Source organism: Helicobacter canis (assembly GCF_008693005.1).
GTDB classification, from domain to species: Bacteria; Campylobacterota; Campylobacteria; order Campylobacterales; family Helicobacteraceae; genus Helicobacter_B; species Helicobacter_B canis.
In genome coordinates, this window is record NZ_VXKE01000021.1 from 1 (window position 1) to 230,686 (window position 230,686).

The following is a 230,686-nucleotide window of genomic DNA, read 5'->3' on the forward strand; positions in this document are numbered from 1 at the left end:
GGAGTATTTAGGAAGTATGTTAGAATTTCAGTAGAGGTTGCCCAAGAGAGTTGCAGCCTCTCTTGGCGTAGCCTACTTCTCACAAAGGAGGTTACGATGAGTAAGATTTACCAGAAAATCTTAGTCGCTATGATACTACTATGTCTCATAGTAGTCAAGTGCTACTAGGATAATCCATAGCCTACCTTAGAAAAAGCCTTTGGTCGTTAAGGGGGTGGGCTAGTCTTACTCAACTCTCCTACTTAACGCGTGTTAATCTGCTTTAAACTTGCTTATTTACTTTACTTTTGCTGTGTTTTGTGGTGCTTTGTGGATTGCCGCGCGGCTAAAGCCGCTCGCAATGACGGAGAAATGGCGGTTTTAAAAAAGTGGATTCTAGGGTGAGATTAAAGCTTGCTAGAATCTGCTATGATTGCAGGCTTAGTTAGTGTAAGGATATTGTAGTGGATTCTAGTAAGCTTGGTATGTTTGCTCTAAGTCTGCGCACCGCCCTGCCATATACGCTCTCAATTTTTGTAGGCTATGGGCTTATGGGCGGGGTGTTTGGTATGCTGCTCTCTCAAGCTGGCTTTGGTGCGCTGTGGGCGTTAGGTATGAGTGTGTTTATCTATGCTGGGGCTACGCAGTTTGCCTGCGTAGGGCTGCTTGCAAATGGAGTGGGGCTACTTGAGGCATTTGTGCTAGCGATGATGATTAACGCAAGGCAGATTTTCTACGCGCTTTCTTGCTTAAGTCTCTTTGCCCCATATCCTAAGAAAAAGTGGTATCTAGCTTTTACCCTAACTGATGAGACCTTCGCCCTAATCCACCTAAAAGCCAAGCACACAAAGATCGATAAAGGATACTTTATGTGTGCGGTGGCGTTTTTGCACCATAGCTATTGGATTCTTGGCTGTGTGGGTGGGGCGATTTTGGGCGGCTATGTGAGTATCAATATGCAGGGTATGGAATTTGTGATGAATGCGATTTTTATCGTGCTCTTTATTGATGTGTGTAAAAACACTAAGCGGTATAAAGCACCTTTTATGGGGGTGCTTGTGAGCTTTTTGTGTCTCTTGCTCTTTGGGAAAGAGCTGTTTTTGCTCCCGGCACTTGTGCTAATATGCGCGCTGCTGTTTTATGATACTATGAGTAAAAAACCGATACAATGAATATTTTATAGCTTCAAGGATATGAATGAGAATCTGGCTGTTGCTTTTGTGTAGTGCGCTTATTATGCAGCCTATATGCGCACACCCTATAAGCGACAAGGGGATAAAAAATAGCGATGATGTGCTCTATGCGCCTCCTAGATTCTATGTCGCTCAAAAGGATCAGGCTTTGTGCGCAAAGGGCTCAGCCTGCGGGCTAGAATCGGGGCTAGAGCAAGAAAGGCGAGTGCAAGCGACGCTAAAGCTAGATTCTAAGCCTACTTACTACAAGCCAGACTCCCCTAGCACTTATCTTAATACGACCATAGGCTTGCTTGGTGGGGGGATTGTCGTTAGTATCATTGGGCTCTACATTATGCCAGAGAGCGTTACAAATTGGGATCGCTCGCGCTTTGGCTTTAAGGCGTGGCTACAAGATGTGCAAATAGGACCTGTCATTGATGCGGATAACTTTTGGCTAAATGGTGTGGCGCACCCATACTTTGGCGCGGTGTATTATATGCAGCCGCGTGTGGCTGGATACTCTTGGGCAGAATCTGCACTTTTTTCTTTCATCACTTCATCGATTTTTTGGGAGTATGGGATTGAGGCATTTGTGGAGATCCCAAGCTGGCAGGATCTCATTTATACACCTGCTATGGGCTCGATATTTGGCGAGATTTTTTACCAAAGCACCAAATATATCCAATCTAATGGCAATCGTCTCTTTGGCTCTAAGATTCTAGGGCTGATTGTTGTAGGGCTTATGGATCCTATCGGGGTGATTATGCGCGACTTTGGGCTAGCGAAGTTTATGGGCGTGCGTGATGTGCGCCAAATCACTTCCTATGCCACGCCGATGAGAGTGGGCTTTGCTATGCGCTTTTAAGCAAAAGCCTGCTATAAAGCAAGTATTTTTACTAAGGATTATTTATGCATATTATTTCTAATCTTGCCAAGCTTCCTACACGCTATGGCGACTTTCTTATCCAATCTTTTAGAGAGACCCTAGAATCTAGCGGCGCAGTGCTGGAGCATTTAGTCGTGATGACGCCATATCTCCCGGCAAATCCGCTTGTGCGCGTGCATAGCGAGTGCTTGACGGGCGATGTCTTTGGCTCGTGTAAATGTGATTGCGGACCAGAGCTAGATATGGCGATGAGAAAAATCGCCCAAGATGCTAGAAATGGAGACGCTAAAGATGGCGGCGCTAATGGCGGTGGTATGCTTATCTACTTGCGTCAAGAAGGCAGGGGCATAGGGCTGTTTAATAAAGTCAATGCCTATGCCTTGCAAGATCAGGGGCTTGATACCGTGGAGGCAAATATCAAGCTAGGCTTTAAAAGCGATGATAGAAGCTATGGCATTGTAGAAAAGATTTTTGCGCATTATGGGATTAAAAAGGTGCGCTTGCTTACGAATAATCCGCGCAAGATAGAGACAATTAGCGCGTATGTGGAAGTGGAGCGGGAGAGTATTATTGTGGAGAGTAATGAGCATAATGCCAAGTATCTTGCTATCAAAAAGCAAAAGCTAGGGCATTTACTCTAAAAAGTAAGGCAGACTATGGAGAGAATCACTCTTGCACAAGGTAGCGGCGGTGCAGCGACAAGCGCGCTCATTGATAAGGTGTTTTTAGCACATTTGCGCGAGCATTTTGTCTCATTAGGTGAAGATGCTGGCGTGGTGCGTGCAAATGGACTTCTTGCGTGCAGCACAGATAGCTTTGTGATCACGCCTATTTGTTTCCCCGGGGGTGATATTGGCAAGCTTAGTGTGTGTGGGAGTAGCAATGATGTGGCGATGATGGGCGCGAAACCCCTGTATATGAGCTTTGGCTTTATGCTAGAAGAGGGTTTTAGTATAAAGCTACTAGAATCCATTATCCAAAGTATCAAGCAAGAGCTTATGCAGACAAATATCGCAATCATTAGTGCGGATACAAAAGTCCTGCCAAAAGGCAGTATCGATCAAATTTTCATCAACACCACTTGCATAGGTGAGATTCTACTGCCTAATGTCTCTACGCAAGCTCTAAGTGTGGGCGATAGCATTATCATCTCTGCGCCCATAGGCGCGCACGGGGCGAGTATCTTTGCTTCACGCGAAAATATTGGGCTAGAATCTAGCGTGCAAAGCGACTGCGCCCAGCTCTACCCTATGCTAGCACCGCTATTTGCAAGTGATCTTGCGATCCACACAATGCGCGATGCCACGCGTGGCGGGCTTGCTGCTGTGCTGCAAGAGTGGGTGCAGGGTAGGGAGCTGTGCATTGAGATTGATGAAAAGGCTCTGCCTATTGATGAGGGAGTGCAGGGGATTTGTGAGATCCTAGGGCTTGAGCCTACACATTTGGCAAATGAGGGGGTATGTGTGCTAGCGGTCAAAGAGCAAGATGCGCAAAAGGCGTGCGAAATGCTGCGCGCGCATACTTTAGGACATAGGGCTTGTGTGATAGGCAAAGTCTGTGCGCCTAGCAAGCAGACACAATCACGCGTAGTGCTGGTGAATGAGTGGGGCGGGAGGCGGTTTATGGAGTATCCTGATGGCGAGCTGCTTCCTAGAATCTGCTAGCGTGCTAAACCTAACATAAGGAGAGAGTATGAAAAGCCACTGCTACCCTAAGCTACTTTTTATCGCTGATTGTTATAAATACACACACGCTGCGATGTATCCAAATGGCGTAGAAGAAGTGTATAGTGTGCTTTACTGCCGTAATCCGGGGCTTGATTTATCTGCGCTAAATGGGCATATCGTAGCCTTTGGTATGCGCCAAGCGATAAAAAAGCTCTATGACTTATATGATGAGTTTGTAAGTGCGCCTAAAGAGAGCGTGCAAGCAGGGCTGGCGTTTTTGTATAGTGATTTTATGAAGCTAGATTCTAGCACAGAGTCTTATAGCTTGCTAGTGGGCAAGTGGCTTTCCTTGCCTAAGGCTATGCCACTTGCCTTTAAGATCCTGCCTGAAGGGAGCTTCATTACTTCAAATACGCCTATTATCACCATTTCTTGCGATCAGGCGCAGCACTGCTGGTTTGTCAATTTTGTAGAGACTTATTTGAACTCAGAGCTATGGAAGAGCTGCTTTGTCGCTACGCAAGCAGCACTTTTTAAGCGCATAGAGTATGACTGCGCAGGCGTATATATCGATGAGAGCTATAACTTCCACGATTTTTCCCAGCGCGGTATGAATGGCATAGCTGATTGCTATGCTTCATCGATGGGGCATTTGCTCTTTTTTAGCGGAAGTGATTCTATGATGGCGTTGCAAAATGTGTGCGAAAACTATGGCGGTGATGTGAGTATGCTAGGCTCAATCCCTGCGAGCGAGCATAGTGTGATGTGCTTAGGTGGGGAGAGTGGAGAGCTTGATAGCTTTAAGCGCATTATGCGCTCTTTCCCTGCTTCTATGGTCTCAATCGTGGCAGACACTTGGAATCTATGGGCGATTATCCAAGCATTAAGAGATGATGAAGAGGCTTATGCGATGATACAAGAACGCCCCCAGCCCATCGTGCTAAGACCAGATTCTGGCGATCCTTTTGCGATCCTTACAGGCGATGAAAACGCTAGTGATTGGCGTGCGCAAAGGGGTGTGATACGGCTTGTCGATGAGAGCTTCGGGCTTGATAGGGTGAAAATCATCTATGGAGATGCGATCACGCCTGCGCGCGCTAGGAAAATCTATGAGTGGTGCAAGAGCAATGGCTATGACCCTACAAAATTCCTATGCTTTGGTGTGGGAAGCTATGCGTATAACTCAGGCATACGCGATGATGTGGGGCTTGTTAGCAAGATGACTTGGGCTAAGATTGATGGCAAGGCGTGTAATCTCATCAAGCAGCCAATCACTGGGAATGAAAAGACCTCGCTCTCCGGCAAGGTCGCGCTAAATGCCCGCTATGAGGTCGTGCAGTTTTTAGACAAAGAGCTTGCAGATGATAGACTCACAACAGAGCTTAGCTTGCCTAGCTTGCGCGATTTGCGCGCCTTTTGCAAGCAGGAGTTCCTGCGCGTGGTGCAAGCCTAAGCGCACTTAGATTTGGCTAGAATCTAGGCTAGATTCTAGCGCAGCTCTTAGGTATAGAATCTACACATTGCTTGCAAAAAAGTCTCTCAAGCGAGTGTAAATCTCTTCCTTGCGTTTTTCTATATCTTCCTTAAGCCAATCGTTTTGGGGTAATTTAGCTAGCTTTTGCGCTTCTAAAAATTTTGATTTAGCATATTTATCTTTTTTATCATCAAAGTAGTTGTTGCTCGCTTTGATATTAAGCCTTTTTTCTAGCCATATTTTATTACCAATAGATTCTACAAATGGCTTTGCTTCATCTTTATCCCAGCCTGTGTAGCTACTTCTCCATTGCGTAGTTTTGGGGAATATATGCTCTATCTCTGCTTTAATACCAAGCTCTTGATCTGGGTATTGCAAATAGAGATTTAAACGCAAAAGAGAGGGGATAAGCTTGTCTGCTTTAAAAAATTGCACTTTAAAAGATTCTTCATCTTGCAAAATCTCTTTGGTGTTGGTTTGGAAATCAAGCTTGCCTGTATTATACAAAGCAGTATAAGCGTTAAAGACAATAGGCTTAATCTCAGCCACGCTAGGTTTATTGATAAATTTCACTAAAAAGTGCGCTATAACCTTAGCCAAAAACTCATCGTGCTTATCAAAGTAATCCAGCTTTTTATCGTTGCAATACATAAAATACGCGCTATCAAGGTATCTCCAATAGTCATTAGGAAAATAATCAAGCACTTCATACAACTGCAGCGATCTTTGGGAAATTTTGTCATCATAGCTGCCGCCCCAAAAATCGCTTAATTGATTGATTTCAGTCATTACCTTATCACTATCATTTGTCAAAATATCTTTATGTTTATTGGCAAAAAACTCTCTAAGCCCTATTTCATTTGTTTTGTCGTTTTCTCTTGCGCGCACAATGTGCATATAATTTCTAAAGATGAAATTCATATCGCCATTATTGTCGCTCTCTAGCTGTTTCCAATTTTTCGCAAAGTCGTTTTTGCTTTGCTTGTCCTTTTTACTTCCATAAATAATACCCTTAAAAATATCCGCATCACTAAGTGGCTTGCCACGATTATTGAGTGTATTAAATATCCTTAGGGCATTGTCTTGGCTGTCACATTCAATAGGCAGCACAATGCAGGATTTAAGCAAGGTTATACATAAATCTGCCCACTGCGTTGGATACTCTTTTGCAAACTTGCTAGATTCTAGGAGAAAATATAGGTAGTTTTTCTCATACGCTGTTTTTGTTTGTTTGATTTTTACTTCTAATTCTTTGAGATCACTGGGGGCTACATATTCATTTTGCAAGATAGTATTTAGCACCTCGACATCATCATCTGTGGCCACTTCACTTTGCAATCTAATGGCTTTATAATCAGCTTCGCCACTTTTATCATCAGTCTCCCACAGACAGGATTCTATCATCGCTACAAGATTTTTTGTCTTATCACTTTTATCCTTAAAGGCTTTGATATGCAACGCTTTGATAAGCAGCATTAGCGTGGTTGTTCTCTGCTGTCCATCGATGATATTTTGCTCTTTTTTGTCATTTTCTGTATAGGTAACAATCGAGCCTAAAAAATACTTATCATCTTTTTGTTTATCACTATCGTTGAAAAACTCCACAATATCCTGCCAAAGCTGCGAACATTCATCTTCCCCCCAAGTATAAGGGCGTTGATACATAGGGATTATAAAATTACCCTTAGATAAATACTCCATAACGCTTTTTTCTTCGGTTTTCATTTGTGCCATTTTTGCTCCTTTATGTGTGTTGATGAAGTGGATTCTAGCGCATTTTTTTTTGTAAAACTTGGGCGAAAGTGGCGAGATTGATAGGAGTTTAGAAAAATTGTAACACTACTATAGCAGTTTGAAAGCTGGCAGGATTAGGCTAATGCCCATAAGCTTTACGCTCGTGCATAAGCCTTAGAGCCCTAGCAGAGCGCGCTCATTAGGGCTTAGGTCCCCTTGATCGCTTAGGTAGAAGTATTTGCGTAGCACAAGCAGATTGCACGCTTCTTCTATGTGCGGGTTTTGGAAGGCTTGGCAGTAGGCGTTGGCATTGTGGATAATCTCCTTTGCGTCTTTTGGGTGGGCTGTGAAAAACTCTAGCAAGGAGTCAAGATTGCCATAGTCATCATTAAGCAGGGCGTAATGCACATTTGCCTCTAGCCTTTCTTCCATAAACCAGCTTTCATAGCGCGGCTTTGGCATAATGCAAAGGCTATTGCTCCCTAGAATCCACTTGAGATTGCTTGCGACATCATTGCCCTCTAGGCTTAGGAGGAATTTATAGTGTAAATGCTCTTTTTTGGGGATTTTGGGCTTGGTATAGGCGGGGTGTTCGCTCGGTGCACCTGTATGCCCTAGATCGCAGAGTGGGTGGGAGAAATACTGGCGTAAAAATCTGCTTCTATGCTCCTGCGGACACGCCCCGCGGAAAAAGAGTAAATCGCGCTTTTTCTCATAGGGGATAGGATCGTGGATAAAGCTAAAGTGGCGGTGTTTTTCGAGCTGGAGGAGAATGCTCGTGTGATTTGTCTGGGGGGGGGCACAAGTATCAGTGTCCAAACTCGCCTTAGATTCTAGTGCAACTTCCACACGAGAATCTATTGGGCGCGTCTTGGTAATCGCTGGGCTTGCGAGATAGTAATTCACATCGCTAAACTCATAGTTCCACACAAAGTGGTCTGGGAAGCAGCGCGTCCATTGATAAGAGTCGTAGAAATACACGCTTGAGTGGTCTTTGCTAAGCTTATTGTCGCGCAAATAGCCAAAGTGCGGCGGCACGATAGTGTCTCGCACAGGCTTTGTGCTAGGCAGGGCAAAGGGCTTTGGGCTAAAGTGGGCATTTAGCTTATGGTAGTGGGCTACGCGCGCAGCGATAGAATCTAGTGTGCGAGCATCTAGGGTAAAGATTGATTTAAGCTTAGATTCTAGGAGTGCTTGCGGGATAGCTCTTGGCAGTAGCATTCTGCCTATGCCTTTAAGGTTGTAGATGATTTTTGCGCCCATTTTTTTGCTCCTTATTTTTTGTTTAGGATCACATAGTAGCCACACGCCACACATACCAGCAGGGCAAATGGCACTAGCACGCCGATTTCTGGCAAAATCACGCCTGTGATAGAAAACTGACTAAGTGAGAAAAAGCTCCCCCACACAAGCAGCGCAAACACGATAAACAAAAACCCAAGCAAGTATAGATTTCCATAACGAGCAAGGCTTGGGGTATAGTAGGTGATGATAATGGCGACAAATGGCACAAAAAGCGGGACAATGATAAGTGCGTAAAGCACAGCGCGGATTTTCTCACTGCCGATTTTCTGCTCCTTTAAAAGCTGCAAAGACTGCAGGGCATCAACGATAGAAATCGATGGCTTTGCTTGGGAGAATGAGTCTAGCACTTTTGGGTTGAAGTCTTTAAGTATAGGGAGTTTGGCAAAGGTTTTTACATCTAAGCCCTTGCTGCCTAGCTCCCAAAGATTGGGCATATCTTGGGTGAAAGCATTATAAAGGATCCAGTGTTCATCTTCAAATGCGGCATTTCTGGCTTGCGTGAAGCGCGTGAGATTCTGCCCGCTAGAATCTAGCCCAAAGACACGGATCGTGCTGGCTTGGCGGACAAGATTGATCGAGCCGAAATAGACATAGTCATCATTGTATTTGACAAAGAGATCTGTCGTGGGCGCACTAGAATCTTTGGCGAAAAACTTCTCCACCTTTTCTTGCGCATAAGCAAATGGCGTGGCATTTAGCCCAATATGTATGCAGGAGATCAAAAGACTTAGCCAAAGCACAGGGCGCAAAAGCGCGCGCTTAGAGTAGCCAAGCGCGAGTAGGGCGGTGTATTGGTTGGTTTTAATGAGAAAGAGATAGCAAATCGCCATAGCAAGTAGCAGGGAAATAGGCAGGGTGAAATTCATCGCGTATAAAAAGTCATAGACAAAAAACAAGATTAAAAGATTCGCAGAGTCTGCAAAGTTATCGATATACTGCAGACTATCAATACTGACAAAAAACAACCCCAACGCCAAAAAAATCACAACAAAATAGCGCAGATAATAATGCGCGATAAAGAGAAAAAGTCTAATACGCATACTTAATCTCCCTTGCAAGCAAGTGCAGGCGAGCTAGAATCTAGGCTAGATTCTAGGGGTGAGGCTAGAGTGTGGTCGCTAGAATCTGCTTTAGATTCTAGGGTAGATTGCTTGCTGGAGGCTTGGCTTAGGTCTTTTGGCTTGCTTATGGTGAAGTGGCTTTGCAAGGCGGCAAAGTCTCTTTCTATGATGAAAAATAGCAAGCCTCTCACGCTCTCATCAACTAGCTCTAGTAGCTGCTCATTGGGTAGGGAGAAATCTCCTAGCACAAAGTCGATAACTTGCTTATGCTTGGGGGTTTGGGCTGCTTGGGGCAGATTTTCTCTAATCCCAAAGCGCAAGCGTATATAATCTTGCCTATTTAGCTCGCTATCGATGGACTTTAGTCCATTGTGCCCACCACTGCTGCCACCAAGCTTATAGCGGATCGCACCAAGGGGGAGGTCTAGCTCATCGTGCGCGATACAAAGCTGATTGATTTTATAAAAGCTTGTGATTGTGGCAATTGAGCTGCCTGAGAGATTCATAAAGGTTTGTGGCTTTGCAATATGGATATGTGGGGTAAGGGTGGCAATGTGCGCACAAAATTTACTTGAAGCATCAAGCGTAATCCCTAGGCACTCACACAAGCGATCGATGATGATAAAGCCTATGTTGTGGCGGTTTTGGGCGTATTTATCTCCTGGATTCCCAAGCCCAGCGATGAGCAAAGGCTCTTGCTCGCGTATTTGTGGGAGATATTCTACTAGTAAAGATCGCGCACTAAGAGCAGCGATAGGCAGGCTCTTTATCGTAGAGATTAGGTGCTTGATGTTGGTTTTTCGTGCAGACATAGCCCCGCCTTTGGGGGTCCGGGCTACTTGGCTTTGATACAGCTAATGACTGCGACAGATTGGTTTTCTGTGATTTTTACGCCATCAATTTGCGGTAGATCGCGCACAAGGATTGAGTGCCCCACATCAAGCGCGCTTACATCAAGCGTGTAAGAAGCGGGGAGATTTTCTGGAGCGGCTTTAACGCTTACGCGCTTTTTGGCGATAAGCAGGACGCCTTTGTTTTTTAGCCCAACGGCTGTGCCTTGTGCTTGCACGGGGATTTTGTAGTTTGCCACTACGCCCTTTTGCGCGACCATAAGATCGATATGCAAAATCGTGCCATACACAGGGTCTTTTTGATACTCTTGGATCACTACATCAAGTGTCTTGCCGCCGACTTTGACAGGGAAGACTAGCGAAGTCTTTGTCTTTATCGTGCGGATAAAGTCGTTGATCTTAAAAGCGCAGTGGATATTCTCCACACCTTTTGCATAGATGTTGGCAATTAGATAGCCATCTTTCCTTAAGGCTTTTGCATTCGCCTTTGAAATACTCTCTCTAATTTGTCCTTCAAGCATTCTGTGTCCTTTGTATAGTGAAATAAGTGCGCATTCTAGCGATAATTTGCTTAAACTTCCTAGAATCTATTTGCAAGCTTTTTAGATTCTAGGTTTGGGATTTGCTATGGCTTTGGTGTTTGAGCGGTGTGGCTTAGGGCTTTGCTTTTTGCTCTTTTTGGATTCTCTTTAGCTCTTTTTCAAACTTTTTTCTCCGCAAGATTGGTAGCCTATCGACAAATAGCACGCCATTTAGATGATCCATCTCGTGCTGCACTGCTATGGCGAGCAAGCCATCTGCTTGAAGCACCTTCTCTACTCCAAAGCGATCTTGATACCCAACGCTAATGCTCTCAAACCGCTCAATCTCTTCATAAAACCCGGGCACTGAAAGACAGCCTTCTTGGTAAGTTGTTGTCCCTTGGGTTTTTAGCAAGGTCGGGTTGATTAGCTCAAGCTTGTCTTCTTCATACTGCTGCCCGTCTTCTTCGCGTGGCAGTGTGATTATGAGCGCGCAAATGGGCATATCTACTTGGATCGCCGCAAGTCCTATGCCATTTGTGGCAATCATTGTTTCATACATATCATCAAGCAGTTTGTGGAGATTCGCATCAAACTCTCTAACTACTTGGGATTTGACTTTAAGTCGCTTGTTTGGATACTTAACTATCGGCAGAATCGCCATTGATGTTGTCCTGTTGATAGATTTTGCAATGCTGCTTTTCATCAAGAGCGATTTTGAGCGTTGAGAGACAGGCACTTTGTGTTTCTTCTATGGATCGCTCTGGCATAATCTTGGCGATACTTGAAGCTACATCAAGCTGGAGATTCATATCACCTACAAATACATCTGTGGTTTGGGCTGATTGGTAGAGAAATACGCAAAGTTCTTGGGCTTCGACAATATCAGAATACTTCAGCAAGATCCCAAACACACCATCACCCATATAAGCGATGAAGCTGCTTGTTTGTATATGCTTTTGCAGAAATTTTGCCATTGTTTTTAGAAGGATTGTGAAAACAGGAGAGTCCTGCCCAACTTGGCGCGATAAATCTTGGGAGAGCGTGATATAGATTAGCACTGATGAGTGGTTAAACTCTAGGCATAGCTTTTGCTCCTTTTGTAGCACATCAGTAAAGTAGCTTTTGTTATATACATCAAGATTAAGGTCATAGACAGAATTTTGGCTGATTTGCTTGAGATTTTTATCTGTTTTTGCATAGAGATCGCGGATTTGATCAAGCTGTTTGGAGGTAACTTTGGTAACCTTAGTCATATCGCGGATAAAAAAGTCCATCACATTGCGCATAGTGAGCTTGTTGTCTGCTTGCTCCACATCTTTAGAATACTGCTTGACTACATTTTCAGCGATTAAGAAATTTTGATACACAACAGACATACAGCTAAGCACTTGCTTGATGATACGCAAGCTTTCGCCCACAGACTTTTCAAATACAAGTGCGCGATTTTCTAGATCTGATTGCATACGCATAATTGCGCGCACTTTTTCGCGGACAGCTGGAGACTCTTTTTGCAAAAACTTCTCAAAATATAGGCGGTAGTTTGATGGCAAGCACGGCAAGGATTCTGCTTGGAGCGTTTGGATTGTGGTTTCTGACAAGCGACTTACCACTTCAAGAAAATCCCCACTATCACCAGATCCGGGTGCAATATCTGCACGCACATCTGGGTTGATCCCAGATAAGAAAGGGTTAGTGCCTATGTCGGATGCTTTTTCTTGATTTTTATCCATCGTTCCTTGTTTCCCTTAAGCTTATTTGATGCTTTTTGTCAAAACTTTATCGATGAGTCCATACTCTTTGGCTTCTTTAGCACTCATAAAAAAGTCTCTCTCTGTGTCTTGGGCGATTTTCTTTAGCGGCTGCCCGGTGTTGCTAGCCATAATTTCATTAAGCACGGAGCGAAGACGCAGGATTTCTTTAGCTTGGATTTCTATGTCTGTGGCTTGTCCTTGTGCGCCACCAAGGGGCTGATGGATCATAATCCTAGAATTTGGCAAGGAGTATCGCTTGTCTTTAGCCCCACAGCTTAGTAGAAACGCCCCCGCACTTGCGGCTTGTCCTATGCAGATTGTGCAAATATCTGGGCGGATATATTGCATTGTGTCATAGATACTAAACGCGCTTGTGATCACGCCTCCGGGGGAGTTTATGTAGAGATTGATGTCTTTTTCTGGATCTTCTGCTTCAAGGAATAGAAGTTGCGCGACAATGGAGCTTGCTACCATATCATTGATCTCTCCACTTAGTAGAATCACGCGATCTTTGAGTAGTCTTGAGTAGATGTCATAGCTGCGCTCGCTACGCCCTGTTTTTTCAATCACATAGGGGATATAGTTCATAGTTATGCCTTTGGACTTTCTTTGGGCGTTGTTGCCTTTGCTTTAGTGGGCTTTTTGGCTGGCTTTGGGCTTTGGCTGGCTTTAGGGTCTTTAGATTCTAGTAAGCCGGCTTTTTCATCAAGAAGATGGTGTAGCACGCGATCTTCTATCATCGCCATTTTGACCGCTGGGATTAAGTTATTGCTGCGATAGTATTCAAGCACTTCTTTGGGGTTCTGCCCTTGTATCATCGACTCATAGTAGATTGCTTGCATTACTTCATTGTCATTGATTGTGATATTTTTTGCCTTGGCGATAGCATCAACAAGGAAAGTGATTTTCACGCTTTTTCGCGCTTCATCGCGGAAGCTCTCGCGCTTGTCTTTTGCTTTTTGTGCATCTTGCTGGTAGGATTTAAGCTCTTCTTCTGGGATACTTGCAAGCGCATTGCGGAATAGCACATCCATTTCCTGCTCGACAATGGCATTGGGCAGATCAAAGCTAAATCCCTGATCCAAAGCTTCAAGGCATTTTTGCTTCATTTCTTCGTTGTAATGGCGGTTTTTAAGCTCTGTGGCAAGCTCATCTGCTACGCGAGATTCTAGCTCTGCAAGTGTTGCATCATCTCTGCCTAGAATCTTTGTGGCAAAGCTATCATCAAGCACGCATTTAGTCCGCTCTTGGATTTTGTTGATTTTGACCTTGAAAGTCGCTGGCTTACCCGCTAGAGCACTTGAGTGGTAATTATCTGGGAAACTCACTTCAATGCTCTTCTCTTCCCCGCATTTCGCGCCCACAAGCGCATCTTCAAAGCCGGGGATAAATTGCCCGCTTCCAATGGCTAGGTCAAAGCCCTCTGCCTTGCCACCTTCAAATGCTATGCCATCAACAAAGCCTTCAAAGTCGATATTTACGATATGGTCTTTCTTGATGGCTTTATCTTTGGACTCTACTAGCTCGCCTTGTGATTGCGCCATCATATCAAGTCGCTCTTGGATAGCCTTTTTCTCTGGGGTTGGGATTTTTGGTGTGGGGATTTTAGATTCTAGGGCATCTAGGCTAAAATCTGGGATAATGGAGATAGCAATCTCCACATCAATTGCCTCGCTTCCTTTGTCAAACTTTGTGATAATGGGGTCGCCAATTAACTGCTGCGGAGTGAGCTGCAGCTCTTTAAGCGCGCTTGATAGCATATCTTGTATAAGCTCTCTTTGTGCGTCTTTTTCCAAGGAGTCTTTGTAGCGAGATTTGACAATATGCGCAGGGACTTTGCCCGCTCTAAAGCCGGCGATTTTAAGTGTCTTGCTTGCTTTTTGCGCTAGAGATTCTAGCTTTTTCTCAAGATCTTGGAGTGCGATTTTGCCTGTTGCAGTCGCATTGGCAGTGTTGGTTCTGGTTGTTTGGAGATTCATACTATTCCTTAGGAGTGATTATTGAGTAGATTCGGGCATTTTAGCCAAAAATATCAAAAAACATTATAAAATTACGCATTTTGGCTTCTTAAGGTATGCAATGTCGCTTCATATACTTAAACACAAACTTGCCGCGCGTCCTAATCTCTCGCCACAATATGGGCTTATCACCAAAATCACGCCCACAATCATCTATGCTAAGGGTATTAGCCCATCTGTGGGCGATATTGTCAAAATCACGCATAAGGATTCTAGCCAATCGCTAGGGATTGTTACGCTAAGTGAGGGGCAGAGCTTTGGCTTTAATCCTTTCTCTTTCGTGGAGCATTTTGGGATCAATGATGTTGTGGTGATTGAGAAAAATGGCTTGACTTTCCCTATGGCAGAATCTATGCTTGGGCGCGTGTTTGACCCACTTGGCACGCCCATTGATGATAAGCCCCCGCTGCTTAATGCCACGCATTTGCCCATCATCACGCCGCCCATTCGCGCGCTAAAGCGTGGCATTATCGATGAGGTCTTTGATGTAGGGGTGCGATCAATCAATGGGCTGCTGCCTTGTGGCAAGGGGCAGAAGCTTGGGATTTTTGCCGGATCTGGCGTGGGCAAATCTACGCTTATGGGAATGATTGTGCGAGGCTGCAAAGCCCCTATAAAAGTCATCGCGCTCATTGGTGAGCGGGGGCGAGAGGTGCCGGAGTTTATCCACAAATCTCTAGGCGGCGATCTTAGTAACACCGTGCTAATTGTCGCTACAAGCGATGACTCACCGCTTATGCGCAAATATGGGGCGTTTAGTGCTATGGCAGTGGCGGAGTATTTTAAGTCTTTAGGGAATGATGTGCTGTTTATTATGGATTCTGTTACGCGCTTTGCTATGGCGCAGCGAGAAATCGGGCTAGCCCTAGGAGAGCCGCCTACAAGCAAGGGCTATCCGCCTTCTGTGCTGACACTTATGCCCCAGCTTATGGAGCGAGCAGGCAAGGAAGAGGGTAAAGGCTCTATCACGGCATTTTTCACCGTGCTTGTAGAAGGCGATGATTTAAGCGACCCAATTGCTGATCAAGCGCGCTCAATCTTAGATGGGCATATTGTTTTGGAGCGGGCTTTGACAGATTTTGGGATTTATCCGCCTATCAATATCCTAGCTTCTGCTTCGCGCGTGAGTAATGACATCATCACCAAAGAGCATAGAGAGCTGATACAGAAATTCCGCCGCTACTACGCGCTTTTGAAAGATAATGAAATTTTAGTGCGTATTGGCTCCTACCAGCACGGCAGCGATGTGGAGCTTGACTACGCGCTAGCGATAAAGCCTGTTATGGAGGAGTTTTTGAAGCAAGCCGAAGAGCAGAGCGTGAGCTTTGAAGAAGCCTTGCAGTTGCTAAAGGCAGTGTTTGCGCTGCCACAAAGCGAGCTTTCGGGCTAGAATCCACTTTTGCAAAGGATAATGATGGCAAAGCAAGTCGTGCTTCTCACAGGTGCAAGCAGTGGCATTGGCAAAGACACAGCTAAAATGCTTCATAATGCAGGCTATAAAGTCTATGCCGCAGCTAGACGCGTAAATCTTATGCAGGATTTGCAGGATATGGGGATTTGCGTGGTGTTTGTTGATTTATTGCAAGCTGATTCTATCGCTTCGTGTGTAGAATCTATTGTGCAAAAAGAAGGTGGCATTGATATTTTTATCAACAATGCTGGGTATGGATTCTACGGCGCGATAGAAGATACCCCACTAGAATCCGCTAGAGCGCAGCTAGAGGTCAATCTCTTTGCCTTTGCGCACTTGGTGCAGCTTATCGCCCCAAAAATGCGAGAAAAGCGCGCGGGCAAAATCATCGCTGTAAGCTCCATAGCTGGCAAGGTATGGACACCTTTTGGCGGGTGGTATCACGCGAGCAAATTCGCTCTTGAAGGGCTATGCGATAGCCTGCGTCTAGAGCTAAAGCCCTTTGGTATTGAAGTCATCATCATTGAGCCCGGCGGGATTAAGACTGATTGGGGCATTATTGCTGCAAGGCATTTGCGCGAGATTAGCGAGAGTGGCGCGTATAGGGAGCGGTGCGGGCATTATGCTAGGGCATTGGAGCAAACTTATCAAGGCTCTTCACTATCTAGCCCTAATCTAATCGCACACACTATTTATAAAGCCATTACTGCTAAATCTCCTAAAACGCGCTATCTTGTAGGCTTTATGGCAAGACCTATGCTCTATGCTAAACGCTTATTGGGGGATAAGCTGTTTGATACAATTATCGCGTATGCGTGGGGTAGGGCGTGGTAGAGTAGATTCTAGGTAAATACGCTATAATCGCAGCTTATCATCAACATTAAAGGATTATTATGTGGCTAAATCACCAGCTTAGCGCGGATTTTCATAAAGAATATGCCATTGAAGAAAAGACTTTAGATGTGCGCAGTGAGCATATTTTAGAGATTTTTAAAAGCAAGCGATTTGGGCAAATCGCGCTTATTGATGAGCGCGAGCTACTGCTTGAGAGCCACTTGGGCTGTGTGAGTGAGTTTGTCGCACACATTGGGGCGTGCTGCTTAAAGCTCAAAGCACCAGAATCCCCACAAGATCAAGCCCTTATACTTGGGGGGTTTAATCTTGAGCTTGCCTTTGAGCTATTGAAGCATAATATGGGGGTTCGCTACATTCAAAGTGATCAAAAGGTGCTAGATTCTCTCATAAGCTTCTTGCCACATTTCCAAGAAGTGCGCGAGCATAGGGACTTTGAGCTTTATGCTAGAGCTATTGACCTACCACTAGGCAAATACCACTTAATCATACATCAAGCCACCCCTAATGCGCACGAGCTTGATGGGCTAAGTCGTATGCTGCATACAGATGGTGTGCTAATTGCTAAGCTTCCGCACCCTTACTTCCAAGCAGATGAGTGTAAGCAGGCTTTGCGCGATGTGAGTGGGCTATTTTCTATTGTGATGCCGTTTTTTATGCCATTGTTTGGTGATGAGGTGTTTGTCTTTGCTTCTAAGGCTACGCATCCACTTGCTGATTTGTGGCTACAGAGAGCTGATATGCTTGATGATCTTAGCTTCTACAATGCTGATATTCATAATGCCGCCTTTGCTATGCCTACACTTCTAGCAAGCACCTTGCAGCCGTGGGTCAAAAACTAGGCAAGCTAGATTCTAGCTCTATAGAATCTAGCTCCCTTAAGCCCATATCCTTGCACTATGGAGTCGTGCTAACGGGCGGGATAGCGTGCGGGAAGAGTAGCGTTGGCGAGATTTTGCGCGCGCGGGGGTTTGAGATCATCTGTGCTGATAGTATTGCGCATTGTGTGCTTGAAGAGTGTGCTAGAGAGCTTATTGACACTTTTGGAGAGGGCATTGCTAGCATTGATCCTAATGACTTAGGCATAATCAATCGCAAAGCTCTTGGGGAGATTGTCTTTAGCGACCCTGCAAAGCGCGCCTTGCTAGAGTCTATCACCCACCCACGCATACACGCTCAAATCATCGCTAAAGCCTGTGAGCTAGAAGTACGCAAAAGGTGGTATTTCCTTGATATTCCGCTGTTTTTTGAGAGTGGTGGGAGGGCGCGCTATGGTGTGGATATAGTGGTGTGTGTGAGTGCTAAAGAAGAGCTCCAGCTCGCGCGCTTAATGCAAAGAAACGCGCTTAGCCTAAGCCAAGCGCAAGCTAGAGTGCGCGCACAAATGCCCTTAGAGCAAAAGATCGCCCAAAGCGATATTGTTATAGACAACAATGGCACGCTTGCTGCACTAGAATCTAAAGTAGATTCTATGCTGCACACTCTTGCTACATAGGGCATATTGTTTGCTTAAGATTGCCTATATCTTTTCTAAGGAGTTTTGCAATGTCTAATCACACAAACTATGATGTAAAAGCCCTAGGCTCACATACGACTTATGAGCATAACTACGCGCCAAGCTTGCTAGAAGCAGTCCCAAACCCCCACCCAGATACAGCGTATTTTGTCAAGTTTAACTGCCCAGAATTCACCTCTTTATGTCCTATCACAGGGCAGCCAGACTTTGCCACAATCTATATCAGCTATATCCCAGATGCGCTCATTGTAGAATCTAAATCACTTAAGCTCTATCTCTTTAGCTTTCGTAATCACGGGGCATTCCACGAAGACTGCATTAACCTTATCCTTAAAGATCTTAACAAGCTTTTAGAGCCGCATTATATAGAAGTGTGGGGCAAGTTTCTCCCAAGGGGTGGGCTAAGTATCGATCCATATTGCAACTATGGCAAGGGGCAGTATCAGCAAATGGCACAAATGCGCCTAGCCAACCACGATCTCTACCCAGAGACAATTACCAATCGCTAGATCTAGCACTTTGCTTTGCGCGATCTTATGGTGTGAAGCTGGAGTCCAAATGCCTAGAATCCAAAAAGTGTTTTACCAAAGGAAGTGATTTACTAAAGAAGAAAAGAGAAAGTGATAGCGGGGAGTCCCGCTATCTTGCAAGGCTTAGAATACAAGCTTTGCAAATGCTAGAGCATTGTGGAATTGGATATTGTTGCCAAATCCATTGCCTACATAGCCGCCACCTACATCAATTCCCAAGCCTTCTCGCATAAAGCCTAGCTTCATATCAAGCACACGCACTGAAGCCACTGCTGAGAACTCACTATAATCGCCACCAGCATAGAGCACATCAAGCTTAACTCGCTCGTGTTCTACACCACCAAAGGCATACCAAGTGCTTGAGCCCGCACCAAAATACCCAGCGTGAGATGGCATCACATAGCGACCATAGAAGCGAGTGTTGTCGCTGATTGTTTTGATACCAGCATTATCGCCGACCATATACCAACCACCACCAAGCTTGAATATATCTTGGAATCGAAGCTCTTCTTCAAGCTGCACGAAGAATGTGTTGCCATTCCAGCCATTTTGCCACATAAACTTACCAGAAGTGATAGATTTTATCCCGCTACCACCTAGCACAAGTGCTGCTCTAGTCCCTGCTTGAAGCACATTGCTTTGCGCGTAAGAATCTAGGAAGTAATGCACAAATGGATCAACTTGGAAAATACCAAAGTCAAGGTTCGCACCACCAGCTATAATATCGCGCTTACCGATGTCAAAGTTATTGAAGCTCGATGGGAAGCGATGATATGCAGTAAGCTCGCTTGCAATACGCCCAGGCAATACACCATAAGTTGTATGATCATTGATCCAGCTAACCCAAATGTTTGACTTACCTAGATTGTAGCTAAAGCCTACACCTTGCGCATAGCTATTGAGCCAGTCTGACTTCATAAAGCTGTTGCTAAATCGCCCTACATAGAAGTCAAATGTGCCGTTGTAGCGGAAATACAAATCGGAGAGATCAATGTATTTATCTCCATAGACATTATGCTTGGCATAGTCATTTGTCGCCCAAATTTGTGAGCCACCCCAGCCGCCGACACCAAAGCCAACGCCGCTAGAGCCGATGTCAATCCCTAAATGTCCTGTAAAGCCACCATAATTAACGCCATCTTTATTAAGGTGTGTATAATCGCCAAATTCTTGATTATATACCATACCTAAATGCCCAAATAGCTCTACATTCACTGCGCTCGCGCTTGTAGCAACTGCTGAAGCAAGAATAGCACTTACTAAAAGTTTGCTTTTCATCTTGTATCCTTTGTTGTTGGGTTTGAGCTTTGCTCGTGGAAAGTATATCGACAAAATGTGAAATAATTTAATAGAAAAGTTAATGAAAGTGTAAATGGGACACAAGCAATGCAGAGCTTTGAGCCACAAACACTCTTAGCCCCATCTCGCAATTGTGTCGTATTTCCCAAGCAAAGTCCCTAGAGAAATAAAACCTTACATAGGGCTTAATTGTCAAAGAGCTTATTTCTTAGCAATCCTTTCAATCACCGCATTAAAGCTTTTACTTGGTCGCATAATGGTTTCTGCCTTATTGTCATCAAATTTATAATATCCGCCTAGATCTACTTTCACGCCTTGTGCGGAGTTAAACTCTGCTCTAATAGAATCTTGCTTAGATTCTAGCTCATTAGCAATAGGCGTAAAGAATGCTGCGATAGTAGAATCCACTTTTTGCTCACTCAACGCCCTAGCAAAATACATCGCCAAGTAAAAATGGCTTGTGCGGTTGTCATCTTCGCCCACTTTGCGTGAGGGAGCTTTGTTGTTATCAAGCCATTGTGAAGTCGCAGAATCTAGTGCGTCTGCTAGCACCTTTGCCTTAGGGCTATTTTGCTTTTGCGCGTAGAATTCTAGGCTTGCTTGCAGAGCTAAAAACTCGCCCAAGCTATCCCAACGCAAGTGATTTTCTTCCACAAGCTGTTCTACCTGCTTTGGCGCACTGCCTCCAGCCCCGGTTTCAAACATCGCCCCGCCATTTAGCATAGGCACGACGGAGAGCATTTTCGCACTTGTGCCAAGCTCTAAAATGGGGAAAAGATCCGTCAAATAATCACGCAAAACATTGCCTGTAATAGAGATAGCATTTTTCCCAGCGCGGATAAGGCGTAAGGATTCTAAACACGCTTCCTTTGGGGCTAAAATGGCTATGTCTTTGCCCTTTTCTTGTAGTCTTTTCTTAACTAAATCAATCATAATTTTATTACTAGCCCTTTTAGAATCTAGCCAGAAAATCGCCTTATCCCCTGTTAAATCCGCCCTTTCAATCCCTAAATCAATCCAATTTTGCACCGCATCAAATTTCGCTTGATTTGCTCTATAAATATCGCCCTTTTTCACGCGATGAGTAAGCAGCTCTCTATCGCTAGAATCCACAATGATAAACTCCCCATCACTTGGGGCGACAAAGGTTTTATCGTGTGAGCCATATTCTTGTGCTTTTTTCGCCATTAAGCCTACATTGCTGACACTGCCTAAAGTCGCAGGATTAAGCTCTCCATTAGCCTTTAAATCTTCAATCACGGCTTCATAAATAGTCGCATAAGTTTTATCAGGGATCACCGCGTTTGCATCGCATTCCTTGCCGTCTTTATCCCATAATCTCGCGCCATTTTTTAGCATAGCAGGCATTGAAGCATCTACAATCACATCGCTTGGGATATGCAGATTGGTAATGCCTTTGTCGGAATTTACCATAGAGATTTTGGCGGATTTTTCTAAAATCTCATTGTATTTCGCAAGAATCGCCGCTTTTTTGGGGCTGGATTCTATCTTTGTAAGTAGCTCACTTATGCCATTATTGGCATTCACACCTAAAGATTCTAGCTCGTCTTTAAATTCGCTAAAAAGCTCCTTAAAATACGCCTTCACCGCATAGCCAAAGAGAATTGGATCGCTTACTTTCATCATCGTAGCCTTTAAATGCAGTGAAAAGAGTATATCTTGCTTTTTGCAGGATTCAATCTCTTCTGTGTAAAACTCACTTAGCTTTTGTGCGTCCATAAAGGTGGCATCTAGTATCTCATTTGCCCCCAGCTTTAGCCCATCTTTTAGCACTTTTTGTCCGCTAGAATCTTTGAAAACAATCTTTGCCGTTGTGGGAGATTCTATCAAAACCGCCTTTTCATTATCAAAGAAATCGCCCTCTTTCATATAGCTCACACAGCTTTTTGAGCTTTTATCAAAGGGCGTTACTCGGTAGGGATTTTTCTGTGCGTAGGATTTGACCGCATTGGTGCTACGGCGGTCAGAATTGCCCTGTCGTAAAACAGGATTCACCGCTGAGCCTAGCACTTTTTGATATTTTTCTTTCACTGCCTTTTCTTGCTCGTTGCTTGGCTCATCAGGGAAATCTGGCACATTATAGCCCTTTGCTTGCAGCTCTTTAATGGCGTTTTTAAGCTGGGGGATTGAAGCGGAGATATTTGGGGTTTTGATAAGGTTGGCATTTGGCGTTTTGACAAGCTCACCAAGCTGACTTAGGGCGTCTTCTACGCGTTGGTCTGCTTTTAAACCCTCCGGGAACTGCGCTAAGATTCTAGCACTTAGCGAAATATCAGCAGTCTCTACTTTGATGTCGGCGTGGTTTAAAAAAGCTTTTGCGATAGGCAGAAATGAGTAGGTCGCTAGGGCTGGGGATTCATCTGTGAGTGTGTAGGTGATTTTCATCGTGTGTCCTTTGTGGTGAATTACAGAGAGTGGATTCTAGTATAGCAAAATCACTTTAAAATCAATACAAGTTTAGCTCGAAGTTTAGCCCAAAGTATCCAAACACCACAGCTTAAAAATATCGCGCCATTGACCGATATAGCTAGCACGACTTTAGCTCTAAGGAGATTGTATGAAACCACAGATAAAAAGCACCGCCCTATCCATAGCGGCGAGCCTATGTCTAGGAGTGTGTGCATTAGGTGCGCAGGTAGATGCGCAAGCAGCATATTTGGATACGCAAGCAAGTATCAATACCGCAGCTAGTGCGCCCTATGAGAGTCCCTTTATCACTTCTGTCGCGGAGCAAGATATACTTGAGATAGAGGCTGTGGGCATTGGTGTGGCACCTAGCGAGTCCTGCTCGCCAGCGCAGGCGGTGGCTCTTGCCAAAAGAGCGGCGATCATCGATGCGTATCGCCACTTAGGTGAGCAGATGTATGGTATCAAGCTTAATGCAAACGACACGGTGCAAAATATGGTGCTAAAAAACTCCAGCATTAAAACAAAGCTAAACGCCCTTATCCGTGGTGCTAAGGTGCGCGAGAGTGCGTGTGAGCAGGGGATCTGCCAAGTAACAATGGAGCTAAAGCTTGATGGCAAGGTGTGGTCGCAGGTGTTAGGGATTTAGCTAGCGGGCTAGATTTAGCTAACACTTGGGCTAGATTCTAGGGAGGCTAGCTGCTTTAGATTCTAGCTTTTGGGGAGGTGCTCTTGGGTCGCTCTATGGTAGTGGGCGATAATGCGCTGTATATCATAGCTCTTGCGCGCAAGCTCCCTTGCGTTTTGCCCCATAAGCTCTCTTGCGGTGGAATCTAGAGCGATAAACTTCTGCATAGCATTTGCTAGGGATTTTGCATCACGCACTTGGCATAGAAAGCCATTGGGATAGCCATTGTCAAATGTTTTTATTAAATGTTTGCAGCCACTTGCATTGCTTGTGATGATGGGTTTGCCCATACTGAGTGCTTCTAGCAAGCTTACACTTACCCCCTCCCTATAGCTTGGTAGCACCACACAAGAGCTAGATTCTAAAAATGGGCGGACATCTTTTGTGCTGCCTAAATATTCTATAATCCCCTGTTCTTGCCAAGCTAGAATCTGCTCTTTACTTATGGCACTAGGATTTTCACAATCACTTGCGCCCAAAAGCTGGAAGCTAATTTTAAGTGAAAGTTTTGTTATGCCCCCCCCCCCCATTAGATTCTACTCTATTAGCTTCTTTGATAGAATCTTGCACCATTTTTGCCGCTTCTACAAACTCACCAACCCCCTTATCCCATAGCATTCTAGCCACAAGTAAAAAGACTATTTCCTTTTGCTCCACTTGCTCTTGCTCCCCTTGTTTTTCTGCTTTGACATCGCTGCTTTTAGGGGAGAAATACTCCGTATCCACTCCCTCACTATCAAGCAAAAAGGCTTGATTTTGTTTAATTAACTTATATGATAAAAACTCTTGCTTATCATCATTGTTTAAAAACCACACTTCTTGTGTTTTGCTAAGCGCAAAGCGATACATCTTGCATACAATAGAGCGTAGCACACGCTTTTTAAGACTACTTGTTTTGCCTTTGTCATTGATAAATACATAGCCAAGCCCCGTGATGAGCGCGATATTTGGGATTTTTAGGAAATTACACACGCTTGAGGAGTAAATGGCTGGTTTTATCGTGTAGTTAAACACGAGGGCTGGGCGTATGAGCTTTAGGAGTTTGTGGAGCATAGTGATTGTGCGGAAGTCTTTAAGGGGATTAAGGGAGCGGGAATCTAAGTAGAGATTATGCGTGATAAAACCTTCTTGCTGCAAAGCCTGTGTGCTAGAGTCAAAGGGGGCTATGATATGGATAGTAAAGCCACTTTTTTGCAAGGACTTTAGGACTTGGAGGCGGAAGTTGTGCATAGCAAAGCAAGTGTTGCTTACAAAAACTAGGTTTGCGTGCGATTCAGCTTTGCTTGGTTTGGGCGTTGGCTTTTGGGCTAGAATCGCGGATTGCTGCGGCGAGTCGGCGGTTACATACACTCTAGTATGCGCCCTTGACTCGCCTTGCAAAGCCACGATTCTAACCTCAAAATCCTGCCGCCTAGTTTCGTTTTTAGAGTCTGTGTTATTGTGTGAAAGCCTAGAATCCTGCGCCGACTTTAGATTCTGGGGTTTTTTGTCATTGCGAGCAAGCGCGCTAGTGTCTGCGTGGCAATCCACTTGCACACTAGAATCTAGCTCGGTTTGTTTCTCCCCTACTGCTTTTTTATAGCACTCAACAATCCGCGCTACATCAAACCGCCCTTTCACAAGCTCCCTAGCCTTTGTGCCCATTTGCATAAGAGCATTGTGGGTATGTGGAAGTTCATTTGAGAGTAGCAGAGATATTGCAAGGCTTAAGGCTTGTGCGTCTTTTGGCGGGATAAGGATACCATTTTGCCCGATAAGGAGATTTTCATAAGGCATAAGGGGTGGGGCGACACATTCTCTGCAGCCTGCGATATTTGTGGTGATGATTGCCTTGCCCATACTCATTGCCTCTAGCAAAACTCTAGGCACACCCTCTTTATATGAGCTTGGTAGCACTACGCAAGTTGCAGATTCTAAAAAGGGGCGGACATCTTTTGTGCTGCCTAAATATTCTATAATCCCTTGTTCTTGCCACGCTAGAATCTGCTCTTTACTTATAGCACTAGGATTTTCACAATCACTTGCCCCTAAAAGCTGGAATCTAGGGAGCTGAAATTTAGGGGGTTTAAGGCATTTGCGTGGGATTTTAGGCGGCATTGTATCCGCCTAGCTTTGCTTGTGGGGCAAAAGAATTGTCTAAGGCAAAAGAAGTGAAGTGATAAGATGGGGCAAAAGCAATATGATATGTGAGATAAAGCCGCCTAGATTCTAGTGCTGCCCCCCCCCCAATCAACATTACAAGCCTATGAAACATCTTGCGCAATGGCTTTAGCACGACAAAGATAGGGAAAGTGCTTAAGCCATTGTCCCGCCACGCACGAGCGCACTCAAGATTGGCGCGCATAATATTGCTAAGGCTTGCATTGGAAGTCCCGCCCACACGCATTTTGACAAAGCATTCATCAATGTATAGGGACTTTGCTTGATACTTTTGCAAAAATCGCAGCATAATCTCATAATCCGCTGCGATTGTGTAGGAGAGATTAAACCCACCATAGCGCGTATAAAGAGCCTTTCTCGCATAGAAGCTTGGGTGTGGCGGGTGGAATCCTAGCGTGAAATCGTGGCTTTTTAACGCCTTGCCATTAAATGGTCGTAGTGGTTGTAATGTGTGGCTTATATACACAATATTTGCATAGACAATATCAATGGAATCAGGCTTATCAAACCCCCAAGCGATAAACTCTAGCACAAGATTTGAAGCGAAAAAGTCATCAGCATTTAAGAAGCCCACAATCTCTCCGCGTGCCTTTTCTAAGCCCTTATTCATACCATCATAAATCCCCAAATCCCTTTGGCTAAAGACTTGTAGGCTCACACCTTTTGCGCGATATTGTGGGCGGTAGGATTCTATGATTGATAGCGTGGAGTCGCTGCTTTGATTATCGATGATGATATGCTCAAAGTCGGTATAGCTCTGCGCTAGTGCAGAATCTAGCGTGCTAGCGATGGTTGCGGCGGAGTTGAAGGTGGTGGTGATGAGGGAGATTTTAGGCAGCATAACCTGCCTTTAAAAGCGATTCAGCTTTTTTGGTGGATTCAGCTTTTAGCGAAAAATGCGGGAGCGGCGAAAAATCCCTGCGGTCATTACCATCTAGGTAACTCCCTTGTGATTTTCCTTGCAACCCACATTTTTCATCTAAAATCCTAAAATCCTTTGCGGACTTGTTTAGAATTGTTGCGCTTGTGGTGGAATCTATGTTGTTGTCATTGAGAGCGGACTTGTCCGCGTGGCAATCCACTTGCACACTAGATTCTAGCTCGGTTTGTTTCTCTTCCAAGATTCTAAGATTTGCGGTATTGCTTTGCTTGTTTTGTTTGTATTTTAGGGTAGGAGTTACCTTGTCGGTAATGACTGCCCTAAAATACAAACAATCAGGCGAATGATTACCCGAAGCTGAATCCTTTTTAGCAAACGAGAATTCTAGGCTAAAATCTACAAAAGCATAGATCCTATAGCCTAGTGCTGCCCCCCCCCCTAAGAGATTTTCCCTACTTGCATAGAGATTGCAATAAAGCTCATAGATAGAATCGAGCATTTTTTCACTAGTAAAAAGCTGCAAAAATCTAGCCCTAGCATCGCGCGAAAATCGCTCATAGTCGCGCTCTATCTCGCTAATGGCTTGGGCTATGGCAGCTGGATTTTGAGGCGGGACTACTAAGCCGCTGACATTGTGGGCATTGACATAATCACTTCCTGATGGGCTAAGTTTGGTGCTAATAATTGGCTTGCCAAAGCTCATCGCCTCTAGCAAAACAACCCCATAAGACTCTTGGATAGAAGGCAGCACGAAAATGTGGCATTGCTGATAGTGCCTTGCTAGCTTATCGCGCGTTACGCGCCCTAGCAATTTGACTTTATGGGAGAGTTTATGCTCGTTGATAAGGGCTTCTAGCTTGGAGTGTAGTGCGCCATCGCCTCCTATGTGGATTTCATACTCATCTGGCAAGTATTGCGCACTTTGGACTAGATAGGTAAAGCCTTTGTTCTGCGCGAGTCTCCCAAGGGCAAAAATAATTCTTTTCTCACCCTTTTTGCTTTGTGCTGGGCGTTGTGGCAGAGTAGATTCTAGGGAGCTAGGGGCTATATCATCTATGCCTATGGGGATACTCACACATTTATCGCGGTATGGTTGTAAAAAGGCGGATTCTAGGGCGTATTTGGGGCTTGTAGCGATAATGCTATGCGCCCTTTGTAGCAGCCAGCTTTGCAAGGGGGAGTAGAGCTTTAGCAAATGCTTTTGCTTGATAATATCGCTGTGCCAATGCAAAATGATGATTTTCTCGCGTATATCGCTTAGGAAAAGTGCTAGATTTGCCATAGGGTCTGGCAGGTGCAAGTGGATAATGTCATAGGCTTGTATAAGCTTTTGCAGGGTGAAAATCATCTGCGGTGTGATAGAAGTGGAAGCAAGCTTGCCAAAGGATTTGGTGCGGTAGATTCTAGCCCTAGAGTCTAGGATCTCATAGCTAAAGTTGTAAGAAGAGCTAGAGCATAGCACATCGCAGACTAGCCCTCTAGCGTTTATCCCATCGCAAATATCTTGCATCACGCGTTCAATCCCGCCGATGTCTGGGGGGTAGAATTTGCCGAGTTGGAGGACTTTAGGCAGCATAGGCTACCTTTAAAAGCGATTCAGCTTTTGGGCTAGAATCGTGGATTTCATCGCCGCGCTTGTGCGATAGACCGCCAAGTCTTATCTCCGCGCGCGGCTCGAAAAACCCCGATTCTAGCTCCAAAATCTTAGAATCGCTGGGGCTTTTACTAGAATCTAGCTTTGCTTCCGCCTGCAGCGTTGTTAGATTTTTAGCGTTTTGGGTAAAACTCCTAGAATCCTTTGCGGACTTGTTTAGATTCTGGGCTTTATCGTCATTGCGAGACTTGCTTGGCAAGTCGTGGCAATCCACACTAGAATCTAGCTCGGTTTGGTTGAGGTCTGCGGTTGCCCTAAAACAAGGGATACCGCTCGCCGCTAGGCGATGTTTCTTTAGAAAATCCCCAAAATCTGCGGAATGATTACCTAAAGCTGAATTTACTTTTGTAAAAACTAAAGCCTGATTCTGCCTAGGCTTAAGGTATAAACAAAAATGCGAATATAAGTAAGGCAGCGTCCCCAATACTGCAGAGATAGCACACAAGAGAGCAGATAAGGCGATTTGATCAAGCGCATATATGCTGGAATCTTGGGTGCTGGGATAAGCCCAGCTTCTACAAGGGGCGTGAGCGGAGCTAGTATAGATTCTAGCACTGCCCCCCCCCCTACGCGCTATTTTCGCGCTTTGCGCACTGCTGGGGGTAGAAGCCCTAGAATCTAAAAGGCGCGATTCTAGGATAATGAGCGCGGCAAGATCTTGGCTCATAGTCCTAGTAATTTGGGGCAAAAGGCTGGAATCTAGCTCTAAAGTATGCAAGGCATTAGCGACATAGCTAAAGCTCTCTATCCTGCGCGCTCTTTTGCTTGGATTGTGCATACTTGATTGAGCGTTTAAGCAGTAGAAATATAGGCGTTTATCAATGCTTATATAGCTTGTAGCAAGGCTAGCGATCACTAGGAAAAAGAGCAGGTCATCTGCCACGATGGGCGTGAAGCTAGAGTCTGTGAAATGCCCGCAAGCTTGGCGCAAAAGCTCGCTGTCATAGCACTTATCCCATAGGGTAAATTTAGGAAACTGCCTAGAATCTAAGAAAAAATTCTGTGCGATTTGATGGTTTTGTAATGATTTTTTACTAAAGCGCGTAGGCAGGGCGTAGCGAGCGTAATGCGTAAGCTTGGCTAGTAGCGGGGTGTGCGGGTTCGCTGGATAGTGAGCTTTAAAGTGCAAAATATCGGCATTATGTAGTGTGGCGTGCTGGTGTAGTGTCTCACACGCTTGTAAATGCAAGTAGTCATCAGCATCGACAAATAGCACATACTCCCCCCTAGCCTGCCTAATGCCCACAATGCGTGTAGCAAAAGTGCCTAGATTGTTTGCATTATGGATTATGCGGATTCTGCAATCTCTCTGCGCGTAGTGTTGTGCTATTTGTATAGAGCTATCACTCCCGCAATCATCTATAACGAGAATCTCAATATCGCGTAAAGTTTGGTTAATGCAAGACTCAAGGCAGCGCACGATATAAGATTCTACATTGTAGGTGGGGATAATGATAGAAATCGCGCAGTTACTTGCCACTTGCTTCCTTGGTTGTAGTGTTTGGGGGTTGTGAAAGTGTGGATTCTACCTAGAAGTTGCTTAAAGTCTTTAGAATCTAGCGCGCCTTTGGGGTGGGGCGCAGTGCTAGCGCGTATAGATTGCATAAAGCTCTTTGTAATAAGGGCGAGAGAGGATATAGGAGCTAGCCCTTTCACGCTCTTGCAAAAAGTGCGTGAAATGCGCTTCATACTTATCTAAAATCCCTTTCAACTCCGCTTCCAAGTCATCAAATATAAAGCCCCCAAATCTCTGCGCTGTGGTGCTAAGCTCTTGGCGGTTTGCCACTAGGGCTGGTGTGCCAGAGAGCATAGACTCTACAATGGTTAGCCCAAAGGTCTCATTGAGTAGGCTAGGCGAGATAGAGAGCTTGGCAAGGGCTAGGATTTGCTTTAGCTCCTGTGGGGGCAGGGCAGGGGCAAACTGGATAGGAGAGTTGAGATAGTGGGCAAGTGCGTAAAGCTTCAGCAAAGATAGCTCAATAGTTATTATGCCCCCCCCCCATAGAGATAGAGATTTATAAGCTTTTTTAGATAGTGGTTGGAGTGCAGGTTTTGCATAATTTCTTCGCGCTTTTGTAGCAAGGTGGCAAACTCGCTCTCATAAGAGTCTAGGGTATTTATGATGCACACTTCTAGGCTTTGGACATTGCTATCCTGCAGGGCTTGGCGCGGGTCAAAGCTAAAGCTCTTGCCATAAAAGCTAGCAATGGTCTCTTGCATAGCTCCTAGATCGCTTGCTATGGGGATAGTTCCGGCTAAGATAGATTCTACAATGGTTAGCCCAAAGGTCTCATACCACAGGCTTGGCAGGATTGATAGCTTTGCTTTAGCTAGAATGGCGGCTAGCTCTTTGGGGGTGCGTGGGGGCAAAAAGGTGCAAGGAAGCGGACTTCTTGGGCTTAAAAGCGATTCAGCTTTTGGGCTAGAATCGTGGATTTCATCGGCTCGCTGCGTCGATAGACCTCTAGTCTTATCTTCCTTGCGAGCCTTGAAAAGCCCCGATTCTAGCTCCAAAATCTTAGAATCGCTGGGGCTTTGGCTGGAGGATTGGGCTTTGCGTGGTTTTGGCGTTGGCTTTTGGGCTAAAAATGGTGATTCTAAAGAAACATCGGCTAACGCCGAGCGGTATCCCTTGTTTTGCTGCGGTGAGTCTGCAGTTACGCACGCCCAAGTGCGCACCTTTGACTCACCTTGCAAAGCCCCATTTTTATCACAAAAATCCTGCCGCCTATCTACTTGGCTACAAAACACATTTTTAGCGTTTTTGTTAAAACTCCTAGAATCCTTTGCGGACTTGTTTAGAATTGTTGCGCTTGTGGTGGAATCTAACTTGCTGTCATTGCGAGCGGATTGAAAATCCGCGTGGCAATCCATAGAATCCACTTTTGCGTTTTGTAGATTATGGATCGCCACGACTTGCTGCTGCAAGTCTCGCGATGACGGAGCTGAAGTGTTTTTGCTCTGGGCTTGTTTTTCTTCTTCTAGGATTCTAGGAATTGTGGTATTGCTAGTGGGGCTTTTAGCAAAATTTAGGGTAGAGCTAGACTTGCGGTCTGCGGTTGCCCTAAATTTTGCTAAATCATCGCTATGGATACCCGAGACCGAATCCACTTTTGCAAAAGTGGATTCTAGCTCTAGGTGTTGCAATAGGCGGTTTGCTAGCTCTAAGCATTTTGGCTTATCATCGCCATCGCCTATGATAAGCAGCTTATAGTGGGAGAAGCGCGGGAGTTTAAGCAGATTGGCAAAGGCGTGGAGCAGCAAGGGGACATTTTTCTCCGGGGAGAGCCTGCCAAAAAACACGAGCAAGTCCTGCTTATCTTGCAGCGATATGTGGGGGTTGTAAAAGTGCGTTTCTATCGGGTTTGTAAGGGTGATTAGCTTAGAGCTATCCCAGCCATCTTGGATATGCTTTGATCGCTGAAACTCCCCCACGCAAATAATCGTGTCAAAAAGCTCTTTTTCTTGCAGCAATGCCCCTTGGTAAAATGGCGAGCGCAGGGCTTTTAAAATCGAGTGGATTCTCCCTCTTCTATCGCAGTTTTGATATGCTATGCGCAAGCCTTTGCTATGCCCGATACATTGCTCGCAAATTTGCCCCTTGGCATAGTTGTATAGCCCGCCATTTGCGCAAGGTCCAAAGCCGTGCTGTGTGTAGATGAGCTTGACTTTTGGGTGCTTTGCCTTATAGGCACGCAAGGCGAAAAGCACGCTAGGGCTTAGGCGGGAGAGGTAGTTTTGCGTGTGGATAATATCTGGCTTGATAGTAAAAAGAAAGGCTTTAAGCCGTTTGTAATTAGTGAGGTTGAAGATGTATTTATATGCCCCGCGCCACTTGGGGTAGAGCTGCCAATCATCAAGGCGCAAAAAATGTGCATTGTCTATGCCGCAAGGGGGCAGCTCATCGCAGCTTGCGACATAGATGTCAAACTGCTTGGATTCTAGGGTGGCTTCTATGGTGTTGCGAAATACGCTCTCTGCGCCGCCTTTGAAGGTGTCGGAGGCTAGGTGGAGGAGTTTAGACAGCATAACCTGCCTTTAAAAGCGATTCAGCTTTTTTGGTGGATTCGGCTTTGCGCGATAAATCGTGGATTGCTTCGCGCGTGCTGCAGTTACATACGCCAAGTATGCGCCCTTGCACGCGCTTGAAAAGCAAAGGTTTCTCATCGCAAATCCTAGAATCCTGCGCTGACTTACTTACATTTTTTGCTTCATTCCTAGAATCCTCGTTTTTACTAGCGGCGTTTTTTCCGTCATTGCGAGCGGATTGAAAATCCGCGTGGCAATCCATAGTCTCAAAAGTAGAATCCACTTTTTCTAAAGAAGCTATGCTTTGTGCTTTTTGTGCGTTGTTTGTGTGGATCGCCACGACTTGCTGCCGCAAGTCTCGCGATGACAGAAAAAAGGCGTTGTATGAAAAAGTGGATTCTAGGTTTTGGGTGGAGTTTTCACACCCAGCTTGACTTTCTTCTTCTAGGATTCTAGGAATTGTGGTATTGCTAGTGGGGCTTTTAGCAAAATTTAGGGTAGAGCTAGACTTGCGGTCTGCGGTTGCCCTAAATTTTGCTAAATCATCGCTATGGATACCCGAGACCGAATCCACTTTTGAAAAAGTGGATTCTAGGCTAGAATCTAGAGCTTGACATACCCTAGCGAAAAGATACAACCAAGCAAGCGCACAAAGGTCTGCCACTTGCGATGATAGCGTAGAGATTTGAGACAAGCCATAATATATGCTGCCCCCCCCCCAACCGCCATTTATCAGCCCATCATAGCGGTGCTCTAGCACTTGCACGCTTGTAAGGATAGCAATCGCACGCCTTTGTGCGATACTAAAGCTTGCATTAGCGCGCAGGCAATCAACTTGAGAGAGCTTGCCAAGCTCGGTGATCACCTGCCCTATATCAGCGATCTTTTTATCGCGCGTGTTGGCATCGATTTTGCGCGTGATTGAGGAGCTAGAGTCGCAATAGACATAGAGCTTATCAGGTATGCCGATACTTTTTGTAGCTAGTGCGGTTAGCCAGAAGCTTTTAAGCACATCTTCTGCCATTGTTAGGCGGACATTTTCGCCCATATGTGCCACGAGCTTCTCGATCGCGCCTCGTATGTGCGAAGCTTTATAAAGCTTCGCACATATGTGCCACGGAGGTGTGGCACAATGGGCGAAGACTTCAAAAAGCACTTCATCTCCAAAAAGTGGCTTGCAAAGCACAGGGGGGCTTACGCGCTTGAATGTTGGCGGCTCAAAGCGCATACCGAAAAACACAATATCTGGCTTGCTATCGGGGATCTGCTCTTGGGTGCTTGGCTTGGCTTGGCTTAGATTTGCTTGGATTGGCTTTGTGGGGCTTAGGCTTGATGGGGCTTGCGCGCTCTTTTGCGTGGCATTATAGGAGATCTCACAGGCATTATGCGTGAGATAGTCATCAGCGTCCAAAAAGGCTATATACTCCCCCAAAGCCTGCCTAATACCCACAATGCGCGTAGCAAATGTGCCTAGATTGTTTGCATTATGGATAATTTTGATCCTAGAATCTAGCTTGGCATAATCTTGCGCGATTTGTATAGAGCCATCACTCCCACAATCATCTATAACTAGAATCTCAATATCGTGTAAAGTTTGGTTAATGCAAGACTCAAGGCAGCGCGCGATATAAGATTCTACATTGTAGGTGGGGATAATGATAGAGACTTTAGGCGGCATAGTGCTGCCTGTTTGGTTGATTATGTGCTGCCCCCCCCCCAATGGCATTTTTAGAAGCCTTTTCATTGGCTAGGAGTGTGAGCTGCTCTAGCGGAGTAGAATCTGCTAGATTATGCACTAAGCGATAGAGTCTCTTGCAAGTGTGTGGCTCAATGTAGTCATCGCTATCTAGGGGTAAGATGTATTCCCCCCTTGCTACTCTCTCGCCTGCTATGCGCGTGCTAAAGAGTCCTAGATTTGTTGCATTATGCACGATATGGATTCTAGAATCTTGCTTGGCGTAGCGTTGTGCGATTTGTATGGAGCTATCACTGCCGCAATCATCTACAATGATCATTTCTATATTGTGTAAGCTTTGGTTAATGCAAGAATCCAAGCAGCGCGCGATGGTGGATTCTACATTATAGACGGGGATAATGATAGAGATAAAGGGGCGCAATGCGTGTCCTTGGGGTGTAAATGCGCGTATCATAGCTAGGGTTTGGTTAAAGCTCGCTTTACACGCGTGATTTTGTCTTTGACAAATGTCTCTACTCTTTTAAAGCGCATTAGAGATTTCAGCCTTTTGCCCATACCTAGCACTGCCATATACCGCTTGTAACGCTTCTGCTCAAAGAGTGCTAGGCACGCCATCCCCCTCCTAAAGCTTCTCTCATAAGGCTGGCTAAAAATAGCTAGCAAAAATTGCTCAAGCTGCTTTTCAAAAAGCTCAATATGATTAGAATCTAAAAACAAAGGCTCTCGCAGTATTGCAAGCTGCTTTGTCTTATCTGCTTCTATCTCCGCAATATGCTCGATCAAGGATTCTAGGCTAGAGAAGCTATGGGCATTGATAAACGCCTTTGCATTTATGCCCCCCCCCCCATCAAATAATGGCTTAGTAGCCAAAGTATCACCCCAATAAATGGGGATAGTTTGCGCTGCTGCTGCTTGGATAAGCTTTTCTGTCAAATAGCCCGGAGTAGAAGAATTCTCAAAGCAGAGAGAGAATCTACACTCGCTTTGGAAGGCAAATTTATCTGCAACACTTCCGCCAATGTTGTTGAGATACCTCCCACCAGAATCCACTCTTTTATACGCATTAAGCGCGTAGAAGACTTGCTCTCTATAAGGATCAGCATTGCCATTGCTTACTACAAAGTTGCAAAAGCGACTTTTACTTGCTAAAAGCTTTTCATCAATATCTTTATGTTTTTGGCTAGCTCTTTTTACATCTTGCTCATAGAAGAGATAAAGCGGATAGCGCAAATAGCGATCTAAGAAGTGCAAATGATCAAAGCCTATGGCATAGTCGCAGATGGTGAAATTAGGCGCGATGTTTTCACCGGTGTAAAAAATGCGCACACAATCATACTTGATATGCTCAGATCCAAAAACCGAGTAGAAGAGGAATTGCGGAGAGTGGCTATCAAGCGTTATTGTGTAGTGTCGTTGGAGTAGGGCGGTGATAGCCTTGGCTATGCCTTGCATATCGCCAAAGTCGCAAAAGTGGATTCTAATGGGTTTAGGATCTTGCATAATCGCTCCATTGCTCTTTGTCTAAAGGAGCAAGTGTAGCTAAGAGTTGTTTATAACTTCCTAAGCCATAAGCTCCCGCCGGTGTTTTTCTGGCTTAGGGGCAGTGCGGCGGCAAACTCGTCTTTGTAGAGATGATTTAAGCAGGTGTTGAAAAAGACAATTTCAAAGGCAGCATTAAAGCTTAAAAATGCTCGTAAAACATAGGCTTCATTCCACGAGTTTTTATCGCGTAGCCAGTCATTAGGGTAGCTAAATGGGTAGAAAATATCCTCTAGGCGATTCAGCTTGTGGGCTAGAATCGGCGATTCCTGCGCCGCGCTTGTGCGATAGCCGCTCTAGGCTTATCTCCGCACGCGGCTTGCAAAACAAGGGATACCGCTCGGCGTTAGCCGATGTTTCTTTAGAAAACCCCGATTCTAGCTCCACAATCTTAGAATCGCTATGACTTATCCTAGAATCCACTTTCATCGCAAGTCCGCACCGCGCGTTTTTCACAAGCCACCCTTTTCTCTGTCATCGCGAGACTTGCAGTAGCAAGTCGTGGCGATCCACACACAAAAAGGTGGATTCTAGTGCGGTTTGTTTGTATTTAAGGATTTTTTGTGGATTCTTGCTTTGGGATTCTAAGATTTGCGATGAGAAATCGCCGTTTTCAAGCGGTGGGCGAAGGGATTTATCTTGCTGATAATGAGCAAGCTCACCGCGCAGAATCGGCGATTTATCGCGCAAAGCTGAATCCCACTGCTAGAAATGCCCGCTTGGGACAAAGTCTATTTGCCCAAAGATAGCTTGTGCCTTGCGGTAGCACTTGCGTAAAATGCCCTTAAGCGTGGGCTTCTTTGTGGGGTATTAAGATACATAAAAACTCCTTGCAATGTGGGATTAGCTTGTTTTCTTGCCAAGTAAGATTCTAGCTTGGCTACGGAATCTTGCTGGAATGGCGTTGCGGATACAAACGCGCGGGATTATCCAAAAAAGATATTTGAGTGTGTGCATTATGGGGAAAAGGCGGTTGTATTTATAGCCGATTTGGCAGTCTTCTTTAAACATCTGCCACGAGAGATGTGAGCTTACACCCTCTAGGCTAAAGCTTGCGACCACAAGTGGGACATACTGGAATCTAGCTCCATTATTGTAAGCCTTAGCAAAAAAGTCCGTGTCTCCCGCGATTTTAAAGCCTGTGTCGTAGCGGTAGGCTTGCATAAGGGGGGTGGCGATAAAGGCGGATTGATGGATAAAGTGGTGGTGGTATTTATGCGGTTTGGTGGAGGCATAGAGGATCTTAGAGTGCGTGTCATCATAGATAAGCTGGGCGTCGCCATAAAGGATTTGTGGAAGGATTTGGGGAGCGGCTTGGGGGGCTGCTTGCGATGAGACTTGCGCGCTTTGTAAAAAATGTGTGAAAAACTCTTTTAGCGTATTTGGGCTGTGGAATCTATCTCCGCAATTCATAAAGCTGCACCACTGCCCTGTGGCAAGGTCTATGCCTTTATTCATCGCATCATAGATTCCACTATCTTTTTCACTTAGGAGTTTAAAGGTGAGATTTTTCTCTCTATGTGTGGCTGTAAGGAAGATCTTGCTATTTTGCTCTGTGTGCTTTAAAGATTCTGTTTTTTTGGAGTTTGCTTGAGAATCCACTTTGGCGCGTGAAGCGATGTATTCTAAAATCTTTTCCCTTGTGCCATCACTACTTGCCCCATCAATGATGATGTATTGTATATGCGGATAGTCCTGCCCCACCACAGAATCCATTGTGTCGATGATATGGGCAATGTCGTTATAAACAATCGTAACAACAGAGATAAGCGGTAGTTGTGCTGATAAGCGGGGCAAGATGACACCTTGAGAAAAAATATTGAAGTAAAATTCTAGCAAAAGCTTTAGGATTTTTGGAAACCCCCGCATATATGATCAAGCTTTAAGGCAATGATAGAGAGCTTGTTCCACACCCTAGATCGCGCAGATAAATGTGCTATTTTTGTGATAAATAGACTGCATAGGGAAGTGTGTGTGATTAGATTTTGTGCGATAGTTGGGGCTAGATCGCGTAGATCAAACATATAGCATTTCTTTAGCACGATAAAGATATGCATATTCCACCATAGCGGGTTTGCAGAGATAATGGCTTTTTTATGCTTTTGCAGGATATAGCAATAGCCATCAATGTCTTTTTGGTGATTTTTGGAAATTTGGTCGTTGCTATGGAGTCTATAAGTGAAAAGCACCTGTGGAGTGTAGAGAATCTCACAAACCTGCGCGAGCCTTATGGAAGTATCCCACTCTTGGTAAGATGGGACATCTTCATCAAGTAGCCCGATTTCTAATAGCGATGTTTTAGCTACGACCATACTTTGAAACATTGGGGCTGCTGCCTTTAAAAAATATGGATCTTGTGGAGATAGATTCCAATAGTCTCTAGATCCTGTAGCTTCATTTGATACCACACAAGCCCCATACAAAAATAGCTCTTGTATATCCGCGTGCTCTTTAATCATATCATATTGGGCAGAGAGCTTATTAGTCTCCCATAAATCATCAGAATCAAGAAAAGCTATCCACTTACCTTGAGCCATTTTAATGCCAATGTTTCTAGCTGCTTGTGCGCCCATATTTTTAGGTAGTTTGTAATATCGTATTTTTGGGTTATTGAGTGAGTGGATCAAAGATTTTGTATTGTCTGTTGAAGCATCATCAATGATGATAATCTCATAATCCAAAAAAGTCTGTTTGCATACAGAATCCACACACGCAAGGATACTATGAGCTCTATTATGCGCTGGGATCACCACGCTAAATAATGCTGCTGGCGTGATGAAAGATTCTATATCATAAGCTATGGCTGCTAGATCATCTAATGAGTAGGACTCTAATGATTTTGCTTGGAAAACTAATGCTTGAGAATTGCTTAAATTATAGGGGATAGTTTGTAATGTATATGCGCGATAGTCTTTGGAGCACTCAAGCGGTAAGGAGAGCCTAGAATCTTGCCCCCCCCCTAATCAACATTTTATAAGTTTTACTTAAAATTCTTTTAAGTAAAGGGCGTTGCTTACTTGCATAGTATGCATCGCATTTGGCTCGTATGGCTGGGATTTCTTGGACTGGTTGTTTTATATCAATACTAGTGGGAGTGCTTGATAGCACACCAAAATATGGGTCGTTCTCTTCTCCATTTTTGCAATGTGTGCCAATATCAAAGCCAATATTTTGCACGAGTGAATTGCGTGGATATAGGCAGTATTTATCCTGCAAAAAGCACGAGGCAAACCATCGAATAGCCCACGAAGAATTTTTGCCACGGATTTGATCCTCAAGCATTTGGGCAAAGCCTCTACTGCTTTTTGCGCCACTATAAGCTTTATCAAAATCATCTATCTTACCACTTTGCTTAAGCTTGCCTAAAAGCTCCTTGCCATCTGGGTTGAATAGATTCCACGCCCTATCCCAGCTCGCCCAGCCCCAACAATCAGTCCCCTTAAGAAAAAATGATGATGGAATTTCATCTCCTTCTAGGGGGAAGACAAACCCACTTACACAAGCCACCTGCTCGTTATCGTAATAAATTTGCAAAGCTTCATTCATAAAAGTTAAAAAATATGGACTAGTCACCAAATCATCTTCCAACACAATGATCGTGCCGTATTTATTGATGATATTTGTAACACCATCAATGATAGAATCTGCCAGTCCAAAATTCCGCTCTCTTTGGATCAGGGTAATCTCTTTAAAGTATTTGCCATTCTCGTTGCTGGTAATAAAATCCTGCAAATAAGAGCTAACTTCTAGGACAGATTCTCGTTGCTCCTTTGTGGCATTTTCCTTTAGTCCATCTTGGTAGATATACAATACACTCTCTTTGGCTAAGAGATTTGCCTTTAGTGCGTCCAAAGTTGCTTTGGTATGCCTTGGGCGATTGTAGGTAAAAAGCACGATAGGTGCAAGTGTAGAATCCATAAGCTTCAAACTTTCAGTGAAATGTAAAAAGTCGCATTGTAGCTAGCTAGTCCTTAAATTAGGCTATTTTGCGCGCTATTTCATAGAAGCTTTAAGGCTTTTGCTTTACAATACTCCGCTTAATCGCGCTTGTAAAATGGTGGTAGATCGCAATTACAAAGGAAAATGATGAAAACTTCTTATGCTTCATTTATTTTGGGAGTGGGGCTCACTCTGGTGCTAGCGGTGTGTAGTATCGCACTAGCAAAGACAAGTATTATTAGCTCGTGGCATATTTCTCCGCTTATTTTGGGGATTGTGCTAAGTGTCATTGTGGCAAGTGTGCTGCGTGGCTTGGGGGCTACAATCATTGATAAGTGCAAGAGTGGGGTGGATTTTAGCGGGAAAAAGCTCTTGCGTTTGGGGATTATCCTCTATGGGTTTTTTGTCTCGCTAGCAGATATACAAAGTGTAGGGCTTGCAGGCTTTGGGCTGGCATTTGGCATTGTGGCTGGGGTTCTTATCGTAGGGTTTATCATAGGGGTGAAGATGTTTAGGCTTGATAGGGAGCTGGCGATTTTAATGAGTGCGGGCTGTGCAATTTGTGGAGCAGCAGCAGTGCTAGCACTAGAATCTGCCCTGCGTGCTAACGCACAAAAAAGCGCGATTGCTATAGGGAGTGTGGTGGTCTTTGGGCTTTTGGGAATGTTTGCTTACCCTATTGTTTATAGTGCTGGGCTTTTGCCCTTTAATCAAGCGCAAATGGGCTTATATATGGGGGCTAGCTTGTATGAGGTGGCTAATGTCGTAGGTGCTAGCGATGTGCTAGGGCAAGAGGGCGCAAATATCGCCCTTATTGAAAAGATGATCCGTGTGGCTCTGCTAGCACCCGTGCTATTTATCGTGCCATTTTTGTTTGCCAAATATAATCAGGGCAGGGGGAGCAAAAAGCTCTATATCCCCTACTTCGCGCTAGGCTTTGTGGCGGTGGTGATTTTGCACTCTTTGGTTGCAATCCCAGCGCACATTGTGCAGGCTATGCAGTTTATCTGTGTGCTATGTCTTGGTGCGGCGATGTGTGCGCTTGGCTTGCAGATTGATCTTAAGGCTATGCGAGATGCTAAGGTGGTGTTTTGGTTTGGGCTTTTGCTATTTGTGCTTGTGAGTGTGCTAGGCTTTGTGGGGGTGCTGGGCTTGCACGCTTTTGCCTAGAATCTACTTTAAGGTGATAAGCACCACTTCTGGTGGGTTAAATATACGAGGTAGGCGGTAGTTTAGACTAAGTCCCCTTGAGACGACAAGATACTGCCTTTTACTAGAATCTAGCTCATAGAGCCCGCCAGCATATTTGGGGAAAAGCCCTTGATTTGGCGCGTAAAGTCCATTGAGTAAGTAGGGTATGCGCACTTGCCCGCCGTGCGTATGCCCGCTTAAGATAAGATCAATAGGCAGGGATCTAAAAAGCTCGATAAACTCCGGGCGGTGCGAGAGTAAGATAGAGAAGTCTGCTTGCTTGCTAGATTCTAGGCTGCTAGGCTCTGCTTGGCAGGTGGGGCGGATCGTGCTTGCTACAAGCTCTTGCCACTCTTGCTCCCAGAAGCCGCCCTTCCACTTTGCTCTATCCCACACAACTTTATCTATGTGCTGATTAGGCTTACTATAAGTGCTGTAGTATGGATCATCAACCCCAAAGACTGCTATCTCTAGCCCATTTATGCTAAGTGTTGTGCAAGGGTGGCTAAAATCTAGCACAGAGACATTGTAGCTTGCAAGCTTTTGCTTAATGGCTGCTATTTCTCCACTCCAAAACTCGTGATTGCCACTGACATAAAACTTGGGGATTTTGGCAAGCTTTTTAGAATCTACTTTTTTAGACTCTGCCCTAGAATCTAGCCGTGCGAAAAACTCCCACGCTCCTTGCATATCTTCTTCATCATCGACCATATCTCCACTTAGGGCAATGAGATCCACCTCTCGCCCTTGCAGGGCGCGTATAATCTCATCTTGATAGAATCTCCCGGAGTGTAGATCGCTAAGTAAGGCTATGGTGATGGGCTTGGCGGGCTTTGTGGCAGTGGGGAGTGTGATGGTGTAGTCTTGGCTGCGCAAGGGGGCATAGATAGCTAGAAGCGCAAATACAAGGAGCAAAATCCCTAGTAGCACTAGTGATCGCTTAGTGCTTGACATTATTCATCGCGCCTATGGCTTCTAGTAGTTGGGTTTTAGATTCTAGGTCTTGGAGATTTTCTATGTGCTGCACAAGGCTTAAGCCTTCTTCATCATAGATTGCTGCATCTGCGCCATTTTGGATAAGCAGCCTTGCAGCTTGCGTTTGGTTGCTTGCTATGGCTGCTACTAGAGGTGAGCAGGCAAAAGCATTTTGCCCTTGTAAGCACGCAGGGTCGCCGTTTATGGGTGCATCTTTTGCCAAAAGTAGTGTGATCATCTCTATATCACCGCCAATGCTCGCACTCTGCAAAGCGCGCGTAAGATCTGCGCCGCGATCGATAAGCAGCACTGCTACTTCTTGTGCGTTGGCGCGATCTTCTTCTTGCAGTGTTTGCATTGCCATAAGCGCGACATCAAGTGCTTCAAGCTGTGTTGGCTTGCTAGATTCTAGTAGTTTAGCGTGGATATTTGCGCCAGAATCTAGCAGCAGTGCTACAAGCTCTTTGTTGTGCTTGCTTGCTGCGTGGATAAGTGGGCTTGTCATCTGGCTAGATTCTAGCTCTGCCCCAGCTTGGATAAGTAGCTTTGCTATATCAGTAAGCCCCCTTTGGCAAGCAAGCGTTAGCGGGGACTCTTTAGTGGTGTCGCCATAGCCGACATTGACCTTTGCGCCCTTATTAAGCAAGGCGGTGATGATGGCTGGGCTTGGGTGCTTTGCTTGGATAGCATAGATGAGTAGGGGCATAGAGGGGCTATCTTTATCTGCTTGTGTCATCTGGCTAGATTCTAGCTCTAGGGTTATGGACTTTTCTTTAAGTAAAAGCTCTGTTGTATGGGCAAATCCTAGTGCGATGGCGTATTCTAAGGCTTGCTGGTATTTAGCTTTTGCTAGGGCATTGAGCAGTCTTCTCTTGCTATCAAAACGCTCGCTAATGTCATCTGCATTTGGGGTAAAAATAGATTCTAGCGCGGCTTTGGGGATTGCTTTGATAGATGGGTCATCTGCTAGGAGTGCTTCTTGGTAGGGTGCGCTAAGCTTGGCTAGCGTTTGGAGAAAGAGCGTTTGTAGGTAGTTTTGATAGTCTTTCTCATCAAGTGCGACAATATCGCGCTTATGTAGCACACCTTGCATATCACCTATGGTGATTTGTATCCAGTGGGGGTTTGTGCTATCTGTCCCGCCAATAAGGCTTGTAAGCAGAAAGTCGCTCTTATAGAGCTTGGCGATGATAGTGCCATTGGGAGATTGGCGTAGGTTGATAAAAGTATCTTTGCTATTAAAGCTTGCGCCTTGGCTGGCAAAAGCAGCTATAGCAAAGGCGACATATACTAAGATGAGTGTGAAAATTTTATACATAGTGTGCTCCTAGATTGGGATAATGTCGATGATGTGAGAGGTTTGTGGCGGGGGAGAGTGCTTCTTTTGTGTAGGTGCGATCTTGGCGATAGGATAGGGTCTAGCATAGCGCAAAATCGCCGTGAGAAACTGCTCATCTTGCCTAATCCAGTAACTATAATCACACACAAGGATAAAGCACTTTTTCATACGGCTAACAGCGACATTGAGCGCGTAGGCGGCGTGGAGATTCCTAGAATCTGTCAAGTGGTGGTGTAGCATAACAGGTGAAAATATTACGCAGTCAAACTCCTGCCCTTGTGAGCCGTGGATCGTCCAAGTGTGTTTATAGGGGATTTGGTATTGTGATAGTAGCTTGCGCTGCTTGACAAATGGAGTAATGACAGCCACAGAGTTAGAATGCTCAAGAAGTGCTGGGAAAATCTGCGCGATGGCTTGGGCTTCGGCGTGGCTGCATTTATCTTGTGGGATCTGGGACTTACAATCGATGAAAAATAAGTCTGTCGGGCTATCTTTGCCACATAAGCCATTGTGGTAGATGTGGTGGTCAAGGATTTTGGCAAGATTATCGCCGTAGCGGTGGGTTTCACGCAAGATATTTAGGCTTGTGCGTGTGAATTGCAATGGGCTTGTTTGTAGTTTGGTAAAGATTTTGGCACTGCTTGTGAAGTGCTCTTGTGTGAAAAAGTCTTCCATAAACAATGCTGATAGGTTGAAAAGATTTGCCCATACTTTATCGCCGTGCATACGCGATGTGGGCATTTCACAAATGGGCATAAGCTGCTTGTGATCACCTAGGAGAGTTACGGGGGCATTTTGCGTGCTAAGTGTTAGGGCTTTGATAAGTGGGGTGAAAGCACACTCATCTAAGAAAAAGTGCGAGAATTCAACATCAAGGCTCGTATATCGCTTGATAAAGCCATCTATGGTTAGTCCTATAATGAGCGATTCTTTAAGCCTTGATTTTGGACTTGCAGCACTAAAGAGACTTTGTGGCTGCTTTTTTTGCAGGATTTGTGGGTCGCATACTTCGGCATATTGCTCCATAAAGGCATTGCTAGGTGTGCCTAGTCGCAAGATCATTGATCGCTCAATCTTTAGGGTATCAAATTTCTTTATGAGGGCTTGCAGGACTTGCTCAAGCGCGGAGTTGGTCGGGGCTAGCACGCATACGCGCGTGTTGCTATAAACATAGTGCAAAAGTGCTTCAAAGAGCACTACTTGCGTCTTCCCGCTACCGGGCGCGCCCCACACATAGCTAAATGGCTTGCTAAGAATATCTCGCAAGGCACTTGCTTGCTCTTTGTTGAGATAGGGCTGAATGGTGATAGAGTGATAAGCACTTGCAGAATCCTTGTGCGCGAACATAGGTGGAGCTGCTGGGATAGCAAAGGTGCTTTGCTGCTCGAAGAATGTCTCAAGGTTGCGTATGAGAAATTTAAGATCGCTAAAAATTTTTAGCTGGGCTTTGTGCTTTTGCACGGCGTTTAGCGTGCTAGAATCTAAGCACTCTATGGAGAGAATCTGGCTTTTCTCATCATAAAACCGCACATAGAATCCAAACTCTTCGCTAAGTGGCATAGGCGCAGCAGATCCAATTTGGATCATCAAAGAGTCGGTGTTGAGCACCTTTGCTTTGATACGAAGCTGAATGTATGGATCATCAAAGACAACTTGCGCAACTTGTAGTTCCTCGCAGCCTAGATTATGCTCTTGCAAATAGGCATAATAGACTTTACAAGCTTGTAATAAGGCGTGTTTAATGGCGTGCATACTTCAGGTTATATTATGCGAAAACTTCATCAATGCTATAGAGTTTTGGCGGCTTATTGACTAGCCAAGCAGCACACTCAAGCGCGCCTTTTGCAAATGTCAAGCGATTGGTAGCATTATGGGTGAATTCCAAATACTCTCCATCTAAGTAAAACCCTACACAATGCCGCCCTGCCACATCACCACCGCGCAGAGAAACGATGCTTAGCTCACCATCTTTGCGCACACCTTGGGAGACCCTGTCTGTTACTAGAATCTCTTTTAAGGGGCGATTGCGTCCTTTGGCGCAGGATTCTGCTAGGCTTAGGGCTGTGCCACTTGGGGCGTCTTTTTTGTATCGGTGGTGGATTTCGCTTATTTCAATATCTGCGTGTGTGAGCTTGGCGGCTACTTGCTCGACAATCTGGCGCAGTAGTGCTACTCCAAGAGACATATTTGAAGCATACAAGATGGGCGCCCACTTGGAGCAGGACTCCATTAGCGCGAAGTCTTGCCCATCTAGCCCTGTTGTGCCTATCACGCAAGGGATAGGCGTCCTTGTGGAATATAGTGTGCGTAGCAGGGCATTTGTCGCTTCTTTTGAGCTAAAGTCGATAATCACATCACAGCATTGTATAAATGCGTCAAGGTCGTTTGTTACAAAGCTGCCCTCTGGTAGGCTAAAATCTAGCTCCTTGCGCACAAATACTGCGCCTATTTCCATATTTCTATGCGCACCTATCTCGTGAATGATAAGCTGCCCCACGCGCCCACTCGCGCCAAAAATCCCAACTTTGATCATAAGCTTCCTAATGTGTAGAATCCAAATAAGCTATCGCCTGTAATGCTGCAGTCGCTCCATCTCCAGCGGCACATACTACTTGCTTAGGCGCATTGATACGAATATCCCCAGCAGCAAAGAGTCCGGGAATGTTAGTCTTCATCGATAAATCCACAATGACAGAATTATACTCATCGCACGCACATAGCATAGAGCCATCATCTTGGCGTAAAACTTGGGTATTAACATCATAGCCTACAAAGATAAAAACACCGGGCACAGCTAGCTGCTTGCGCTCTTTAGTTTGTGTATGCTCAATGATAATGCCTGTAACACCAAGCTTATCGCCTGTGATTTCTACGGGAGAAAATGGTGTGAGAAACTCAATTTTGTCGTTATGTCTCGCGTGCTCTAGTGTGATAGGTGCTGCGCGGAATGCATCTCTTCTGTGGATAAGATAGACTTTGCTGCACATTTTAGTGAGATAGATTGCTTCTTCTATGGCAGTATCCCCGCCGCCTATAACAGCTACTTCCTTGCCTTTATAGAAAAAGCCATCGCAAGTGGCGCAGGTGCTAACACCCTTGCCCCAAAGATCGCTCTCCCCTAGGACTCCTGTGCGCTTGGGGCTGCCGCCAGTAGCTAGGATCACAGCTCTTGCTTCTGTGGTTTTACCGCCATCGTGGTGGATAGTAAAATGCGCACCATTTTTGGTGATTTGATTGACTACTGCCATTTCGTGCTTGAGACCAAAGCGGAAGCACTGCTCCTGCCAAGGCTCCATAAAATCTAAACCACTCTTAATCTCTTTTATACCGGGGTAGTTTTCTATCTCACTACTTCCTGTGATTTGCCCTCCGGGCATACCCTTTTCAAACAAAACGACATTCTTCACACCCCCTCTTGTCGCATATAGCCCAGCAGATAGCCCAGCAGGACCGCCACCAATAATTGCTAAATCAATCATAGAAACTCCTAGATAAACCCCTTGTCTGCCAAGGGGGAAGAATTGTAAAAGTTGAGATTAAAGAAGGGCGTTGATTTTATCTGCCAAGACAGATTTAGGTGTAGCACCGATAACTTGATCGACAACCTCGCCGTTTTTCATAAACAAGATTGTAGGAATGCTTCGAATACCAAATCGTGCGGCGAGATTTTGCTCTTCATCAGTATTGACCTTGCAAATTGCGGCTTTGCCTTCAAACTCATTGGCAAGCTCTTCAATCACAGGGGCAAGCATACGACAAGGACCGCACCAAGTAGCCCAGAAATCAACAACTGCTATACCATCTTTGGTCTTTTCATCAAAGTCAAGCTCTGTCAATTCAATATATTGTCCCATTTTTTCTCCTTGTATGTGGGTTGGCAAGGATTATACAACAAGTAGCGTAACATTTTGGACAATGTCTTTTGGGATTTGGTAATTTTTTATCACTTTGCAAGAAGTGTTACGGATATAAGCATTGCAAGCTACTTGACTGGGACAAAGTTCGCACCCTTTGTCGTCCAAATGCGGTTTTGATATTGGATTTGCTTATCGCGCATAGATTCGCTAAAGAGCTGTTTTGAGTCTTTGGTGATAGTTCTTAGTCCAAATTCTACACCAAGCGAAGTTGCATAGCTCACCCAATCATAGCGCAAGTCGTTATTGAGCAAAAACGCATACTCCATAAGATTTGTATCGATCGCGCCAATAGAGCTTACAACAAAGAGATTTTCACGCGCTTTGGGTGAGGCAAGCTGTAAGACAATGGGGCTAAAGTTAATTTGCGTGGAGAGATAGACTCTAGGGGGCTCATCGCTTAGCTCGATTTGTGAGAGAATCAGCCCTGTTTTTGGCGCGGAAGTATTGAGTATAAGTGCTGCGTTTGGGAAATATGTGGATTCTTTTTGGAGTGTTTTGGTAAATTGAGAAGCTTCTTGATTGCTCAAAGATCGCTGGCGGATTACGCGCTCTTCAAGGCTTGAAAAAAGCGTAGATAAATAGCCGCCTATTTGACTATCATCAGTATATTCAATGAGTGGCATATCCTGCATTAGCGGAAGTAGGGCTTGGAACTGCTCCTTATAGCTTATCCCACCAAAGTATAGATTCTCTGGGAGTCTGTCTATGACTCCTTGTGGCAAACGCTCTTTGTTTATCGTGGGGATATAGGTTGGGTAGATGAGATTGTCATAGTCTATGAGATTTTGCACGCCAGTGGGTCCAAGCATAGCGATGACAAAATTTGCATTGCTTTGGATAATGCGCAAATAAGTGGATTCTAGGTTTTCCTTGCTCTCATCAATGCTATCAAACACCTGAAAATCAAAGTCGATATTACGCGCGATAAGATAGGATAAAATCGTGTTTGCCACACTTACAGAATATCGCCCCACAAGTTGCTTGGGGATAAGCAGGGCGACTCTAAAATGCTCTTTACTGCTAGAATCTTGCATTACTTCTATACCGCTTAGTTGCGCCATTGCTTCAGAAAAGTAGCGCAAGACCTTTTTGTCCGTTGTGCTGGTGCTAAACTTCGCCAAAAATGAAAAGATATAGCCATTAGTATAGAGCCGCTTCAAGCACCCATCATTACAGCTATGCTCATCAATATCAAGGATCTTTTGCTGGGGTAGTGGGATAGGAGAGATGATAGAACTCTTTGCATAGAGATTTTGGCTCATAAGCCCCAATGCAAGGAGAAGTGATAATTGTGCTGTGGTGATAAGGTGCTTCAATGATATGCCTTTACTCAAAAATAACAAATATCCTAGCATAATTTATCTAAGAGATATATCGATAGCTTAATGCCTCAAGTAAGTGCTGCTTGGCGATATGCTTTGCATCATCTAAATCAGCGATTGTGCGCGCGATCTTTTTGAGCTTTTGTATTGAGCGATGAGAGAGATTAAACCTTAGGCTTGCTTGCTGTAAGATAGTTTGTGTCGCATCATCTAGGATACAAATTTGCTCTACTTCGCGCTCATCTAGCTTGCCATTTAGCTTACTTTGCCCACGCTCAATTTGCGCTCTAAATGCTTTAAATACCATCTCTTGCATAGAAGCAGAATCTGTGGAAGCCTTTGGGTCTTGCTCATTTTCTTGCATTTGCACAAAGAGATCTATGCGGTCTAAAAATGGCTCGCTCAAGCGGGCTCTATAAGAGCTAATCTCCTTTTGCGTGCAGCGGCACTCTTTGGAGGGGCTTAGGAGATTTCCGCAAGGGCAGGGATTTTGCGCTCCTGCAAATAAAAACGCCGTAGGATAAGTTACTTTACTATGCACACGCGAGACTACAAGCTCGTTGTTTTCAAGGGGCTCGCGTAAGGATTCTAGCACCTCCTTGCCAAAGTGTGGCAGCTCGTCAAAAAACAAAACACCCTGATGGGCTAGGGCGATCTCTCCGGGCTTGACTTCACTTTGCGTAGCGGATCCTAGTATTGAGGATTTTGATGCACTTTGATGGGGTGAGCGGAAGGGGCGCAATGGCGTGTAGCTTGGAGTTTGTGAGCTGATGGACTGAAGCTTGACACTCTCTATCATCTCTTCCAAACTCATTGGGGGCAATATATAGCGCAGGCGTTTGGCGATCATACTTTTTCCGCAGCCCGGACTTCCTTCATAGATGATATTGTGGAATCCACTTGCAGCGATGAGTGCCGCTCTTTTGGCGATTTCCTGTCCTTTGACTTGGGCAAAATCTAGCGGGAATTCGCGCTTATAGTAGTAGCTTGTTTGTTTGATTTGTAGGGTCTCAAACTCTAGCTGGCTTTGGGTGGTGCTAGGCTTAGATTCTGGATCTTCTAAAATCTGCAAAGCTTCTTGCAAGCTGCTTGCATAATAAATTTGCAAATGGGGTAAATGGCAGAAAAGCTCTTTGCCAGATGTGGGCAAGATCACCTTGGCGTTTTGATGCTGCAAGGCGATCTCAAGCAAAAGGGGGTAGATGTTGTTGTTATAAGTAAGTGTGCCATCTAAAGCTAGCTCGCCAAAGGCAAACCACCCCTGCGTATCTATACCCTTTTTATGCAAGGCGATTAGTAGGGCTATGGGCAAATCAAAGTGGCTGCCAGATTTTGCCACATCAGCAGGAGCTAGGTTGATAGCAATTTTTAGCGGTGGGAAGTGGAATCCAATGTGATGAAGCGCACTTTGGATTCTCTGCTTGCTCTCTTGGATAGAGCTGTTTGCAAGCCCCGTGATGACAAAGGCAGGCAGAGCGCGCACGAAATTTGCCTGCACTTGGACGATCTCTCCGCCTATGCCATTTCTTGTCGCACATAGAATCTTATTTACCATTGTTGCCACCCTTTGTATTAGCTTTTGTCAAAATCTATAAGACACATTTGCTTTATAGACATTTTCATACATAGCACCCTGTGCGATGCCCTGTGGAGCTGGGATAGCTGCTGTGCCTATATCTATGTCAAGTGCGATATATTTTAGTCGCTTGGCACATAGATAGCTCACCCCATAGCCTAGCAACGCACCAGCTAGGACCTGTAAGGTCGTGTGTCTTTGGCTTGTTATGCGCGAGACGCCAACAGAAGCGGCGAGGATCGTAGTGGGCAGACCAAACTTCCAGCCATAACGCTTTTGCATAAAGCCTGCTGCACTAAAGGCTGATGAGGTATGCCCGCTTGGGAAGCCATCAAAAGAGCCATTATTAGGACGCTGGCTAATCCCAGCTAGCCGCTCATTTGCTTGAGAAATACCAACAAAAGTGTATTTACTCGCAAAAGTAATGGCAAGTGTCGCACCTGTGCCAAGTGCTAGCTGGGCTACTCCGTGGTAGTCTTGGCGTGCTAGGGCATAAGCTCCTGCCATCACAGGGAGAAACTGAAAGACATCACCCCAAGTCTCAAACCAATCCCCCGGCTTTGCGTGTAGGCTTGGCATACAGGGGCTAGAGAGAGCGCATATAAGCAGTGCGCGCAGACATAGGTGCATAAGGTAGATTCTAGTGCGCATTATAAAAATCCTTGATAGATTCTAGGCGTGTGTGCGTGTGTAGCAGTGCCATATCAGCTAGAATCAACGCTAGCATACTTTCGCACACCACGCTTCCACGCACAGCGATACACGGATCGTGCCTGCCTTTTAATGCTAGATTCTGTGGCTCATTGTGGGAGTTGATTGTCTGCTGGGGGAGAAAAATGCTAGGCGTTGGCTTGAAATAGACTTTTATGCGGAGCTCTTCACCTGTGCCAATCCCTCCTAGCACCCCACCACAATGATTGCTAGCAAAACCACTAGAATCCATATTGTCGTTGTTTTGGCTACCTAGTCTTGTGCTAGATTCTATCCCATCGCCAATTTCTAGAGCTTTGACACCATTTAGCCCCATCATCATAGCCCCAATTGCCCCGCTAAGCTTATAGTAAAGCGGCTGCCCTAGACCTTTGAGCGCACCATTTGGGCTAAAGGCTCGCACAAGCGCACACCCACCGATACTATCGCCATTTTTGCGTGCTTCTAAGATCGCTTGCTTTTGGGCTGCTTCCATACTCTTATCTAGGGCAAAAATCTCGCTTGTCTTAGCAAAGGCGAAGTCGATATTTTCACCCTTATGCACCCCTATATGCAAAATCCCACTCTCACAAGTAATGCCAATCTCTTGCAAAAGCATTTTGGCAAATGCCCCACTAGCCACGCGCGCAGCACTCTCTCTAGCAGAGCTTCTCCCGCCACCGCGATAATCTCGTATCCCATATTTTGCTTGGTAGGTAAAGTCCGCGTGCCCCGGGCGGAATATATCTCTAATGGCTTCATAGTCCTTGGACTTTGTGTTGGTGTTTGGGATAAAGAGCGCGATTGGCGCGCCTGTGCTTTTGCCCCCAAATACACCGCTTAAAATCTCTACCTTATCATCTTCTTTGCGTGGTGTGGCATAGGGAGTTTGCCCGCCTTTGCGCCTTTGCATTTGCGCTGCTAGCAGAGCTTCATCAATCACCACGCCAGCTGGGAAGCCATCAATCACACAGCCCACACCTAAGCCGTGAGACTCGCCAAAAGTGCTTACCCGCAGTGCTTGTCCAAATGTATTCATAGCTTTGCTCCTTGCTTGGCAGAGTTGGACTTAGGGGGAAGCTTTGCGAGCTTCTCATACGCGATTTTTGCGCAAGCTTGCTCGGCTAGCTTTTTTGAAGTGCCAGAGGCTATGCCATATTCAATATTGTCGATGAGAATCTGCATTGTAAAACGCTTTTTATGATCGGGTCCTTCTTGGCTTAAAAGATTATATATGGGTAGCACGCCAAAGCGTTCTTGTGTGATTTCTTGCAAGGTCGTCTTGTAGTCAAGGGCTAAATCTTGGATTTGCATATTTGGGTAGTGCTTGGTAAGGATATGATAGACAATCTTACGCGCGCAATCAATCCCTGCTTCTTTATAAATCGCGCCAATAATCGCTTCAAATGCGTTGGAGAGCAAGGAGTCTTTGTCTCTGCCTTGGTTTTGCTCTTCACTGCTTGAGAGCCGCAGTAAAGAGCCTATGTCATAATCGCGTGCGAAAATGGCGAAGCTTTTTTCATTGACAAGACTTGAGCGCATTTTAGAGAGCTTGCCTTCGTTGTAGTTAGGAAATCTATCAAAGAGATACTCCCCCACAAGCAAGTCTAAAACCGCATCGCCTAAAAACTCTAAACGCTCGTTGTTGCTGGATTTTGTGTAGCTTCTGTGCGTGAGTGCTTCAAGCAGCAAGGACTCATCTTTAAAGCTATATCCCAAAAGCTGCTGTAAGCGTTTAAGAGAACCCATCATCACCCTTTCTAGTAGAATCTACTTTCACATATCAAGCAAGGTTTTTGGTGCTTCGATATGCTGCGCTAGATTCTGTATTTGCTGTGCGACAGAGCGCGCAATTCTATCACATTCTTCATTGAGCATATCGCCATTGTGTCCTTTGATCCATTGCGCTTGGATAATGTGCTGCTCTTTTAAAGCGATGTATTGTCTCCATAAATCTGGGTTTTTGACTTCTCTAAAGTTCTTGCGTATCCAGCCAGATAGCCACTCATTGATCCCTTGTGCGACATATTGAGAATCTGTGTAGAGCTTGATACGGCAGGGCTCTTTTAGCACCTTTAAAGCTTGCAGCACTGCCATAAGCTCCATACGATTATTAGTTGTATCTGGCTCACCACCTTGGACGATTTTTTTCACACCTTTATAGAGCAAGATAGCGCAGTAGCCGCCCGGACCCGGATTCCCAAGTGATGATCCATCTGCATAGATTGTGAGCTCTTTCATAGATTCTACCTCTCTTTACTTGTGTTTGATGATTTTATAGACTAAGTCCATTTCCCCCATTTTCGCGCATATTGGGCAGCGGTAGGAGTCAAATGGGAAGAGATTTTTGCAGTGATGACATCGATACTCAAAGCTAAGCCCTCCCTTTTGCGCAGAGTGTTCTAAAAGCACGCGCAGCACTTCTAGCTCAAATATTTGGCTTTGTGCTAGGCTAGATTCTAGCCCTAGGTAGAATCCTTTAGCGATAAAGACTTGCAAAATATCTGGGCGCGATTGAAGCTTGTCAAATGGCACTTCATCTTTGGCGCACCGCCATAAAATATCCAAGCAAAATGTGATTGTGGGGAAGCGCACAAGCTCCTCCCAAAATCTCTCCCTAGAGTATGTGAAGAGATACTCTAGCACCAAGCGGTTGATCTGCCCGCTATATCGCATAAGAGCGATAATTTCTTTATGCTTTTTCTCTAATGGTAGCAAGGAGTTTTGAGAGAGAATCATAAAGTGTAGATACTGCTTGATTTGCTCTAGCTCTAGCTCTTCTTGCGCATTTAGCTCATCAAGGCACTCAAGCGTATCGAGTGCTGCTTGGTATTCTCCCATACTCTCGTGCGTGCGCATTAGATAGCTTAGAATCTGTGTGTTTCTGGGGTAAGTTTTTAGGATTTCTAGGAAGATATTTTTGGCTCTTTGCAAGAATCCTGCTTCAAAATATGTAGTGCCTAAGGATTCTAGGATAATGATTTTCTCCTGTGGGTTGCGCGTAGTGTCAAGCAGACTTAGATAGACTTTAATCGCCATTGCGCTATCGCCGGCACGCGCGTAGGTTTTAGCAAGCAGTAGCAAGGGCGGGATAGGGTTTTTGGCTAGGTGGAGAAACTCCACTAGCTCATCACTTAGCGCGCTACCATCATAGGACTTGGTGAAGTTTTCTAGGGCGATTTGACGCTTTTTGGCGCGGTAGCGATTGCGCCCATAATCTGCAAATACCAAAATCACAATAATGCCCACTAAAATCGCAATCCCAAAGAGTGGGTCTCTATACATAGTAGCTAGATAATCAAGCATACTTTTCCCCGCATCTTGAGCTAGAATCTAGCTTGGTGGATTCTGGGAGCAAGATCTTGGCAAGATAGATTCTACTAAGCTTGATTTTGGTGCAATGAGCTATACTGCGCCATTTTGTGGCTAGGTTATTGGCGCACATATTCGATATGGGCTTTTTGCTTGATTTTTTCAAAATACTCGCTAAGGATTTGCTCTTGGTGATCTTGTGCGAGTCTTTGAGCGATAATGCCCTTTGCTTCTTCAAAGCTCATAGTATTGTCTCCGCTTTTTTCCTGCACCAAAAACGCAACATAGCTGCCATTGCCCGCATCAAGAATGGGGCTAAACTCGCCATTTTGTAGCTGGGCAAACATCTGCGCGATTTGGGGGTTTAGCATATTTAATTTGAGCTTTTCTGGTGTTTTCTCCACGCCATTTAGCGTTAAAGTCGTGTTGGCAATGGCGCGCTCAAGAAGCTTTGGGTCTTTGGAGCTATAGCGGATTGTCTGCACTTGCTCTGCTGTAACAAACTCATTTTTGTGGGTGTCGTAGTATTTGCGCATTGTCTCTTCACTAGCAGTGTCGGCTGAGAGTAGGATATTGCGCATAAGCTCGCGCGTTTGGATCTGGTCTTTGAGCTTTGCTTTGTAGGATTCTGGGGTTAGCCCTTGCTGGTAGAGTGCTTGGATAAACTGCTGGTAGCTAAGGTTGTTTTGTGCGGCGATAGATTCCATCTCTTGCTCGAGTCGCATATCATCTGCGACAATGTTAAGCCTTTTAATCTCTTGGTCTTTTAGGCGGTTTGCGATTAGGATTTCTTGGGCTTTGGTTTTAGAGATATGCTGCTTGGCACTAAGGCTTTGTATCTCATAGAGCGTGATGGGGTCGTTATTGACTTTAATGGCAATCCCACCTACGATATTTTGCGCACTTGCCTTAGGGGTATCTTGCGCGCTTGGTGGCGAGTCTTTGGCATATATGAAGCTAGAGCTAGCACATAGCATAAGGCTTGCAGTAAGTAGAATCCTAGAGTAGAGAGCAGGCATTGTAATCCTTGCGGCGGTTTTGGTTTATGGATTCTAGCATTATTTTTGGTATTTGCGTAGCTTTGTGCTATCTCTGGCACTGCGCAAGATAACAATACCTTAAGTCAAAACTCTCTACAATGTCGCTCCGCTAAGTTTGCATAGTTTATTACACTTAGAATCACCCAAGCAGAAAGAGAATCTATCAATGACACACACGCAAAAGCCATCATCAAAAGGCATTTTCGCACTTGCATTAAGCGCATTTTGTATGGGGGTTACAGAGTTTATTGTCGCGGGGATTTTGCCCGATCTGGCGCAGCATTTTATGGTCTCACAGCCTGTGGCTGGCTGGCTTGTTACAATCTATGCCATTGGCGTGGTGATTGGCGCACCGGTTTTGACAATCCCCATAAGTAGGTTTGATCGCAAATACCAGCTTATGCTAAATCTTTTTATTTTCTTGCTAGCAAATCTCATTGTCGCTATAAGCGATAATTTTTACTTGACTTTGTGCGCACGCTTTGTGGCTGGCTGTATGCACGGGGTGTTTTTTGTCATCGCTACTATTGCTGCGATAAAGATCGCTAAGGCAGGGAAGCAAAACACCGCCCTAGCACTAATGGTATCTGGGCTTACGATCGCGCTTGTTACGGGCATACCTTTAGGGACATTTGTGGGGCAGCTCTTCGGCTTTAAAGCGATTTTTTGGCTTATTGTGGTGCTTACAGGGGTGGCGATTATTAGTGTGTGGCTCATTATGCCCCATATTGAGGGGCAAAGGACCTTTATCCGCAATCTTTTTCTAGCACTTTGTGTGCCTAAGCTTTTGCGCGCGTATGTGGTAACTGCTTGCACCTGTGGAGCGAGCTTTGTGCTTTATACTTATATCGCGGAGTTTTTGCTTGTGCTCTCCACCTTTGATAAGCAGTCTATTGCTTCGATTTTGCTGCTTTATGGTGGTAGTGCGGTTGTGGGGAATCTTGTAGGCGGGAAAATCACTGATGCCAAAGGCTCTATCATCTCACTGCGCCTAATGCTTAGCGCACAGGTGATCACTTACGCGCTAATGAGTGTAAGTGCGTATTCGCAAGTGCTTGTGCTTATCAATTTGTGCGTTATGGGTATGGTGAGCTTTGCTTCAATTGCCCCGCTAAAGTCGCTTGCTATTCTCTCATCGCATAAGTATGCCAAAGGCTTTGAAGAGAGTGCAATTAGCGTTAATGAAGGGTCGTTTAATGTAGGGATTGCTTGTGCTAGTGCGCTTGGAGGGGCGATTTTCGCGCATTTGGGGATAGAGTTTAACGCGATTTTTGCAGCACTATTTGCTGTGCCAGCTCTTGTGATCGTGCTGCTTATGCCAAGGAGTTTATAAGGGTTTGGTGGATTTAGTTACAATATGACATTTACATCAAGGAGATTGTATGAAGAATTGGCTAGGGGCTAGATTATTAGGCGTGCTTTTTTTGTGTTTGGCTGGTGTGAAGCTTGTGGGGGTAGAGATTAGAGAGGGGGTAGATTATTTCGTGCTTAAAACCCCTATCTCAAATGCGGAAAACTCCGTGATTGAAGTATATAGCTATGCGTGTCCATTTTGCTTTAAATACTCAAAAATCCTGCCACAAATCATTGAAAAGCTCCCAGATGGAGTAGAGTTTAGACCCTATCATTTAGAGCAAAAGGGCGACTATGGCAAGGTGGCTAATAAGCTCTTTGCCGTGCTGCTTGTTAAAGACAAGCGCGCTGGGATTGGAGCTAGTGATAAAAATTCATCATTCTATAAGGCGGAGAGTGCATATTTTGAGGAATACCACATCAATAAAAATCGCTGGAAAGATGGCAAGGATCCGCAAGGCTTCCTAGAAACAGGGCTTAAAGCAGCGGACATTAGCGAGAGTGATTATTTGCAAGCACTTGAAGATCCAGAGGTGAAAAAGCTTCTTAAAGCTTGGGAGGCTAGCTATGATATTGCCATTATCCAAGGTGTGCCGGCGTTTGTGGTCAATGGCAAATATCTCATCAAAATAAGCGAGCTAAAATCCCTTGATGATTTGGGCGAGAAGATTACAGAGCTTTTAGCGCGCTAGATTCTATCTCTTTGGATTTGGTATGAAGCTAGCTCATAAGCTCGCGCTGTGTTTGCAGGAATGGCAAGGCAAGCGCGCAGGGTGGATTCTACTAGCTGGGGTGAGCTTGGGGCTTGTGGTGCTCTCACACTATGTGCTGCAAGTGTATGGCTATATGCGCCCTTGTGAGCAGTGTGTGTATATCCGCTATGCCTTTATAGTGCAAGCCTTTGGCGCGCTCATCATCGCGCTTGCACCTAGAAGTGCGCTAGCCTTTGGCATAGGTGGTGTGTGTATGCTCTATGCGGGTGTTAGGGGGATAATGTCTGCTTGGCAGCTACATAGAATCCACACTGCTATCCATAGCGATGAGGTGGTGTTTGGCGTGCGCGGGTGCTCAATGGAGGCGCACTTTGACTTTGGGCTACCTTTGGATCGCTGGCTGCCAGAGTGGTTTGCTCCAAGTGGGGACTGCGGGCTTGATGCACCTATAATCCCAAGCGGCGTAGTGCTTAGTGGCGTGCAAAAAGCCTTTGTCGAGCTCTATGCAAATGGCTGGTATCTCCTGCCTAGATGGGAGATTGGCACGATGGCGCAGTGCTGCTTGCTTGTATTTGGCGTGTGTGTGGCGATTATAGCGGCGTGTGTGTGGCTTAGGCTATGGAGTCGCTAGATTCTAGTGCTCTTTGGAGAGAGAATCTAAGTGTATCGGTGTTGGTATGCGCCACAGAAGAGACGCCTAAGATGAAGTGCGGCAAATGCGGCAAGTCCGCCCCGATAGATTCTAGGAGTATGGGCTTAGATATATCTAAATCCTGCGGGATTGGCTGCGCAAACGATCCTAGCAAAGCAGCAAACTTGCTAGAGAGATCTTGCGCGACATCAATTTTGCTAATAATAATCCCAAATGGACGCGTGCTAAGATCTGCACTAAAGCTTGCAAGCTCTTTTGCCAAGTGGCTATACTGCGTGCTTGGGTCTTTTAGCCCATCTAGCACAAAGAGCAAAAACTTCGTGCGCTCAATATGCTTCAAAAACTCCAGCCCAAGCCCCTTCCCTTGGCTTGCTCCATCGATAATCCCCGGAATATCTGCCATCACAAAAGAGCGCAGCTCATCGACTTCCACCACGCCTAAATGCGGGGTAAGGGTTGTAAATTCATAGTTTGCTACTTCTGGTCTAGCATTAGAGAGCGTGGAGATAAGGCTAGACTTCCCAGCATTTGGATAGCCTACAAGCCCTACATCAGCGATGAGTTTTAGCTCTAGGCGCAAGTGTAGTGAAGCACCGGGTAAGCCTTTTTGCGCGTAGGTTGGAGCTTGATTGCTCGCATTTTTGAAGCGAGAGTTGCCTAGCCCACCCTTGCCACCTTTAAGCAGTAGCACTTCTTTGCTAGGAGAGTCTAAGTCTGCGAGCAGCTCTCCGCTCTCATAGTTGAAAACTTGTGTGCCTAGCGGGAGCTTTATGATGAGATTTGCTCCACTTTTCCCTGTGCAGCGGCGTGCGCCACCGGGTGCGCCGTGCTGGGCTTTGTGGTGCTTTTTGCCACGGAAGTTTGAGAGCGTATCGGCATTGTTATCAACACATAAGACAACATCGCCCCCCTTGCCGCCATCGCCGCCATCAGGTCCGCCCTGTATGACAAACTTCTCTCGCCTAAAGCTCACCGCTCCAGCACCGCCATTCCCAGAAGCGACAAAAATATCCGCACTATCGATAAACATCAGCTACCTTTAGCCACTTTATAAGTAGCTATTTTTTGGACTCTGCTAGGATTTGGTGGATTTGGGACTCCATTTTGGGGAAATATTGGATCACCATAGCTTGGGCTAGCTCTTGAGAGTCTCTAAGAGTCGCCACTGCATTATTAGCCAACTTTTTGCCAGCTGGGGTTTGATAGAGCGCGATTAGATCGTTTAAGTCTTGCTCTGTGTAATACTTATGATAAAGCAGCAGTATTTGGCTCTCTAGATCTTTTGCTATGCTAGAGAAAGTATCGCGCACAATGCGAGTAACTTTGTCCTTTTGGGCTTTGGTTATATCTTGCCCTTTTGTGATTTGTGCGATGATCTGCTCTGCGGCTTTACCATCGCTTATGTCTTTTAGCATAGCATTGCTTTGAGAGATTTCTAGGAACTTCTCAAAGGTTTTTTTATATGACGCGCTAGGGGCTGCTTGCTCGGCATATAGTGGCGCAGATATAAGAAAAAGGGCGCATACAAAGCGAGCGATAAGGGATAAAGTGGGTTTCATAGAAGCTCCTTGGATCGTATATGTAGGTAATAGACTCGCGTAGAGTGTGCGAGCAAAGTTGGGAGAGCACTCCTAGATTCTAGGAGTTAGCAGCTGGGATAACAGAGACTTTCTTGCGCTCTTTGGTCTTCTGTGAGAATTGCACGACCCCATCGATGAGCGCGTAAATGGTGTGGTCTTTGCCGATCCCTACATTATCTCCGGGATGGACTTTAGTCCCCCTTTGGCGGATAATGATATTGCCAGCGCGGACAAACTGCGAGCCAAACTTCTTAACGCCTAATCTTCTCCCTGCAGAATCTCTGTTATTCTGGGTGCTTCCTTGACCTTTCTTGTGTGCCATTGTTGCTCCTTATTTTGTAATGCTTGTGATTCTCACGCGTGTGAAATCTCGGCGGAATCCACGCTTGGTTTTACTATCTTTTCTTCTGCGTTTTTTGAAAGTGATGACTTTCTTCCCGCGACCTTCGTTGATCACTTCAGCTTCTACCTTCGCTCCTTTGACAAAGGGCGTGCCCACTACGATAGACTTGCCATCGTGCAGGGCTAGGACTTCTTCAAAGCTGATTTTTGACTTTGGCTCAAGGCTTAGTTTATCAAGCAGGATAATGCTTCCTTGCTCTACCTTGTATTGCTTGCCTCCATTCTTCAAAATCGCATACATTGTGTTTCCTTTGTGTAATGTGCTAGCTTCATATCAAGCGCGTAAGCTGCAAGGGCGCGATTATAGCTGTAAAATGTTTGCATTTTGCTTAATTAGTGCAAGGTTAGGCTTGTGCTTTTAGGGCGATGACTTCTACTTCTACTAGCGCGTCTTTGGGCAGAGATTTGACAGAGATCGTGCTGCGCGCGGGCTTATGTGCGCCAAATGCCTTGGCATAGACTTCATTAAACACCGCGAAATCCCCCATATCAGCCAAAAAGCAAGTAGTCTTTAGCACATACTCAAGCCCAGAGCCGCTCGCTTCAAGCACTGCTTGGAGATTGCGCATAACCTGCTCGCTTTGCTCTTTTATCCCACCTTGGACAAACTCGCCATTAGCTTGCAAGGCGATAGAGCCAGAGGTGAATATCAAGTCTCCAAGCCCCATAGCCTGCGAGTAGGGACCTATGGCTTGTGGGGCATTTGGTGTGTGGATAGGGTAGGGCTTCATCGTTGATCCTTGTGTTATAGTTTAGTGGAGTGCGCGCGAGTTTTAGTATATAATCGCTTAACAAATTATTAAAGGATACAAATGTGTAGAGTGATATTAGCGGCTTGCCTTTGGGTAGCTTGCGTGCTTGGTGCGCAGGGTCAAGCGGGGCGTATAGATTCTACTTCGGGCTTAAATGATGGGGCAGGGGTAGAATCTAGCGCTGCGTCTTTAGAAGATAGGGTGGAGATCATCGACTATAAGCGGAGCAAGATTCTAGGCTTTATGATCGTGCGCAATGGTAATATCATTAAGCGTGTGCTCTTTAAAGAGCCTATATCGCTTGGGCAGCCAGAGCAGGCTTCCACCCAGCCAAGCCCTGCAGAGCAGCCAAAGCCCGCGCAAGAGCCAAGCCAAGCAAACGCGCCCACTTTGCCAAAGCCCCTAGAATCTAAACAAGCCACCCCAAAGCCCAAAGCCACCCTGCCAAAAGCAAGCGATACAGATGTGCAAGCCACGCAGACTATATATGAGCATCAAGTCTCCAATGCACCAAAAGATACTAAAAGCCCTGCCAAGCGCGCGCCTAAGGCATCTTCTGGGATCGCGCAAGAAGTCGGCGTAGAATCTACACGCATAAATCCCACCTATAAAAATCGCCAATGGGATAAGAAGCACATTATCCACGACATTAGCACAGAAGAAGTCATAGAGATTGAGAGATAGTCTCTGGCTAGGGGTTAGCGCGCGACTTTGGATTCTAGCTTTTATGCACCAAGCTAGCTAAGGGCAAGGCAGTAGCCCTTAGCATTTATCTAAATCTTTATCAAAACTTAGCTTTTCGTAGTGCTGCACTTTGCATTTGGCACAAATGAGTGCATCAATGAAATCTATATGCTTATGCTCTATGATATTGAGCGTTTCAATAAGTATGGCTTTATCTCTATTTGCCACGCCTTCAAGGCAAAGGATAGCCTTTAAATCCTGTAAGACTTCAGCTTCATCAATCTTGTAAAACTTTGTTAGGACAAAATACGCCTCCATTAGCACTTCGCTTAGAATCTCAGCTTGAATCTCGCCATTTTCTATCTGCCTAAAATACTCACTGCTTAATGCCAAATGCTCATCATTATCGCCGATCAAAAAGCGAATGATGATATTTGTATCAATGAGATAGACCATATTTCTCCCCCAAAGCTTCAAGCATAGCTTTTTGTTTTATGTCCTTTAGGCTTTCTATGCTTGTGTTTTGCAGATCTTTTTCTCTCCCTTGCGTTACTTGACTTTTATATTTGCCTGCAAGCTTTTTAGCGACAGAATCTCTAGCGTGATTTGCTGGATATACAATCGCTAATACCTGATGCTTTCTTTTATCCACAATCTGCATAGATTCTTTTAGATTAGAAAAAATCGCCGTGTTTTTTTGAATCTCGCCAATCCCTACGCTAAGCATTATCGCCCCTTTTATATAAAATGTCAGGCATTATACATAAAATTGTAAAACAAAGGGTTTTGCGTCTTTTTAAAACTTTTTGTCAAATACACTTTATGCACTAGAGTAAGCTCTCTTTTTCAAGCTCTGCTTTTGCCTTTAGATTCTAGGGTTGGTTTGGGGTTGATATAGTAGCTCACATCTCCCATAGATTTTGCTTATGATTCCTAGCACATCGATGCTATCGCTAATGACAAACACCACCACAAAGCCCTTAAATATCAGCTCACGCACACACTCATCATTGGCGATAGGAGTATGGCATAGCAGGTATGCCCTTGATTTTGGTAAGCAAAGCAGCCTTAAACGCCCTAGACTCTGGGGCTTATCCTTAGTGATATGCTCGGTGATTTTCTTAAGCTCGGCGACAAAGCGTTGGCTAAAGCGAAGGCGTTTCATACTTGGCTATGCTTGCTTCTAGCTCGTTTTCTAGCTCCACGCTATCGACAAAGGCTAACTCCCCTGCCTTATATGCCTCATAGTCCTTTTGCGCCTGTGTGATATAGCTTTCATCTTTGATGATTTCTAGCTTATTATTGACAGAGCGTAGCTGCTCTATGCTCTGCAAGGTCTTTTCATCGACATTTTTTAGCATTAGTGTCATTGGCTTTCCTTTGGGCTTTTGTGGTGCTTAGATTCTAGCATTAGTTTTCTTAGAATCTATGGTGGCGATTTCATCGTTTGTGAGATTGTAGAGTGTATAGACTAGGCTGTCGATTGTGGATTCTAGCTCTTTTTGCTTATGGATTGCCGCGCCGATTTCATCGGCTCGCAATGACGGAAAAAGGGCATTATCACTAAAACCTATATTTCTGTCATTGCGAGCGAACTTGTCCGCGCGGCAATCCATAGTAGAATCTAGCTTGGATTATTTGCCAAAAACTCTTTACCTTTTTGTGTAATGCAAACTTCTGCTATGACATATACTAGATATCCACTCCCTGCTCGATTGCTACTAATTTTGCATTGAATATAATCTTTTTGCAAAAGCTGTTTCAGTGTTTCTACAAGTTCTTCTTTTTCTCTTGTGTCGGCTACAATTTGCCCATAGCTAAATGCTTTTAGTCCGCCTTCGGATTTGGTGTTGATGTCTGTGAGAATGTGTTTCATTGTATCTCCTTATGTAAATATTTTTAAGGCTATCGCCTAAGCTTTTACTGAAACCAAATAATTAAAATTATCTTTTACATATTAACCTCCTTTTCTATGGTTTGTATCTCATCATTGCTTAGGTTATAGAGTTTATAAACTAAAGAATCTATCTCGTTTTGTAGTGGCTCTTTGTCGTGGGTGGTTATTATGGATTTTACCTTTTGGCTGATTTGCTCGTATAAGTGTTGGTTGCTAGAATCTAGCTTTGGTATAGGTAGTTGCTTTTGCTGGTCTGGGTAGAAATGCAGCCCATCGTGTAAAAGCTCTTTGACATAGAATTTAATCAGTTTAGAATTTAGCACCCCTTGTAAAAATAATAAATCATAGCCCTTAGATAAAGCTATTTTTTCTTTAGTTATGAGCTTTTTGGGTGTGGGGTGTGTGGTGGATTCTAGGTCTTTCCACAGCAGGATACAGCACATAGAATCATTGCAAAATCTACCCTTATCATCATAGACAAAGTTTATATTTCTCACATCGCCTAAAGTTCTGCCACACATAAGCTTTGTAGGTGTGAAAAGCTGTTCAAACATTGCGTTGTAAAATTTGCTAGGCTGGTAGTCTAGGTAGTCGTGGTGGTGGATAGTGTAGGGGGATAGATAGGTGTCTTTAGATTCTATATAGGGCTTTGCGTTGCCTTGTGGGGTTTGGTGGATTACATCTTTTTTCTTTAGTTTTGGATTCTTTGCATTGCCGCAGGGTCTGCAACCATAGCTGACAAAACATATATCACTTAAGGCGTGGGATTTTGCTTTGATAGATTCTAGGAATGCTAGTTTTTCATCTGTGAGCGATAAGCGGAAATTATAAAAATCAGTGGTTTTGAAAATCTCTTGGCATATAGATTCACAAATATTTTGTGTAAAAGAATCATAATCAGCACGCGTATAAATGTCTTTGACTTCTATGTGATTGTTTGGCGTGGATTGTTTGCTGGCTATGAGTATGCAGGTATCTACATTAGCACTTGCAAAAACATTGATATTAAAATTTATGATTTTGTGAAGTGTGTTTGCTAGGAATAGTTCTCTTAGCTTTAGCCCATATTCTTGGGATAGGAATTTGTTTGAAGTGATGTAGCTTACAATGCCTTTGTGGTTTAGCATTTTCAAGGCTAATTCATAGAAAAATACATAAATATCTGTTTTCTTATGGGCGGTTTTGAAAATATGGCGATTATCTTTGATGACTTGGGGCATATTTTCGCTGGATATATACGGCGGATTGCCAATTACGATGTCAAAGCCGCTTAGTCCAAACATATACTCGCTGTCAAAAAACTCTGCCACAGAGTGTGGGTCGTAGGGATTCCATTGTGTTAGGGGGCTTTCGCCTTGGGCGTGTAGGATAAGGTTTCTTGCTATGTGGGCGGCGGTCTCTAGGTAGGATTGCTTAAGGCTCTCTCTTTTGCTTAGGTCTGCGCTGAAGTTATCTTGGCGGATAGATTCTAGCTTGTGCTTGTCGGCTTGGTAGCCATCATACTCTAGCATAGAGTCTTGGGGCAGGGGGAGCAGGGAGTTGGCACTTAGGAATTTAAACTCTAAGTTTGGCAGGGGCTTGATGTCTTTGGGGGCTTCTTCTAGGATAAGCGATAGGAAGCAGCGCAGGCGGGAAATCTCTGTCGCCATAGGCTGAATGTCTATGCCGTAGATGTTGCTCTGCAGTATTTCTAGCTTGCGCGTGTAGGGGGAGCGGGTGTCGCCTAGAATCTCGCCTAGCTCTAAAAGCTCCTGCATAAGCCCTATGGGGAAGGCTCCGCTGCCACAGGCTGGGTCTAGGACTTTGAGCGATTGTAGGGCGGATAGGATTTGGGGGTGTGCTTGTGGGGGTAGGTGGCTTGGGTCGTGGTGGAAGATTAGGGCGTGGATTGCTTTGGCTATCGCACTAGAATCTACTTTTTTCGCGTTATTGCTAGATTCTAGCTTTGCTTGGGATAAAGTCTTTTCAAGGGGGGACAGGGGGGCTACTTGCGAAGCGTCCCCCCTTATCCCCCCTTTGACCCCCCAATCCCCCTGCACGCTTTCAAGGTTGCACGCTTTGCGTGCGCCATTGATTTGATTGGATTCTGCTTGCGCAGAATTGGATTGCTTCGTGGATAAATCCACTCGCAATGACGATTGTTGCTCGGCTCGGCTTTCTTTTTCAAGGATTCTAAGATTTGCGGTGGGGCTTTCTAGGGCTGTCCGCTCGCGGCAGGATTTTTGAGATAAAAATGGGGCTTTGCAAGGCGAGTCAAGGGATTTACCTAAAGCGGTAATGACCGCAGGCTCGCCGCCGCAATCGCCATTTTTAGCCAAAAAGCCAACGCGATCCCCAAAAGCTGAATCCATTTTAGTGAGTAAAAATTGGTAGAGAGAGCTTCTACACATATACCGCACTATCTCTCTCGGCGTATAGTAACTCCCTGTCGATTTGCGCAGTGAAGCGGTAGAGTCCTTGCGATTGTCAGTAAATAGCTCGCTTAAAAGGCTCTCAAACACTAGCCCTAAAAGCTCTGGGTTTAGCCCTACTTCTTGGGAGTCTGGGGTGGATTCATCGATGCTGAAGTGGTAGCTTTCAAGCAGGGTAAAAAGCTCGGCTAAGGGGGCGTTGGGGACTTTTAGGGTGGCGTGGTAGGCGGTGGGCTTTTGCGGGGAGTAGAAGTCGCTTGCCTGTGGGGCGAAAAGCCCGCCATTTAGGTAGGGTATGTGATCTAGCAAGGTGGCGATGTGTGGGTCTAGTAGGGCGTAGTCGCGGGCGTCTCTTGGGGTGTTTAGCGTGGAGAAAAAGAGCGGCTCTAGGACTTCGTGGTAGTAATTGTCGCTTAGAGTGGTGCTAAATATGGCTTGGTCTATCACGCCCTTTTTTTCTAGGAATTTGCAGAAAAGGAGGCGAGAGAGGAGGCGGAGGGCAAACTCGCGCTTGGTGTTGTCGCTGGAGTCTGCGTTTTTTGGATTGCCACTAGAATCTACTTGGGATTCTGTGGGGAGCTGGATAGAGTCTATAAGCGTGATAAAAATCCCTACAATCTCTTTGTAAAACTCTTTGGTTACAGGCTCTAGGGAAAAGGCTTCTTCTAGGGCTTGCTTGCTCTTGGCTTGGGAGTCTATGAGCGTTTGAAGCTGCTTTTGTGCGGTGTGGGTGGGGATAGAATCTCCTAGCACGAAGCTTTGGCGGCTTGGGTTGGAGAAAGTCTCTGCATTTGCCGCTAGGTCATAGCCCTTGCTAACAAGGCTTAAGCGGAACTCTTGCGGGGCTTGCTTGTCGTAGAATACCGCTAAGATAGCGGAGAGATACTCGCCATCTACTTGGGATTTTAGTAGCTTGGCTAGCTCTTTGTGTAGGGTGATTTTGGCATTGGTCGAAGTGGTATCAAATGCGAAAACCCCTATGGTGTGGGAGTCTGCTAGGGTGATTGGCTCGCAGATTTTGGTGTAAGTGCGGATTATATGTCCGTTTTTGTAGGGGGTGGGTGCATCTTGGTAGAAGTTTATCTCATCATCGCTTGCGAAAGTCTCTTTGATAAAGTCTCTAAAATGTGCAAACTTGTAAGGGGCTTGGATAAAGGTCTCTAGGCTGCTCATTGGGGTCTCCTTTGTGTGGTTTTAGCGTTGGCGTTGGGCTGGTGGATTCGGCTTTGCGCGATAAATCTTTGACTGCTTCGTGCGTGCTGCGGTTACATACGCCAAGTATGCGCCCTTGCACGCGCTCGCAAAGCAAAGATTTCTCATCGCAAAACAAGGGATACCGCTCGCCGCTAGGCGATGTTTCTTTAGAAATCCTAGAATCCTGTTGTGTTTTTAAATTTGTTGCGCTTTTCATCAAAAATCCTGCCGCCTGCGGCTGATTAGACTTTGGGCGGTTTGAGTGAAAAACCTAGAATCCACTTTTTGCGATTTGTCTTTGTGGATTGCCGCGGTCGCTTCGCTCCCTCGCAATGACGATTTTTCTTCTTCTAGGATTCTAGGAGTTGCGGTGAGGCTGTGGTAGCTTTGCGAAAATTGGGGAAGGTTAGCGAACTTGGCGTTCGTGCCTTTCACAAAACAAGGGACACCGCTCGCCGTAGGCGATGTTTCTTTAGTAATTTTCGCAACACTGCCGCATTGCTCGCCCAAGACCGAATCCCCCTTAGAAAAAGTGGATTCTAGGGCGATCATTTCTCTGCCTTTGTAAAAGCAGTGATACTTAGCTCTATATCTGGCTTTTTTGTGGAGGTTGGGCTTGGTTTTTGGTCTTGCTTGGGGTGGGGTAGGGTCTTAGCGATTTGCAAGATTTCTTCTAAGCTGGCTTTGTCGATGTTTTGGGCTAGATTGGCGTGGCTGCCTTGCTTGATAGCGTGCTCTAGTGCTTCTCTATCGTGTTTTGGGATTTGGTCTTGGAGACTTTTAATCTTGCTTATGGCTTTGGAGGCGTGTTTGTCGCTTTTGCTAGATTCTAGTAGCGGGGCTTTTGGCGGCGCGCTAAAGGTGTCAATGGCTCTATGGATATGCCTATAATGCACATCTAGCTGGGTTTTGGAGGCTTGGTGCTTTGGGGAAGTTATATGACTTTGTAAAAAATCTAGCATATCAAATACAGAGCATTCTCTAGCTACTTCTTCTTCTATGAGATTGTGCTTAGACTCTTGTATGTGATATGGAGCGAAGATATTGCTATCTTTGTGAGTGGATTTTAGGTAGGCGTAGCTTATATCCTGCTCTTTGGTTTGTATGAAGCAGCGGGATTTGTTGGGCAGGGACTCTATCTTTTGGAACGCTTGCCTATCGCTATGGTAGAGATCTTTTAGAGCCTTTTTGTGTGCTGTCTCTTGGCTTACATCTTCTTTTTGAAGTTTTATGCTTTTGTCAAAGAGCTTTTTGCTGTCAAACTCTTCGCCTTCATCATAGATGGCAGAATCTTCGCCCAAAGTGTAGTGGAAGCTTTGGATCTTTTGGCTAGCGATGGCGCGGATATGGATAATGGAGTCTGTGAAGTAGTCTGGCTTGAAGTTGTAGATATGGATTTGCTTATGGGGTGTGCCTATGCGATTGATCCGCCCTATGCGCTGCATAAGGCGCGTGGAATTGTAGGGGGTATCATAATTTATAATAATATTAGCGCGGTGGAGGTTGATACCCTCTGCTAGGACATCTGTGGTGATGATTATTCGCTTGTCATTTTGCTGCTTATTTTCTGGGTAGTTGGCATCAAAGTTTGCTCGTATGCTAGATTCTAGCTCATCGCGGTTGCCCCCGTGGATATGCAAAATCGTGTCGCGTAATTTTGGGAGCGACTCTAGCTTGGTGGTTAGATACTCGCTACTTGTCCTTGCTTCTGTGAAGATGACGATTTTTGCACTTTGGAGCTCTTCAAGCTTTTTGACAAGTGCGTCAAGCTTTGGATCTTGCTTGATTGCTTCCCACTCTTTAAGGAGACTTTCTAGGGCTTGTTTATCTCGCTCTAAATCTTCCTTATATTCTGGCTTAAAATCACTTTGAGAAGGATCTTTGCTAAAGTGTAGTGAGAATACCCTGTCCTTTTCTTCAAGCTTGTTTAGGGCTTCTAGGGAGTCATCACTATCACTCTCAATTAGCTCGTAGAATTTATCTAAGTTGTTGGACTCCTTGGGGATTCTAGCTACTCCTTGCTCTAGCATTTTTAGCATTATGTCGTGGGCTTTTATGATTGTGTTCAAAGTGGATTTAAAGGCAGCGATACTAGAATCAAAGCGTTTAAATAAAAGCTTTTGTATAAATCCTTGTAGCTGCTCGGCACTTGTTTTATAGTATCTTTCATCGTGGCCTTTACCATAGGCTTGCATATACTTTTTTTGCCCCTGTGGAGTGAGATTGGGGAAGAGTAGATAGCGTTTGTATTGGTAACCACCTAGCGCGCCTTGCTCGTTTTGCTCTAGGAATCTGATCGTGTCGCTGGCTAGATTATGTGAGACTTCATCAAGATTGTAAGTCAGCTCTTGTGGTGGGGTAATCTCTGGGAATATGAGACCTTGCTTTTGCTTGTCTTCTTGATAGAATAGCTCTATATCTGCCCTAGTGCGGCGTATCATAATGCGTAGTAGCAAATTGTCGCGCAGTCTATCGCCTAGCTCTTTTAGCTTGCTTGTGTTCTCTTGTAGGAGCGGGCTAGAATCTAGCTTATCGCTAGGGGTGCTTTCATAAATTTCTTTGCGCTTTTGCTGCAGCTCTGTAAATTCACTATTGATTTTTGTCAAAAAGCTCTCCAGCACTCTGCCATTAAGCAGCTCTGTGTCTCTCCCATTGCGGAAAAGGTAGATTTGATTGGCTAGCTCTTGTGGGTGGTTGTTCTGCGGGGTGGCAGAGATTAGGATCAGCTTTTTATCGTGCTTGGAGCGAGATTTGACTATGTGCTGTAGATTCCGGTATTTTTGCGTGCTAGTTGTGCGAAATCTATGGCTCTCATCAGTTATTACTAGCTCGATCTCATCGATATAGTCTTGTGGGATATTGTGGAGATTGTCTGGGGTCTGTATGTTGTAGTTTGCTATGGCTATTTCATCAATGTGCTTTTGCCAGCTTGTTTTCACTTGTTTTGGGCAGATGAAGAGAATCTTGCCCTGTAAGATTCCATCGATTTGCAGCTTTCTGGCAATCACGCAGGCGATGAGCGTTTTACCAAGTCCTACGACATCGCTTAGAAAAAATCCATTGTATTTTTGCAGCTTTTCTATGCCTTCTTGCACGGCATCGATTTGGTATTGGTAGGTGGCATAGCCCTTAAATAAGGCGTTTATGCTTGTGTCTTGCTGTAAAAATCCCTTACCAAAGTAGCATAGTAGGAGCTTGTAGTAAAGCTCTCTTGGTGTGATGGTTTGCAAGTAAGTGCCCTTCTTGCTTTGGGCTATGTCTTCGGCACTTAAGGGTAGGGCATTTTCCCAAAGTTGCTCAAACTCCCATTTTGCAAAATCCAAATCCCTAGAATCTGTGGTTTTTAGATTAAACTCGTAGTTTTTCTCTAAGCCATTGTGACTTAGGTTGCTACTGCCTACGATGAGAGAGCCTATACATTCATCGCGATTTTTTACGCTGGAATACTGCTGCTTGTAGAAGAGATAGAATTTGGCGTGGGCGTTCTTCTCCCGCACGATGCGGATTTGGATTTGCCCAGATTTTATGGCACTACTTAGTGCAGATATGGAGTCTTCTACCTCGATTTGATAAGACTCTTTGTGGTTGATATGATTTCTTTGCTCTTGGTAGAAAAGCTCTTTAAATGGCTTTTCTTGCATATTTGGGTCGATATTTGTAGCTTGCAGCTCATAGATAAGCTTATCGACATTAAGCCCTACAAGCAGGCGGATAGAAGTAAGCTTGGCGTAGCCTTTGCTTTTAAGAAGCTTGTGGAGCTGGATAAAGCCACTTATGCGGAAGTATCCCATAAGAAACGCCAAGCTATCGATGTTGGCATCTTTTAGGGAGTGCTCGAACTGATTGAGTAGGGTTTTTGCACCTTGATTGGTGGCGCAGTTGGAGTCGTGGGGATTTTGCCCTGTGGGGTGGGCTGCTTGGCTCTGGCGGGCTGGCTTAGTGGGGGCTGAAGTGGATTCTAGGGCAGAATCTAGGCTAGATTCTAGCTTGGGGCTGCTACTTTGCTGCTGCCCCCCCCCAATCGATTTTTCGCAGTAGTGCTAGACTCTTGCAAATGCTTCATCGCTTGAAATGCTCCTTAAGGGTGTGGGTCTTGGATTGTGGGCTAGCTTTAAGCGCGGGTGCGCTTAAAGCTGGGAGAGTTATAGGGCGAAGTCTTTGATCTTGTCAAATTCTAGGTATTTATAGACTTTGGCAGTGTTTTGCCCTAGCTTTTGTGGGACGATTTGGAGATACTCTTCAAGGCTGGGGAGTCGCCCAAGCTTCGCGCACACCGCACCTAGCTCCGCACTTCCTAGATACACTTGCGCGCCCTTGCCCATACGATTGTCAAAGTTTCTTGTAGAAGTGGAGAATACCACGGCATTATCTTTCACGCGCGCTTGATTGCCCATACACAAGCTGCAGCCGGGCACTTCGATCCTAGCACCCGCTGCGCCAAAGAGCGAGAAGTAGCCCTCATCGCTTAGCTGCTTAGAATCCATCTTTGTAGGAGGCACAAGCCAAGTGCGTGTGGCAGACTGCCCTTCGTTTTTCATAATCTCGCCAAATGCCCTAAAATGCCCGATATTTGTCATACAGCTACCGATGAAGACTTCATCGATATTTTTGGGGCGTTTAGGATCAGCTAGAATCTCGCTCAAAGTGGCTACATCATCTGGGTCATTTGGGCAGGCCAGGATAGGATCTTTGATCTCACTTAGATCAATCTCAATCACCGCAGCATACTCGGCATCTTTATCCGCTCTTAGGAGCACAGGATTGTTGATCCACTCGCGCATTTTCTCTGCGCGGCGCGCTAGGGTCTTGGCGTCGCCATAGCCGTCTTTGATCATTGCGTTGATGAGAGAAATGTTAGATTCTAGGTATTCGATAATGGGCTCTTTGTTTAAGGCGATGGTGCAAGCTGCCGCACTGCGCTCGGCACTCGCATCACTTAGCTCAAACGCCTGCTCGACTTTAATGTCTTCAAGCCCTTCGATTTCTAGGATTTTGCCGCTGAAGATGTTCTTTTTGTTTTGTTTGGGGACGGTTAGGAGCCCTTGCTTGATCGCATAGTAGGGGATCGCATTTACAAGATCGCGCAGGGTGATGCCCGGATTCATCGTGCCTTTGAAGCGCACAAGCACAGATTCTGGCATATTGAGTGGCATAGAGCCTGTAACTGCCGCAAAGGCTACAAGCCCACTCCCTGCTGGGAAGCTAATGCCAATGGGGAAGCGAGTGTGTGAGTCTCCACCTGTGCCAACGGTGTCTGGCAGGCAGAAGCGATTGAGCCACGAGTGGATCACGCCATCTTTAGGGCGCAGGGCGACACCGCCACGATTGCGCATAAAATCTGGCAAAGTCGCTTGCAAGCTCACATCAGCAGGCTTGGGGTAGGCTGCTGTGTGGCAGAAGCTTTGCATTACAAAATCCGCGCTATAACTTAGGCTAGCAAGCTCTTTGACTTCATCGCGTGTCATCGCGCCAGTGGTGTCCTGGCTACCCACGGTTGTGGCGATTGGCTCGCAGTATTCACCTGCGCGCACGCCATCTTTCCCACACGCACGACCGACCATCTTTTGCGCTAGGGTGAAGCCTTTTTGGCTAGATTCTGGCTGGGCTGGTTTGGCAAATTGCTCAAACTCGCCTAGCCCTAGGAATTTGCGCGCTTTGTTGGTAAGCCCCCTACCGATGATAAGGGGGATCCGCCCGCCCGCGCGGATTTCATCAAAGATCGTGTTTGGACTTAGGCTAAAGGTGCTCACTACCTCGCCATTTTTGATGATCTCGCCGCTATAAGGCTTAAGGGTGATAATATCGCCTTCTTTAAGCTCATCGACATTTGCCACCACTGGCAGACAACCGCTATCTTCACAAGTGGCGAAAAAGATGGGCGCGATAATGCTGCCTATCACAAAGCCACCGCTTTTTTTGTTTGGCACATAGGGAATGTCATTGCCAAAGTGCCATACGATAGAGTTGCAAGCAGACTTGCGGCTGCTGCCTGTGCCCACTACATCGCCGACATACACGACGCTAGCACCATTATCTTTAGCGATTTTTTTGATATTTTCTATGCGTGCTTCGTAGTTTTCAACGCGGCTTTTTAGCATAGCTTTAGCGTGCAAGGGTATATCACTCCTTGTGAAAGCATCGCTCGCTGGGCTTAGGTCATCGGTGTTTGTCTCGCCATCGATTTTAAGCACGGCAAGCTTGATCTCTTGTGGCAGGGCGTCTTTGTGGAGAAACCACTCTGCATTTGCCCACGACTCGATGATTTCTTTAGCCAGCGGGGAGGTTTTAGACATTTGGGCGATGGTGTCAAAGGCGTCATAGATAAGTAGCGTGTGCTTGAGCCCATTGGCTGCGGTTTTTGCCACTTGCTCATCGCTAGATTCTAGGGCTTTGATAAGGTAGGGGACATTGTATCCACCTAGCATTGTGCCAAGTAGCTTTGCTGCAAGATCTGGGGAAATACTCTTGCAGGACTTGCCTGCGATAATCTCTCCTAGAAACTCCGCTTTAAGCTTAGCTCCTTCATCGACACCCGGGCTTACGCGATTGCTCAAAAGATCTAGCGCGAAATCTTGCTGCTCCTTGCTAGCACTAGAATCTAGCAGGATTTTGATCACTTCGCTAACTTGTGCTGGGGTAAGTGGAAGTGGCGGGACTCCTTCTTGCGCTCGCTCCTGTAAAGCCTTGTTGTAATCCATGATAAATGCTTGCATAGGTCTATCTCCTTTCTTTTCTTCAAGCTACCACGCCTACGCTAGGGCGATAGCTTGCTTTGGGATTGCTTAGTATAGCAAATCTTGCGCTATGCTAAGTTTAATTATTTCTTAACTTTTTGTGCGTTTGAAAGTTTTACACGCTCTGGCGATGGCGGCTATGATTAGAGTGCGCCAAATCGCCTTGTGCGCGCGCGGAAGTCATCGATGATAGCAGCTAGCTCATCGGTGCCAAAATCTGGCCAAAGTGTCTGGCTAAAGGCGAGCTCCGCATAGCTTGCTTGCCAAAGTAGAAAATTAGAGAGTCGCTGCTCGCCCCCTGTGCGGATCAGTAAATCCACATCAGGCATATCTGCGGTATCAAGCGCAGCACTAATGGCAGATTCTAGGGCTTTGGCTGCTTCTTGCGGGCTTTGGCTGCGATCAAGTGCGCCATCTAGTAGAATCTTGTGGCAAGCTCTTGCGATCTCATTGCGCGAGCCGTAGTTTAGGGCTAGGGTTTGGGTTAGGGTAGTGTAGTGGGAGGTGGCAGACTCTAGGTCAAGGATTAGGTGCTTTAGCGGCTCGGAGAAAAAGCCTATATCCCCAATCGCGCGGAATCTAATGCCATTATCGTGGTAGGTCTTTGCCTCATCGCGCAAATATCGCTCTAGGAGCTTCATAAGGAAATCGACTTCTGTTTTGGGGCGATTCCAATTCTCTGTGGAGAAGGCATAGAGTGTAAGATGGGCGATATTGTGCTTGGCACACCAATTTGTGATAGTGCGGACATTGCTCGCACCCTTTTTGTGTCCTGCTTGTCGCCCCTTGCCCTGCAGCTGCGCCCATCTGCCGTTGCCATCCATAATAATCGCTAGATGATTTAGGGAGTTTTGCATATATGTCCTTTGGTAGTAGAATCTACTTTCGCTTCTGGTGCTACTTGCCTAGGCAAAACTGCCCAAACATACTATCGAGCACTTCTTCACTATTGTAGGGGTGAGTGATAAAGCCTATGGATTCTAGGGCGTCTTTGATATGGTAGGCGAAAAGCTCTAGCTCTAGGGACTCTAGCTTGGCGCAGGCTTTGTGGATATGTGCTTGTGTTTGTGCGATTGCTTCTTGCTGGTAGGGTGCGCTTAGGATAATGTCTTGGTAGGATTCTTGCGCTAGGGCTTGAGTGATCGTGCTATAAAGTGTGCTAGCAGTCTCTGGCTTATTGAGCGCGTTAATGGCTATGGCAGCAGAGCTAGAATCTAGCTTGTGTAATGCGGCAGTATCAAGCATAGCTGGCAAGTCGCATTTGTTGATTATGGGGAGTATGGTGGGGGGGCTTTGGCGGCTTGTGCTCTCTTCTTGCACGAGTGCTATTATCGCTTCATCTTGTGGGTCTAGCGGACTTGAGCCATCAAAAACGACAAGGATTATACTTGCTTCTTTTAGGGCTTGCAGGCTCTTTTCTATCCCTTTAGATTCTAGGGAGTCATCGCTTGCGTGTATGCCAGCTGTGTCAATGAGCCGCACACGATGAGAGCCTATAAGTAAGTCTTCTTCGATCCTATCGCGTGTCGTGCCTGCTATGGGGGAAGTTATAGCGCGGTCATAGAGCAAAAGCGCATTAAGTAGGGAGGACTTGCCTACATTTGGCTTGCCAATAAGACAGAGGCTATGTCCTTGGCTTGGGCGTGCTTTAGAAAAGGTGTAGATATTGTTTAGGCGTGTGGCAAGGGACTCTAGCATAGAGTGGATTCTAGTGATAATATCGCTTGGAATGTCTTCTTCACTATAATCAATCATCACTTCTGTGTGAGCTAGCGCGCTTATAAGACTTGCGCGCACTTGCTCTACAAACGCCCCTAAGTCGCCTTTGAGCTGCTTTAAAAGCGCGCTTTGGAAAGAAGCGTCCCTTGTAGTAATCATCTGGGCTATGGCATTTGCTTGGGCGAGATCAAGCCGCCCATTTAGATACGCACGCTTGGTAAATTCTCCAGCTCTAGCGACTCTAGCTCCTAGCAGTAAGCACTCATTAAGCACCCTGCGCCCGATGATGTCTCCGCCGTGGCATTGAAACTCGATCACATCTTCACCCGTGTAGCTTCTAGGAGCTTGGAAATATAGCACGATCGCTTCATCAAGCAGCGCGCCTTGCGTGTCATAGAGCAGGCTTAGTGTCGCATATCGCGGAGTAAATGCGGGCTTTTTGGTAATTGCTTGGGCGATTTGCTCTGCTTGCTTGCCACTTAGACGCACAATGCAAATCCCGCCAACACCGCTAGGAGTAGCAATGGCGACAATTGTATCTTGCACTATAAACCTACTAGAATCTAGCGATAAAAATCGTTGATGATGATATATCGCTCATTTTGCGCATTTTGGCGGAAAGAGATGTATTTATCTGGGAATGTATCGCGCAGCTTTTTAAGCGCGATAAAGGCTAGAATCCCATCAAGCGGCTTTGTCTGGGCTTTTCCCTCGCGGCGCACTTCATTGACAATCCCCACTAGATATGCATCTATGGCTTCTTCTTGGTTTTGCAAAAATTGCGCGATTTCTAGGCGGATATTGTAGCCATAAGCTGGCTGAATCCAATTAAATAGCAAATACGATAGAGCTTTGTAGCGATAGCCCCTCTCGCCAATGAGCAGCGCAGAGTCTGCCCCATCTAGGAAAATATAGAGTGTTTGCGGATCGCTAAAGCTTACTTGAATGGTGCTGATTTTATAGGGCATAAAACTAAGCATTTCTTCAATGGCAGCAGTGATTTCGGCGATGATTTCATCTCTAGTTTGGAATGTCTGCTTTGGGGCTGGCTCTTTGATAAACTCTGATGCATCAAAAAACTCCGCACTATCGCCTTGCGCGGGCTTTGGCTTTTGCATAGCACTGCTAGGATTCTTGGGGCTTGGAGAAGTGGGCGTGCTTTTTGTCTGTGCGATGATGATTGCTGGCTTTTTAAACAGCCCTAAAAACCCGCTGGATTCATATTGGACCACTTCATATTCTAGCTCCGTTACAGAGCAGCCAAACTCCAAGGCTGCTTGGCTTAGGGCTTCTTGCAATGTAGGGGCGGTGATTTTTTTCATACTTTGTTGTTCCTTTTATTCCTTAGTGTCGGCTTTGGCGTGGTCTTTATGGGGCTTTTTGTGCTTGGCGATTTCTAGGGCTCTTTGCTTATCGATGATTTTGTTGATGACAAGTTGCATACCGATTGCAAAGATATTATTGATCGTCCAATACAGCACAAGTCCTGCTGGGAAAGTGATAAGGAAAAGCGTAAAGATAATGGGCAGGAGCTTGAAAATCTTTGCCTGCATAGGGTCTAGGGTATTTGGTGTGAGAGCTTGCTGGATATACATACTAACACCCATAAGAATAGGTAAGATGAAGTAAGGATCCATCACAGAGAGATCGTGTATCCATAGAATCCACTGCGAGCTTTTAAGCTCCACAGCATTATAAAGCACGCGATAAATAGCGAAAAACACAGGGATTTGCAGTAGAAGCGGCAAGCAGCCTCCTAGTGGATTTGCGCCGTGCTTTTTGTAGAGCTGCATCATATGCATTTGCATTTTTTGCGGATCGCCTTTATATTGCTCTTGGATTTCTTTCATTTTAGGCGTGAGATCCTTGAGCCGCTGCATACTCATAATACCCTTATAGCTAAGGGGGAAGAGAATCAAGCGCACGATGATAGTAAGCCCGATAATCGCCCAACCCCAATTCCCCATAAGCATATAGAGCCACTCCAAAAGCACGAACACAGGTTTGGCAAAAAAGGTGATAAGCCCATACTCCACGACATCAGTGAGCGGCTCGTAAATAGATTTTAGTAGCTGGTAGTTTTTGGGTCCTACATAGCCTTCTAGCTCGATATTAGAATCTAGCATAATGTAGGGGATTGGGTGCTTCTTGCTATCGCCTACGACTTGTGTGTGTAGCCCTCGCACATCGCGCGTGAAAAGCAGCGTAGTGAAGTAGCGATCAGATGCGGAGATAAAGGGCACTTGCGTGAAAGACTCACCCTCTGGCTTTGCATCTTTGTCTTCGATTTTTTCTATCGTGCCATCTAGTCCGCCGCTCTTTAGCACAACGCCGTGGAAGGCATAGCCATCATCATCAGCGATTGGGCGCATACCGCTTGAGAGTGCGTAAGGCGTGGGATTAGACATAGCGATATCTAGGGTGTATTTGAGCCCATCTTCATCGTAGAAAAACTGCAAAGTTTTGGTAACGACCATATTTGGCATTGCTTGTGTGAGTGTAAGTGTCTTTGGCGTGCCATCTTGGCTTAGATCAATTTGCGTGCTTGAAGCCTTATAAGCAGTGCTTGTAGCAAGGGAGTTTAGGGCTTGATCTTGGAAGCGGATTTCTAAGGGGAAAATGGCTTGAGGTGCGAGAAGCGGGAGCTTTTCTAGCGGTTTAGATTCTGTCCCGCTTATCCCAAAGAGCCAGCCCAAATGACTAAAGAACCCTTCTTGTCTTGGTGCGGTGAATTTCTTGTCTTTCAAATAGACTTGCGCTATGCGCCCTAGATCATCAATCTCCACTTCTACACTATTTGAAACAACACGCGAGATAATAGGGCGCACGGGTGCTTGCTGGAATGGGCTAGCTTGTGCGGCTTGATTATGCGTGAAGTTGGGGGAGTCTTGCTCTTGTGTGGTTTGGCTAGATTCTGCGCTCGCATTTTGTGCCGTGCTTTGTGTAGCTTTGTGCTGCTCTTTTTTGCTTGGATCTTGCACAAAGTAGCTATAGACTATGATGAAGATAAAGGAAATAACAACAGCAAGTAAAACTCTAGAGTTTGTATCGTCTTTTTTCATAAGTGTTCCTTAATATGTGCGTAGTATTGCGCATTTTAGTGCTGTGGTGGCAAGTGCGCTTGTGGGGGAAGTTTGTTGATGTATTGCGTGCATTTATACTCCTAGATGTGGGATAAGGATATAGCGACTTATTTGATCTTGGCTTTTTGCATCTCTGTGCGCTTCTGCTGGGATAAGCCAATAGCAAATACGCCCTATATGCGCTGGTGCGATATGCCTAGCAGGCAAGTGAAGTCGCGCAATGGAGCGGAGCTTGATGGTGGGATACTCTATGCCACCTTGGCTAAATGGCTGGCAGCGCGCAAGCCGATAGAGAATCTTTGGCAAAGCTCGTGCTAGATTCTCGTGTGCTAGGAGTAAATACGCATAATGCGAACAAGTAGGGTAGAATCTACAAGAGCTGCCAAGCAAAGGAGAGAGCAGAATCTTATAGGACTTCCACAGCGCAAATGCTATGCTCTTTTTTAGGCTATTTGGTTTTGCGTATCTCATCACAGGCTATACCATAGAATTTGGCTTGGAGTTTCTACCTAGCGCGCTAGGATCTATGCTTGGCTGCCAGCTTTTTAAATGCGTATTATAAGCTAGCCTTCCTATTTCTCCACTTCTTGCCTCTGTGTTTCTTGCTTTAGATTCTTTATCTCTAAAGTGTGTCTTTTTGCCGCTATGGTGGCTGCTGATTCTAGCGGGCTTGCTGCCTAAATGCTGCAAGATAAAGGCAAGTGTCTTGTGAAAAGACTCTTGCAGCTCTGCAAAGCTCATATCCGCTACCCCAACCTTAGCCACAAAGACTAAGCCAAAGCCATAAGCAATCTCCCTATGCTCCCTGCATAGCATTCTAATGCGGCGTTTTAGGAGATTGCGCGCTACGGCGTTGCCGACTTTGCGTGAGATACTAAGCCCAAGCCTAGAGAGATTAGCGGATGGCTTAGGGGTAGGATTCTGCTGGGTTTGGCTTAGGCGTGCTCGTGGATAGGCTGCTAGCTGCCCGAAATCGCTGGGTATTTTACACACATAGAGAGTGAAGCCCCTGCTATATCGCGAGAATCCGTGCTTATAGACAAAGTCAAATTCTTTTTTGGTTTTGAGTGAATCCATAATGCCTACTAGCGTTAGATTGCAAGTCGTTTGCGTCCTTTGGCACGCCTTGCATTGATGACTCGGCGACCATTTTTTGTTTTCATTCTCTCGCGGAATCCGTGTGTCCTCTTGCGTGGTGTGTTGTGTGGCTGATAAGTTCTCTTCATATAATCTACCTTTTCAAAATAGTGTAAAGGCTAGATTCTAGCATAGCTTGGCTTAGGTATAGCTTGAAATGGTATTTACCTTTGAGCCATAGTTTGAGTGTATTGTATTGGCAGCAAGCTTGTTGTATGATGAGAGCTGCAAAAGGCTATTTTATTTTGTAGGGGGTGTTTAAGTGGGTAGGATTGTTTGGGTGGTTTTACTGCTGTGTGTGGTCTGGCTAGGTGGGTGTGCGCGCTTTGGGATTACAGCGCAAAGCAAGCTAGAATCTAGCGCGGATATAAAGGGCTTGACACAAGGGGATATTTCCTACCAAAAAGGCGTGCAGATTCTGCGATCTAAGCTCGCTCACTCTAGTGTGCAAGTCGAGCTAGCGCAAAAGGACATCGCGCATAATGTGATTGTGCTCTACATCAGTGCGCAGCTTGCTAGAGAGCCTGCAAGCTCTAGTGCGCAAGTTTTTAGCCCAGCGCATATTCGTGCGTTTGTTGATGATGTGGCTTTAGAGATTTTAGACTATGAGCGATTGCGCAAAAGTGATTATGACTTCATTGATATTTTGCAAGACTTCAATATCCCCACACCCACACCTAGTGTAAATACCCAAATGGTGCATTACAATATCTCGCCATTTTACTATGTGGCAAGCCCGGGGTTTTTGTATTTCCCACTTATGGCAAGTCCATTTATGATAGAGTCTCCAAGCACAATCGCCTATGCCCAAGAGAAGCGCGGTGCGCTTAAGGTGCTGCTTATGAATGCTTTGCGAGAGTCTAGCTTATCAAGCACCAAGGCGCAAGGTGGCTTTGTCGTTATTGGGACTAAAGGGATCAAGGATAGTGGCACAATGATAGTGGAAGTGCGCATAGCAAATGAAGCGCATACATTTGCCTTTAGGCTAGAGAAATTGAGATAGCAGTATGAATCACACGCCATTTGATACGATTGTCAAAGCGCGAAATAATTACATAAAAAGTGTGCGCAAAGCTAAGCTACCTAGCGTGCCTAAGCCTAGTGATGTAGAATCTATAGATTCTACTAAGAGTGCCGCCCAGCGTGTAAGCAATGCTAAAGAGCAGCTTGTCTTAAAGGTTTCGATGTTTAGCGCGCTTGTTTTGGCGGTATTTGGCGTGGGCTTTGGTGTGTGGATACAGAGTAGGGCAGTGATTTTTGATGGCTTTGTCGCGCTTGTTAGCGTGGGGCTTGGTGCGCTTAGCGTGATCACTTCGCGCTATATTTATAGAGAAGATGATGATGTGTTTCAATACGGCTATGTGCGCTTTGAGCCTATGGTGAATTTTTTTAAATCATTGATTTTGGTGCTTGTGTGTGTATATGCCTTTATCAATGCGCTAGAGAGTATATTTTCTGGTGGGTATGAAGTGCTGCTTGATGGGGCGGTGCTTTATACGCTTTGTGCATTTGGCTTTTGCGCTCTGCTCTTTGCCTATACAAGTGTGTATGCTAAAAGGCTAGATTCTGATCTTATCGGCGTGGATAATACGGAGTGGAAGATTGACTGCATTTTATATCTTGGCACGCTTAGTGCGTTTGCCTTGCTCTATGTGCTGCTAGCCCCTATGCAATCTCAAAGCCTAGAATCTTTGCGTAGTCTTATCCCCCTAGATTCTAGCCAGATCCTCACATTCTCGCGCTATATCGATCCAAGCTTGCTTGCGATTTTGTCGCTGCTTTTGTGTGTGAGCCCTGTGAGAATTTGTATCGCAAATTTTAAAGATCTCATTATGGTCGCGCCAAAGGAGCTTGATGAGAAGATTACGCAGATTATGGAGGAGCTTAGTCAAAGGTTTGGCTTTGGCGATTATGACACGCACACGGCAAAATCAGGGCGGTTTTATATGATAGAGATCAATATCCTAGTGGATTCTACTAAGGAGTGCGAGATCACTTCCATTAAGGACTTTGATAAGATCCGCGACTATATAGAGAGAGCTTTGGAGATCCCAAGCTATAAGATTTGGCTTTCAGTGAGCTTTACAGCTAATCCCAAATGGCTTTAAAGTGGCTTTGAGCAAGGGTTTATCGCGTGCCTAGCTTGACAAATCGCGCGCGCTTTTTGCTACAATATAACACTACACAAGCCAAAATACAGCCAAAGAGTCAAATATGAAAGATCTTATTATCGTAGAGTCCCCAGCCAAAGCCAAAACAATTAAGACATTTTTAGGTGATGGGTATGAAGTCATCGCTTCTAAGGGACATATCCGTGATTTGCCGAAATTTTCCTTTGGGATTAAGGTAGAAGATGGGCACTTCACCCCGGAATATCAAATTGATAGCGATCACAAAGAGCTTGTCGCGCAAATCCAAAAGCTCTCCAAAAAGGCGAAAACTACCTACATCGCCACCGATGAAGATAGAGAGGGAGAAGCCATAGGCTACCACATCACCCAAGCAATTGATAGCACAAAGCCGCTAGAATCTTTCCCGCGCATAGTCTTCCACGAAATCACCAAAGGCGCGATTATGCAGGCATTAGCACAGCCTAGGGTCATTGATATGGATAGGGTCAATGCCCAGCAAGCAAGGCGGCTGCTTGATAGAATCGTGGGCTTTAAGTTGAGCCAGCTTATCGCTAGCAAAGTATCCAAGGGGCTTTCTGCTGGGAGGGTGCAGAGTGCTGCGCTAAAGATTGTTGTCGATAGAGAGCGCGAGATACGGGCGTTTAAGCCACAAGACTACTATACCATTAGCGCGGTGTTTAATGGCGCGCAAAGCGAGCTTACCCACTTTGATGGGCGCAAGCTTAAAAAGCTAGATATAAGCACGCAGGCAATGGCAGATTCTATGCTGCAAGCCTTGCTAGAATCCACTTTTACCATTAGCAGCATTAGTAAAAAGGACAAAAAGTCCCAAACACCCCCGCCCTTTATGACTTCTACCTTGCAGCAAAGTGCTTCTTCTACTCTTGGCTACTCGCCTACGCGCACGATGAGTATCGCCCAGCGTTTGTATGAGGGCGTGGCGACTAATAGTGGGGTTATGGGTGTTATCACTTATATGCGCACCGATAGCCTAAACATCGCCACAATCGCCCAAGAAGCCGCACGCAAATACATTGGCGCAAAGTATGGAGCAAGCTATGTCCCAGCTAAGCCCAAAGTCTATACTAGAAACTCCAAAAGCGCGCAAGAAGCCCACGAAGCGATCCGCCCAACAAATATCGACTTCACCCCAGAAATCGCTAAATCCTACCTAAAGCCAGATGAGCTAAAGCTCTATACGCTTATTTATCACAGATTTTTGGCTTCGCAAAGCACTGATGCGATCTATGAAGTGCAAGATGTGTTTTTCACAAGCGAGAAGGGAGAGTTTAAGGCGCACGGCAGGAAGCTTAAATTTGACGGGTTTTTAAAGATTCTAGGCAGTGATGATAAAGACTCTTTGCTCCCTGATTTCACGCTAAATGCCCCCATTACCCCAGAATCCATATCCGCACAAAAGCACACCACAGAGCCACCAGCGCGCTACTCCGAAGCAAGCTTAATTAAAACGCTAGAGTCTCTTGGCATAGGGCGTCCTAGCACTTATGCGCCCACGATTTCACTACTTGCTTCTAGGGAGTATATCGCTATCCAAAATCGCCAGCTTATCCCGCAGGAGTCAGCCTTTCAAGTGATAGGGCTTTTGGAAGAGCATTTTTGCGAAATAGTGGATTCTACCTTTAGCGCAGATATGGAGGAAAAGCTGGATTCTATCGCGCTTGCTAAGCACTCTTGGCAGGAAGTGCTATGGGAGTTTTATGAGCCATTTATGGAGAAAATCACGCAGGGTAAAACAAGCATTGCTAGCCAGAAGCTCGCTACGCCTACGGGGGAGTTTTGCCCAGAGTGTGGGAAAGAGCTCCTAAAGCGCAAAAGCCGCTATGGCGAGTTTGTAGGCTGCAGTGGCTACCCAAAATGCAAATACATCAAAAAAGAAGAGCAAGCACTAGAATCTAGCGGGCAAGTGTGCGAGAAATGCGGCAGAGAAATGGTGAAAAAGTTTGGCAAAAGGGGAGAGTTTTTAGCGTGTAGCGGCTACCCAGAGTGCAAAAATGCCAAGCCACTAAATGGCGAGAAAAGCCCTAGCAAAAGCCTTGAAGTGCCCTGCCCAGAGTGCAAGGGAGAGCTTGTGCAAAGACAAAGCCGCAGGGGGAGCTTCTTTGGCTGTAAGAATTACCCTAAATGCACCTTTTTGACAGCATTGCAGCCCACAAATCTCGCGTGTAAAGAATGCGGCTATATGCTTGGGCTAAAGTCGCTAAAAAGTGGCGAAGTGCTTGAGTGCTTGCGCTGTAAATCACGCTATGATGAGCAGACACAAGAGCCTTTGGGCAAAGCCCCTACTAAATCTGCTGCCAAAGCTTCTGCTTCTTCTCAAGCTCGCACAAGCACTAAGTCTAAAAAGGCATAGCTGTGGTGCGCTCCAAGCTAGAATCTAGCGCGCCTTTAGATTCTAGTAGGCTAGAATCTACAAGCCCCATACAATCCCCAGAATCTAAAGACTTGCTAGAATCCATCATCTTTGGTCCAGTGCTTTCGCGCCGCTTTGGGCTATCGCTTGGCGTAGATCTCTCACCACACCGCAAGCAGTGTAACTTTGACTGCGTGTATTGCGAGCTGCATAAGGCAGCTCCTATGGATTCTATGGAGCTTGTGCTACCTGCAGAAGCTGTGATACAAGCCATTACACAAGCATTGCAGCTGCATAGCAATATCGATGTGCTAAGCTTCACTGCCACAGGTGAGCCTACACTCTACCCGCATTTGTATGAAGTGATCACTGCCATTACCCCACTTTTGCCACAAGGCACAAAATCACTAATCCTAAGCAATGGCTCTAGGCTCTTGGAGCAAAGCCGAGCATTACACGCCTTTGATATGGTGAAGTTTTCTTTAGATGCGGCTTTGCCTAGTGCGTTTAAGAGAGTGGATCGCCCAAGCACAAGCCTTGATCTAGCGCAGATTTTGCAGGGGATTAGGGAGTTTGCTGCTAGCTATAAGGGTGAGCTCATCGCAGAAGTGCTGCTTGTGCAAGGACATAATGATATGCAAGACAATCTCTATGCTATAGCGGAGTTTTTACGCCAGATCCCTATATCGCGCGTGGATTTAGGGAGTATCGATCGCCCTAGTGCGTATCCTGTGCGCGCGCTAAGTCAAGAGAGATTGCAAGAGCTAAGTGGGATTTTTGCCGGGCTGCCACTATCGCTACCCCAAAGAAATGCGCCTAAACAATCAGCCTTTACAAGCCCACCCCAATACCCTAATGACAATAGCTTAAGCCCTAGAGGTCCTAGTGAGCTGCAAAAGCTCATCGCTACGCGCCCCATTGCTTGTGATGAAGTAGGCAGACTCTTTAGCCAGCAGGAGCTAGCGCATTTACAAGAGCTAGTTAGTCAGGGGCTTGTTACTATTAAGCAGCAAGGGGAGAGTAGATTCTATGTGGCGCAAGCGGCTAAGTAGATTTAGATCTAGGATATTTACAAATTAGATTCTAGGGATTAAGTGTGGGGGTAGATTAGCACCCCTTCCCAGATCCCTACGGCACAAGCCAAATCTAAGTGCTCTGCTGTGTTCCCACCCTGAAGCGTTGCCTAGAGATGTCTTTGCATAGGTCTAAAAAGGAGCGCACAAATTATAATGCCCTTGCACTTAAATGCTGCTAAATGTGCTTAATCAATCTTTTACCCAAAGTTTTCTATAATCGGCAAAAGCAAGTTTTAGGAGTGTGTGTGAAAATCGCTGTGGTGTGTGCATCAGAATTACTGCAAAAGAGCCTTGAAATTTATCTCAAAGATTATCTTGCTCCTATTGAGGAGTGTGATTTTGTCATCTCAGATTATCAAAGCTGTGATATGAAGCCTGTATGCTTGGTCGGCACGGCAAATGCGCATATCAAAACCCCTTTTACACAAGAGAGCTTGCTGGCAAACTGCAAGGTATTTTATGCGACTTATTGTGCAGAGTCTTTGCCTATTTTGCCCCCTAAAGACTCTCGTGTATTTATGCAAATTGATCAGCTCTTTACGCAAACTTTAGAAGACTTCCGCCAAAAGCTCTACGCAATCTTGCGAGATGGCGGCTACAATGCACGCTAGGAAGCAAGCAAAGCCACAACTAAGTGCGGTGCGATCTCGCCCACAGGCTAAATCACTAAAACTCCTGCGCGTGTGCGGAGGCAAATGGCGCGGGCTTAAGCTTTTTGTCCCAGAATCTAAGCTAGATTCTAGCTCTTCTACTCGCCCGACAAAATCTATCGTTAAAGAATCGTGCTTCAATAGTCTTGCAGGGGAGATGTATGGGGCTTGCTTTATTGAAGCCTTTGCAGGAAGTGGCAGTATGGGGATAGAAGCACTTAGTAGGGGGGCTAGTGTGGCGATCTTTTGTGAGCGTGAGACAAAGGCACTTGAAGCCTTGCAGAAAAATCTCAGCCTTCTATCAATCACAATCTTAGAATCTATGGCAGCCCATCATCGAGCAAGCACAGAGAGTCCTTGCGCTTATATCGTGCGTGGCGATAGCTTTGTAAGCTTGGGGGAGATTTTGCGCATTTGCAAGCTGCCTAGTATTTTATACCTTGATCCGCCCTTTTGTATCCGCCAAAATTATGCCGATATTTATGAAAAATGTGCTAGTCTTATCGACTCTATCGCTAGCCCAAATCTCAGGCACATCATCATCGAGCATAGTAGTGAGTATAAATTTGCCGATGTGATTGGCGATTTTAGCAAAAGCAAAAGCAAGCGATTTGGCAAAAGCACGCTAACTTATTTCACACAAGGAGTATAAATGGCAGAAGAGCAAGAAGCACAGGAGCAGGAAAAGGGCGGTAGCAAAACAATGCTATTTGTGATAATTGGGGCGGTGCTTGTCCTAATTATCGTAGGTGTTGTGGTGATTATGCTAATGAGTGGTGGCGGCGAAGAAGAGGAAGAAGCGCAAGCACCCGTGAAGCAAGAGCAAAAGCAAGGCGCGAAAAAGCCAGCTGGATCGGTGGGCACTGATGTGGCACTGATGAATGTAGGACCGATTTTGCCCATTACTGCTAAGGGTGATCCGCTCATTATCAATCTCTCCACACAAGGGCGCGATGCATACTTATCTATCCAGCTATCCGTTGGACTTAGTAGTGATAAGCTGCAAGTAGAAGCAGAGCGCAAGCTAGACATTATCAAAGATACATTTATTGATGTGTTTTCTACCAAAACACCAGAAGAGCTAAAAACTTCTAAAGGAATGAATCGTGCCCTTGAAGAGGCTAGAAATAGAATCAATGAATTTTTAGTCGATGGGCAAGTAACGCACGTATTCCGCACGAATGCCTTTATCCAGCAGGGCTAGCTAGTCTATGATAGGGGTTGATCTTGTTGTCATATCCCGAATTGAACAGGTTTTTGATCGCTATGGCGAGCGGTTTTTGGCGCGGTTTTTGTGTCAAAGTGAGCGAGAGCTTTTAGCGCGCAAGGCGTATGCGCCTAAGAGTATCGCAGGATTCTGGGCGGCTAAGGAAGCGTGCGCTAAGGCTCTTGGCGTGGGTATCGGCGATAGGCTGAAATTTTTAGATATGCGTATTTCTTACACACAAGCAAATGCCCCACTTATCGCGCTAGATTCTAGTAGATGTGCGGAGCTTGGGGTAGAATCTTTGGCACTAAGTATAAGCCACGATGGTGGGCTGGCTATCGCTGTGGTTGCGGTGCGATATAGTGCGATATAGAAGAAAGGGCGAACTATGACACAAGAGAGATTTACAGGTAAGGTTTGGAGATTTGGGGCAAATATCGATACAGATGTGATTATCGCTGCGCGTTATCTCAACACTAGCGATGAGCGCGTTCTCGCGCGTCATATTATGGAAGATGCGCGCGCTGGATTTGCTGATATTGTGGCAGATGGGGATATTATTGTAGCAGATGAGAATTTCGGCTGTGGGAGCAGCAGGGAGCACGCACCGCTTGCGCTAAAGGCGGCTGGGATCGCCTGTGTGATCGCTCCTAGCTTTGCTAGGATTTTTTATCGAAATGCTTTTAATATGGGGCTACTCATTTTGGAGTGCGATGAAGTGGGAGACATTAGCGAGGGCGATAAGCTAGCAGTAGATGTAACCAAAGGGGAAATCATCAATCAAACAACCAGTCACACTTATCACTTTAAGCCTATCCCAGAGTTTATGCTAGAGCTGCTGCAAAGTGGCGGGCTTATTGAATACGCTAAAAAGCAGCTATAAGCCTTGTGATAAGCGAGAGCAAGGAGTAAAAATGGCAGAATATATAGCGGTTATTAAAGGCGATGGGATAGGCGTAGAAGTCGTCAATGAAGCATTAAAAGTCTTGCGCGTGGTGTGTGAGAAGTTTGGGATTGCTTGTGAGTTTAGCGAATATATGATGGGCGGGTGCGCGTATGATAATTATGGCGATCCTTTGCCCAAAGAGAGCTTGCAGGGTGTATTGAGCGCGAAGGCGGTGCTCTTTGGTGCCATTGGCGGGCAGAAGTGGGAGAATCTCCCCAAAGATAAACGCCCAGAATCTGGGCTTTTGCGCTTGCGTAAGGAGCTTGGGGTCTTTGCAAACTTGCGCCCAGCGATTGTGTTTGATGAGCTGCTTGATGCTAGCGCGCTAAAGCCAGAGATCATTAAAGGTGTGGATATTTTGATTGTGCGCGAGCTTATATCTGGGATTTACTTTGGCACACCAAGGGCGAAGGAAAAGGAGCGTGCTTACAATACAATGGCATATAGCGTGCAAGAAATTGAGCAAATCGCACATAAGGCATTTGCCCTAGCATTATCGCGCTCTAAAAGGCTCTGCTCTGTGGATAAGGCTAATGTGCTTGAAGTAAGCGAGCTATGGCGTGAGGTGGTAGAGAGAGTGGCAAAGGAGTATCCACAAGTTGCCCTAAGTCATCAATATGTCGATAATGCAAGTATGCAGCTTATCCGCGATCCTAGGCAGTTTGATGTGATACTTACTAGCAATCTCTTTGGCGATATTTTAAGTGATGAAGCAAGCCAAATCACAGGCTCTATCGGCTTGCTTCCAAGTGCTAGTGTGGGCGAGCGATACGCACTCTATGAGCCCATACACGGCTCTGCCCCTGATATAGCAGGGCGGGGCATTGCTAATCCAATCGCTGCTATCCTTAGTGCAGCAATGCTGCTTGAGATGTCGTTAGGGCAGGTAGAAGCGGCTAGGGTGGTGCGCAGTGCTGTAGGGGCGGTGCTGCGGAGTGGCGCACGCACGAAAGATATTGCACAATTTGGGTGCAAGAAGCTTTGCAGCACACAGGAGATGGGCGATCTCATCGCCCAAGCAGTGGCAGGAGAATATAATGGCAATTAACACCAGCACACTTGCTAGTATTTATGAAATGCAAGGGCATACCGAAGAAGCAATAGTGATTTATGAAGAAATGATAAAAAGAGATCCAAACAATGCAGAAGCTAAGAGTGCGCTTATACGCTTAAAAACCAAAAAGCATAAGTTTAGTGGTGTTAATGAAGATAAGCTCGTGCTATTTGTTAATGCAACAACACAGAGCGATTATCAAAAGCTTGAGCAGTGGCTTTTAGGCTAAGGGGATAAGTATGGGAGAAAATATGGAGCTAAAGGACTTGATCTTACAAACCCTTGATGAGGTGGCAAAAGATCCAAATAAAGCAGACGAAAACATAGAATCTAGCAAGTTAGATTCTAGCTTGCAGCAGGTGGAATCTTGCGTAGATTCTAGCAGGCAAGCTAGTGAGCCAAGTAAGTCTAAGCCCACTTTGCCAAAGACAAGCATAGAATCTAGCCCCGTTAAAAATGGCAAGATTATCCCCCCTAATGCGCAGGAGTTTGGGCTAGGGCAAGATAGTATTGTCTATTTAGAAAATCTTAGGGAAAAGCTTCTTGTGCTGTTTGAAGGGCTAAAAATGCCCGAGCTACAAGATACGCAAAACAAGCTTGACTTGGTGGTGCGATTTCTGCAATACCAGCTTTGTGTAATTGATGAGATTTTGCAGAAAAAGTGAGTGCTTGGGTGGTTTTACAGGGATTAGCGAGACTTTGCTACAATAGATCATTTTACTCAAGGAGTGTTTATGGCGAAATTGTTATTTGGTGTGAGTGATACAGAAGAGTGCCGTGCGGCGATAAAGACGATTATTAGGCTCTTTGGGCAACGCCAAGAAGTAGAGCTAACACTCTTGCATGTAACTCCAGAAGTGCTTGTGTATGCGGAGAGTGGGATTGTGGATTATGGAATGATTGAGAGCATTGAGAACGAAAAGAGCAATGAGATTTTAGATGAGTTTGAGCAGACATTTAAGACAGAAGGGATAGCGTGTAAGAAGATTTTGCGCACAGGGAATCCAATTGATGTGGTGCTAGAGATCGCTGATGGCTATGACTTGCTTGTGATTGGGGCTAGTGAGTCTTCTATGCTGCATAGGATCTTTAGCTCACATCAAAATAGCTTTGTAAGCTCATCTCCTATCCCGGTGCTTGTAGCAAAGTAGGCTGCTATGCGCATTTATCCACATAGGCTAGCTCTTTGGGCATTTGCTGCTTCAGCGAGCTTTGGGCTAGAGTTTGGTGTCATGGGCAATGTTTCAGCCGGTATGGGCGGTGCAGGCGTCGCGCTGAAAAACTCTCCTTTTGCGCTGTATTATAACCCAGCACTTTTGAGTGCGGAAAATAGCGTGCGCTTTGGCTACTCTCTAGGGATTGGTGTGAGAGAGAAGAATCTTGATAAAATCGCTAATATCAACCTTGAAAATTTCGCTGTTAGCGCGGAGAAGTTTGCCTCTCTCATTGGCAGTGCTGTGGGTGGTGGCACTGGCGGGGTGAATACCGGGGCATTTGAGAGTGTGCTAGACTCTGCGCTTGATAAAACATTAGGCGGCGGTAGTGCAGGGCAGAGCCTAGAGCAAAAGCTTGAAGCCTTCCAGCAGCAAAACCCAGACCCAAGCCAATGGGGGCAGCTTGTCCAAAATATCAAGCAAGAAGCAAACTCTTCACAAGCACTCTCACAAGAGCAAAAAGAGCTTTTAGACTCTCTTGCTGGAAGTGTGGATTTTGGGAATCTGCAAGTGGATTCTAATGGCAATATCACAAATATTGACATTAACTTTGGCGGGAATCTAGGACTTGATCAAGCGATTAAAGATTTTGCCAATCTTAAGAGCGCGCTAGAAGAAAATGCCCTAAACTTCACTAGCCAAAATGGCGTGGCTTTGCAGTTTGCCCCAGCATTTTTGCGTGGGACTTTGGGGACATTTGGCGTGGGACTTTTCTCATCGTTTTATGGCGCGACTTCAGCGAAAATCGATCCTAACCGCACAGCACTGATCATTGCTTCAGGGAAAGATTATTACAAAATTGATGCAAAAGATGGTAACTTCTCCTACACGCAAACAACAGAAGATGACTATAAGCAGCATTCGCTTGAGTATGCCTTGCAGCAGGGCAATGCGCACTCTGTCTTAACAAGGGGGTTTTGGATCACAGAGATACCCATAGGCTATGCGCACACTTTTTACTTTAGTAATGTCAATTGGAATCTAGGGGTGTCTGCGCGCTTGATGAGTGCTAGCAATACCATTAGCAATATCGCGCTCTCAACCAAAACAGATTTTGCCACAGAGGGGAAGAATTTTCTAGCGGGGAAGAATTTTGAGACCAAGACCGCTGTGGCGGTAGATGTAGGGACTATGCTAGAGATAGATTTGCCTAATTTCCGCTACTTGACCTTTGGTATCGTGGCAAAAAATGTCAATACCCCCCGCTTCCAATACAGCACAGGAGAAGTGGAGATAAAGCCCCAATACCGCGCTGGATTTGCATATAATCAAAACAATTTCGTATTTGCCTTTGATGTGGATTTGTGGAAAAACGAAATGCTAAGCGATAGCTTCAATCGCCCATTTAGCCAGATGATTGGTGGCGGAGTGAAATTTGACATTAAAGCCATTGATTTGCGTGCTGGGCTTATGAAGGACCTGCGCCAAGATGATGGGCTCATTATCACAGGTGGGGTAAATATCTTAGGGTTTTTGGATATAGCAGTGCAGGCTGGCACAGAGCTAGGAGAGGCGCAGGGCTACCGCTTCCCGCGCTATCTTAATGTGCGCGTGGGTGGAAATATTTCATTTTAGATTCTAGATTTGTGGATTTTGGCGCGGTTAGATTCAGTGGCAGGGGAGCTAGAATCTACTAGATTCTAGGTATGTTTCGCAAGCTTTCTTTATATGCACATCTTGTGCTATCACTCTTGCGCGCTTAGGGCAAGCGATTGCGCGTGGGCGATCAAAGGGTCGATGATAGAATCTAAATTGCCTGAGAGCATTATTTCTTCTAGGCTGTATAGTGTGGTGTTGATACGATGATCTGTTAAGCGATTTTGCGGGTAGTTGTAAGTGCGTATGCGCTCGCTCCTATCTCCACTTCCTACTTGGTCCTTGCGGGCTTGGGAGTTTTGCGCCATTTGCTCGGCAATCTGGGCTTCATAGATTCTAGCTTTTAGAATCTTCATTGCTTTGTCTTTGTTCTTGTGCTGGGATTTCTCATCTTGCATAGAGACGCTAATGCCTGTGGGGATATGCGTGATACGCACCGCAGAATCCGTGGTATTGACACATTGTCCGCCGTGCCCTCCTGCGCGGAAGACTTCTATACGCAAGTCATTTGGGCTAATGGTGATCTCTACATCATCGACCTCTGGCATAATCGCCACGGTGATAGCAGAAGTGTGGATTCTACCTTGGGATTCAGTTTGAGGGACACGCTGGACACGATGTGTGCCGCCTTCAAACTTAAGCTTAGAGAAAACGCCAGAGCCTTTGATGAGTGCGATAATTTCCTTATATCCGCCTACATCATTCTCACTTGAGCTTATAATCTCAACTTTCCAGCCTTTTGTATCTGCATAGCGACAATATGCGCGAAACAAGTCTCCTACAAAAATCCCAGCCTCATCGCCGCCCGTGCCCGCGCGCAACTCTAGGTAGATATTTTTATCATCATTTGGGTCTTTTGGGATTAGTAGCACCCGCAAGGTTTCTTCTAGCTCGGTTTTTGTGGATTCTAGGGTCTTTAGCTCTTCTTTAGCAAGCTCGCTTAGCTCCTTGTCTTCTAAAAGTAGCTTGTTTTCTTGTATGGATTCTAGGGTGGCGAGATAGATTCTAGCTTGCTGCGTGATTTCTTGGATTTGGCTTTGCTCCTTGCTAAGGGCTGTTAGCTGCTTGACATCTGCTACTATTTCTGGGCGAGAGAGCAGATCGCTTATCTCATCATAACGCGCGATAATGGGGCGCAGTGTGTCACTAAGCATACGATTATATTCCCTGAAAGCCTAGCTAGAAGCTAGGAGGTTAGGCAGATTGGGCAAGCTTTTTTACAGCAGCATTAAGGCGGCTAACTTTGCGCGCGGCGGCGTTTTTCTTCACAATGCCTTTGCTGACAAATTTATGTAGCTCTTTATTGGCGATTTTGAAAGCTTCTTGCGCCTTTGGCAGGTCGTTATTTGCTACACTTTCGCGCACTGCTTTAATGATATTTTTGATTCTTGTGCGATAGTAGCGATTGCGCTCGGTGCGTTTTATGGTTTGGCGGATTCTCTTCTCTGCGGACTTATGGTTTGCCATTGGCTTAATCCTTTTGTAAAAAATTTTAGGGCATTATTGTGCCTAGTTTTTATTTAAAAGCAGTTTAATCCCCATAGGCAAGTGAAGTAGGAGCAGTGCTAAATGAGTAAAAAAACTTTATCAACAAAATCCCAAAATCTAGCCAAAATCTTTGGCACTGATGGTGTGCGAGGCAAGGCTGGGTCATTTATCACGCCGGCATTTTGTATTGAGCTAGGCATTGCTGCTGGGCTGTATTTCCGTGAGTTTGCTAGGCAGAAAAGCATTCGCTCAAGTAATAAAATCTTACTTGGCAAAGACACGCGCCGCAGTGGCTATATGATAGAAAATGCCCTAGTAAGCGCGCTTACTTCCGTGGGCTATGATGTCATACAAGTAGGTCCTATGCCCACCCCTGCCATAGCCTTTCTCACCGCAGATATGCGCTGTGATGCTGGGATTATGATTAGCGCGAGTCATAATCCATTTGATGATAATGGGATAAAGTTTTTCGATCGTTTTGGTAATAAGCTTGATGGAAAGGCTGAAGCACAGATAGAGAGGATCTACCACGATAAGCGGCTACTAGATCAGAGCCACAAAGTAGGGCAGGAGATCGGTAGCTCAAAGCGTATTGATGATGTGGTGGGACGCTATATTGTGCATATTAAAAACTCTTTCCCTAAGGAGCTAAGTTTGCAGGGCTTGCGTATTGTGCTTGACTGCGCAAATGGAGCGGCTTATAAGGTTGCGCCTACAATTTTCAGCGAGCTAGGGGCTGATGTGGTCGTCATCAATAATACGCCAAATGGCTTTAATATCAATGAGCAATGCGGAGCTATGCACCCCCAAGATCTAGCAAATGAAGTGCTCAAATACCGCGCAGATATTGGCTTCGCACTCGATGGCGATGCCGATAGACTAGTGGTGGTTGATAATATGGGCAAGATCATTCACGGCGATGTTTTGCTAGGTGCGCTTGGGGAGTATATGCGCTCCATTGGCGAGCTAGAATCTAGCACCATTATCGCTACGCAAATGAGCAATCTCGCACTAGAAGAGTTTCTGGCTGGGCATAAGATAGGCTTGCAGCGGTGCGATGTGGGGGATAAATATGTCTTTGATGCGATGAAAAAGTATGGCAGCAATTTTGGCGGCGAGCAAAGCGGGCATATTATCTTCAGCGATTACTCCACCACGGGCGATGGGCTGATGAGCGCGATTGCGGTGATGGCACTAGTGCTGCGCAAGAAAACTTCAAGCCATCAAGCTCTAAATCCTTTCACACTCTATCCGCAAAAGCTTATCAATCTCAAAGTGCTAGAAAAAACGCCCCTAGAATCTATCGCAGGCTTTAGCGAGCTATGCAAGCAGATAGAAAAATCAGGTATGCGCACGCTTATCCGCTACTCTGGCACGGAGCATATCCTGCGTATTTTGGTGGAGGGCAAGGAGAGTGAAGCGATAGAATCTGCGGCAAAAGAGTTAGAGGGTTTTTTGCGCTCAAAGCTTGTGTAGGCGTAGTGTATGAGACTTCGTGCGGGGCTGTTTTTTGGCATTGTCGTGGGAGTGATCGTGCTGGATCAGTGGCTAAAGCTGCAGGTGTTAGAAGGATTTCGCTGGGAGAGCAGGGCGATTTCTATCGTGCTTGTTTATAATGATGGCGTGGCGTTTTCGATGTTTGCATTTTTGCAAGGGTGGCTTAAGTGGATACAAATCGCGCTACTAGCGGGGCTGGGCTTGTATTTGGCATTGGCAGGAGGGGCGTTTAGGCAGTATTGGCTGGGCTTTGGCTTTATCCTAGGGGGCGGGATTGCAAATGTCATTGATCGCTTTGTATATGGCAAGGTGGTGGATTATGTGTATTGGCATTATTGGTTTGAGTTTGCGATCTTTAACTTTGCAGATGTGTGCATTGATATTGGTGTGGGGGCTTTGCTTGTGCAGTGGCTTTTGTATGAGCGCAAGAGCCGCCAAAAGCCGCAAGGAAGCTGCTCATAAGGCTTGAAATAAGGGGGTTTTATGCGGTTTGCTGTGATTGTGCTATGTGTGTTTTGGGCGATAGTGGCAGTGGAAGCTAGAGGTGCGGAATCGAAGCAAGAGTGCCTTACCCAAGAGCAGATAGAGCAAAAAGCCTTTGTGGTGCGTGTAAGCAAGGAGTGGTTTGACACGGATAAAGTGGAATCTATGTTGAGTAGGCTTAAAAGTTTATATCCACAAGTTATATTTGCCAAAGCGGTATCGTGGGGGAATGAGAGTGAGATTCTAGCTTTTGAAGTGCCTGTGAAAGATGTGCGTGTGATAGGGCATAAGGATGATAAGGTGAGCGTTGATGATTGGTTCCCTAATGGCAAAGGGTATTGGGACTTTAGAATAAATGGGCGTGAGATATTGTATAAAGAGCATTTGCCAAAGGGCAGTGTCTTAGCAGTCCAAAGTGCTACGCCCGGGAGTTCGAGTATCGGCGGGGTGGTGGAATTTATGCTTGAAAATGGGGTAAAGATAGAGCATAGAATCCAAGAAGATGCCATAGGCACGGATTATTTTTACAATATGCAAGGGGAGCTGCTAGTAGAGTGTAATGCGATAGATTAACGATGGAAGCTAGAATCTAACATCGCATTTTCTAAACTTCTTTGTGAGAAGAGAAATCGCCCATCACACACAAATCCAAGCTCCTGCCAATCTATGTCATTTAGTTTATCACATATTTTTTGCAGCATTGTAGAATCCACTTTAAACTTTGGAAAAATTGCTAGAATCGAGCCATCATAAGCATTGCAAGGGTGTAAGAAAAAGGGCTTAATATTTCGCGTTTTAGTATTGACATAAATGCGAGGCATTTCGCTTTTATGATAATCTCTCCCCCATTCCCACCAATTTGTCTCATTAAACTTTTTGATTTTTCGCTGTAATAATTGCGTTTTAAAGCCCTGTAAATACGCACAATCCCTGCCATACTCGCCATATATCATTTTTTTAGTTTTGCCACTTTTGCAAGTTTGTGAGCCGACAAATTCTACATTACCCCATTTTTCGTTTCCAAAGATAGAATCTGCCCCACTCACAGCCCCAACTTTTACAAAAAATAATGAATTAAAAGGAGTCGTGTAAGCCTTTTTTGTAAATAAAATCTGCCCATTTATGCAAGAAAATTCTTTTAAACATTGTGTTTTACGCGTGAAATCCCCTTTAACAAAACGCCATATTATGCAGTTTGGCTGGGCTTTTGTAAAAATCTTTCTATCCCCTAGCTCCACAAAATGCGTAATACTTCCTGTGTGGAACAAAAACTCATTAAGCTTTACACTCGCAGTGCTTTTTAAAAAATCTCTAGGCGTGATAAAAATTAGCTCCCCGCCATCATTTAAATGCAAAATACACTTATAAATAAAAAACAAATATAAATTACTTCTTTCATCAAACATAGACATAAAGGGCGTTAAAAGCTCTTTTGTAGAAGCCTTAATATCTTGGAATCTCACATAAGGGGGATTGCCAATAATGGTATCAAATTTTTCACTCACAGGATAGCTAAAAAAATCAAGTTGCAACGCTTCTTTACAAGCAATGCTGGAATCTAGCTCAATCCCCACTTTATTACTAGGCAGATTCTCATAAAACGCCCCATTGCCACAGCTTGGCTCTAAAAATCGTCCATTATTTTGCACTAAGGCTAACATATCGCTTACAATATGCGGCGGGGTAAAGACTTGCCCCAAGCTTTCAACATTAAGATTCATAAAAGTATTTCCTAAAATGCAAATACGCATCAGCCCTAAGTTTTAAAGACTGCTCAAATGTGCCTAATAAAAAATCTTTCACTTCTACAAAATCTCTTTGCATAATTTGGCGATTATTATCCCATTTTGCTTGAAAGGGCAGATTATTACCATTTGGCAAGATAGATTCTAGGCATTTAAGCGAAGTAGCAAATACATCACTAGGATTATCTTTATTGGTGATTAAAAAATAATAATCCTTGTCGTTTGTCTCTAAGTTTTCTTTTAGCGTCTTAAAATATGTTTCCCAGCTTACTCCATTGCCAAAAGGTGGAATTTTACCTGTTAAAGCATAGTAGATTCCAAGTTTGCAGTTGAGATTATCGGTCGTTTTTGTCGTGCTAACCTTGATATTCACAGGATAAAACACATTATTTTCATAAAAACTAAAATCCACCCAATCACGCATATTTGGACGATTTATCGCAAAGTGAGAATCTAAAAGATTAAAAATCTCATCTTCATTAAAAGCAGAGTTAATTCGCCCATCTCGACTTTGTTGGCTTAAATGCAGATTTTGCTGTTGTAAAAATTCCACAATTTCTTTCAGTTTCTTGGGTAAAGCCATTTTATTCCCTTTTACAGCTCCGTTTTTAGCACCGCGCCATTTGCGGCGTTGCTTACAAGCAGGGAGTAGCGTTTAAGCCATTTGCTTGTAATCTCTTTTTTGATTGGCTTCCATTTTGCCTTGCGTGCTTCCAAAGTCTTAGAATCTACTTTCAGCTCCAAGCTCCCACGCGAGACAGAAATCTCTATAATATCGCCATCTTCAATCAGTGCGATAGGTCCTCCCTCAGCAGCCTCCGGGCTTATATGTCCGATACAAGCCCCTCTTGTCGCCCCGCTAAATCGCCCATCAGTAATGAGTGCCACGCTTTCGCCTAAGCCCATTCCCATAATAAGACTTGTAGGGCTTAACATCTCTTGCATTCCCGGTCCCCCCTTTGGTCCTTCATAGCGGATAACTACGACACTTCCAGCTTTTACCTTGCCTCCTGCAATGCCCTTAATCGCTTCATCTTGGGAGTTAAAGCAAATTGCCTTGCCGCTAAATTCTTTCATAGATTCTGCCACGGCGGCGACTTTTAGCACCGCCCCTTGTTTGCACAAATTGCCAAAAAGGATTTTTAATCCGCCAACTTGTGAGTAGGCGTTGTCATTATGGCGGATAATGTTAGAATCTGTGATGTTTGCGTTTGCTATTCTTTCACCTAGAGTCTCGCCGGTGATTGTGAGAGCGTCTAGGTGTAAAATCGATTTTTCTCTTTTGGAAACTTCATTTATCACCGCTGAAACCCCACCGGCTTTGTTTATATCTTCCATATGGATTGTGCTAAGAGCCGGGGCGATTTTAGCGATATGTGCGACATTTGCGGCAATATTATTGATAGATTCTAGGTTGAAATCCACTTCCGCTTCTTTGGCGATGGCTAACATATGTAAAATCGTATTTGTGCTACCGCCCATTGCCATATCCACGACAAAGGCGTTATACACGGCTTTTGCGTTCAAAATATTGCGGAATCTAAACTTTTCACTTAGGCTAGAATCTAGGGCAATCTCTACAATGCGTCTAGCCCCCTGCCTTAGTAGCTCTTCTCGCTCTGGTGTAAGGGCTGGAATCGTGCCATTACCCGGTAATGCTACGCCCATAGCCTCACACAGAGTATTCATAGAGTTTGCTGTAAACATTCCGCTGCAGCTCCCCCCACTAGGACAGGCTTGACACTCTATCTCGTGTAATCTTTTCTCATCAATTTTGCCGCTTTCATACGCCCCCACCGCTTCAAATGCGGAGTTTAAATCAAGTATTGTGCCATCTTCTAGTCGCCCTGCTTTCATAGGACCACCGCTCACAAAGATAGTCGGCACATTCACACGCAATGCCCCCATAAGCATTCCGGGCACGATTTTATCGCAGTTTGGCAGGCAAATCATCGCATCTAATGCGTGAGCGTTCATCACAGATTCTATGCAATCAGCAATCAGCTCTCGACTTGGCAGAGAGTAGAGCATACCGCTATGCCCCATTGCTATGCCATCATCTACGCCGATAGTGTTAAACTCAAAAGGCACACCCCCTGCCTTGCGGATTTCATCTTTGACAATCTCGGCATATTTGTTTAGGAAAAAATGCCCCGGAATGATGTCAATATAGCTATTTGCCACGCCGATAAAGGGTTTGCTAAAATCCTCATCTTTTAGCCCTGTTGCTCTTAGCAAACTTCTGTGTGGTGCGCGATTATGCCCCTTTTTTACAATATCACTTCGCATAGAATCTCCTTAATAATTTGTATCAAATAATTATACTTGAAGATTCTTAGAATCTCGTTTTTAGAATCTAGGCTTGGGGGCAGTGCTTTAGAATCTATAAAGTGGATTCTATATAGTGTGTAAGCTCTAGCTCTAGGGCTTTTGCTTTCTCTTGTGTGGTGGCAATGCTAGATTCTATCTTGTGTATATGGGCTAGGATTTTTTCTTGCACGGATAAAGGTGGCAGGGGGATTTTGATATTAGAAAATACTTTTTTATTGATGATTGGAATAGTTGTAATGCTGCAATTTTCAAACAATAAGTCCCTAAAATATTGTGTGCTACACAAAAAATACATATATTTTGGCAAAAATTTTTCATTTGGAATAAGAGCGTTTATTTGTTGATTGCATACTCCACTTTTTTCAATGATTGCCGTTTTTCCTATGGTTGCCCCTATGCAAGTAACTAGTATTGAATGTTTAGGCAATGCTCGGTGAGAGTGATACCCTAGACTTGATAACATTGTTTCAGATTTTGAAACATATCCATCATTTAAATCCGCTGGTTTGTAGAATGGATATTCTGTGCCATAAAAATTCTGTTTATTAGTTTGCGGGGTGCAACCTGTGATAATCTCACAAATCTCACCGAGTGTTTTGACTTCCCAGCCTGTGCTTGGTGGGGTAGGGATAGAATCTAGTAGGGCTTTTAGATTTGCTGTATTGATAGGTTTGTCATATTGAGCCGAAATATCTTTTTTAGATTTATTGTCATTTTGAGCGACAGCGAAAAATCTTGTTTTAGATTCTATGTTTGTAGATACTTCGGCTATCGCCTCAGTATGACAAGGGGAAGTGGTATCAGTATGGCAAGAGGCAGAATCAGTGTGGCAAAGGTTTATAGCAACGCTTTGATTATGCCTTGTGTCCCAGCGGTCTAAATCTTTAAAGCGGACGATGAATACCTTTTGCCTTTGTAGTTCTTGCTTTTTTTCCAGTCCAAGTGCTATATATATATATGCCTCTATTTCATCTTTTAGGCGTTTTTCTTCGTCTTGTAGGGCTTTGATTTGTGCTTTTATGGATTGTATTTTGGCGATTATTTGCTTTTGAATCTTAAGTGGGGGCAGGGGGATTTGCAAATCGCATAAAGCTTCAAAAGATAGATTTTGTCTTACAGAACCCCTTGTTTTTGCTCGTAAATGCTCGTTGAACCAAGCCGATTTTAAAACAAACACTAAATATTGTGAAAGTAATCGTGTTTCATCTGTTTGAAAGATAACATAGGCAGGGCTTGTATATTTCAAATCAAATTCTGGCGGGACAATACCTATTGAGCCGACATTCACACGATAAGGATTGTAAAAAATTTCTCCACTTCTTACTTGATAGTAAGGCTGCTTTATGCGTGAGCCTAGTAAAGACTCATTAAAATATACCCCATCTTTATTATTAACACCCAAAATATCAAAGGTTTCGTTTGGAAAATTTGAAGGCTTAATTCTATGCTTCTTCTCTACAATATAATCCTTTAAAGACACTAAAGGAAATTTTGATTTAAATTCGGTTAGATAGTGTTTTATATCCCACCGCACCAAATCCCTAAACCATACAATTTGCACTTTGCTCATTTTGCTCCCTTTTATGAGATATGTAGAAAAAAATTGAAAAATTCGACATATTGCCGTGATATGTCGAAAAAATGCAAAATTTTTAACATATCAGCTCCTGACTTAGAATCTCAAAAAGCTTAATGTTGATAAAATATTTGTTTCTGCCTATTTTTATGCAATCTAGGATTCCTAATTCTTGCATTATTGATTCCATTGTATGTTGTATTCTTGTAAAAACTCTTGAAAATGGCTTAAAATCCCCTTTTGCTCTAATATCTTTTCAAGCACTTTGCCATTCTCATCTTTATGCACTTCATAGCTATCTAGTAGCTCATTTTTGACATTTTCGCCCATTTCGCCTGTGCTAGTGATACCCACAAACTCCGGCTCTGCCATAAATATGGGGTAGTCAAAGTCTATTTTGGTGTGTTTGAATGCTTGTTTTTTCATACTAGATTCTAGCTCTTTTAGCTCTTTTTTGGCTTTGGCTTTGTCGTTTGCGTTGTATTTGGCTATCTTTTCTCCCTTTGCTTTGCGATAGTTGATAATGGATTCTAGCTTTTCTAGTGTCTCTTTGTGCTTTTGCTTTAGCTCTTTTGTGTGTTTTTCTAAGAGAGAGTTAAACTCTTTTTGTTCATTTTGACTAAATTTTTGCAGAAATAAAATAGAGCTTTTCACACTTGCCTTGCTACTAGTGAAAGTCTCTTGTGGGAGTGAAATCACAGCGCGTAAAAATGCTCTGCCCTCTACAAACTCTCGCACATATTCGGCATTTGGTGTGTTAAACACACCCTCTGGCAAAACAATTCCCATTCTACCACCGGGCTTTAGCAAATCTAGGCAGCGGTTTATAAACAAATGCTCGGTTTTATCGGATTCTAAATTGGGCTTTAGGGCAAAGAGTGAGGCGATGGGCTTACCTATGTTGTCTAGGATTTTGCGTTGAGCGTTTTGATAGGTCTCTTTGCCATAGGTTTTATAGTAGTTTTCTATCTGCTCTTTTTTCTCTTCTGTGTAGGACACTTCGCCCTTATCGTTTAGGTAGGTTTGGGCGTCTTCAGCTCGTATGATGTTTTCTTTCCTTACATTTGAGCCAAAGGGAGGGTTGGTTAGGATTATATCAAAGCGAGATTCAAAGATCCCATTGATGTTTAGTAGCCCATCGTGGTGGTGGATTCCGCCGTGTCCATCGCCGTGCATAATCATATTCATCTTAGAAGTTCTTGCCATTCTGTCATTTGCATCTGTGCCATAAATGCAGTGGTTTGAAAGCTTGAAAAGTCTTGTGCCTTGCGTGTCGGTCTCTAGCTGTTTTTCTAGCTCATTCTTTTTGCTAGTTAGCTTTTTTGCTTCTGTGTCGGTGATGTTGTTTATATCTTTGAGTATGGATTTTTTATAGGCTTCATATTGCTTAATAATATCTTGCTGGATAAGCTCACGCACTTTGCTAAAGATTCTAATTAGAAAGCCACCGCTACCACTTGCAGGGTCGCAGGAGACTTCATTTTCTTGTGGGTTTATCATCTCTATCATAAATTCTACAATGGGTCGTGGGGTGAAAAACTGCCCTAATTGCCCTCTAAAAGTCTCCCCTAAAAACTTCTCAAATGCTATACCTTTAATATCGCTTGAAGTTAAGGAGAGATTGTAAATTTGAAGTTTTTCTATGATTTTTTCAATCGTGGCGTTTTTTAGCTCAATTTTTTCATCTTGTTTAAAGATTTCATCATTTTTAAATTCTTCTTTTGTATTTTCAAAAAGAACTTCTAGGAGACCTAATGTTGTTTTTATAAGCGGACTGCTTTTTAAGTCTTGCTCTAGCTCATCTAAATATTGCTTATTAAATACATTTTTTCCACTTTTGGAATCTTTAATCTTTTTTCTCTCTACATACACTTTCATAAACAAAATTTTTGCAATTTCATCAAAGGCTTCTGATGGTCCTAGCTTATCATTATCGCGTATGTAGTTGTGGCACTCTTTCAACACTTTAGCAAACTCATCTTCTTTAAAAACAACTAAATCTTTGAGTAGCTTATCTATCTCTTTATCACTTGCGTTATTTTCTGGGATATTGGCTATCTCTTGGGTGAAGCCGGGCATTTTATCCTTTATCACACGCCAGAATCTTGTCTCATAGCTATTGTGCGTTACAAAAAATGGCGCGTTAGTCAGCCTTGCATAGCTCTCCCCTTGTGCATAATCGCTTTCATTTATGCGAATGGTATCTGCCTTGCACTCTACGATGATTAGGGGAGGATTCTTATCCTGCTTATCTTTGGGGCTTTTCCATATTACAATATCAGCCCTTGCGGCGTTTTTGCCCTTTTGCGTTTTGACTTCTTCTTGCATTTGCTCTAGGTTATATTTATAGCTATTTACAAGCGTGCAGACAAACTTCTGCCTTATAATCTCTTCTGGTGTGGCGACTTTGTATTTCTTACTTAGGGGGCTATAAATCTTGCCCTCTTTGTTGTATTGTAGCTCTAGCTTTTGCATTGCTTTCCTTATTGGATTTAATTATGGAATTTTACCATTAAATATAAATTATTGCTTGGAAGTGGGTGTTGGCTTAATACAATTTAGCTATAATGCAAGGCTACAAATAGATTCTAAAGGGAGGTTGTAATGTATAAGATACTAGTAAAATGTTTGGTGATAGTTGTATTATGTAATGGAGTTAGCACAGCACAAGAAGACATTGAGCCTGATGTAACAATAGTGGAGCCACGCAATTTTATTAGCAGAGATGCTGATAGTTTTTCTAAACGCAGTGAGTGGGAGGGCGTATGGGGAGAGGTGAGCCTGTGCGATCCACTTAATAAAATCGGCTGGTGCTATAAGCAAAGTGCGTTACAAATCTATGACTGCTACCAAATAAATGAATATAATTATGAAGATAAAAGTGCGATATGCACGCTTGGTTTAGCAATGCGTCAAATTCTTGATCCCGCTAATCCTACCGAAGATCTCATTTGTGATAGTGGGGCGTTCCCGGGTGAAGTGGAGATTCTCATAAATGGCAATAAGGCAGAGCCTAAGAGAGAGTATTTTGATCTTGTGTGTGGCCATACAGAAGGAGCAGAGCGGATCAAGTGTGAGAAAAATATGAGATTTACTCTTAGCAAAGATTCTAAAGGGATTTATTTTCACTCTAGTAAGGGGTTAGATTCTAGCACTTGTGAGACGCCAAGTGATGAGAGTAGGGCAGGCACTCTAAGTGGAATTTATCCGCGATTTAGAGGGAGCTTTGATTGTGAGAAGCAGGGTTTGAGTAAGATTGAAAAAGGCATTTGCAATAGCTTTTATACTCTGCGTGATGATGTGAGCTTAAATGCGATGTTTGAATATGCAATGGATTTTGCGTGGAGCAATGAGCAGAGATCTAGGCTTAAAAAAGAGCAACTACAATGGCTAAAAGAGCGTAATATGAAATGTGTTAAGGCAAAAGATGGCGGAGAGCTTTTAACCTGTTTGTATCAAGCGATAAATCATCGCATAAAAGAATTGCACGAAACAATAGATAAATCACAACGAGTAGCGCTAGAGCTAGTAAGCCAGATAGGTGCGGTAAAAATCTATGAAAATCCAAGCCTAAAATCCCCTGTGCTTTATACAAAGATTCTAAATAGTGAGGGGGAAAATGCACACACAAGGGACTATGGGGCGATACTACTTGCACCAAAATCTGTCAATGGTTTTACAAAGATTATGTTAATGGAGTTTTCAAAGGATACAAATCCTAATGGTAATGCCATTGTAGGCTATGTGCAAAATGCTAATGTGAAAAGGGATAGGGAGCAAGAGAGTGCGTTGAGATAAGCGGGGTGGTGGCAAAAATAATAGTGATTCAAATGCTAATATTTGTTATGAATAAACTTGTAGAATCTAGCTAACACCAATAAAAGACATAAGGAGTGAAAGTGTCGTTACAAAATCTTTGTGCTAAAAGGGAATTATTTCTTGCACAATATGCAGATATGGAAAAACCTATCCAAACCTTGCGTGAGTTGTGTAAAGATAATAGTGAAAAGCTTGTGCTTATTGAGAGTTTTGATAAGTATATGAGGCAAAAATATGAAATCTTTGCGGATTTGCAAGATATAGAGAATAAAAGGCAGAAAATTGATGGCTTGATAGGCAGATATATTACGCTGTGCGTGCAATACTGCAATATATAAGAAAGGAATCTAAAGCAACACAAGAGAAGTTAGGGGCAGTAAAAAGACTTTTACAGGAATTGCAGATTCGTTATGATACGCAAGAGTTTATCAAGTCGCTTAAAGGTGTGGGAAAATATGTAGGTAAGCATTTATCTCTGCTTATTTGGATTCCAACTGTCGTTGGAGCATTGATTTTGATGTGTTATTTTGCTTTTAATGCTCAATATTTGCCAAATATCAGCAAAGATAGTGTGTTGTATTATATTTTTGCTACGACTATTTTGGGTGTTTTTGTTGCTTTTGTGGCGAGTGTATTTTTTCTTTATCCCTTTTATCTTATTAGTCAAATTTTTTACAACATACCAAGACCAAGTGGGCTATTAAGTGTATTTTTTGCTCTTATTTATGTATTGCCGATAATTGTAGTTTTTGTAATTATTGTGGCGATTGAATTGGGAATTGGTTTGACAAATATTGAATGCACCATTGTGCTTTTTATGTGGATTGGCTTGGCGATTGGATTCTTAAAAATTGCATTACATTTTCATTGTGAAAATATATTGTTATTTTGCTTATCATCATTGTTGCCACTAGCGTTTTACTTGATAGTAGTCCAAATGTTTAGATTTGATAGTTTTGGATATTTTATTTCATTTTCTGTTTGTGTGCTTATTTGCTTAATATGCTGTATAGCGGTTTTTGTATTTGAGTATTTTAATTTGGTAAAACTTTCATTTGTAGTTGGCATTTTATGTATAGTCTCTATACCTTTTTTGTTAAGCTCCTTTATTGTAAGCAAACTCCACATAGGCAATTACACAGCAAAAGAGCTTATTTTCACACAAGAAGCCACAGATTCTATCGCTCTATGTCAGCCAACACAGGGGGCAAATAACACGCTTACAATTTCTAATGCAAAGGTTATCTCTTCGCTTGGAGAGTATATACTCTTTGAATGCAACGGCGCAAAAGAATGCCGAAAAGTCCCAATGCGATTTTTGCTAGAGGAGATATTGCAATCAAATGCAGACAAAGATAAAGGGCAAATCCAGCAAAAATAGCAATAGCTAGACTATCAAAGCCTAACTATCTGAAATCTTTTAGGGCTTTGGCAATTCTCTTTGCTAAAGGAGATGACTATGCTACTCTAGTTTGGTAGTGCGCACCTTATGAAGCTAGTCCTTAGCGTGTAGAAAAGTTTGGACTTGGTTTTGTGTTTTGCCTTTCCGTCTTTTTAGAGTGTTTTTGGGCTTCTTGGAGCTTATGATGGGGGCTAGCTTGGATCTATAGCTAGGCTAGCTAGTAGCGTAGAGCCTGCTTAAGCAAGGATTCTATATCCACTTTATGTCCTAAAAGCTCTTGGTAGATGATGTAGTTTGCAAGCACTTTCATACCATAGAATCTAGGCTCTTCATTAGCAATTAGCTCTAGGGAGAGCCACGGCTCGTATTTGCGGTTTTTTAGAAATAGCCGCTTTTTCTCCAAAGTCCTACGCCAAAATCCCGGACCGCCATTATACGCATAAGCGACAAAAAGCGGGTGCTTAAACTCATCATTTAGCTCCTCTAAAAACATCGTCCCAAAGGTGTAGGCAAACTCTGGCTTAAATAAATCTTCTAAAGTGATGTCCTGCTTGATCCCAAGCTTTTTGGCAAAGGGCTCAAGATTAAAGGGCATAATTTGCATCATACCAAGTGCGTAAGAGCGCGAGACAAGAGCGGGGACAAAGTGGCTTTCTTGCTTGGCTATGGCTAGACTCATCGCCTTTTGCGTATCATCGCGCCAGCGCACCAAATCTACATAAGGCATAAGGTAGTAGTTTTTGCTGTATTTGGTGATACGATTGCTAAAATGCGCTAGGTGTGGAGTGGTATCAATCGTGTAGAATCTATTGACTTCTTCTTCATAGCGCACCATATCTTTAATACTACTCATTCTATCACGCTCAATCTGCCACGCAAATGGATCGCTAATGTTAATGGGGGGCTTTTTTGCCACAAGCCCATCAAATCCAGAGACGATTTCATAATTGGGCTTGGTCTTTAGCTTTTGATTAGCATAGATAGAAAAAATATCGACAAACTTACTTGTCTGCAAATCGTGTAAAAATGCTTCATTCCCACTCACAAGGTATTGCCAAAACATCGCCCTATCTTTGAAAAACGGATCAATAGCCGCGCCCCTTGATCGCTCAAAATATCGCAAGGCTTGCTGCTTGCTGCCATTAAGCAGCTCATTGATCCCTAGCAAAAAGAGCGTGTTGCTATCTGTGGTAGTGATATTTGCCTTTGTAATCGCGCGCTTAAACTCTGCAAAGCTAGAATCTAAAATGATGTGTTGTAGCACACGATTAAAGGCACTAGCATTTTGGTTGCCAAAGTTTTGGATTGCTTTAGGGTCTAGGCTATGGGCAAAGATTTTTAGCTTTTGCTGGTAGGAGAGCGCGTTAAAAATCTCGGCAAATGTTTGGGCATTTGTGGCAAACATTGCTTTAGCAATGTCGCTAGAGCGCAGGATTTGGATCTTTTGTAGTAGCGTTGGATTCTGGGCGAGCTTTTTGCGTAGGCTTGCTACTTGGCTTGCAGACATTGTGGGGACTTGAGAGAGCTTTAGCCCAAATGCTACACATTTCTCATCTTGCTTTAAAAGCTCTGCGATAGGGAGCTTCGCGCAAGTGATATTCCTAGGTAGCTCTGGGTGGTAGCCCTTGGCTTGCAAAGCAGTCTTTAGCTTGGGGATTTCTCTATGCACAAGCTTATAGGCTTGTAGCGATTGCTCTAGGGTCGTGTCTTTATCACTGATAAATTCCCAAATGTAAAAATCCCTTACCACGCCTTTAGGCTTTGCTTGCAGCTCCTTTAGGCTAAGTAGTGGCTTGGCATACGCCCCAACCACACAGCAAATAATCAGCATATAACGACATAGCATTGTCTCTCCTTATCGTGCTAAAGCAAATGCCACTTGCATAATCACTTGATCGATAATCTGCAGCCCAATAATCACCGCCAAAGGCGATAAATCTATGCCATTTATCACAAGAAAGGGCAGTTTCCTGCGCGCAAAGTCCAGCACCGGATAGCTTAGGCGATAAAGCACTTGCACGATAGGGTTGCTAGGATCTGGGCGCACCCAGCTAAGAAAGACTGCAATAATGAGCACCCACATATACGCCCAAATCACCATATGCAACATATTGGCAACAGCCATAATGATAATACCCATTTACTCTCCTTGAATTTTAGGGATTTAGCTTTCTAAAGAAACTGCACTGCGCTTGTTTTGGGGCTTAAATCGTGGATTACACGCGCTGCGAGATTCCACTACCGCGCTTATCGCTCTTGCAGGCTCATCAAGGCGCGCTAGAATCCAGCTTTGCCACCTTGATGATAGCTTGCAAATATGGGCGCAAGATCTCATAGAGCTTGGAGAGATCTGGTCCGTGGCTAGCACCTGTTAGCAAGATTCTAAGAGCTTTGAAAAAGCCCTTGCCCTTTAGGCTGCTTGCTTGCATTGCTTGATTTTTGAAGCTCTCATACTCTGCTGGGGCATTTGTAATAAGCTCTTGCAAGGATTCTAGGAGTAGGGCGCATTCTTTTGAGAAGTCCTGCCCTTCATAGAGCGCGTGAATGTCCTTTGGCGCAAAGATTCTAGCGATTTTCTCTCGCAGCTCATTGAGCGTGCTGGCTTCTTCTAAGTAGATTCTAGCAAGCTTGCCCATAGACTCATCACTACTCTCTAGTAGCAGTGCTAAGTCCCCATCGCTAAGGCGCGATAAATGCGCGTGATTGACAAAGCGCAAGCGCGCTAGATCAAAGCGCACGGGAGCTTTAGCGACTTTCTCAAGGCTAAACCACGCGATGGCTTCTTCTAGGCTAAATATCTCACAAGGCGTGTGATTCCCCATACTGATGAGATAGTTACAAATCGCACTTGGCAAAAATCCCTGCTCCAAGAGCCACGCCACGCTTGAAGCACTATCGCGCTTGCTCATTTTCTTACCGCTTTCACCTAGGATTATGGGTAAATGTGCGTATTCTATGTGCTTTTCATAGCCTAATGCCCTATGCACTAGAATCTGCTTTGGCGTGTTGCTTGTGTGGTCTTCTCCGCGCACAATCGCGCTAATATCATAGAGCATATCATCGCACGCGCAGGCGAAATTATAAGTAGGCACGCCATCTTCTCGCATAATCACAAAGCTATCTAGCTCATTTGGCGCGAAGTGTAGCTCGCCTTTAATGCTGTCGTGGTAGGTGATAGGCTCTGTGCTTTTGCGCAGTCGCACCACAGGGGGCTTGCCAGAGTCTTTTTCTATCTCTGCCCAGCTATCATCATAGCGGAAGGCTCGCTTCGCTTCTATGGCTTCTTGCTTTTTAGATTCTAGGAAGTCTTTGGAGCAGTAGCAGTAGAACGCCTTGCCGCTATCAAGCAGCTTTTGGGCTAGCTGATTGTGGTAGGAGAAATTAGCACTTTGATAGACCAAATCGTCCCACAATAGCCCAAAGAGTGTGAGAATCTGTAAGATCTCCTTATCGCTTCCAGCGATATTGCGCACTTGGTCGGTATCCTCTATGCGGATCAAAAACCGCTCTTTGCGCTGCTTGGCAAGGATATAGTTAAAAATCGCAGCGCGCAAGTTCCCTATGTGCATATCGCCTGTGGGCGATGGGGCAAAACGAAGCATACAAAGCCTTTAGGAAAATTTCGCGCATTGTAGCATATCTGCCTAGATACTGCCCTAAATCAAGCCTATATATCCCCATCATCTAACTTGCACCCAAATATACTATCAAATTCTACGCCACCATCTGTTATCATCATCAAATAGCGTGAAAATAGCTCATTCACACGCATTTTTAAGAATCCTAGCCTTGCATTACTTGCTTCAATGCTATATATCGTGCCACCGCCATTTATATCATAGATATGTGCGTGATGTTTTTGTATGTATGCCTCATAGCTATCGCGGAGCTTGAGCCACGCTCTTTGCTCTTCTAGCAGTGTGTCTTGCCCATTTTGCCCCTTTTTTATATTTTGAATATTGGGCTCGTGGGAGAAAGCCCCTGTTGGCGTGGTTTTGCCTTTCTTTTTGAGTTCAGTGCGGTAGAGTTTGTAGTATTTGTTTAAAAGCTTGTCATACTCATTATAGCCATAATTAAGTGAAGCTAGAATGCCTTGCGTTGAGCCTAGCACTTCGCCTAAGTGTTGCACCTCGCAGTCAATTTGCGTTGTTTCAAAGAGATAGGTTTGCTCTTGTTTATTTTTAGGATTGAAGTCAAAATGAGCCATATCGCATTGCTTTTTGATATACTCTTGCTTGTCTTTGCTTACATTATATTCCTTAAACAACTTTTGCAAACTCTCACTATCAGCAAAAGCCATATTTGCAAACGCCATAAACGCCAAAGGCATTAGAATCTTTATGTGAGTCTTAAATAATTGCGTAAAAATACTCATAAATCACTGCCTTTTTGATTGAAGTTTCACACAAGATTCTTGCTAAAATACCTGCTTAAATCATCAGCAAAGAGTGTAACGATGAGTTTGTTTTCTACCTTTTGGGCAAGTTTTAAACACGCTTGCAAGCACGCCCCAGATGAGATTCCAGCTAAGATTCCCTCCTCTCTAGCTAAGATTTTTAGCCCCTTATATGCCTCTTCATCGCTAATCTTTTGCACTATATCTATAAGGCTTGTATCCATAGTTTTTGGGATAAAGTTATTGCCAATACCCTCAATATTCGCACAGCCCTCTTGCCCCCCGCCAATCACAGAGCCGATAGGGTCGCATAGCACAGCTTGTATCCTAGAATCCTGCTCTTTTAGGTATTTTGCCACACCGCTAAAAGAGCCGCCGCTGCCAGCACCGCATACAAAATAATCTAAATTTGGCAGCGACTTTTGCGTGCTTTTAAGGAAATCTACGCTCAAAGCTCGGTCATTTATGTTTAATAAACTCCCTTCGCTTTTCGCTTGATAACCCTTAAAATCATCACAAAATTCATCTGCCAAATTAGCTTGGCTACTTTTCTTGCCATTGCTTGTTGCGTGTGTTGTGGATAAATCCCCAAAAAAATCTCGTATATTAGAATCCCGCACTCCCTGCATATCCGCATAAATCTCTTTTGCGGTAGTAAGGTAATGTGCTTCAGGATTAAGCGGATTTTCAAACTGGCACAAGCTAAAAGAATGTGGGGTAGAATCTAGCAGTTCTTTAGCTTTATCAATCGCGCCTTGTATGCCTAGCTCTTTTGGCGTGTTAATCACTTCCGCCCCTAAAGCTCGCATTAGAATCTGCTTTTCAATGGAAAATTTATCTGGCACGACTAAAATCGCCTTGACATTAAAATGCAAACACACAAAGGCTATGCCTAGCCCAGTATTCCCAGCAGTGGCTTCTATCACCACAGAATCTTTATGTAATCTGCCCTGCTTTTTTGCCTTTTGCAAAATATACAGGGCTACGCGATCTTTCACGCCACCAGCGGGGTTGTAGGATTCAAGTTTTGCAAAAATGCGATTGTTATTTGGAATCTGTATGTGTGAAAGCTCTACAAGTGGCGTATTACCGATAAGTTCAAGACTTGAGTGATAAAGCATTTATATCCTTTTATTAACTTTGTATGGTTTGGTATTATTTATTTTCATAGTAAGTTTAACTCTAGCTTATAGTATAAATTTACATCAAAAATAAGTGAATTTACGGAGTCCTCATCTAAATTCTCAAGCCATTGGATTAATTCATTAATTGTAATAATTTCTTCAATAGCTTTGCAATATCTCTTTTTGATAATCTTCATTCCACACGATTTTTTCTCAATATAGTTTTGCAAATCTTTTAAAACACTTTCTTTGTTTTGCTTTGTTTTAATGACAAAAGTGATGGGAAAATGCAAAACCTTATCAATATCCAAAAGATATTTATCATAATCATTCACTTCACTTACTTGAAAAAACCTTCCCAATGGACGCATAACAAAATCAATCCCGCCATCATTTGCGTTTGTTCGCCCTGTTTTATATAGCTCTAAATATTGTTCTTGTATGGAATCTAGTGTTTTTCCAATATAAATTTTTTCATTCTTGTAATAATTTTTAAGAATTGCATAGGCAATAATTTCAAAGATTCTTGCTTCACAATCTTCTTGTAAAAGTTGTAAAATGCACTCCTTTTTAGCCTTATTATCATTACTTTTTACAAGACTTTCAAGCAAAGAAATTAAAGATAAATCTTTGTTTTTAAGTAACTCTATATATTTTTCTATAATTTCTGCTGCAATTTTTGCAATATCTTTATTTCCCACATATAAATACTCAATATGTAAAAGGTATTTTCCATTGTTAATGATAATCAAGTCATTAGCATTTTCTCTTACAATTTTATTTTTAAATTCTCCATTTACCCTTGAATTTAATGCGTGGTTTTGTAATTTTTCACCTCCATATAGTGAGCGATAAAATTTAAAAAGTTTTGTATATTCATAACCTTCAAATTCCCTATAAGCTTTTTTATTTTCATAAAAATCTTGTATATAAAAATATAAAATCGCATATACTGCATAAATATTTGCAAGGCTTCTTCTTGCCTTATTGTTACTATAAACAGCACTTGTCTTAAGGTTTAAATATTGCAATAAGGGACTTTTTGCAAATAAAGGAGTGGCATTATTTTTAACTAAAATCTCTTGTATGAAATCTCTCAATTATGCCCCTTTAAATAAAGTCAATTCATGGTCTTTTTTACTTTTATTGTTTGTTTTTCTCATCTTTATCTTTTCTAAATTTTCATTATTATAATCTCGTGTAATACCACATCTTCTAAGCCCTATTTTAAAAAAATCTTCATTGTTGTCTATGCCTATGGTTTTTCTCCCTAAATCAAGGGCTACCTTACAAGTGGTAAAACTTCCTGCAAATGGGTCTAGCACAATATCATCTTTATTGCTTGAGGTTAAAATAATGCGTTTTAATAAAGATTCTGGTTTTTGTGTTGGGTGGTTTTCATATTCTATCATTTTGTATCGCACACGATTAAAATGCCATACATTACTTGGAATCTTAAGGCTATTATAAGGTTTTGGTGGTGTTTTACGATAATCTATCAATTTTCTTTTTGCCCCTGTTTTTGCTTCCACTAAAATATCGCTTTTATTAAAAATATAAGGTGAATTTTTATTATGCGTTATCATTAAGATTGGCTCATAATTTGAGCTAAATTTATTTTTTGGTTGCACCCCAGCAGAATCATAAGTCCAAACAATGCGGTTAATCACAAAATATTTTTCACTCACATAGCAATCCAAAATTGGCATAAATTGAGTGGAACTCATAAAATACATTGTGCCATTGGGCTTTAAGATTCGCATACAAGAATCAATCCATATTCTACACCACTCTAAATATTCGTTTGCATTTGCAAAAATGTCTTTTGAGATTCCAAAATCTTTTCCAATACCATAAGGCGGGTCAGCAAAGATTAAATCAATACTTTGAGATTTTATATCATTTAAAATTTTTAAGCTATCACCTAGCAAAACAATTGCGTTTTCGTTACTTTTATATGTTGTTTGTATGTTTTTAAACGCAGCTTGAACTTCGCTTGATTCCATTTCTTTCCCTTATTTACTAAAAAAGCCACTTACACACGACTTTTTTCAATCGCTTGATTTATATCATCAAGCAAGTCTTTAGCATATTCAATGCCAACGGATAGGCGGATAAGATTTTCAGTTATCCCCATAGATTCACGCAAGTCTTTGGGGATAGAGGCGTGGGTCATACTCGCAGGGTGGCAGAGCAAGCTCTCCACGCCCCCTAAACTCTCAGCCAACGCGATGATACGCGTGGATTTAAAAAAGATTCTATAATCATATTCTGGCTTTAGTGTGAAACTTAGCATTCCACCACCACCACGCGCTTGGGATTTTTGTGCCTCATATTCGCTATCGCTTTTTAGCCCCGGGTAATACACTTTTTCCACCGCTTTATGTTCGCTTAAAGATTCTGCTAGAAACAGGGCATTTTCACAATGTCGCTGCATTCGTAAGCCTAGTGTTTTCATACCGCGGATAAGCAGAAAGCTATCAAATGGAGCCAATACACCGCCTATGCTATTTTGCAAGAATCCTATGCGTTCAGCTAGATTCTCATCATCTACCACAACAAGCCCGGCTACAAGGTCGCTATGTCCGCCAAGATACTTTGTCGCAGAATGCACCACAATGTCAATGCCTAGCTTTAAAGGTTGCTGCAAATAGGGCGTCATAAAGGTATTATCCACGATACTTAGCACACCTTTTTTCTTGCAAATTTCAGCGACTTTTACCAAAGGCGTAACGCTTAGAAGAGGGTTTGCAGGGGTTTCAATCAGCACGGCTTTGACTTCAGGTGTGAGCGCAGAATCGAGTGCGTTTAAATCCCTTGTATCCACAATCTTATAGTTAATATTAAAGTTTTTAAAGACTTTATCTAGGATTCTAAAAGTCCCGCCATAGACATTTTGTGAGATGATGATAGAATCTCCGCTTTTAAATAGGCTCAAAATCGTGCCAAGGGCTGCCATACCACTAGCAAAGGCAAAGCCATATTTCCCGCCCTCACATTCGGCTATAAGGCTTTCAATCCCATCTCTTGTGGGGTTTTTGGTGCGGGAGTATTCATAGCCTTTGTGCTTGCCTAACTCATCTTGAGCGTAAGTGGAGGTTTGGTAAATAGGCGTATTTACCGCACCTGTGCGTGGGTCTGTGGTAAGCCCCCCGTGGATTAGTGTCGTATCAAAGCTGCTTTGCATTATAAATCCTTAGTAAGATTGATTTAGATATATTGTAGCAAATTACCTTAACACCATTTTGCACCCTTTGCACTCTCTAAAGTATATCCATCGCTTTTACTGCAAAGTCGCTAGCCCAAGCAGCAAGGGATAAATGCTTTAGATTCTACTCTTAGAAGAGCTTAAGTATTAACACGCTAGAATCCAAGCTTTGATCGCCACAAATAAAAGCAGTTGAGATCGCGTAGCTCAGTGGTAGAGCACTACCTTGACATGGTAGGGGTCGTTGGTTCAAGTCCAATCGTGATCACCATTTAGCCTTTCAAATAGCTTTAGATTCTAGCTTGGATACTTCAAGGGGTGTTAGCTCAGCTGGGAGAGCGCGACGCTGGCAGCGTCGAGGTCAGGGGTTCGACCCCCCTACACTCCACCATATCTCACATTTCATAAAGTAACACTGCTTACCTTGTATCCCCACACTCCTAATTTATGCAAATATCAGCATAACTTTCTATGCAAACTCGAGTCAAACGCAGCAAAAGCACACACCAAAATCCACATTAACTAACCATTAGAATACAGAGCAGTATAGTTGATATATCTCATAACAAAGGAGTAACTATGAAATTTTTACTTAGTGTTGTTTTCTTGCTACAAAGCATTGCATACCCCCTAGTAGCACAAGTGCTAGAGTCTAAGCCTGCTCCTGTGGTGCAGCATAAAGTCCAGCCGCCTAAGGATAGGACATTGCAAGTTGTTACATCTAAAGGCTACAAGCTTTGCTACGCGCCTACATTTTCAAGCTACGCGGCGCATTACTCCTACATTGGGCTTGTGGATTGCTCATCAAGGAGAGCTATCCCTGCTAGGTTTGATGCCTTTGGGCGCATTGGCTTTAATATCAACAAAACTTGGCTCTGCTTGACTGCGCCAGATTCTGTGTGGGCGAGAGAGAAGACATTTGATTATCTCTTTCTCTCCCCTTGCGTGATCAATCTCAAAGCCCAGCAGTGGAAAGTCCAAAATGGGCGGTTTGTCTCACGCGAGGCATTTTATAGCATTAAAGATGATGGCAGCTATCTCTATGCCGCAAAGCCAAGGGATAAAAAGCTCTTTTTTCATAAGCTCTCGCCAAGTATGACAGAGTGGTCAAAGACAATCGCTATGCCCGGAAATCTAAGTATTTTTATGTGGATTGGCTGGGATTTGATCGATCGCTATGGGCAGCAACGCTACTTTTTGCGCAGTAATTATTCTGATAAAAACACGATGATTTTATACTACAACTTAATGAGTGGGCATATCGCAGAATACTATGAGCCAACAGGGCGATTGTATTGTATGTATTCTGATACACGCAAGCAGAATTGGGACTGGGTGTGGTGGGCATTGTGCGATGATACAAAGCCGCCTAAAGTCAATCGCGCATATTTTAAGCCTGTCCCTGTGGGGCAGAATCTCTACTCCTTTGAGGATAAAGATGGCAATATCTTGCGGGTAACGCGCTATGGATATTATTGGGGTGTGCCTTATACGGTCAATAAGCGATATATCGCCAAAGACACGGGTAAAAGCCCTACTTCTGCCTTTGTTGTTGATCCTTATATGGAAGTGTGGCTGCGCTTTATCTATGCTAATGCTGGAAGAAATTTGCATAATTGCCCAGCTCCGGGGCATTGGCTAGGCACACATTCTAAAGCACAGAAAAATGTCCCGCCCTTGCCGCCAAGCTTTAGCCTAAGTGAGCAGTGGATACAGCGATTATTTGCCATTGATTACAGCACAGATATGACAACGCCTGCAAGCGGAATTTGTGGCGTGTGTTTGTTACAAGCCTATCAAATGATAGCCGAGCTACTGCATTTTCAAACCCCCCTTACAAGTGGCGGATATTTTTTTGACACAGCTGCTGGGAGGAATCCTTTCCCCTCTTTTCAAGCTAGAAATTCTATCTTGCACCAAACGCTAGAAGATATTATGAGCTACTATAACTATCCTGTAACAGGGCGTAGGGATTCGTTTTTGCGCAATGTGGAGAGAGCGTATGCCAGCAGTATTTCTATGCTGCCGCAGTATGATTGGACAATGCTTGGGCAAGGGGTAACACAAGCTGAAGTAGATAGCCTTATGCAGCGTGTGATCAACTCCCCTGCTGGGAGTGTGTTTCTTTTTACTATGGCGCGCTTTGATCCGGATTTACGCACATTAACTGCGCACGCGGTGCCTGTTTTACGCTTGCAAAGTGGTGTGGTAACAATCCCGGCAAATTCGCTTGTTAGTATGGAGGAGTATAGGGCTAGACTCACACCTGCAAATAGCGTGGCTGAGCTTAGGGAGCGGCTAGGGCGATTTGCAGGGAGGCATATCAATGTCGTGGGGCTTGGGGTGTTTTCTGTGGATAGATCGTATAGAAATGGCTTTGAAGGCATTGTGTCTTTGAGTGATTGCAGTGGTGATGGGAGCGATAGGAGGGGCAATGGGCTTTTGCCCCTGCCAGAGCTGCTAAATCAGTGCATAAGCGGGCGGTGTGAATACTAGGCTAGATTCTAGCCCTAGAGCCAAGCAGCCAAAACAAGCGCGCCAATATGTGCTAAAATTGCGCAAGCTTGAGCAGGGGAGAATCTATGCGAGAACCTACACCACCACAGCCTACCACACAGGGAAAAGATCTTACACAAGCTTCATCTAGCCTAGATTCTAGCGCGCAGGACTCTAGGCTAACGCCTAAGCTAGAATCCACTTTACTAGATTCTACCCCATTAGATTCTGCTAAAGACTCCACGCTAGAATCTAATCTCAACTCCACAGAATCCACTCCGCAAGAAAAACAAAAAGAAGAACGCACAATCAAAATCATTCTAGGCGTGGGCTTAGCCCTTGTATTTGGCATTATTGCAGCAATTTTGGCAAGGGTGTATCTTGGGGCTTCTTTTAAGGTGTCAGCCTTACTTGGCATTATTGCCCTGCTTGTTACGCTCTGGACGAATAAAGCCCTGCCACTAGGTGTTGTCTCACTTTTGCCTATTATTCTTTTTCCAAGTTTTGGCATACTTGATACCAAAAGTGCCACAGAAAACTACGCCAATCCCATTATCTATCTCTTTTTGGGCGGCTTTATGTTAGCTACCGCCACAGAAAAAATCGGGCTTCATAAAATCATTGCCAAAAAGTTTTTCTCCTTTTTTCCGCAGAATCCAAAGGGCGTTATCTCCGCACTTGGACTTGCTTCTTGTGTGCTTGGCACAGCTTTATCAAACTCCACAACCGCTATTTTACTTCTACCCATTGCCCTATCAATCACGCAGGATTATTTTCTTAAAATGCGTTTTTTACTCGCTGTGGCATTTGGGGCGAGTATCAGTGGGATTACAACGCCTATTGGTTCGCCGCCGAATCTTATTTTCCTAGGATTCTTAGAAAAGCTTGGCTTTGATGGCATAAGCTTTACCACTTGGATTTTTATGATGGCTCCGCTTACTTGCCTTATGCTTTATACGATGATTTATGTCCTATCTTTTGGCACGCAGGGTTATAGCGTGGAATTTAAGGCATTTGAAAATATACAAGTTCGCGCTGAACACAAGCGGTTATTATTTTTTATCGCTCTTTTGCTTGTTGTGTTGTTTTTAAACTCTCCCATTAAGCCCTTGTATAATGGGCTAGGATTAAATGAAAATATTATCCTACTTGCCTTTGGGCTACTGATGTTTGTGCCAAAGATTGGGTTTTTGGATTGGGACGATTCTAAATCCATTCCTTATGAGTTGATATTTTTGTTTGGTGCGGGGTTTTGTATCGCTACTGCCTTTTCTCAATCCGAGCTTGGCGGGGTGTTTGAAGGATATTTTATGCGTTTTTCACATTTGCCATTTTTTGTATTTTTGCTTCTTGCTTGTGTATGTGCGATTATCGCCACAGGCTTTTTAAGCACAACAGCACTTATTGCTATTTTACTGCCTATCATTTATACCGCCACGCAGTCGTTTTTAGTAGCAGATGAGCCGACAATCACAATGCTTGCCATTACTATTTGTGCGAGCTTTTCTTTTATGATTCCTATCTCCACACCGCCTAATGCCATAGTCTTTGAAAAAGGCGGTATCAAGGTGTGGGATATGGTGCGATTTGGATTCTTGCTGAGTGTTGTGGGGATTGTGGCTGTGAGTATCTTTGCCTTTGCGTATTGGCGGTGGTTTTTGTGATAGATTCTAGTTAGATTCTAGCTAGAATCTAACTTTTGTGCGCTCCAAGCTTGCCCCTCCACTTTACTCTATTTATTTCACTTCACGCTTACAGATTGCAAAACGCTCGCGCTTTGTTTAGAATTCGTTTTTTTTTTTTTTTGTAGGCTCGTGTTTTAGTTTTAGACAAGGAGCCACAATGCCCATACGATCCCTAAAAAAGCGCATTAAAAACCGCTATTTTTCTTTCCTAAGCTTAGAGCAAGCGCGCCGTATCACGCCTAAGCCCTACCTTGATAGCATAGGATTTGAACTAGCTAGCCACTGCAATTTGCATTGTTATAGCCGCGATCACTTCTCCCAGCTTAGTAAAAGCGGATATTATGATTTGGAGCAGTTTGAGAGAGATTGCAAGCGACTTTATGAGCTATCATCTGGCGTGATTACAAGTTTCACGCTCTTTGGTGGCGAGCCTTTGCTCAATAAGCAGTGCGCTAGCTACTTTGCCATACTGCATCAAATTTTCCCCAAGAGCACAATCTATGTCATCACCAATGGCACGCTGCTACTTAAGCAAAGCGATAGATTCTGGCAGAGTGCTAGGGAGAATCAAGTCGTGCTGCAAGCTACAAAATACCCCATAGAAATTGACTGGGAGCAGGTGAAAGAGAAGTGCGCCAAAGAGCAAGTGCAGTTTGTTTTCTACAATGATGAGAAAGAAGAGAAGCTAAGCTTCAAAACCCAGCTTGATAAAGATGGGCGCAGCGATCCCTTTGTAAGCTTTGTGCATTGCCACAGGGCAAATGCCTGCACCCAAATCCACAATGGTAAAATCTACCCTTGTGCTGTGGCAGCAAATGCAAAGGCTTTCAACCAAGCCTTTGGGCAAGATTTGCAAAGCTCGCCAAAAGACTATATCGATATTTATGACAGCAAGATGACTTATGAGAAGATTTTAGACTTCCTAGCGCGCCCGATACCATTTTGCCGCTATTGTAGACAAAGGATATGGTCTATAAGCCTTGGAGCGCGTCAAAGAGAAGTGTTGATGAGTATTTTTAGGCTTACCCTTTGCGCCACTCGCTAAGTGCCACACCAAGCAAGGTAAGCACGACTCCAACCACCCCGGAGAATCCTATGCGCTCACCTAGTAAAATCATCGCCACAAAGATGGTGATAATGGGGGTTAGATAGACATAGATATTTGTCTTTATCGCGCCAATGAGTGTGGTGGCGCGATTCCACAGGACAAAGCAAAGCCCTGAAGCAAAGAGTGCGACTAGGGTAAGATTTAGCGAGACTTTTGGATCGCCTAGGGCTGCTAGATTTGGAGAAAAGTCAAAGACCAAAAACCCCGGAAGCAAAAACACTACCCCATAAAAAATCATACGCCTTGTAACTAGCACCAAGTCATAACGCCTAGCCAAAATCCTAACAATCAGCACAGAGTATGCCCCCCAGCCCACCGCAGAGATAAGTGCTAGCACATCACCCACAGGGTTAATGCTAAAGCCCTCACTAAGCAGTGCTACCCCAGCGATACATAGCACAAAGCCTAAGAAAAAGTTAGCATAAGGCTTTTCAATCTGCAAAATGAAGCTAAAAATCCCCGTAAATAGCGGCGCAGTAGCGATGATAATGCTCACATTTGATGCGGTTGTTTGCTCCATCGCAAGGTTTAAAAACAAATTATATATGCTAATCCCACATAGCCCAGCACACGCGATTTGAAGCTCATCTTGAAGTGGCAAGCGCAAATATTTTGGGCGATAGAGCAAGAGCATAACATACCCTAGGGCAAACTGCAAAATCAGCAGCTCAAAGGGCGAGAAAGACTCAAGCAGCACTTTTACACACACATACAATGCCGACCAGAAAAACACACTACTTAGTGCAAAAATATGTCCTTTTATCATCGCCGCTCCTTTGTGGTGATTGGTTTAGGCTTGATCTTTAGAGCTAGATTCTAGCTCTTCAAGCTCGGCAAGATTGCGCGAGAATCTAGCCAGATACATTCGCCCTAAATCAATCCTGTGATACACCCAGCCCCATAACGCCCAAATATAGTTTGCAAGTAGCGCGCCACAAAGCACATCTTCATAAGTGATGAGTCTAGGAGAAGTGTTGTAGGCGTGCAGAAGCGTTAGAATCTGGCTTGGACTAAGCTCTAGCTCGGCAGCTAGATTCCCAAGCTCCCACTCTATGCAGGCAAAGCCCGCGTATTCAAAGTCTATAAGCATAATGTGCTTGCCGTTGTAGAGAATATTTGGCAGCTGCAAATCCCTATGGCATAGCACTAGCTCGCGTGTATCAAGCTTTTTGGCTATGGAAGTAAGTCTTTTATGCTCTTGTGGGGTGGCTAGCTTGATTTGGGCTAGGGCTTCGTATTTAGCGATCTCATCACAGAGCAAAATAGGCTCAAAGTGTGGGTAGCTAGTGTGCTTGATACTATGGAGTGCTAGGAGCTTGCTTGCGATTTGCCCTAAAATCTCATCGCTAATTTGCGCAAAATCTAGGGGTTTATAGTCGCTTAGATAATCGCTCATCTTTATCCCACTGCCGTAGAATCTAGATTCTGGTGCGATGCCTAAGGGCGCGATAATGTCTAAAATCTTTGCTTCTTTATCCCTATCGATGACTTGCTCGGTGTGTAGCCCCGGGATTCGTATCACTTGGGGGGTGTTGTTGAAGTGTATAAGATAGTTGGTATTAGTAATGCCAGCAAGGCGCGTGGCTTTGCCATCATCAGCGCATTGCTGGGCGATCTCCTCTGGGGTTAGCAAGGCGTGGTAGAGCGCATCGCTAAAGCTATCGATCTCTGTGTAGAGATTATCGTGGAAAAATGCGTAGTAGTTAATCTCTTGCAGTGTATCTAGCACTGCTTGCTCCCAATACTCATCTTTGTGGCATTGCTGCAAGGCGTTGATGAAGTGCCCTAGATCGCGCTCATTATCAAAATACGCGATCCCATCGCCATAGCCTTCTTGCGCATTTGTATCGATGTCTAGGATTTTGTAGTTTGCATCGACTATGTAGCCCCACGCGGTGGTGTTTGGCGGAATTTTTTGCGCTAAGAATTGTGAAGCGTTTTTCTTAAACAAGTGGCAAAATCCTTGCGTGATATAGAGATCGCCATTTAGGATAATGCTCCCCTTGCATAAATAGTCTTTGGCAAAGAGTAGTGATTGCGAGCTGTTGCATAGCCCATAGTCTGGGAAGACTAGCTGTGTCAAGCCCTGTGCTTTGACTATGGGGGCAAAAAGCTCGTGCTTGTAGCCGCTTACTAGAATGATCTCTTCTACTCCGCTATGTCTTAGGTGTGTAATCATATTTTCTAGCAGGCTCACTCCTCGTATCTCTAGCAGGGGCTTGGGCTTGGTGAGAGTAAGGGGCTTGAGTCTTGTGCCAAAGCCAGCAGCTAGGATAATGGCTCTCATCGCTCGCTCTTTTGCGGCTTGGTTTCAAAAGTGGATTCTAGGGCTTGGCTAGAATCCACTTTCTGCCAATTTTTTGGCTCATAGATATTGCCAGAGATTTTGTGGAAATTATTGAGAATAAAGGCATTGCTCTTGTGGTCCTCAAATCGCCAGCCTTGCGTGCTAAATGTGATAATCTCTCTATTATTTGGGTAATGCTTTAGGATATTTGGCGCGACATTGGGGCAGCCTTTTTCAAGATTGGCGCAAAAAATCGTAGGAATATCATAATTAGCTATAAGCCTAGAGTCCTGCACCATAGCTCCCTTGGCATTCAAGGGCTTATAAAAAAGCGGAATATGGTGCTTGCTTTTAGTGGGGAGAAATGTTTTTTGCGCACCGTGATCAGCTGTGATGAAAATCTGCGTGTTGTCATATACACCTAGCTCTTTTAAGCGATCTAGCATTTGTGTGATCCAAGCAAGCGCGCATTTCTCGCTATTATAGTGCCCTTCTGGTAGCCCATAAACTGCATCATTTGGCGAACCAAAATCTGTGGCATCAAAGCTGCATTGGTCATTGAGAGCGTAGGGATTATGCGTGATAGAGTTGTGGATAAAGGTAAAGGTAGGGGCTGTGGCATTGGCAGTGGTGCGCTCTGCTAGGGCTTTCATCTCGCTAATGGGGCGAAGCGCGTAGTAGGGCTGGGAGCGATTAGTGTGCAAATGCGCTGGGATAAAGAGCCACGCCCCACGCCGATATACATCGCGCCGTAGCTTGAAAGTCGATAAGCGGAAGATACCAAAGGAAATAAGCTGATTAAGCGGGAGAGCTTGAGTATCTTGGCTGATATATAGCCCACGATAAGGACTATCAAAGAGAATATTTCGCGTGCTATCAAGGATGGGATAGAGATGGGCTGGATCGGTGGGGAAATCAAGCAGGGCGCGTGTGTCAAAGCCTGCTTTATGGAAGCTATTAAGCGTGTTTGCATAGCCTTGGGCTATGGCTATGGCTATGGCTAAAGGCTCTTGACGGGCGTTGATATGATATGCTACATAATACTCCCCTGCGATCACGCTTGCAAGGGTGGGTAGGGTATCTTCTCCACTGCTAATGGCATTGCTAAAATCAACAAACCCACTAAAATGCGCCCTTTGCTCATCGCTTAATATTTGGTGCATTGTGTAGCCATCGGCGCGATCGAGTATTAGCACTAAGATATTGCTATGCTCTTTGGCAAAGTCCAAAATCTTATCACTAGTCTTTGTGGCGAGATTAGCAAAGGCGGCATTTTTCTGCACATAAAGCACTGCCTTGCTCGCATAAAAAAGCGCGCTAACTACTAGCACTATACTTAGGATTTTATTGGCAGAGATGATGGCGCGCTGATAGCGTATGGCAAAGAGTGCTAGGATAATGGCTGTGGGTATGGCGATATAGTCGATAAGCTTTTGCGTGTCTGTGGCGATCACTGGGCGATCGAAGATAAAAAAGCTCATCGCCCCATAATCCCCTACAAAGATAAAGGTATAGCTAAGGGCTAGCAAAAGCACCGCTAGTAAAAGTGTGGCTAGAATCTTTGTAGCAAGCTTTGGGAGAGGGAAGATGTGGTTGCACACATAAATTAGCACAAAGCTAGCTAGCAAGCAGAATCCACACAGGCTAAGGAGTGTGGGGGCGATGTCTGCTAGTTTGAAGCTGCCTAAATCGCTTGTATAAAGCCCAAATGGTGTGAAAACACACGCGAGCAAGCAGAGATTGCTAAGGATAAGCGCGATACTTGTGCGCTGCGCGTGGCTTGGCTTGGGTGTGCTAGAGTCTTTGGGGCTAGAGGGCGTTAGGCTAGAATCTACACTAGATTTTAGAGATTTTGCTTGCACCCACGATTTATAGACTTCTTTAAGTAGTGAGAACGCCATATTACAAGTCCAATACAACACAAGTGAGCTAGGCATATCATAAAGCAGGAGCAAAAAGAGCAGGGCTATACTTATGCCCTGAATCTTCGTGCTTAGGCTTTTCGCGCTATATAGGGCGTTGATAAGCGTTAGGAGGGTCATTAGCAGTGGCAAAATATGCACACTAAGTCCAAAGATCTCCACACTATCTGGTGCTTTCAAATCACCAATCCACAAGAAAGAGACCCCATCTAAATAGCTAGCAGACTTGATGACCTCATACATCGCCCAGAAAAATGGCAGCTGCAGCCCCAAGCCCAAAAGCCCCCTTAGCGCGTAGATGGGGTGGTAGCTATGCTGGCGATAAAGGGTGTGCGTAAAGGCGTAGAGCTTGGCTCTGCTATACACGCGCTTCCACGCTTTGATCCTGGTATCTAGCAGATCTTTTAGCTCGCTTTCTTCTTTTGCCTTTTGGTCGGTGTAGAGAAAGACTTTGAGCAAAAAGAGATTGACAAGCAGGCTTAGGGCAATAATGCTTAGCCCATAGTTATCCGTAAGAGCATAGAGCTGATCTAGCCCAAAGCTAAGCACCTGCTGCAAAGGATAAATGAAGAGATAATACAAATACTCGCCTATCATCTATGCTCCTTGCTTATTGAGCTTATGCGCTTTGGATTCTCTGGCTTGGCGTGCGGGGGGGGGTAGAATCTAGGCTTAATTGTGTGCTAGATTCTAGGGCTGGCGTAGCTAGGATCTTTTGTGTTGCTAGGATTCTTTTGTGCAGGGGGAGAGATTTATCAAGGCTAGATTCTAGGATTTGGCTCTCTATCTCAAGCAAAGCGCGCGCACTTTGCTCACCGCCGCTTCCTTGAAAGTGCCAAAGCTCCTGCTTTACTGCTTGCAGGCTTGCTTGCATTGTGCTTTGCTCACTAAGCATAGATTCTAGGAGTGCGGGGAGATTTGGGATCTGCTCTGGGTGAAACTGCTTGCCTATGCGCTTTAGTGCGCCTTGCACCCACGGCGTATCATAGATGTCTTCTAAATCATAGCCTATGGTGCAGAATCTAAACTCTGGTGTTAGCACAGGCTTTTCAAACAAGCATACAAAGTCAAAGAGCACCCCAGAAAAATCTCCAATCATCACATCAGCAGAATCTAGGGCATAAATATTATCGGTGTGCGTATCCCACACGATGTTGCTGCAATGCTTGGTGCGCTCTTGCAGCTCTTGCAAAAGCGCAGACTCACTTAGGTAGCTTTGAGGGTGGGGGCGGATAATGAGCTGGAATGTTGAGTTGATAAAAGGCTCTATGATAGCAAAGCCGTATTTGCTAAGTAGGGCTTCACGCCCCCAGGAAGGAGCGATTAAGATGGTTTTGATCTGCTTGGCTTGGGTAGAATCTAGGCTAGAGTTTTGGGCGGTGGATTCTAGGGGACTTTGGCTAGAATCCACTTTTTGACTAGGGCTTTGAGTGGCTTTGTGCTGTGGGAAAAAGGCGAATTTCTCCTGTGTTTGTCGATAGTCTTGAAGCTTTGTGGCTAGGACATCTAGGTAGGTGCAGCCTGTGATGATTACTTGCTTTGTCTTAAGGTGGCGTTTAGATTCTACTTGACGGATAAAGGGTGTGTGGATTGGGGAGTTTGTCAAAACACTATCAAAGTAATCTAGCGCGAAAATCTCATAAATATCGATATGTGGGAGTGAGTGGATAATGTGGCAGTAGTGCTTGACACTTTTGCTACGCTTAATTTGCAGCACATCTAGCTGGGGTGTGGTCATCACCACTAGATCGGCTCTTAGGCTATTTAGTCGCGCTATGGCAGAGCCGCTGTTGCTAGCACCTATGTAGGTAAATGTGGCATTTGGATTCTGGCTTTGCTGGTAGAGATCGCAGTCTTCTTGTGATGATGTGAGATAGGTATATGGGTAGTGGAATCTATCTAAATACGCAAGGATTGGGGCGAAGACATTGTGGTATTGCTTACCTTCGCTATAAAAGACAAGTGTATGGTAATCACGCTTGCGTAAGAGAGATTCTGCCCCCCCCCCCCATCAATATTTGAGCAGCCTTATAAAAAATACTTTTGGAGAGAAAGATAAATGAAGCGATAAGCGCGATAAAAGACGACAAAAGCAAGGAGCCCGTGCCCGGGTCCAAATAGCCAAACGCACAAGTATAGCTAGTGCATAAGAGTAGGCAAATTGTAGCAAACGACTTTGGCATATCTCTCCTAATTAGCTTTTGGTAATTTGTAGCGCGTAGCAGCAGGCTTCAAGCTACCACTATGACAATGCCCACACAAGGCAAAGCTATAAACAATAAGTATGTCAGTTTATATGTGCTGCCCCTTGCTAGAAAGCTTAAAAAAGCGGGTCAAATACTTGGGCTTGCGATATTGCTTTAGAAAACCAGCGACAGCGGTGCAAGGCGAAGCCGCAGTAGGTTTCTTTAGAAAACAAGGGATACCGCTCGGCGTTAGCCGATGTTTCTTTAGAAATCTCGCTTAAGCAGGACATCGATTTTCAAAATCGTGATCAAGTGGTCTTCTCTCTTGCCAACTCCATCAATCATACCTGCTTGGTTGCTAGCTAATGTCTCTGGCACAGGGTCTATGCTAGAGCTAGGTAGCGTGATAGCTGCTGTAAGCTTATCGATGACAAATCCAGCTATTTCATCATTTTGATGCACGATGAGATAGCGAGTGTCTTTATCCTGCTTAATCGCTGGGAGACCAAACTTCAAGCGCAAATTGATGAGCGGATATACATTACCGCGCATATTAAACACACCCAATACATAAGGAGGTGTGCCCGGGACTCTTGTAAATTCCGTGGGTTTTACGATCTCTTTGACATTAAGGATTGGGACAGCAAATTCTTCATTCCCTACGACAAAGCCAATCACTTGTAGAATATCTTCAGGCTCATCTTGTGTCTCGCCAATGCCCCTGTTCAAACCACTGGTATTCATTTTTTGCTGTTCGAAAATATCTCTAATTTTATCAGCCATATTATTCTCCAGTTATTAGATTGATGTTGCGTTTTACAACATTTACAAGATATTCTGGCGTGTAGGGCTTGGTGATATACTCTGTCATACCAGATTCTACCCCACGCATTCTATCTGTTTTGCTCGTGCGACTTGTAACGGCAATGAGTGGTAGATTTTTAAACTTATTATACTTTCTAACTTCTGCTGCAAAAGTATATCCGTCCATTTTTGGCATTTCTATATCTACCAGCACCGCATCAAGTGGCTTATCACTATTTTTGACAATTTCTAAGCCTTCAAGCCCATTGCTTGCTTCTAGGACCGTAACCCCCAATGTCTTTAAACATTTTTTCATAATGGCTCTATCTGTATTGCTATCATCAATTGCTAGGACAATATAGTCTGATGGTGCAGACTTAGCTTTGGAGCTTTGAGCTTCTTCCATAGCGGCATTGATACTTACTTTTACTTCTTTTGCCATATCCATCATAGCGGCAACATCGACAATCAGGGTGATTTTACCATCACCACGCACGGTTGCCCCTGCGATACCCCTCGTGCTCTTAAGGTAGTAGCCAAGCGATTTGATAACAACTTCTTCTTGTCCAATGAGATAATCCACAATCACGCCGATTTTTTGCTCGGCAAGTGCGATGATGACAACATATACTTCGCTTGCTGTCTCTAGCACAGAATCCACACCAAAAATATCAGCTAAACGCACAAGAGAGAGCACTTCATCTCGCAAGCGCAAAACAGACTTACCATCAACGCTATATATCTCATCTTGACCAATACGGACTGTCTCAATGACAGATGAAAGTGGGATAGCGTAGTATTCCTCCTGTGCCCCTACTAGCAATGCTTGGATAATGGCAAGTGTGAGTGGGATTTTTAGCTTGAAAGTCGTGCCTACACCCTTTTCAGAATCTATTTCGATGATACCATTAAGCTTTTCGACATTTGTCTTCACAACATCCATACCAACACCCCTTCCAGAGACATTGGATATTGTTTTTGCTGTGGAAAACCCGGGTTTAAAAATGATCCCAAAAGCTTCTTTATCTGTCATAGAATCTGCTTCTTTTTCAGATATTAAGCCTTTTTCAATGGCTTTTAGCTTAAGCATTTCTGCATCAAGCCCTTTACCATCATCGGTGATTTCAATTACAATGTGATTGCCTTCATTGTATGCTTTGAGATCTACTCTTCCTATTTCTGGCTTACCTAGAGCTTTTCTATCTTCGGGAGATTCCACGCCGTGGTCGCAAGAATTTCTAATAATGTGGATTAGTGGATCGCCTATTTCTTCTACGATAGACTTATCAAGCTCTGTTTCTTCACCTGTAATGACAAGATCAATGCTCTTTTTAAGCTCTCTAGACAAGTCTCGCACCATTCTTGGGAATTTGTTGAACACCTTCCCTACGGGCTGCATTCTCGTCTTCATCACCGCAAGCTGCAGGTCTGTCGTTACACTAGAGATGGATGATACAACTTGATTGAGCTCCTCTAGGAATTTCTCCCCATCGTATCGCTCTTCTACATCGCCGTAGATCTTAATCAATCTATTTTTGCCTAGCACAAGCTCACCGATGAGATTCATAAGATTGTCTAGTCGCCTAACATCAACGCGGACCGTTTGCTCCACACTTGTGGCTACCTTGCCTTCATCTTTTCCTGCTGCTGGCTTAGCTTCTGCTTTGGGGCTGGCTTTAGCTGGTGCTGGTGTTGGTGCTTCTGCTGGTGCTTTTGGGGCTTGTATATCGCTTGCTTGACCACTTGCTTTCTTTTGCGCGCGCATTTGCTTGTCTGCTTCCTGACGCTTTTGGAGTAGGCGTTCTATCTCTGCTTCTACTTCAGCAGAGCTCATATTGGCATAGTCTTTATCTGGCTCATCTGCAAGAGGGTTGCTAGAGTCGCTTTGAGCCGCTGGCTTAGCTTCTTCTTTTGGAGCTGCTGGGGCAGCAGCCTCCGAGCTTTCTCCCCCAGCACTACCCTGAGAGATAGCCTGAAGCTTGGTAACAGCATCGCTAATATCAATCCCACTATTAGCATCTGTGCCAGAATCCCTAATCGCTTGTAAAAGTGCTTTCATCAAATCAATAGAAAGTAGGACAACATCCATTACATCAGGGGTGATTTTTAGCTCATCGCGCCTTGCTTTGTTTAAGACATCTTCCATATTATGGGTCAAGCTAGTAAGAATATCAAAATTTAAGAAAGAGCTAGAGCCCTTGATTGTATGCGCAACCCTAAAAATACGATTGAGTAGCTCGAGATCCTCTGGGTTACTCTCTAGCTCGACTAGATCTTGATCGAGCTGATCGACCATCTCAAACGCTTCGATCAAAAAGTCTTCCATTATTTCTTGCATATCATCCATACCACATACCTCTTCTCATTAATTTAGCGGCTATTCTACCAAAAAATTGCCAAAATCACACAGAAGTTAGAAGTTTTTTGACTTCTTGGTAGAAAATATTAGGATCAAATTTGACTATATATCCATCGCCCCCAGCTTTTCTTCCTTTCTCCATACTATTTGGGTCGCAAATTGAGGAGTTGAATACAAGCGGTATCTTGGAGAATCTTGGGTCGTTTTTGACTTCATTGGCAAAATGGAAGCCATCGATCTTTGGCATTTCCACATCAGATACGATGATTTTGAGATGATCTGATAGCTTATCTCCGTATTGTTGGAAGAGAGATTCTATCTTTTCCTTGCCCTCTTCGCCATCGATTGCTTCTACGACTTCAAATCCCATAGCCACGAGATTTTTCACCACACGCTTGCGTGCTATGGAACTATCTTCTAGCACAAGTGCCAATCCTTTGAAACGCTCGTGCTCTTCAACAATGGTGATAATTTCATCAGCTTTCTTCTCGTAGAAGTTTAGCTCATCAATAATGCTCTCTAGGTCCAAAATCAGCAGAGTCCGCCCATCTTCAATGCGTGTCGTGCCGGTGATCTTCCCGCGCTCTATAGTGCTTGATGAGCTAAATTGCGCAGATTCTACTTGCTTCCAATTCACGCGCCGTATGCGCTTGACTTCATCGACTACAAAGCCTATTTGGACATTGTTGAACTCCGAGACGATGATTTTGTGCTTTCGGGGTGTGTCGTCTGCTTTGATATTGAGCCATTTGGAGAGATCGACAAGCGGGATAATTGTCCCGCGTAGGTCAAAGAGCCCTAGCACATAATCAGGGCTAGCTGGTATATCAAAGAGCTCATCTGGCTGCTCGATAATGCTCTGCACCTTGGCGACATTGACCCCATAAATCCCCTCATACACTTCATCATCTCGCAGCTCGAAAATGCGGAAGTCGATCAATGCTATCTCGTTATAGCCTTCAATTTGAGCGTCTAAAATGCTACCTGCCATAGTATTCTCCAAAATCTAAAATTCATATCAATAAACTGCCAAGGAAAAGTCATCTGCAAAACTAGTTTGCCACAAGAATATCGGCAGAGATTATAAAATAAGAATCCTTTTTTCACAATAAAAAGATGGCAGTGCGAAAAAGCTTTGCCATCTTTTACCAATGTGGAAGTGCCCTTCAATCACCCCAAGCTCGCACTTTTCTAGCGTTTGCCCATAGGGCTTATGTGCTTGGTTTTGGGGGGATAGCAAATCGTGTGTATTAGAGTGGGCATAGTGCTTGTATGCCGCGATTCTCTTGCTTGCAAAAACTCTAAAGTCATCGTCATTGAAAGCTAGGGATTTGATATGCTTGGCATTGACTAGAGATTGTGCATAGCTATGGATATAGCCTAGGCTTAGGGTGTCAATAAGCTTTAGCACACTTAGGGTAAAGGGCGCGCTTAGGGCAGTTATGTAGCATTCATATCCCTTGGTGATAAAGCAATCCCCGTGCGATAGTAGAAATGGCTGATTTTGGTAGGTGAAAATAGCTGGCTGGAGCTTACGCGGGTAGATTTTCACGCGTGGCAAAAGCCTAGAATCTAGCCCGAAGTCGTGGTTGCCCTCAAAGTAAAAGACCTCCATACAATGCGATAGGGCGTTAAGCAGTGCGATGAGCTCCCGATGGATCGTGGCATTATGCGTGATATGCGGGATAAACAAATGCGCAATATCTCCCATTAAAAATAGCTGCGCTGGTGGCTTAAGCAGAAGAGATTGCAGCAGCCCCGTGAGTCCATTTTCGCCGATATAGCGCGGATATGGTGAGCTAGAATCTAAAAATTCCCATTTAGATTCTAGTGGAGCTTTTGGGCTTGTGTTTTGGCTAGATTCTGGCTTGCTAGAATCTAGTGTGAATGTATAGCTTGGCTCTGGGATATAGTGTGCATCAGCGATAAAGACCGCAGGAGATAGGATCTCTGGGATATGGAGAGAGCTAGAATCTAGAGCGATAGCCATAAAAAGTCCTAAAAGTAAATGCAGTAATTGTGCCCTAATTCTCCCAGAATCTCAACTTTTATAACGCTATCTACTACGCGCTTTAAGCTCCTTGAGTGCCTAGCTAGAATCCATCGGGCTAGATTCTAGCTAGGCACTCTCATTATCTCTTAATATTCTTTAGATTATAATTGCACTTAATCCGCCAGAGATTTCTATGTATTAGGAAGCATTTGGGGATCATTAACTACAAAGGATACGATAATGGAAGTAAGATTTAAAGGCACTCCAGCAAAACTAAGTGCAAATACAATAAAGTCAGGCGACAATGCCCCAAAGGTAAAGCTCACAGCCAAAGACTTATCGCAAGTAGAAGTAGGTGGCGCAAGTGGGAGCTATCAAATCATCAATGTCGTGCCAAGCCTTGATACCGGCGTGTGTGCGACACAAACGCGTAAGTTTAATGAAGAAGCAGCAAAACTAGCCAACGCAAAAGTATATGTTGTATCCTTAGACTTGCCTTTTGCACAAGGCAGATTCTGCAGCACTGAAGGGATTGATAATCTCACAACGCTTAGTGATTTTAACGCAAAAGATTTTGGTAAGGCTTATGGGCTTATTTTAGAATCTTCTCCACTTGCAGGATTACTTACTCGTGCGGTGATTGTGGTAAATCCTGAAGGCAAAGTTTCTTATGTAGAAGTATGCGAAGAAATCACAAACGAGCCAGATTATCAAAAAGCACTAGCTAGTATCAAGTAGGGCGTGATGGAGCATCTCACATTAATAGAGATTGGCAAGATTTTGGATTTAGGAGTGTTTTACCTTGGCACAAAAGGCACTTGTGGGAATCCACGAGTGCGTCCTATGCGTTCTAACATCGTGCATAATGGCAAACTTTACTTTGGCACAACAATACATAAGAATCTCTACAAACATATCACACAATATAGCGGCGTTGAAATCTGCACGAGCAGCCCAGATATTTTAGCTCTGCGTGTGCGTGGAGAAGCAAGAGTGGCAAACCATATTGATGTCAAAGAAGCCCTTATAGCAAAGTATGAACGCATAGCAAAAGCGTTTGATAATAACCCAAACCACCCAGATTTTGCCATTTTCTACCTTGAAAACATCAGTGCAAGACTGCAGGATTTTGATGGAAATGTTTTCACTTATAAAGAGTAGGGAAGCGAAAGCTATCTATTAGTAAGGAGACAAGTGGTCGGAGTAGCGGGATTCAAACCCACGACCTCACCCACCCCAAGGGTGCGCGCTAATCAGGCTGCGCCATACTCCGCTACAAATCCCTAGAGATTTGTAAGCGCACATTATAATGCACTTTTCTTTTATCATCGCTTAAGCCACAATGCAATAACAAAACTCTATAATGCAGCGATCTCAATTATAAGGACTATTGTATGCATATTACACCGCTTAATCCCCTAACCAAAGACACACTAGAATCTATCGGGCTTAGCTGGCATACTGATGTGGATTCTACATCGTATATAGAAAATGAAATGGTAGAAATCTCCCAAGAAGAAGCAGATAGATTCTATGATGCAGGCAATGAGCTTTATGATATGTTTTGCGAAGCAGGGCAGTATGTCATTGATAATAACTTGTTTTTCGAGCTAGATATACCTGTGTCGCTTATCCCTATGATTAAGCAGAGCTGGGAGCAGGAGGTGCATTGGCATTTGTATGGGCGGTTTGACTTTGCTGGGGGGCTTGATGGGCTGCCATTAAAGCTGCTTGAGTTTAATGCCGACACCCCTACAATGCTCTATGAAAGCGCGGTTATCCAGTGGGCTATGCTTAAAGCCAATGGGCTTGATGAAAACGCGCAGTTTAACAATATCTATGAAGCACTGCAAGATAATTTTAAGCGCATTATCACACTTGGCGCAGATACGAGCCGCTTTAGCGAGATTTATGAGGGCTGGAAGATACTCTTTAGCTGTGTGAGTGGTAATGATGAAGAGGAGCGCACGACTAGATTCCTGCAAGAAATCGCTAGGAGTGCTGGCTTTGAGACGGAGTTTGCCTATATCGATGAGGTGCAGTTCTCCCAAGATGAGGGCGTGTTTTTTAATGAGTGCAATTATGAATTTTTATTTAAGCTTTTGCCGTGGGAGAGTATTGCCATTGATGAGCCAGAGCTAGCTATGCTTATGCGCTCTATTATGGAGAGCAAGGCTGGGATTTTCCTAAACCCAGCCTATACGCTGCTTTTCCAAAGTAAAAGAATGCTAAAAATTTTGTGGGATCTCTTCCCCAATCACCCCTTGCTACTAGAATCCAGTTTTGAGCCGCTGCAAGGCAAAGCACAAGTGGCAAAGGCTAGCTTTGGTAGAGAGGGGATAGGCGTGGAAGTGTTTGATAGCACGCGCACGCTCCTAGCTGGCAACACCCAAGACTATCAAAACTACAAAAAAGTCTATCAAGCCTACCACGAGCTAAACAAAAATGGCGAGTTTTACTACCAGCCAAATGTGTTTTTTGCCTATGAGTCTTGCGGGCTGGGCTTCCGCAAGGGCGGCTTGATTTTAGACAACTATGCAAAATTTGTCAGCCATACAATCCGCTAGAATCGAGCGCGCCTTGCGCTAGAAAAGGCGCGATACTTTGAAAAAGGCTTCACCCCCAATGCCACAATCACAAAAACCACCAATGCCAAGTAGCCCAAGCACCACACCAAGCAAGCCGCCAAGGTCCCTGCAAGCAAAGATTTTTTACTCGATATTTGGGCTTGTGGCGGGGGTGGAGATCGCTATATTTGGGCTGTTTTTTTTGGCAGCAGAAATGATAGGGCAGAAGTGGGCTTATGAGCATTTGGAGCTAGAATCTAAAAAGCTCATAACACAAATGCACAATACTGATTATCTCGCATTTTGGGCGCAATACCCCTACCGCATTTCTCTTATCACAGAAGATGGCGTTGTGATTTATGACAACACCATTAGCGCGGTGGATTTAGATAACCACAAAGATAGAGAAGAAGTGCAGATGGCACTTGCTATTGGTAAGGGCTATATCGAGCGCAAATCTACAAATACGCTGTATAAGGCGTTGTATTATGCGAGCTATTTGCCTGAGTATCGACTCATCTTGCGTGTCTCTATGAATCAAAGGGATATTTATGCGTTTTTGCTGCCTATTTTAGGCTATATGGCGATTTTGCTTATTATTACGCTGCTTTTAAGCACAATTATCACAAGCTATCTCACGCGATCCATCATCGCTCCCCTTAATAATCTCTCCGCCCTAGATGCTAAGAAGTTTCGCGCACCCTATCGCGAGCTTGTGCCGTTTTTCTACAAGATCATTACGCAAAGAAAGCAGCTAAAAAAGCAGCTAAAAATTATCCGCCGCCAGCAGCAGCAGTTTCAGGCAATTAGCCAAAATATCAATGAAGGCTTAGTGCTAATTGACACCAAAAAGCACATACTAAGCTACAACACCAAGGCAAAGGAGCTGCTCCCCACCCTAGAATCTAGCTCTTCAAGCGTGCAAGGAGCTCCAAGCACCGATTTAGTGCAAGATATTTTTGCTTTCATTGATTTGTTTTCCCCACAGATCCAAACTAGTGAGCTGCAAATACAAGACAACCACATCGAGTGTATCGCGCTTCCTATTTGGGGCAAGCTAAAGCCTAAGGCATTTGTCGTACTACTGCTTGATCGCAGTGAAAAAAACCAAATCCACGCGATGCGTAGGGAGTTTAGTGCCAATGTTACCCACGAGCTAAAAACCCCACTAAGTGTGATTATGGCAAGTAGCGAGATGATGAAGCAAGGGCTAATCCCACAAAAAGACTTTATGCTCTTTTTTGACAAAATCTATGATGAATGCAAGCGATTGCTAGAGATTATCAATGATATTTTAAAGCTCTCGTTTTTTGATGAGGGGGGTGAGAAGCTAGAATCTAGCGTGGTTAATGTCTATGAAGTAGCGCAGCGGGTAGTATGCTCGCTTGCGCCACTTGCTGCAGAAAAGGAGCTGCGCGTGCAAATTATCTGCGATGATCAAGCTTCTTGCACGATTAGTGCCGTGGCACGCTTGCTAGAAGATATGCTCTATAATCTTTGTGAAAATGCTATTAAATACAACAATCAGCAAGGATCTTTGGAGATTTGCATTAGCACAGGGGAGTTTGATCCAAGAGCCATTAAAGACTTCACCCATATCACGCCAAGTCTAGCACTCCCCATTGGGCAGGATGCTGCTACTATAACGATAAAAGATAGCGGCATAGGTATCCCAGAGAGTGAGCAAAAGCGCGTGTTTGAGCGATTTTATCGTGTCGATAAGAGTCGCAGCAAAAAGCTCGGTGGCACTGGGCTTGGACTCTCCATTGTCAAGCATATAGCCATATATCACAATGCGCATATATTTTTGCGCAGTAATGCTGATTTGCAGAGCAGTGATAGGGGCAGTGAGATTCTAGTGGTTTTTGCTAGGTGAGATTTAGCTAGAGAATTTTGTAGCGATTTTTATGAATTTACGCAAAGTCCTAACAAAGGCATAAGCGGCACAAACCACCAATACGACCAAAATCAAGGCAACAGGGGTAAGCAGCTTAACCCAAATCAGCAAAACAAAAAGTAGATTCTAGGAATCTGCCTACCTTGATCTACTACCCTTAAAGCTCAAAAGGCTTTAAGGGTAGAATCCACTTTTATAAAAGCTATTTTCTGCTAATCATTTTCACCCTGTTGTTTATCTCTTTATCTATTTTCTTTCCCTAGAATCCATAAAAAATGATCTAATTTTCTGCGATCTTGTGCATTTTCATTTTCAAGCCCATAGAACTCGGCAAATCTATCAATAGCTTTGAGAAAAGTATCGTAGTTTTCAAGTTTTCTAAGCTTTGTATCAATAAGCTTTTTTTCAAAAAAATTTGTGCCTACTAGCTCACTAGGCATATCCGCAAACTTATTGCTTGTATCACTTTTGTCATTGTTAAAAAACACCAACACTTCACGCACAAAGCTATCATAGATTCTAAAGGCGTTTTGATTGTGGTGGAAGCAGTATTTTGTCGCAAAGGAGTAAAAGACTTTTTTCTTATCATCTTTTCTTTTACATTCTGCAATTTGTTTAACAATATCCTTTAATTCAGTGTAATTTTGTGGGTTGGCGTTGCGTATTTTTTGGTGGATTTGATCTTTTTGCTCTAGCTTGGTAATGTGTTTTGCGACTTCATAGATTCCAAATTTCGCAAGATTTGTGCTATAAAAGCTATCTAACACAGAAACCTTTAGTAGCACAATTTGCTGTAAGTTTTCTCGCCCCAATTTAGCAAAAACTCCATTTTCACTAAAAATATTTTCAACCACCTTTTCTTGCTCTCGGTAGTTTTCATATTTATTACTATTGTATATTCCCAAAATCCTGTCATAAAGCTTTCTCATCGCTTCGTTATGCCTACTCATCTATCACTCCCCTTGAGACTCCAAATACTCCTCATAACTCCCGCGGAAGTCTATAATTTCCGCACCATTGCCACTAGAATCCACTTTTAGCTCAATAATTCTATTGGCATACGCATCAATTAGCTCCCTATCGTGGCTGACACAAATCACATTTCCGCTAAATTTATACAACGCCTCGCCAAGCGCGATAATAGATTCTAAATCAAGGTGGTTTGTAGGCTCATCAAGCACTAAAAAATTCCCCCCTTCTAGCATAAGCTTACTTAGCACCATTCTGTGCTTTTCCCCACCGCTTAGAGCGTTTATGGGCTTTTCTTGCTCTTCGCCGCTAAAGAGCATTCGCCCAAGCGCATTGCGTATCTCACCACTCTCTTTTTTCTTATCAAAGCCCCTTAGCCACTCATACAGGCTCTCTTCTCCGCTTATCTCTTCGCTTACATTTTGTGGGAAGTAGCCCCTTTGCGTGGTCGCTCCCCACTTGACTAGCCCAGAATCTGCAGCCAACTCTTCTACCAAAATCTTACACAAAGTGCTTTTACCCACGCCATTTGCACCGATGATAGCGATTTTATCCCCGGGTAGAATCTTTAGATTCACATTTTTTAGCACGCATAAATCCCCATAGCTTTTTGAGATATTCTCACATTCTAGGGCTTCGTTGCCAATGGTGCGGTTGGGCTTAAAGACTATGCTAGGGTCTCGCCTAGAGCTAACCACAAGAGATTCAATATTAAGCTTTTCTAGCTGCTTTTGGCGGCTTGTGGCTTGGCGGGCTTTGCTCGCATTAGCTGAAAATCGCGCGATAAAGGATTCTAGCTCCTCTTTTTCTTTAAGCTTTTTGTTTCGCTCCATTTCCTGCTGTTTAGCAATGAGTGTGGAGGCGATATACCAATCATCATAATTCCCGCTAAACTCCCGCACAGAGCCAAAATCCATATCTAAAATATGTGTGCAAACGCTGTTTAAAAAATGCCTATCGTGGCTGATGACGACAAGTGTGCCTTCGTGGCGTTTAAGATTGTCTTCAAGCCACGATATAGAGTGTAAATCAAGGTTGTTTGTAGGCTCATCTAGGAGCAAAATATCAGGCTTGGGGAATAGCACTTGGGCTAGCAAAATCTTAAACTTATCGCCACCGGTTAGGGTTTTCATTAGCTCATTATGCGTGCTAGAATCAAAGCCTAGATCTTCTAAAATCTTTTCAATCACTACTTCGCATTCATACATTGGGTCTTCTTCAGCACAAATCATCTCTAGCTCACCTAGCTCGGCATTGATTGTATCATCGCTTAAATCACCATTTTCATAGAGATATTCTTTGTGTTTTATGGCGTCATATAATCGCTTATTGCCTAGCAGCACCGCATCTTTTAGACTAAGCTCTTCGTAAGCATATTGATCCTGCCCTAAAACGCCCATTTTTAAGCCCTTCTCTATCACCACTTCGCCGCTGCTTGCTTCATACTGCCCACTTAGGATTTTTAGAAATGTGGATTTCCCCGCACCATTTGCCCCGATAAGCCCATAGCGTTTGCCAGAATCTAGCTTGATATTGACATTTTCAAAGAGCTTTTTTGTCGCATAACGCATTGAAAGATTGATTGTTTGTAGCATTGAGATGTCCTTTGAGTGATACATTTAAGAAGAATAGGGCGTTATTGTAGCATATCCATAGAGAATCCACCTAAAGTGTGGCTGCTAGTTTGGCTTAAATGGCTTGGTGCTTGGCATTGACTTTTTTTATTAAAATATTATAATTTTTGGGAATCTCAGGGTGGTTGAATGCTTATGTTATCTGCTTTGGGGCGCGATTTTAGGGATAGGAAGATATTAAGGAGAAACAATGCAAACTACTAATTCTACACAAAAGATCGGCTTGCCTTATCGCTTTAGGCGGTATGCGATTTATGTCTGTGTGGCGATTATCGCTCTATCACTGCCTTTTATCAAAATCAATGGCAATCAAATCTTTTTGCTCTCATTTGATCATAAAGAGCTGCATTTATTGGGGATAGTCTTTAGCGTCCAAGAGCTGTATTTAATGCCATTTTTGCTGATAATGCTCTTTGTGGGGATATTTTTTATGACGACATTGGGTGGGCGCGTATGGTGCGGCTGGGGCTGCCCGCAGACGATGTTTCGCGTGATTTATCGCGATGGGATTGAGACAAAGCTTTTGGGCTTGCGCAAGCGTATTGACAATAAGCAAAAAAAGCCAGATTTCACACTTTTTAGCACAAAGCTTAAGAAGCTTTTGGCAATGATGATTTTCTCTGTGATTGCCCTGCTTGCTGCGGCGAATTTCTTGTGGTTTTTCGTGCCGCCAAGTGATTTTTTCGCCTATATTAGTGATCCGCTAAATCATAAGATTCTACTAGGATTCTGGCTGGGGATAGCATTGTTCCTGCTCTTTGATGTAACGCTTTTGGCGGAGAATTTTTGTGTTTATGTGTGTCCTTATGCGCGCGTGCAGAGTGTGCTCTATGATAATGACACTATTATGGCGATCTATGATCCCAAGCGTGGTGGGGCTGTGTATGCGCCAGATGGTAGCAAGAATCCCTTAGCACCCAAGAAGCAAAATGAAGCCAATGAATGCACAAACTGCGTAGCTTGCGTGAAAGTCTGCCCGACACATATTGATATTAGAAAAGGTATGCAGCTAGAGTGTATCAACTGCCTTGAGTGTGTCGATGCCTGCACTTCTGTAATGGCGCATTACAATCGCCCTTCACTTGTGCAGTGGAGCTCGCCAAATGCAGTAAGCACGCAATCAAAGGTGCGCTATGTGCGAGTCAAAACGATCGGCTATGTGGCGGTGCTGGCGATTATTTTTGCAATTTTGCTAATTGTTGGGAGCGGTAAAGAGAGTATGCTGCTTAATATTGATAGAAACACTCAAGCCTACTCCATACGCAAAAGCGGCGCGGTCAATAATGACTACACATTTTTGGTGGAAAACACTGACTCCAAGGCGCATAGCTTTTATTTTGAGATTTTAGATAATGAGAGTTTAGAGATCATCTCTCCGCGCGAGCCTGTGGCGGTAAAAGAGGGCAATAAACGCAAGCTTGTGGTAACAATTAGTGATAGAACTCCGCTGGATTCTGCACTAGAAGATAAGGACTTGCTACAAGATATTAGGATACGAGCGTATGCTATTGATGATGAGGGTATCCAAGTGGAGCGTAAGACATTCTTTGTCTATCCATCGGCAAAAGAGCTGCGCAAGGGTCGCTAGCACCTTGAGCTAGCAGTTGTAAATGTTGAGTTGAAACTGCCTTAAAGTAAGTGGTGCTATGTGGATTCTAGCGTGGTGCGTGTTGGGTCATCTATGGGATTTTTAAGAAAAATTAGCTAGAATGCGCCACACTAAATGCGAATCGAGGTTGTATGTTTGGCATATCTTGCTATGAGCCTACTCGTATGTGCGTAGCTTGTCGCTCTCGCAAGATGCAAAGAACTTTACTGCGTTTGTATATTAAAGATGGCTTGGTTGTGGGCTCGCTTGGGTGTGCGAGCAGCGGGAGAAGCTTCTATCTATGCAGTGAGTGCGCAGCGTGTGAGAAGAAAATCACAAAAGCATTGAGTCGATTTAGCGCAATTAAGGACAAATCCAAGAGCTTACAAATAATCCGGGAGATGGCAAAATATGAGTGATAAGGTAAAAATTGTAGAAATAGCAGCAGATATAGCAAGAAATGCCAAGGAAGTGCTTGAGAAAGCTAAAGAGCTAGGGCTTGATGTAAAAAATACAACCAGCTCTGTTAGCGCGGAAATAGCGCAGATCCTTGCCGATTATGTTACAACAGGCGTAAATCGTATGCCAGCCCCTAAGGCAAAGACCACAAAATCTAGCACAAAAGCCCAAAATACAAAAGATACAAAATCTGCAAAATCTACAAAGTCTCCTGCTAAATCCACCAAGACAGCAGATAAGCCAAGCAGCGATAAGCCAGCTAAAAAGGACACCAAAGAGCCCAGCGCGAAAGAGTCCAAGCCAGCTAAAAAGCCAAAGTCAGCCCAAGTCCTCAAAGAGCAGGATATACCACTAGAATCTAAGCAGGAAGTGGAGTTTAAAAAGGATTCCACCCTTGCCCAGCGTAACATTGGTATCCGTATTGTAAAAAAGACCGCCAGCCCAGTCGCCAGCCAAGATACATCAAGCAAGAAGCCCCAAACCTATGCCCCATCTATCCAAGAGCTTATGGGGCAAGATCAGGACATAGATGAGCCAATTAGAGCTAGAAAGTCTAAGAAGTCTCCTAAAAAAGCCGCGGTAGCACATAGGGGCAATGAGCAGAAAATCGAGCTGCTTGATAGGGATTTTAGCACGCATAGAAGCGATTATGATGAAGAGCAAGATGAAATTATGCTCTTTGATTTTAGCGAGCGTGAGATTGTCGATGAAGATAAGGAAAACCAAGAGCGACAAGCTATCACAGATCGCGTAAAAATCCAGCGCAAAAACCCTTGGCTAAATGAGCATCGATCCATTAGCCGCAGCCGCCGCAAGAAGCCACAAAGACAGCAGGCAGACACAAGCAAAGTGGCTCAAAGCTCAATCATAATCCCAGAAGAAATCCGCGTGTATGAGTTTGCAGAGAGTGCGGGCAGACCGCTTACAGAAGTGATTAAGGTGCTTTTTGGGCTAGGGCTTATGGTAACTAAAAACGACTTCCTAGATAAAGATGCTATAGAGATTCTAGCAGAAGAGTTTCAAATTGCCATCTCTATCCAAGCCCAAGAGCAAGAAGAGCAAGAAATCACCTTTGATGAGAGAGATCTTATCGCCCGCCCACCGGTAGTAACCATTATGGGGCACGTTGATCACGGCAAGACCTCCTTGCTTGATAGGATTAGGGAATCTCGCGTAGCTAGTGGTGAGGCAGGGGGGATCACGCAGCATATCGGTGCGTATATGGTGGAGAAAAATGGCAAGTTTATTAGCTTTATCGATACGCCCGGGCACGAAGCCTTTAGTGAGATGCGTAGTCGTGGGGCGCAGGTTACAGACATTGCCATTATCGTTATTGCTGCAGATGATGGCGTGAAGCAGCAGACAATCGAAGCCCTAAATCACGCCAAAGCAGCAAATGTGCAAATCATCATCGCTATGAATAAAATGGACAAAGAGAGTGCCAATCCTGATAAGCTAAAATCCGAGTGCGCAGAGCTTGGATTTGTCCCAAATGATTGGGGTGGGGAGTATGAGTTTATCCCCATTTCTGCTAAGAGTGGGGAAGGCATTGGTGTGCTACTTGAGACGATTTTGCTCCACGCTGAAGTGCTGGAGCTAAAAGCTTCTCCTAAAGCAAGCGTGCAAGGCGTGGTGTTAGAGGGCAGTATGCAAAAGGGTAGGGGACCTGTGGCGACTATTATTGTGAAGCAAGGCACGCTTAAGATAGGTGATCCAATCTATGCTGGCACGGCGTATGGGCGCGTGCGCTCGATGGTTGATGATATGGGCAAAGAAATAAGAGAGCTGACACCTTCAAGCGTGGCTTCTATCGCTGGGCTATGTGAGGTGCCAAGTGCTGGGAGTATGCTCTATGTGGTAGAGAGCGATACGCAAGCAAGAGAGAAAGCCCAAAAGCTAGCAGCCTATCTAAGGCAAAAGGAGCTAAGCAAATCGACTAAAGTGTCCTTTGATGAGTTAAGTGAAATGGTCGCACAAGGGCAGCTCAAAAATATCCCTCTTATTGTCAAAGCCGATACACAGGGTAGCCTTGAAGCGATCACCCAAAGCCTGCAAAAACTTAGCAATAATGAAGTGAGAGTTAGTATTATAGATTCTGGGGTTGGCGGGATTAGCGAGAGTGATGTGGCTTTGGCTGCTGCTAGCACAAATAGTATGATCTTAGGCTTTGGGCTGCGCCCTACAGGGATTGTTAAAACTAAAGCAAAAGAATCTGGCGTAGAGATTAAGACTTATTCTGTGATTTATGATGTGATTGATGATGTGAAGGCGTTGGTTTCTGGTCTTATGTCCCCACTTATCCAAGAAGAAGACACAGGGCAAGCAGAAGTGCGCGATATATTTACCATCGCCAAAGTTGGCACAATCGCTGGATGTATGGTAACTGAAGGCAAGATTTTGCGCGGGGTGAAAATCCGCCTAATCCGCGATGGTGTGGTGATACACACAGGCAGTGTGGCGAGTCTCAAGCGGTTTAAAGATGACGCTAAAGAAGTTGCCAAAGGCTATGAGTGTGGGATTATGCTAGAAAATTACAATGATGTTAGAGTGGGTGATGTGTTTGAGTCGTTTATCGAAGTGCAAAAGGCACAAAAGATCTAGCCCCCAATCAAACCCAAATGATCAAGCGATGAAAATATAAAAAGTGGATTCTAGGAGAGTGTGATGTCAGTGCATTTAGAGCGCACGCAAAGCCTGCTAAAAGAGCTTTTAATCGAGGCACTAAGCAGCTTAGAAGATAGCAGGATCAATGGCGTGAGTATTACTGATGTGCTCTGCTCTAAGGGCAAGTATAATGCCCAAGTCTTTATCCATACAGATAGCGATGATGGGGCTATGGTGTTAAAGGCATTGCGCAAGGCGAGTGGGATTTTGCGCGAGTATGTGCTAAGTAATAGCGGGTGGTATAAATGCCCTAAGCTTGAGTTTGTGATTGATGAGAGTATGGCTAGGGCGCAGAGCCTTGAGCGGATATTCCAAAGCATAGCCCAAGAGAAGGGGGCGCGATAATGTGGGTGGATTCTATAATGCCAGAGCTAGAAGCGATTGTAGAATCTTGTGGCTGCAAGCTCTATGATGTAAGCCTACTTAGAGAAAATGAAGCGCAGATTTTGCGCATAAGTATCATTAAAGATGGGGGCGTGAGTCTTGATGATTGTGAGCTTGTGTCCCAAAGTATCTCACCATTTCTTGATGTCAAAGATATAGTAAAAGACGCTTACACGCTAGAAGTAAGCTCGCCGGGTGTTGAGCGCGTGCTGAAAAATCCGCGACATTTTATGCTCTCTTGTGGAGAGATGGTGCAAATTAGACTGCTTGATAAGCAAGAGATTGTAGGCACGCTGATGAAAGCCGATGAGCAGGGTGTTTGGCTAGCAAAAGAAGCAGCAAGTGAAGCTTTAGATTCTAGTGGCTTTATCCCCTATGCTGCAATCAAGCGCGCTAAAACAATATTTGAATGGTGAGTGCTATGCAATCTATCTACACACAAATTAAGCAAGCGATAAAATCTAGCATTAAGTTCTGCTGCCCCCCCCCCTATAAGAAAATCTCTATCCGCATATCTGTATAAAAAGCGCAGAGATAGGGAGTTTAGCAGACTCTATCTTGCGCGCAAATCTGCTCCGCCGCTTGCATTCCTAAGCCACAAAGATCCCCCAAATACTGCTGCAAAAGAGACAAAAGCGCGAAAAATCCGCGTGCTTTTCTACAATGATTGGGGCAATAGCTGGGAGGCTTTAGAGCCATTGGCATTAGCCTTGAGCGCGAATCCTTTATTTGAAGTGATTGTGCTTGCTATGCCTTCAAGGGTAGAATCTAGCGCGTTTTATGATCTCAATGCAAGCATATCCACACAGAGCTTTGCGCAAAAAGTGCGCACTCAAGCCATCTTGGTGCAAGATATACTAGATTCTAGTGGTTTAGATTCTAGCTTGGCGCGTGCTAAGTCTTTGCACGCTCTTACGCAATGCCTAGAATCCACCCTTGCCACAAGCCCTAAGCCCCTTTGTCTCATAGGCTTTGATTCTGCGCTAAATGTCCCTATCACGCCGCAAGATTTGGCTGCGCATTATTGCTTCACTACGCGCCCGTATGACTCCCTGCGCCCAGAGCCCTTTAGCAACTACTCAATAGCACAAGTCTCTAAGCTTTGCTATGTGGAGTATGGGGTGTATATGTTCTCTGCTTGTGAGCAAGATATTAGCGCGTATGACCCTGTGCTTTTGCGCTATTATGATTATTTGTTTTCCCCCACTGGTTTCCATACTTGGCTTAGCTCTTCTAGGCAGAGTGTGCCTAGCTTGCTGCATATTATCACCGCAGGGAGCGCATACTTTGAGGCGATTTTAGCAGCCAACTTAAGAAGCCCGCAAGCGTGCGCAAACAAGCCCCTGCGCGTGCTTTGGACTCCTAGGTGGGCTGCTTGCGATATGCATTCTACATTTTTGCGCTATGTTGATGTGCTGCTTGAGCAAGCAAGAGAGGGGCGATTTTTACTGCATTTCCGTCCGCATCCAAATATGTATGATCATTTAGTGATAGAGTCTAAGATCCTATCTAAGCAACGCTGGCAGGATATTAAAGAGAGTATCGATCGCTATGGGAAGTGGGATATGCGCCCAAGTATCATAGAGTCCTTTAGCGATTGTGATGTGATCATTAGCGATACAAGCTCTATGCTTATTTATGCGTTTTTGAGTGGTAAGCCTACGATCTACACGCAGGGGGATAGCACTGCTGAGATTAGCGCGTGGGCTTTGCGCGTGGTGCAGGGCGTGTTTATCACTACGACTGAGGGCGAGCTATTGCAGGTTTTAGATGATTTGTGCTCGCATTTGCTCCAAGCTTTCGCACCTAAAGCCGCCCTAAGATCTTATATTTTGCAGCAGAACTTCCACTTCCCCAAGCAGGGTGCATCTAGTGCCATCACACAAGCATTACTGCAGGATATGACAGAACCTAACCTTAAGGAGCGGCAATGACTATCGGCTATACCACAGGGGTATATGATTTGTTTCACATAGGGCATTTAAATCTCTTGCGCAATGCCAAATCAATGTGCGATAAGCTTATTGTAGGCGTTACCACAGATGAGCTTGTGAGCTATAAAAACAAGCGTTCTGTGATCCCCTTTAGCGAGAGAATGGAGATCGTGCGCTCTGTCCGCTTTGTCGATGCGGTGATTCCGCAAGATAGTATGGATAAGCTTGCTATGCACGATCGCTTGAAGTTTGATGTGATGTTTGTGGGTGATGATTGGTTCTCCACGCCAAAGTGGCAGAGCATAGAAGCAGAGTTTGCTAAAAGGGGCGTTAGGATTGTGTATTTCCCCTATACGCAGGGCACAAGCTCTACGCTGCTTAATAGCGTCTTAGTGCAGCTACGCGATGAACACCACCCAAAGGAGCAGTGATGAAAAAATCTTTAGCAAAGCGGCTAGGCAATAAGCTAAGAAGAGTGGCGATCACGCTACTGCCAGATTCTACCTATAAAGATAGCTTGATGAAGCGATATGTCAATGTGATTAGTAATATTGTCGTAATCGTTGGGCAAAACTGCACGCTAAAATGCAAAGACTGCGCAAACTTCTCGCCATATCTCTCAAAGATTCTGCCCTTTTACCCAGCGCAAGAGATTATCGCTGATATGCAAGAGCTTATTGAAGAAGCGCAGATTGCGTATTTGCAGTTTCAAGGTGGAGAGTTTTTCTACCACCCAGAGGCGCAAGAGATTTTATCTTTCGCGCTTGCAAGCCCTAGAATCCACTCTATTTGTATCGCTACAAATGCAACCATAATCCCCAAAGACTCTATGCTAGATCTTCTTGCAAACCCCAAAGTAATCGTGCGTATTTCTAACTATGGCGCAGTGAATGCAAAGCCAGCCACTAAGCTAGAATCTATCTTACAAGCAAGGGGTATAGCGGTGATTTTGCGCAATACTTATCGTGGGGCTGGGCTGTGGAGTAAGTGTGGCGACAAAGACACAAAGCAACTCCCCCAAAAAGCTATGCAAAAAGTCTTTGACTCTTGCACCTTTGCTAAGGAGTGCCTAACTATGGAAAATGGCTTTATCACACGCTGCTCTAGGGGGACGATTGCGCATCTTATGCAAGGCTTTAGGCTTGGTAGGGGTGATGGGGTAGTGGTGCGACCTAGTGCGGCTAGAGCGTTTGAAACGCTTGTGGGTGGATTAGAGCTAGAATCTAAAGAGCTAGATTCTAGCTCTAAATTTGCAAGCAAACGGGGGGGGGGGGGGGAATCTTTGCCGATTTTTACCTACAAAAGCTTGCAAAGATTTATCACAGATCACCAGCCTATTACAGCGTGCTATTACTGCTATGGGAGCGAGGGGGTGCAGGTTACTCCCGGAGTGCAAATGAGCAAAGAGCAGCTAGAAGCAATCAAGCAACACCCCAAATGGAGCAATGCAAATGCGCTTAGAGCATAGAAGACTTTTTGGCTTGGAGAATGAGTTTTACAAAGTGGGGCTAGATTCTAGCTTTAGCGATCTCTCAAGCGCGGTGCGTGGGCTTTTGTTTGATGATTTTAGCCCTTGGGGCATTACAAGCTTTCTAAGCTTTCGCTATCCCATTTTAGATCACACGATGTTTGCAGACTTTGGGGTAAAGAGAGATTCCAAGCTAGAATCTCCCCCAGAATCTAGCCTGCATTTTAGCTACAAGACTCCTAGCTTGCAAAAGGCTACGCATATTGCAGAGTATCTTCTGCTAGAATCTATTGAGAGAAGAGTGGCAAATGCTAGGAGGATAGGTATATGTTTAAGCGGTGGGCTGGATAGCTCGCTGATTGTGGCGATGTGTAGGGCGTTGTATCCACATAGGGAGATTTACACATATAGTATAGGGTTTTATGGTGATGATGAGTTTAAATACGCAAGAAGAGTGGCAAGGAAGTTTGCAAACAAGCATTATGAGAAGACGCTAGGGTATGGGGAGTTTTTTAGCGATAATGCGTGGCTAAAGGCACTCATCAAGCAAAAGGCTGCGCCCTTGCACCCCAATGAGCTGCCCCTAGCTTATGCACTTGCCCAAGCGCGTAAGGATTGCTGTGATGTGGTGCTATGCGGTGAGGGGGCTGATGATGTCTTTGGCGGGTATTCGCATAATCTTATGCTCTATGCAAGCTATATGGGCAAGGCGCAGGAGTTTTATGCCTATATTTTAGAGCATTATCGCTACTTTTCTCTAGCGAAATCTCGCGCTCTAATCCACGAGAAATATCTAGTCGATGACACGCAAATGATCGCCAAAGTTTTTGGCAGCAATGTGCCAAAAGATATGCGCGATATAATGCTCTACTTTATCCAAGTCCTGCACACAAGGGGACTGATAGAAAGAGGGGCTAATGCCCTGCGCTTTTGTGGCTTTAATGATGGGTTTGTGTTTTTAGATTCTAGCTTGATTGATTTTGTCAATTCCCTGCCCTTTTCTTATAAGGTGCATACAAAAGCCCCTGTGCAAATACCGCTTAAAGATTATAAAAACTTTAGCGATATGCATTGTGAAAGCAAGTTTTTGCTAAAGAAAATCGCCAAGTCTTATCTGCCTAGCTCTATCATCACTAGGGAGAAAAAGGGCTTCCCTGTGCCTTTTGCCCTGTGGGATAAACAAAAAGCCTTTGATATAGAGCTAGATTCTAGTGTATTTAAGAGTGATGATTTGAGCTGCTGCAGCGCGTGGGAAAAGTTTATGATCTATAATCTCAATGCGTTTGTGGAGGTGTTTGGGGGGTATCGCAGACAAACGGGGGGGGGGGTAAATATTTAAGGGATTCAGCTTGGCTGGTGGATTCGGCTTCGGGTAGTCATTGCACTGATTTCACAAATTTTGGGAGAACCGCAGACCTCAAGTCTAGCTCTCTCCCCAAATTTGTGAAAAACAGCACAAGCAATACCGCGATTCCTAGAATCCTAGAAGAAGAAAAACAAGTGTCATTGCGAGACACTGCGCCAGTAGTGTCGTGGCAATCCAATTCTGCGCAAGCAGAATCCAATCAAATCAATGGCGCACGCAAAGCGTGCAACCTTGAAAGGACTTTATCCCAAACATCGCTAGAATCTAGCCATACCGCTCAAAAAGTAGAATCTAGCTTTAAAAAAGCGGACTCTATGGATTGCCGCGACTTGCCAAGCAAGTCTCGCAATGACAGAAAACCAAGCCCCCGCACCCTAGAATCTAAACGCCACAAACTACACACTAGCACCTACTCTTTGCACACATTCCTAGAATCCCAAGCCCCCCTAAAATCCCCCACAAACCTAGAATCCACTTTTGACAAAACGCAAATGGATTGCCACGCAACCGCCTACGCGCTTGCTCGCAATGACAAAAACAACACCCAAAGCTTAAGTGCATCGCAGGCGGCAGCAAAAAGCAGCAAAACACAAACAAGGATTCTAGTGCAAAACGATTCTAAGATTTGCGGTGGGGCTGTGGTAGCTTTGCGCCTTTTTGGGAAGGTTAGCGATCTTGGTGATCGTGCCTTTCACAAAAGGCGCAACACTGCCGCATTGCTCGCCCAAAGCTGAATCGTCAAAACCACTACTAAGGAGTAAAAATGGATAAGATCTATTGCATGAGCCATTATCTAGCTTTTCGCTACATTGCCGATGAGAGTAAAAACTTCTTCCCCCAGCTCTCTCATCGTAATTTCACCCCAAACTTCACGCACGATCTCATCGCTAGTGTCGATGAGCTAGACTCCTATATCGCAAAGCAAATGCAAGGGCTAGATCCTAGCACCACTGGTGTTATGCTTAGTGGGGGGATAGATTCTGCTGTGGTGGCTTCCTATCTACCTAAAGGTGCTAAGGCTTTTACGATGCGCTGCATCGCTTCACCTACAAGTATTGATGAGACAAAGCAAGCCGCACTCTATGCCAAGAGCTATGGGCTTGAACATATCATCGTGCCAATCCGCTGGGAAGATGTGCTTGTGCGCTTGGATAGTATCTTTAGCTTTGATGGCGTGCCCTGCCATAGTATAGAGCCGCTCATTGATATTTGCTTAAGCGCAGCAAAGTCTATGGGGGTTAGGACAATGTGCCTAGGCGAGAGCTTCGATCTAGTCTTTGGCGGTATGGATAAGCTTTTAGCAAAGGATTGGGGCTTTGATGAGTTTGTGGAGCGATATACATTTTTAGACCCTAAAAGAGTTTTAAAAGAATATGTCGATACTAAAGAAGTCTTTGAGCCATATAGGCAAGGGGAGAAAATCGACTTTTTGCGCTTTATTGATGAGATTTTTGCCATAGAGTCTAGCACTTCGTATTGGCGTATGTTTGAGAAAAACTCTATGCGCTATCTTGACCCTTGCCAAAAGGTGAAAGTAGCGCAGCCCCTTGATCTACAAAAGATAAGAAATGGCAGCCCAAAGTATATGGTGCGCGAGCTTTTTGCGCGGCGGTATAAGGACCTAGCAATCCCAGATAAAATCCCTATGCCAAGAGAGGTGGAGTTTTGGCTTAGGGACTATGTGCCTAGCAGAGATGAGTTTGTCGATGGGGCGCATATTGGACTAAGTGGGGATCAAAAGTGGCAGCTCTTTTGCTTGGAGCAGTTTTTGGATATGCACGATCCTAGATTCTAGGGTGTGGTGCTGTATGGAGTGGATTGGAAATATCGCGCTTTATGTGGTGCTTGCTTGTGGGGTGATCGGCTGTGTGGCTTCAATCATCGCTAGAGAATCCGCACTAGCCCAAGCGTATATGAATGGACTATATGCCATAGGACATATTTTTGTAGCTATTGCTGGGATCTTTGCAAGTATCCCTTATATCGTATCGTTGGTAGAATCTATCGTATCCCCGCTATATAGCCTAGCCCATATCGATCCAAGCCTAGCGATCACAAGCATACTTGCCATAGATATGGGCGGCTATCAAGTCGCTATGCAAAGCGCAGAGAGCTTAGAGGGCGCGACTATGGCGATGTTTGTTGGGTTTATGGCTGGGGCTACGATAGTCTTTAGCATACCTGTGGGCTTGCGGATAATCCCCAAAGCAGCGCATAAGGACTTCGCACTTGGGATTATGGTTGGGTTTTTAGGGATTCCATTTGGGGTGCTTGTGTCTTGCTTGTTTGTTATGCTAGATCCTGTGCTTATACGAGATCATATCGCCACACAAGGAAAGCCTACTTATTTGCTAGATTTTAGCTTGCCGTTTATCTTGTGGAATCTTATTCCCCTTGCCGCCTTTTGCTTAGTGGTTTCTTTGGGGCTATATTATGCGAGAAGAGTAATGCTTGTGGGGTTTTATGTGTTTGGGTTTGTGGTAGATATGTGGGGCAAAGTATTTCTCGCGCTGCTGCTTATAGAGCATTTTAGCGGTGGGGTTAGCTATGTGTTTGGGGGCTTTCCTTTTGATCCGGTGTTTGCCGATGAGAGCGATACAATGAGAGCCTTAGAGATTGCTGGATATACCGGACTTGTGCTATCTGGGACATTTGTTTTATGTGCGCTGCTAAACACCGCACTAAAGCTATCGCATAAGCCTAATGCTTTGCTATTTGGTGGGATACTTGCTTGTGCGAGCAATGTCCTAGCCGCATACCCTATGCTAGCTAATCTCTCGCCCAAAACTAGAATCCAAATTGTCGCTTTTAGCGTTTGCGGTGGGTTTTTGATTGGCGATCATTTGTCCTTTAGCGCGAATTTTCAGCCAAGTCTCATTGTGCCAATTATGCTAGGTAAGCTTGCTGGTGCGCTGCTGGCTTTGTGCCTTGCGCGATTTTTTGTAGAGCAAAAGTAGCCCACTGCCACTCGTGCTATGTCTAGATCTGCCACGCTATGGGCAGCATATTTTGGCAAATTTAAGTCTATAAGCATAAAGATTATGCTACAATCCCCGCTTATTTTGCTTAAAAATACAAGAGATTTAAGGAGCATTTATGGCAAGGAAATGTTTTTTTACAGGCAAGGGTCCAATGGTCGGCTATAATGTAAGCCACGCAAACAACAAAACTAAAAAGCGATCTCTCCCTAATCTTCGCAGCATTCGCATCAAGCTAAGCGATGGCACATCTATGCGCGTGAAAGTCGCCGCATCTACGCTAAGGACGATGAAAAAGCACGCCTAGCGTGTAAGGCGATCCATTGCTTAGCAAACTTAAAAGGCTCCTGCATTGGGGGAATTCATCAAAGCCGGATATTGATTTATCTCCCCAGCTTTATGAGCAGTTTAAGGCATTTAGATTTCCGCTTGTTCTTATCCAAGTCTTTATCTTAATCGGCACGCTTGGGTATTTTCTCTTAGAAGACTATAGTATCGTCCAAGCCTTTTTCCAATCTTCTTATACTTTTACAAACACCGGCTTTGGCGCGCTTAATGAGAAAGAGTTCGGCGCGCTGGCGGTTCTTTTTACAGCGTTTTTGATGCTAAGTGGCGCGGCGATCATCGCCTTTAGCGTGGCATTTATCGTTAGCATTGTTAATACGGGTGTTCTAACAGGACTCTTAAAGGAGAAAAAGATGATAAGCAATATCGCGCGCTTGCGCAATCACTATGTGATCTGCTACCACAATGAATACACCATCGAGCTAACCAAGCAGTTTAGAGAAGCGCAGATCCCCTTTGTCGTGGTGGATTCTAGCCCTGATTTAGAGAAGCAGGCTTTGACATATAAATATCCCTACTATATCATCGGCGACCCCCACACAAACACCGCTATGCTTAAAGCCCGTCTCTCCGCTGCGCGCGGGGTTGTAACATTTTCTAAAAATCTTTCCGACAATATCGCGCTAATCGTCTCTGCTAGGCTCTTTGCCCAAGAGCTTAACCGCAAGCCCTTGTATATCATCTCAAGTGCAGATTCTGAAGAGCAAGTCCAAAAGCTCCAAAAGCTAGGCTCTGACACGGTGATTTCCGCGCCTAAGCTTATGGCACAGCGCATTAGTGCGATGGCTCTGCGCCCAGATATGCAAAATCTCCTAGAGCGATTTGCCTACAAAAACAACAGCGGCTTAGATTTAGAAGAAGTGCTTGTGCCTAAGTATTCTTGGCTTGTGCTTAAAAAGCTCAAAGAAGGGCATTTCCGCGACTTTGCAAAGGTGTTTATCGTAGGCATTACGCAAAAAGATGGCAAATACTTCGCTATGCCAGATGAAGATATGGTGATCTCTAGTGAGTGTAAGCTGCTAATGATAGGCACATCTAGGGGGATAAGTGATGTGCGCAGGCTCATTATGAAGTCTAAAAAGCCCCAAGAAATCGACTATATTTAATCAATACATTAAGGAGATAGTATGGAGCATTTTCCAAAATCACGCCTAAACCAAGCCCAAATCGATAAAGAAGATCGCATACACACAAGTATTAACGACTTCAATGAAGCCAAGCAAGTCATCGCCGGGGGGGTGAATTCCCCGGTTCGGGCGTTTAAAAGCGTGGGCGGGACGCCAATCTTTATCCAAAAGGGGCAGGGCTGCTATCTCATTGATAATGATGGCAATGCCTATATAGACTTTGTGCAAAGCTGGGGACCGCTGCTATTTGGGCATAGCGATAGTGAGATTTTGCAAGCGGTGCAAGAGTCCTTGCAAAATGGCTTAAGCTTTGGCGCGCCAACAAGAGCGGAGACACAGCTAGCAAAGGCGATTATTGCTAGCTATGATGGTGTGGATAAGGTGCGCTTTGTAAGCTCTGGGACAGAGGCTACAATGAGTGCGATTCGCCTAGCAAGAGCTTTTAGCGGGCGTGATGATATTATCAAGTTTGATGGCTGCTACCACGGGCATAGTGATAGCCTGCTAGTGAGTGCTGGAAGTGGGTGTGCGACTTTTGGCAGTCCTAGCTCGCCGGGTGTGCCAAGCGATTTGAGTAAGCACACGCTAGTAGCGCGCTATAACGACATAGATTCTGTGCAAAAGTGCATTGAAGCAAGTGGGCAAGTAGGGGCGATCATCATTGAGCCAATCGCTGGGAATATGGGGCTAGTCCCTGCAGAGGCGGATTTTCTGCTCTCTTTGCGCAAGCTTTGTAGCGAGCGGGGTATTGTGCTTATTATTGATGAAGTGATGAGTGGATTCCGCGCGGCATTTAACGGCGTGCAGCACTTCGTGCCAATAGAGCCTGATCTTGTGTGCTTTGGCAAGGTGGTAGGCGGGGGTATGCCTTTGGCGGTGTTTGGCGGTAGGGCAGAGATTATGGATATGCTATCCCCACAAGGCGCAGTCTATCAAGCAGGCACACTAAGTGGGAATCCCATCGCCACAGCTGCCGGGCTTGCTATGCTAAAAAAGCTTGCTAAAGATAAGGGCTTGTATGAGCGGCTTGAGAGTCTGGCTAGGCGATTTGTCTCCGGGCTAGAATCTAGTGCCAAAGCGCATAATATCCCGCTGCAAACGCAAGTGCGCGGCAGTATGTTTGGCTTCTTTTTTGCCTCTAAGCCTGTGAAGAATTTTGATGATGCAAAATGTGCAGATACAGCGATGTATGCCCGCTTTCATCAAGAGATGTTGCAGCGCGGTGTCTATCTAGCTTGCTCGCAGTTTGAGACAGGCTTCATCTGTGCGCCAATGAGTGAAGCCATTATTGATGAAGCAATCCAAGCAGCGAGTGAGAGCTTCGCGTTTATCGCAAGTGAGCGCGCCTAATGCCAGCGTCTAAAGAGCCTAAAGAGCTAGAATCTAACTTCAGCGCATTGGATTCTCCACTAGAATCTAAGCTAGATTCTACCACTCCGCAATCCGCTCCACTAGAATCTAGCTTAGATTCTAGTGGAGAATCCACCGCAAGCACTAACAATAGCGATGAAAAGCCAAGTCCAGCCCAGCCCAAAGCGCAAAAGCTCATCGATAGCGCGTATGACTTAAGCCTAGGCATATCCATTGTAGTGGCGGTGCTGCTAGGGCTTGGGGTTGGTATCTTGCTGCAAAAGCTTAGTGGCAGCGTGTGGGGGCTAGGAGTTGGGATATTTTGGGGTGTGGGAGCTGCGGTGCTAAATATTTATAAAGCCTACAAGCGCACGAAAAAGGACCTAGAAGCCCTAGCCCACGACCCCAAATACAACTATGAAAAGTCCAAAGACTCCTAACTTCAATAAGCCTTAATCCGCTTTATACTAGAATCTTTGTCCATTTAACTACAAAGGAGTGAAGTATGGAGAAAGAAAATTTAGCTTTGGGTAGTCATTCTACAGATTTTGGCAACCCTAGAGAAGCCATAGACTTGATCAAAACTTACGATAGAGCATTTTACGGCGATCAGCAAGCCGCATACAACTCGGCAAAGCAGGTGCTAGGGATTATGCACGCACTCTATAAGCCTAGCAGTGTGATCGATGTGGGCTGCGGGCTTGGGACTTGGCTTAAGGTGTGGCAGGAGCTAGATTCTAGCGTGCTTGTGGCTGGGCTTGATGGCAATGAAGTGGGAGAGAGTGAGCGATTTATCCCTGCAAGTGCGTATGCGCAAGTGGATTTGACAAAGGATTATAGAGAGATACTTAGTCGTGCTAGCGCGCTAAAACGGGGGGGGGGGGGACAACTTAAGCGCGTAGGCTTTGGGGCTAAAAATGGCGATTACTGCGGCGAGTCTGCAGTTACGCACGCCCAAGTGCGCGCCTTTGACTCGCCTTGCAAAGCCCCATTTTTATCACCCAAGTCCCACCGCGAGCAGGTCGCACCAGAAAGCCTGCAAAGCCACGACTCTAGCCCAAACGATCTAGCTATGCTTTCTAAGCCTTTTGAGCTAGCTCAAAGTCTTGAGGTCGCAGAGCATTTAGACCATATTTTTGCTGCTAATTTTGTCCAGCTCCTTACTTCTCTTGCAGATGTGGTGCTATTTTCTGCGGCGATCCCCTACCAAGGCGGGGTGTGCCATATCAACGAGCAGCCCCCAGCCTATTGGGCGGAGCTCTTTGCCAAGCAGGGCTATGTGTGCTTAGACTTCTTGCGCCCTAGCATTTGGGGTGATGAGTCAGTGCTATGGTGGTATCGGCAAAATCTCTTAGTATTTGTGCATAAAGATAGGCAAGCGCAGCTCTTCCCCACTCTTAGCCCTGTATCAGTCCCAGCCTACCTACCACACCCAATAATCTGGGAGGAGAAAAACAAGTGGCTAGAATCTGTGCTTAATGCGCATTTGCACAAGCCTTTATCCACGGGGCTAAAGCTTATAGCCAAGTGGATTCTCATTAAACTCCACTTACTAGAATCCATCAAACGCATTGTAAAACCTAGGCATTAGTAGCCCGCTTGTGGCAGTGGAGCTAGATCTAGTATTGTCATTGTGTGGGGCAAGTCCGCGCAATAGGCTAGAATCTATTAGATTCTAGCAGGCGGTTTCAATATTGTGGGTTACTTTGCAAGGCTTAGAATTTCTTCTTTTGCACATCATCTTGGATCATTGAAGCGATCGTATGCACGCGCTGGGTGATAGCGTTTGTATTGTTGGCTATGCCGACATTTTCTTGCGTGATTGACTGGATTTGATTGATGGCTTCGTTGATATGTGTAAGCCCTGCGGTTTGCTCATTGACAGCTTCTGCAATATCATTGACACTTTGCACAAGGATAGAGATATTGGCTTCAATCTCACTTAGCGATTTGCTCGTTTTCTCCGCAAGCTTGCGCACTTCATCAGCCACTACCGCAAAGCCCCGCCCGTGCTCTCCAGCTCTTGCGGCTTCAATGGCAGCATTTAGGGCTAGGAGATTTGTCTGCTCGGCAATGTCTTGGATCACGCTTACGATGTTTTTGATGTCTTGGGCTTGGGTGGTGGCTTCATTGGTTTGCGCGCTGACATTGTGCATAGAAGCATTGATCTGCCCCACAGCTGTTACGCTCTGCTCTAGCGCGCTTGCTTGAGACTGCGTGCCATCAAGCAGCTTGCCCATAGAGCTCTCTAGTGTTTGGCTCTGGCTTGCAAGCTCATTGGCAAAGCCTTGAGAAGTTTTGAGCATTTTAACAATCTCATTACCAAGCTTATTGGCAGTGATCTCTACATCGCCCTTAGCTTCGGGGATTTGCTTGGTGAAATCAAGCTGATTGTAGGAGGCAAACACCGCGCCAATGACATTCATATCCGTGCCGATTTTGCACTCTAGGACTTTGAGCATTTTATTGAGCATTGTGATAAGTTCTTTAATTTGTGGATTATTAGAAGTGGCATCAATACGGGCAATCATATTGCCAGATTCTATGGCTTTAACCACTTGCAGTGTGCATTCCACAGCGTGCTTATCTTGGGCTAGATTTTGTTTAGTATGCTCGATATTTTCATTGATCGCTTTAGCCATTTTGCCAAACTCATCGTGGGTTTTGATATGCAGCAGTGGCGCATCGCTTGCTTTGTGATTGATAAAGTCAAAAAACTTGATAAGCCCATTTGTGATAGGCGTGATATGGCGGAGTTGATAGACGATGATCCAATACAGCAAGGCAGCGGTGAGCAAAATCGCCACCACAGAGAAGCTGATTTGCGAGATGAGATAGGTGTGTAGCTCTTCTTCAAAGTCTGCTTGGGAGTTTGAGGAGCAAAGTAGCCATTGATTTTTATTGACATTACACACTGCCACTTTGGCTAATCCATCAAACTCATAATGCAAGAGCGGCGAGAGTGTGTGGGTCTCTTTTGGTGTTTTGGCATAGAGGGTGTCATAAATCTCGTATTTTTGATTATCTTCAGAAAAAAGCACTTTCTCATCAGTATGGAGAATATTATAAGTGCCTCGATCATCAACTCCTACTAAAAACACCGAGCTACTAGGCGTGGTCTTTAGGCTCATAAATGCCTTTTGCAAATCTCTTAGGAATATATTTGCACCAATAACTGCGACTATCTTGCCGCCTTGTATCACTGGCACATATACAGAGATAGTAAGCTCATTGGTCGTAATATCGCGGAAAGGTCGCGTGAAGCCACCTTTGCCCGTGGCAAGCGCGTCTTTAAACCACTCTCTTGTGCGCGAGTCAAAGCCTTTAGATTTATCCAAAATATAGGGCTTGTTGCCAGATTGGACATCAGTTTTTATCAAAAGCCCATCGTGTGCATAGCCTAGATAGAGTGCGTCCATTGAAGTAAATCCGTAGGCTTCTTTGAGCCAGTTTGCGACATTTTGGTGGGAGAGATCGCCGCTATCTTGGAGATCTTGCACCACTCTTTGCATAAAATCCAGCCGCGCATCAAAATAGGTATCAATGAAATTTAGCGCGTTTTTCACGCTCTCTTGCTTGCCGTGGCTCACGCTCTCTAAAATCGCATTTTTTGCTAGGATATAGCCGATGATTTGGAACGCTATAAAAATAGCAATAAGCAAACTAATGATGATAAAGGCGATTTTCTGCGAGATACTACGCTTCCCCATACATACTCCTTGCAATTAGACAAAATGAGCTGCAATGCTACCAGAAAAAAAAAAAAAAAAACAAAAAAAACGCTCACAAACCCCCATAAATGCGGGGCTTGTGAGCGTTATTAAGTGATAAAAATTCTTAAGCGATAATGGCGTAAAGAGCTTTAGCAATATGCTTTTGGGCGGCTTTGGTAAGATAGGGGCTAAAGGGGATAGAGAAAATTTCTTGGCTCACACGCTCGCTTACAGGGAAGTCTCCTTGCTTGTAGCCAAGGTAGGCAAAGCACTCTTGTAAATGCAAGGGCGTAGGGTAGTGGATCGCAGTGGCTATGCCTTGGGCATTTAGGACAGAAGTGATGTGATCGCGCGCTTTTGCCACGCTAGAATCTAGGCTAGAATCTAGGTGGGGGCTTTTAGATTCTAGGTGCTTGGAGCTAGAATCTAGCGCGCGCAGGCAAAACTGCGCAAACACGCTGGTGCGATCTGGCGCGGTATATGGGAGGGCTAGGCTACTTTGCAGTGGCTTTAGTAGCGCGTAGTAGCGTGCTGCTACTTGCTCGCGCAAGTTTAGCTCGCGGGTAAAATGCCTTAGCTTCACACGCAAAATGGCGCATTGTAGCTCATCGAGCCTAGCGTTTAGCCCTAGGCTCTGGTGGTGGTATTTGGAGGCTTGCCCGTGGTTGCGCAAGCGTGCAAGACTCTGCGCTAGTTTCTCATCATCGCAGAACACCGCGCCCCCATCGCCGTAGCCACCAAGTGGCTTGCTGGGGAAAAAGCTTGTAACGCTAAGCGTCCCAAAGCTCCCAGAGCGTGCTTCTCTCTCTCCTAGAATCTTGCTGCCAAAGCTCTGCGCCCCATCTTCGATGATAGGGATTGCGCCTGCTACTTGATTAAGCGCGCTTACATCATAGGGCTGTCCAAACAAGCACACCGGGATAATCGCCTTTGTGCGGGGCGTGATCTTTGCGCTCACTTGGGCGGGATCTAGCGTGTAGGTGCTAGGGCAAATATCGACAAACACGGGCTTCGCCCCAAGGAATGCCACCATTTCTGCTGCGGCGATAAAGCTAAAGCTAGGCGTGATGACTTCATCGCCCGCGCCTATGCCAAGGGCTAAAAGAGCTAGCAGCAGCGCGCTTGTCCCACTAGAGCAAGTGATACAAAATCGCCGCCCTACAAAGCTAGCTAGCTCACTCTCTAGTGCTTGAGAGTGCTCGCCTAAGATGAAGTGCTGGGAGTGTAAAACGCTGGCGATTGCAGAGTGTAGCTCGGGTTTTAGGGTGTGGTATTGGGTGTGGAGATCAATAAGCGGGATTTGTGTTTGAGGCGATTCAGCTTTGGGTGAGCAATTTGACGCGATTGGGTCAATTTGTGGGTAGTCATTACCGCTTAGGTAACTCCCACCCCCAAATTGACCCAAAGCCCGCAAAGCCCCACCGCAATTCTTAGAATCGTTTAGGGCATAGTCATCGCAAAACGCAGTTTCTTTAGAAATCCTAGAATCCTTTGCTGGCTTGCTTAGATTTGTGGCGTTTATCCTAGAATCCACTTTTTGCGCTTGGGTGTTGTTTCTGTTATTGCGAGACACTGCGCCAGCAGTGGCGTGGCAAAGCGTAGCTTCTTTAGAAAACAAGGGACACCGCTTAGGCTGTGCCGATGTTTCTTTAGAGTCTATACTAGAATCTAGCTTTTGTGTGTTTGTGTGGATTGCTTCGGCGATTGTATCGCCTCGCAATGACTTGGAAGCTTGGCTTTCTTCTTCTAGGATTCTAGGAATTGCAGTGGGGCTTTCGTAGTTTTTTGGGGATTTTGGGGCAGAGCTAGACTTGAGGTCTGCGGTTGTCCCAAAATCCCCAAAATCTGCGGAATGCCTACCCAAAGCCGAATCCCTACAAAATAGCGCGGAATTTTTCTACCATAAAGACAGGATTATACCCCCTCTTCGCCTGCCTAAGCCCCGCTATGCCTAGATCTTCTTCACGATTGGCATAGCGTAGCGACGAGAAGCAGCGAGCCAAAAGCTGCTGGTTTATGATTTGATATGCGCCGATGATATTTGGCGCGGCTTTTTCGATGTGGATCACTGCCATTTCATCATTGATCGCTTCTCCAAAGCTAAAGGCGATGATAGGCAGCGAGCTAGAATCTAGTAGTGCGGGGTCTATGTTGTTAGAGCCTAGCGTTATTTTCTCCCTTGCGCGCACTGCTATACCCTGCAGCCCTAGCTCACCAAAGCTCTCTAATGCCGCGCAAATGCCAAGATATTCTAGCTCTAAATCATCGCTTTTAGCAGGGTTGCTATCAAGCCAGATTCTAGCTACTTTGGCTAGCTCTTTGGCATTTGCTTGCGTGATAGGCTCAAGCTCCCATTCGTAGCGTTGTAAGAAGTTGTTTAGGTGGTTTTTTTTCTTATGGAACTTGCGCCCGCTTAGGTGCAAGAGCTCTTCTACACTATAAACATAGTCGAAGTGATCAGGAGTGGGCTCTATAGAGATAGTGGGGAAAGCAAGCTTAAGCAAGGGGAGATTGCGCGCCTCTACGCGCTCAAAGTGCAGGGGGTAGCCATTTGCTTGCGCATAAGATTCTAGCGCGCTTAGGGCTTCTAGCTTGGAGGACTCATCGCCAGCAATGGGGAAAAAAAAGTAGGGAGTCTGCCCTTCTTTGTGCGTTTGGCGCGTTTGGATAAGTAGCGAGCCGCCACAAATGGCATAGCTAATCTCCCTAGCGTGCTTCCAAATGTAGAGATTGCCAAAGCTAATATCCGCGATAGAAAAGTGATCATTTTGCAAAAATCCTAGAATCTCACTCCTAGATTCTAGGGCTATGGGCTTGAAAGATAAAGGCATAATGTGTCCTTACATAAAAGTAGATTCTAGGTGGCTAGTCGATTTTGGGGTAGCTGCCTAGCCATTTGATCTGCTCGCCCCATTCATCAAAGATTTGGGCGATATGCTTATCTTCCCTATGTCCTACAAAATCCACATAAAACCCAGAGTCAAAGCTGTTTTTGCTGCGGATAGGGCGGGAGTCGATCTTGGTTAGGTTGATATTAGCGCGTGAGAAGCTCTCCAAAAAGCGCAGCAGTGTGCCGGCTTTCTCAAAGCCCTGAAGCCTTGCGAAAATGGAGGTTTTATCATTGCCGCTTGGGGGGTTGTGAAAATCGCTTAAGATGACAAAGCGCGTTTTGTTGCCTTGAGAGTCTTGGATATGGGAAAACATTAGCGGTAGGTGGTAGAGCTTGGCGGCAATGTGTGAGCAAATCGCCGCGCTCTTTGGGTCCTGCGTGGCTAGCTGGGCGGCTTTGGCGGTGGATTCTACCGGGATTTGCTGGGTGTTTAGGAGATTGTGCGCTTGTAAGAATTGCGCGCACTGCCCAAAGGCTATATCCTTGCTATAAATGCGCTCAATCTGGGATAAATGCTCGCACTGGGAAGCGAAGCTTAGGTGGATTGGCACAATGATTTCTGCGATGATTTTCACGCTAGAGCTAGCAAGATTGTCGATACACTCGCCTACTATGCCATTGGTGTTGTTCTCAATGGGGACTACACCATAGCGCGCTTGCTTGGATTCTAGCGCGCTAAAGATCGCGCTAATGGTGTTGATGGGTAGATACTCACTCATCGCGCCAAAGCGCGATTCTGCGGCTTGGTGAGTGTAGCTACCTATGGGACCTAGATAGGCGACTTTCTCTGGTAGCTCAAGGTTGCGCGATATGGCAAAGATCTCTTGATAGATTGCTTCTATGGCGTCTTTGCTTAGGTGCTTTGCAGGCAGAGAGCTTAGGCGAGCGATGATCGCTAGCTCACGCTCTGGGCGATAAATGCTGGCATTGCTTTTCAGCTTTGCTGCGCCAATTTGGGCGACAATCTCTAGCCTAGAATCTAGCAGGGCTAGCAGCTGCTCATCAATGCTATCAATCTGTTTCCGTAAGCGCGCTATTAAGGCTTCATCAGGCATTGTATCAGGGCGTGGCATAGGTCTCCTTGAGTGGCTCGCTAGAATCTAGGCTAGGTTTGTATAAACAGCTTGCACATCATCGTCTTCTTCAATCCTATCAAGCAGCTTCTCTAGCTCTTCTATCTGCTCTTCAGCTAGGGTTATGGGGCTTGTGGGGATTCTGGCGAGCTTGGCACTTGTGGGCGTGATCTGCAAGGATTCTAGCCCTTCACTTAAAGCTCCAAAGTCTGTATAGCTCCCATAGGCGATTAAGCTGCCATCTTCCAAAGACTCTAGCTCTTCTAGCCCATAGTCGATGAGTGCTAGCTCTAGCTCATCTAGGGGCATAGATTCTGGCTTGCTAAATTCAAACACACTTTTTCTAGCAAACATAAACTCCAAGCTGCCATTTGGCACGATAGAAGCACCGGGGCTTTTGTTGAAGTAGCTTTTTAGGTTGGCTATGGTGCGGGTGGGGTTATCGGTGGTGCATTCAATGAAGATTAGCACGCCATTTGCTGCTTTGCCCTCATAGCTTAGCTCGCTAAATGCGCCATCTTTCCCGCTAGCGCGTTTAATGGCGGCATCGATATTGTCCTTTGGCATATTTTGGGCTTTAGCAGTGGCGATTGCTGTGCGAAGCTTGGCGTTCATCGCTGGATCTGCGCCGCCCTCTTTGGCAGCAGCAGTGATGGCTTTCGCCAGCTTGGGGAAGACCTTGCTCATCTTGTCCCATCGCTTCTCTTTGGCGGCTCGGCGGTATTCAAACGCTCTTCCCATATCTATCCTTTAGCACAAATGTAAAGTGCGATTATAGAGTATCAAGGCTTAAGGTAGAATCTAACTAGAATCTAGGAGATTTCTTGCACTCTTTGCACATAGCTTTGGGTCTGTGCTTGGATAAACTCTCTTAAGTCCTTAGGCTCTAGCACCACCACATTTGGTATCCACATAAGCACTAGAGGTGCGATCTCCATAGCACTTGTGATGTGGAGTGTAATATCTAGGCTGCCATCAGTGTTTTCATCTAGGTGCTGATTGGGGGAGATTTTCTTGCGTTTAAAATACTTTGCGATTTTAGGATCTATCCATAGTCGCACCATAAAGGGCTTTGCCCCTGGGGAAAACCACGCATTCAGCGCATTATCTAGCCGCCCTAAGAGCTCTTGGCTTACTTTTTCTCCCTGTCTTATCTCACAGATATTTGTAATGCTATTGAGATAAAACTTCTTTATCACGCTAGATTCTAGCCCTAGCAAATACCACTCACCACTAAAGTTTAGAATCTTTAGTGGCAAAACTTCGCGCTGTGTGTTGCGCGCTCTGCTATGGGGGCTTTTGCTTAGGATATTTGGCTCTTTTAAAAACTCAAAGCTAATGACTTTATGCTCTTTAATAGCCTTTTGCAAGCGCGCGATAGACTCTGGCTCTAGGGCTATCTCCTCTAAATTTGAGCGGGTGAAAAACGGCTCTGCATTGTGCGCGCTGGTGGATTCTAGGGAGTTTAGGAGGGAGAGCATTTGGGATTTTATCTCGCCATTCATACTATATGCAAAGCTTCTTAGCAGGGCTAGAGCGATAAATGAGTCTGCTTGGCTTATGCTCTTTGGGAGCTTACTGCCTAGGAAGTAGATAGTGTCTCGCTCATAGCTAAAATCCGCGCCCATCATCTCCACATCTCTGCGCAAAGTCCTAAGGCTTACGCCAAACTCTTGCGCTAAGCTCTTGGCACAGAGTGAACCATCGCTTTTGGGGTGGTAGAGTAGGGTTAGGATTTTAGTAAGTCGCGCGAGTCGCTGGGTATAGTCGTGCCTAGGCATAATGCTCCTTTTAGAATCTAAACTTTTGCAATGGATTCTAGGATTTATAAAGGGGGCATTGTAGGGCAAATTTCTAAATCTTTGACATAACGCTGTCAAAGCTGCGTGCTATAACTTCGCCCTAGAATCTAGCTTTGCAGTGGTCTGGTGTAGGGGGCTTGGGCTGCATTGTCCTTGCGTTTTTTTTTTTTTTTTCATTAGAATCCCTGCGCAAATTAAATCTAAAAGGAGCGAGAAATGGCACAAGAATCCGTGGAAAAAGTTTTTAGCAACAATAAGCGTTTTTCTATCCCTAAATATCAAAGAGACTATGCGTGGAAGAAGAAAAACTTAGATGAATTGTGGGGGGATTTAGAAGAAGCAAAAAATGCAAGCAGTGATAGTATGGGACATTTTCTAGGCACTATCGTTGTAGCAAAAGAGCCAAATAGTGATGTCTATCATATCATTGATGGGCAGCAAAGAAGCACGACAATCTTTATGCTCCGCTATGCGCTTAACGCTAAAACAAAAGATCCTGCTTGGAATATGAATATTTTTCGTGATGAAAATAGAGAGCTTAGATTGCAAGTTATCCCTACTAATCAGGAGTTTTTCAAAGAACTGCTTGCACAAGCAGATAACAATAAGCGCGATACAAGCCTGAAAGATAGGATTGAGACAGATGGGCAAAAGCGATTGTATGAAGTCTTTGAAGCGATTTGGGATCGCGTGCGTGAGCTAGAATCCACTCAAGCTAAAGAGTATCTCTCTGTGCTAGATAAAATGGTGCTTATGTGGCTAGAGGAGGCAGACTCTGGGCGTGCTATACGCACATTTCAAAGTGTCAATGATAGGGGCGTGCCACTTCTTTTGCTAGATAAGTTAAAAGCCTTGCTTATTTTGTATTCAAACAAATATAGCAATGATAATGGCACACTTGATAATAAAATCAATGAACGATTTGGAGAGATTTTTAAAATCGCTACGAAAATACGGAAGCATAAGCTTAGCTCATCGCTTGGCGATAGGGAGTTTGCCAAGGAAGTAGAAACGCGTGTTTTTAACTACCATGCTTTGGGACAGAGAGTTGGGCATTATAGATATGGTGCAGATAAGTCGTTTGACGCAATCAAAGTAGTATTAAAATCCAAAACAGAAAATCCACAAGAGTTATTAGAGTATATTGATACATACTCTAGTGATTTGCTTGAGTTTTTTGAAGCATTTTATCGCGTTATGCAAAGGACAGAGACAAGCGCAGAAGCCTTTAAGCTTCTCTATGTTTTAAGAATCAATCCTTTGTTTTACTCATCATTAGTGAGACTAGAGATGAATGGGGCTTTAGATGATGAGTGCTTAAGGCTTTTAGCACAGGCGGAAGTGTTTTTCTATGGCTGTGGTTCAAGTAATGATTCAACGGCATATAAGCTTTGTGAAGCTACTAGCGATAAAGATAGCTTTAAAAACAGAGTGATACAAGATTGCAAAGATTGTTATAAGAGTGATTCTAGTATCAGTGATGTGCTTAGAGATATAGCAAGAGATGGTTATAGCTGGGGGAAATATTTTCGCTATTTATTTTTCACTTATCGCTGTGATGATATGGACGCTAGGGCTTTTAATGACCTGCTTGAAGAAGATGATAATGGGGATAGCAACAAAACAATGCAGCCATACGATATAGAGCATATTGTCCCACTTAATGCGATTGAGAATGGCTCGTTACGCCAATATGGCTTTGACACTGCTGATGACTTTGGTGGCATAAAAGATAGTTTTGGGAATTTGCTTGTTTTAGAGAGTAAGCTTAATAGAAAAATACGAGATGGCGGGGCGCAAATTAAAAAAGAAGCTTATAAAGATTCTAAAATAGATTACAACAGAAAGTTTGCAAATACACTTGAATCTTTTGGCAAAAAACACATAATAGAAGAGAATGAAAAATTCACGCAATGGGCTAGAGAGTTTTTCAAAGATTTTTTATGCTAAATGCTAGGCTCTCTTAAGGCGGTTTAAGAGAGCCTTTGCTGCTTATATATCCGCGCAGATTCTGCTCAAAATATCTCCATAAATTTACACAACTTTCTATAAATTACACTCCTTTGTCATAACGCTGTCAAAGATTTATGCTACGCTTATGTGATGTAACTCCCTATAAAAGGACAGCTATGAATCTCTCAAAATCTCGCTTTATCAAAGGTATGCAGTGTCAAAAGCTGCTATGGCTTCTAGCTCATAAAAAGGACGCCATAAGCCCGCCAAGCAAGGAGCAGGAGCAGATTTTTAGCATAGGCAATGAAGTCGGGGAGCTTGCCTGTGAGCTATTCCCCAATGGAGCTAGAATCCACTTTTGTGATGGCATAAGCCATAACGCTAAACGCACAAAGGAGCTGCTAGATTCTGGTGTTAGTGTGATATATGAAGCGACTTTTATATATGAAGGCATTGTTGTGATGGTAGATATTTTGCAAAACACACCACAAGGGCTTATCATCAATGAAGTGAAAAGCTCTACAAGTGTAAAGGAAGTATATATCTATGATTTAAGCGTGCAGCACTATGTCATTACACATTGTGGATATAGTATAAAGGGGGCGAATCTTATCCATTTAAATACAGACTATAAAAGGGGTGAATCGCTTGAGCTAACAGAGCTATTTTCTATCGTGCCTTGCTTAGAATCTGTGCAAGAGTTTGTGCCAAAGATTCCAGCAATTTTGCAAGAGTTTGCTAGCACTTTAGAGCAGACAAATGAGCCTAGCATTGATATAGGGCTGCATTGTGATGATCCCTACTCCTGCGAAGCAAAGCCATATTGCTGGGAGGCTCAAAGGGGCATAAAGGGGGAAGATTCTATTTTCAATCTTGCTTGGCTTAAGAGCGATAAAAAGCTAGAGCTATACAGGCAAGGGGTATTACGCTTTAATGATATAAAAGATATGGATAGCTTAAGCTACAAGCAGATTCTACAAGTAGAATGCTTTCAACAACAATCTGTGCATATACAAAAGGATAAAATCAAGGAGTTTTTAGGGAGTTTATCCTACCCCATTTATCACTTAGACTTTGAGACATTTCAGCTCGCTGTGCCTAGATTTGTAGGCACTTGTGCGTATGAGCAAATCCCCTTTCAATTTTCACTCCATATTCAACATAAATACGGCAAGCTAGAGCATAAAGAGTTTTTAGCAAAAAGTGGCATTGACCCTAGAGTTGAACTCATCAAAACCCTGCTAGATTCTATCCCGCAAAATGCCTTTATCCTAGCGTATAATGCGAGCTTTGAAAAAGGTGTGATTACAAGACTTGCTACAAGTTTTCCGCAGTATGAAAAAGAGCTTTTACATATCGCTTCACAGATTGAAGATTTAATGACACCATTTGGCTCTAGGCATTATTATCACTATAAACAAAATGGTAGCCACTCTATCAAAGTCGTTTTGCCAGCCCTTGTGCCACAAATGGAATCTGCTTATAAAGAGCTAAATCTCGTGCATAATGGCGGAGAAGCAATGGAGTGCTTTGCCGCGCTAGAATCTATGCCAAAAGAGACACAAGAAGAATATCGCAAAGCCCTTTTAGCATATTGCAAACTTGATACACTTGCTATGGTGGAGATTATAAAGGCGTTGGAAAAGTTAGTGGGCTAAGGGCTTTAAAGCAAAGAGGTTTTATCTCTTTTGATTTGGGCTTTATGTAATGGTATGCTATCATTCTAATTTTACAATGAAAGGAACACTATGAGTAAGAAAATCTACAAACCACAAACTAGAAGAGAGCTAAAACATTTTGTCAATAATGAGAGTATCCATTTGGGTGATATTGATACAAGTGCTATTGATAGTATGTCTTTTTTGTTTTTCGATTCTACACGCAAGGATTTTAGCGGGATAGAATCGTGGGATGTGAGTAATGTAACTGGTATGTCTATGATGTTTTATGGAGCAAAATTTTTTAACGCTGACATCAGCAAATGGAATGTTAGCAAGGTAACTTATATGGATTATATGTTTAAGAATGCAGAGAGTTTTAATCAACCTTTAAATTCTTGGGATGTCAGTCAAGTAACTAGTATGCTTTATATGTTTGCGGAGGCAAAGAGTTTTAATCAACCACTAGATTCTTGGGATACAAGCAAGGTAACTAATATGGCAGGAATGTTTTGTGACGCAACAAGCTTCAACCAGCCGTTAGAATCGTGGGATATAAGCAATGTATTCTACATTGCTTATATGTTGAATGGTGCGGAGAGCTTCGATCAGTCGCTAGATTCTTGGAATTTGACTATTAGAGAGCGGAAAATATGTTTTGGGGATTAGATAAAGATAGATGGCAAAGATTCTAAAAGCTTAGAATCTGCTCTTTCATATTTTGCTTTTGCCAAATGTGGTGCATTAACTCCTACAAAACCCCTGCAAACTTACGCAAAAATTCTCTTGCAATTCTACATACATTTTAATCCCCTTGACATAACGCTGTCAAAGCTGCTTGCTAGAATCTCCTACATAGTAAAGATTAAGGAGCGACAATGAGCTATAAACATCGCATAGAATCTATAGTAAAAAGTTTAAGTCAAGGCGTGTATGAAAAAGATGAGGCATTAAAGCTTGTGCTACTCTCATTTATAAGCGGTAAATCCGCCTTTTTGTATGGACCTCCGGGCACGGCAAAAAGCCTTGTCGCAAGGCGTGTGGCGTTAGCATTTGATATGAGTGATAGTAAAAAAGTAGATTCTAACACTTTCTTTGCCTACTTAATGAACCGCTTCAGCACACCAGAAGAAATCTTTGGTCCAATCGACATAGCAGAGCTGAAACAAAATCGCCTTACACGAAGCATACAGGGCTATCTCCCTACCGCACATTTTGCGTTTTTAGATGAGATTTGGAAAAGCTCTCCAGCTATCCTAAACACACTTTTAACCATCATCAACGAAAAAATTTACCGCGATGGCAATATGGATATAAAAGTCCCATTAAAAGGACTAGTGTGTGCGAGCAATGAGTTCCCCGCACCAAATCAAGGGCTAGAAGCCTTATATGATAGGCTTATTGTGCGATTAAAGGTCTTGCCCGTTGAGAAAAAAGCTAGTTTTGAAGCCCTACTGAAAGGCACAGATGAAGCACAGCTTACTATCACAAATCCTATCACACTAAAAGAGCTGCAAGACATAGCGCAAAAGGCTAAAAATGCCACATTTTCTCAGCAAGCCCTACGAGCACTCCACACCCTAAAAGCTTCTATAAAATCCCACAATAAATCCTTGCAAACAGACATAGATCAAAATAGTGAGCCCAGCGAGCCAATTTACATCTCTGACAGGCGGTGGGTGGCTATGGCAATGCTTCTAAGGACAGCGGCAGTTTTAAGCGATAGAGATGAAGTGCTACTTGTAGATATTATGCTTTTAAAGCATTGTTTATGGAGTGATGAGACACAAACTCAAGTGATACAAAATCTTCTAGAAAAATCGATGCAAGCTATCTTGCACGATGATCCGCAATATGACATACCAGTCTTGCAAAAATTATATCAAAACCATTATGATAAAAGCATAGCAGAGCTTTATGACAATTATCAACCAAAGCAAATAGATGAAAAGATAAAAGATCTTTATACTAAAGAGTGCGATAATATCGCCCAAAAAATTGCTGCAAAGCAAAGCGCAATTCAAGAAGATCTTGATACCGCGCAAAGCAAAATGGCAAACCCATTTTTAACCACTAGGGATTATCAGCCTATATTGCGCAATATTATGCAGATACAAGATGAGTTAAAGCAGCTTGAAATCGCTCTAGAGCAGCTAAAAACCATTATACAAACCCAGCCTACACCAATTCCACTAAGATACACAAAAATAAAGCCAAAATATAAGCCAAAAAGCAAAAAAATGCTAAAAAAACTTGTAGAAGATGAGAGTGTTTATCTAGGTGATATTGACACAAGTGCCATTAAAGATATGCGCGAGTTGTTTAAAGACTCAAAGCGCGTGGATTTTAGTGGGATAGAATGTTGGAATGTTAGCAAAGTAACTACTATGAGAAGTATGTTTGAAAATGCAAAGCATTTTAATCAGCCAATAGGCGCGTGGAATGTAGAGAGCGTAACAGATATGAGCTATATGTTTGCTAATGCGGTGAAGTTTTACCAAGTGCTTGATAATTGGAATGTCTGTAATGTAACTAGTATGCACTATATGTTTTGGGGCGCACATAAAATGGCGCGCCGACCTAAATGGGCTAATGATCAAGCTTTGATGGAGTAGGCTATGCAGAGCACACCACAAGACATAGAACACAACCCACGCTACACAGCATTGCTACAAAATGAAGTGGTGCGAGCGTATTTGGACAAAATCCACGCTAGCTATCTAGCGCTCCAAGATAAGCTAGCTTCTAGCCACCCCTTTTGGCAAGAAGAGTTAGCGCACTATAGGCGAGCACTCACGCCCACTATCAATCACCAAACCTTACAAGATGATAGGCAAAGCTTTTTGAGCTATAACCCAGATCATCAAAGCGAGCTAGACTCCCTTGTCTCTAATCATCAAGCAAGCCTAGATTCTAACAGGGAGCATATTTTGCAGTATTGGGAAAAAGTCCTAGAATCTAAAAAATCAATGTGGCTAGAGCCTAGGAGAAAACAAGCAGAAAGAGAGTATATCCAAGGTCTTATAGGAGCTTTAGAATCTATACTTGAGCTACAAGAGACGCTAGGGGATTTGGAGCTAGAGTCATCTATTTTAATGCAAGAGATGTTGGAGGGAATGAAGTTTGATATAAGTATAAATGTGCGCGGCGTGGGCGATGAGACGGAAGATGGGACAGGAGAAGAGCAAGAGCGGGATAGTCGGCAGGGCTTATATGGCAGTGGGCTAGGGCAAAAAGGCTATATTGACATTGCAAAAATTAAGCAGTATTTGAAAACTTTACAAAGCAGTAAGCACTTGCGCACAATCGCAGATCTACTAGGCAGGGGCAGGCAAGATGGAGGTGTGCTGGGCGCAAGCACTATGGGGGATTCTAGTGTAAAGCCATCGAGTAAATATAAAGAAGAAATGTGTGGGGTAACTTTAGGGCGTGATTTGGCAAATCTCTTGCCCCAAGAGCTAGCAATGCTAAATGACCCAGACTTAGAGCTACTCTTTGATCTCAAATATATTCAAAACCGCCTTTTCTGCTTTGAGAAGCAGGGCTTTGATACGCCCAAAGAGCAACAGCAAGAGAAAACTAAAGGTGCTATGATAATCTGCGTGGATACCAGCTCTAGTATGCAAGGCACTCCAGAGTATATAGCAAAGGCTTTGACACTCTATCTTGCTACAAAGGCAGATATGCAAAGCCGCGCTTGCTATCTTATCAACTTTTCTAGCACCATAGAGACTATTGAGCTAAGTGGCAAAGATGGCAGGGCGAAGCTTCTAGGCTTTTTGACGATGAGCTGTAATGGTGGCACTGATGTAGAGCCAGCATTAACAGAAGGGCTTAAAAAAATGCAAGAAGATGATTTTGTGCAATCAGATTTGATTGTCATTACAGATGGTTGGTTTGGGGCGATTTCAAGCGACTTAGAGAAGCAAGCACAAGAGCAAAGGCACAATGGCAATAGATTCTATCTATTAGACATAGATGGCACTTATGGCACGCATACATCTTTTGATACACATTGGGTATATGATAGCCACACAGATAGTCTGCATACTCGGCACTCTCACCCTAGCATTAGCTAGATTTACTTAAGTCTTTTATATCTTGGATTTAGCCTTGACACAACGCTGTCAAAGCCCTTTGCTATAACTTCACTTGCCTTATTTTCACACATCATCACACACAAAGGGGAGCTATGACTTTAAGCACACATTACACAAAAGACGCTTTAGAATCCATCTTTGCCACCGCGCAAAAGGCTGAGTTTATGGGGATTATCTCTGCATATAGAGAGCATAAAATCATCAATGGAAAAACACAGCCCCTAAGCGAGCAGGAGAACTACTATCGGCATAAATTTTTGGGGCTAATGCTCAATGAAAGGGACATTGATTGCGCGAGCTTTTGCGCGCTATCACGCAAGCAAGATTTAAGCAGCACTTCAGCGCAAGGGCAAAAAGTGGATTCTAGGGCTGGGGTGGATTCTAGGGTGGATTCTGGGGCTGGGCAAAAAGTGGATTCTGGGGTGGATTCTGGGGCAGGGTCAAAAGTGGATTCTAGGGGTGAAAATCAAGCAGGGAGTGCGGAAGTGGATTCTAGCCCAAGCCCTAGCAGCAGCCCACGCACAGGCTCAAAATATGAGTGGTATTTCTATCTTGTGTGGAGTGAAAACGCAAGCGATGGCATTGAGATTGGCAAGCTTGGCAGGGCGTGTGGCAATGCCTATTATCTCTCAAGCGGCGGAGTAATGCACGGCTTCGCCCCGCATAAACGCGGCATAAGGCTTAAGCCCTACATCGGCAAGGGGCGTATAAGCCCGCAAAGGGTGATCAATATGTTTCATCGGTGGTTTTTAGAGACAGATGGCACAGAGCTTAGTGGAATCCACTTTTATCAAACTATGCAAAATAGCTCATTGCGGCGGCAGGCGCGCGGAAGCCTCGCGCGATCTTATAATATTTCTCATTTGTATTACGCCCTCCCACGCTTTGACAAGCAAAATCCACGCTTAGATGCAGAGGCATATCTGCGATCGGATTCTATGATTACAGAGAGTATAGAAAACAAAACTTTATCGCCCTTTATGCTTGAATATATCTTTGAAGAAAGGGGGCTTATGTTTGTGGATAAAAGCAGCTCTCAATTTTTGTCATAACACTATTAAAAGCTTTTGCTATACCTTGACTTGCAAACATAAAGGAAAAAATGGCAGATAAAAATAAGGCGAAAGATTTTCATCTCAAGCACAAAGATTTTATCAGTAAATATAATGAATATCTTAGCCAAGAAACGCATCATTTTGATATGGCTACAAAGCAGTGGATAAAAAGCACAGAGTTCTACAAAAGTAAGGCGATTGAATGCTTGAAAAAAGCTGATATACAATGCGATGATACACTCATAGCGGAGATTGAAAGCTCATTATATTCTCCTTTCACAAGCTGGGAGTATGTGTATGAAGAAATTGATGAGTATATAGAGATTCTAAAAGCACAGAAGACACAGAAACAAACGCCGCAAGTGTGATACAGCAAATAATCATTATAATTTAGCAAAGCCAGATTCAAAACTCTGCGAGTTTTGCTTAACGACTAGAATCCTAGCGATAGTTCTTTTATACAAATAGATTGCCACGCGGTGCTATAGCAAGTCTCGCAATGATAGCACAACACTCCACAAGTGAAAAAGTGGATTCTAGCAACGCTCAAGTCTCTGGCAAGACAGAAAAACCGCCGCTATTTTTTCTCAATCTCTCCACATTTTTTCATCTTTTTCACTCACTTTGACACAACGCTGTCAAAGCCGTGCGCTATAACTTCACTCATCAAAGCGATACTTCACTTTGCAATACACACAAGGAGTGATTATGGTAGCACAAGCAAAAAGAGACAATAAAGTCCTAAGCAAATATAAAGCAAGAAAACAAAGGGCGTTGAAGAAGATAGAAGGCGCACTTATAGATCCTAGCAAAGAAGCCTTGCAAAAGCTCTTGCCCTTTAAGCCCATAGCCAACGACAAAGACTATGAGAAAAAGTTTTTTGTCGCATATCTTATGGAGCTTTTCCCACATCTTATGGATCTTGATAGCTGCTTTAGGCTTTTTAGGAAGCATTTTAGTGTAAGTTTAACTGACTTTGATGATGAGGCTATGGTCGCAGAGTTTATCACGCCCTATCTTTTAGAGCATTTTCACGCGCTAAGACCCAAGCCCTTTGTGCGTAAAAATCTAGCCCTTTTGCAAGAGTATTTTGGGCTAAGTGAGCTAGAAGTGCAGATTATCTACGCGTTTTATATTTATAGCAAGGTAAGTAGCTATTGCAACTGCCTTAGTGATGATAAGCTTGACTACTACGAAATTTGCTCGCTTATAGGCGAAGTCTTGCAAGTGTCGCACACAAAAGTAGCAAAACTCCTTATGGCAGATATGCCACTTAGGCAGCTTGGCTTGCTTGATACAGGGTATGCAGATGGCAGATTAGAGCTTGAGAGCTTCGCCCAAAGCCTAATGCAAGAGCCACTAAGTAGGAGTGAGTTTGTAGGCAGTGTGGCTAGGGCTATGCCAGCAAGCACGCTAGAGTGCCACGACTTTAGCTATATGCAAAAGGACTTAGATATGCTGCTAGATTATTGTAAAAATGCGAAAAATCCTAGCATTTTCCTCTATGGCAAGCCCGGCGTGGGTAAAAATGAAATCGCTGCCCTGCTTGCAAAAGAGCTAGGCAGAGAGCTATGGGAGATCCATAATCTCAAAAATGGCAAGGTAGAAGATAAGCGATATGAGCAGTTTGTGCGCGCACAAGCTATGCTAGATAAAGATAGGGCGATAATCTTGCTTGATGAGTGTGAAGATATATTTCCTACTTTGTATGCGCTGTTTTTTGAAAATAAACCCAGCAAAAACACGCTCAATAAAATGCTAGAATCTGTGAAAATCCCCAGCATTTTCCTAAGCAATAGCGCGGATATTGACCCAGCGTTTTTGCGGAGATTTGACATCGTGCTAGAAATCCACGCCCCGCCAAAAGAGAAAAAGCAAGCAATGATAGAAAAAGCTCTAAAGTCTCAAAAGATACAGCTAGATTCTATGATTATTAGCCAAATTAGTGAGTCTAGCCTCTCTCAAGGCGTGCTTTTGCAAGCGTGCAAAGTGGCCAAAACTCTAGCTAAAACCTCCAAGCAAAGTGCAAAAGAGCGGCAAAAAAGCATTAGAGAAAGCCTTATCCAAGTGCTAAATGAGCATTTAAAACTACAAGGGCAGCCCACAATCGCCACCAAAGCCCCCCAAGCTCTGCCCTATGATATGAGTCTAATTAACGCAAGTGTGGATATGAAAGCTTTGTGCGAAAGGATTAAAAATGTATGCGGGGCAAAAGATCCTAACAAGCTAGAATCTAACGCGCTAGATTCTAGCGACTCTACACAAGGCGTTAGAATCTTAGCTTATGGTATGGCGGGAAGTGGTAAAAGTGAGTTTGCCAAAGCCCTAGCCAAAGAGCTCAACAAACCCATAATACTAAAAAGAGCGAGCGATTTACTCTCTATGTGGGTAGGAGGGAGTGAGCAAAATATCGCACAAGCTTTTAGCGAAGCAGAGAAAAAGGGAGCGATTTTAGTGCTTGATGAAGTGGATAGCTTTTTGCAAGATAGAAGTGGAGCGCAGCGCAGCTGGGAAGTTAGCCAAGTGAATGAAATGCTGACACAAATGGAGAGCTTTGAAGGCATTTTTATCGCCACGACAAACTTTATGGATACTTTAGATAGAGCAAGTATCAGGCGATTTGATATGAAAGTAGAGTTTAAGCCGCTAGATTGCGCTAGGCTCAAGCAAGCCTTTAGCCTCTATGCCAAGCATTTGGGGATTAGCGATTATGCGGTGTTCCTAGAATCCACTTCTGCTAAAAGAGCTTTGGAGAAGCTAGAGAATATCTGCTTTGGAGATTTCGCGCTTATCGCTAGGGGGGCAGCCTTTGCGCCGCTAGAGAGTGCGCAGGAGCTACTAGAAAAGCTACAAGAAGAAGCGCGGCTTAAGGGCTTAAGTGCTGGCAGCAGCAAGCGCGTGGGATTCTAGGGGGAGTGGCTATGGATAAGCACAAGCTAAGTGAGATTCTACAAGCCCTGCCAGATGGCTTTAGCTTTAAAGCAGTGCTTGAAGAAGCGATTAAAGAGAAAGAAAAGAAGTGTAAAGTGGCATTTGAAGAGTCAAGCGAGCAGACCCAAGCGCAAATCCTGCAAGCCAATCAAGGCTACCTAGAATCCAAAGAGCAAGAGCTGTGGGAGGATATATGGAACACAGAAGTGTGGGATATGGGCAAGACCACACATAGCTACAATTTTCGATCTAAAGAGTGGGAAGATAACACCTACTTTATTGATGTTATTAAAGAGCAGCTAGAATCTAAAGGGATCATTATCGATGATGAGAAGCTTATAGAGATCATTGATTTGTTTAGCGATGAGTTGTGGGGGTGGTGGAGATGGGAGTGTCGGGAATATGCTTTTGATGACCTACTAGCCTATTGTGTCAAACACATAAAGGAGCAAAAATTGAAAGATTCTAAACGAGTGATGATCTTTAGCGGCGCAGGACTTAGTGCAGAGAGTGGGCTAAGGACATTCCGTGATAATGATGGCTTGTGGGAAGAGTTTGACATTATGGAAGTGTGTAGTGCTAGGGGCTTTGCTAAGGATAGGCAAAAGGTGCTAGACTTCTATGATCAAAGGCGGATACAATTAGGGCAAGTCGCCCCAAATGCCGCGCATAAGATGATAACAAAGCTTAAAGAGAAGTATCCGCAAGAAGTAGTAGTCATCACGCAAAATGTCGATGACTTGCTAGAGCGCGCTTCGTGTGAAGATGTGCTGCATTTGCACGGATTCTTGCCTGAAGTGCGCTGCGAGGCGTGCGGAGAGACCACCAATATCGGCTATGTGGCTATGCCAAGCTCTATGTGTGGGGTGTGCGGAGCGCAAAGCCTGCGCCATAATATTGTGATGTTTAGCGAGTATGCGCCAAACTACGCCCTGCTAGATAGCGAGCTAGAACGACTAAAAGCAGCGGAGAAGAGCTTGTTTGTCTGTATCGGCACAAGTGGTGAAGTGCTAAATGCCGCGCAATTTACTCTCTACGCTAAGCAAAGCATACTAAACAACCTAGAATCTAGCCACCTTGATCGCTACTTTGATGTGCGCTTCATCGAGCCAGCTGGCACGGCTGCGCCAAAGATCAAAGATCTTGTAGAAGGCTTTTTGCGCTAGGTGTTTGCGCTAGATTCTAGGTTTGCTCGCAGATCGCTCCCCCTTTTGCTTGCAATGGCAATGCGGGCTAGATTCTAGGGCGTGAGCTTTAGTGTGGTGCTAGTTTGCACAGCTATGGGGATTGATTCTTTAGGGGCTGCCATATCGTGGCAGTAATCACACGCTTTGAAAAACTCTTTGGCATAGAAGTTTAAGATCTCATATTTATCACAAGTAGAATCTAAGGAGATAAAATCTCCAGAGAACTCTTCTAAACCCTTTAGGCGGGAGAGAGAGCTAGCAATAGGGCAGATAAAGATCTCCCCCACGCTACTTTGTGCGCTAGCTTTGCTAAAAGCGACTGCTTGGGCTTTGCTTGGAGGGGCTACTATTGATGATGTCGGGCTAGATTCTAGCTTATCTAGCAAGCTGCGCCCTATCATTTCGTGGCTCATTATAGATACGCAAGGCATTTGACAATGCAGAAAATTATCTACTATGCCTTGTCTATCTCGCCCTCTTTTGTAGATTTTACCCGGGGAAAACCACGCGGCTTTTGCTTCTTGCCACAAAATATGGTGCGGGATTTTATATGCTTGTAGAATTTCTTGGAGCTTGTGTATATGAAGCTTTATGTCTAGGTTTGGCGACTTGGTGTAGTCGCTTATGCTTATAAAGCATTTCGCGCTTGCTTGCAGAGCTTTCAAAAGTGCTGGCTTTGGGAGTATGGTGGCGTTTGTTACAATATCAAAGCTCTTTACTTTCTTGCTAGAATCTAGGATTTTCACCACTGCATCAATGTCTTTGAAAAGCAGTGGCTCACCGCCGATAATGCGGACATTATAGATAGAATCTATCTTTGCAAGCAGTGTCTCAAGTGTCTTAGCTATGCCTTCAAGTGTGCAGGTGTAGGAGCTGGAGCTATCGAAGTATTGCATAAGGTTATTGCAGCTCTCACATCGCAAGGTGCATCGCGTAGTGAGCACTAGCTCAAAGTAGGGCATATCCACTCTGCCTAGCAAAAATCGCGCGAAGATTCTAGCGTGCATAAATGAGCTAAGAGGCATCAGCCCTATGCGTGCTAGCTTTTGCAGTAGTAAAGCAGGTAGGCAGATAAGCCCTGCTAGCTTTGGCGGCTTAGGGAGAGAGTGGGCTAGAATCTTGCTTTGTATAAGTGGCTGGCTGAAACACTCTAGCGTATATAAGGCTTTGCGAAGTATGAGCAAGGGCAGGAGATAGATCGCACATAAAGGCTGCTTTCTTATAGTGGCTTTGTGGTTGATGCCTAGAAAGGCTTGGCGTGATTTATCGATATTGCGATAGATATAGCGCAGACGGAAAGTAGGGTAGCTTAGGAGCTTAAGGCGTGCCTTTAGGCTTTGTGGCGGGATTTGCGCTAGGCTTAGGCTCTCTGCGGGGGGGGGGGGGTAATAGTGTGCATTGTTTCTCCTTAGTGTAGGGTATGTTTTAGGCTTTTTAGTGCGCGCACAAATGGTCGCATAAGTGCGTAAGCGCAAGGCGCATACGCAAGCAAGTAGGCCCGCGCAGTGGTTATGGCGGCGCGTTTATAGTAGGCTAGGGTAAGCTGCATAGCAAATGGGCTTTGCCTAGCTAGAGCCCACCAGAGCTTGTGGTAAGGGTTTTGCGCGAATATTGGTGGCTTACTTGGGTCTGCTTGGAAGTTTTGCTTCTCCCAAGGTTTATATCCTCCTAGTAAATGCACGATAGCAGGAGATACAAGTGCGCTAGCAAACTCTCTAAAATCTATCGCACTAGGATAAGAAGTGATACCATTGCTATCTTTGCGTGGTGGTGCGCTATCAAAGTGTATCCTAGATTCTGCTAGCCATTGGAGATTGAAGCGATATGGCAGAAAGCAAACAGAATCTTTAAAAATAAGGTTTAAGAAATCTTGGTCCGCATATTCCGCATATTCCGCAGTGTGTATAAGGGATAGATTTTTAGTGCGCCACTTGGGGAGATCGATAAGCAAGACACCAGAGTTGAAGTAGTCTTGCGGCTTTATTTTGCGCTCGCGGACGATTTTGATACTATCTCCACTTATCCCACTGCGCACCGCACCTATGGCACACTGCCCTAAATCATAGTAGAAAAGCTCTCGAACATCTTGCAAGATGAGTGTATCGACATCAAGGTAGAGTGCTCGCTTAATCTGCTTTGGTAGCACATCGCCAAGCTTTAAGCGGAAATATGCGCACCAATTTGCTCCTGCCTCGCCCCAAGGATTTAGGGCTTCAAACTCAGCTTGCTTGAGTGCGTGGATATGGATTTGGGTGGGATAGATAGCATTAAGGCTAGATTCTAGTGTGCGCAGGCGCGATAAGGTCGCCTTTGAGAGAGAGTCGGCTAGGAGATGAAAGTGGATAGGGAGAATCTCTGGTGCTTGGCTTTGGCTAGTGGGTTTAGCTTGTGGTGATAATGGCTTGCTCGCTTCTTTTTTTACATTAGATTCTAGGCTCGCGTGTAAAAATGGCGTGATAGAGACAAGATGTGTGAAGCGGTGGATAAGTGGGAGAGAGTTTTCCATAGAGTCTAGCTGCCCCCCCCCCCTAAGAGTTTTGCGCAGTGCGAAGGAGCGATAGAGTAGATAATGCTAGTCATACTGACACTTGCGTATTTAGCGTAGTTATCATCTAGTCCAAAGACTATGCAAAAGCAAGAATCTTTCATTGATGTGCCTTTAACTAAGTGGTGAAATCGTGCGTGAAGCGCGCATTGTAGCAGACTAAAGCAAAAATGGCGTATCTTGATAGACAAGATTTAGCCAATTGCTAAAAATCACACTCGCACTTGATCGCCATTGAAACATAATCTCCCCATTTGGCGCGTAATACCCTGTGGGCTTAGGCGTGCTAAGTCCGCTTGCTTGATCGCGCTTGTATTCTTTATCTAGTGTGTCTTTGGCATATTCTGGGTGTCCTAGGATAAAGACATCTTTGCTATCTTGTAGCATTGTCGCTCCGCTTTGCTCTCCTGCTAGAAGCAGGGCTAGATCTTTTGCGCGCCATAGTGCGCCCTCATCAATGCCACTATGGCGTGAGTGGGGCATAAGCACTTCATCATCAAGCCCAGCGAGTAGGGAAGAGTCGCTACACTTTTTATGCGCAAACACACCAAAGCACTTGCTAGGTAGTGCGCGCTTTTGGATATTGTGGAAGTGATAGAGCCCAGCCATCGCCCCCCAGCATAGATACATCGTGCTTGTTACATTAGCGCGCAAAAAGTCCATAATCTCCCTAAGCTCGCTCCAATACTGCACTTCTTCAAACTCCAAATGCTCTATGGGTGCGCCTGTGATGATCGCGCCATCAAACCGCTTGTGCGCAATCTCGCTAAAGTATTTGTAGAATCTATCTAGGTGAGATTGGGGGGTGTTTTTCCCAATGTAGCTTTGTGTGGCTAGCAGTGTGATGCGCACTTGCAAGGGCGAGTTTGCTAGGAGGGATAGGATTTGGTTTTCTGTCTCAATCTTTGTAGGCATAAGATTGCACAGGAGAATTTCTAGCGGGCGTATATCTTGCGTAGTGGCGCGCTCTGTATCCATCACAAAAATCCGCTCCTGCAAGGTGCTAAATGCGGGGATAGTTTTGGGGATAATGATTGGCATAGAATCTCCTTTGTGCTTTGCTTGCTTACTCCAATGCCTGCGCTAGGTCATTGATTAAGTCCGCGCTAGATTCTAGCCCTACTGATAGGCGAATGCTAGCGGGCGAGATCCCTGCTGATAGTAGCTCGCTTTGGGAGAGCTGGGAGTGTGTGGTAGAAGCTGGGTGGATCACAAGTGATTTAGAGTCGCCAATATTTGCTGTAATAGAAAAGAGCTTTAGCCTATCGCACAATGCCTTAGCCTTGTCATAGCTCTCTAGCTCAAAGCTTAGCAGCCCGCTTGCGTAGCCACTTGTGAAATACTGCTTAAATCTCGCGTAATAGGGGCTAGATTCTAGGGCTGGGTATTCTACTTGCTTGATCTTGGCGTGAGATTCTAGGAATGTAGCGATTTTTAAGGCGTTTTGGCTGTGCTTTTGTATCCTAAGCTCCAAGGTCTCCAAGCCTTGCAGGTGTATCCACGCATTATGCGGAGATAGGCTAGCCCCGATGTTGCGCAGCCACTCTGTGATAAGGCGAATGCCATAGATAGGATAAGGCAGGCTTGCATACACTAAGCCGTGGTAGCTTGGGTCTGGGGTGTTAAAGACGCTGTATCGTGGATTATCCACAAGCACTTCATTAAAGCCTTTGCGCTCGATGATCGCTCCGCCAAGCCCGCTGCCGTGTCCGTTGATATACTTGGTGCAGCTATATACGGCAATGTCTATCCCAAAGTCAAAGGGGCGGAAAATCATCGGTGCTATGGTGTTATCACAGATTGTAGCAAGTCTATGCCGCTTGGCAAGCTCGGTGATAGCGCAAATATCTGGGATAGAGATTTGCGGATTAGATAAAGACTCAAAGAAAATCGCCCTAGTGTTCTCATCAATGAGTGGCTCTAGCGTGCTTAAATCATCGACATCAAAGCAGCGCGCCTCTATCCCAAAGCGTTTAAGCGTATGGACGATGAGCGTCTGCGTGCCGCCATAGATTTTATTAGCATAGATGATATTATCGCCTGCTTGGGCGAGATTGACAAAGGCATAAAATAGCGCGCTAGCCCCACTAGCAGTAACCACGCCAAATCCCCCGCCATCGACTTGGGCTAGGCGATTGGCTAGGACATCGGTGGTGGGGTTGCTTAGGCGTGAGTAGATATTGCCTAGCTCTTCTAGGGCAAAGCGTTTGCCCGCCTGATCGCTTGACTCGAAGTTAAACGCACTGCTTTGGTAGATTGGCACACTTAGCGTGCGCTGGGAATCATACGCATAGCCTGCGTGCAAAGCTAGCGTGCTTGGGTGGTAGGTGGATTCTAGCATTATGGACTCCTTAAATAGATGATATGCCTAGCACTATAAATAAATTTTCTATAAAACACAATATGTGTTTAAATATTTTATAGCTTTGCGTAGGGAATGTTACTTTTATAAACACAATATGTGTTTGTCTATATTTTTAGATTCTAGGCTTTTGGTGCTAGCAGTGGCGCGCTAGAATCTATGGGCTTTTTATGCTACAATCTCGGGCTTTGCTTAAGGGGCTAGATTCTAGCCTACTAGCTTAACTCTGGCTTGCTGGCTTAGGTGAATCTAAAAGAATTAGCTCAAGGATTAGGGAATGTTTGAAGCGACAACCATACTTGCATACAAGGGCGTATATCAAGGTAAGAGCGTGGCGGTTATCGGCGGAGATGGGCAGGTGAGCTTTGGCAACTGCGTGATGAAGGGCAATGCCAAAAAAATCCGCACGCTCTATAATGGGCAGATTCTAAGTGGGTTTGCAGGAAGCACCGCAGATGCCTTTAGCTTGTTTGAGTCGTTTGAGCGGATTTTAGAGGGGAGGAAGGGGGATTTAATGCGATCAGTGCTGGAGTTTGCCAAGCAGTGGCGTAGTGATAAGTATTTGCGCAAGCTTGAAGCGATGATGATCGTGCTAAATACAGAGCATATTTTTATCCTAAGTGGGACAGGCGATGTGCTAGAGCCAGAAGATGGCAAGATCGCCGCCATTGGCAGTGGGGGGAGCTACGCTCTAAGCGCGGCTAGGGCGTTGGATAGGCATTCTAGCATAGCACCAAGGGAGCTTGTGGAGCACTCATTACAAATCGCTGGGGAGCTATGTATCTATACCAATACCAATATCTCAATCTTGGAGCTTGATAATGGATAAGCAGCAAAGTAGAGCAAGTATGAGTCCAGCGGAGATTGTGGAGTTTCTTAATGACTATATCATCGGGCAAGATGATGCCAAGCGTGCCATAGCACTAGCCTTGCGCAATCGCTACCGCAGAATGCAGCTGCCCAAAGAAGTGCAAGAAGAAATCACACCCAAAAATATCTTAATGATAGGCTCCACAGGCGTGGGCAAAACAGAAATCGCACGCCGAATGGCGAGAATTATGGGGCTGCCCTTTATCAAAGTCGAAGCGAGCAAATATACAGAAGTAGGCTTTGTAGGGCGCGATGTGGAGTCGATGATACGCGATCTTGTCAATGCCTCTATCGCGCTTACGCAGCAAGAATCCCAGCAAAAAAGCCAAGCAGCCATAGAAACATATATCACAGATAAAATCTCGCGCCTACTTCTGCCCCCACTGCCAAAGGGCGTGAGCGATGAGAAAAAGAGAGACTATGAGCAAAGCCTAGAGAAAATGCGCCAAAGGGTGCAAAATGGCGAAGTAGATCATTTGCAAATCGATGTAGAGATAGAAAAAAGAGCAGAATCGCTAGATAATGGTATGCCCCCAGATATTGCTAGGGTGCAGGAGTCTATCATCAAAGTCTTGCAGCGCGAAGAAAAGGTCAAAAAGTCCCTAAGTGTCAAGGAAGCCAAGCTAGCCCTACTCCAAGAAGCGCGTGAGAGTGTGCTTGATATGGAGGCGATCCAAGCAGAGGGAGTGCGCAGGGCAGAAGAGAGTGGGGTGGTGTTTATCGATGAGATTGATAAAATCGCCACAAGCACCAAAGACTCTCGCCTAGATCCTAGCAAAGAGGGCGTGCAGCGCGATTTGCTGCCAATTATCGAGGGTAGCACAATTAGCACAAAATACGGCACAATCCGCACTGATTATATACTCTTTGTCGCAGCAGGGGCGTTTCACCTAAGCAAGCCAAGTGATCTTATCCCTGAACTCCAAGGGCGATTCCCTATCCGCGTGGAGCTAGATAATTTAAGCGAAGAGGCGATGTATGCGATCCTTACGCAAACGCGCAATTCTCTCATCACGCAATACCAGCATTTGCTTAGTGTAGATGGCGTGGAGCTGGTGTTTGAGGAAGAAGCCTTGCGTGCGTTAGCGCATTTTGCTTATGTGGCAAATCAAAAGACAGAAGACATTGGTGCTAGGCGGCTGCATACGATTATAGAGCGCGTGCTAGAAGACATAAGCTTTAGCGCGCAGGAGTATGCTGGGGGCAAAGCCACGATTACCAAAGAGCTTGTAGAGCAAAAGCTAGGCGATGTAGTGAGCAATGCCGATATGTCGCGCTATATTCTATGAAAGATTCTTCACAAGCTAGAATCCAAAAAGTGGATTCTAGTGTAGGAGCTACACAGGAGCTAGAATCTAGGGTTACGCGAGCTGGGTTTGTCGGCGTGGTGGGGCGACCTAATGCTGGGAAATCTAGCTTGCTCAATTTGCTAGCAGGCGAGCATTTAGCCCTGATCTCACACAAGGCAAATGCCACGCGCAATACTATGCGCTTTATTATCCCCTACACGACAAGGGATAATACTGCTTGCCAGCTTGTTTTTGTCGATACGCCCGGACTCCATAAACGCGAAAAGCTTTTAAATCAATTTATGCTAGAAGCTGCGCTAAAGACTATGCGAGATTGCGATGTATGCGTGTTTATGGTATCAGCCTTTGATGATACAAAGCAGTATGAAGAGTTTTTAGAGCTATTCTATGAGCAAGACTTGCACCGCAAGCATATTCTCGCTATCAACAAAACTGATATGCTCCCACCTGCAAAGCTACTAGAAGTGCTTGAAAAATATGCAAGGTTTAGCGATAAATTTAGCGCACTCATTCCCATTAGTGTGAAAAAATCACATAATATCAACGAGCTACTAGAGTCCATAGCCAAGCTGCTGCCACACTCTCCTGCGCTTTTTGATGAAGAAGATATAACAACCCACACAATGCGTGAAATCGCTAAGGAAATGGTGCGCCAAAGTATTTTTGAAAATCTAAGCGATGAGATCCCTTATGAGAGCGATGTGCTTGTAACGCAATTCACACGCAAGCCTAAGCGTAGTGGTGGGGAGATTACATACATTAGCGCGAAAATCTATGTCCTAAAGCCCTCACAAAGAAAAATTATCATCGGGCAAAATGGCAGCACGATCAAGCGTATAGGTGCGGCTGCTAGAGTAAGTATCGAGCGGATTTTAGGCGAGCAGGTGTTTTTGGATTTGCAGGTGGTCGTGGATAGAGAGTGGGCAAAAAACGCAAATAATCTTAAGACTTTTGGGTATAATTTGCAGCTACAACAAAGCAAATAAGGCAATGTGAGCGAGATGAGAAGGAAGTATATGAAGATTAAGCACTTTGTGATGGTGCTTTTTGGCTTTAGCGTGTTGCAGGGCTTTGATGCTGATACGGCTAGGATTGTCCAAACCTATCGCAGTGGCGATACAGAGAAAGTTACGCAGATTTTAGAGAGCTATTTACAGAAAAAGGACTTTTGGCTTAGTGTTTTGCAAGATAGACATACAGATTTTGGGTATTTTGAGGGGTATAAATATCTCTTTGTTTCGGATAAAAGTGTCCCAAATCTAGCCCTTTATACTATATCGCCAAAGGGGCAGCTTACTTTGGTTAAGGAGCTTCCAGCACTTGTGGGTAAAGGCAAGGGCGATAAGCGTTTGTCTGGGGATTTGACTACGCCACTTGGGGTGTATGACTTCACAGATAAGCTTACAAGGCTGCCGCCGTATTATGGACCTTTGGCGTATGCGACTGACTATCCAAATAATTACGACAAATCGCTTAAAAAAACAGGACACGGAATCTGGATCCACGGGCTACCGCTTGATGGCAACAGAGAAGAGCTTAACACAAAGGGCTGTATCGCTATTGAAAACAATGTCTTAAGCGATTTTGGCAAAATGGTGAATTATAAAGAGGCTTTGCTAATTTCTTATGAGCAGAATATCCACAAGCCCACTAAAGATGAGATAGCCCTGCTGCTAGCCCAGCTCTATGCGTGGCGTGCAGCGTGGATCGCCAATGATTTGGATAAGTATTTGTCCTTTTACTCTAAGGATTTTTCACGCCCAGATGGTATGAAGTTTAATGCCTTTACCAACTATAAGCGTCAAGTGTTTGCCAAAAAGGAAGATAAGGTCATAAAATTTAGCAATATTAGTGTCGTCCCATATCCTAATGAAGAGCATAGGCAGATGTTTCGCATTAGCTTTGCGCAGGACTATCGCGCCTATAAAAATGGCAAGCCAAGCTACACTTCTAGTGCGCAGAAGATTCTCTATGTCGTGTATGAAAACAGCACTATGCGCATTGTGAGCGAGAAATGATAGATTCTAGGGCTAGAATCTATCGGCGTTTGTGGGCTGTTTGTTTTATAGCGATTTTGAGCGTTGTTAGCGCGGGTGCTGCCCCTACTATCCCTACGGTTAATCTCTCTTTAAGCGCGCCAGATACTCCACAGCAGCTTGTAACTTCCCTTAATGTTGTGGTGGTTTTGACACTGCTAATTCTGGCACCTTCTCTTGTGCTTGTGATGACAAGCTTTATGCGGCTTATTATTGTGTTTTCATTTTTGCGCACAGCACTTGGCACGCAGCAGTCCCCACCCACACAGATTCTAGTGTCTTTGGCGTTAGTTTTGACATTTTTTATTATGGAGCCGATTGGGAAAGAAGCGTGGCAAGCAGGGGTCAAGCCCTATGTAGAAGAGCAAATTGGCTATGAAGAAGCTTATGAGCGATCTATCGAGCCCTTTAAGAAGTTTATGCTAAAAAACACGCGCGAGAAAGATTTGGCATTGTTCTATCGTATTCGGGGTTTGCCCAATCCACAAACAACAGCTGATGTGCCCATTACCATTGCGATACCTGCATTTATGATTAGCGAGCTAAAGACGGCGTTTATGATAGGGTTTTTGCTTTATTTGCCGTTTTTGGTGATTGATATGGTGGTAAGCTCAATCCTTATGGCGATGGGTATGATGATGGTGCCGCCGGTGATGATTTCGCTGCCTTTTAAGATTCTAGTATTTGTGCTAGTTGATGGATTTAACTTGCTAATAGGGTCGCTTGTCCAAGGCTTTAAATAACGGCTAGGAGAGTGTGGAGTATTTGTGTTTGCACAATTGCGGCATAGCCGATTGTCCCGCCTATGACGGCTAGCACGCCGACTTTGGTGAGAAGATAGATAGAAGCTGTTAGGATAAAACCGCACAATTCATTAAGCCCAAAAGGCGTATGCACAATATCCACAGAAGCGAAGCAATAGACAAGCAGCATACCTATCAGCGCAGGTGGTAGCACTTCGCCTAAGGTGATAAGGGACTTTGGTATAGCTCTTTTGCGAAATACGATAAAAGGCATAAATCTTGTGAGAAAAGTGCTTGCAAATACGGCTATAAGCACTCCTATACTATGCAAGATGGCTTGATGCTCAATGTATAAGTGGTGGAGTGTATCGCCCATAAATATACCCTTAGTAAAAATTGTATTATAGTAGAATCTATAAGAATATGCGCGATCAGGTGGCGTAGTGATTAAATAAATAATAAATTTTATAAAAATATTACTTTTTGAGAGTAGAATAAAGCCATCTCACACTTTAAGGAGTAAGTAATGAAAGAGAAGAAAAAGGCAGATAAGGTTGTTGAAAATCTACGAAAATTGCAGGCTGATAGCATTGTGCTTTATATGAAAGTGCATAATTTTCACTGGAATGTTAGGGGCAGTGATTTCCCGCAGGCGCATAAGGCATTAGAAGAGATTTATGAAAAGTTTGCCGATATGTTTGATGATCTAGCAGAGCGCATTATCCAGCTTGATGGCACACCTGTGGTAACACTTGCTGAGGCAGTTAAAATCTCTAAAGTCAAAGAAGAGACGAAAACAAACTTCACTTCAAAAGAGATTCTAAAGGAAGTCCTTAAGATCTACAACCACTTGCACGAAGATTTTGAGAGCTTGGCTAAGCTTGCCGACAAAGATGACGATAGGGTTACGGCTTCATATTGCGATGACAAACTAGCAGAGCTTGAAAAGGCTATTTGGATGGTGAATGCCCAGCTCTCATAAATCTCCTAGCCATTGCGCTTGATCGCAGTGGCTAGATTCTACTTGCCTTGGTGGCGAGAGTCCTGCTACTGCTTAATTCCAAGAAGTGTTTCTATCATTCTATCGATTGTTGTAATGACCTTAGCATTTGCTGCATAACCACCTTGAAACTTAATGAGATCCACCATTTCTTCATCAATGCTTACTTGTGTAATTGATAAATGCTCTTTCTTTGTGGCTTCATAGACAGACTTCTTGGTATCTAGGGTGCGCTGTGTTTCTTCTGTATCGGTAGCCACGCGCCCAGCGGCATACTGATAAAACTCGCTAATTTTCATTGTGGAGTTGATCTTAGTGCGCTTATTGTAGAAATCCACCTTATCGTATTGAAGCTGCTGCATCATATTTGCCACATCGAAATTCCCATTAATTGGCGTGAGCCACGGGCGTATATAGGTGGGGTCTTTTTCATACTCTCTGTTTAGGTGAATGTCTTTAGCACTATCTCCTTGGAGAAATTTGTTAATCCCCATTGCCCCTGTGAAATTTGTGCCATTATCCTTAATGCCCACATAGAATCCATCTGCTGGTCGCTTGGCTTCTACGACAAACTTTTTGACCACTGGATCAAAATGCGCACGGAAAAAATCATCAAAGTCGTTTGTGTCGTTATTGTCGTTATTATCATCGCTATTTGCATTGATTTGCCGCACAATATCGTGCATAGTTGTTACATTATCGATATAGATTCTTCTGCTGGTGATCACTTGTCCATTGGTATTGTAGGCTATAAGGTCAAAAGAGCCATTTTTAAAGTTGTAGCCAGAATCCTTGAGAGCCTGATTGCGCTCAAAAGTTACTTCTGATCCGATGAGCGAGTGGGCAGCTGACTGCGCATAGATGGCGTTTGTAGCCTCCATAAATCCTTGCGCAAAAGTATCAAGCAAGTCGATATAACGCTGGATATGCCCGACTTTTGTCCCATTGTAGCCTGTATTATAGAGATTGATTAGTGAGCCTGCTTTGCCTTCATTCATTTTGTCTGTAATATCCACATCTTTAAAGTCATAAGTGCGGTAATAGACTCGGTTTAGGTGCTCGGCATTGTTTTCTTTCTCTAAGGTCAGCGGGTGGAATGTGTAGCCATCTACGATATTAAACCCTTGCGCGACATTCATTACATAGTTTTCATCAAAATCAGCATTTCTAGGTGAAGTTAGAGAGTCTGTTCTCAAGTGCCCCTTAAATACCTTGCCCCCGATAATTTCAATCATATGATATTCATACTCATCGCGTCTATCGCGCAGCTCGTTTGCTTGCTTGTATTGTTTGGCATCTTCCATTTCACCTATTTTTTGATTAAGGTGGGCGATTTCAAACCCTAGTCGATTCGCTTCTTTTACAAGTGTTTCTAGATTCTCGCTTGCTTGTCTTTGTATGGCAGTAAGTTTTAGTCTCGTATCTCTAATATTTCTTGTTAAAACTTGCGTAGCTTCGGCGAGCACTTGCTTTTGTGCTGCGTCTTTTGGATTTTTAGAGAGATCTTTCCACGCATTAAAATATGTGCTTAAGTCATTGAAAATCCCCACCCCATCAACATCTGGAAAATGGGCTGAAATCTCCCGTAAAGTGTCAAAGCTATTTTGAAAAAATGCCGTTTCTGATCCGGCTTTTGTATAGCGATCAAACACAAAGTCATCGTGGATTCTGCGTATGGCTTGGACATCAACACCCCTGCCCATAATAAGCCCTTGATGCATAACAAGCGGCTTTTCAGGCTGCGCGATGACACGCTTTCGGCTATAAAATTCATCGCTTGCATTAGAGATATTGTTGCTTGTGGTATCCACCATAACTTGGTGGGCTTGCAAGCCTGTGTAAGAAGTGTTTAGTGAGGTGAGAATACCGCCCATATCTTGCTCTTTATGCTTGGATTTGTAGAAAGCTTGTGTGCTTAGGAGTAGTTATGCGCTTGTTTTCGCCATACGCTGGCAGGTCTTTTGGTATGAGCTTGTCCATAAGCGAAGTGAAAAACTCCGACACGGCAAACACCATACGCGCGTAGTCGCTATTTACTTTTTTGAGCTCATTGAGGGACTCTCGCATTACTCCAAACAAATCCACCGCTTCTTGCCCGATAACTTCCGCCATATTTTTTTGCGGTTCTTTTTCCATACAGGCGCGCACTTCTTGGTCTAGTAGGGCTTTTTTGACCTCAAATTCCTTAATGAGCGCGTCTTTTTTGACATTTCGCGCAAATATTTCATCGTGATCAGCGCGCTTAATGGCTTCTATGTCGAGTTTAGTATAGGATATGAGAGTGTTTAGGTCTTGTATGGCACCGTGTAAGTATTGAATCAGCATTGCTTAATCCTTCGCTACCCGCGCCAAGCCTAAGCCACGTGGCAAAGGAGAAGCAAGGCGGGTTTTTAGACATTAAGCAAATCTAGTGCCATTTTTTCAGAAGTTTTGCGTAGATCGATTTGGTAATCTTTATTTTCGATGGCCTCCTTGATTTGTGCGACTCTGTTTTGCTCTGTAACTTCTTCAATATCTTTGCTCTTGCGAGCTAGAATCCTGCTTTCTTCATCTCTATGTACTTGCGTACTAGAGCTGGCTGCTGCGATACTTGAGTTAATCGAACTAATCATCTTTCGCTCCTTGTTATAGATTCTTATAGGTCAATATCGACCTTTTGTGTGGGAATTTTAGCATTTTCTCCACTTATTTTATAGCTTTATTCAGCTCTTTTTGGAAACTTTCGACACTTGTGGCATCTTTTTTATGGCTTTGACCATTTTGGAACAAAGAAACATTTGGGTTAATGTGGTAGGTAAAAACACCGACAAACACCATCGCATAGCAAAAAAATATAAAGCAGATAGTGGGAAATATCCAAGTTCTCATATCCATACTAACACCTTTAAAAACACGACAGCACTTGTGTTTGATGTTTAAGATTGCTTGCGCAAGGGGGCATTATATAATAAACACCGCCAAAATATTTCAAGATTTCACAAAAATTCATTATAATTGTGGCTTTTTAGTCGAGTATCAGTCATAGCTATTTAAAAGTTGGTTCATTTGTATAGTGAGCGTATATAGCAAAGAGTGTGGCTTGTGTTGTTAAGGATTTTGATGATTTGTCTTATGGATATAAAAAGATGTGTGGTGGCTTTTCAAAAGGCTTGTGCTAGAAAGTTTGTGGCGTTGTGCTTGCTGTGTGCGTGTGGTGTTCAGTTTGGGTATGGGGCAGTTGGTGAGCGGTTAAGCTGGGGGAGCGGCTTGACTTTGCTGGGATTTTTTGAGCAAAATCTCATACCTTTGAAGCTGTATTACAATCTTTCACCACAAGATAAAGAGCTAACCGCAGAAGTGAAAGCCAATGCGACTTACTATACCTTGCGCAATGATTCTGGCGACCTGCTCCACGCACTTATCCCTATTAGTGATAGTGTGCAAATGCATATCTATAAGACAAAGGATACTTATAAGTTAGATTTTATCCCCATTATCGCATTTGCCAAAAGTCAAACTCTTGTTGTATCTGTGCAAAACTCTCCATATCAGGATATTATGAATGCAACCGCAGATATTTTGCTTGCTTCGGAGTTTTCTAATATTTATAGCAAGAGTGTTGCATCTCGCACTATGCACATTGGTGATAGATTGGCTATTGTGTTTGAGCGAGATTATCGTTTGGGCAAGCCTTTTGGGATTCCAAACATTCAAGCAGGTATGATTGAGACGGCTAAAAAGCAAAATTTCGTATTCCTGCACACAAATGGACACTACTACGACAATAATGCAAAGGAAATGGCTGGCTTCACGCTAGAAGTGCCCGTGCAATACACGCGTATTTCTTCTAGATTCTCGCACGGCAGAAAGCACCCTATTTTGAAGGTTGTGCGCCCTCATTATGGTGTAGATTATGTCGCTAAAGCTGGGACACCTATCCGCGCTGCGGCATCTGGGAAGGTTGTGTTTGCTGGGGTTAGGGGCGGCTATGGCAAGGTGGTGGAGATCGCTCACGAAGGTGGGTTAAAAACCTTATATGCACATATGCAGACCATTCATACGCGCCTAGGTGCTTATGTAAAATCTGGCACTATCATAGGCAGGGTAGGCAGCACAGGTATGAGCACAGGACCGCATTTGCATTTTGGTGTTTATAAATTCAACCAGCCAATCAACCCTCTGGGTAGAATCCGCACAGCCAAAAGCGAGCTTAGTGGTAAAGAAAAGAAAGAGTTTTTATCCGTAGCGCAGGGCTATCAGCAAGCTATAGATTCTGCCTTGCAGGCGAGTGATTTTAGTGCGCAGTCATTTTATCTTTTTGCTAAGGAGTAGCTATGAAAAAGTATTTTCTCTCTTCCCCGCTTCCTACACCTAAGATTACAGATTTGCGGCAAGATTCTTGCAAGGATTCTCGCTTCATTAAGCCTGTGCGTTTGTTTTATAAGCAAGATGGCATAGAGAAGAGCTGGGACATTATCCACTCGCACGATAGCGTTTCGATTATGCTCTATGAAGTTGATCTTGATGCATTTGTGATTGTTAAGCAGTTTCGCCCTGCGGTGTTTATGCGCAATAATGATGGCTATATTTATGAGCTTTGTGCTGGACTTGTGGATAAGTCTAAAAAAACTTTAGAAGAAATTGCAGCAGAAGAAGTGTTTGAAGAGTGTGGTTATGAGATTAGTGCTGATCGCTTGGAGAAAATTACGACTTTTTATACAGCGGTTGGGATTAGTGGTGCTAGACAGACGATATTTTTTGCCAAGGTGTCTAAAGATGATAAGCGTGCGCTTGGAGGCGGGATTGATGATGAGAAGATCGAAGTGCTTTACTTAAAGCGTGATTGCGCGCTAGCTTTTATTAGAGATGAGAGCTATCATAAAACTCCAGCACTAGGCTTTGCTATTAACTACTTTTTTGATCAGTATCAGTCGTAGTGGGACTTTGGCGGGGTGTGAAGATTAGATTCTTAAGGATTAGCGTGAGATATGTTTTTTGCGTAATGATTGTTGGCTGTTTGTGGGTTTATGGGCATTCGCTGCAAAATCCACTAAAACTTAGTATCCAATCTATTGATAAGCAAGCAAAGCTTGTGCAGCTCCCTGCTATGGATTTGAAAGTGGGTGAGAGCGGGCTTGTTTGGCATAGGTTTGATAGTAATTATGCAAGTGTGATTGCAGAAGTCGTAGTTGTTAAGGTAGATTCTGGTGTGGCATTTGCGGCATTGCAAGAAGATGGGGTGCTGGAGCAAAGGTATCTCCCATCTCCTACAAATGCCCCAGATGTTGGCGATGAAGTTTATTTCCGCACGCTAAATAATCGTGCTTTTATCATCGCACCTACACTAGAATCTTACGAGCAAGTGCGCAATGCGTATCCAAGCATTGAGTTTTTAAATTCTGATTTGATGGTGGCGTATTTGTTTGATATAGGGAGTTTTGATCCTAAGCCTGCGTTTTTGAATAAAGTATGTAGAATCTATAATGTAGGGTTGCTATTTGTGATCGCTACGCAATCGCTTAATGTGCTTGATTGTCAAAGCTTAGTGGTGCTAGAGAAGCACGCATTCTCCACGAGCGAGCTTGAGAGTGGCAGCACGATCGCGCCATTTTTTTCTAGGGTGCAGTATGCTTCTAGTGGATCGCTTGATGCAGCACTGCTCAAAAAGCACTCCAAACAGTATTTCCGCTACTATGACGCGCTAGTTGCACAGGGCAAGGCGTTTCTACAATCACCATAACTACACTAAGGGGTGTGCCATGCTAGAATCCACACATATACAGGCTTTGACACAGATTGTCGGTAAGGATAATTGCCACACAGACAAAGCGCATTTGCTTGCCTACTGCTATGATGCGACAAGGGAGAGATACGAGCCAGATGCGATTGTCTATCCGCGTGATGAAGCGGAAGTAAGCGCGATTTTACGCTACTGCAACACCCATAAAATCACCATTGTCCCCAGAGGTGCTGGGAGTGGCTTCACGGGTGGAGCTCTTCCAAGTAGTGGCGGTGTTGTATTGAGCTTAGAAAAGCACTTTAATGCGATATTAGAAATTGATGAGAAAAATCTCATCGCCAGAGTGCAGCCGGGCGTGGTGAATAAAATCTTTCAAAACGAAGTAGAAAAAAGAGGGCTTTTCTACCCGCCAGATCCTGCTAGCCAAGATTACAGCACGCTAGGGGGCAATGTGAGTGAGAATGCTGGGGGAATGCGCGCGGCAAAATATGGTATCACTAAAGATTATGTGCTTGCCTTGCGTGCAGTGCTGCCTAATGGCGATATTATCCGCGCGGGGAAAAAGACGATTAAAGATGTCGCAGGCTACAACATCGCTGGAATCTTAATCGCCAGCGAGGGCACGCTAGCAGTTATCACAGAGCTTACACTAAAGCTTATCCCTAAGCCCAAACACAAACGCTCAGCTATGGGCGTGTTTGCAAGCATTGAAGATGCGATGAATGCGGTGTATAGGAGTATGGCAAGCGGCATTACGCCTGTGGCTATGGAGTTCTTAGACCAGCTCTCAATCCAAGCAGTAGAAGAGCGATTCCATAAGGGGCTGCCAAAAGATGCGGGTGCGATTTTGATCACACAAGTAGATGGGGATTTGCCAGAAGTGTTAGAATCTGATTTGAGCTTGCTTCAAGCGCGCTTTATGGAAAATGGCTGCACGAAATTTGTCGTGGCTAAAGACTCTAAAGAAGAAGAAGACCTATGGTTTGCTAGAAGAAATGTAAGCCAGAGCATTACAGTCTATGGCAAAAAAAAGCTTAATGAAGACATCACAGTGCCGCGCTCTCGCTTGCCAGAGCTACTCGCTAGAATCCAAGAAATGAGCGAGAAATATGGCTTTAAGATTCCTTGCTTTGGGCATACGGGCGATGGCAATGTGCATACAAATGTAATGGTGCCAAACCCAGAGGACAAAGATGAGCTAGCTCGCGGCTATGCGTGTATTGAAGAGATTTTTGCTATTGCTGTGGAGCTAGAGGGCACGCTTAGTGGTGAGCACGGCATAGGGCTTTCAAAGGCTCCATTTATGCATCTAGCCTTTACGCAAGAAGAGATGAATTTATTTAAGGCGATTAAGCGGGCATTTGATCCAAACAATATCTTAAACCCGGGTAAAATGGGGTTATAGATTCTAGTTTGGGTTAGGCTGGGAGTAGTAGTAAATGCGGCAGAATCTACGCGCTTTTTGGCTATGTGCTGTTGTATTTGGCTTGCTTTGTGGCTTCCCGCTAGAATCTAGCGCAGCTAGCCACGAAGCCAAGCTGCCAAAAGCAAAGCGGCTTTTTACTCGAGCGCATTCTTTGTCGCTTGTGATGGCAGGCGATGCGCTTTTGCACGCACCTGTTTATAACGATGCCCAAAAGCTAGAATCTAGTAAAGTTGTTTATGACTTTGCCCCGATGTTTGCTCCTATCGCACCACTTGTTGCGCGCTATGACTTAGCCTTTTACAATCAAGAGACGATTTTAGGTGGTGTGGAGCTTGGGCTTAGTAGCTATCCATCTTTTAATTCTCCGCAGGAGTTTGGAGATTGTATGCTAAAGCTAGGTTTTAATCTAATCTCCCTAGCGAACAACCACACGCTAGACAAAGGTGAAAAGGGTGTGCGCGCTATGCTTGAGTATTGGCATAGGCAGGAAAAAGAGCGAGCGATTGCTATTGCAGGAAGCTATGTAAGCCAAGAAGATAGGGCAAAGCCTAGAATCTATGAGAAAAATGGCATTAGCTACGCGCTCCTTGCTTATACTTATGGGACTAATGGTATCCCTATCCCAAAGGGCAAGGAGTATCTTGTCAATGTCTATACCAAAGAAATGCTTGCACAGGATATAAAAGCACTGCGAGATAAGGTGGATTTACTACTTGTATCGATGCACTGGGGGATAGAGTATGACTTCACTCCAAGCAAGGAGCAACGAGAGCTGGCAGCATTTTTAGCAAGCCTTGGTGTGGATATTGTCATAGGCAATCACCCCCATGTAATCCAGCCTATTGAAAAAATCGGCAATACGCTTGTGATCTACTCCCACGGGAATCTTATCTCCGCGCAAAAGGGCACAAACAAGCGCGTGGGTATGCTCACTTCTGTGCGGATACATTTATTTGATACAAAAAAGCGCGAAGCTCTCCTTGCTAGGCAAAAGGCGGGGGAATTTGTGCCTAGGGTGTCCTTAAGCGATGTGCGTGCGGAATTGATCTACACACACCACGAAAATGGGAAAAACTTTAGAATCTATCCATTGCGCAAAGTAAATGATAAAATCCTGCCCAATGCCAAGCAAGTTTATAAAGATTACACAAAGATTCTTACGCAGGCGTGGAAATAGTGAGGGGTAGAATCTAAAGTGGCACTTTTTTTGCTTACATTTGCTATAATACAGGGATTTAGGGCGGTAAGCTAGATTTAGATTCTACAACAAGGAAAGAAGCGTATGCGTATCACATTTGGGACGAAGTATAACCAAATGAATCACTATCAAAACACCTTGCAAAACAAGCTTAATGATAAAAACACGCAGATTGCTTCTGGGCTAAAAATCCAATACGGCTACCAAGATGCAAGTGTCTATAACCAAAATCTCCGCTTTGAAAATGAGATCAATAATCTAGCCCAAGGGATTGATGTCTCCGAGCACGCTCAAACTGCTACGCTTAATACTGATAAAACTTTGTCAGATCTATCAGAAACAATGGTGCAGTTTAAAACAAAGCTAATCCACGCGGCAAACGATATACACTCTCCAGCTTCAAGAGAAGCTATCGCCAATGATATGGAGGCTTTAAAAAAGCATTTTCTAAGCCTAGCAAACACATCTATTGGTGGGAATTTCATCTTTGGCGGAAGCAGGGTCGATCACCCGCCATTTGATGAAGATGGCAATTATTATGGCAATGATGAAAAGCTCAATGTCCTAGTAAGCTCGCATAATCTCGTGCCATATAATGTAACAGGGCAGGAGCTATTCTTTGGCAGGGATAGTGATAAACAGCGTATCATCACTACAAACCTAAAAATGCTTAATCAATCTAAACTGCATCCGGGCATTATGGATAGCTCCAATCGCAGCAATCTCTCCCAAGAAGTCTATATCAAAGCCAGCGATACTCTGCGCGATTTAATCGGCGATGATGATAGCGACCCTAGTAATGATAAGCCGGAGTATTTTTACTTGCGTGGCGTGCGATCTGATGGCTCGGTGTTTAAGTCTAAGTTCTCTTTGGATAAAGGATTTTCCAATGATGCGCGTGCGACAAAGGTGCAAGACTTGCTCGATCGCATTGGCAAGGAGTTTGGCAATACTGCGTTAAATAAGGTCGTAGAAGTTACGCTTAATCAGTGGGGGCAAATAGAGATAAAAGATTTAGAGCCGGGTAAATCAGGGATAGATTTTCATCTCATCTCAAGTGATATGAATGTCGATAATATCGATGATCTCATCACCAATGGTGCGCGCGTTACAGCCTATAATCAAAGCGCGTTTTTGACAGATAGGGCAGTATCTAGTATCACAGGGGTAACGGATAAAAGCGACTTCCGCAAGGTAGAGCTACCTACTGCTTTCATCACCAGAGATAATAAAGCCGCGGAGATGACTACCAAGCTTGAAGAGCTTTTCCCCCCTAATGTCTCTACACTTGTCATCAGCGGCACGCGCCCAAATACGCCAGATGGCAGGATTGATACAGGAGAGGGGAAGGAGCCACTAGACTTCTTGCGCTTTGATATTAAAGGAGCTACTGCTAGGGATCTCGCCCAAGCGATTAAAGAGCATTTTGGCGGCAATATTGATGTAACAATCACTAAGGGGCGTTTGATTGTTATTGATAATAATGTCGCCAATCAGGCTCACGACTTCCAAGATCCGCCCTTTAATGGTGAGCACGGATTCTCCATTGCGCTAACGACACTTGATGAGTTTGGCGCACAGACTGATGGCATACCTACAGATTACGCCAATGAGTATGATCGCACATTTTTTCAGGTCGAAGGCTCTAAAATCACTTCTAGTCTCTCGCAAGTGCTGGCAAATGGCGGAGGCTATGCCAATGGCGAGACAAGACTAAGTGATGTGGTGGGGGCTAGCATAGTGGGGCAGAGCTATTTGCTAAAAGTCAATGATATGAATGGTGTGCAAGTGGAGGCGCGTATTGTGTTTGATGAGAATGGGGCATATATGCTGCTACCAAATCTTGGAGATGGACAGGATTATACTATCCCATTGTTTAATCCTATCGATGAGCCACCAGGAGTAAGCATTACAAAGCCTGATGATGTAACATACCGCCAACTTATGGATGCTATGAGTATCGCGCTTAATTATAGTAATCAAGACAATGACGCTTACAGGGCAGTTGAGCCACCAAAGGGTGGTGTCGTGCAGGCGACTAAAGATGCGTATGTCCAGCTACTCACCGATGCTAAAGGAATGTTTGATGTGCAAATGACTCCAGATGGTAGAATCCAAATCCAAGACAAAATGCGCTCTGTAACAAGAATGAATGTAATGCTCTATGATGCAAGTAGCAATGACTTTTCACAAGATAGACTAAAACGCAACACCAACTCTCTGCGCCTAAATGCCAATAACGCCCTAGTCATTGATACGCCAGAAATCAACTTTTTCAAAGAAGTAGATGAGATTATCGAAGCTGTGCGAAAGGGCATATATCGTGCCGGAGCAAAGGATACTTATGGGGAGAGTATGCGTAATAAAGGCGTGCAAAATGGCATAACAGCCTTTGACCACCTAAGCGATCATATAGAAAAAATCATCGCGCTCAATGGCTCACACGGCAAAACTTTTGAAAATGTCATACGCCGCCACGAGATTTTAAAGACACAGATCGAGGGGCTTAAGGGGCAAAATATCGGCACAGATATTGCCGACACTTATAATAAATTTTCCAATATCACAACAAACCTAAGTGCCGTGATGAATTCTACAAGCAGAATCAACCAAATGTCGCTTGTGAATTATTTATAGAATCTAGGCATTACATCTAAATAGTTAATGTTGTAGATAGGAACCACCTTGTCGCCAGGGGGAGCGCAAGGTGATAAGGAGTTAAATAAACAAAAAGGAGAGCAACGCATAAAACTAAGATAATGTAAAAGACACTCTCAAAATGCGTTTAGCCGGACATTGGCTGTCCGGCTGGTTGGAATTATGAAACACAAAAGTAAATATTTACATAATTTTTATAAAAGTTTGTAGAAGCATAGACAATACGCGATACAAAAATAAAGGGTAGCGGCATTTTATCAATGTGCAAGTAGGTGGCTTGCGGGCAGCCTTGTGGATTGGAGTGATTTTCTACACGCCTACTTAAGTCTCTAGCTTTGTGTGTAGTTATATAATGCTTTAACTACAATAAAAAAATTATAAGAAATAGCTGAATATCAGCGGTATTTTGTGCTATAATCCAGCCTTAGCATTTCTTGGTATGCCACAAGCAACATACTCAAGATTCCAAAGACAAGCTTTTAAGGAAGGAAATATGCGTATTTTAGTGGTTGAAGATGATGCGACTTTAAGCAAGAAAATCAGCGATGAGCTTAATGCGAGCGGATATCAAACAGACATAGCAGAAAGTATGAAAGATGGGTCGTATTATGTCAATATTCGCAACTACGATTTAGTGCTTGCTGGTATCAAACTGCCCGATGGAAATGGTTTGGATTTGATTGCAGAGGTGAAGGCGAAATCTCCTAGGGTGCCTGTTATTGTGCTAGCCCACAAGCCAAAAACGGATCAAGAGGTTTTGGCGTTTAAAAGTGGTGCTGATGATTTTGTCGCAAAGCCTTTTGAATTTCCGGTATTGCTTGCTAGGATTGAAGCTCGCTTGAGATTCTGGGGATCTAGCACGATTGAGATTGATGATCTTGTGATTAACCCAGATGAAGAAAAGATTACCTACAAGGGCAAGGAGATTGAGGTTAAGGGCAAACCATTTGAAGTGCTGACCCACTTGGCTCGCCACCGCGATCAAATTGTGTCAAAAGAGCAGCTGCTTGATGCTATTTGGGAGGAGCCAGAGCTGGTAACTCCAAATGTCATTGAAGTGGCGATCAATCAAATTAGACAGAAGATGGATAAGCCGCTTAATATTGCCACGATAGAGACAGTGCGCAGAAGAGGGTATCGGTTCTGCTATCCTAAAAAACCTGCAGAAAATTAGTATTAAAAGCAAGGAGAATTGTATGAAAAAAACTTTGGGTGTATGTGCTTTGGCTTTGGCGTTTGTAGCTTGTGGAGATGACTCTGCGAAGCTGTATAATACTTGGAATCTTGTGTCTTTAAGTGATGGTGGAAATCCTATTGATACAAGTCATAGCGATAGGCGCGTGTCGATTACTATTGATAAGGATAAGTTTAACGGCTATTCTGGTTGCAACTCATTTTTTGGGTCTTATAAGACAAATGGTGATCAATTTCAAAGTGCCAATTCTGGTATGACTAGAATGTTGTGTGAGCCAAAATCTATGGAGATTGAAGAGTCGCTTATTAAGCTATTTTCTGATAATTCTGTGCATTTTGTGCTTCAAGAGGGCAAGCTTGTGTTTGAAAAAGATGGTGAGAATGGCGGAGTTAAGGCTATTTTTGAAGCGCAGTCTAAATAAGAAGTAATGCAACGATTAAGCACCTTTTAGGTGCTATGGAGTAGGGGGATACTATGGGTGGTGTGCTAAATGGCTCCCAAATGCTTATCGAGGCTCTACATTTAGAGGGCGTGGAGATTATCTTTGGGTATCCCGGTGGTGCTGTTTTAAATATTTATGATGAGCTGTATAAGCAGTCGTATTTTCGGCATATTCTTACACGGCACGAGCAGGCAGCCATTCACGCTGCAGATGGATATGCTCGCGCAAGTGGGAAAGTGGGGGTGGCACTTATTACTTCTGGACCCGGTTTTACTAATGCTGTAACAGGCATAGCCACAGCCTATATGGATTCTATTCCGCTTGTGGTGATTAGTGGGCAAGTGCCTGTGGCTCAAATTGGCACCGATGCATTTCAAGAGATTGATGCGGTTGGTATCTCCCGCCCTTGCACAAAGCACAATTTCCTTGTAAAAGATATTAAAGATTTACCGCGGATCATTAAAGAGGCATTTTATATTGCTAGAAGTGGGCGAAGTGGTCCAGTGTTAATAGATATTCCTAAAGATATTTCGGCAAATATGGGTGAGTTTATCTACCCAAGCGAGGTAAATCTGCGCACCTATAAACCGACCTATAAGCCCAATCAGCGTCAAATCAAAAAACTTATTGAAGCTATCAAGTCATCAAAAAAGCCTTTGGGTTATATAGGTGGTGGTGCAGTAGCAAGCAATGCAAGCAGGCTGGTGCGCGATTTTGTCCATAAGATTGGACTTCCAAGTGTAGAGACATTGATGGCGCGAGGTGTGCTTGCTGCTGGCGATACTTACAACCTTGGTATGGTTGGAATGCACGGCACCTATGCGGCAAATATGGCAATGTGTGAATGTGATTTGCTATTGTGCTTTGGTGCGCGCTTTGATGATCGCGTTACAGGTAAGGTTAGCGAGTTTGCCAAAAATGCCAAGATTGCCCATATTGACATTGATCCAAGCTCTATTGGCAAAATTATTGAAGTAGATTATCCTATTGTTGGGGATATGAGTGCTGTTTGCGAAGAGCTACTCGATATGGCTACGCAGATAGATTCTAGCGAGTTTTGCCAGTGGCGCGAGCATTTGAATGGCTATCAAAATCTGCACCCATTGAGTTATCAAGATAGCATAGATTCTATCAAGCCTCAGTGGGTTATTGAGCGTTTGGGAGAGCTTTTAGATGGCAGCGCGATCATCTCTACAGATGTTGGGCAGCATCAAATGTGGGCAGCTCAATTTTATCCCTTTAGCGAGCCTAGAGAGTTTCTCACTAGTGGGGGGCTTGGAACTATGGGTTTTGGATTCCCAGCGGCTATGGGTGCGTATTTTGCCAATATGGATAAGCATATTATCAACATTACAGGTGATGGTAGTATTTTGATGAATATCCAAGAGCTGATCACTTGTGTGGAGAGTAAAATCCCTGTCGTTAATGTTATCCTTAATAATAACTATTTGGGTATGGTGCGTCAATGGCAGACATTTTTCTATGAAAATAGATTCTCTCATACAGATTTGTCATTGCAGCCAAATTTTGTCGCATTAGCGGAGAGCTTTGGCGGGTTGGGATTCCGCATTGAGCGCAAAGAAGACTTTATTCCAACAATGCAAAAAGCACTCGATAGTAAGCAGGTGTGTTTGATTGATGTGGTGGTGGATCGGTATGAAAGCGTGCTGCCAATGGTGCCCGGTGGTGCTCCATTGGATAAGATGATTCTCAAATAGGGACAAAAATGGCAAGAAAGATCATCAGTGTGGTTGTGGTAAATGAGCATAGTGTGTTGGCGCGTATATCAGGGCTTTTTGCTGGCAGGGGGTATAATATAGAATCACTCACCGTAGCCCCTATACCAGATAGCGATCTCTCCAGGATTACCATTGCTACAGAGGGTGAAGCGCGCGTGCTTGAGCAGATTATTAAGCAGCTGCATAAGCTTATCCCGGTGTTAAAGGTGAGTGATGATAGCGACTTCTTAGAAAAAGAAAGTGTGCTGATTAAAATTGGCATAGAAGAAGATCTAGCAAGTATAGAAGCCTTAGCGCACGCTTATAATGGTAAAATAGCTAATGCCAATGAAAAATATATCATCATTGTAGCCACAGAGAAGCCTCATAGGATTACTAGTCTTATTAAGGCTATGTCGCGCTTCAAGCCTAAAGAAATTGTGCGTAGTGGCGTGATTGCTATGGAGCGGTATTAGCGCGCTGGAGATGCGTGTGCTGCGCTGCTCTGTATAGCGATATGAAAGCAGTAATGACTTAGGATAATCACTTGTAGTAGTGGTGTGAAAAAATTTAGAATTGGTATGAGTCCTAGTAGATATGTGAGCAAGGTGGTAGTGTATTTGTGTTTGGCTGCTTGTAGCTTGGTGTATTGCTCTACTCCCAGCACTTCGTGCCCTATGTCAAACAGCATTGTTTGATAGAAAAATATAAAAAAAGGCACAAGCATTATCGCTCCACCAATGATTGGGATAAAGAGCATTGGCAGGCAAACCACGCATAGTGCGCATAGCAGGACAAAAGCCTTTAAAAATTGCTGCAAGGCGGCAGTCATTGGTAGGCTTGTGGGTTTTGATATTTGTGGGTAGTGGTGCTTGCGAATATAGCCAACTACAAGCGGTGTGTAAAAGATACTAACAAAGACATTGCCCACAAGTGCCAACAAAATCACACAAAAGCCAAGCAGGACATACACAGAGATAGTAACCCCTTGCGCTAGGATACCGCCGGTAGCTTGGATATATGCTTGCCAAGATTCTGGCAAAAGTCCTTTAGTATAAGTGATCAAAATATCAGAAAAGGCATAGAGTATCCCGCCCCATAATGCTAATCCAAGTGCAATTGGCGCGATGTTTAAAATGATCATAGGGAGAGAAAAAAAGTCCTTTTTACTCTTGTGTAGGATTGCTAAGAATCCCTGCATAGAATCCATAATCAATATATCCTTGAAGTAATATAAATCAAAGATTCTAGGGAGTTTTGCTAAATGGCGCAATAGATTCTACAAAGCCTTATAGAATCTATGTGCTTTAATGTGTTTGGATTTTAAACGCATTTTGTGGGAAGCTGGTGGATTCTAGTGCGATTAGCGATTAAGCCAATCCGTGCTACAATGCGCGGATATTTGCACACTAAAGGCATACAATGGATTCTTATGAATATGGCGAGTTGTTAAAAACGCTGCAAAATAAAGCACAAAATATAGCAAAGATTCTAAACCCAGATTCTCTGCAAAAGCGGCTAGATGAGATTAACGCATTAGAATCGCACCAAGAGTTTTGGAATGACGCAAAAAAGGCAGGGGAAATCACAAAGGAAAAGCGAAAATGTGAGCGGATTTTACACACTTATACGGAGATGAAAGCCGAGCTAGACGACGCAAAAGAGCTATTTGAGATAGCAGAGAGTGAAGGGGATTCTAGCACTTTGGAGCTGTTGTTTGAAAATGTAGAATCCTTGCAGAGCCACATACAAAAGGTAGAAATTGAGGTTATGCTAAGTGGGGAGTTTGACTCATCAAATGCCATTATTACCATTCAGCCCGGAGCCGGTGGGACGGAGTCCCAAGACTGGGCAAGTATGCTGTATCGTATGTATTTGCGTTGGAGTGAGCGGCGGGGATTTAAAGTGGAGCTGCTAGACTATCAAGATGGTGAAGAGGCGGGCATTAAGGGGGCGGCGTTTATCATCAAAGGTGAGAATGCCTATGGGTATGCCAAAAGTGAAAATGGCGTGCATAGGCTTGTTAGAATTTCCCCATTTGATGCTAATGCCAAGCGACACACAAGCTTTGCTAGCGTGCAGGTAAGCCCGGAGTTGAGTGAAGATATAGACATTGAGATTTTGGATAAGGACATTCGCATTGATACCTATCGTGCCAGTGGTGCGGGCGGACAGCACGTGAATAAGACAGAATCTGCTATCCGCATAACGCACTTTCCAACAGGCATAGTCGTGCAGTGTCAAAATGATCGCAGTCAGCATAAAAATAAGGCAACAGCTATGAAAATGCTGCAGAGCAAACTCTATGAGCTAGAGCGGTTGAAACAAAGTGAGGGCGTGGCAAATGCCGAAAAAAGCGAGATAGGCTGGGGACATCAAATCCGTAGCTATGTCCTAGCCCCCTACCAGCAGGTAAAGGACTTGCGGAGCAATTACGCTACAAGCGATACAGAAGGCGTGCTAGATGGTGATATTGATAAATTGATAGAATCTGTGTTGGTTTTGGGTGGGCGCGAGCGGTAGGTTTATGAAGTTTAGATTCTAGCTTTTGTGCTATCGCCTTGATGTGGGCTTATGGTGCTCCTAGAATCTTAGAAAATGTGAGTTTAATAAATTATTGAGAAAAATTTCGGCACAATCTAGCAAATCTCTTTAAAAGACAAGGACTTGCTATGGAAGATAGGCTTTTTACATTTGCTGGAATGATCAATTCTGATCACCACTTCATCACGGCGTTTTATACGATTTTATGCGCGGTTGTGTGTGTGTTTATGGCAAAGCTTGCTACTCGTAATATGCGCGTTATCCCCAGTGGCTTGCAAAATCTCTATGAAGCAACCATTAGCGGTATGCTCTATATGGCAAAAGATGTCATTGGTGAAGAAAAGGCGCGCAAATACTTCCCGCTTGCTGGGACGATAGGGTTTTATGTGTTTTTTTGTAACATTATCGGTATGATTCCGGGCTTTGAAGCACCTACGGCAGCGTGGGATTTTACTCTTGTGCTAGCTCTTGTGGTGTTTTTCTACTACCATTTTGAGGGTATCCGCACACAAGGGGTGATCCATTATTTCGCACATTTTATGGGTCCTGTGAAGTGGCTAGCTCCGCTTATGTTCCCCATTGAGATCATTTCTCATCTCTCTCGCATTATCTCGCTTTCTTTCCGTCTTTTTGGAAATATTAAGGGCGATGATATGTTCTTGCTTGTTATGCTTATGCTTGTGCCTTGGCTTGTGCCTGTTGTGCCTTTTGCGATTCTGGCATTTATGGCACTGCTTCAGGCGTTTGTCTTTATGATCCTTACTTATGTTTATCTCGCTGGTGCGGTGCTAGTGGAAGAAGAAGGGCACTAAATTGCACAAGCACCTTCCTACAATCCTTGATTTTTTTAGCGGGCTTTTTGTCGGCGTTGGGATTGGAGGGGCGGTGCTTGCATTTTATGTTACATATTTTTTGACGGGGTTATTGTTTTTGAGTGCGCTGGCTGGGGCGTTAGTGTGCTGTGTGTTTGTATTTTTTAGTCTTGTAGCGAAGTCTTTGAGTGTTTTATTGAGAAAGTCTGTATAGATTCTTTCTAAGGTTTTGTATGTTTGGTATGGGGTTTTTTGAAATAGTGGTTATTGTCATTGTGGCGATAATCTTTCTAGGTCCTGATAAGCTTCCACAAGCCATTGTCGATGTGGCGAAGTTTTTCAAGGTGGTGAAGAAGACTATCCACGATGCCAAGCAGACAATCGATAGCGAGCTAAATCTCTCTGCCTTGCAGCAAGAAGCTATAAGCTACCACCAGCACTTCACTTCCCAAGTTGATACTATCACTAAAGATATGCAGCTCCAAGAGATTGATGAGATATTTAGTGAGTATAAGGCACTTCCACCAGCAAAAGTTAGCGATAGCAAGAAAGACAGCCTAGAATCTAGCGCGATAGATTCTAGCTTAGCACAAGAATCACCCAAGGCTTCTAAAGCCAGCATTCCTAGCAAAAAGTCCAAAAGTCAAACAAAAGCCATCAAAGAACCTAGCGCGCTTGGTAAAAAACCCAAAAAGCCCACCAAGCAAGCGAGTAGAACACCGCGCAAGCTAGATTCTACCACCCCTGCGCCTAAGCGCACCAAATCCACTAAGCCCGCTACAAATAAGGTCTAGCCAATGTTTGAAGAGCTCAAGCCCCATATACAAGATTTGCGCAAGAGGCTTATTATCGCGCTTGTTAGTGTGATTGCCGCATTTATTGTGTGCTTTGCATTTTGGAAGCAGATTTTTGCCATTGTGAAGATCCCTATTGAAAGCGCATTTGCCGATAGAGTGCAAGGCACGCTAATGCAGCTCACCCCGCTAGAGGGGATATTTTCTGCGATGAGCTTGTCTTTTCTTGCGGCTTTTACAATTTCTACGCCAATTATTTTCTGGCAGCTTTGGCTCTTTGTCGCGCCGGGGCTGTATAAAAATGAGAAAAAGATCATTTTGCCATTTGTGGGCTTTGGCACGGCGATGTTTATCCTTGGCGCGCTTTTTGCCTACTTCATCATCTTTCCATTTATGATTGAATATATTTTGCTTTTTGGGAACGATATGTTTGAAGCCAATATTTCTGTGGAGAGCTATGTGGGGTTTTTTATCCGCGTGGTGCTGGGCTTTGGCATAGCGTTTGAGCTGCCTGTGCTAGCGTATTTTTTGGCTAGGGTTGGAATGATTACTGATGAGAGCTTGAAGAAGTTTTTTAAGTATGCAGTGGTGATTATCTTTGTGGTCGCAGCCATTATCACGCCCCCAGATCCTTTCTCGCAGCTGCTTATGGCTATCCCGCTTGTTTTACTCTATGGGCTTTCAATCCTTATTGCTAAGTCTATCAATCCAGCCAAGAAGCCCCTAGAATCTAGCAGCGAGCCTACTTCTAGCGATTTAGATTCTTAGTAATGTTTGCTCTATCAAGCTACGACTACCCCCTGCCAAAGCACCTTATCGCCACTGCTCCAATCTATCCTAGGGAAGCCGCCAAGCTCCTTGTTTATGACCGCGCCAAAGAGCACATTACGCATACTACTTTCGCGCATTTGCTGGAGTTTATCCCTAAGGATTGCATTATCGCGCTAAACAACACGCGCGTGCTAAAAGCTAGAATCTATGGCAAAAAGCTTGGCACACAAACTTCGCGTGAGATATTTTTCCACCGCTTTGCCACTAGAGATGATTTCTCTGTGCTAGCTTCAAGTGCAAATACCCTAGAATCCACTTGTGCAAGTTCGCTAGATTCTAGTGCGCTAGCACTCTGCCAGATCCGCGGCAGGGTTAAGCTTGGTGATATATTTGTGTGCGCTAGATTCTATGCGCAAGTGGTGGCACTGCTGGATAATGGCTACCGAGCTATACGCTTTTTTTCCCTAAAGGATTCGGCTTTGCGCGATAAATCGGCGATTGCGGCGCGCGCACTGCGGTTACATACGCCAAGTATGCGCCCTTGCGCGCCCTTGCAAAGCCCCGATTTCTCATCGCAAACCCTAGAATCCCAAAATGGCAGTAGAGATTATGCTTTGGGCGCGCAAAGCTCCCACAGCCCCACTGCAAAACAAGCGATAGCGGTGCAAGGCAAAGCCGAAGCAGGTTTCTTTAGAAATCCTAGAATCCTAGAAGAAGCAAAAGGGGCTGAGCGTGAAAGCATTGCCACTCTCACCCCCCTAAGTCAAGAAGCCGTGCTAGCAATGCTAGAAGAAATAGGGCATATCCCACTGCCTCCATATATCAAAAGAGCTTCTAATGACAATGACATAAAAGACTATCAAACTCTCTTTGCCACGCAAGCAGGAGCGATCGCCGCCCCCACTGCCTCATTACATCTCTCCGCCACAATGCTAGAAGCCCTAAAAGAGCAAATCGCCTACTTGACTCTCCACATTGGTGCTGGGACATTTGCTAGTGTTGATATCCCTGATATTAGAGAGCATACAATGCACACAGAATCCTTGCATATCACAGCCCAAGCCCTTGAGAAGCTCTTGTGCGCCAAATCACGCTTATGTGTGGGGACAAGTGCGCTTAGAAGCGTGGAGTTTGCCGCAAGGCTCTATGAATCGCACCCTAAGCCTTATGCCGACTTGCACGCGCAATGCGATATTTTCTTGCACTTAGGCAATAAGCCGCGGTATGTGGATTATCTTTTGACTAATTTTCATCTACCCAAATCCACACTTACAATGCTTGTAGCTTCTATGGTGGGCTATGAGCAGTGGCGGAAGATTTATGAGCAAGCCATCGCTAAAGGGTATCGATTCTACTCCTATGGCGATGCTATGCTAATCCTTTAGGCGCGATATGCTAGAAAATACCATTGACCTTACGCCTTACGCGCTAGATTCTAGCAGCTTTGATGTGCGAGCCTTAGCACGCTGGCTAGAATCCACTTTTGCTACTGCTAATCCCTTGCAAGCAGCTACGCAGCTAGAAATGTATGCCAAAATCTTACTAGAGTGGAATGCTTCTCATAATCTTAGCGGCGCACGCACGATGGCGGATATGCTTAGGCAGATTGTGGATTCTGCCTTGCCATTGCGCGTGATAAAGCCCTTTGATCAATGCCTTGATATAGGCTCTGGGGCTGGGCTGCCTGCGCTTGTGCTAGGTATTTTATGTGAGCAATCACGCTTTATTTTATGTGAGCCTAGGAAAAAGAGGGCGGCGTTTTTGCGCTTTGTGGTGCATAGGCTAGGGCTTAGGAATATTTGTGTAGAAAATGCGCGCGTGCAGGAGCTTAGCCTATCTCAGCCTGCTAGTCTCATCACCTCGCGTGCAAGCTTGTCCAATGCCCAGATATTTGCCACTACAAAGCCGCTTATAGCAGATGACGGGGCATATTTGCTCTATAAAGGTGAGCAAAGCTACCATATCGCCTTGAATGCCAGCGATCCCAAAGTAACCCTATATCGCTATAATGCTAGAATCTATGTCTATAAGGAATTATGATGCTTCGAGTGATCGCGTTACTGCTGCTTGGCTTAGCGTTGCTATGGCTTGTGCTATCTGTCGCTAGGAGGGTGGGGCACTTTATCACTAGTGCCACAAAAGCACCGAGCCAAGCAGAGACCAAAGAGCCAGACCATATACCAGATGATATAAGTCAAGATCTCGTATCCTGTGCGCACTGCAGGGTGTTTTTACCTATGAGTGAGGCGGTGAAATTCCGCGGGCAATACTACTGCTCTAAAGCTTGCTTGCCAGAGTAAAGGAGTAGTGATGATTATCATAGGCTTGCACGATTTAATCTACCCCACGCATTTTATCCACACCAAAGATGTAGAATCTTTGCGTGCTTTGCAAGCAAGCTCCCAAGCAAGTCCCCAAATAAATCCAAAGGGCAGCTTGCTTGAGCAAATAGCGTGGTTTGACTTCCACGATGATGGCGAGCTAGTGCTATGCTCTTATGCTAAGGCTAATGGTATTGACTTTGCTATTAGAGTGCGCGATGTGGTGGAGTTCCTTAGTGGGGCGTATTTCTTGCCGAAGTATTTGCTAGTGGATTCTAGTCCTAAGGTGTATCAAACCTTAGCAGATGAGTATTTGCTAGACTCTAAGGTGCTTTGCGTTATTAGTGGCTCAAGCCAGATAGAAGAGTGTGCCTTGCAAGGCATTGATGGCGTGGTGTTTGCGCATTTACTTCAACTAGAATCTTAAAGGAAAACTATGAAAATAGGACGACAGATTAGACAGCTTAAAAATCTCTTACGCTCTTGGCTTAAAGCAGTGTATGCAGCGATCTTTGCTCCCATAGCGCGCGTGCTCTATAAGCCCATTTTAGATGAGATTAGAGCCACTGCCCCTAGGAATGAGAGCGCGCTGCTCCTAGAGCTATTTGCTAGGGAGAGGCTTTTTGCTTCTTATAAGATCCTTAATCCTTTGGAGTCTATCGACTTTCTTGTGCGCGAGTCTAAGAGCTTTTTACGCATTGGCGATGGTGAGATGATGACACTTGCTAATAAGGCTGGCGGCTTTCATCGCTTCTCTCCCGCGCTAAAGGCTGATTTGCTTGCCTGTATTGCGCAAGCTTGTAGGGAGAATCTCCCCATAGGGTTGAATCCTGTGTTGATCTATCCATACCACGCAAATCGGGGGGGGGGGGGGGAATCTATAAGGATTCGGCTTTGGGTGAGCAATGCGGCAGTGTTGCAAAAATTGTGAAAGGCACGACCGCCAAGGTCGCTAACCTTCCCCAATTTTTGCAAAGCTCCCACAGCCCCACCGCAACTCCTAGAATCCTAGGGGATACAGGGCAGACAGAGCTAGAATCTAAAAAGTTAGATTCTAGCTCTCCGTCATTGCGAGACACTGCACTAGCAGTGGCGTGGCAATCCATAAGCCAAACCCAGAGTGAAGCAACTACCCAAATCTCGCCGCGCTTGCTTTATGCGTGTGAAAATATTAGTGCGTTTTATGTGGCGGCGTATTTCCCTAGCGATAGGGTGTATTTTGATGCAAATATGTTTTATACCACGCCGATTGAAGTCGCGCTGCTAGCTGGCAAAATTGATACCTGTGAGTATGAGAGCCTAGAATCTAGGCTTAAAGCATTTCCGCGATTGTTTATCGATGATGATTATGGTAGATGGCTATTGCAGCTCTATAAGGAGCTATTTATCCATAAAATAGCTAAGCTTTGGGAGAAAAAAGACTGCATTGTGATTGAGGGGCGATACTCTTCAAGCGGTGTATATAATGATCTTTTCTCCAATGCGCGCAGTGTGCTTAGGATAAATCACCTGCCCCATCACAATGCTTATGAGCATTTAGATGAGCTTAAAAGCTATGTGCAAGAAGCGCTAAGTGGCTTTGACCCTGCCCACACTTGCGCTATCTTAGCACTTGGGCATAGTGCTAAGGTGCTTGGATTCTGGCTTGATGGCTTGGGGTTTAGGGCTTTTGATATTGGGAGCTTGTCGCTTAACTATGACTGCTTCTTGTATGGGGCTGATTTTTATACATACGCAGGGCAGGGCAATCCGCTGGAGCTAGAATCTTATGTGCTTGCTCCCTATATCGCAGGTAAGCGCAGATAGATTTTAGTAGGCTTGGGGGTCTGGTGATTGATAAAGCGAGAGAGTAGCCCTAGAATCTAGCTAGATTCTAGGTGGTGGCTAAAGTCTTAGAGTTTAAAGGGATTTTCCACGACTTTTTTGTGGTCGATGACATAGGGGATTAGAGCCATATGTCTAGCACGCTTAATCGCTACTTCTACGCGCTCTTGCCACTTTTTTGTATTGCCTGTGAGACGGCGTGGCATAATCTTATATCGCTCAGAGAGAGAGTGCTTTAGCATATCGATGTCTTTGTAATCGATAAACTCGATCTTTGCCTCTGTGTATTTGCAGTATCGTTTTGAGTATTTTTTTCTTTCCATTGTTTGCTCCTAGAATGGTATATCATCATCGTTGATGTCAATGCTTGGGATATTTTGCTCATATCCATTTCCGCCGCTTTGTCCCTGTGGTGCTTGCTGGTAAGCCTTGCTAGCTTGTGGCTGCGAGTAGGATTGATTAGAGTAGGGCTGATTAGCGTAGCCTTGGCTTGGAGCTTGGTTGTAGTAGCCTTGATTTTGCTCTCCATACTCGCCCCCGCCTTGAGCTCCTTGAGAGTCTCCCTTCCTATCAAGCATTTTCATACTCTCACACAAGATAGAGTGCTTAGACCGCTTCGCGCCGCTTTGATCTGTCCAGCTCTCATACACAAGCCGCCCTTCAATCAGCACACGACTGCCTTTGTGGAGATATTGCTCAGCGACTTCTGCAGATCGTCCAAATATCTTCACATCGACAAAACAAGTCTCATCAGCCTTGCTGCCATCTTGCTTATTGAAGCGATGTGTGCTCGCAAGACCAAAGAGCGACATCGCTGTGCCTGATGGCAGGTAACGCTTCTCTACATCGCGGGTGAGATTCCCTACGATGATGACTTTGTTAAACATTTTGTGTCCTTTATTAGGCTTGTGCTACTGCGCTTGCTCTGCGCTAGACTCTGCGCTTGGCTCTTTTGCTTCTGGGCTAGATTCTAGCTTTTTAGCCTTTGGCTCTGGCTTTTTGTTTGCCCTATCGACAAGAGTTTGCCACTGCTTTTGCTCTTTTTTGCTCTCATACTTAATCACAATAAAGCGCAAAATGTCTTCGTTAATGCGATAGAGTCGCTCAAGCTCTAGGATAGATTCTGGCTTGGTGGTAAAGTAGATGACAAAGTAGTAGCCACGCTTGTGCTTTTTGATCTCATAGGCGAGATTTCGCATACCCATATCTAGGCAAGTCTCAATGCTGCCGCCATTTTTGGTAATGACATCTTTGTAGAAGTCGATCTTTTGCTTGATCTCTTCTTCAACAAGTGTGGGCTTGATGATAAACATCGTCTCATAACGCTTCATACATACTCCTTGTGGTAATAGCCCTTGCCCAAAAATGCATCTAGGAATGCACCTAGAATCTAAGCTAAGATTCTAGGCCGCAAGATAGGCAAGAGCAAGAAATAAAGGGGCGATTCTAACTTACTAAAGCTTGCAATTTGATTAAGCTACGCAGGGATATGGACTTTTGCCCTTGCATAATGCCATTTCGCCAGAGTCCCAGCAGGTTAAAAATCTCCAAAAATGCCCGCTCTTTAATCTTCATCGCGCGTTGGGCAAGGGTGTTTGCCTCTTGGAAAGGCAAGGCATAGCCTAAGATCTCCTTGCTATCTGGCTTGCCGTGTAAGCGGATATACACAGCAAACAAAAAAAGCTTATAGAAATACTGCTCAAGCTCGCTTACAAGTGAGAGCTCATTGCTTAGCCCGCCATCTAGCATACACTCAAACACTCTCGCTATATCAGCCTTGCTAAAGAGTGCTTGCAAAAGCTCGCCAATCTCCACACTCCCTAGCCCATAGCAAAGCTGCGCTATATCTTGCTGGGTGATAGCACGATCTAGCAAAGTAAGCTTTGAGAGCTCGCTGCGTGCTAGGGCGATGTCATATCCTTGCATAATCAGCAAGGATTCTAGCAGATTGCCAGCAATGCTAAGCTCTAAAGCCCTTGCTTCTTGGGTTAGAAGCTCCTTTGCTTCAGCTGGGTTTGGCTTGAAAAACCGCACTTCTACCACGCCATTTTTCTTCTCATCAATGCTTTTATCGCTTGCTTTTCTAGCATAGATGTTTTTGTGCTTAAAGTGTGTGCTAAGGCTTTTGAAATCGCGCGCATATTGGGCTTGGGTCTTGCCATCAGCACGCAGAAATGCCACGATTAAGCTGTGGTCAGGATTGTGCGCTAGAGCGTTTAAAAGAGCTTTAATCTCCTTGTCGCTAGGTTTTTTCTCAAGCTTTAGCACCACGCACTGCGCATCACCAAAGAGACTGCTTTGGGACAAAATCTCTAGCGTAGGGGCTAGGGAGTATTCCCCATAGTTGAACACTTTTGGCTCTAGGGCATTTGCCTGCAAGAGCCTTTTAATGCTAGATTCTATGAGATATTCACTCTCGCCATAGAGCAAGCACGCGCGCGGTGTGTGCGTGCGCAAAAGGCTATCAAACTCCTTTTTATACATTAGAGCTGCCTTTGTAGGGTGCATTTGGTGCGCACTTACTAGAATCCACATTGCGCGGGTAGATTCTACTTGGGGGCTTGATCGCCTGCAAGCGCAAAGCTCGGTAGAATCGCTCCAAGCCTGCGCGCTCCTTAGCTTGGATATGGTAGTGGATATGGGTTAAATACTCGCGGATATATGCACTTGGGATACCGCAGGCTTTGGCGCGTGCTTGTAAGATGTAGTGTGGGATTTTTGCGCGCTTTTTGACAAAGGCGCGCGCGATGTTGGAGTAGAAGTGTGCGTGCTTGTTGTAGCAGAGCCTGCCAAAGACAAAGGGCAAGCGGTGCTTCTCCCACCACACCTGCCCCATATCAATAGCCTTGCCACCACTAAATCGATACTGCAGTGCCCTATCGCCTATAAGCACACGCCCTTGCAAGCCTAGGATAGTGCTAAGGGCATTTGAGGTATCAGACTGATAGTCCTTGCGCGGCGATTCAGCTTTGGGTGAGCAATGCGATTGATTGCACACATTTGGGGGATAGTCATTACCGCCAAGGTAACTCCTACCCCCAAATGTGTGCAAAGCAACCACAGCCCCACCGCAAATCTTAGAATCGTTGTGGCTTGTCTCTGGCGTTGGTTTCTCATTGGTGGATTGCGCTTTACTAAAGCCACTTACTTGCGTGCTTGCGCCTTGTTTTCTCATCACAAATCCTACCGCTTGCGGTGTTTTTTCACTAATCTCGCTTTTTTTGTCATTGCGAGCGGATTGAAAATCTCCGTGGCAAAGCATAGCTTCTTTAGAAAACAAGGGATACCGCTCGGCGTTAGCCGATGTTTCTTTAGAATCCACACTAGAATCCACTTTAGAAAACAGGGATTCTAGGGGATGTTTGGATTTTTCACTTTCAGCCTGATTATTTTCTTCTAGGATTCTAGGAGTTGCGGTGGGGCTGTGGGAGCTTTGCAAACTTTGGGGAAGGTTAGCGACCTTGGCGGTCGTGCCTTTCACAAAGTTTGCAACACTGCCGCATTGCTCACCCAAAGCCGAATCCCCGTTTGATTCTAGGCTTAGCACACTCCACACCGCGCCTTTAGCGACAATGCCAGCTTGTGTGCCGCGCTGCTTGCGGTGAGCGGTGCAGCCAGCTATTGTAGAGATGAAGCCTGCATCAATGCGGTGAAACAAAAAGGACTGATTGAGCTTTGAGGGATAGGAGCGATTAGCAAATGCCGCACTTTTGTAGCGCGTGGGGATAGGGTAGGACTTCAAAAACACATCAAAGGGCATAAGGTTTAGGTATTGGATCTTGCCAAATCGCATAGCAATCCTTAATCTAAGATGGCTTTAGCGCAAGTATAGCAGGTTGTGGCTTAAAGGTGTTTAGAGCTTGCGCCTATCTGGCGTGAGAGTCTGCGCGCTAGATGGCTAATCGCCCAAAAAAGAGCGATCAAAATCCACACAAACACCACGCATAAGCCAAGGTTAATGCAAAATGCCAGCGGTAGCTTCACCCACCACGCAAGCGGCGGAAAGTGGCGCAGTATGGGGAAGAGCAGGCTTGATGAGATACCCTGCGCGATGTAGAAGTAAATCGCATTGACCCCAGCAAAGCGCAAGAATCCTAATGCACAATCGCGGCAAGCTATTTTTAAGCCGCAAGCATAAGCTCGCGCCGATTGCATTTGCCTAGAATCTAGGTTGTTATCTGGGGCTATTTGCTTGCGGAGGGATTTATGATTTTTACTATTGGCGCAGGATTCTAGGATTGTAGATGAGAATTCGGGGTTTTGCGCGTTTGATTCAGCTTCCTCGCGGAAAGATTTGTGGCTTTCACTACTGCTTTTGGATTCTAGGATTGTAGATGAGAAATCGGGGCTTTGCGTAAAATTGGATTCTAAAGAAGCTTGCTCGCGGTGGGATTTGGGTGATAAAAATGGTGCTTTGCAAGGTGAGTCAAGGGAGTTACCTTGAGTGGTAATGACCGCCGACTCGCCGCAGCAATCGCCATTTTTAGCCCCAAAGCTAACGCGCTCTAGCTTCCCCCCCCCCCCCGTTTTGCAAGGGCTACATACACCACCAAAAGCCCCGCCAAGCTCGCACAAGAAGCAAGCACATAGGGCAGAGATACGGGGAATTTATGCGCTTGGAGATCAAAGATACTAGGCAAGTGCGCAAGAGAGCCGCTAGAGTGCAAGATTATAAGCATAGCAAAGCCTCCTGCCCCCACGCTCGCACAAGCTATGATGATGAGCCTTTGCCTTTGAGAGCGGATAAAGTAGTAGCCCAGCACAATCAAAGCAGTATAAAACACCAGATACTGCAGCCCCACGCCAAGGAAAGAACCCTGCCAGCTAAAGATCCCAAAAAACGCCGCGATATAAAGCCCTAGCGCAAAGCTCGCTAGCAAAGCCAGCGGCACGCGCACAAAGCTTATAATAAGCGCGCCTGCTATCATTGCCACGCAAAACACAGGCACAAACCAATACGACCCCCCAAGCACAGGTAGCGCATTTGTGCTAAAGCCGTGCAGTGTGATCGCCGCTGCGGTATTCATAAAGCTTATGTGCTTAGTGTCAATACTTACGCATAGATCATAAATAGCAATGCACACACCAAAGTAGAAAATAAGCTTCCATAAAGCGGGCAGGGGGTTTGGAGCTTTGCTATATGCTAGAGCCATTCCAGCGATAAAGAAAAAGGCGGGCACATCAATAAGCAGCGAGAGACTCTGCACCGCTTGTGGCACATAGCTTCCGCCACTCCAAAATGTCGTGTGGATAAATACCACGCCAAGCGCGCATAGTCCGCGCAATATATCTAGGGCATCATCTCTCATTTGTATCCTTTGTGGTGGTTGGGGTTATTTGGTGGCTTTGTAGGCTAGGAGTAAAAAGTGCGGATACCAGAGCTTTGGTAGGTAGTGGTAGCGCGTGGTATAGCCTAGAGCTTGTAGGGTGGATTCTAGCTTGTTTGGATAGACTTTGCAAACTTTTTCTTGATTAAACACTAGATCGTGCAGGGCATTTGCATAATGCCCAAAGATATGCCTAGAATCTATATCTTTGATGATGATTATGGGGATATGGGCTATGGACTCTAGGAGCTTTTGCGTGAAGTTTGGGGATAAGTGGTGCAGCACATCGCTTGCGAAAAATAGGTCAAATGCGTAGTGTGCAAGGGCAGAATCTAGGCTAGATTCTAGGGTGATGTTGGGGTAGGTGGTGGTGGGGGTTAGGGTGGTGTAGATAGAGTCAATGGCTACAACTTTGCCTTCTAGCGTTGGCTTTTGCGCGCTTTTGCGGGAGTCTGCGGCGTGGGCTTGGTCATTACCGCTTAGGTAACTCCCTGCGCCCCCGCCTTGACAACCCACAAAATCATCGCAAAATCCCGCCGCCTGTGGCGTGGTTAGAGTTGGAGTATTTTCACAAATCCTAGAATCCTTTTGCTGCGGCTCGCTTATATTTGTGGCGGTGCTAGAATCCACTTTTTGAAAAGTGGATTCTAGGGAAGTTTGCTCGCGGAAAGATTTTTGCGCTAAAAATGGGGCTTTGCAAGGCGAGTCAAAGGCGCGCACTTGGGCGTGCGTAACTGCAGACTCGCCGCAGTAATCGCCATTTTTAGCCAAAAAGCTAACGCGCTCTAGTTGCTGCCCCCCCCCCCCATAGAAATATCATTATCAGTCATCTTCTCCGCAAAATACTCACTAAAATACAGCGTCCCTGCGCCAAAGTCTGCGATAGTGCGCGGCGCACTAAGATCAAAGCTAGATTCTAAAATAGCGCAAATCTCTTGGGTAGGGAGGATCACGCCTCGCGCCTTTTTGCGCAGGCGTTCTACATAGCTATTGCTAAAGCCCATAAATGCTCCTTGTGTTGGATTAAAAGGAGCGATTATAGCGTATTATGGGCGCATAGGTTTGGCAGTGAAGCTTTCTACTCCAAAATAGTTAGCATAGGTGTTGTTGGGCCACACTTTTGGGTCTTCGCCCGGATTGCCAAAGTCGCCATAGCCCTTGTAGTAGGAAGCGAAGGTTGCAGAATCCACGACTATATCCACTTGCCCTAGGGCTTTTTGCGTGGCGATTGATGAAAGCATTGTATGCCACTTAATCCGCATATCCACATACGCGATAAGCACGAAGCTCCCATAGGCTATGCAGCTTGCAATCCCTAGTGTCGCAATGGGCTTACGCCAATGCGGATAGCGTGAAGTAAGATAGTGTAAAAACGCTAGCACCATAGCTATATGCAAAAGTGTGAAAGGCAGCGAAGTGCGCTTAGGTAGCCAGCCCATTTGGATATTGGCACTTTTATACATAAATACAGCAAAAAAGCAAAAGCCAATGCACAAAAGCATATTGCGCAAAGGAAGCTTGCTTTGCCTATGGGCTAGGAAGCTCAAATACCACGCCCACGCAAGAGCTAGCAGGAAAAATGCTCCGCTTGTGTGCTGGCGCAAGATGAGCGCGGCAATAGCTACAAGCGCGATGAAAAGGAGCTTTTGCGCTTTACTAGATTCTAGGAGATAGAGTGTGCTTGCTAGGATAATGCTTAGTGTGAGAAAAATATTTGCCTTGCCATAGACAAATTTCAGCCACGCCTTTAGCTCGCCTAGATTCATAGATAGCAGCTCGCTAAAGCTATGAAAGGGAATGCCAAGCTCCCTAAACACTGCGATACGCTTTAGCGCACCCGGGGCTAGGAAAACGATGAGAAACCCCACCACAAGCCCAGCGATCCCAGCGATATACCAAAGTGGGACTCGCTGCTTTTGATAGAGCATATACACTAATAGCCCTAGCAAAAACGCAATAGCCACGATGATAAACTCACTACTCCAGCCAGCTAGAATCCCTAGCACAAAGAGCCCCGCCCCGCAGATAAATGAGAGCTTTGGTGGGGTAGATCGCCTGCCTAGAATGTAGCTAAGCAAGATTCTATAAGGGATAAGGAAGCTAAAGATAAGCATATATGCCCAGAGGTAATTAAATGCACCAAATACGACAATAAAAATCCCACCAAATGATGAAGAGCCATCAACCATAAGGATAAAGAGTATAAGCGCGATTGTGCCTAGATCTTGCAGGGTATCGCTGGGCTTTCTCCCAAAGACGATAAAGAAAAAGGCATAGATCACATAAGTGCCAACAAGCGCGTTTAGCGGGGCGAAGTAGGGCGTGGTAGCAAAGTGGCTGCCAAAGCCTGCCGCTAGCAGCTCGCCCAAACGCCCTAGCCAATTCATATACACACTAAGTGCGCCTTGCAGCAGTCCTAAGCCCCTGCCTAGGTCATCACTCTGGGGCGGAAAGAGCGCGTTTAGCGCGTAGAGAAAGAGAAAAATACCAAAGGCTAGGGCTACTTGGTAAGAGCTTTGGCTAAAACGGGGGGGGGGGCAAAGTGCGCTGCTAGCAGAAGTATTAGCGGCATTGCTAGAAGTTTGTGTCTCCATAATCATCTCCAAAGATAAAATAGAGCGCATTATAGCGCATTGGACTTGTGTAGCTCTTTAGTGTGTAAATACTGCCTATACGCCGCTAGTAGCATATCGCTATCGCTATAAAGCGGATTCCAGCCTAGCTCTGCTTGCGTGCTGCTAATATCGACGATATATTGGCAGTCCGCTATGGCGTATTGCTCCTTATACATAAGCGGCACTCCAAGAGTCTCTAGCACACTTAGGGCGAGTTTTACACTTTTTGCATGCGTGGGGATAAGAATGCTCTTTGATCCTGCTTGTGCGATGAGATCGCTTAAAAGGGCTTTGATCGTGGGGGGATTGTGCGAGCCTAGGTTGTAGGCGTTGTTGGGGAAGCTTTTTTCTATGGCGCAGATGATGGCTTGGGCGCAGTCTTGCACGCTAATCATTTGGTAGCAGTTGCTCCCATCGCCGATAAGTGGCACAGGCAAAGAGTGGGCAATAAGTGTAAAAAGCTTAGTCAGTATCCCATACCGCCCAGCCCCTACGATAATCCTAGGGCGGAAAATGCTTGCATTTATGCCCTGCTGCCTTGCTTTGGCGATTAGATCTTCTGCTTGCACCTTGCTTGCGCCATAGTAGCCAAAGGGCGTGCGTTTGTGCCTAGAATCTATAGGCAAGTAATCAGGCTTGCCATAGACCATATCAGTGCTAAAGTAGATAAGCTTGTGCGCGTTAGATTCTAGCATTGATGTAAGCAGGGCTTGCGTGCCAGCGACATTGACTTCATAGAAATACTGCTCTAAGGCTTGTAAGCCAAAGGGCTTTAAAGGTGGCTTTGGCGCATAAGCTCTAGCAGCTAGGTGGATAATGATGTCGCTAGAATCTAGCGCAAAGTCAAAGCCTTGCAGCAAATCGCAATGCACAAAGGTGCTTAGAGACTCTAGCGCAGGGTTTGGCACGCGATCTAGGCAGAAAATTTCTGCCTTTTCTATGCGGTTGTTAGCCATAGATTCTACAAGGGCGGCAATCGTGTAGGAGCCGACAAACCCGCTCCCACCAATGACAATATAGCGCATATCCTACCCCCTGCTAAAAGTCAAAAACACAAGTCCAGCGCAAATGAGCGCAATGCCTACAATCTTTTGCAAGCTCAGCGGCTCGCCAAAGGCGAAATACGCCACCACAGCGGAAAAAATAAAGCCTATGCTAAGGAAAGGGTAGGCGATAGAGACATTCACGCGTGCTAGCACGATAAGCCAGCTCACAATGCTAATGGCATAAATCGCCAAGCCCCCTAGGATAAAGGGGTTTAGCACGCCCTTTAGGATAAAGCTAAGGCTTAGAGTTAGCTCGCCAAGCTCGCTCATACCGCGCTTTAGCAGCAGCTGGGCGGTGGCATTGAGCAGGACGGAAAACAAAATTAGCGGAATAAAGGTGATCATAAACACTCCTTAAATTAAGTTAGGCGTTGGCTTTTTGCGAAAAATCGTGGATTCTGCGGTAGCGGCTGCGGTCATTACCGCTAAGGTAACTCCCTTGCCACTACCTTGAAAACCCCAATTTTTCATCAAAAATCCTGCCGCTTGTGGCTTGCTTAGAGTTGCGGCGTTTTGAAAAATGGATTCTAGGGATTTGGCGTGGTGCTGTATGGATTGCCACGCTTTGCTAGGCAAAGCTCGTAATGACGGAGTTGGGGCGTTGTATGAAAAAGTGGATTCTAGGCTAGATTTTCGTGTGTGGAATAAAGAGTAAAAAAGAAAACGATAAAGAAAATAGAGAAAAGAAAGAGCAAAATCTAAAGTAGAGGTAGAATCTAAAACAGAAGTATCATAGGCTAGAAAATATGCGAAATCTACACTATGTGTCGCCCCCCCCCCTTAGAAGTTTTAGCAAACACCCATAACTTCTGTAACGGATAAGAGAATAGCGGCACGCTTAGCGCGATAAATGCGCTGATGAGATAGTAGGAGAGCGTGAAAAACGCGCCAAGATAGGTGATGGCTTGGGCGTAGATGGCAATGAGAGCTAGCAGGGCAAGGTAGCGCGGCAGCATTGTGCTGTGGTTGGGGTAGGCGCGGAATGCTAGGCGCATTTGCGCGAAGTAGCCGAAGATGAAGCTGGCAAGAGAGCCTAGCAGAGTGGCTAAGCTAAGCTCTGGCGTTGGCTTTTGCGCGCTTTTGCGGGAGTCTGCGGCGAGGGCTTGCTCATTACCGCTTAGGTAAATCCCTTCGCCCCCGCCTTGACAACCCACAAAATCATCGCAAAATCCTGCCGCCTGTGGTGTTTCTAAATTTTGGGCATTTTGAGTAGAAGCATTAGAATCCTGTGCTAGCTGGTTTAGAGTTTGGTGCTGCTTGCTAGAATCCTGTGCTAGCTTGCCTGCATTTTGAGCATTTTCAAAAGTGGATTCTAGGTTTTGTGCTTCACTCCTAGAATCTACTTTTGAAAGCAGTGCCGAGAGATTTGCCACGCCATAGAAAACTCCGCTAGCCATCACCCCCACTACGCAATAGCGCAGAAATGTCGCATATTTTGCAAGCAGGCTTAGTAGGGCTTGGGTGGCTCTCATAGACTCTCTATACTCCAATAAATCTCGCCCAAACTATAAGGCATGACAAAAAGTGGCGCAGGGGGGTTCTCTTTGCTATCAAGCCTAGTGAAAGGGATTTTTGCAGATTCTAGCTTGTGTAGGAATGAGTGCTCCCAGCCATTTGAGTAGATATAGAGAGTCTGCTCTTGCGTGTAGGTCTTAGCAGAATCTAGGCGTGCTAGGGTGGCTTGCTTATAGTGTGAGCCGTGCTTGTAAAACTGCTTTGCATAGGTGGTGAAATTTATCGTAATTGTTACTAGCAGAGCTATGCGCAGTAAGCTGCCTAGGGGCTTCTTGCATAGATAGTAGCTAACGCCTAGCACAAGGAGTGGGAGGAAATACATCTGTGGCACATAGCGCGCCCACCACGATTCTGGATTGATAAGAAAGCTCCCTGCAACTAACAACAAAAGCCCTAGAATCTCCTTGCGCCTAAAGCCTTGGCGGAAGAGCACAAGCATAAGCGCACTAAGCAGCACCACCCCGCTAAAATACGCGCCAAACCCAGCGATACGCGTATCGACATTTGGGGCTTCATCGTGCAAGTGTGAAAAGGGAGCTTTAAGCTGTGGGGTGCATTGCGCGGTGCAGTTTTGCGTGCGTGAGAAGAGTGAGTAGAGAAGTTTAGTGCCAGAGTTTAGCTCATCAAACATTTTTGGCTGCTGCCCTATGATGATGTTGATTTTTTCTTTGCCTAAGAGTGGGTAGCCAAAATGCTTGCCATTAGCTAGATTGGTAAGGAGTGGATTGGCATTGCAAGCGATGATAAGAGAGCCTGTGATAAGTCCTAGCACGATAATGGGCTTAGAGTCTTTGAAGGGATAAAACCAGAGTAGATAGACAAGATAGCCTAGCCCGATAAAGCCCGCATACGCTACGCCTGTGAGCTTAATGCTAGCCATTGCTAGCAGTGCGCCTGCTAGGATAGAAGAGCGAGCAAAGAGGGCTTGGGATATGGCTTTTATCTCGTTAGGGCTAGAATCCACTAGCTTCCTGCGGTAAAACTCTCTATCAATAATGGCGCAAAATGCCACCAAAAGCGCGCAAGAAAGCAGCCCATCGACATAGTAAGTGGCGATTTGCGCGCCCACCACAGGCGAAAAGCTTGCAAACAGGCTAATGATAGCAGCACTCAGCGGGCTGATAAATTTGGCTAGCACAGAGAGACTATATAAAAACGCCCCAAATGCGGCGATAAAGTTTAGTGCCTTGCCTAGCTCGATAGTATCAAGGCTACTAGGAGCGATAGGAGCAAGCGCGCTCACAATAGAGCTAGCGACTACCTCGCTAAACTTGAGATAGTGCTCTACCCAGATTTCGTGGCTTAGGTAGGGGAGCAAGGGCTCTATGTCTGCCATTTTCTGCCATACTGGATTCCAGCCATTTGCAAGGTATAAAATCCCTATTTGGTGGTAGGCTCTCCCGTCCCAAGAGTAGTCATAGAGCAGGGCACTAAGTGTGAGAGAGAGACTAAAGCCACCTAGCACAGCTGCCCCCCCCCCTAGAAGAATTTCCCTACTTTTTGCCAAAAATAGTGGGATAAGACTTATGGCAAAGGCAAGGGGCAAATGCAGTGGCGTGATAGGGATATGGAGCAAAAATCCAAGACTTGCTAGCATAAAGAGTGCGCATAAAAATCCCAGAAATACGCAAGCTATGGTGAAAGTAAGCCTAGCACAATAGAATCTAGCAAAGCTAGATTCTAGGGCTTGCAGTAGTGATATGGTGCGGTGCAGTAGCATTGGGATCTCCTGTTAGATTCTAGCTTTGTGCGCTGCTATCTTTGCGCGTGCCAAGCAAGAGTAGGTAAAACACAAGCGCAAAGCCCACACACATAGCGATACAAAATGGCACGCCCATATTCATAGCCCAGTGGGTTTCTTGTATTGTGTGCTGCCCCCCCCCATTCAATAATTGCATAATTGCTTGACTTAGGGAGTCGATATAGGGCTTAAGCTTTTGCCCCCGGTAGATGAATAGTGTGATAGCTAAAAGGGCTAGCATAGGCAGGCTGAACGCTTTGTAAGAGTCTTTTGCGATAAGTAGGGCGAGAAAGAGCATATAGCCATCATAGCCTAGGTGGGGCAGGGTGAAGAGTGAAAGCACAATGCTCGCGCTAATGATCGCGCTTTCACTTGGTTTATACGCATAGACAATCCACACAAAGCTTGCGTAAATGACTAGGATTATAAGACTTATGGGGCTTATGGGATTGTGGAAGAGCTTTTGTGAGAGGGAGAAAAGATCGCTTGGACCGCCTAATGCGCTGCCGCTGGCATAATGGGCGGCATTGACTTGGCTTAGTAGGCGCAGGGTGTCTATGGGGCTTGTGTGGGTCTGTAAGCTAAAGGCACATATAACTAGAGCCACTAGCACGCCAGCTGCGATGACTTCTCTCCTATATCCTGCTAGGAAAAATCCAAGCATAAGCGGCAGCCCGAAAGAATGCTTAATGCACACAAAAGCTAGGGCGATACTTAGGATAATGCTCTTATGCCTAAAGCAGTAGGCAAGAGCGATGAAAAAGCCTATCATAATCGCACTTTGCGCATTGCCAATGACGGTGCCAAAGCAGTAGCCAAGCACGACAAGGATACTTGCTGCATACAAAAAGCCGCGATTTGTCCCATAGCGTATAAAAAGAACAATCGTCCCACAAAATAGCGCGATATTCCACAGGGCAAAGGCGATCTTCGCCCCCTCCCACTCCAGCAAGCCAAAGGGAAACATCACATAATACATCAAGGGCATATAGTTTGGACCATTTGCTAGGAATACATCGCCATTAAGATAGGCAATGTATGGGTTTAAGGCTTGCTCAAACTCCCCTAAGCCAAAGAGCTGCTTTGTAGGATACCACTGCATATCTAGTGATGCCCACTCGCCAAATAGGGCTAATGGAAAAACAATATACGCATAGCGCGCGATAATGAGTGCAAAAAGCACAAAGCTAGTCTTAGGGTATCGCTTGATAAGGGTGTTGATTGTGCTTAGAAAATTTGCTAGATGCTTAGACATTATTGCTCCTTTGGTGCTTGGGTTAGGATATTGCTATGCTGCTCATCAGTGTTGGCAAAGATGATGAAATGCGCACTTTGGGCGACTTTTCTATAAGGGTAGGAGCCATTTATAAGCTTGTGGTAGATGTCTTTTGCTTCTTGCTCGTAGGTGTTTTTGGGTGTATCGTAGCGATTTTTATCTACATAAAGGACGATAAAATCCTTTGGTATAAAGCTATTTGCCCTAGATTCTTTTGCCCACTCTTCATAGACAAACCCAGCTGGATAAGAAAGCCCATAAATTGGGTAGATTTGCGTGGGCTTTAGCCCAAGTGATAAGTAAGCGAAGTTGGTATTTTCACTTAAAATTGTCGCGCGTGTATCGTGGATCAGCGGGCGCAGAGTCTCTACAAGCTCATCGCTTAAGGCATACATAGAGTCCATAGAATCCGCTTGTGCATAGTATTTAGTGAAAACTTGTTTATACGAGCCGCTCATACTAGCCCCGATAATTTGGACAAACAGCACCGCAAGCAATACTGCCCCCCCCCCTAGAAGCTTCCGCGCACGGAGTGTGCCAAGAGTGCTTAGCACAAGGATAGTAAGAGCTATGGAGCTAAAGTAGTAGGCTTCCCACGCTTTATTGACAAAAAAGAGTAGATAAACAAAGGAGACGCCAAGCCCAGCGGCAATGGGCGCGAAGCGCAGGGCAGTGCCTTGTGCGTGTGATAGCATAGAGAAGTTGGTGGAAGTCGCTAAAAATGCCTGCTTGCCAGCGATGAAGCAATAATACGCCACAACAGCAAGCAGTGCGATAAAGACAACTATCTCAAAATAGTAGTAATCAATCATAGCAAGCTTATCGCTTAATGATACCTGTGTATATGCGCCGTGATTGGTGGCATTAGAGTTCATATTGCCAGCAAACATTGCATACCACGCATTAAAGCCCCTTGGGTGCAGGAGGTAGGGATTAGTAGCAATCCAAATAGCAAAGATTCCAAATGTCGCTACGATCGCGCGCTTTATGCTAGGGATTATGCCTTGAGTGCGCATACACATAAAGATATAGGCATACACCATAGGGATAAAGAGAATCGCCTGAAACTTCGCCACGCCCATACCTAGCCCAAGAGCTATCCACGCAAGCGTATAATGCTTGCCAAAGCTAAAGTTATCGCGCAAGAGATAGTAGGCACAAGCAAGCACGAAAAATGCTTGAAATACATCAGGCTTGTAAATATAGCCTTGGTGCCAGAATCCACTCATCGCGATAAAAATACCAATGACAACCACGCAAAGCCTAGCAGAGAGATACATTCTAGCTATTTTGTAGATGAGATAGAGATTTGCTATGCTAAAAAGCGCGTTTAGCACGCGCGGGGCGTAGATTTGCAAGGGGTAGTTCTCTGTGATGATAAAGGGCAGGGCAGCAAGGAGATTTAGCATATAGTAGGGGAAGCCGTAGTTGTATGCACCAATGGTGAAAATCTTTTTGATATTAAGCGTGATAAAGCCATTATAAATACTTTGTAGCTCTAAAAAATGCTCCATTTCATCGCCTTTAGCGAGCCCTAGAAACTGCACATCTACATACCGCCAATCCATATAGCAAAAGACTGCAAAGCAGCCAAGCAGAATACTATAGAGCACAATAGATTCTCTAAGACTAAATTTCTGCGGGTTCATAACTACTCCTTTGGCTTAGTGATATTGCTATGCTGCTCATCAGTATTAGCAAAGATGATGAAATGCTCGCTTTTGGCGACTTGCTTGTAAGGGTATTGCCCGCTAAAGAGCTTCTCTAGCACTTCTTTTGTCTGCTCATCTGTATGGGAGCGCTTCTCATAGCTTGATAGCCACCAATTTTGGCTTAAGATGATGAAGTCTTTAGGGATAAATGGCAGGGAGTGGGGCTTCTTGCTCCACTGCTCATAGACAAAGCCTTCAGCATTTGGCAGACCAAAGATTTGATAGATTTGGGTGGGCTTTAGTCCAAGTGATAGGTAGTAGAAATTCACATTATCACTAAAAATGGTGGTATTTGGATCGGTGATAAAAGGGCGCGCGAGATCAGTAAGCTCCTGTGCCAGAGCGTGCGCAGAATCTAGGGAAATGGGATATTTGGTAAAGACTTGTTTGTAAGTGCTAGACATAAGCCCTCCTAGAATCTGTAGTGCAAGCAAGAGCGATAGGGCAGTGGTTTGATAGAGCTTCTTTCTCTTTGTGTGCTGCCCCCCCCCCCTTAGAAGTTTTAGCGACAAGCAGAGCAAGCGGGATAAATAGCACGCAGCCAAGTGCCATCGTGCTAAAGTAGTAGGCTTCCCACGCTTTATTGACAAACAATAGCAAATACACAAGCGAGATGAAAAACCCCACTGCAAGTGGCGCAAATGCGATACATATAGATTCTGCTTGTGTGTAGGGCTGTTGCATAGAGTCTTGCTTGCTAGAATCTAGCGCGCGTGGGCTTTGCCAAATGAGCCATTGAAGTGCGATGATACAGCAATAAAGCCCAGCAGCAAGCAGCACGATAAAGACAACTATCTCAAAATAATAAAGCTCGATGACTTGGGAGAGCTTCTCACTTAAGGGCACTTGTGTATATGCGCCGTGGTTGGTAGCATTTGAGCGCATATTACCTTCAAACATACTAAGCCACGCATTAAAGCCGCTTTTATGCAAGAGATAAGGATTGCTTAGAATCCATAGCGCGATAATCCCTAGCGTGCCTAGCGCACATCGCTTTAGTGCTAGGAGTATTTGCCCTGCTTGCATAGAGAGAGCAGGCAGGCAGATATAGGCATACATCATAGGGATAAAGAGGATCGCTTGGAATTTAGCTAGTCCAATACCTAGCCCAAGAGCTATCCACGCAAGCGTGTAGTGCTTGCCAAAGCTAAAATTATCGCGCAAGAGATAATACGCACAAGCAAGCACGAAAAATGCTTGAAACACATCAGGCTTAAACACATAGCCTAAATGCCAGAATCCACCCATAGCCACAAATATCCCTGCAATAAGCATAGAATCTAGCGCGCTAAGATAGATTCTAGCTATACGATAAAGTAGCCAGATATTTGCTATGCTAAAAAGTGCGTTTAGCACGCGTGGGGCGTAGATTTGCAAGGAGTAGCTCTCTGTGATGATAAAGGGTAGGGCAGCAAGGAGATTTAGCATATAGTAGAAAAAGCCATAGTTATAAAACTCAAAGGCGAAAAACTGCTTGATATTAAGCGTGGTAAGCCCTTGATACATCTTTTGCAGTTGCAAAAATTGGGGCATAGCATCGCCATTAGTAAGAGCTAGAAACTCTACATCGACATACCGCCACCCCATATAACAAAACACGCCAAAGCACACTGCCATAAGGGCATAAAGTGCTAGATTTTTGGTGATTTTTCTCATACTACCTCCAAAATCCAATGATGATAAAGCTTGCTAGCCACGCTAGGATCACAAGCTGTAAGAAGCGATCGTGTAGGAGAATCTTAGAGGGGCTAGAAGATTTTTGTAAAACAAAGGTGATTTGCATATAGCGGAAAATGCCTAGCAGGACGAAGACGGCGGTTAAGTAGAGATTATGCGTGTGGAGTCGCTCATTGACCGACTCATCAATACTATAAAAGATATATGCCACCATCACAAGTGAGGCAGAAATCCCCATAGCAATGTCTAAAAACACACGATTGTAGCCATCGATATTATTACGCGCTTTAATGCCAGATTCTAGCAGAAGTATATCATCGCGCCTTTTAGCAAGAGCTAGAAACACTGCTAGCAAAAAGGTCGTAATCACAATCCAATGTGAGAGCCCAATGGCGATCACCAAAGCCCCTACCCAAAGCCTTAGCACAAAGCCACTAGCTATACAAAATACATCAACAATAGCAATATGCTTAAGATAAAGACAATAGGCAAGATTTAAGACAATGTAAATAATTATGGGTGCATAGAGACTAAGTAGCGCACTTGCCTCCAAGTCTTTGCCCATAATCATATATGCCCCCCCCCTAAGAGTATAAGAGCTATACCAAAAATATAGGCTAGTAAAGGCGAGATTGCACCGCTTGCCACAGGGCGGCTTGCCTTGCTGGGGTGCAGGGCGTCAAGCTTGGCATCAAGGCAGTCGTTTATGGCATAAATCCCACTAGCGATAAGACAAAATCCACAAAATGCCACAAGCAAATCAAGCGCGACTGCGCCTAAGTCATACTGCCCAAAGCCAAAGAATGCAGGTGCAAAAATGAAGAGATTTTTACTATATTGATGTGGGCGCATTAGTGTGATAAAGGCGCGGACTTTTGGCAGTGGTAGGGGCATAGATACTCTTTAAGCGATACTAGATTGGTGGCGCATTGTAGGAGAAAGTTGCTTAAACCCAGCTTCCTTAAGAAGTGCGCTAGCTATCTTGCTAGGCTGGTGTGCGGGTTGTATGGGTGTAGATGTGCTCGGCTAGAATAGAGCTAGATTCTATGGGATTTGATTAGGGCTAAGATTTCTTGCTTGCTTTTGTCTTTGATGGCTGCAAAGCTGCCGCTAAAGGCTAGCGCGCGGGTAATTTGCGCTTGAGTTAGTCCCTTTGCCTTTAGGGCGTTGCTTTGGGTTAGGGACAAGCGTTTGCTATGGCGGTGATAGCCTATGGCATATTTATGCACGCTATCGCGCAGCTTTTGGAGAAACTGCAGCCGCTTATCGCTAGAGTCTAGTTTGAGAGCCTTTGTGTCAGTGTAGATAGTATCTCGCGCTCCACCTTTGGCGCGGTAAGCCTTGGCGTCGCGCTTTTCTTTGGCGATGGCGATGACATCGACACGCGCACCGCTGGATTCTAGGATTTCTTTGGCGATGGCAATTTGCGCCTTGCCCCCATCAAGCAGCCACAGATCTGGTGGAGCAGCTTTGTCAAAGCGTAGGGCGCGGCGGGTTAGCATCTCGCGCATTTGGGCGTATTCATCGCGGCTTTCTAGCTTGTATCGGCGGTAATTTTCCTTGCTATACACGCCATTTTTATACACGACCATTCCGCCCACGCAGTCTCGCCCGCTATGGTGGCTTGTGTCAAAGACTTCGATTGTGCTAGGCGGCTGCTCTAAATCAAGCAGGCTTTGTAGATCGCGCAGGAGTGCTAGCTCGCTGGCGTGTGCGTCAGTATGCTGGGCTAGGAGTAAGGCGGCATTTTCTTGCACGATGGGGATAAACTTGGCGTATTTGCCCTTATCAAGCGCGTGCAAGGGGATTTTTCTACCTTGTGTGCGTGCTAGGACTTCTTGCAAGGCAGCTTGCTGCTCTTTAGAAAAGCACGCTGGCAGGATTATGGACTCTGGGGGGAGGGGGAGCTTGCCAGCGTAGCGATTGATAAGGGCTTGGGTGTAGATCTCACTTGGGTCATAATCTTTGCTAACACGCACGATTTCGTGGGAGAAAGACACGACCCTCCCTCCACGCACAAAAAGCCAGAGAAATATGGCAGAGCTAGCAGGCTCGTTATCCAAAAAAGGCGCGTAGAAGTAGGCTATATCTAAATCTATATCTTTTGCTAAATCCAGCACGCAAAGCTCTCGCAAATATGCAAGCTTTTTAAGCCTATCGCGGTAGGTGGCGGCTTCTTCAAATTGGAGATTGTGGGAGAGGGAGAGCATTTTTGCTTCAAGGAGCTTGATGAGCTTATGCGGAGACTTTAGCACCTGCAAGGTAGAATCCACTATATCTCTATAAGCTTCTTTAGAGACTTTATCTTCACAAGGGGCTAGGCAGCGATTGATTTGATAAAACAAGCACGCACGCTTTTTAGCCACACAGCTAGGAGACCTCTGCACGAGTGCAAAAAGCTCTAGCAAAGAGTGCAAGATCTCGCGGCAGCCGCTAGGGTAGGGACCAAAGTAGCGCGTGGTTTTGCTCCCTTTGACTTGGCGCGTGATAAATGGCACAGGGAAATCCAGCCCCATATCAAAGGCGATGTATGGGTAGGTTTTATCATCGCGCAGGAGGATATTGTATTTGGGCTTTAGCTGCTTGATGAAGGAGTTTTCTAAAATCAGCGCATCGCTCTCACTCTCTACGACGATAGTTTCTATACGCGCGATTTGGCGCACCATAAGTGCTATGCGTGGGCTGCAGTTGGGGCTTGGGATCGGGGTGTTTTGCTGCTTGGTTGGCGTTAGGGCGAAGTAGCTTTTTATGCGGTTTTTTAGGTTTTTTGCCTTGCCTATGTATAAAATCCTGCCGCTAGAATCGTAGTATTGATAGATTCCGGGTTTATCAGGTAGGGTGCTAAGAGTGTGGGCAAGCGTGGGAGAAATTGTGGGAGAAGCCACTTGCACAAAGGTGGATTCTGGCATAATGGGGCTTGGGCTAGCTAGCTTGGCTAGCTGCTGGCTTCTCCCGCACGCTTACTTCTGTGATTTTGGCAACACCTAGGAGATAAAAGATAAAGCTTAGTATCGTGGCGATAAGTGCTAGGGCTAAAATCAGCATAGCCGCATAGATAAGAGAAGTGTTGATTGAGAGCTCATTGATATTTAGAGTATCAAATGAGCTTTGCCCTAAGCTCGCTTGCAATATTCCCACCCAAAGACTAAAGTCAATCGCTAGAAACACCACAATACAGGCAATGATAACAAGCGCAAGTGAGCCGACATAGAATTTAAAGGCTAGGATAAACTGCTTGAGATTAGTCCGTGCGCTAAACTCTGTGCAGATCCTCCAAAATAGCCATAGCATTAGTGGAATATCGATGAGATACACCACGCCAGCGACACTTAGGAAAAGTCCAAAATCTCTACCTTGTGCTGCAACTATAAGCGCCACTACCAGCATAAGCCCAAGCCCAAGAGCGATCAAAATCATAAACATATGACTTTGAAATATAGAGGAGTTAGTAAGCTTTGAGAATTTATACACCCCTACAAGATACCATACCATAGCCCCTAGCATTACCACCGAAGCGATAATCC

Annotated in this window: 229 protein-coding genes, 3 tRNA genes, 1 other RNA gene and 1 pseudogene (1 of these 234 cut by a window edge); 102 read left to right on the forward strand and 132 right to left on the reverse strand. The window is 44.6% G+C overall.

Annotation, left to right across the window (positions count from 1 at the left end; translation table 11 throughout):
* The first annotated feature begins 443 nt into the window (after positions 1-443).
* From F4V45_RS06990 to F4V45_RS07010, 5 genes are read left to right on the forward strand one after another with little or no spacing between them, the layout of a single operon-like run.
* On the forward strand, positions 444-1,151 hold the full coding sequence (locus F4V45_RS06990; protein WP_246145256.1) for an AzlC family ABC transporter permease: 708 nt from the start codon (positions 444-446) through the stop codon (positions 1,149-1,151).
* Between the two features lie 25 nt (positions 1,152-1,176).
* Positions 1,177-2,019, forward strand: coding sequence for a DUF3943 domain-containing protein (locus F4V45_RS06995; RefSeq protein WP_246145258.1), 843 nt, complete (start codon positions 1,177-1,179; stop codon positions 2,017-2,019).
* Positions 2,020-2,063: 44 nt separating this feature from the next.
* The gene (gene ribA / locus F4V45_RS07000) at positions 2,064-2,681 is read left to right on the forward strand and encodes a GTP cyclohydrolase II (protein ID WP_150337643.1); all 618 of its coding nucleotides are present in this window, start codon (positions 2,064-2,066) and stop codon (positions 2,679-2,681) included.
* A 15-nt stretch (positions 2,682-2,696) separates the two neighbouring features.
* Positions 2,697-3,704, forward strand: a complete 1,008-nt coding sequence (hypE, locus tag F4V45_RS07005; protein WP_150337644.1) for a hydrogenase expression/formation protein HypE — start codon at positions 2,697-2,699, stop codon at positions 3,702-3,704.
* A gap of 28 nt (positions 3,705-3,732) precedes the next feature.
* A complete protein-coding gene (locus tag F4V45_RS07010) occupies positions 3,733-5,160 on the forward strand; it encodes a nicotinamide phosphoribosyltransferase domain-containing protein (RefSeq protein ID WP_150337645.1) in 1,428 nt (475 codons plus the stop codon).
* Between the two features lie 60 nt (positions 5,161-5,220).
* On the opposite strand, the gene F4V45_RS07015 is transcribed toward F4V45_RS07010, so the two are convergent.
* The 9 genes from F4V45_RS07015 to tig form a co-directional block, all read right to left on the reverse strand.
* Complete coding sequence (locus F4V45_RS07015; RefSeq protein WP_150337646.1) at positions 5,221-6,915, reverse strand: DUF262 domain-containing protein; 1,695 nt, start codon at positions 6,913-6,915, stop codon at positions 5,221-5,223.
* Positions 6,916-7,089: 174 nt separating this feature from the next.
* A complete protein-coding gene (locus tag F4V45_RS07020; protein ID WP_150337647.1) occupies positions 7,090-8,178 on the reverse strand; it encodes a glycosyl transferase family 90 in 1,089 nt (362 codons plus the stop codon).
* An 11-nt stretch (positions 8,179-8,189) separates the two neighbouring features.
* Positions 8,190-9,254, reverse strand: a complete 1,065-nt coding sequence (locus F4V45_RS07025; protein ID WP_150337902.1) for an LptF/LptG family permease — start codon at positions 9,252-9,254, stop codon at positions 8,190-8,192.
* A gap of 8 nt (positions 9,255-9,262) precedes the next feature.
* Positions 9,263-10,093 carry an aminoacyl-tRNA hydrolase gene (gene pth, locus F4V45_RS07030; RefSeq protein WP_150337648.1) on the reverse strand — a complete coding sequence of 277 codons (831 nt, stop codon included), beginning with the start codon at positions 10,091-10,093 and terminating at the stop codon, positions 9,263-9,265.
* Positions 10,094-10,116: 23 nt separating this feature from the next.
* Positions 10,117-10,653: a 50S ribosomal protein L25/general stress protein Ctc gene (locus F4V45_RS07035; protein WP_023930336.1), complete on the reverse strand. Its 537-nt coding sequence runs from the start codon at positions 10,651-10,653 to the stop codon at positions 10,117-10,119.
* 133 nt (positions 10,654-10,786) lie between these two features.
* Complete coding sequence (gene def, locus F4V45_RS07040; RefSeq protein ID WP_150337649.1) at positions 10,787-11,317, reverse strand: peptide deformylase; 531 nt, start codon at positions 11,315-11,317, stop codon at positions 10,787-10,789.
* Positions 11,295-12,386, reverse strand: a complete 1,092-nt coding sequence (locus F4V45_RS07045) for a nucleotidyl cyclase domain-containing protein (RefSeq protein ID WP_150337650.1) — start codon at positions 12,384-12,386, stop codon at positions 11,295-11,297. Before F4V45_RS07045 ends, def begins: the two co-directional genes overlap by 23 nt.
* 21 nt (positions 12,387-12,407) lie before the next feature.
* Complete coding sequence (gene clpP / locus F4V45_RS07050; protein ID WP_150337651.1) at positions 12,408-12,995, reverse strand: ATP-dependent Clp endopeptidase proteolytic subunit ClpP; 588 nt, start codon at positions 12,993-12,995, stop codon at positions 12,408-12,410.
* A gap of 2 nt (positions 12,996-12,997) precedes the next feature.
* Positions 12,998-14,386: a trigger factor gene (tig, locus tag F4V45_RS07055; protein ID WP_150337652.1), complete on the reverse strand. Its 1,389-nt coding sequence runs from the start codon at positions 14,384-14,386 to the stop codon at positions 12,998-13,000.
* Between the two features lie 100 nt (positions 14,387-14,486).
* On the opposite strand from tig, the gene fliI reads away from it, so the two are divergent.
* From fliI to queF, 5 genes are read left to right on the forward strand one after another with little or no spacing between them, the layout of a single operon-like run.
* Complete coding sequence (gene fliI, locus F4V45_RS07060; RefSeq protein ID WP_150337653.1) at positions 14,487-15,815, forward strand: flagellar protein export ATPase FliI; 1,329 nt, start codon at positions 14,487-14,489, stop codon at positions 15,813-15,815.
* Between the two features lie 21 nt (positions 15,816-15,836).
* The gene (locus F4V45_RS07065) at positions 15,837-16,670 is read left to right on the forward strand and encodes an oxidoreductase (RefSeq protein WP_210670607.1); all 834 of its coding nucleotides are present in this window, start codon (positions 15,837-15,839) and stop codon (positions 16,668-16,670) included.
* A gap of 59 nt (positions 16,671-16,729) precedes the next feature.
* Positions 16,730-17,530, forward strand: a complete 801-nt coding sequence (locus F4V45_RS07070) for a spermine/spermidine synthase domain-containing protein (RefSeq protein ID WP_150337654.1) — start codon at positions 16,730-16,732, stop codon at positions 17,528-17,530.
* Positions 17,515-18,183 (forward strand): dephospho-CoA kinase, encoded by a 669-nt coding sequence (coaE, locus tag F4V45_RS07075; RefSeq protein WP_150337655.1) that lies wholly within the window; start codon positions 17,515-17,517, stop codon positions 18,181-18,183. The genes F4V45_RS07070 and coaE overlap by 16 nt, the downstream gene beginning before the upstream one ends.
* A 50-nt stretch (positions 18,184-18,233) precedes the next feature.
* Positions 18,234-18,713, forward strand: coding sequence for a preQ(1) synthase (gene queF / locus F4V45_RS07080; protein ID WP_150337656.1), 480 nt, complete (start codon positions 18,234-18,236; stop codon positions 18,711-18,713).
* Between the two features lie 144 nt (positions 18,714-18,857).
* Here the strand turns inward: queF and F4V45_RS07085 are convergent, their stop codons facing one another.
* Entirely contained in the window at positions 18,858-20,012 is a 1,155-nt protein-coding gene (locus F4V45_RS07085; protein WP_150337657.1) for a hypothetical protein, read from the reverse strand.
* A gap of 222 nt (positions 20,013-20,234) precedes the next feature.
* Complete coding sequence (locus F4V45_RS07090; RefSeq protein ID WP_150337658.1) at positions 20,235-22,439, reverse strand: NADP-dependent isocitrate dehydrogenase; 2,205 nt, start codon at positions 22,437-22,439, stop codon at positions 20,235-20,237.
* Between the two features lie 172 nt (positions 22,440-22,611).
* On the opposite strand from F4V45_RS07090, the gene F4V45_RS07095 reads away from it, so the two are divergent.
* Positions 22,612-23,109 carry an LPP20 family lipoprotein gene (locus F4V45_RS07095; protein ID WP_150337659.1) on the forward strand — a complete coding sequence of 166 codons (498 nt, stop codon included), beginning with the start codon at positions 22,612-22,614 and terminating at the stop codon, positions 23,107-23,109.
* Between the two features lie 62 nt (positions 23,110-23,171).
* On the opposite strand, the gene F4V45_RS07100 is transcribed toward F4V45_RS07095, so the two are convergent.
* The 16 genes and pseudogenes from F4V45_RS07100 to F4V45_RS07175 all read right to left on the reverse strand — a co-directional run bounded on the left by F4V45_RS07100 (position 23,172) and on the right by F4V45_RS07175 (position 39,024).
* Positions 23,172-23,678, reverse strand: a complete 507-nt coding sequence (locus tag F4V45_RS07100) for a glycosyltransferase (RefSeq protein ID WP_150337660.1) — start codon at positions 23,676-23,678, stop codon at positions 23,172-23,174.
* On the reverse strand, positions 23,644-25,245 hold the full coding sequence (locus F4V45_RS09955) for a glycosyltransferase (protein ID WP_150337661.1): 1,602 nt from the start codon (positions 25,243-25,245) through the stop codon (positions 23,644-23,646). Before F4V45_RS09955 ends, F4V45_RS07100 begins: the two co-directional genes overlap by 35 nt.
* Positions 25,235-26,149, reverse strand: coding sequence for a glycosyltransferase family 2 protein (locus F4V45_RS07110; RefSeq protein ID WP_150337662.1), 915 nt, complete (start codon positions 26,147-26,149; stop codon positions 25,235-25,237). Before F4V45_RS07110 ends, F4V45_RS09955 begins: the two co-directional genes overlap by 11 nt.
* Complete coding sequence (locus tag F4V45_RS07115; RefSeq protein WP_150337663.1) at positions 26,139-27,764, reverse strand: glycosyltransferase; 1,626 nt, start codon at positions 27,762-27,764, stop codon at positions 26,139-26,141. The genes F4V45_RS07110 and F4V45_RS07115 overlap by 11 nt, the downstream gene beginning before the upstream one ends.
* Positions 27,754-29,322 carry a glycosyltransferase family 2 protein gene (locus tag F4V45_RS09960; RefSeq protein ID WP_281292482.1) on the reverse strand — a complete coding sequence of 523 codons (1,569 nt, stop codon included), beginning with the start codon at positions 29,320-29,322 and terminating at the stop codon, positions 27,754-27,756. The genes F4V45_RS07115 and F4V45_RS09960 overlap by 11 nt, the downstream gene beginning before the upstream one ends.
* Positions 29,274-29,447: a hypothetical protein gene (locus F4V45_RS09490; RefSeq protein WP_170235203.1), complete on the reverse strand. Its 174-nt coding sequence runs from the start codon at positions 29,445-29,447 to the stop codon at positions 29,274-29,276. The genes F4V45_RS09960 and F4V45_RS09490 overlap by 49 nt, the downstream gene beginning before the upstream one ends.
* The gene (locus F4V45_RS07125; RefSeq protein ID WP_246145260.1) at positions 29,428-29,811 is read right to left on the reverse strand and encodes a glycosyltransferase; all 384 of its coding nucleotides are present in this window, start codon (positions 29,809-29,811) and stop codon (positions 29,428-29,430) included. The genes F4V45_RS09490 and F4V45_RS07125 overlap by 20 nt, the downstream gene beginning before the upstream one ends.
* A gap of 17 nt (positions 29,812-29,828) precedes the next feature.
* A complete protein-coding gene (locus F4V45_RS07130; protein WP_150337665.1) occupies positions 29,829-31,871 on the reverse strand; it encodes a glycosyltransferase family 4 protein in 2,043 nt (680 codons plus the stop codon).
* Between the two features lie 1,372 nt (positions 31,872-33,243).
* Positions 33,244-33,549 (reverse strand): annotated as a pseudogene (locus F4V45_RS09800) (glycosyltransferase family 2 protein); the annotation flags it as partial.
* Positions 33,539-33,988 carry a glycosyltransferase family 2 protein gene (locus tag F4V45_RS07140; protein WP_246145266.1) on the reverse strand — a complete coding sequence of 150 codons (450 nt, stop codon included), beginning with the start codon at positions 33,986-33,988 and terminating at the stop codon, positions 33,539-33,541. The gene F4V45_RS07140 and the pseudogene F4V45_RS09800, both read right to left, overlap by 11 nt.
* 35 nt (positions 33,989-34,023) lie before the next feature.
* Complete coding sequence (locus F4V45_RS07145; protein WP_150337668.1) at positions 34,024-35,067, reverse strand: glycosyltransferase family 10 domain-containing protein; 1,044 nt, start codon at positions 35,065-35,067, stop codon at positions 34,024-34,026.
* Positions 35,068-35,316: 249 nt separating this feature from the next.
* Positions 35,317-35,562 carry a hypothetical protein gene (locus tag F4V45_RS07155; RefSeq protein WP_150337669.1) on the reverse strand — a complete coding sequence of 82 codons (246 nt, stop codon included), beginning with the start codon at positions 35,560-35,562 and terminating at the stop codon, positions 35,317-35,319.
* Positions 35,563-35,580: 18 nt separating this feature from the next.
* Positions 35,581-35,796, reverse strand: a complete 216-nt coding sequence (locus tag F4V45_RS07160; protein WP_150337670.1) for a hypothetical protein — start codon at positions 35,794-35,796, stop codon at positions 35,581-35,583.
* A 153-nt stretch (positions 35,797-35,949) separates the two neighbouring features.
* Complete coding sequence (locus F4V45_RS07165; RefSeq protein ID WP_150337671.1) at positions 35,950-36,975, reverse strand: glycosyltransferase family 2 protein; 1,026 nt, start codon at positions 36,973-36,975, stop codon at positions 35,950-35,952.
* Positions 36,951-37,859, reverse strand: a complete 909-nt coding sequence (locus tag F4V45_RS07170; protein ID WP_170235204.1) for a glycosyltransferase — start codon at positions 37,857-37,859, stop codon at positions 36,951-36,953. Before F4V45_RS07170 ends, F4V45_RS07165 begins: the two co-directional genes overlap by 25 nt.
* Positions 37,860-38,046: 187 nt before the next feature.
* Positions 38,047-39,024, reverse strand: coding sequence for a glycosyltransferase family protein (locus F4V45_RS07175; protein ID WP_150337673.1), 978 nt, complete (start codon positions 39,022-39,024; stop codon positions 38,047-38,049).
* A 165-nt stretch (positions 39,025-39,189) separates the two neighbouring features.
* Between F4V45_RS07175 and F4V45_RS07180 the strand changes: the two genes are divergently transcribed.
* Positions 39,190-40,215 carry a YeiH family protein gene (locus tag F4V45_RS07180; protein WP_246145270.1) on the forward strand — a complete coding sequence of 342 codons (1,026 nt, stop codon included), beginning with the start codon at positions 39,190-39,192 and terminating at the stop codon, positions 40,213-40,215.
* 3 nt (positions 40,216-40,218) lie between these two features.
* Here F4V45_RS07180 and F4V45_RS07185 read toward each other — a convergent pair whose 3' ends face one another.
* The 15 genes from F4V45_RS07185 to F4V45_RS07255 all read right to left on the reverse strand — a co-directional run bounded on the left by F4V45_RS07185 (position 40,219) and on the right by F4V45_RS07255 (position 54,386).
* A complete protein-coding gene (locus F4V45_RS07185; RefSeq protein ID WP_150337674.1) occupies positions 40,219-41,190 on the reverse strand; it encodes a metallophosphoesterase in 972 nt (323 codons plus the stop codon).
* Positions 41,177-42,529: an ankyrin repeat domain-containing protein gene (locus tag F4V45_RS07190; protein WP_150337675.1), complete on the reverse strand. Its 1,353-nt coding sequence runs from the start codon at positions 42,527-42,529 to the stop codon at positions 41,177-41,179. Before F4V45_RS07190 ends, F4V45_RS07185 begins: the two co-directional genes overlap by 14 nt.
* A 9-nt stretch (positions 42,530-42,538) precedes the next feature.
* Entirely contained in the window at positions 42,539-44,302 is a 1,764-nt protein-coding gene (locus tag F4V45_RS07195) for an AAA domain-containing protein (protein WP_150337676.1), read from the reverse strand.
* A gap of 13 nt (positions 44,303-44,315) precedes the next feature.
* Positions 44,316-45,083, reverse strand: coding sequence for a 4-hydroxy-tetrahydrodipicolinate reductase (dapB, locus tag F4V45_RS07200; protein ID WP_150337677.1), 768 nt, complete (start codon positions 45,081-45,083; stop codon positions 44,316-44,318).
* A 7-nt stretch (positions 45,084-45,090) separates the two neighbouring features.
* Positions 45,091-46,029: a thioredoxin-disulfide reductase gene (gene trxB, locus F4V45_RS07205; RefSeq protein ID WP_150337678.1), complete on the reverse strand. Its 939-nt coding sequence runs from the start codon at positions 46,027-46,029 to the stop codon at positions 45,091-45,093.
* A gap of 57 nt (positions 46,030-46,086) precedes the next feature.
* A complete protein-coding gene (trxA, locus tag F4V45_RS07210) occupies positions 46,087-46,404 on the reverse strand; it encodes a thioredoxin (protein WP_150337679.1) in 318 nt (105 codons plus the stop codon).
* Positions 46,405-46,532: 128 nt separating this feature from the next.
* Positions 46,533-47,783 carry a hypothetical protein gene (locus F4V45_RS07215; protein ID WP_150337680.1) on the reverse strand — a complete coding sequence of 417 codons (1,251 nt, stop codon included), beginning with the start codon at positions 47,781-47,783 and terminating at the stop codon, positions 46,533-46,535.
* 46 nt (positions 47,784-47,829) lie between these two features.
* Positions 47,830-49,344 (reverse strand): YifB family Mg chelatase-like AAA ATPase, encoded by a 1,515-nt coding sequence (locus F4V45_RS07220; protein WP_150337681.1) that lies wholly within the window; start codon positions 49,342-49,344, stop codon positions 47,830-47,832.
* Positions 49,345-49,371: 27 nt separating this feature from the next.
* The gene (locus F4V45_RS07225; protein ID WP_150337682.1) at positions 49,372-50,016 is read right to left on the reverse strand and encodes a phosphatase PAP2 family protein; all 645 of its coding nucleotides are present in this window, start codon (positions 50,014-50,016) and stop codon (positions 49,372-49,374) included.
* Complete coding sequence (aroC, locus tag F4V45_RS07230) at positions 50,006-51,094, reverse strand: chorismate synthase (protein WP_150337683.1); 1,089 nt, start codon at positions 51,092-51,094, stop codon at positions 50,006-50,008. The genes F4V45_RS07225 and aroC overlap by 11 nt, the downstream gene beginning before the upstream one ends.
* A complete protein-coding gene (gene rnc, locus F4V45_RS07235; protein WP_023930397.1) occupies positions 51,091-51,804 on the reverse strand; it encodes a ribonuclease III in 714 nt (237 codons plus the stop codon). The genes aroC and rnc overlap by 4 nt, the downstream gene beginning before the upstream one ends.
* A gap of 27 nt (positions 51,805-51,831) precedes the next feature.
* A complete protein-coding gene (gene rnhA / locus F4V45_RS07240) occupies positions 51,832-52,296 on the reverse strand; it encodes a ribonuclease HI (RefSeq protein WP_023930399.1) in 465 nt (154 codons plus the stop codon).
* A 15-nt stretch (positions 52,297-52,311) separates the two neighbouring features.
* Entirely contained in the window at positions 52,312-53,361 is a 1,050-nt protein-coding gene (locus F4V45_RS07245; RefSeq protein ID WP_150337684.1) for a tetratricopeptide repeat protein, read from the reverse strand.
* The gene (locus F4V45_RS07250; protein WP_170235205.1) at positions 53,354-53,500 is read right to left on the reverse strand and encodes a hypothetical protein; all 147 of its coding nucleotides are present in this window, start codon (positions 53,498-53,500) and stop codon (positions 53,354-53,356) included. The genes F4V45_RS07245 and F4V45_RS07250 overlap by 8 nt, the downstream gene beginning before the upstream one ends.
* The gene (locus F4V45_RS07255; protein WP_150337686.1) at positions 53,487-54,386 is read right to left on the reverse strand and encodes a peptidylprolyl isomerase; all 900 of its coding nucleotides are present in this window, start codon (positions 54,384-54,386) and stop codon (positions 53,487-53,489) included. The genes F4V45_RS07250 and F4V45_RS07255 overlap by 14 nt, the downstream gene beginning before the upstream one ends.
* Before the next feature lie 187 nt (positions 54,387-54,573).
* On the opposite strand from F4V45_RS07255, the gene F4V45_RS07260 reads away from it, so the two are divergent.
* The 3 genes from F4V45_RS07260 to dsbI are packed head-to-tail and all read left to right on the forward strand — an operon-like array spanning position 54,574 to position 57,104.
* Positions 54,574-55,740: an MFS transporter gene (locus F4V45_RS07260; protein WP_150337687.1), complete on the forward strand. Its 1,167-nt coding sequence runs from the start codon at positions 54,574-54,576 to the stop codon at positions 55,738-55,740.
* Positions 55,741-55,789: 49 nt separating this feature from the next.
* Positions 55,790-56,452 carry a thiol:disulfide interchange protein DsbA/DsbL gene (locus tag F4V45_RS07265; RefSeq protein ID WP_150337688.1) on the forward strand — a complete coding sequence of 221 codons (663 nt, stop codon included), beginning with the start codon at positions 55,790-55,792 and terminating at the stop codon, positions 56,450-56,452.
* 22 nt (positions 56,453-56,474) lie between these two features.
* The gene (dsbI, locus tag F4V45_RS07270) at positions 56,475-57,104 is read left to right on the forward strand and encodes a protein-disulfide oxidoreductase DsbI (RefSeq protein ID WP_150337689.1); all 630 of its coding nucleotides are present in this window, start codon (positions 56,475-56,477) and stop codon (positions 57,102-57,104) included.
* On the opposite strand, the gene obgE is transcribed toward dsbI, so the two are convergent.
* From obgE to F4V45_RS07295, 5 genes are all read right to left on the reverse strand, one after another.
* Positions 57,085-58,155 (reverse strand): GTPase ObgE, encoded by a 1,071-nt coding sequence (gene obgE, locus F4V45_RS07275; RefSeq protein WP_150337690.1) that lies wholly within the window; start codon positions 58,153-58,155, stop codon positions 57,085-57,087. The genes dsbI and obgE overlap by 20 nt on opposite strands.
* 28 nt (positions 58,156-58,183) lie before the next feature.
* A complete protein-coding gene (locus tag F4V45_RS07280) occupies positions 58,184-58,684 on the reverse strand; it encodes a DUF2059 domain-containing protein (RefSeq protein ID WP_150337691.1) in 501 nt (166 codons plus the stop codon).
* A 79-nt stretch (positions 58,685-58,763) separates the two neighbouring features.
* On the reverse strand, positions 58,764-59,027 hold the full coding sequence (gene rpmA, locus F4V45_RS07285; protein ID WP_023930407.1) for a 50S ribosomal protein L27: 264 nt from the start codon (positions 59,025-59,027) through the stop codon (positions 58,764-58,766).
* 9 nt (positions 59,028-59,036) lie between these two features.
* Positions 59,037-59,348 carry a 50S ribosomal protein L21 gene (gene rplU / locus F4V45_RS07290; RefSeq protein ID WP_023930408.1) on the reverse strand — a complete coding sequence of 104 codons (312 nt, stop codon included), beginning with the start codon at positions 59,346-59,348 and terminating at the stop codon, positions 59,037-59,039.
* Between the two features lie 103 nt (positions 59,349-59,451).
* Positions 59,452-59,838 (reverse strand): RidA family protein, encoded by a 387-nt coding sequence (locus F4V45_RS07295; RefSeq protein ID WP_150337692.1) that lies wholly within the window; start codon positions 59,836-59,838, stop codon positions 59,452-59,454.
* 81 nt (positions 59,839-59,919) lie between these two features.
* Between F4V45_RS07295 and F4V45_RS07300 the strand changes: the two genes are divergently transcribed.
* Positions 59,920-60,543: a hypothetical protein gene (locus tag F4V45_RS07300; protein WP_150337693.1), complete on the forward strand. Its 624-nt coding sequence runs from the start codon at positions 59,920-59,922 to the stop codon at positions 60,541-60,543.
* A gap of 78 nt (positions 60,544-60,621) precedes the next feature.
* Here the strand turns inward: F4V45_RS07300 and F4V45_RS07305 are convergent, their stop codons facing one another.
* From F4V45_RS07305 to F4V45_RS10015, 10 genes are all read right to left on the reverse strand, one after another.
* Entirely contained in the window at positions 60,622-60,999 is a 378-nt protein-coding gene (locus F4V45_RS07305; protein WP_150337694.1) for a type II toxin-antitoxin system VapC family toxin, read from the reverse strand.
* Positions 60,983-61,270 (reverse strand): hypothetical protein, encoded by a 288-nt coding sequence (locus F4V45_RS07310; protein ID WP_150337695.1) that lies wholly within the window; start codon positions 61,268-61,270, stop codon positions 60,983-60,985. Before F4V45_RS07310 ends, F4V45_RS07305 begins: the two co-directional genes overlap by 17 nt.
* Before the next feature lie 138 nt (positions 61,271-61,408).
* On the reverse strand, positions 61,409-61,708 hold the full coding sequence (locus tag F4V45_RS07315; protein ID WP_150337696.1) for a type II toxin-antitoxin system RelE/ParE family toxin: 300 nt from the start codon (positions 61,706-61,708) through the stop codon (positions 61,409-61,411).
* Entirely contained in the window at positions 61,689-61,913 is a 225-nt protein-coding gene (locus F4V45_RS07320) for a hypothetical protein (RefSeq protein ID WP_150337697.1), read from the reverse strand. Before F4V45_RS07320 ends, F4V45_RS07315 begins: the two co-directional genes overlap by 20 nt.
* A 27-nt stretch (positions 61,914-61,940) precedes the next feature.
* Positions 61,941-62,159, reverse strand: a complete 219-nt coding sequence (locus tag F4V45_RS07325) for a hypothetical protein (RefSeq protein WP_150337698.1) — start codon at positions 62,157-62,159, stop codon at positions 61,941-61,943.
* Positions 62,160-62,167: 8 nt separating this feature from the next.
* On the reverse strand, positions 62,168-62,419 hold the full coding sequence (locus F4V45_RS07330) for a hypothetical protein (protein WP_150337699.1): 252 nt from the start codon (positions 62,417-62,419) through the stop codon (positions 62,168-62,170).
* A gap of 74 nt (positions 62,420-62,493) precedes the next feature.
* Positions 62,494-66,024 carry an Eco57I restriction-modification methylase domain-containing protein gene (locus F4V45_RS09610; RefSeq protein ID WP_211362730.1) on the reverse strand — a complete coding sequence of 1,177 codons (3,531 nt, stop codon included), beginning with the start codon at positions 66,022-66,024 and terminating at the stop codon, positions 62,494-62,496.
* Entirely contained in the window at positions 65,972-66,262 is a 291-nt protein-coding gene (locus F4V45_RS07340; RefSeq protein WP_150337700.1) for a hypothetical protein, read from the reverse strand. Before F4V45_RS07340 ends, F4V45_RS09610 begins: the two co-directional genes overlap by 53 nt.
* Positions 66,262-66,597: a hypothetical protein gene (locus tag F4V45_RS09805; protein ID WP_246145288.1), complete on the reverse strand. Its 336-nt coding sequence runs from the start codon at positions 66,595-66,597 to the stop codon at positions 66,262-66,264. Before F4V45_RS09805 ends, F4V45_RS07340 begins: the two co-directional genes overlap by 1 nt.
* Positions 66,594-69,836, reverse strand: a complete 3,243-nt coding sequence (locus F4V45_RS10015) for a helicase-related protein (RefSeq protein ID WP_150337701.1) — start codon at positions 69,834-69,836, stop codon at positions 66,594-66,596. The genes F4V45_RS09805 and F4V45_RS10015 overlap by 4 nt, the downstream gene beginning before the upstream one ends.
* Positions 69,837-69,912: 76 nt before the next feature.
* On the opposite strand from F4V45_RS10015, the gene F4V45_RS09615 reads away from it, so the two are divergent.
* Positions 69,913-70,083 (forward strand): hypothetical protein, encoded by a 171-nt coding sequence (locus tag F4V45_RS09615; RefSeq protein WP_210670628.1) that lies wholly within the window; start codon positions 69,913-69,915, stop codon positions 70,081-70,083.
* A 104-nt stretch (positions 70,084-70,187) separates the two neighbouring features.
* Here F4V45_RS09615 and acnB read toward each other — a convergent pair whose 3' ends face one another.
* From acnB to rpmH, 8 genes are all read right to left on the reverse strand, one after another.
* Positions 70,188-72,758 (reverse strand): bifunctional aconitate hydratase 2/2-methylisocitrate dehydratase, encoded by a 2,571-nt coding sequence (gene acnB / locus F4V45_RS07355; RefSeq protein WP_150337702.1) that lies wholly within the window; start codon positions 72,756-72,758, stop codon positions 70,188-70,190.
* 164 nt (positions 72,759-72,922) lie between these two features.
* A complete protein-coding gene (locus F4V45_RS07360; RefSeq protein ID WP_150337703.1) occupies positions 72,923-73,636 on the reverse strand; it encodes a di-trans,poly-cis-decaprenylcistransferase in 714 nt (237 codons plus the stop codon).
* Between the two features lie 40 nt (positions 73,637-73,676).
* The gene (mnmE, locus tag F4V45_RS07365; RefSeq protein WP_170235206.1) at positions 73,677-75,044 is read right to left on the reverse strand and encodes a tRNA uridine-5-carboxymethylaminomethyl(34) synthesis GTPase MnmE; all 1,368 of its coding nucleotides are present in this window, start codon (positions 75,042-75,044) and stop codon (positions 73,677-73,679) included.
* 17 nt (positions 75,045-75,061) lie between these two features.
* Complete coding sequence (locus F4V45_RS07370; RefSeq protein ID WP_150337705.1) at positions 75,062-75,820, reverse strand: Jag N-terminal domain-containing protein; 759 nt, start codon at positions 75,818-75,820, stop codon at positions 75,062-75,064.
* A 15-nt stretch (positions 75,821-75,835) separates the two neighbouring features.
* Positions 75,836-77,560 (reverse strand): membrane protein insertase YidC, encoded by a 1,725-nt coding sequence (gene yidC, locus F4V45_RS07375; RefSeq protein WP_150337706.1) that lies wholly within the window; start codon positions 77,558-77,560, stop codon positions 75,836-75,838.
* 93 nt (positions 77,561-77,653) lie between these two features.
* A complete protein-coding gene (yidD, locus tag F4V45_RS07380; protein WP_246145309.1) occupies positions 77,654-78,052 on the reverse strand; it encodes a membrane protein insertion efficiency factor YidD in 399 nt (132 codons plus the stop codon).
* Between the two features lie 6 nt (positions 78,053-78,058).
* Positions 78,059-78,658: a ribonuclease P protein component gene (gene rnpA / locus F4V45_RS07385; RefSeq protein WP_150337708.1), complete on the reverse strand. Its 600-nt coding sequence runs from the start codon at positions 78,656-78,658 to the stop codon at positions 78,059-78,061.
* A 14-nt stretch (positions 78,659-78,672) separates the two neighbouring features.
* The gene (gene rpmH, locus F4V45_RS07390; protein ID WP_084330947.1) at positions 78,673-78,807 is read right to left on the reverse strand and encodes a 50S ribosomal protein L34; all 135 of its coding nucleotides are present in this window, start codon (positions 78,805-78,807) and stop codon (positions 78,673-78,675) included.
* Positions 78,808-78,980: 173 nt separating this feature from the next.
* On the opposite strand from rpmH, the gene F4V45_RS07395 reads away from it, so the two are divergent.
* The 4 genes from F4V45_RS07395 (at position 78,981) to F4V45_RS07410 (ending at position 84,273) form a co-directional block, all read left to right on the forward strand.
* A complete protein-coding gene (locus F4V45_RS07395; protein ID WP_150337709.1) occupies positions 78,981-79,721 on the forward strand; it encodes a hypothetical protein in 741 nt (246 codons plus the stop codon).
* Positions 79,722-79,902: 181 nt separating this feature from the next.
* Entirely contained in the window at positions 79,903-80,826 is a 924-nt protein-coding gene (locus tag F4V45_RS07400) for a cation diffusion facilitator family transporter (protein WP_407925336.1), read from the forward strand.
* A gap of 106 nt (positions 80,827-80,932) precedes the next feature.
* The gene (gene topA / locus F4V45_RS07405) at positions 80,933-83,221 is read left to right on the forward strand and encodes a type I DNA topoisomerase (protein ID WP_150337711.1); all 2,289 of its coding nucleotides are present in this window, start codon (positions 80,933-80,935) and stop codon (positions 83,219-83,221) included.
* Positions 83,222-83,313: 92 nt separating this feature from the next.
* A complete protein-coding gene (locus F4V45_RS07410; protein ID WP_170235219.1) occupies positions 83,314-84,273 on the forward strand; it encodes a radical SAM protein in 960 nt (319 codons plus the stop codon).
* A gap of 62 nt (positions 84,274-84,335) precedes the next feature.
* Here F4V45_RS07410 and ffs read toward each other — a convergent pair.
* Positions 84,336-84,433, reverse strand: an RNA gene (gene ffs / locus F4V45_RS07415) — signal recognition particle sRNA small type.
* A gap of 109 nt (positions 84,434-84,542) precedes the next feature.
* On the opposite strand from ffs, the gene F4V45_RS07420 reads away from it, so the two are divergent.
* The 10 genes from F4V45_RS07420 to traF all read left to right on the forward strand — a co-directional run bounded on the left by F4V45_RS07420 (position 84,543) and on the right by traF (position 90,943).
* On the forward strand, positions 84,543-84,908 hold the full coding sequence (locus tag F4V45_RS07420; protein ID WP_023930499.1) for a hypothetical protein: 366 nt from the start codon (positions 84,543-84,545) through the stop codon (positions 84,906-84,908).
* Positions 84,898-85,599, forward strand: coding sequence for a 16S rRNA (guanine(966)-N(2))-methyltransferase RsmD (gene rsmD, locus F4V45_RS07425; RefSeq protein WP_170235207.1), 702 nt, complete (start codon positions 84,898-84,900; stop codon positions 85,597-85,599). The genes F4V45_RS07420 and rsmD overlap by 11 nt, the downstream gene beginning before the upstream one ends.
* Complete coding sequence (locus F4V45_RS07430; protein ID WP_023930501.1) at positions 85,600-86,151, forward strand: flagellar basal body-associated FliL family protein; 552 nt, start codon at positions 85,600-85,602, stop codon at positions 86,149-86,151.
* Positions 86,152-86,158: 7 nt separating this feature from the next.
* Positions 86,159-86,527, forward strand: a complete 369-nt coding sequence (gene acpS / locus F4V45_RS07435; RefSeq protein WP_150337713.1) for a holo-ACP synthase — start codon at positions 86,159-86,161, stop codon at positions 86,525-86,527.
* A 15-nt stretch (positions 86,528-86,542) separates the two neighbouring features.
* A complete protein-coding gene (locus F4V45_RS07440; protein WP_150337714.1) occupies positions 86,543-87,037 on the forward strand; it encodes a 3-isopropylmalate dehydratase small subunit in 495 nt (164 codons plus the stop codon).
* A gap of 31 nt (positions 87,038-87,068) precedes the next feature.
* Positions 87,069-88,148 carry a 3-isopropylmalate dehydrogenase gene (gene leuB / locus F4V45_RS07445; RefSeq protein WP_150337715.1) on the forward strand — a complete coding sequence of 360 codons (1,080 nt, stop codon included), beginning with the start codon at positions 87,069-87,071 and terminating at the stop codon, positions 88,146-88,148.
* Positions 88,138-88,383: a tetratricopeptide repeat protein gene (locus F4V45_RS07450; protein ID WP_150337716.1), complete on the forward strand. Its 246-nt coding sequence runs from the start codon at positions 88,138-88,140 to the stop codon at positions 88,381-88,383. The genes leuB and F4V45_RS07450 overlap by 11 nt, the downstream gene beginning before the upstream one ends.
* A gap of 10 nt (positions 88,384-88,393) precedes the next feature.
* Positions 88,394-88,819, forward strand: a complete 426-nt coding sequence (locus tag F4V45_RS07455; RefSeq protein ID WP_150337717.1) for a CiaD-like domain-containing protein — start codon at positions 88,394-88,396, stop codon at positions 88,817-88,819.
* Between the two features lie 69 nt (positions 88,820-88,888).
* Complete coding sequence (locus tag F4V45_RS07460) at positions 88,889-89,305, forward strand: universal stress protein (RefSeq protein ID WP_023930507.1); 417 nt, start codon at positions 88,889-88,891, stop codon at positions 89,303-89,305.
* A gap of 6 nt (positions 89,306-89,311) precedes the next feature.
* A complete protein-coding gene (gene traF / locus F4V45_RS07465; protein WP_150337718.1) occupies positions 89,312-90,943 on the forward strand; it encodes a conjugal transfer protein TraF in 1,632 nt (543 codons plus the stop codon).
* Positions 90,944-91,053: 110 nt separating this feature from the next.
* Here traF and prfA read toward each other — a convergent pair whose 3' ends face one another.
* Positions 91,054-92,118 carry a peptide chain release factor 1 gene (gene prfA / locus F4V45_RS07470; RefSeq protein WP_150337719.1) on the reverse strand — a complete coding sequence of 355 codons (1,065 nt, stop codon included), beginning with the start codon at positions 92,116-92,118 and terminating at the stop codon, positions 91,054-91,056.
* A 40-nt stretch (positions 92,119-92,158) separates the two neighbouring features.
* Positions 92,159-92,431: a 30S ribosomal protein S20 gene (rpsT, locus tag F4V45_RS07475; protein ID WP_150337720.1), complete on the reverse strand. Its 273-nt coding sequence runs from the start codon at positions 92,429-92,431 to the stop codon at positions 92,159-92,161.
* 102 nt (positions 92,432-92,533) lie between these two features.
* Here rpsT and glmM point away from each other — a divergent pair, with 102 nt between their 5' ends.
* Genes glmM through F4V45_RS07490 form a run of 3 tightly spaced genes read left to right on the forward strand, consistent with a single transcriptional unit; the run spans position 92,534 to position 95,005 of the window.
* Entirely contained in the window at positions 92,534-93,928 is a 1,395-nt protein-coding gene (glmM, locus tag F4V45_RS07480) for a phosphoglucosamine mutase (protein WP_150337721.1), read from the forward strand.
* 9 nt (positions 93,929-93,937) lie between these two features.
* A complete protein-coding gene (gene lspA, locus F4V45_RS07485; protein WP_150337722.1) occupies positions 93,938-94,411 on the forward strand; it encodes a signal peptidase II in 474 nt (157 codons plus the stop codon).
* Between the two features lie 21 nt (positions 94,412-94,432).
* Positions 94,433-95,005, forward strand: a complete 573-nt coding sequence (locus tag F4V45_RS07490; RefSeq protein ID WP_150337723.1) for a hypothetical protein — start codon at positions 94,433-94,435, stop codon at positions 95,003-95,005.
* Here the strand turns inward: F4V45_RS07490 and F4V45_RS07495 are convergent.
* The 5 genes from F4V45_RS07495 to F4V45_RS07515 all read right to left on the reverse strand — a co-directional run bounded on the left by F4V45_RS07495 (position 95,002) and on the right by F4V45_RS07515 (position 102,559).
* Positions 95,002-96,153, reverse strand: a complete 1,152-nt coding sequence (locus F4V45_RS07495) for an Eco57I restriction-modification methylase domain-containing protein (protein ID WP_150337724.1) — start codon at positions 96,151-96,153, stop codon at positions 95,002-95,004. The genes F4V45_RS07490 and F4V45_RS07495 overlap by 4 nt on opposite strands.
* Positions 96,143-96,760 carry a restriction endonuclease gene (locus tag F4V45_RS07500; protein WP_150337725.1) on the reverse strand — a complete coding sequence of 206 codons (618 nt, stop codon included), beginning with the start codon at positions 96,758-96,760 and terminating at the stop codon, positions 96,143-96,145. The genes F4V45_RS07495 and F4V45_RS07500 overlap by 11 nt, the downstream gene beginning before the upstream one ends.
* A gap of 11 nt (positions 96,761-96,771) precedes the next feature.
* Positions 96,772-98,466 (reverse strand): dihydroxy-acid dehydratase, encoded by a 1,695-nt coding sequence (ilvD, locus tag F4V45_RS07505; RefSeq protein WP_150337726.1) that lies wholly within the window; start codon positions 98,464-98,466, stop codon positions 96,772-96,774.
* Between the two features lie 94 nt (positions 98,467-98,560).
* Positions 98,561-100,078 carry a restriction endonuclease subunit S gene (locus tag F4V45_RS07510; protein WP_150337727.1) on the reverse strand — a complete coding sequence of 506 codons (1,518 nt, stop codon included), beginning with the start codon at positions 100,076-100,078 and terminating at the stop codon, positions 98,561-98,563.
* Between the two features lie 183 nt (positions 100,079-100,261).
* Positions 100,262-102,559 carry an N-6 DNA methylase gene (locus F4V45_RS07515; RefSeq protein ID WP_150337728.1) on the reverse strand — a complete coding sequence of 766 codons (2,298 nt, stop codon included), beginning with the start codon at positions 102,557-102,559 and terminating at the stop codon, positions 100,262-100,264.
* 129 nt (positions 102,560-102,688) lie between these two features.
* Here F4V45_RS07515 and F4V45_RS07520 point away from each other — a divergent pair, with 129 nt between their 5' ends.
* The 3 genes from F4V45_RS07520 to F4V45_RS07530 all read left to right on the forward strand — a co-directional run bounded on the left by F4V45_RS07520 (position 102,689) and on the right by F4V45_RS07530 (position 105,284).
* Positions 102,689-103,882, forward strand: a complete 1,194-nt coding sequence (locus F4V45_RS07520) for a lysozyme inhibitor LprI family protein (RefSeq protein ID WP_150337729.1) — start codon at positions 102,689-102,691, stop codon at positions 103,880-103,882.
* A gap of 101 nt (positions 103,883-103,983) precedes the next feature.
* Positions 103,984-104,241, forward strand: coding sequence for a hypothetical protein (locus tag F4V45_RS07525; RefSeq protein ID WP_246145294.1), 258 nt, complete (start codon positions 103,984-103,986; stop codon positions 104,239-104,241).
* Entirely contained in the window at positions 104,217-105,284 is a 1,068-nt protein-coding gene (locus F4V45_RS07530; protein ID WP_150337730.1) for a hypothetical protein, read from the forward strand. The genes F4V45_RS07525 and F4V45_RS07530 overlap by 25 nt, the downstream gene beginning before the upstream one ends.
* A 238-nt stretch (positions 105,285-105,522) precedes the next feature.
* Here the strand turns inward: F4V45_RS07530 and F4V45_RS07535 are convergent, their stop codons facing one another.
* The 8 genes from F4V45_RS07535 to F4V45_RS07570 form a co-directional block, all read right to left on the reverse strand.
* Positions 105,523-107,151: a lytic transglycosylase domain-containing protein gene (locus tag F4V45_RS07535; RefSeq protein ID WP_150337731.1), complete on the reverse strand. Its 1,629-nt coding sequence runs from the start codon at positions 107,149-107,151 to the stop codon at positions 105,523-105,525.
* Between the two features lie 9 nt (positions 107,152-107,160).
* Positions 107,161-107,445 (reverse strand): YggT family protein, encoded by a 285-nt coding sequence (locus tag F4V45_RS07540; RefSeq protein WP_150337732.1) that lies wholly within the window; start codon positions 107,443-107,445, stop codon positions 107,161-107,163.
* 127 nt (positions 107,446-107,572) lie between these two features.
* On the reverse strand, positions 107,573-108,907 hold the full coding sequence (gene gltX, locus F4V45_RS07545; protein ID WP_150337733.1) for a glutamate--tRNA ligase: 1,335 nt from the start codon (positions 108,905-108,907) through the stop codon (positions 107,573-107,575).
* A 65-nt stretch (positions 108,908-108,972) separates the two neighbouring features.
* On the reverse strand, positions 108,973-109,680 hold the full coding sequence (locus F4V45_RS07550; protein WP_150337734.1) for a lysozyme inhibitor LprI family protein: 708 nt from the start codon (positions 109,678-109,680) through the stop codon (positions 108,973-108,975).
* A 26-nt stretch (positions 109,681-109,706) separates the two neighbouring features.
* Positions 109,707-110,822, reverse strand: coding sequence for a PLP-dependent cysteine synthase family protein (locus F4V45_RS07555; RefSeq protein ID WP_150337735.1), 1,116 nt, complete (start codon positions 110,820-110,822; stop codon positions 109,707-109,709).
* 44 nt (positions 110,823-110,866) lie between these two features.
* A complete protein-coding gene (locus F4V45_RS07560; protein WP_150337736.1) occupies positions 110,867-111,925 on the reverse strand; it encodes a restriction endonuclease in 1,059 nt (352 codons plus the stop codon).
* Entirely contained in the window at positions 111,926-112,831 is a 906-nt protein-coding gene (gene yhdJ, locus F4V45_RS07565; RefSeq protein WP_150337737.1) for an adenine-specific DNA-methyltransferase, read from the reverse strand. It abuts the gene before it with no gap.
* Between the two features lie 29 nt (positions 112,832-112,860).
* Entirely contained in the window at positions 112,861-114,012 is a 1,152-nt protein-coding gene (locus F4V45_RS07570) for a trans-sulfuration enzyme family protein (RefSeq protein WP_150337738.1), read from the reverse strand.
* Between the two features lie 217 nt (positions 114,013-114,229).
* Here F4V45_RS07570 and F4V45_RS07575 point away from each other — a divergent pair.
* The 6 genes from F4V45_RS07575 to F4V45_RS07595 all read left to right on the forward strand — a co-directional run bounded on the left by F4V45_RS07575 (position 114,230) and on the right by F4V45_RS07595 (position 119,259).
* Positions 114,230-114,304, forward strand: a tRNA-Val gene (locus F4V45_RS07575).
* Positions 114,305-114,348: 44 nt separating this feature from the next.
* A tRNA-Ala gene (locus F4V45_RS07580) sits at positions 114,349-114,424 on the forward strand.
* Between the two features lie 188 nt (positions 114,425-114,612).
* Entirely contained in the window at positions 114,613-116,529 is a 1,917-nt protein-coding gene (locus F4V45_RS07585) for a DUF1561 family protein (protein ID WP_150337739.1), read from the forward strand.
* Positions 116,519-116,680 carry a hypothetical protein gene (locus F4V45_RS09495; protein WP_170235208.1) on the forward strand — a complete coding sequence of 54 codons (162 nt, stop codon included), beginning with the start codon at positions 116,519-116,521 and terminating at the stop codon, positions 116,678-116,680. The genes F4V45_RS07585 and F4V45_RS09495 overlap by 11 nt, the downstream gene beginning before the upstream one ends.
* Positions 116,616-118,193: an SLC13 family permease gene (locus F4V45_RS07590; protein WP_246145301.1), complete on the forward strand. Its 1,578-nt coding sequence runs from the start codon at positions 116,616-116,618 to the stop codon at positions 118,191-118,193. The genes F4V45_RS09495 and F4V45_RS07590 overlap by 65 nt, the downstream gene beginning before the upstream one ends.
* A 178-nt stretch (positions 118,194-118,371) precedes the next feature.
* Entirely contained in the window at positions 118,372-119,259 is an 888-nt protein-coding gene (locus F4V45_RS07595) for a radical SAM family protein (RefSeq protein WP_150337740.1), read from the forward strand.
* Here F4V45_RS07595 and F4V45_RS07600 read toward each other — a convergent pair.
* The 9 genes from F4V45_RS07600 to F4V45_RS07640 form a co-directional block, all read right to left on the reverse strand.
* Positions 119,237-120,088 (reverse strand): DMT family transporter, encoded by an 852-nt coding sequence (locus F4V45_RS07600; protein WP_150337741.1) that lies wholly within the window; start codon positions 120,086-120,088, stop codon positions 119,237-119,239. The two genes, F4V45_RS07595 and F4V45_RS07600, sit on opposite strands and share 23 nt — an antisense overlap.
* A gap of 24 nt (positions 120,089-120,112) precedes the next feature.
* A complete protein-coding gene (locus F4V45_RS07605; RefSeq protein WP_150337742.1) occupies positions 120,113-121,609 on the reverse strand; it encodes a phosphotransferase in 1,497 nt (498 codons plus the stop codon).
* The gene (gene yidC / locus F4V45_RS07610) at positions 121,606-124,128 is read right to left on the reverse strand and encodes a membrane protein insertase YidC (RefSeq protein ID WP_150337743.1); all 2,523 of its coding nucleotides are present in this window, start codon (positions 124,126-124,128) and stop codon (positions 121,606-121,608) included. The genes F4V45_RS07605 and yidC (F4V45_RS07610) overlap by 4 nt, the downstream gene beginning before the upstream one ends.
* A 22-nt stretch (positions 124,129-124,150) precedes the next feature.
* A complete protein-coding gene (locus tag F4V45_RS07615; protein ID WP_150337744.1) occupies positions 124,151-125,269 on the reverse strand; it encodes a CDP-glycerol glycerophosphotransferase family protein in 1,119 nt (372 codons plus the stop codon).
* 235 nt (positions 125,270-125,504) lie between these two features.
* Positions 125,505-125,714 (reverse strand): hypothetical protein, encoded by a 210-nt coding sequence (locus F4V45_RS07620; protein WP_150337745.1) that lies wholly within the window; start codon positions 125,712-125,714, stop codon positions 125,505-125,507.
* A 267-nt stretch (positions 125,715-125,981) separates the two neighbouring features.
* The gene (locus F4V45_RS07625) at positions 125,982-126,500 is read right to left on the reverse strand and encodes a chemotaxis protein CheW (RefSeq protein WP_023930552.1); all 519 of its coding nucleotides are present in this window, start codon (positions 126,498-126,500) and stop codon (positions 125,982-125,984) included.
* A gap of 1 nt (position 126,501) precedes the next feature.
* Complete coding sequence (locus F4V45_RS07630; RefSeq protein ID WP_150337746.1) at positions 126,502-128,868, reverse strand: hybrid sensor histidine kinase/response regulator; 2,367 nt, start codon at positions 128,866-128,868, stop codon at positions 126,502-126,504.
* Between the two features lie 55 nt (positions 128,869-128,923).
* Positions 128,924-129,871: a chemotaxis protein CheV gene (locus F4V45_RS07635; RefSeq protein ID WP_150337747.1), complete on the reverse strand. Its 948-nt coding sequence runs from the start codon at positions 129,869-129,871 to the stop codon at positions 128,924-128,926.
* A 90-nt stretch (positions 129,872-129,961) separates the two neighbouring features.
* Positions 129,962-130,870, reverse strand: coding sequence for a metallophosphoesterase family protein (locus tag F4V45_RS07640; protein ID WP_150337748.1), 909 nt, complete (start codon positions 130,868-130,870; stop codon positions 129,962-129,964).
* A 243-nt stretch (positions 130,871-131,113) separates the two neighbouring features.
* On the opposite strand from F4V45_RS07640, the gene tpx reads away from it, so the two are divergent.
* Positions 131,114-131,611 (forward strand): thiol peroxidase, encoded by a 498-nt coding sequence (gene tpx / locus F4V45_RS07645; RefSeq protein ID WP_150337749.1) that lies wholly within the window; start codon positions 131,114-131,116, stop codon positions 131,609-131,611.
* Positions 131,612-131,617: 6 nt separating this feature from the next.
* Positions 131,618-132,034, forward strand: coding sequence for a hypothetical protein (locus F4V45_RS07650; protein ID WP_210670629.1), 417 nt, complete (start codon positions 131,618-131,620; stop codon positions 132,032-132,034).
* A gap of 34 nt (positions 132,035-132,068) precedes the next feature.
* On the opposite strand, the gene F4V45_RS07655 is transcribed toward F4V45_RS07650, so the two are convergent.
* Positions 132,069-132,146, reverse strand: a tRNA-Pro gene (locus F4V45_RS07655).
* A 121-nt stretch (positions 132,147-132,267) separates the two neighbouring features.
* Here F4V45_RS07655 and F4V45_RS07660 point away from each other — a divergent pair.
* Positions 132,268-133,440: a glutathionylspermidine synthase family protein gene (locus F4V45_RS07660; RefSeq protein WP_150337751.1), complete on the forward strand. Its 1,173-nt coding sequence runs from the start codon at positions 132,268-132,270 to the stop codon at positions 133,438-133,440.
* Positions 133,441-133,498: 58 nt separating this feature from the next.
* Positions 133,499-135,316: a sensor histidine kinase gene (locus tag F4V45_RS07665; protein ID WP_150337752.1), complete on the forward strand. Its 1,818-nt coding sequence runs from the start codon at positions 133,499-133,501 to the stop codon at positions 135,314-135,316.
* Between the two features lie 263 nt (positions 135,317-135,579).
* Here the strand turns inward: F4V45_RS07665 and F4V45_RS07670 are convergent, their stop codons facing one another.
* Together F4V45_RS07670 and F4V45_RS07675 are read right to left on the reverse strand one after the other, a co-directional pair.
* Positions 135,580-136,287, reverse strand: a complete 708-nt coding sequence (locus tag F4V45_RS07670) for an HI_0787 family protein (RefSeq protein ID WP_150337753.1) — start codon at positions 136,285-136,287, stop codon at positions 135,580-135,582.
* 3 nt (positions 136,288-136,290) lie between these two features.
* The gene (locus F4V45_RS07675; RefSeq protein ID WP_150337754.1) at positions 136,291-137,901 is read right to left on the reverse strand and encodes an ABC-F family ATP-binding cassette domain-containing protein; all 1,611 of its coding nucleotides are present in this window, start codon (positions 137,899-137,901) and stop codon (positions 136,291-136,293) included.
* Between the two features lie 229 nt (positions 137,902-138,130).
* Between F4V45_RS07675 and ccoG the strand changes: the two genes are divergently transcribed.
* The 17 genes from ccoG (at position 138,131) to F4V45_RS07760 (ending at position 155,194) form a co-directional block, all read left to right on the forward strand.
* Positions 138,131-139,528: a cytochrome c oxidase accessory protein CcoG gene (gene ccoG / locus F4V45_RS07680; protein WP_150337755.1), complete on the forward strand. Its 1,398-nt coding sequence runs from the start codon at positions 138,131-138,133 to the stop codon at positions 139,526-139,528.
* 152 nt (positions 139,529-139,680) lie between these two features.
* Positions 139,681-139,947 carry a DUF448 domain-containing protein gene (locus F4V45_RS07685; protein ID WP_150337756.1) on the forward strand — a complete coding sequence of 89 codons (267 nt, stop codon included), beginning with the start codon at positions 139,681-139,683 and terminating at the stop codon, positions 139,945-139,947.
* Positions 139,940-142,588 carry a translation initiation factor IF-2 gene (gene infB / locus F4V45_RS07690; RefSeq protein ID WP_150337757.1) on the forward strand — a complete coding sequence of 883 codons (2,649 nt, stop codon included), beginning with the start codon at positions 139,940-139,942 and terminating at the stop codon, positions 142,586-142,588. Before F4V45_RS07685 ends, infB begins: the two co-directional genes overlap by 8 nt.
* 63 nt (positions 142,589-142,651) lie before the next feature.
* Positions 142,652-142,996, forward strand: coding sequence for a 30S ribosome-binding factor RbfA (rbfA, locus tag F4V45_RS07695; protein ID WP_150337758.1), 345 nt, complete (start codon positions 142,652-142,654; stop codon positions 142,994-142,996).
* Positions 142,996-143,451 carry a ribosome maturation factor RimP gene (locus tag F4V45_RS07700; RefSeq protein ID WP_150337759.1) on the forward strand — a complete coding sequence of 152 codons (456 nt, stop codon included), beginning with the start codon at positions 142,996-142,998 and terminating at the stop codon, positions 143,449-143,451. Before rbfA ends, F4V45_RS07700 begins: the two co-directional genes overlap by 1 nt.
* Positions 143,452-143,745: 294 nt before the next feature.
* A complete protein-coding gene (locus F4V45_RS07705; protein WP_211362731.1) occupies positions 143,746-144,969 on the forward strand; it encodes a CDP-glycerol glycerophosphotransferase family protein in 1,224 nt (407 codons plus the stop codon).
* Positions 144,966-145,400, forward strand: a complete 435-nt coding sequence (locus F4V45_RS07710; RefSeq protein ID WP_150337761.1) for an FAD synthase family protein — start codon at positions 144,966-144,968, stop codon at positions 145,398-145,400. Before F4V45_RS07705 ends, F4V45_RS07710 begins: the two co-directional genes overlap by 4 nt.
* The gene (locus F4V45_RS07715; protein ID WP_150337762.1) at positions 145,400-146,437 is read left to right on the forward strand and encodes a radical SAM family protein; all 1,038 of its coding nucleotides are present in this window, start codon (positions 145,400-145,402) and stop codon (positions 146,435-146,437) included. The genes F4V45_RS07710 and F4V45_RS07715 overlap by 1 nt, the downstream gene beginning before the upstream one ends.
* A complete protein-coding gene (locus F4V45_RS07720; protein ID WP_170235211.1) occupies positions 146,421-147,776 on the forward strand; it encodes an asparagine synthase-related protein in 1,356 nt (451 codons plus the stop codon). The genes F4V45_RS07715 and F4V45_RS07720 overlap by 17 nt, the downstream gene beginning before the upstream one ends.
* Before the next feature lie 17 nt (positions 147,777-147,793).
* The gene (locus F4V45_RS07725; protein ID WP_150337764.1) at positions 147,794-148,537 is read left to right on the forward strand and encodes a hypothetical protein; all 744 of its coding nucleotides are present in this window, start codon (positions 147,794-147,796) and stop codon (positions 148,535-148,537) included.
* Between the two features lie 29 nt (positions 148,538-148,566).
* Complete coding sequence (locus F4V45_RS07730; RefSeq protein ID WP_150337765.1) at positions 148,567-149,598, forward strand: asparagine synthase-related protein; 1,032 nt, start codon at positions 148,567-148,569, stop codon at positions 149,596-149,598.
* Between the two features lie 13 nt (positions 149,599-149,611).
* Complete coding sequence (eutH, locus tag F4V45_RS07735; RefSeq protein ID WP_150337766.1) at positions 149,612-150,760, forward strand: ethanolamine utilization protein EutH; 1,149 nt, start codon at positions 149,612-149,614, stop codon at positions 150,758-150,760.
* 139 nt (positions 150,761-150,899) lie between these two features.
* On the forward strand, positions 150,900-151,088 hold the full coding sequence (gene rpmB, locus F4V45_RS07740) for a 50S ribosomal protein L28 (RefSeq protein WP_023930576.1): 189 nt from the start codon (positions 150,900-150,902) through the stop codon (positions 151,086-151,088).
* A gap of 16 nt (positions 151,089-151,104) precedes the next feature.
* Positions 151,105-152,232, forward strand: a complete 1,128-nt coding sequence (locus tag F4V45_RS07745; protein WP_150337767.1) for a potassium channel family protein — start codon at positions 151,105-151,107, stop codon at positions 152,230-152,232.
* A gap of 21 nt (positions 152,233-152,253) precedes the next feature.
* Positions 152,254-153,603 (forward strand): glutamate-1-semialdehyde 2,1-aminomutase, encoded by a 1,350-nt coding sequence (hemL, locus tag F4V45_RS07750; RefSeq protein WP_150337768.1) that lies wholly within the window; start codon positions 152,254-152,256, stop codon positions 153,601-153,603.
* On the forward strand, positions 153,603-154,043 hold the full coding sequence (locus F4V45_RS07755) for an AtpZ/AtpI family protein (RefSeq protein WP_150337769.1): 441 nt from the start codon (positions 153,603-153,605) through the stop codon (positions 154,041-154,043). Before hemL ends, F4V45_RS07755 begins: the two co-directional genes overlap by 1 nt.
* Positions 154,044-154,108: 65 nt before the next feature.
* Positions 154,109-155,194, forward strand: coding sequence for a hypothetical protein (locus F4V45_RS07760; protein ID WP_150337770.1), 1,086 nt, complete (start codon positions 154,109-154,111; stop codon positions 155,192-155,194).
* A gap of 124 nt (positions 155,195-155,318) precedes the next feature.
* On the opposite strand, the gene F4V45_RS07765 is transcribed toward F4V45_RS07760, so the two are convergent.
* The 6 genes from F4V45_RS07765 to F4V45_RS09620 form a co-directional block, all read right to left on the reverse strand.
* Positions 155,319-157,313, reverse strand: coding sequence for a methyl-accepting chemotaxis protein (locus F4V45_RS07765; protein WP_150337771.1), 1,995 nt, complete (start codon positions 157,311-157,313; stop codon positions 155,319-155,321).
* Positions 157,314-157,440: 127 nt separating this feature from the next.
* Positions 157,441-159,180, reverse strand: a complete 1,740-nt coding sequence (locus F4V45_RS07770; RefSeq protein ID WP_246145303.1) for a DegT/DnrJ/EryC1/StrS family aminotransferase — start codon at positions 159,178-159,180, stop codon at positions 157,441-157,443.
* A 10-nt stretch (positions 159,181-159,190) separates the two neighbouring features.
* Positions 159,191-160,147, reverse strand: coding sequence for a DUF2156 domain-containing protein (locus tag F4V45_RS07775; protein WP_150337772.1), 957 nt, complete (start codon positions 160,145-160,147; stop codon positions 159,191-159,193).
* Positions 160,148-160,181: 34 nt separating this feature from the next.
* Positions 160,182-161,279: a chorismate mutase gene (gene pheA / locus F4V45_RS07780; protein ID WP_150337773.1), complete on the reverse strand. Its 1,098-nt coding sequence runs from the start codon at positions 161,277-161,279 to the stop codon at positions 160,182-160,184.
* Between the two features lie 27 nt (positions 161,280-161,306).
* The gene (locus F4V45_RS07785; RefSeq protein ID WP_150337774.1) at positions 161,307-162,020 is read right to left on the reverse strand and encodes a YebC/PmpR family DNA-binding transcriptional regulator; all 714 of its coding nucleotides are present in this window, start codon (positions 162,018-162,020) and stop codon (positions 161,307-161,309) included.
* 71 nt (positions 162,021-162,091) lie between these two features.
* A complete protein-coding gene (locus tag F4V45_RS09620) occupies positions 162,092-163,060 on the reverse strand; it encodes a helix-turn-helix transcriptional regulator (protein ID WP_210670648.1) in 969 nt (322 codons plus the stop codon).
* Between the two features lie 237 nt (positions 163,061-163,297).
* Between F4V45_RS09620 and F4V45_RS07800 the strand changes: the two genes are divergently transcribed.
* From F4V45_RS07800 to F4V45_RS07840, 10 genes are all read left to right on the forward strand, one after another.
* Positions 163,298-165,031: a DUF262 domain-containing protein gene (locus tag F4V45_RS07800; protein ID WP_150337776.1), complete on the forward strand. Its 1,734-nt coding sequence runs from the start codon at positions 163,298-163,300 to the stop codon at positions 165,029-165,031.
* Between the two features lie 179 nt (positions 165,032-165,210).
* Positions 165,211-166,692 carry a DUF2779 domain-containing protein gene (locus tag F4V45_RS07805; RefSeq protein WP_150337777.1) on the forward strand — a complete coding sequence of 494 codons (1,482 nt, stop codon included), beginning with the start codon at positions 165,211-165,213 and terminating at the stop codon, positions 166,690-166,692.
* A gap of 90 nt (positions 166,693-166,782) precedes the next feature.
* A complete protein-coding gene (locus F4V45_RS07810) occupies positions 166,783-167,361 on the forward strand; it encodes a BspA family leucine-rich repeat surface protein (RefSeq protein WP_150337778.1) in 579 nt (192 codons plus the stop codon).
* 209 nt (positions 167,362-167,570) lie between these two features.
* Positions 167,571-169,307, forward strand: coding sequence for a BspA family leucine-rich repeat surface protein (locus F4V45_RS07815; RefSeq protein ID WP_150337779.1), 1,737 nt, complete (start codon positions 167,571-167,573; stop codon positions 169,305-169,307).
* A 3-nt stretch (positions 169,308-169,310) separates the two neighbouring features.
* Positions 169,311-170,771, forward strand: coding sequence for a VWA domain-containing protein (locus F4V45_RS07820; protein ID WP_150337780.1), 1,461 nt, complete (start codon positions 169,311-169,313; stop codon positions 170,769-170,771).
* A 113-nt stretch (positions 170,772-170,884) separates the two neighbouring features.
* Positions 170,885-171,844: a hypothetical protein gene (locus F4V45_RS07825; RefSeq protein ID WP_150337781.1), complete on the forward strand. Its 960-nt coding sequence runs from the start codon at positions 170,885-170,887 to the stop codon at positions 171,842-171,844.
* 50 nt (positions 171,845-171,894) lie between these two features.
* A complete protein-coding gene (locus F4V45_RS07830) occupies positions 171,895-172,215 on the forward strand; it encodes a hypothetical protein (protein ID WP_210670649.1) in 321 nt (106 codons plus the stop codon).
* 131 nt (positions 172,216-172,346) lie between these two features.
* Positions 172,347-172,475 carry a hypothetical protein gene (locus F4V45_RS09975; protein WP_281292483.1) on the forward strand — a complete coding sequence of 43 codons (129 nt, stop codon included), beginning with the start codon at positions 172,347-172,349 and terminating at the stop codon, positions 172,473-172,475.
* A gap of 80 nt (positions 172,476-172,555) precedes the next feature.
* A complete protein-coding gene (locus F4V45_RS07835; RefSeq protein WP_150337782.1) occupies positions 172,556-174,757 on the forward strand; it encodes an AAA family ATPase in 2,202 nt (733 codons plus the stop codon).
* A 497-nt stretch (positions 174,758-175,254) separates the two neighbouring features.
* Positions 175,255-175,944: an SIR2 family NAD-dependent protein deacylase gene (locus F4V45_RS07840; RefSeq protein ID WP_150337911.1), complete on the forward strand. Its 690-nt coding sequence runs from the start codon at positions 175,255-175,257 to the stop codon at positions 175,942-175,944.
* Between the two features lie 74 nt (positions 175,945-176,018).
* Here the strand turns inward: F4V45_RS07840 and F4V45_RS07845 are convergent, their stop codons facing one another.
* The 5 genes from F4V45_RS07845 to F4V45_RS07860 are packed head-to-tail and all read right to left on the reverse strand — an operon-like array spanning position 176,019 to position 180,851.
* Complete coding sequence (locus F4V45_RS07845; RefSeq protein WP_150337783.1) at positions 176,019-177,440, reverse strand: radical SAM protein; 1,422 nt, start codon at positions 177,438-177,440, stop codon at positions 176,019-176,021.
* Positions 177,374-178,471: a glycosyltransferase family 8 protein gene (locus F4V45_RS07850; protein WP_150337784.1), complete on the reverse strand. Its 1,098-nt coding sequence runs from the start codon at positions 178,469-178,471 to the stop codon at positions 177,374-177,376. The genes F4V45_RS07845 and F4V45_RS07850 overlap by 67 nt, the downstream gene beginning before the upstream one ends.
* Before the next feature lie 5 nt (positions 178,472-178,476).
* Entirely contained in the window at positions 178,477-178,614 is a 138-nt protein-coding gene (locus F4V45_RS09505) for a hypothetical protein (protein ID WP_170235212.1), read from the reverse strand.
* Positions 178,615-178,669: 55 nt separating this feature from the next.
* Complete coding sequence (locus F4V45_RS07855) at positions 178,670-179,551, reverse strand: homoserine O-succinyltransferase (RefSeq protein ID WP_150337785.1); 882 nt, start codon at positions 179,549-179,551, stop codon at positions 178,670-178,672.
* Positions 179,552-179,576: 25 nt separating this feature from the next.
* A complete protein-coding gene (locus tag F4V45_RS07860; protein ID WP_150337786.1) occupies positions 179,577-180,851 on the reverse strand; it encodes an O-acetylhomoserine aminocarboxypropyltransferase/cysteine synthase family protein in 1,275 nt (424 codons plus the stop codon).
* Between the two features lie 298 nt (positions 180,852-181,149).
* Between F4V45_RS07860 and hslV the strand changes: the two genes are divergently transcribed.
* The 5 genes from hslV to fliP are packed head-to-tail and all read left to right on the forward strand — an operon-like array spanning position 181,150 to position 185,831.
* Positions 181,150-181,701: an ATP-dependent protease subunit HslV gene (gene hslV / locus F4V45_RS07865; RefSeq protein ID WP_150337787.1), complete on the forward strand. Its 552-nt coding sequence runs from the start codon at positions 181,150-181,152 to the stop codon at positions 181,699-181,701.
* Between the two features lie 19 nt (positions 181,702-181,720).
* A complete protein-coding gene (hslU, locus tag F4V45_RS07870) occupies positions 181,721-183,031 on the forward strand; it encodes an ATP-dependent protease ATPase subunit HslU (RefSeq protein ID WP_150337912.1) in 1,311 nt (436 codons plus the stop codon).
* Positions 183,028-184,038, forward strand: a complete 1,011-nt coding sequence (era, locus tag F4V45_RS07875) for a GTPase Era (protein ID WP_150337788.1) — start codon at positions 183,028-183,030, stop codon at positions 184,036-184,038. The genes hslU and era overlap by 4 nt, the downstream gene beginning before the upstream one ends.
* 30 nt (positions 184,039-184,068) lie before the next feature.
* Positions 184,069-185,070 (forward strand): L,D-transpeptidase Cds6 family protein, encoded by a 1,002-nt coding sequence (locus F4V45_RS07880; protein ID WP_150337789.1) that lies wholly within the window; start codon positions 184,069-184,071, stop codon positions 185,068-185,070.
* Entirely contained in the window at positions 185,067-185,831 is a 765-nt protein-coding gene (fliP, locus tag F4V45_RS07885; protein WP_150337790.1) for a flagellar type III secretion system pore protein FliP, read from the forward strand. Before F4V45_RS07880 ends, fliP begins: the two co-directional genes overlap by 4 nt.
* Here fliP and F4V45_RS07890 read toward each other — a convergent pair.
* Positions 185,824-186,207, reverse strand: coding sequence for a branched-chain amino acid transport AzlD family protein (locus F4V45_RS07890; RefSeq protein WP_150337791.1), 384 nt, complete (start codon positions 186,205-186,207; stop codon positions 185,824-185,826). The genes fliP and F4V45_RS07890 overlap by 8 nt on opposite strands.
* Before the next feature lie 150 nt (positions 186,208-186,357).
* On the opposite strand from F4V45_RS07890, the gene F4V45_RS07895 reads away from it, so the two are divergent.
* Positions 186,358-186,813: a Dps family protein gene (locus tag F4V45_RS07895; protein ID WP_023930606.1), complete on the forward strand. Its 456-nt coding sequence runs from the start codon at positions 186,358-186,360 to the stop codon at positions 186,811-186,813.
* 65 nt (positions 186,814-186,878) lie between these two features.
* Here F4V45_RS07895 and flgK read toward each other — a convergent pair whose 3' ends face one another.
* From flgK to F4V45_RS07915, 4 genes are all read right to left on the reverse strand, one after another.
* Positions 186,879-188,705, reverse strand: a complete 1,827-nt coding sequence (gene flgK / locus F4V45_RS07900; protein ID WP_023930607.1) for a flagellar hook-associated protein FlgK — start codon at positions 188,703-188,705, stop codon at positions 186,879-186,881.
* Between the two features lie 10 nt (positions 188,706-188,715).
* A complete protein-coding gene (locus F4V45_RS07905; protein ID WP_150337792.1) occupies positions 188,716-189,156 on the reverse strand; it encodes a hypothetical protein in 441 nt (146 codons plus the stop codon).
* A 65-nt stretch (positions 189,157-189,221) separates the two neighbouring features.
* Positions 189,222-189,443: a flagellar biosynthesis anti-sigma factor FlgM gene (locus F4V45_RS07910; RefSeq protein ID WP_150337793.1), complete on the reverse strand. Its 222-nt coding sequence runs from the start codon at positions 189,441-189,443 to the stop codon at positions 189,222-189,224.
* 73 nt (positions 189,444-189,516) lie between these two features.
* Complete coding sequence (locus F4V45_RS07915; RefSeq protein WP_023930610.1) at positions 189,517-189,705, reverse strand: hypothetical protein; 189 nt, start codon at positions 189,703-189,705, stop codon at positions 189,517-189,519.
* A gap of 225 nt (positions 189,706-189,930) precedes the next feature.
* Here F4V45_RS07915 and F4V45_RS07920 point away from each other — a divergent pair, with 225 nt between their 5' ends.
* The 10 genes from F4V45_RS07920 (at position 189,931) to ilvN (ending at position 201,663) form a co-directional block, all read left to right on the forward strand.
* Positions 189,931-191,142 carry a peptidoglycan DD-metalloendopeptidase family protein gene (locus F4V45_RS07920; protein ID WP_150337794.1) on the forward strand — a complete coding sequence of 404 codons (1,212 nt, stop codon included), beginning with the start codon at positions 189,931-189,933 and terminating at the stop codon, positions 191,140-191,142.
* A gap of 2 nt (positions 191,143-191,144) precedes the next feature.
* Positions 191,145-191,747: an NUDIX hydrolase gene (locus F4V45_RS07925; RefSeq protein ID WP_023930612.1), complete on the forward strand. Its 603-nt coding sequence runs from the start codon at positions 191,145-191,147 to the stop codon at positions 191,745-191,747.
* 44 nt (positions 191,748-191,791) lie between these two features.
* Complete coding sequence (locus tag F4V45_RS07930; RefSeq protein ID WP_150337795.1) at positions 191,792-192,550, forward strand: plasminogen-binding N-terminal domain-containing protein; 759 nt, start codon at positions 191,792-191,794, stop codon at positions 192,548-192,550.
* Positions 192,551-192,569: 19 nt separating this feature from the next.
* The gene (locus tag F4V45_RS07935) at positions 192,570-193,955 is read left to right on the forward strand and encodes an FAD-linked oxidase C-terminal domain-containing protein (RefSeq protein ID WP_150337796.1); all 1,386 of its coding nucleotides are present in this window, start codon (positions 192,570-192,572) and stop codon (positions 193,953-193,955) included.
* 34 nt (positions 193,956-193,989) lie between these two features.
* Positions 193,990-195,153, forward strand: a complete 1,164-nt coding sequence (locus tag F4V45_RS07940) for a CapA family protein (RefSeq protein WP_150337797.1) — start codon at positions 193,990-193,992, stop codon at positions 195,151-195,153.
* A gap of 105 nt (positions 195,154-195,258) precedes the next feature.
* On the forward strand, positions 195,259-197,811 hold the full coding sequence (gene flgL, locus F4V45_RS07945) for a flagellar hook-associated protein FlgL (protein ID WP_150337798.1): 2,553 nt from the start codon (positions 195,259-195,261) through the stop codon (positions 197,809-197,811).
* Positions 197,812-198,325: 514 nt separating this feature from the next.
* Positions 198,326-199,006 (forward strand): homeostatic response regulator transcription factor HsrA, encoded by a 681-nt coding sequence (hsrA, locus tag F4V45_RS07950; protein WP_023930617.1) that lies wholly within the window; start codon positions 198,326-198,328, stop codon positions 199,004-199,006.
* Positions 199,007-199,028: 22 nt separating this feature from the next.
* Entirely contained in the window at positions 199,029-199,448 is a 420-nt protein-coding gene (locus F4V45_RS07955) for an META domain-containing protein (protein WP_023930618.1), read from the forward strand.
* A gap of 53 nt (positions 199,449-199,501) precedes the next feature.
* Positions 199,502-201,187, forward strand: coding sequence for an acetolactate synthase large subunit (locus F4V45_RS07960; protein ID WP_150337799.1), 1,686 nt, complete (start codon positions 199,502-199,504; stop codon positions 201,185-201,187).
* 8 nt (positions 201,188-201,195) lie between these two features.
* Entirely contained in the window at positions 201,196-201,663 is a 468-nt protein-coding gene (gene ilvN / locus F4V45_RS07965) for an acetolactate synthase small subunit (protein WP_170235213.1), read from the forward strand.
* Here the strand turns inward: ilvN and F4V45_RS07970 are convergent.
* Positions 201,660-202,460: an EI24 domain-containing protein gene (locus F4V45_RS07970; protein WP_150337801.1), complete on the reverse strand. Its 801-nt coding sequence runs from the start codon at positions 202,458-202,460 to the stop codon at positions 201,660-201,662. The genes ilvN and F4V45_RS07970 overlap by 4 nt on opposite strands.
* A 149-nt stretch (positions 202,461-202,609) precedes the next feature.
* On the opposite strand from F4V45_RS07970, the gene prfB reads away from it, so the two are divergent.
* The 11 genes from prfB to F4V45_RS08025 all read left to right on the forward strand — a co-directional run bounded on the left by prfB (position 202,610) and on the right by F4V45_RS08025 (position 210,235).
* Entirely contained in the window at positions 202,610-203,710 is a 1,101-nt protein-coding gene (gene prfB / locus F4V45_RS07975; RefSeq protein WP_150337802.1) for a peptide chain release factor 2, read from the forward strand.
* 149 nt (positions 203,711-203,859) lie between these two features.
* Positions 203,860-204,543 (forward strand): F0F1 ATP synthase subunit A, encoded by a 684-nt coding sequence (locus tag F4V45_RS07980; RefSeq protein ID WP_023930623.1) that lies wholly within the window; start codon positions 203,860-203,862, stop codon positions 204,541-204,543.
* 1 nt (position 204,544) lies between these two features.
* Positions 204,545-204,757, forward strand: a complete 213-nt coding sequence (locus F4V45_RS07985) for a hypothetical protein (RefSeq protein ID WP_150337803.1) — start codon at positions 204,545-204,547, stop codon at positions 204,755-204,757.
* 19 nt (positions 204,758-204,776) lie between these two features.
* Positions 204,777-205,337 (forward strand): Sec-independent protein translocase protein TatB, encoded by a 561-nt coding sequence (gene tatB / locus F4V45_RS07990; RefSeq protein WP_150337804.1) that lies wholly within the window; start codon positions 204,777-204,779, stop codon positions 205,335-205,337.
* A 3-nt stretch (positions 205,338-205,340) separates the two neighbouring features.
* Positions 205,341-206,105 (forward strand): twin-arginine translocase subunit TatC, encoded by a 765-nt coding sequence (gene tatC / locus F4V45_RS07995; RefSeq protein WP_150337805.1) that lies wholly within the window; start codon positions 205,341-205,343, stop codon positions 206,103-206,105.
* A gap of 2 nt (positions 206,106-206,107) precedes the next feature.
* Complete coding sequence (locus tag F4V45_RS08000; protein ID WP_150337806.1) at positions 206,108-207,493, forward strand: S-adenosylmethionine:tRNA ribosyltransferase-isomerase; 1,386 nt, start codon at positions 206,108-206,110, stop codon at positions 207,491-207,493.
* 7 nt (positions 207,494-207,500) lie between these two features.
* Positions 207,501-208,148, forward strand: a complete 648-nt coding sequence (gene rsmG, locus F4V45_RS08005) for a 16S rRNA (guanine(527)-N(7))-methyltransferase RsmG (protein ID WP_150337807.1) — start codon at positions 207,501-207,503, stop codon at positions 208,146-208,148.
* Entirely contained in the window at positions 208,148-208,408 is a 261-nt protein-coding gene (locus F4V45_RS08010) for a PP0621 family protein (protein ID WP_170235214.1), read from the forward strand. Before rsmG ends, F4V45_RS08010 begins: the two co-directional genes overlap by 1 nt.
* Positions 208,409-208,418: 10 nt before the next feature.
* Complete coding sequence (locus F4V45_RS08015; protein WP_150337809.1) at positions 208,419-208,856, forward strand: hypothetical protein; 438 nt, start codon at positions 208,419-208,421, stop codon at positions 208,854-208,856.
* 9 nt (positions 208,857-208,865) lie between these two features.
* On the forward strand, positions 208,866-209,360 hold the full coding sequence (locus F4V45_RS08020) for a hypothetical protein (protein WP_150337810.1): 495 nt from the start codon (positions 208,866-208,868) through the stop codon (positions 209,358-209,360).
* Positions 209,324-210,235, forward strand: a complete 912-nt coding sequence (locus F4V45_RS08025; RefSeq protein ID WP_150337811.1) for a GT-D fold domain-containing glycosyltransferase — start codon at positions 209,324-209,326, stop codon at positions 210,233-210,235. The genes F4V45_RS08020 and F4V45_RS08025 overlap by 37 nt, the downstream gene beginning before the upstream one ends.
* A gap of 86 nt (positions 210,236-210,321) precedes the next feature.
* On the opposite strand, the gene rpsR is transcribed toward F4V45_RS08025, so the two are convergent.
* The 12 genes from rpsR to F4V45_RS08085 form a co-directional block, all read right to left on the reverse strand.
* Complete coding sequence (gene rpsR / locus F4V45_RS08030; RefSeq protein WP_023930631.1) at positions 210,322-210,576, reverse strand: 30S ribosomal protein S18; 255 nt, start codon at positions 210,574-210,576, stop codon at positions 210,322-210,324.
* Between the two features lie 9 nt (positions 210,577-210,585).
* Positions 210,586-211,140 (reverse strand): single-stranded DNA-binding protein, encoded by a 555-nt coding sequence (locus F4V45_RS08035; protein ID WP_150337812.1) that lies wholly within the window; start codon positions 211,138-211,140, stop codon positions 210,586-210,588.
* A 24-nt stretch (positions 211,141-211,164) separates the two neighbouring features.
* A complete protein-coding gene (gene rpsF / locus F4V45_RS08040; protein WP_150337813.1) occupies positions 211,165-211,584 on the reverse strand; it encodes a 30S ribosomal protein S6 in 420 nt (139 codons plus the stop codon).
* Between the two features lie 115 nt (positions 211,585-211,699).
* A complete protein-coding gene (gene holA / locus F4V45_RS08045; protein WP_170235215.1) occupies positions 211,700-212,737 on the reverse strand; it encodes a DNA polymerase III subunit delta in 1,038 nt (345 codons plus the stop codon).
* Entirely contained in the window at positions 212,730-214,046 is a 1,317-nt protein-coding gene (locus tag F4V45_RS10055; RefSeq protein ID WP_150337815.1) for an MqnA/MqnD/SBP family protein, read from the reverse strand. The genes holA and F4V45_RS10055 overlap by 8 nt, the downstream gene beginning before the upstream one ends.
* Before the next feature lie 50 nt (positions 214,047-214,096).
* Positions 214,097-214,828, reverse strand: a complete 732-nt coding sequence (locus F4V45_RS08055) for a hypothetical protein (RefSeq protein WP_150337816.1) — start codon at positions 214,826-214,828, stop codon at positions 214,097-214,099.
* Entirely contained in the window at positions 214,759-215,562 is an 804-nt protein-coding gene (locus F4V45_RS08060; RefSeq protein WP_150337817.1) for an acyltransferase family protein, read from the reverse strand. Before F4V45_RS08060 ends, F4V45_RS08055 begins: the two co-directional genes overlap by 70 nt.
* A 24-nt stretch (positions 215,563-215,586) precedes the next feature.
* Positions 215,587-216,351 carry a hypothetical protein gene (locus F4V45_RS09625; protein ID WP_211362732.1) on the reverse strand — a complete coding sequence of 255 codons (765 nt, stop codon included), beginning with the start codon at positions 216,349-216,351 and terminating at the stop codon, positions 215,587-215,589.
* A 14-nt stretch (positions 216,352-216,365) separates the two neighbouring features.
* On the reverse strand, positions 216,366-216,584 hold the full coding sequence (locus F4V45_RS08070) for a hypothetical protein (protein WP_150337819.1): 219 nt from the start codon (positions 216,582-216,584) through the stop codon (positions 216,366-216,368).
* A gap of 42 nt (positions 216,585-216,626) precedes the next feature.
* Positions 216,627-218,204, reverse strand: coding sequence for a DUF6056 family protein (locus F4V45_RS08075; protein ID WP_150337820.1), 1,578 nt, complete (start codon positions 218,202-218,204; stop codon positions 216,627-216,629).
* A complete protein-coding gene (locus tag F4V45_RS08080) occupies positions 218,204-219,220 on the reverse strand; it encodes an NAD-dependent epimerase/dehydratase family protein (RefSeq protein WP_150337821.1) in 1,017 nt (338 codons plus the stop codon). Before F4V45_RS08080 ends, F4V45_RS08075 begins: the two co-directional genes overlap by 1 nt.
* 3 nt (positions 219,221-219,223) lie before the next feature.
* Entirely contained in the window at positions 219,224-219,586 is a 363-nt protein-coding gene (locus F4V45_RS08085) for a DMT family transporter (protein WP_210670611.1), read from the reverse strand.
* 175 nt (positions 219,587-219,761) lie between these two features.
* Between F4V45_RS08085 and F4V45_RS09980 the strand changes: the two genes are divergently transcribed.
* Positions 219,762-219,896 (forward strand): hypothetical protein, encoded by a 135-nt coding sequence (locus tag F4V45_RS09980; protein WP_281292484.1) that lies wholly within the window; start codon positions 219,762-219,764, stop codon positions 219,894-219,896.
* A 100-nt stretch (positions 219,897-219,996) separates the two neighbouring features.
* Here F4V45_RS09980 and F4V45_RS09630 read toward each other — a convergent pair whose 3' ends face one another.
* The 10 genes from F4V45_RS09630 to F4V45_RS08135 all read right to left on the reverse strand — a co-directional run.
* A complete protein-coding gene (locus F4V45_RS09630; protein WP_210670610.1) occupies positions 219,997-220,713 on the reverse strand; it encodes a GtrA domain-containing protein in 717 nt (238 codons plus the stop codon).
* Positions 220,710-222,476 (reverse strand): hypothetical protein, encoded by a 1,767-nt coding sequence (locus tag F4V45_RS08095; protein WP_150337823.1) that lies wholly within the window; start codon positions 222,474-222,476, stop codon positions 220,710-220,712. The genes F4V45_RS09630 and F4V45_RS08095 overlap by 4 nt, the downstream gene beginning before the upstream one ends.
* Positions 222,477-222,495: 19 nt before the next feature.
* Positions 222,496-223,752 (reverse strand): glycosyltransferase 87 family protein, encoded by a 1,257-nt coding sequence (locus F4V45_RS08100; protein WP_150337824.1) that lies wholly within the window; start codon positions 223,750-223,752, stop codon positions 222,496-222,498.
* Complete coding sequence (locus F4V45_RS08105; RefSeq protein WP_150337825.1) at positions 223,752-225,422, reverse strand: ArnT family glycosyltransferase; 1,671 nt, start codon at positions 225,420-225,422, stop codon at positions 223,752-223,754. The genes F4V45_RS08100 and F4V45_RS08105 overlap by 1 nt, the downstream gene beginning before the upstream one ends.
* A 2-nt stretch (positions 225,423-225,424) precedes the next feature.
* Complete coding sequence (locus F4V45_RS08110) at positions 225,425-225,889, reverse strand: hypothetical protein (protein WP_150337826.1); 465 nt, start codon at positions 225,887-225,889, stop codon at positions 225,425-225,427.
* Entirely contained in the window at positions 225,882-227,141 is a 1,260-nt protein-coding gene (locus tag F4V45_RS08115) for an ArnT family glycosyltransferase (protein WP_150337827.1), read from the reverse strand. The genes F4V45_RS08110 and F4V45_RS08115 overlap by 8 nt, the downstream gene beginning before the upstream one ends.
* A 1-nt stretch (position 227,142) precedes the next feature.
* Positions 227,143-227,733, reverse strand: a complete 591-nt coding sequence (locus F4V45_RS08120; protein ID WP_150337828.1) for a UbiA prenyltransferase family protein — start codon at positions 227,731-227,733, stop codon at positions 227,143-227,145.
* Entirely contained in the window at positions 227,730-228,056 is a 327-nt protein-coding gene (locus F4V45_RS08125; RefSeq protein WP_150337829.1) for a UbiA family prenyltransferase, read from the reverse strand. Before F4V45_RS08125 ends, F4V45_RS08120 begins: the two co-directional genes overlap by 4 nt.
* 143 nt (positions 228,057-228,199) lie before the next feature.
* Positions 228,200-230,071 (reverse strand): excinuclease ABC subunit UvrC, encoded by a 1,872-nt coding sequence (gene uvrC, locus F4V45_RS08130; RefSeq protein WP_150337830.1) that lies wholly within the window; start codon positions 230,069-230,071, stop codon positions 228,200-228,202.
* 13 nt (positions 230,072-230,084) lie between these two features.
* Positions 230,085-230,686: the 3' portion of a hypothetical protein gene (locus F4V45_RS08135; RefSeq protein ID WP_150337831.1), read on the reverse strand. Its footprint extends 115 nt past the window's final position; the window shows 602 of its 717 coding nt (coding positions 116-717); the start codon falls outside the window, past its right edge — the gene reads right to left on this strand; the stop codon is at positions 230,085-230,087.

Coding starts and splice junctions, on each gene's coding strand:
- F4V45_RS07600 (WP_150337741.1), bottom strand. CDS start 120,088: ATGATAAAAGGACATATTTTTGCACTAAGTAGTGTGTTTTTCTGGTCG.
- ccoG (WP_150337755.1), top strand. CDS start 138,131: ATGCAAACTACTAATTCTACACAAAAGATCGGCTTGCCTTATCGCTTT.
- F4V45_RS07620 (WP_150337745.1), bottom strand. CDS start 125,714: ATGCCAAAGTCGTTTGCTACAATTTGCCTACTCTTATGCACTAGCTAT.
- F4V45_RS07115 (WP_150337663.1), bottom strand. CDS start 27,764: ATGCTGCCTAAAGTCCTCCAACTCGGCAAATTCTACCCCCCAGACATC.
- yidD (WP_246145309.1), bottom strand. CDS start 78,052: ATGAGATACGCAAAACCAAATAGCCTAAAAAAGAGCATAGCATTTGCG.
- F4V45_RS09505 (WP_170235212.1), bottom strand. CDS start 178,614: ATGAAAGATTCTTGCTTTTGCATAGTCTTTGGACTAGATGATAACTAC.
- F4V45_RS07065 (WP_210670607.1), top strand. CDS start 15,837: ATGATGGCAAAGCAAGTCGTGCTTCTCACAGGTGCAAGCAGTGGCATT.
- F4V45_RS07180 (WP_246145270.1), top strand. CDS start 39,190: ATGATGAAAACTTCTTATGCTTCATTTATTTTGGGAGTGGGGCTCACT.
- F4V45_RS07015 (WP_150337646.1), bottom strand. CDS start 6,915: ATGGCACAAATGAAAACCGAAGAAAAAAGCGTTATGGAGTATTTATCT.
- F4V45_RS07510 (WP_150337727.1), bottom strand. CDS start 100,078: ATGAGCAAAGTGCAAATTGTATGGTTTAGGGATTTGGTGCGGTGGGAT.
- ribA (WP_150337643.1), top strand. CDS start 2,064: ATGCATATTATTTCTAATCTTGCCAAGCTTCCTACACGCTATGGCGAC.
- leuB (WP_150337715.1), top strand. CDS start 87,069: ATGGCAGAATATATAGCGGTTATTAAAGGCGATGGGATAGGCGTAGAA.
- F4V45_RS08010 (WP_170235214.1), top strand. CDS start 208,148: ATGCTTCGAGTGATCGCGTTACTGCTGCTTGGCTTAGCGTTGCTATGG.
- F4V45_RS07070 (WP_150337654.1), top strand. CDS start 16,730: ATGTGGCTAAATCACCAGCTTAGCGCGGATTTTCATAAAGAATATGCC.
- F4V45_RS10015 (WP_150337701.1), bottom strand. CDS start 69,836: ATGGGATACTTCCGCATAAGTGGCTTTATCCAGCTCCACAAGCTTCTT.
- F4V45_RS07020 (WP_150337647.1), bottom strand. CDS start 8,178: ATGGGCGCAAAAATCATCTACAACCTTAAAGGCATAGGCAGAATGCTA.
- F4V45_RS07710 (WP_150337761.1), top strand. CDS start 144,966: ATGACTATCGGCTATACCACAGGGGTATATGATTTGTTTCACATAGGG.
- F4V45_RS07090 (WP_150337658.1), bottom strand. CDS start 22,439: ATGAAAATCACCTACACACTCACAGATGAATCCCCAGCCCTAGCGACC.
- F4V45_RS08095 (WP_150337823.1), bottom strand. CDS start 222,476: ATGCTACTGCACCGCACCATATCACTACTGCAAGCCCTAGAATCTAGC.
- F4V45_RS09805 (WP_246145288.1), bottom strand. CDS start 66,597: ATGATCGCCCTAGAATCCACTTTTTCTAAGGGGGATTCGGTCTTGGGC.
- F4V45_RS07595 (WP_150337740.1), top strand. CDS start 118,372: ATGCCCATACGATCCCTAAAAAAGCGCATTAAAAACCGCTATTTTTCT.
- F4V45_RS08125 (WP_150337829.1), bottom strand. CDS start 228,056: ATGCCCCTACCACTGCCAAAAGTCCGCGCCTTTATCACACTAATGCGC.
- pheA (WP_150337773.1), bottom strand. CDS start 161,279: ATGCCACGCCCTGATACAATGCCTGATGAAGCCTTAATAGCGCGCTTA.
- yidC (WP_150337743.1), bottom strand. CDS start 124,128: ATGATAGGCGAGTATTTGTATTATCTCTTCATTTATCCTTTGCAGCAG.
- F4V45_RS08015 (WP_150337809.1), top strand. CDS start 208,419: ATGATTATCATAGGCTTGCACGATTTAATCTACCCCACGCATTTTATC.
- F4V45_RS08070 (WP_150337819.1), bottom strand. CDS start 216,584: ATGGGCTTTAGCAATAGCTATGTAGAACGCCTGCGCAAAAAGGCGCGA.
- F4V45_RS07315 (WP_150337696.1), bottom strand. CDS start 61,708: ATGAAACGCCTTCGCTTTAGCCAACGCTTTGTCGCCGAGCTTAAGAAA.
- F4V45_RS07490 (WP_150337723.1), top strand. CDS start 94,433: ATGCGGTTTGCTGTGATTGTGCTATGTGTGTTTTGGGCGATAGTGGCA.
- eutH (WP_150337766.1), top strand. CDS start 149,612: ATGGAGTGGATTGGAAATATCGCGCTTTATGTGGTGCTTGCTTGTGGG.
- F4V45_RS09630 (WP_210670610.1), bottom strand. CDS start 220,713: ATGAGAGCCACCCAAGCCCTACTAAGCCTGCTTGCAAAATATGCGACA.
- fliI (WP_150337653.1), top strand. CDS start 14,487: ATGTCGCTTCATATACTTAAACACAAACTTGCCGCGCGTCCTAATCTC.
- F4V45_RS07330 (WP_150337699.1), bottom strand. CDS start 62,419: ATGAAACACATTCTCACAGACATCAACACCAAATCCGAAGGCGGACTA.
- yidC (WP_150337706.1), bottom strand. CDS start 77,560: ATGAAAAAAGACGATACAAACTCTAGAGTTTTACTTGCTGTTGTTATT.
- prfB (WP_150337802.1), top strand. CDS start 202,610: ATGGATTCTTATGAATATGGCGAGTTGTTAAAAACGCTGCAAAATAAA.
- F4V45_RS07635 (WP_150337747.1), bottom strand. CDS start 129,871: ATGGCAGGTAGCATTTTAGACGCTCAAATTGAAGGCTATAACGAGATA.
- F4V45_RS06995 (WP_246145258.1), top strand. CDS start 1,177: ATGAGAATCTGGCTGTTGCTTTTGTGTAGTGCGCTTATTATGCAGCCT.
- F4V45_RS07615 (WP_150337744.1), bottom strand. CDS start 125,269: ATGACCACACCCCAGCTAGATGTGCTGCAAATTAAGCGTAGCAAAAGT.
- tpx (WP_150337749.1), top strand. CDS start 131,114: ATGGAAGTAAGATTTAAAGGCACTCCAGCAAAACTAAGTGCAAATACA.
- F4V45_RS07455 (WP_150337717.1), top strand. CDS start 88,394: ATGGGAGAAAATATGGAGCTAAAGGACTTGATCTTACAAACCCTTGAT.
- lspA (WP_150337722.1), top strand. CDS start 93,938: ATGAGACTTCGTGCGGGGCTGTTTTTTGGCATTGTCGTGGGAGTGATC.
- topA (WP_150337711.1), top strand. CDS start 80,933: ATGAAAGATCTTATTATCGTAGAGTCCCCAGCCAAAGCCAAAACAATT.
- F4V45_RS07785 (WP_150337774.1), bottom strand. CDS start 162,020: ATGGGAAGAGCGTTTGAATACCGCCGAGCCGCCAAAGAGAAGCGATGG.
- F4V45_RS07145 (WP_150337668.1), bottom strand. CDS start 35,067: ATGCAAGATCCTAAACCCATTAGAATCCACTTTTGCGACTTTGGCGAT.
- yhdJ (WP_150337737.1), bottom strand. CDS start 112,831: ATGGAATCAAGCGAAGTTCAAGCTGCGTTTAAAAACATACAAACAACA.
- F4V45_RS07280 (WP_150337691.1), bottom strand. CDS start 58,684: ATGAAACCCACTTTATCCCTTATCGCTCGCTTTGTATGCGCCCTTTTT.
- F4V45_RS08020 (WP_150337810.1), top strand. CDS start 208,866: ATGAAAATAGGACGACAGATTAGACAGCTTAAAAATCTCTTACGCTCT.
- dsbI (WP_150337689.1), top strand. CDS start 56,475: ATGAAGCTAGCTCATAAGCTCGCGCTGTGTTTGCAGGAATGGCAAGGC.
- F4V45_RS08000 (WP_150337806.1), top strand. CDS start 206,108: ATGTTTGCTCTATCAAGCTACGACTACCCCCTGCCAAAGCACCTTATC.
- era (WP_150337788.1), top strand. CDS start 183,028: ATGAAAGATTCTTCACAAGCTAGAATCCAAAAAGTGGATTCTAGTGTA.
- rpsT (WP_150337720.1), bottom strand. CDS start 92,431: ATGGCAAACCATAAGTCCGCAGAGAAGAGAATCCGCCAAACCATAAAA.
- tig (WP_150337652.1), bottom strand. CDS start 14,386: ATGAATCTCCAAACAACCAGAACCAACACTGCCAATGCGACTGCAACA.
- F4V45_RS07935 (WP_150337796.1), top strand. CDS start 192,570: ATGCTAGAATCCACACATATACAGGCTTTGACACAGATTGTCGGTAAG.
- F4V45_RS07340 (WP_150337700.1), bottom strand. CDS start 66,262: ATGAAAAGCGCAACAAATTTAAAAACACAACAGGATTCTAGGATTTCT.
- hslV (WP_150337787.1), top strand. CDS start 181,150: ATGTTTGAAGCGACAACCATACTTGCATACAAGGGCGTATATCAAGGT.
- F4V45_RS07185 (WP_150337674.1), bottom strand. CDS start 41,190: ATGTCAAGCACTAAGCGATCACTAGTGCTACTAGGGATTTTGCTCCTT.
- F4V45_RS07920 (WP_150337794.1), top strand. CDS start 189,931: ATGATTTGTCTTATGGATATAAAAAGATGTGTGGTGGCTTTTCAAAAG.
- F4V45_RS07555 (WP_150337735.1), bottom strand. CDS start 110,822: ATGCTTTATCACTCAAGTCTTGAACTTATCGGTAATACGCCACTTGTA.
- F4V45_RS07760 (WP_150337770.1), top strand. CDS start 154,109: ATGGAGAAAGAAAATTTAGCTTTGGGTAGTCATTCTACAGATTTTGGC.
- rpsF (WP_150337813.1), bottom strand. CDS start 211,584: ATGAAGCGTTATGAGACGATGTTTATCATCAAGCCCACACTTGTTGAA.
- rsmG (WP_150337807.1), top strand. CDS start 207,501: ATGCTAGAAAATACCATTGACCTTACGCCTTACGCGCTAGATTCTAGC.
- F4V45_RS07825 (WP_150337781.1), top strand. CDS start 170,885: ATGACTTTAAGCACACATTACACAAAAGACGCTTTAGAATCCATCTTT.
- F4V45_RS07535 (WP_150337731.1), bottom strand. CDS start 107,151: ATGCTATGTCGTTATATGCTGATTATTTGCTGTGTGGTTGGGGCGTAT.
- F4V45_RS07460 (WP_023930507.1), top strand. CDS start 88,889: ATGGCGAAATTGTTATTTGGTGTGAGTGATACAGAAGAGTGCCGTGCG.
- F4V45_RS07630 (WP_150337746.1), bottom strand. CDS start 128,868: ATGGATGATATGCAAGAAATAATGGAAGACTTTTTGATCGAAGCGTTT.
- F4V45_RS07225 (WP_150337682.1), bottom strand. CDS start 50,016: ATGCGCACTAGAATCTACCTTATGCACCTATGTCTGCGCGCACTGCTT.
- F4V45_RS07660 (WP_150337751.1), top strand. CDS start 132,268: ATGCATATTACACCGCTTAATCCCCTAACCAAAGACACACTAGAATCT.
- F4V45_RS09610 (WP_211362730.1), bottom strand. CDS start 66,024: ATGAGCAGCCTAGAGACCTTTATCCAAGCCCCTTACAAGTTTGCACAT.
- F4V45_RS07665 (WP_150337752.1), top strand. CDS start 133,499: ATGCCACAATCACAAAAACCACCAATGCCAAGTAGCCCAAGCACCACA.
- tatB (WP_150337804.1), top strand. CDS start 204,777: ATGTTTGGTATGGGGTTTTTTGAAATAGTGGTTATTGTCATTGTGGCG.
- F4V45_RS07190 (WP_150337675.1), bottom strand. CDS start 42,529: ATGTATAAAATTTTCACACTCATCTTAGTATATGTCGCCTTTGCTATA.
- F4V45_RS08115 (WP_150337827.1), bottom strand. CDS start 227,141: ATGAGAAAAATCACCAAAAATCTAGCACTTTATGCCCTTATGGCAGTG.
- F4V45_RS09975 (WP_281292483.1), top strand. CDS start 172,347: ATGATAGCACAACACTCCACAAGTGAAAAAGTGGATTCTAGCAACGCT.
- F4V45_RS07840 (WP_150337911.1), top strand. CDS start 175,255: ATGATCTTTAGCGGCGCAGGACTTAGTGCAGAGAGTGGGCTAAGGACA.
- flgL (WP_150337798.1), top strand. CDS start 195,259: ATGCGTATCACATTTGGGACGAAGTATAACCAAATGAATCACTATCAA.
- rpmB (WP_023930576.1), top strand. CDS start 150,900: ATGGCAAGGAAATGTTTTTTTACAGGCAAGGGTCCAATGGTCGGCTAT.
- F4V45_RS07320 (WP_150337697.1), bottom strand. CDS start 61,913: ATGACACTAATGCTAAAAAATGTCGATGAAAAGACCTTGCAGAGCATA.
- glmM (WP_150337721.1), top strand. CDS start 92,534: ATGAGTAAAAAAACTTTATCAACAAAATCCCAAAATCTAGCCAAAATC.
- clpP (WP_150337651.1), bottom strand. CDS start 12,995: ATGAACTATATCCCCTATGTGATTGAAAAAACAGGGCGTAGCGAGCGC.
- F4V45_RS07450 (WP_150337716.1), top strand. CDS start 88,138: ATGGCAATTAACACCAGCACACTTGCTAGTATTTATGAAATGCAAGGG.
- F4V45_RS07700 (WP_150337759.1), top strand. CDS start 142,996: ATGTGGGTGGATTCTATAATGCCAGAGCTAGAAGCGATTGTAGAATCT.
- F4V45_RS09620 (WP_210670648.1), bottom strand. CDS start 163,060: ATGCCTAGGCACGACTATACCCAGCGACTCGCGCGACTTACTAAAATC.
- F4V45_RS09980 (WP_281292484.1), top strand. CDS start 219,762: ATGGATTCTAGGGATTTGGCGTGGTGCTGTATGGATTGCCACGCTTTG.
- hsrA (WP_023930617.1), top strand. CDS start 198,326: ATGCGTATTTTAGTGGTTGAAGATGATGCGACTTTAAGCAAGAAAATC.
- hemL (WP_150337768.1), top strand. CDS start 152,254: ATGGAGCATTTTCCAAAATCACGCCTAAACCAAGCCCAAATCGATAAA.
- F4V45_RS07890 (WP_150337791.1), bottom strand. CDS start 186,207: ATGGGCGATACACTCCACCACTTATACATTGAGCATCAAGCCATCTTG.
- rbfA (WP_150337758.1), top strand. CDS start 142,652: ATGTCAGTGCATTTAGAGCGCACGCAAAGCCTGCTAAAAGAGCTTTTA.
- F4V45_RS07860 (WP_150337786.1), bottom strand. CDS start 180,851: ATGCTAGAATCCACCTACCACCCAAGCACGCTAGCTTTGCACGCAGGC.
- dapB (WP_150337677.1), bottom strand. CDS start 45,083: ATGATCAAAGTTGGGATTTTTGGCGCGAGTGGGCGCGTGGGGCAGCTT.
- F4V45_RS07085 (WP_150337657.1), bottom strand. CDS start 20,012: ATGAAAAGCAAACTTTTAGTAAGTGCTATTCTTGCTTCAGCAGTTGCT.
- hslU (WP_150337912.1), top strand. CDS start 181,721: ATGAGTCCAGCGGAGATTGTGGAGTTTCTTAATGACTATATCATCGGG.
- F4V45_RS07010 (WP_150337645.1), top strand. CDS start 3,733: ATGAAAAGCCACTGCTACCCTAAGCTACTTTTTATCGCTGATTGTTAT.
- F4V45_RS07540 (WP_150337732.1), bottom strand. CDS start 107,445: ATGGGTATTATCATTATGGCTGTTGCCAATATGTTGCATATGGTGATT.
- F4V45_RS07250 (WP_170235205.1), bottom strand. CDS start 53,500: ATGTGCGCCAATAACCTAGCCACAAAATGGCGCAGTATAGCTCATTGC.
- F4V45_RS07720 (WP_170235211.1), top strand. CDS start 146,421: ATGCGCTTAGAGCATAGAAGACTTTTTGGCTTGGAGAATGAGTTTTAC.
- F4V45_RS08110 (WP_150337826.1), bottom strand. CDS start 225,889: ATGTCTAGCACTTACAAACAAGTCTTTACCAAATATCCCATTTCCCTA.
- F4V45_RS07800 (WP_150337776.1), top strand. CDS start 163,298: ATGGCACAAGAATCCGTGGAAAAAGTTTTTAGCAACAATAAGCGTTTT.
- rnpA (WP_150337708.1), bottom strand. CDS start 78,658: ATGGATTCACTCAAAACCAAAAAAGAATTTGACTTTGTCTATAAGCAC.
- F4V45_RS07305 (WP_150337694.1), bottom strand. CDS start 60,999: ATGGTCTATCTCATTGATACAAATATCATCATTCGCTTTTTGATCGGC.
- tatC (WP_150337805.1), top strand. CDS start 205,341: ATGTTTGAAGAGCTCAAGCCCCATATACAAGATTTGCGCAAGAGGCTT.
- F4V45_RS08120 (WP_150337828.1), bottom strand. CDS start 227,733: ATGATTATGGGCAAAGACTTGGAGGCAAGTGCGCTACTTAGTCTCTAT.
- F4V45_RS08105 (WP_150337825.1), bottom strand. CDS start 225,422: ATGAACCCGCAGAAATTTAGTCTTAGAGAATCTATTGTGCTCTATAGT.
- F4V45_RS07245 (WP_150337684.1), bottom strand. CDS start 53,361: ATGCTTGATTATCTAGCTACTATGTATAGAGACCCACTCTTTGGGATT.
- F4V45_RS07650 (WP_210670629.1), top strand. CDS start 131,618: ATGGAGCATCTCACATTAATAGAGATTGGCAAGATTTTGGATTTAGGA.
- F4V45_RS07175 (WP_150337673.1), bottom strand. CDS start 39,024: ATGGATTCTACACTTGCACCTATCGTGCTTTTTACCTACAATCGCCCA.
- F4V45_RS07310 (WP_150337695.1), bottom strand. CDS start 61,270: ATGCTTAGCGTAGGGATTGGCGAGATTCAAAAAAACACGGCGATTTTT.
- F4V45_RS07550 (WP_150337734.1), bottom strand. CDS start 109,680: ATGAGTATTTTTACGCAATTATTTAAGACTCACATAAAGATTCTAATG.
- F4V45_RS07430 (WP_023930501.1), top strand. CDS start 85,600: ATGGCAGAAGAGCAAGAAGCACAGGAGCAGGAAAAGGGCGGTAGCAAA.
- F4V45_RS07960 (WP_150337799.1), top strand. CDS start 199,502: ATGGGTGGTGTGCTAAATGGCTCCCAAATGCTTATCGAGGCTCTACAT.
- ilvD (WP_150337726.1), bottom strand. CDS start 98,466: ATGCGAAGTGATATTGTAAAAAAGGGGCATAATCGCGCACCACACAGA.
- F4V45_RS07815 (WP_150337779.1), top strand. CDS start 167,571: ATGAGCTATAAACATCGCATAGAATCTATAGTAAAAAGTTTAAGTCAA.
- F4V45_RS07110 (WP_150337662.1), bottom strand. CDS start 26,149: ATGCTGCCTAAAATCTCCCTCATCACCACCACCTTCAACTCCGCCGCA.
- F4V45_RS07835 (WP_150337782.1), top strand. CDS start 172,556: ATGGTAGCACAAGCAAAAAGAGACAATAAAGTCCTAAGCAAATATAAA.
- F4V45_RS07640 (WP_150337748.1), bottom strand. CDS start 130,870: ATGGCTATCGCTCTAGATTCTAGCTCTCTCCATATCCCAGAGATCCTA.
- F4V45_RS07905 (WP_150337792.1), bottom strand. CDS start 189,156: ATGCTGATTCAATACTTACACGGTGCCATACAAGACCTAAACACTCTC.
- F4V45_RS07260 (WP_150337687.1), top strand. CDS start 54,574: ATGACACACACGCAAAAGCCATCATCAAAAGGCATTTTCGCACTTGCA.
- F4V45_RS07605 (WP_150337742.1), bottom strand. CDS start 121,609: ATGAGAGCCATTATCCTAGCTGCTGGCTTTGGCACAAGACTCAAGCCC.
- F4V45_RS07980 (WP_023930623.1), top strand. CDS start 203,860: ATGGAAGATAGGCTTTTTACATTTGCTGGAATGATCAATTCTGATCAC.
- F4V45_RS07820 (WP_150337780.1), top strand. CDS start 169,311: ATGCAGAGCACACCACAAGACATAGAACACAACCCACGCTACACAGCA.
- F4V45_RS07625 (WP_023930552.1), bottom strand. CDS start 126,500: ATGGCTGATAAAATTAGAGATATTTTCGAACAGCAAAAAATGAATACC.
- F4V45_RS07755 (WP_150337769.1), top strand. CDS start 153,603: ATGCCAGCGTCTAAAGAGCCTAAAGAGCTAGAATCTAACTTCAGCGCA.
- F4V45_RS07400 (WP_407925336.1), top strand. CDS start 79,903: ATGTTTAGCGCGCTTGTTTTGGCGGTATTTGGCGTGGGCTTTGGTGTG.
- F4V45_RS07255 (WP_150337686.1), bottom strand. CDS start 54,386: ATGCCTGCTCTCTACTCTAGGATTCTACTTACTGCAAGCCTTATGCTA.
- F4V45_RS07670 (WP_150337753.1), bottom strand. CDS start 136,287: ATGAGTAGGCATAACGAAGCGATGAGAAAGCTTTATGACAGGATTTTG.
- F4V45_RS07880 (WP_150337789.1), top strand. CDS start 184,069: ATGAAGATTAAGCACTTTGTGATGGTGCTTTTTGGCTTTAGCGTGTTG.
- rsmD (WP_170235207.1), top strand. CDS start 84,898: ATGCACGCTAGGAAGCAAGCAAAGCCACAACTAAGTGCGGTGCGATCT.
- queF (WP_150337656.1), top strand. CDS start 18,234: ATGTCTAATCACACAAACTATGATGTAAAAGCCCTAGGCTCACATACG.
- F4V45_RS07165 (WP_150337671.1), bottom strand. CDS start 36,975: ATGCGGGGGTTTCCAAAAATCCTAAAGCTTTTGCTAGAATTTTACTTC.
- rpsR (WP_023930631.1), bottom strand. CDS start 210,576: ATGGAAAGAAAAAAATACTCAAAACGATACTGCAAATACACAGAGGCA.
- trxB (WP_150337678.1), bottom strand. CDS start 46,029: ATGATTGATTTAGCAATTATTGGTGGCGGTCCTGCTGGGCTATCTGCT.
- F4V45_RS07095 (WP_150337659.1), top strand. CDS start 22,612: ATGAAACCACAGATAAAAAGCACCGCCCTATCCATAGCGGCGAGCCTA.
- F4V45_RS07775 (WP_150337772.1), bottom strand. CDS start 160,147: ATGCCTTTATCTTTCAAGCCCATAGCCCTAGAATCTAGGAGTGAGATT.
- acpS (WP_150337713.1), top strand. CDS start 86,159: ATGATAGGGGTTGATCTTGTTGTCATATCCCGAATTGAACAGGTTTTT.
- F4V45_RS09490 (WP_170235203.1), bottom strand. CDS start 29,447: ATGCAATCTATACGCGCTAGCACTGCGCCCCACCCCAAAGGCGCGCTA.
- F4V45_RS07130 (WP_150337665.1), bottom strand. CDS start 31,871: ATGCTGTCTAAACTCCTCCACCTAGCCTCCGACACCTTCAAAGGCGGC.
- trxA (WP_150337679.1), bottom strand. CDS start 46,404: ATGGGACAATATATTGAATTGACAGAGCTTGACTTTGATGAAAAGACC.
- F4V45_RS07925 (WP_023930612.1), top strand. CDS start 191,145: ATGAAAAAGTATTTTCTCTCTTCCCCGCTTCCTACACCTAAGATTACA.
- rnc (WP_023930397.1), bottom strand. CDS start 51,804: ATGGGTTCTCTTAAACGCTTACAGCAGCTTTTGGGATATAGCTTTAAA.
- F4V45_RS07915 (WP_023930610.1), bottom strand. CDS start 189,705: ATGGATATGAGAACTTGGATATTTCCCACTATCTGCTTTATATTTTTT.
- F4V45_RS08085 (WP_210670611.1), bottom strand. CDS start 219,586: ATGATCACCTTTATTCCGCTAATTTTGTTTTCCGTCCTGCTCAATGCC.
- F4V45_RS08080 (WP_150337821.1), bottom strand. CDS start 219,220: ATGCGCTATATTGTCATTGGTGGGAGCGGGTTTGTCGGCTCCTACACG.
- prfA (WP_150337719.1), bottom strand. CDS start 92,118: ATGCTTAGTGACACACTGCGCCCCATTATCGCGCGTTATGATGAGATA.
- F4V45_RS07685 (WP_150337756.1), top strand. CDS start 139,681: ATGTTTGGCATATCTTGCTATGAGCCTACTCGTATGTGCGTAGCTTGT.
- F4V45_RS07570 (WP_150337738.1), bottom strand. CDS start 114,012: ATGCAAAGCAGCTTTGATACGACACTAATCCACGGGGGGCTTACCACA.
- F4V45_RS07730 (WP_150337765.1), top strand. CDS start 148,567: ATGGATAAGATCTATTGCATGAGCCATTATCTAGCTTTTCGCTACATT.
- uvrC (WP_150337830.1), bottom strand. CDS start 230,071: ATGCCAGAATCCACCTTTGTGCAAGTGGCTTCTCCCACAATTTCTCCC.
- F4V45_RS07300 (WP_150337693.1), top strand. CDS start 59,920: ATGTGTAGAGTGATATTAGCGGCTTGCCTTTGGGTAGCTTGCGTGCTT.
- F4V45_RS07675 (WP_150337754.1), bottom strand. CDS start 137,901: ATGCTACAAACAATCAATCTTTCAATGCGTTATGCGACAAAAAAGCTC.
- F4V45_RS07500 (WP_150337725.1), bottom strand. CDS start 96,760: ATGGCTTTACCCAAGAAACTGAAAGAAATTGTGGAATTTTTACAACAG.
- F4V45_RS07940 (WP_150337797.1), top strand. CDS start 193,990: ATGCGGCAGAATCTACGCGCTTTTTGGCTATGTGCTGTTGTATTTGGC.
- F4V45_RS07325 (WP_150337698.1), bottom strand. CDS start 62,159: ATGGATTGCCGCGCGGACAAGTTCGCTCGCAATGACAGAAATATAGGT.
- flgK (WP_023930607.1), bottom strand. CDS start 188,705: ATGGGCGGTATTCTCACCTCACTAAACACTTCTTACACAGGCTTGCAA.
- rplU (WP_023930408.1), bottom strand. CDS start 59,348: ATGTATGCGATTTTGAAGAATGGAGGCAAGCAATACAAGGTAGAGCAA.
- F4V45_RS08075 (WP_150337820.1), bottom strand. CDS start 218,204: ATGCGCTCTATTTTATCTTTGGAGATGATTATGGAGACACAAACTTCT.
- F4V45_RS07955 (WP_023930618.1), top strand. CDS start 199,029: ATGAAAAAAACTTTGGGTGTATGTGCTTTGGCTTTGGCGTTTGTAGCT.
- F4V45_RS07440 (WP_150337714.1), top strand. CDS start 86,543: ATGACACAAGAGAGATTTACAGGTAAGGTTTGGAGATTTGGGGCAAAT.
- fliP (WP_150337790.1), top strand. CDS start 185,067: ATGATAGATTCTAGGGCTAGAATCTATCGGCGTTTGTGGGCTGTTTGT.
- holA (WP_170235215.1), bottom strand. CDS start 212,737: ATGTATAAAAAGGAGTTTGATAGCCTTTTGCGCACGCACACACCGCGC.
- rpmH (WP_084330947.1), bottom strand. CDS start 78,807: ATGAAGAGAACTTATCAGCCACACAACACACCACGCAAGAGGACACAC.
- F4V45_RS07895 (WP_023930606.1), top strand. CDS start 186,358: ATGAAAGAGAAGAAAAAGGCAGATAAGGTTGTTGAAAATCTACGAAAA.
- hypE (WP_150337644.1), top strand. CDS start 2,697: ATGGAGAGAATCACTCTTGCACAAGGTAGCGGCGGTGCAGCGACAAGC.
- F4V45_RS07910 (WP_150337793.1), bottom strand. CDS start 189,443: ATGATTAGTTCGATTAACTCAAGTATCGCAGCAGCCAGCTCTAGTACG.
- F4V45_RS07100 (WP_150337660.1), bottom strand. CDS start 23,678: ATGGGGGGGGGGGGCATAACAAAACTTTCACTTAAAATTAGCTTCCAG.
- F4V45_RS08035 (WP_150337812.1), bottom strand. CDS start 211,140: ATGTTTAACAAAGTCATCATCGTAGGGAATCTCACCCGCGATGTAGAG.
- aroC (WP_150337683.1), bottom strand. CDS start 51,094: ATGAATACATTTGGACAAGCACTGCGGGTAAGCACTTTTGGCGAGTCT.
- acnB (WP_150337702.1), bottom strand. CDS start 72,758: ATGCAAGCATTTATCATGGATTACAACAAGGCTTTACAGGAGCGAGCG.
- F4V45_RS07195 (WP_150337676.1), bottom strand. CDS start 44,302: ATGCACGCCATTAAACACGCCTTATTACAAGCTTGTAAAGTCTATTAT.
- F4V45_RS10055 (WP_150337815.1), bottom strand. CDS start 214,046: ATGCGATTTGGCAAGATCCAATACCTAAACCTTATGCCCTTTGATGTG.
- rnhA (WP_023930399.1), bottom strand. CDS start 52,296: ATGAAAGAGCTCACAATCTATGCAGATGGATCATCACTTGGGAATCCG.
- F4V45_RS07765 (WP_150337771.1), bottom strand. CDS start 157,313: ATGGGGAAGCGTAGTATCTCGCAGAAAATCGCCTTTATCATCATTAGT.
- pth (WP_150337648.1), bottom strand. CDS start 10,093: ATGTCTGCACGAAAAACCAACATCAAGCACCTAATCTCTACGATAAAG.
- F4V45_RS07515 (WP_150337728.1), bottom strand. CDS start 102,559: ATGCAAAAGCTAGAGCTACAATACAACAAAGAGGGCAAGATTTATAGC.
- F4V45_RS07035 (WP_023930336.1), bottom strand. CDS start 10,653: ATGCTTGAAGGACAAATTAGAGAGAGTATTTCAAAGGCGAATGCAAAA.
- F4V45_RS07295 (WP_150337692.1), bottom strand. CDS start 59,838: ATGAAGCCCTACCCTATCCACACACCAAATGCCCCACAAGCCATAGGT.
- F4V45_RS07805 (WP_150337777.1), top strand. CDS start 165,211: ATGAATCTCTCAAAATCTCGCTTTATCAAAGGTATGCAGTGTCAAAAG.
- F4V45_RS07520 (WP_150337729.1), top strand. CDS start 102,689: ATGTATAAGATACTAGTAAAATGTTTGGTGATAGTTGTATTATGTAAT.
- F4V45_RS07495 (WP_150337724.1), bottom strand. CDS start 96,153: ATGAATCTTAATGTTGAAAGCTTGGGGCAAGTCTTTACCCCGCCGCAT.
- F4V45_RS07810 (WP_150337778.1), top strand. CDS start 166,783: ATGAGTAAGAAAATCTACAAACCACAAACTAGAAGAGAGCTAAAACAT.
- F4V45_RS07370 (WP_150337705.1), bottom strand. CDS start 75,820: ATGAAAAAAATCACCGCCCCTACATTGCAAGAAGCCCTAAGCCAAGCA.
- F4V45_RS07265 (WP_150337688.1), top strand. CDS start 55,790: ATGAAGAATTGGCTAGGGGCTAGATTATTAGGCGTGCTTTTTTTGTGT.
- rpmA (WP_023930407.1), bottom strand. CDS start 59,027: ATGGCACACAAGAAAGGTCAAGGAAGCACCCAGAATAACAGAGATTCT.
- F4V45_RS07830 (WP_210670649.1), top strand. CDS start 171,895: ATGGCAGATAAAAATAAGGCGAAAGATTTTCATCTCAAGCACAAAGAT.
- F4V45_RS07585 (WP_150337739.1), top strand. CDS start 114,613: ATGAAATTTTTACTTAGTGTTGTTTTCTTGCTACAAAGCATTGCATAC.
- traF (WP_150337718.1), top strand. CDS start 89,312: ATGCGCATTTATCCACATAGGCTAGCTCTTTGGGCATTTGCTGCTTCA.
- F4V45_RS07590 (WP_246145301.1), top strand. CDS start 116,616: ATGCGAGAACCTACACCACCACAGCCTACCACACAGGGAAAAGATCTT.
- obgE (WP_150337690.1), bottom strand. CDS start 58,155: ATGTTTATCGATAGTGCGGATATTTTTGTCGCTTCTGGGAATGGCGGT.
- F4V45_RS07715 (WP_150337762.1), top strand. CDS start 145,400: ATGAAAAAATCTTTAGCAAAGCGGCTAGGCAATAAGCTAAGAAGAGTG.
- F4V45_RS08060 (WP_150337817.1), bottom strand. CDS start 215,562: ATGAGAGATGATGCCCTAGATATATTGCGCGGACTATGCGCGCTTGGC.
- F4V45_RS07850 (WP_150337784.1), bottom strand. CDS start 178,471: ATGGAAAACTCTCTCCCACTTATCCACCGCTTCACACATCTTGTCTCT.
- gltX (WP_150337733.1), bottom strand. CDS start 108,907: ATGCTTCGTTTTGCCCCATCGCCCACAGGCGATATGCACATAGGGAAC.
- F4V45_RS07855 (WP_150337785.1), bottom strand. CDS start 179,551: ATGCCAATCATTATCCCCAAAACTATCCCCGCATTTAGCACCTTGCAG.
- F4V45_RS08100 (WP_150337824.1), bottom strand. CDS start 223,752: ATGTCTAAGCATCTAGCAAATTTTCTAAGCACAATCAACACCCTTATC.
- ilvN (WP_170235213.1), top strand. CDS start 201,196: ATGGCAAGAAAGATCATCAGTGTGGTTGTGGTAAATGAGCATAGTGTG.
- F4V45_RS07360 (WP_150337703.1), bottom strand. CDS start 73,636: ATGCAAAACTCCCTAAATCATCTAGCGATTATTATGGATGGCAACGGC.
- F4V45_RS09955 (WP_150337661.1), bottom strand. CDS start 25,245: ATGCCGCCTAAAATCCCACGCAAATGCCTTAAACCCCCTAAATTTCAG.
- def (WP_150337649.1), bottom strand. CDS start 11,317: ATGGCGATTCTGCCGATAGTTAAGTATCCAAACAAGCGACTTAAAGTC.
- F4V45_RS07220 (WP_150337681.1), bottom strand. CDS start 49,344: ATGGTAAATAAGATTCTATGTGCGACAAGAAATGGCATAGGCGGAGAG.
- infB (WP_150337757.1), top strand. CDS start 139,940: ATGAGTGATAAGGTAAAAATTGTAGAAATAGCAGCAGATATAGCAAGA.
- F4V45_RS07045 (WP_150337650.1), bottom strand. CDS start 12,386: ATGGATAAAAATCAAGAAAAAGCATCCGACATAGGCACTAACCCTTTC.